The sequence below is a fragment of the Paenibacillus thailandensis genome, from assembly GCF_042685365.1.
GTDB classification, from domain to species: Bacteria; Bacillota; Bacilli; order Paenibacillales; family Paenibacillaceae; genus Paenibacillus_AP; species Paenibacillus_AP thailandensis.
Window position 1 is genome coordinate 1 of the sequence record NZ_JBHUMY010000007.1, and the last position, 230,686, is coordinate 230,686.

Consider the following 230,686-nt stretch of genomic DNA (forward strand, 5'->3'; position numbering starts at 1 on the left):
CACAGTCCTCCGATGTTAGTCATTTCATCAGTTTAATCTGTGTCTACTATTAAGTCTAGCATCAAAGCTTGTTTTCAAGTATAAAATCGGGGGCGGCGCACCCACAGGGGACATCGTTCAGAGGAAAGGGGGGTTATTTTCGTCTCTTGCCGCGGTATTCGGAAGGCGTTAACCCCGTATATTTTTTGAACAGCTTGTTGAAATGTTTTAAGTCTGCGTAACCGATTCGGCCGGCGATTTCGCTCACTTTGGCGGGCGTCTCGGCAAGCAGCCCCATCGCCCGCTTCAGCCTCTCCTCCGTTACGAATTCGATATAATTCAGGCCGCTCTCCCGCTTGAACAGCTCGCTGAAGTAGTTCGGGTTCATATGGACGTGGCGCGCCACCTGTTGAAGCGACAAGCTTTCGTCCAGATGCTCCCGAATATAAGCCATGGCCCGCTTCACCGATTGATGGCTGCCGGAGACGATTTCCGCATACTTGTCCATCAACGCTTCGAAATAGCCCAGCAGCGCTTCGGCTGGCTTGTCGGCCAAGTCTTGATCTTTAAGCCGTTCCAGATCGGGGAGCGTCCCGGAATAGCCGACCGCTTCCGCCGCGCGGACCAGCCACCGGTGCCCGGAGATGACCAGCGAATGGAGATAAGAGCGGACGGAGCCCGGCGTGGCGTCCGGGTCCTTGCGCAGTCCGGCCAGCGTCTTACCGGTCCATGCGTTCAAATCCGGACGGCTGCAGCTGATCAGAATGGACGTCAATACGCGTTCCTCCTCTTCGGTGCATACGGCACGGACGCCTCTCCGGCGACGAACCTCCTCGAAGCCGACGATACCCGTATCTTCAAACAGCCATCGGTATTCAAAAGCGGCTTTCGCCGTTTGATAACAGCTGGACAACCGGCCAGCATCGGTTTCCGGGCTGCCGTAAGCGGCAAACCAGCCGCATTCGAGCGCTTCGCCCGCTTTGCGGAGCGCCCCGCGCATCCGCTCTGCGAAGGACGCGCCGCCCGCCGGCCCGCAGCCGGCGACAACGGCGAGCAGTCCGCCGGCCATTACGGTCTCGGCGCCGAGTAACTGCCGCAGCATGCTGCCGAACGCTTCGTACAGGAGGGGGTCCTGCTGCCCGTCCTCCTTGCCGAACACGGCAACAAGCGCCGCATTAAAGCCCGCGTTGTCAGGCCCGGCCTGCAAAACCGGATACCGCTGCAACGCTTCCTCGACCGCCGAAGGCTGCGGCGGCCGCTCGGCAAGCAGCAGCTGCGCCAGCCGTTTGCTTCTTAGCGCCTGCCGCTCCTCCATTCCCTGCTCCCGCTCCCGCCTCCGATGCCGCAGGCGCTCGGATGCGCGGACGGCGGCCGCCGCGATTTCGTCGGGGCGGCTCGTTTTGAGCAAATAATCGCTTACGCCGTCACGCATCGCTTGCTGGGCATACGTAAATTCGTCATAACCGGATAAAACGACGATTTCGGTATCGGGATAAGCCCGCTTCACCTCATGGGCCATCTCGAGCCCGCTTTTGCCCGTCATGCGAATGTCCGTTAATACGATATCCGGCCGCTCCAGCGGGATGCGCAGAAGCGCTTCCTCGGCGGAGGCCGCCGGAGCAAGCAGCTCAAAGCCGTTCGCCGCCCAGTCGATCACCGTGCTGAGGCCTGTCCGGATAATGACCTCGTCGTCAACGATCATAAGCTTCATCGTGATCCTCCTCCTTCATGCACCGCACCGCAAACGATACTTTCGTCCCTTGGCCCGGCTTGCTTTCGATCGCCAGCTTCGCTTCGCTTCCGTAATGAAGGATAAGCCTGCCGTTTACGTTCCGCAGCCCGTAGCTGCCCTTGCCGCTCCGCTCGTTGTCCGCGAAATCCGCCGTCTGCATTCGCGTCCGCAGCTCCTCCAGCCGCCCGGCCTCCATGCCGACGCCGTCGTCCTCGACGGCAAAGCGAATCGTATCCCCCGCCTGCCGTCCCGTGATTCGGATCGTTCCTAACCCGTCGCGCTTCAGAATGCCGTGAAGCATCGCGTTTTCGATCAGCGGCTGCAGCAAGAGCTTCAGCATCGTATGCGGCAGCAAGCTTTCTTCGATGTCCCATTCCAGCCGAAACCGTTCCGGATAACGGATGGATTGAATGTTGACATAATGGCGCGCATGGTCGATTTCCTGCTGCACCTTGCAGTATTCCCGCCCGCCGTTCAGGCTGAACCTAAGAAAGTCGCTAAGCGAGCCGACCATCCGGGCTATTCGTTCGTCCTTGTTCATCAGCGCCATCCAATGGATCGACGAAAGCGTGTTGTACAAAAAATGCGGATTGATTTGCGCCTGCAGGGCGACCATATCCGCTTCCTTTTTCATCGATTCGTTGCGCTTCACCTCGTCCGTCAGCATCACGATTTTGGAGCTGAGGCGGTTATAGCCGATAATCAGCTGTCCTACCTCGTCAATGGAGTTGACCGGCATCGCGGGCAGCGGCTCCTCGGGGTTGGCGTTTTTCAACTGTTTGGTCAACACGGTTAACGGTTTCGTCACTTTAATAATAAGGAAGACGACAAAAGCGATGACGAACACGATCGCCAAGCTTACGGCAGCCGCGGTGAGCGTCAAAAAATACCGGTTCTGCGCCCCGTACGTTTGGAACGGAATGACGCCGACAAGCTTCCAGTCGACGCCCGAGATCGTCCGGTACAATATCGTCCGCTTGGCGTCCTCCGTTCCGTAATTCATGGAGCCGGAATCGCCGTCGAGCGAAGGAAGGCCGGGCAAATAGTCGGCCAAGCTATGCTCGGTGTCCATGCCGTCCGGACCGGCCATGATCCGGCCTTCGTCGTCGAGAAGGACGACATAACCGCCGCCTTCAAGCCCGGCCTGCTTCAAATGATCGCTGATGACCTGCTGATTCAGGTTGATATTGAGATGCCCGATCGGCTTGTAACGGTTAGTCGTGCTCCGGATAGGCCGGGACAACGTAAATACGTTATGCAGCCCGTCGGATGTCATCTCCGAATAAACGGACGACCACCATTTCGGATGTTTCTCGTAATAATCGGGAATCTCGGCGGTTATATCGGCGAATTCGGAGCTGATCAGCGTTTTGTTCGATACGGGCGTTCCTTCTGCGGCGATAGGCGTAATGAGAATGCTGGATATGTAAGCTTTGGAGAAAGCGAGGTTCGTCAAAAAGCTGATCAGCGAGCTTTGCTTCAAATAATCGAATCGGGGAGACTTCAAATATTGCTGCACCTCGTTGCTGCCGATCAAAAAGAGCGACATGTTCTCCACGTCGTTAATGACGCTGCCCATATAAGCCTCCAGCTGGCGCAGCGTGTTCATTCCGGTCATTTTCGCTTTCTCCTCGGATAGCCTTTCGGCGATCGTATACGAGAAAAGTCCAAGCGAAACAAGCGGCACAAGGACGGCGAGAATAATCATGACGCTTAACTTGTTTTTTAACGAGCGGCCCAGCCAATTTTCCATAAAACCCGACCTCTTTTTCGATAATCTCGACGAATACATGACATCAATGACGTTTTTTCATACTCGCACCCGTTTTCGCGTTAGTATTGCTGACATCATTATTGAGAATGAAAACACCCCCGTCAACCTTTTAAATATAGAATGCGCTTTCATTTTATTGATTTTAACATAATCATGATTGATTAGGCTTCCAAATCTGATTCCGGCAATCATTTTATTGATCGTTATCGCCATAATTACTAGCGACGACTTCTCATATACAGAGGCGGAGAAAAAAAAGCGTACCCGACCTCCCTGGCGGGATATCGGATACGCTTATGACGTTGCAGTACGGCTATCGCAAAGCTTCAGCCTACCACGCGTTGACGCCCAGCCGTTTGACCGTCTCGGCGATAAAGGCCGGTTCGTCGTCCGGCGTGCGCGACGTGATCAGATTGCGGTCGACCGCTACCTCCTGGTCGACGAACGTTCCGCCGGCTTGGCGGATTTGTTCGGCAATGCCCGCGTAGCCCGTGACGGTCCGGCCTTTCAGCACGCCTGCGGCCGCCAATACTTGCGGGCCATGGCAGATGGCCGAGATCGTGATGCCGGCTTGGTCGGCTTTTTGCACGAACGATTGGACATCCGGGTCGTTCATGAGCCGCGACGGCGAATTGCCGCCCGGGATAATGATCGCGGCGTAATCGCTTGGATTCGCATCCTTCGCCGCAAGATGCGACTTGTACGATACCGTTCCTTGCTTGCCCGTTAATTCCTGTTCCTTGCTCAAGCTGATAATAACGGGATCGTGACCGTCCTTCACCATTTCTTCGTACGGATTTCTCATTTCGGAATCTTCGAATTCGTTTTCCAGCAGGAAAGCGACTTTTTTCGTATTTTGCATGACAGGGCTCCTTTCATGGTGCGATTTCCGCCGGCCGGGGGCGCTTTCCTCCCCAGGAATAGATTGCCCGGATCGGCCGCTAAACAAACGTTGGCGGTGAGCCGCCCATGCCCGGTATGCCGGAATGGCGCCGTTATTCCACGGCGCGGAATCGATAGACGGCGCTTTGGAAATCGCCGTGCAGCTCCGGCACCGGAAGCCCGGCGTACATCAGCTCGTCGCCTCCGTACAAGCTTCCGTCCTGCTCCAGCCGGTAATCCCGCTTCGGATCAAGCCCCTTCAAGCGGAAGCGGTCGAGCGGCTCGTTCGCTTCCTGCAGAACTCTCGCATACATGACGAACGCTTCGCCGCGATCTTTGGAAACGAACATCCAGGCGGTATCGTTCCCTTCAAACGGGCTGCGCAGCCGGTAAAAATCGCCGAACTGCACCAAATGCCGAATTTCCTTGTACAACGCCACTTGCCGCTTCACGATTTCTTTCTCGTCCCCGCTAAACTTCGTCAGGTCGAGCTCGTAGCCGAAGTTGCCGGACAAGGCGACGTTGCCCCGCGTCTCAAGCGGCGTAATCCGGTGCACCTGGTGGTTCGGCACGGCCGATACGTGGGAGCCCATGCTGCTGACCGGGTAAACGATGCTCGTTCCGTATTGGATTTGCAGCCGGGAGATGGCGTCGGTGTTGTCGCTCGTCCACGTTTGCGGCATGTAGTACAGCATGCCCGGATCGAACCGGCCGCCGCCGCCCGAGCAGCTTTCGAACAATACGTTCGGGAACGCCGAAGTGATGCGTTCCATGACGCTGTACAAGCCGAGCATATAGCGATGGGCCGTTTCCCGCTGGCGCTCCGGCGGCAGCAAGGCCGAACCGATCTCGGACATGTTCCGGTTCATGTCCCACTTCACGTACGAGATCGGAGCGCTCCGCAATACGGAGCCGACCGCTTCGACGATATAATCCTGAACGTCTGCCCGCGACAGGTCCAGAATGAGCTGATTGCGGGCAACGGTGCGGCGGCGGTCCGGCACATGGAGGCACCAATCCGGATGGGCGCGGTACAGCTCGCTGTCCTCCGACACCATCTCCGGCTCGAACCAGAGGCCGAACTGCATGCCCAGCTTGTTGACGCGGGTTGCCAGATCGTTTAAGCCTTCCGGCAGCTTGTTCAGGTCAACCTTCCAGTCGCCGAGCGACGTCGTATCGTCGTTGCGCTTGCCGAACCAGCCGTCGTCCAGCACGAACAGCTCAAGCCCAAGCTCTTTGCCGGCCGCGGCGATCGCTTCGATTTTTTCCGCGTTGAAGTTGAAGTAGGTCGCTTCCCAGTTGTTGATCAGAATCGGACGGACGCGGTCGCGGTATACGCCCCGTGTCAAGCGGGTCCGGTACAAGTCATGGTACGTGCGGGACATGCCGCCAAGTCCTTCGGACGAATGGACAAGCACCGCCTCCGGCGTCTGGAAAGATTCGCCCGGCTCCAGCAGCCAGCTGAAGTCGAACGGGTTAATCCCGATAAAGACGCGCGAGGAATGAAATTGATCGACCTCTACGCCGGCCGTGAAGCTACCGCTGTACACGAGATTGACGCCGTATACGTCCCCGTTGTCTTCGGTTGCGCCTTCGGCCAGCAAAGCGATAAACGGATTTTGCATATGGCTGCTGGAGCCGCGGCGGCTTTCCACCGATTGCATGCCGGGAACCAGCTTGCGGGTATGAACGTAACGTTCGCGCGCCCATGCGCCGGACAGCTGCAGCATGCTGTAGCGGTCGTGAACCATATCGAGGCTCATGCTGAGCGCACGGTTCAGCCTAAGCGGCGAGGAGCCGCCGTTGACGATGCGGGCGGAGCGGGTAATGGCGTTGTGCTTCTCGAACACGGTGTACGACAGAACGACGGTCAAGCCCGAATGGGCGTCTTTGAGCGTAAGCTCGAGCGTTTGGGCCTCGTCTTCGTTCTCGACATAGACGGAGGGCAGTCCTTGCAAGGCCGGCTTGCCCGGCACAATCGCATGCGAATGGTACAATAGCTCGGCTACCGTCGTGCCGTCGGCAAGAGCCGCTTCGTACGCGGGCGAACGAAAATCGGAGCTGCCGTACCCCGGGTATTCATGCGGCAGCGTGTCCAAAGACAGCTCCGGGCGGGATTTGTCCGTCGTCGGCGAGAAGGAAGCACGCTGGCGAAGGTTCAGCAGGCGCTCCAGCCGGTTGCCGCGGATTTTGCGGCCCCAATATAGATGGGCAGGGTAGCCTGCGCCGACAATTTGGAAGACGTAGCTGGTGTCGCTCGATTGCAAATGGAATACGCGGTTGCTCTCGTTATAATGGATCATGATGGCCCTCCTAAAAAGTTTTATGGAGCTAAACAACTCGATCATACTTCGCAATAAAACTTCGCTTCGGAAGCATTCGCTTAGGTTTTTGTGAATAATAGCCCAGTAATGGGCTTGGAACAAAAAGCCCGCTTCGGAAGCTATTGCTTCAAATTCGCAGCGCCGCAGCTTTCCCTCACGACCAGCGTCGGGTCGAGCGTAACATGCTTCGCCGCCTCGCGCCCGTCCAGCCGCTCGGCCATCAGTCTGGCCGCGGACCTTCCGAGCTGTTCGGCGTATACGCGTATCGTCGTCAAAGGCGGATGCGCGTACGCGGCCAGCTCGATATCGTCAAAGCCGACGACGGCCATTTCGTCCGGAACGGCCATTCCGCTATCGTGCAGCGCGCGCAAGCCGCCGATCGCCATCGGATCGCTGCCGACGAAGCATGCCGTAGGCCGGTTATCCTCCTGCAGCAGCTGCCGCATCAGCTCGTAGCCGCCGTCCGGGTTCCACTCGCCGAGCTTCACCAGCTCCGGCGCATACAAGCCCTTCCCGGCCATGTAATCGCGAAATTCCGCCGGACGCGTGCCGGCTTGCCAATTGCCCGACGCATCGAGCGCCTCTTCGCCTCCGATATAACCGATTCGGGTATGTCCCAGCCGGATCAGATGATCAAGCGCGATACGAACGGCCAGCTTGAAATTCAAGTTGACCGTATCGCAGCCGCCTATCGGACAAGCGTGATCAACCAGGACGGCCCGCTGCAAATTCCCGTAAACGGAGCCGATTTCCGCTTCGGATACGCTGCCAACGACAATCACGCCGTCGAGATGGTTTAACGGTTGCTTCTCCGCTTGTCCCAACCGGACCGCTGCCGCAATCGAAAGCCCAAGCTCCGAGCATTCCGCCTCGATTCCTTGGCGTACCGACATAAAATACGGATCCAGCCGCTCCAAATCCGGCGAAGCCATCAGCAGCAAGCCGATTTGCCGTCTCGCCATGTCGCCCGCCCGCTTCATTCGCTTCAACTTCGGAAGCTTGTACTGAAGCTGTTCCGCAGCCGCGAATATGCGTTCCCTCGTCTCCTCGCTGACCGCAAGCCCGGCGTCGTTGTTCAGAACGCGGGAGACGGTCGCCGGGGAAACGCCGGCAAGCTTTGCGATATCTTTTATGGTCGCAATAACGATCACCACATTTAGTTAATATTTTTACTAAACAATCTATTCGTATTGTAGCAAAAGACAATATGCGAAGTAAACCCATCATCGAACTTCCAATCGGAAAGCTCTTCGCAGCGTGTAGGCTGCCCTTCATCACGTTCCGGAACAAAAAAAATCCCCGCCTTAAATGGCGGGGATCGCTTGGTTACATTATGCGCTATGTTTGCGGTAAAGCTCGGCGAACCGGTCGGGAGGCAGAGGAGGACTGTACAAATAGCCCTGTACGGAATCGCACTGATGGCCTTTTATAATGTCAAGCTCTTCCGCCGTCTCCACGCCTTCGGTAACGACCTTCAAGTCCAAATTGTGAGCGATGACCACTAACGATTTGAAGATCATCTGCTTCCGGTAATCGGAAACGATATCGTGAATAAACGATTTATCCAGCTTCAAATAGTGGATCGGCACGCTTTGCAAATAGCTGAGAGAAGAGTAGCCCGTTCCGAAATCGTCCAGCGACAGCGCAAGCCCGAGCCGCTTCAGCTCGTGCAAGATGCGGAGCGTATGATCGGGATTGTCCATAAAAATGCTTTCCGTCAGCTCAAGCTCGATCTGCTGCGGACGAACCCCCTCTTCCGAAATGATGCTTTGAATCGTATGTACAATATTTTTTTGCTGAAACTGGATCATCGACATATTGACGCTGACCGAAAGCTGCGGAAGGCCTTGCTTCTCCCAACGCTTCACTTGCCGGCAAGCCTCGCGGAGCACCCATTCCCCAAGCGGGATAATAAAGCCCGTCTTCTCCGCAATCGGGATAAACTCCATCGGCGGCACCATCCCGAACTCCGGATGCTTCCAGCGGAGAAGCGCCTCCGCCGCGTAAATTCGGCCGCTTTCCAGGTCGACCTTCGGCTGGTAATAAAGCATAAATTGGTTGCTCTCCAGAGCGGGGTACAACCCGGATTCCAGCATAACCTCCTTCTGGGGCAGCTCGTTCATGGAAGGCGTATAAAGCCGGCACGTATTGCGTTGTTTCTTCGCCGTAAACAGCGCCAGATCGGCTTCCTTGAGAAGCCGGTCTCCGGTCTCGGCATTTAATTCCGCTTCCAGGCTCATCCCGATGCTTGCCGTAACGTAAAAAACCCGCTCCTGCAGCACGACCGGCTTCGCGATTTCCAGCAGCAAATCCTCCGCCATCCGCCCCGCTTGGTGCAGATGGCCGACATTTTCAAGCAGAACGATAAACTCGTCGCTTGCAAATCGGAATACTTTGCCGTTATCCCCGATCGTATCGGCAATCCGCTTCGCGATATGCTTGAGCAGCATGTCTCCCGTCGTGAAGTCCAGCTTATCGTTTACGTGCTTGAACCGGTCCAAATCGATGAAAAGCAACGCCGTTTGTCCCGTCTTGTTTGCGGCGGAGCCGGCGCTCTCGACGTACCGGTTATAGCCGTACCGGTTCGGCAGGCCCGTGAGCAAATCATGCGTAGCCTGATGGCGCACAAGCTCCTCCGCTTCTTTGCGGTAATCGATCATCCGGTTAAAGTGGATGGCCATCAAACCGAATTCGTCCTTCGTGCGGATATCGAGCTTGTGGCCGATGCCGCCTTTCGCAAGCGCGGACGAAACCTGAACGACCTGCATAATGTTGTCGACGACGACCTTTTTAATGAGATAGACCATAAGCGCGATCAAAGCGCCAAGCGCGACGATCGCCAAGACGACCGTCTGCTTGACGCTGTCGTAGAAGCCGGCGAGCATCTCGCTTGCCGGAACGAATATCTCGAGCCTCCACGTGCCTTGGGCAATCGGAAGCGGATAGGTTAGCTGCAGCAGCCGCCCCTCTTTCCCTTCGCCATCGACATAACGGACGGCAGGAGCCGCTTGTCCGCTGCCATCTTGACGCTCTGCCTCCCCCATGTATGGGTTGGCCGCTTCGGCATCCGCATGGACAGGCATCGCAAGCCGTTTCCGGTCCATACCGTTCGCCGCATAGAAACCCTCTTCGGTCACAATCGCCGCGTAACCGTTCATAGGCCGCAGCTTCTCGATCATCGTTTGCACGTCCGCAAGCCGCAAATCGCCGCCGATCATCCCGGCATAACGCCCGCTTTCGTCCCGAACGGGCAATGCAAACGAAAGAAGCGGAACGGATTCACCGCGGATCGTTTCGTAATGGGGCTCGGACAAAACAAGCTTGCCGCCGGGCTGTCGTTTAAGCCGCGCAAATCCGTTCTCGGCCGCTTCGGGCAAACGAACGGATGCCGTCGACCGGCCGCCTTCCGCTTCCCGTCCCGCCGTTAATCGAAACCGGTCCTGTCCTTGCCCGAACGCTCCCGGCTCCCATGCCGTATAAACTTGAAGCAATTCGTTGTGATCTTCAAGCAGCTTGTCCAGAACACCGGCGGCTTCCTCATCTCTCCCTTCCGCTTCCTCCTGGCGCGCTATGCTTAGCAGCACCGCTCCCGATGTGCGGAAGTCCGCTTCAATCCGATTCGTTATATTTCCGAGACGGTTCAGAAACGACATCGCTTCCGTTTCGGCAATCAACTCGCCTTGCTCCAGACTCATCTCATATTGCTTGACCAAGTGAAGCGAGACGAGCCCCAGGAACGAAAGCGTAATTAAGATTGCAAGAGTAGAGACTAATTTCTGCGCTATGGTGTACCTTATCCCGCTCAACTTCCGATCAGCCCCTCATCCTGCAGCTTTATAAAATTCGACGTTTTTTGCCAAAATATGATATGGACTTAGTATACTTGACAAAATGAAAGGGATTCAATCCTCAATTTGCGAACAGCTTGTCTTGCCGGCCGGAAACGATACGGTAAACAAAATCCGCCCGCTTTCAGTTGGAAAGCGGGCGGATTTGCTGCAAGCCGATTAGGACTTGCTTTTATATTTTGTGTTTGGCGTAGGGCTTGGCTTCTCGGACGGCTTTGGGGCCGGTTTCTCGTTCGGAGCCGCCGTTGGGCTCGGCATCGGTGCCGGAGTTGCCGTAGGCGCCGGGGTCGGAGTCGGAGCGGGAGTCGGCTCCACCATGCTCTGAGCCTGTTTTCCTTTGCTTTCGGCTTCCTTTTTATGCAATGTGCGCAGCTCTTGGCGCAATTGCTCCGCCGTTTTGCCTTCGGTAGCAATCCCGTGCATCGAGGCGATCCGGCGCAGCGTTTCCAGCCTCTTCGCCTTATGCTCCGCTACATACGCCTCCCACTTCGCTTTGTCCTTTTCGCGGACGGCAGCCACCTCTTTTTTGAGCTGCTCCGCGGATTTGCCGTCGGTTTTGATGCCGAAATACTGCGCCGTCTCGCGAAGCCTTTGAAGCTTATGCGCTTCAAATTCCTCACGCGTTAACGCTCTATGGCCGCCATGCTCGGCCCTGTCGTCGCCGGGAACGTGCTGGCGTTCCTCGGGAAATGCCGAAGCTTGGACAAGCGTCCCGGGAACCGCAACGGAAGTGAGCAGCGCTGCCGTCAAGCATGCTGTCGTCAACCATCTTTTGTTCATACTTTGCCACACCTTTCCATTCCACCGTTGTTTAGGGTTGATTTAGAGGGCAGACATGCCCTGTCCTGGATTATTTTACCCATCGCCCTGCCGGAATAGACATCGGGTTCGCAACTTCGTTAATTGGAAACGGCGTCTCCCGCCAGGACGGTCCGAACCGATTGGTTTCCCGTCAAGTTGCGCATATTAAGCAGGAGTCCAACATATGAAAAAAGAGGTGTTCGATAGATGCGCGGATTACACGGCCGAACCGTCAAAACGATAGCGATACTTGCGATCGCCGCCTCGTTGCTGCCGGCATGCGGCGGCAACGGGACCGGCGGCCAGGACGCGGGCAGCCCCGCCGGATCTCCGGCCGCAACGAACGGAGCCGCCCAAGAAGAAACCGGCAATCCGGAAGCGACCGCCTCTCCCGCTCCAACGGAAGGAGCGGAGCAAACCGCTCCTCCGGCCGGCACCGGCGAGAAAGGAGCGATCGCGGGCATTTCCGCTTCCGACGCAGCGGTCAATATTTTGTTTGCTTTAAGGCAACAAGACATGAAGCAATTTGCGGGATACGTGCATCCGAAGAAGGGGGTGCTGTTTTATCCGAGCGCGTCGATCGACAAGGATAAGGCGGCAACCTTCCAAGCTGGCAAGCTTCCTTCCTTGTCGGACGGTGAAGCCCGGGCCTGGGGGACGGATTCCGCGGGCAAAGCGGTCAAGCTTACGTTCGCCGACTATTACAAGCAATATATCTACGACCGCGATTACGCAACCGTCGAGCAAATCGGCAAAAACGAGCTGCTCGGCCCCAATAAGGACAAGTCGAATATCGCCGAACTGTTCCCGGACGCCTCCTTCTTCGACTACTATTACTCGGAAGGCTCGGCGTGGAGCAGCCTTGTCCTTGTGTTGGAGCATTCCGGCGACACTTGGTACCTGACGGGCGTCATTCACGACGCGGGCAAGCAATAGCGATTCCGGTTATCGGATAATGCGAAAAAAACACCCGAAAAACAGCAAACCGCCCGCGGCTTACGCGGACGGTTTGCTGCTTTAAGGGCTATTGCGCGTAATCGCCCGTATAATTGACAAGGGCGACGTCTTGCACGCCTTCCAAATCGTTTAATTCGTTCACGAATGCGGTATTGTCGTCCCGAAGCCTGATTTCGACGGTCAGCTCGGTGAATTCGTTCCGTACCGTCTTGGACTTCAGACGGTAATCCATTCGGCGCAGCTTCTCCTTCACGCCTTGCTGCGCCCGCTCGTCGTGGCGGATGATCAGCAGGAACGGCTGCTCCTTCAGTTTTTTGCGGGACAGAAAGACGAGTGTCAAGCCGATAAGAGCCGAGCCGAGAATGGCGATCGGATACAGCTTTGCGCCGGACGCGATGCCCGCCGAAACGGCCCAAAACATATAAACGATATCGAGCGGGTCCTTGACCGCCGACCGGAAGCGGACGATGCTGAGCGCGCCGACCATGCCGAGCGACAGCACGATATTCGTGCTGATCGTCATAATGATCAGAGCCGTGATCATCGTCATCAGCACGAACGAAACGTTGTAGTTGTAGCTGTAGACGACGCCGCGGTACGTCTTCCGGTAAATCCAATAAATAAACATGCCGATGAGAAACGACGCTCCCAGCCCGTACACCACGTCGATATAGGATACCGTGCGGAAAGCTTCCAAATTGACGATGCTTTTTTTGATAATATCTTGAAAATTGAGTATATCGCCCACAACTTATCCTCCAGTGCTACTCTTTATGATAGGACAACAGCTTCGTCCGGCAGATCAAATATTTGGAGATCGCCGAACGGACATGGCGGCCGGGCTGGATCAGCGGCCGGACGGGGGCGGGCAGGAACGAATCGTATTTCAGCTCCATTATAGTGACCGGCCCCTGAAGCGCTTCGTTTAATATAAGCGCCTTGTCGAACAGATCGTACGAATTGACGGCCGCCGACAGCCTCTTGTCGAAGGTTAAGCGAACGTTTCCTTCCTCGAATATGTAGGCTTCGCGGACGTAATCGACGATGACGGCGGGACGGTATGCCCGGTGGGCAAGCACGTAATAAAAATCTTTCAGAAGCGGATCCTTTTTATCGGCCAGACATAAGTAATCCCCTCGGATAATCGATTCGTATTCTTGAAACGCAAGAAGCGCCCCTTCCTTGCACACCATATCCCCGAACTTGCTTTTCCTCTCCAGCATAATTCTGTCTTTGCTGCCGTTATAGACGCGAATGCGGTATTTGTCGCGCTTGAAGATGCCGTTTGCCTTGTCGTGCAGCGCATGGTCGTGAACGCCGTCGAAATACAGGCTGCGGATGCCGTAGCCGGCGTCTCCAACCGAATGATCGTCCAGGCGCATCAGCCTGGACGCCTCCCCACGCATTCGGACGTACTCATGCGCGTGCACGTAATATTTCAATTCATGCCGCAGTTTTTTGCCTTGGAATGTCATCATGTCAGTTCACCTCGAACTGCAGGATGCCGTAATACGGCCCGTCGTCGTCCTCGTACATGTCGAACGAGGTTTGCGTATGTCCCTCGCTGTCGCGGGCAACCACCTTCCAATAATAAGTGCCCGGCTTCAAGCTGGAGATCGAGACGCCCGTTTCCTTAAGGCCGTTCTTGCTTTGGATCACGTTCGTAAAAGCCGGGTCGGACGCAACCGCCCAATCGTATACCAGGTCGTCGCCCTGCAGATCAAACGATACGTCCCAAGCGAACTGAAGCTGATTGCCGTTCTGAACGACCTCGTCCATATAAAACGGCTTCGGCTTCTCCAAATCTTCAAGGAACAGCTTCATGCCTTGCTCCGGCGTATTCAGGATCATCTCGATATCGTCCGGCACATCCTCCAGCTTCATCGGCAAATAGTTCAAATCGGGCGCTTTAGCCCTGAGCGGATCGACGATCGGCGCATACCGCTCGAGCTGCTTGGCGATCGTATCCCGGTTAATGTAGCGGGACAGCTCCTCCAGCTTGGCCTTCAGCTGGTCGACATGCTCCTGCGTCCGGAAATAACGGTTGTGCAGCACGCTTCCCCAATAATTGCTGATTCCGCTTTGATAGGAGCGGATGCTGTTTTCGCTTCGCTGCAGTCCGAAAGCTCCGTCATAATCCCAAGGAAGGAAATACCATTTATCGGAGTTTAACGGCGAATACAAGTAATAGTTGTTGGCGTCCGTGTCCATGTTGTCCGTTAAAATGTTGACCGCGGTCCAAGTCAGGAAATTGTCCAAGTCAAAATGCTTCGCCATCACGTCGTCGATCGGAATCGTCGTGTCGTTGACGTCTTCGAGCATCGCGATCAGCTTCTCGTGATCCTCGCGCCCTTTGATTTCGAGTATCGTTTCGAACGCAGCCTTATCGTATGCCGGATCGGATTGCAGTTTAATTTGCTCCGGATAGCGGTAAAACTCAAAAAACGCGACTTTGTACAACTCGCCGTACGGATCGAGCCAATGCGATTTCAGGAACGTTTTGTTCGGCTGTTCGATTTGCGTATACAAGCCGTAATCCTCGAATGCGGCCTGCCCCTTCCCGTCCGAAAGATCCTTGACGTATAAATGGACGAATTGCGTCCGCAAGCTTGTAAAATCGGCGATTTGCTCAAACAAATCAAAAGCCAGCTTGTTGCGAAGCCGGGACGGATCCGCCGAATGCTTGTTTAAATTGATGGTCGTTTGGCCGAGCCAAGGGCCGGCTTCGTCGTCGAGCTTGATCTGGTACGATTTTTGGGAAGCGTAGCGGGCCGTGTTGCCCCGCAGGCTGATTTTGGCGTTCGGTTCGGTCTGGGCGTAGCCGAAATCGCCGGCTTTCGGGCCGCTTCCGTCGGCGGCGCCCTCCTGCATAATGATGTTCATGCTGTCTTCGCTGTACCGGTCCGTAATCCGGTTCAAGCCGTACCAGTCCAGCCCGGATTCCGCATCGTTCTCCGGAAGAACGGTCACGTACAGCGTTTTGACCGAGCCGTCCTCGTCTTGGGCGTATATGCGTTTATCTTCGGCAATGCCCGTGGTCGACGCGACGATCGACTGGGCGGTCTCGCCCGGTGTTCCGCTCTGCCCGGACGCGTCTTGCGTATCGGCTTCCGCCGAGCATGCCGCCGTGGCGAGCGCCGTTACAAGCAAAAGCGCCGCGGCGGCAAGCTTCCTTCCCCGTCTGCCGGACCTTCCGGCGTTCGTGTTCGCGGCGCGAAGCGGCTGCGCGCAGAAGGTGTAGTAGTCGATGTTCCGCAGCATATGAAGCAAGCGGGCCAGCGCGGCGCACAAGCCTGCAAACGAAGCGAGCAGCATGCCAAGGCCGTCGTCCCCGGAGTACATCGTCCAATAAGTAAGCGCGGCGTTTAATGCAACGAACGTCAAACTGATCCAGAGCACCCCTTTGCGGTCGTCGAAATAAAGCAGCAGATGAAGCACGACAAACATGGCGATAAACAAAAAATAACCGAGCGCCAGCAGCATGAATACGTCGAGCTGCGCCATCGTAAAGCCGACCGCGGGCAGCAGCATCATGCCGGCCGCGATGGACAAGACGGTAAACAGCAGTTGAATTTCCAGAACGAGACTGATTTGGCGCACCAGCGTATCCTGCATATTCCGTTTGGCCCGTTCGACGTCCCTGTATGTCCCGCCCTCGAGCACATTCCGGTAATAAAGCCGAAGCTTCTCGAAAAAAGACGTTTCCACGGTTACGACAAACGTCACCAGCGTCGGAACGACCGACATGTAAGCGTAAAAAACCGGCATGTCGAAAAACGGAGCGCTGTAATAAGCGCCGGCGACGACATGCTTGTCCGGTCCCGTCCAATAAACCAAATTATGAATGTACACGCCGGAATAAAGAAAAGTGCCCATAAAAAACAAGGACGGGTATTTGCGCGCATAGGAAAAAAACGAAAAATAATCCTCGCTCGAACGAGCCGGAAAAATATGCTCAAAATGAACCCCATTCAGCAGCATGATCGCGAGAAAGCCGGCGTCCGCGGCAACCAAAGCCGACGTGACCGGGTCCCAGCCGGCGTAACCGAGCAGCAGCCAGCCGCTTGCAAGCGCGATGACGACCCCGATCAGAAAACTGCGGACGATCCGTGCGTAATCTTTAAGCGCGGTCAAATAAACCGCTTGTATCCAAATCGCGAACAACGCCATAAAAAAGACATAAGCCGCAGCCTTATAGCCGAGCCCCGCCTCCACCCCGGACAAAAAAAGGGCCGCCGCCAGCCCGCTGAACGGCAAGCCGACCGCCAAACCTCCGTAATAGGAGGATATAATTTGCGGATATTTTTTCTCGAAAATCATGTCCGATATGTACCTTGTCAGAACCATCGACAGTCCGCTCGAGATGATAATGGAAAAAACGAAGCCGTAAGTGACGGTGGAGATAAATAGCTGCCACTCCAGATAAGAGCTTTCGAAATGCGTCATGATCCGCTGCATCGCCGCAATGAGAACCATGCACAAAATCATGGGCCCGACCGTCGTCATGGACGAATAAGCGTATGCCCTCACGTTGTTGATCAGCCCGTGTTCACGGAACATCTTTCTTAATTCAAAGCCGATTCCGGCCATCTTTTCCCCTCCTTCAGCGCGCCGTACAACGAACGGTACGATGCGATGACGTCGCTTTGCTTGTAGAAACGCTTAACCCGGGCAAGCGCATTGCGTCCCATCTCCTGCCGAAGCTCCGGCGAGGCGGCAAGCTTCAATACGTGCTTGGCGATCATTTCGACATCCATGACCGGGGCGACAAGCCCCGACGGCCCGATACCGTCGTCCGCGCCGTTCAGCAGCTCCCGGCAGGAGCCTACATTCGTCGTGACAAACGGCTTGCCGCATGCCATCCCCTCCAGCACGGCCAAAGGCTGGCCTTCGCTGATGCTGGTCAGCAGAAGCAGGTCCATTCGGCCCGCGTATTCCTTCACGTTCACCCGACCGGTAAACGTAACGCCTTCAATGCCCATCGCCTCTACAAGCTGCAAGCACTCCCCGTAGTACTCCTCGTCTTCTTCAACCGGCCCCATCACGTACAGCTCGGCCTCGGGAAGCCGCTCCTTGACAAGCGCAAAGCTTCGCAGCATCGTCTTGATGTCTTTAATCGGCACGATGCGGACGATCGCTCCGATCAAAAATTTGCCGTCCTCCGGCCGCTCGGGCAAGCCTTCGTATTCTTGGGCGTGCACGCCGTTCGGCACGACCGTTATTTTGGAAGGGTCGCAGCCCAGTTCGATTTGAATCTCCTTGTTGCGGTTGAACAAGGTGACGACTTTATCGGCATGGTCGTAAATGCAGGACGACAGCCTATAAAAATATTCGATCCACAAGTCTTTGAAATAGCCTTTGACCCAATCCGCCTTAATGATTTCTTCTTCCCGTTCCCGGGAGTAAATGCCGTGCTCCGTCAGTACGAGCGGACTGCCGTGCACGTGCTTGGCAAGCGCCCCCACAACGCCCGCATAACCGGTGGAAACGGAGTGATAGACGTCGGCCTTCGGAATGTCGTGCTTTAACGTCAAGAGCAGCGGCAGCACCATCGAACGCACTGTCCAGAACATCTCGGTAAACGGCACCATGGCGTATTTGTCGCGGCACAGCTCCTGAACAATGTCGAAATAATCCTTGCTGCCCAGAAACTCGCCGGCGTCCCGAAACTTGTCCGAGCGGACCAAGTCGAATATGCGGCCCCAATCGATATGCCCCTCGCCGCCCAGCAGCGCGCGGATGTCGCGGCGCTGGCCGCCGTTCAGCCGGTATCTCCGTCCCCAGACGCTTTCCTCGTCCAAGTAGGCGTCCAGAAACACTTCCTTCACTTCGGTCACGTTGCCGGGCAATTCGTATTTGAATTTTCCTCTGTCGGCGCTTTTTGCTCCGATGGCGAATATGACGAATTCATGCTCGGGCATTTGCCGGATCAAGCCGTGTATCCAGCTCGATACCCCGCCGGTCACGTAAGGGTAAGAGCCTTCGGCGATTATCATGATTTTCATCCTTCTCACCCGCCCAATCCGATTTCAAACGCGCTTTCCGTCGCGCGGACCAAATAAACGCCCGTATCGACTTCCGTCACCTTGCAATGCTTCAGCCTGCCGATCGGGCGGTCGGTCCGGAATATAAAATACATATCCGAGCCGAAGCTTGAGATATTGCCGAGAAGCGCGTCCGGTTTCCGCGTCCATGTCACTTGGGCGGCAAGCGTCTTCTCCATGTCGATCGCGCCTTCCGTCGCCGTCATCGGCCGCAGCCACGGGTAGCCGTCATGCAGCCGGGAGAGCTTATGCTCGAACCCTTCATACAGCTGCTTCCAGCTCTTGTCCTTCCTCCGCAAATCGTCCAAAATATCGTCCGGATGGACGAAATGGGAAAACACGCCCAGCGAAGTTAACGTATTGGACTCGGCCCAAAGCTCGAATTCGGTATCCATATATCCGGACGTGATCCGCGGCATCTCGATAATGCCGTCGTCCGCCACTTCGAATTCCTGAACGTACGACTTGTTCGTCGCGTCCTCTTCGTATAAGGAAGCGATGACCATTAAATCGGGCCATGCCTGCTTCAGCGCTTCGCGGCCCGCTTCGTCCATCATGTTGGACGGCGGGACGTACGAGAGCATCTTGTATTCCGGAAACGTCTTGCCCGCGTACGCCAGCACTTCCTCGATGGAACTGGCCATGGCGCCGCTGTCCGGCCAAGGCTTGTAGCCGTAATAATCCGCTACCTCCTGGCTTAGCTGGAGCGACTGGTGATTGTAGCCGTGGATGCCCAGCTCTCCCCCGCTTTTAATAACCTCGCGGCCGTAGGAAATCAAATTGTATTTGTCTTCGTCAACGGGCGATTGAAAAGGCGGCTCGGTCCTGTCGTTATACGATTGGATCAAAACGGCGGTAAATTTGGTATTCGTCCGCTTCGCCGCCTTCAGCATATCGGGCCACCATATTTCGCGGTAGAAGCGGGCGATGTCCATCCCGTAATCCGCATAGATGTTGTCGTTTATGCCTTTGGCAACCGGAGAAGGGAAGTCGTCGATATACATCTGCTTCACGTTAAAGATCGGATATATGAAATCGGGCTCCAGCAGGCTAAGCCCGCCGGCAAGCATTCCGCGGTTAATTTTTTCCTGCAGCATCGTCCCGTTGAACAGCATAAACGCGCCTTGCCCGTATTCCCGCTTCCACATAAGCGGGATGCCTTCCCCGCTTTCCGCCAGCAGCTCCGAGCTGCCGTCGATTTCGACGCTGTTCGCGAAATTCACCATGAAGTCGTCGTTATAGCTCGTACCCTCTCCCTTAAAGAGCACGTTCCGGACGAGCTTGATTCCTTTCGCGTTGAAGGGACTGCCGGCGTTCACAATGCCAAGCTTGCGGTAAATCCGGTAAAAGGACCGGTCCTGCTCCAGCCTGCCGGCGAACATCGCGTAAGCCCCCTGCTCCACATGCTCAAGCAGCCGGTCCAGTCCCGCGAACTTGTCGAGATGCTGAAACGCGACGATCGTGACGTCGCAGCTTTCCGGCTCGAAGCTGTCCGCCGTCACGTCGAATTCGGCGGTTTGTTTTTTCATATAATCAAGCGTTTTAACGGCGTTGGCGCGAATTTTATCCGATTCCGGCTCGTCGGACGCGTACGCGACGCAGTACAGCGGGTCGTCCGCGCCCCAAGCGGCAGGCTCCGCGCCCGCCGCCGTTCTTTCTTCGGACAAATGCGTGTTTCGGCTAAACTCCAGAACGAATTCCGACCGCGACAGCTGCACGATGATCGCCAGCGCCATGACGCCCGCAATAATAAAGTAAACGTTGCGCTTGTATCTCACTTCTTTGTTCATTTCATGCACCTTCCGCCCATAGTCGAACCTGCGTTAATCCGCGATGGGAAAGACGGACCGGAGAGTTTTTCAAGCCGTCGAGCACGGCTTGGATTTTCCCGTACGACCGCATATAATAATAAACCTCGATCAGAAGCAAATAAGGCTCTTCCTTGTCCGGATAACGCTCCTTGTATAACGACGCCGTCTCTTCGGCGTCCCGGTAGCGCCCAAGCTCGATTTCGGCCGCGGCCTTCCGCCGGTAAGCCTGTTCAGCGGCCGGATCCAATTCGATTTCCCGCGCAAGCAAACCTAGATAGGTCGTTTTGTAATTTTTTAACGATTGTCCGTCCAAAAATCCGCTGCGCGTATAGCCGTCGATCACTTCCGCGTAAGCGCGCAGCACCTCCAAATCGTTTCTGTCCGCCTCGTAGCGGACGGACAGCTCCTGCAGCGAAAGCGTAAGATTCCGCTTCACCTCTACGATGGCGCTGACCGCATAATGGGACGTCTCGCTGTCTTCGTTGCCGACGCCCTTCTGCAGCACGTCGAGATGCTTCATCGCGTCGAGCTTCAGCAAATCGAGCATGACTTTGCGCCGGTCCGCAATATCGCCAAGCACAAGCGCTTCCTCGACCGGGATGACATCCAGCTCTTTCTCGATCTCCATCTTCGCATGCACGGTCGTAAACTGTACGTCAAACTCCCTGTCGGCAAAGACGTCGCGGTCCGGCTTGTCCTTATCCCGGGTCCGGTATAAGCGGCCTGGCCAAAACAATGGCGTCAGCCAGCCTATAACCGGAAGCGCGATGACGACGCTGCCGCGGACCAGCCATTCCTTGGGCGAGCGGGGATAAAGAAGCACAACGGCAATAACGGAAACAAGGCAGTATGCGACAAAAGCCAACTCAAGCATAAGCCGCTTCCTCTTCCGCAAGCGAGATCGCCAGCCCGTTTTTATGAAACCGCTCCACGACTTGGCCCGCATCTCTTTGCGACGTATTCGAGAGCAGGAGCAGCACCCGTCCTTGCTCGTTCAGGCCGATATAATCCGTTTCGCGCAGCAGCTTGGCGGCTTTGTCCGCAAATTCGGCGGCCGGTCCTTGCCCCGTTCCTCTCATCAATAAGTAAGGAATCCCGTGCTGATTCCACGATGCCCGCTTCGCTTCGATGATGGCGTTAAAGGCTTCTGGCCGCAGCAAGGCGGTGCCTTCTACGTAGCGCTTCTCCTCCATCGCGCTTATGTAAGACATGGCGCGGGTAAACGAAGACGTAACGAGCTCGGCGACGACTCGGAACAGATTTTCCTGATACATGGTAAATTTGTGGAACGGCATGCCGTCAATCGCAATGACGGCTACCGTTGCGCCGCCGCTGCGGATGGGAGCCGCCATCAGAGGCGCGTCCTCTTGCAGCGTTTTATTGCGGAAAATACGTCCGTCCCGCATCACTTGGCTCAGGAAAGCAGAATCCGCCACCTTGATCGATTTCGGCATCGAGTCCGATCCTTCCGTACCGGCGATAAGCCGAAGATAAGTGCCCTCTTTGTTCGCCGAATAAATCGACACTTGGCCGGCGTCCATCGTCGAGGAGACGACGTTCACCGTAGCGGACAAGATTTGCTCCGGCTCCAAGCTTTCCAGGCTTTTCGTAATGGAATAAATTTTGCCGATGCTTTCCTCGCTGGTCATAATGCGACGCTGCAGATCGTCTTTCACGCTCCGGACGTCGGCGTATACCTCGTTCAAGAAGCGGTAGCGCTCGGCCAGCTCGTCGTTTTTACGGCGCTGCTCGCGCAAAATGTTGTTTTTCCGGTCAATCGCATATCCGATAACGAGCCCGATGAACAAATACGCCGCCATTCGGAAAAAAAACTCGGTCGTATAAAAAAGAGAAATCAATTCTCTTCCTTCTTCCAGCTGCTCCGCCACCATTAACAGAATCGAAAGGCCCGCCGCCACGACCGATTGCCGGCTGCCGTAAAGAATCCCCATCACGAATATGTAAATGATGTTCAGGTCCATAAACGAATACAGCTCGTTCCAATCCATGAACGTCACCCACGCCATAGCGGCGAATGCAAGACCGTTTTCGATAAAAGGAAGAGCCTTCTTTAACGGCGGCCTTAGCGCGGAAAGCCGTTTGCTCAGGCGAACGGAATTTCGCCCTTCCTCTTGGCCTCCTTTGTTCGCTTGAAACCAAACGTACGTTTTGGCAAGTCCTTCGCGGAGCGTATATAACGGAGCCCAGTCCAAATCGCGGCATACTTTGGCGTTGTTCAAAGACGAATGCCGGATATCTCCTTCCCGTTCTTCCCGATGCTCGACCTCGACCGGGCGGGCGTGAATGCTCTCCAGCATGGCAATCAGCTCGAGAATCGAATGCTCGGTGTTGGCGGACAAGTTGTATACGCCCGACAACGACGAATAGGAAGCCCGGTATATCGCGTCCGCGACATCCTGTACGAATATAAAGTCGCGCGTCTGTTTGCCGTCCCCGTTAATATACAGCTTCTCGCCGGCCAACAGCTTGTCCATAAAGACCGAAACGACGCCGCCCTCTCCTTTGACGCCCTGCCGGGGACCGTAAACGTTCGAAAAACGAAAAACAAGCGTGTCCAGGCCGTAAAGCTCTCTCCATTTGAAGCAATACGACTCGCCGGCAAGCTTGCTGATCCCGTAAGGCGATAGCGGATCTCCCGGCTCCGTCTCCCCGAGCGGCGTCCGGTCGTTGGCGCCGTACACAGCCGCCGAGGAGGCGAAAATAAATTTCCGGGCTTTGTATTTCTGAGCCAGCGTGAGCATATTGACAAGGCCTATAATATTGGATTCCGAATCGGTCTGGGGATTCCGCATCGATTCGGCGACGTCGACCTGCGCCGCAAGGTGAACAACCGCGTCGAACCGGTTGGACCGGAACACTTCCTCGCATTTGTCGTCTTCCGCGGATAAAATGTAACCCTTATGCTTAAAGTCGACGTTGCTTCGGTTTCCCGTAGACAAGTTATCGATAATGAAGACGTCGTAGCCTTCCTTGTAAAACCGTTCCGCCACATGCGATCCGATAAATCCGTAGCCTCCGGTCACTAGTACTTTCAACCTACGCACTTCCTTCCCGAGCTTTAAGAGAAATTGGAGATTTATCCAATTTAATGTCGATTAGTGAAAAAGAACAACTAGAACAGTCTAGCAAATCGTTCTATACATATTCTAAACAAGGTCTTTAGTCCTTGGAAGACCGGCGATAAAAATCGTTTGGGAAAAGATGAAGGGCATGGGCCTAAAGCCCATGCCCTCGAATGAAATAGGGGCGAGCTATCTATTAGCGGTTAACGTAAGCCTCGGAAAGCGTCTGCCAATTTCCGGCAGGCAGCTTGTCGGTCGCGGAATCGTTCCATACGTAACCGACGCGGATATTCGTTCCCGCTCCACCGAGGGCGGACAACGGAATGGATGCTTCCGCAGCGGTTTCGGTCGCGGCATATAGAACTGCGGCGTCTGCGGAAGCCCATTTCCAATCGCTCCCGGACCCCTCGTAACGGTATAAGCGGCCGTTTTCAACCAAATAATCGGCGCCCGTTTGTTTCCAAAGCGAAAGCTGAAAGCCGCTTTTGGCGTTATTGTCCGTATTCAAGTAAAACTGGGCTTTGGAGGTCATTTTAGTCCCTTCCGCCAGCAGGTACAGCGTCTCGCCCGTCGTATAGGCCCGCAAAGCTTTGGCGTTTGCAGCGCCGCGATTAAGAACCGGAACGCCTTTCCAGTCGGCTGCGCTGCCGTCTACGGCAAGCGCGCTCGAAGCGGTTTCCTTGGCGCCGATATCGATGCCGTTGCCCTGCAGCCGGGCTTCTCCCGCATAATCCGTATCGCCGGCAATGTCCGCAGGCAATGCCGTCCCCCGGTCGACGGCAGGCGAACGGTACGATAAATTCAGACCTTTGGCCGTAAACGTTGTAAACAGCGGATCGGCGAATAACGAATGGGCGTCGTTCCCCGAGCCTTGCTTATAAGCGGCCCAGCTCGTATAAGCCGCTCCGTTCCATTCCCAATAATCGGCCGCCGTTCCGGCATCGTTATAATAAAGGTTGTAGTCGACCGCGTTGCCGGAGCCGCTAGTATTGTCCTTAATGATTCCGGGCAGGTTCGAATGGCTGAAAATGACGTTGTTGGCGATGCGGTTGTCCCGGTTATTCCACTGCAGCGTAATATCCCGGTAGCCTTGCCGAAGCGTATCGTTATGGACAAACGTATTGTTGACGATCTCGTTGTTTGCGGCTCCGCCGCTTTCGGCATCCGCCCCGCCCATAATGAGCCCGGCCCCCAAATTGTCGTGAACGTAATTGTTCCGCACGACGACACGGCTGGTCGCTTTGCCTTTCTTCTCGCTGGCGAGCTCGATGCCGAAGTCGTTGCCGTAAACGTCATTGCGCTCGATCGTGATGCCTGTCGCCCCGTCGGCGTAGATGCCGCCCGCCGAATGAACCCCTTCGCCGTAGGCGGGATTACTCGACGAATCGATGCCGTATACGGTGTTTTCCGATACGATGCCGTTGCGGGCCTGGTCCGTGCAAGCGCCGGTGCAAGCGCCGTAGAAGCCCGCCAGCACGATGCCGATATTGTTGTTGTCGTGAACGGTATTGCCGGATACGACAAACCCGTCGATATCGCCGCTTAACGTGACCGACTCGCTGCTGCCGGTCATTAAATGGTGGACCTCGTTGTTTTGTATGACAAGGCCGGTAACCGGTTTGTCGCCCAAGACGTGAATGCCGTGGGCGTTCCCTTGACTGGAGCGGTTTTCGATATGATGCACGTTGTTGCCGATCAATTGAATGTTGTCCGCCCCGTTATGTATGCGAATGCCGGCCGGCGTTGCGGATTTGCTGTCCGTCGTCAGGCCGCGAAGCTCGAATCCCTTCAATACGACATCGCTTATGCCCGAAAACTCTACCAGCGCTTCCGCCCCGGTTGGCTTCAACGAAGAGCCGTCGATAACGGGCACCTCCGTCCCGTAATTTTCGAATGTAATAGATCCGCCGTCTTTCGTCCCGGACACATTGATGTCCACCAGCTCGCGGTAAACGCCTCCCCGGACGTAAACCTTCTCTCCGGGCCTAAGCGTATTTGCCGCTTTCTGAATCGTTCTCCACGGCGCTTCGAACGTTCCCGGATTGTTGTCGTTGCCGCCGGGCGCTACATAATAAACGCCGCTTTCCCCGTCCGCCCGGACCGCTGCCGGCGGCGCCGAAACGAGCAGCAACACAAGCAAAGCGGCGACAAAAAAACGAAATGCGGTATAGTTGAAAGGGCTCGTATTCGTTATGCAGCCGGTACGTTTCATTGTCGCTTGTTCCTCTCCCGCCATTCATAATCCAAAGTAAAATTAGTTGCTATTATACGATAAAAGCGTCACGGTTGACTATTGTTTTTTCGTCAGGACTGCACGGCTGGTTGACCGGCATAAAAAAGAAGCTCTCCAAATCTGGAGAGCCTCTTCGTGTATGGCGAGGGATTACATCATGCCGCCCATGCCGCCCATGTCAGGAGCAGCCGGTTTAGCCGGTTCCGGCTTGTCGGCAACGACCGCTTCGGTCGTCAGGAACATAGCCGCAACGGAAGCTGCGTTTTGCAGCGCGGAACGGGTTACTTTCGCAGGGTCGACGATGCCCGCTTCGAACATGTTCACCCATTCGCCGGTAGCGGCGTTGTAGCCGATGCCGATTTTTTCGTTTTTCAGACGTTCAACGATAACCGAACCTTCTTGGCCGGCGTTCGCTGCGATCGTGCGAACCGGCTCTTCGAGCGCGCGAAGCACGATATTTACGCCAGTCAATTCGTCGCCGGAAGCCGTAACTGCGGCAACCGCGTTGTATACGTTCACGAGTGCCGTGCCGCCGCCGGATACGATACCTTCTTCCACCGCTGCGCGAGTGGAGTTCAAGGCGTCTTCGATGCGGAGCTTGCGCTCTTTCAGTTCCGTTTCCGTAGCTGCGCCGACTTTGATAACCGCTACGCCGCCGGCCAGTTTAGCCAGACGCTCTTGCAGCTTCTCGCGGTCGAAGTCGGAAGTCGTTTCTTCCAGTTGGGCGCGAATTTGGTTTACGCGAGCTTGAATGTCGGTTTTGTCGCCGCTGCCGTCCACGATAATCGTGTTTTCTTTCGTTACGCGAACTTGGCGAGCGGAACCGAGTTGGTCAAGCGTCGTCGATTTCAGGTCAAGGCCAAGCTCTTCCGTGATCACTTGTGCGCCGGTCAGAGCCGCGATGTCTTGCAGCATCGCTTTGCGGCGGTCGCCGAAGCCCGGAGCTTTAACGCCGACGGAAGTGAACGTGCCGCGCAGACGGTTCATGATCAGCGTCGCTTGCGCTTCGCCTTCGATGTCTTCCGCGATGATCAGAAGCTGCTTGCCGGATTGAACCACTTTCTCGAGAACCGGAAGAATTTCTTGAATGTTCGAGATCTTCTTGTCCGTGATCAGGATCAGCGGATTTTCCAGAACGGCTTCCATTTTGTCCGTATCCGTAATCATGTACGGGGAGATGTAGCCGCGGTCGAATTGCATGCCTTCAACCACTTCAAGCTCCGTCAGGAAGCCTTTCGATTCTTCGACCGTAATAACGCCGTCGTTGCCGACTTTCTCCATCGCTTCCGCGATCAGCTGGCCGACTTCTTCGTCCGCAGCGGAGATCGAAGCGACTTGGGCGATCGATTGCTTGCCTTCGATCGGCTTGGAAATGTTTTTCAGCTCTTCGACAGCCGCTTTAACGGCTTTGTCGATACCTTTGCGGATAACCATTGGGTTAGCGCCGGCCGTTACGTTTTTCAGACCTTCGCGGATCATCGCTTGAGCCAGAACGGTAGCCGTCGTCGTGCCGTCGCCGGCAACGTCGTTCGTTTTGGTCGCTACTTCTTTAACCAGTTGAGCGCCCATATTTTCGAACGCGTCTTCCAGCTCGATTTCTTTCGCGATCGATACGCCGTCGTTCGTGATCAGCGGGCTGCCGAATTTTTTCTCCAGCACCACGTTGCGTCCTTTAGGTCCGAGCGTTACTTTAACCGCATTTGCAAGAGCGTCAACCCCGCGCAGCATCGAACGGCGCGCGTCTTCGCTAAACTTAATTTCCTTTGCCATTGCTTGTAACCTCCTTAAAATTGTCGTCGTTAATCATAAGCTAATGCTTACACTTTCCGGTCTTGCCCTGTTATGTGTACAAGGGGCGGCTTATCCCAAGATCGCTTGAATGTCGCTTTCCTTCATAATCAAATACTCTTTGCCTTCGTATTTGATTTCCGTGCCCGCATATTTGGAGAACAATACGCGATCTCCTTCTTTCACTTCAAGCGCGACGCGAACGCCATCTTTAACGGCGCCGCTGCCGACAGCCACCACTTTGCCTTCTTGCGGCTTTTCTTTAGCCGTGTCAGGCAGCACGATGCCGCTGGCGGTCGTTTCTTCTTTCGCGATCGGTTCGATCAATACGCGTTCACCCAAAGGTTTGATCATTGAAAATAGCCTCCTTTTAAAAATGTTTCGTTATGTTTTATTAGCACTCGTAAGCGTGTAGTGCTAACAGCCATTTTTATAATACTTTTTTTTGCATCCAATTTCAAGTCCCCAGTTTGGGCTTTGCAGGAAATTTACAAGGGTGCCGGTCTACTCTATTGAATTCGAAACCGGTTGCCGCTTTCCCTGCCGCCGATCCCCAAAAAAAGAAACCGCGCATCGCTTACGAAAGGCGGTTTCCGTTTATTTATCCCCCGTCATGCGCCCTTTAAACGGATGCTAACGGGAATGTGCGGCTCGGCCTTGTGCCGTGCATGGCTTACTCCGCCTCCGCGGCGCCGAGAGCCCGCAAGATATGGTTCGTGGCATCTTCGATGTAGCTTTCTTCCGACGGGACCGCTTCTTCCATCATCGATCGCCAATAGGTTCTTTCCTGCACGATAATAAGCGATCCTACGATAAACGAAAAGGTCGCGTCCAAGGAACGAAACCGAAACTGGCCCCGTTCCCGCCCGGCGCGAAGCCATTCCCGCAGTTGAATCCAAAGCGGAGCGGCGTACTGCCGAATTTTATCGATTCGTTTCGTTTCCAGCAAAATTTCCTGCTGAATAATCGCAACGAGCTCCGACTGCTGCCTGCGGAAACGGCTTACTTCCCGGATTATGAGCTTGACGCCTTCGACCGGGTCCATATCGGGGTCCAAGCCGCTAATGTCGTTGTTTGGAAAAAAAACGTCGAGCATCGCTTCGAACATGTTTTCTTTGCCGCCGAAATAATAGGAAACAAGCGCGATATTCGCGTTCGCCTCCTCGCATATTTGCCTGACCGTCGTCCGGTCGAAGCCTTGTTTGGCAAACAGCTTGCGCGCTGCCAGAAGTATGCGCATTTTCACGTCGCCGTCTACGGAAGACATCGGTTCCCTCCTGCTGCGTACTGACCGGCTGCATTATTGCAATAATCGAAAAAACGGACTCTTTCAATAAACGTTACGTTTCTCTTCCGGCCGTTAGCGGGCTTCGCTGGCCGGAATTTGGGCGGGCAGGGCCGCTTTTGCCCCTTGTTTTTTGAAAGCGACGGCAACCGCCGTGACGGCCATGGCCGTTGCCATGATGAGCAGCAGCGCAGCGCAGTCGCCGGTAATCGGGCCTCCGCCGAACAAAATGTTCATGTTTCCGTCAACCGCGTAAGTCGCGGGCAAAAGACGGCCCAATCCGGTATAAAAATCCGACAGCAGCTCGCGCGGAACGATGGCGCCCGAGCTGACGAGCTGGACCGACAGCAGCATAATGTTAAACAGCATGCCGGCCAAGCCGAACAATGAAAGAAACATTTGAGAGACGAACATAAAGGTAAGCAGGAACAACGACTGGAACAGCCACATGTGCAGAAAGCCCTGCTCGAATTGCCCGCCCAAAAGCGCGACCAAAGACGTGCCGACAAGAGCAACGAGAACGGCCGACACCGCGTTTAAGACCGCTTTAACCAAGACGGTGTTCCATTTGCCCGCCTGGGCTTGCACAGCCATCGTGGACTGCTGAAAGTTCATGCCCATGATCATCGCTCCTACGAAAGAAGCGAGCACCATCATCATCGGCACCATTTGATTGTTCATCCCTTGAACGGGGTTTACGGACCGGATATCGGCCGTTACCCGCTCGGACAACGAAGCGGCGGCAGCCGCGGCTTGCTCCGCCGGCATTTGCGCGCCGCTCAGCGCGGCTTGAACGCCCGAAGCAACCGCCTGGCTGTTAATCTCTCCCGTAATCTGAGCCGCCGCTCCGCTCATAATGCTTTTAATAAGCGCCGGGTTGGACTCGTTAATCCAATATTCAATCGACCCCGTCGCGTCAGCCGAAGCGGCCTTTTGCGTAAAATCGGCGGGGATATGCATGACCATTTGGTAGTCCCGGTTGTTTAAACCCGCTTGCGCCTCCCCCAGATCGGTTACGACGACCGTCTCGAAAGGCAGCTCCTCGGCCAGCTTGCCGCTCAGCTGCTTCCCTAACTGCCCGTCCTCGTTTACGATGGCGATGCGCAGCTGCGACGTCCGGTCCGTTACCCCGTCGTACGCCGTCATCCATATGACGGCAAATATAATTTGAAACATAAACGCCGTCACAATGCCCACCTTCGTCGTAGGCCGATTTAAAAACAATCGTAACGCCTGCATCATTTCTCAACCACTCCTATTTCTTCTCTATATTTAAACATCTATTTTAAACGTATGTTTAATTTACTTTACGTATCCCCAATTGTCAACAATCCCTGTTCATCCCAAAACAAAAAAAGCCAATCCGGCGAGGGATCGACTTTTAAGTAGCTATTCTTCTTCCCATTTCCGGTCGGCTTCCACTTGCTTGCGGTAGACGAGACCGGCCATGTAGACGCTCGCCTCATACAGGGCGATGAGCGGGACGGCCACCAGAATGTCGGAAATAAAATCCGGGGGCGTAACCAGCGTTCCGATGAAGATTAACACGAAATAAGCGAGGCGGCGCATCTTCCGCAGCCGCGCCGGATTCAGGATGCGAATCGCCGTCAGAAACATAACGACGAGCGGAAGCTCGAACAGAAGCGAGATCGGAATGACGATATTAAACATAAACGAGAAGTATTGCGTCATCCCGTACGTCTCCTCAAGATTAAGCTGCGCCGTCACATGTCTCGTGAAATTAAACGCCAGCGGAAACACGACGAAATACGAAAAAGCCAGCCCGGTCAAAAACAAAAGCAACGCCAACGGGATATATTTCACCGTAGCCCGCTGCTCGTTTTCCCTCAGCCCCGGCTTCACGAATGCCCAAAGCTGGTAGGCGGCGAACGGAATCGCCGGAATCAAGGCGAGAACGACGGCGAATTTCATATAAATGCCGATGCCGTCCCATAACGAGAAGGCGTGCAGCGCCAAGCCGCTTGCCGGCTCGCGGCTCGTCAAATATTCGTAAGCCGGATCGGCGGCGAACAACCCTCCGATTAAGCCGGCCACCAGCACGATGAGCACGTATATGATCCGCTTCCGGAGCTCGCCGAGATGCTCTACCAAGGACATCAGCCTATCTTGACCTTCAGCATTCTCTTTACGCTCGGGCATAACAGCCATACTCCTTCCGCCAAACGCTAGTCGGGAAGCCTTCTGTTGTCGGCTTCGCCGGCTGCCGTTTCGGTAACGTCCACTCTTTTCTTCGTTGCGTTGGAACCGTTGTCGCCGTCATCCATCAAATCTTTGGCTCCCGCCTTAAACTCCCTTAACGTCCTCCCGAAAGCGCGTCCAAGCTCCGGCAGCTTGCTTGGTCCAAACAACAGCAAAGCCACGATTACGAGCAGAATAAAACCGGTCACTCCTATGTTCGGCATTACATATTCCTCCCTCAAAAGGTGAGATTCATAATGGTTTTACTGCAATCCGCCGTATCCCATGTCCACGATGTGTTCCCGCGTTACGGGTTGTCCGGCCAGGAGCCGCGGCAGAATGACGTCAAACGAAGTGTACGGATCGTGCATGACGCAGCCCGGAAGCCCCATAATCGGGATGCCGCGCAGGTAGCCGACAAGAAGCATCGATCCGGGCAGCATCGGCGTTCCGTAGCTGACGATGTCGGCTCCCGCCGCTTTGATCGCTCCCGGCGTCCGGTCATCCGGATCGACCGACATGCCTCCGGTTACCAGTATCATATCATAACCTTTATTCGCCAAATCGAGAATTTCATCGACGATGGCTTGACGGTTGTCCGGCACGAACCGCTGCTCCGCAATGCCGGAGCCTAACGCCTCCACTTTGCTTCGTACGGCCGGGCCGAACTTGTCTTGAATGCGGCCGCTGTACACCTCTCCGCCCGTCGTGAGCAGCCCGATTCTCATCGTGCGGAAAGGAAGCACCCGAATCGGAGCCGCCCCGCCGTTAGCGGTCCGATACTGCTCCGCCAGCCGCTCTACGGCCTCGATTTTGCTTTTGCTTACGGTTAGCGGAATCACCCGCGTTGCCGCCACCGATCTTCCCGCTTCAACCGCGACGTCCGACTTGACGGTCGCAAGCGCGATCTCGCCAAGCGCATTGACGCTGCGGACGAAACCGGGATCCACTTGCGACAAGCCGAGCCCGCTCGCCTTTAAGCTTACTTTGCCTTCGTGCGGCTCGGTCAGCCGTATGCCATCGCCGTATATGGCGCGCGCCATCCGGACGGCGGCGTCGTCCTCATGCAGCTCGTTGCCGCCAAGCTGCATAATATAGATGTGCTCTTTGCCGATATCGAGCAACCGGGGGATGTCTTCTTCCCGGATGAGATGGCCTTTTTGAAACAAGCGGCCTTTAAACTGCCCCGGTATAATTTGCGTCAAGTCATGAGCCAGCCGAAGCCCGACCGCCTCGCGCACGGGCACTTCGCGCAGGACGGTCCCGCCTCCTTTGCCCGCCGCGGCTTCCCGGTCTCCGCTCCCATGACCGCTTTCCCGAATTGTCGTCATACGTCATGATCCCCTGTCCGACCCGTTAAAATTTCCAATGCGTGCGGGAGCTGATCCATAACCGCCATCAAGCTTTCGTGAACGCCCTTCGGGCTGCCGGGCAAGTTGAGAATGAGACAGCCGCCGCGCGTACCGCATATGCCGCGGGACAGCATCGCCCTGCGCGTCTTCTGCATCGCGCCGACCCGCATCGCTTCGGACAAGCCCGGAACGGCCCGGTCGATGACCTTCATCGTCGCTTCGGGCGTTACGTCCCGCGGCGATAATCCGGTGCCTCCGGTCGTGAGCAGCAGATCGACGCGGTAATATTCGATCATTTCGATCATCGCCGCCGTAATTTCATCCTGTTCGTCTGGCACAACCCGATAGTCGACCACTTCTCCCCCAAGCTCTTCCTCGACAAGCTCACGAATGACTTGGGCGCTCGTGTCTTCCCGCTCTCCCCGGGAAGCCTTGTCGCTTGCCGTCAATATCGCCACTTTCCAATGCATTTCCCTCTCCTCCCGTTCCCGCTCCGGTCATGGATTTGCGGATATGCGGTAATCGCCGCTTTTTCCGCCGGTTTTGGATACAAGCTGCGTCGGGCCGATTACCATATCCTTTTGAATCGCCTTGCACATATCGTATACCGTCAACGCCGCCGCGGACACCGCTGTCAGCGCCTCCATTTCGACGCCGGTTTTGCCGGTCGTTTTTACGGTTCCTTCAATATATAACTCGTCTTCGCCGTTGTCGGAGAAGCGAATATCGATTCCCGTCAAAGAGAGCGGATGGCACATCGGTATCCAATCGGACGTTTTTTTGGCGGCCATCACCCCCGCAATCTGGGCTACGGCAAGCACATCGCCTTTGGATATCCGCCCTTCCTTGATCCGGCTCAGCGTCTCGGGCTGCATCTTGACGGCGGTCCGAGCCACCGCTACGCGAGCGGTCGTTTCCTTGTCGCTTACGTCAACCATCCGCGCCCTGCCTTGTTCGTTAAAATGAGTCAGCTCCACGGTTTGCCTCCCCCCGTCATAATGCTTGTTGATTAAAAAACATGATTCCGTTCTCCGTCACGATGCCGTCCATCCGCTTGTCATGCTCCTGCATCGGCAAATCTTCCACCAGCTGCAGCTCGTAGGCGACGCCCAGCCAGCATGCCTTTCGCGGAGGCGGGACCGAATAACCGGAACCGTTTGCGGCGAAGCGGTCGTAATAACCCCCTCCGTATCCAAGCCTGCCGCCTTTCTTGTCAAAAGCAAGCCCCGGCGCGAATACGACGTCGATCCGGTCATGCGCGTCAAACGGCACGCACCGCTCCGGGTCGGGCTCCATAATGCCGTATGCCCCCGGCGCCAAGCCTTCCCAGCCGTCAAGGCGGTACAGCGCCATCGACCGGTCGGACGGATGAACGCGCGGAAGAATCACTACGACGCCTTCCTTCAGGCACCATTCGATTAACGGCTTCGTATCGAGCTCCGACCGGAACGGCATATAAAGCATGACGCAAGAGGCTTGCCTGCTCCGCAACCATTCGGCGGCATGCCCGCACGCAGCAGCGGATTTGGCCGAATGCTCGGCGGGGGCAAGCTCGGACCTCAGCTTGGCCATCCGCTGACGAAGCTCGTTTTTAGTCAACGCGCTATCCAAGCCATCACCCGCTCGTCATTAGTATGAGAAAAACCTCTATCGCGGCCTTTCGAAGATGAACGACCGCGTTTAGGGGCAGGTTTTATCGCCGATTAGAATTGGGGTAAAAGCGCGGAATGAACCGCTTTCCGCCAATTTCCCGTAATAATAGTAGTTTACCATTGTTATGCAACTTTCGCCAATGGCAACGCGAGTTTATGGTACACTAGTCATGAGCAACCGCATCGTTGCAATTATTTGTCGGAGGTACGTTTTGTCATGCTGCTCCAAGTATCGAATATTACCAAAAGCTACGGAATCGATGTCATACTCTCCAATATTTCCATGCAAGTGCTGGAACGCGAAAGGATCGGCATCGTCGGCGTGAACGGCGCCGGCAAATCCACCTTGTTGAAAATTATCGCCGGAGAGCTGTCCGCCGATTCCGGCGCCATTCATAAATCAAAAGACCTAAAGCTGGGTTACTTGGCCCAAAACAGCGGCCTTCAGTCGAATAAAACGATCATCGAGGAAATGCGCGCCGTGTTTGACCATTTGATTCAGGCGGAGCAGGAATTGCGCGAACTGGAGCGGCAAATCGCCGATCCCGCCCTGCATGAGAACGAAAAGCGCTACAGCGAAGTTCTCGAGCGTTATGCCCGCAAGTCCGACTGGTTCCGGGAACAAGGCGGATTTGAAATCAATACGAAAATCAACAGCGTGCTGCACGGGATGGGGTTCGGCGACTTCGAACCCGATACGCCGATCGTCAACCTTAGCGGCGGCCAAAAAACAAGGCTGGCGCTAGCCCGCATCTTGCTGCAAGCGCCGGATTTGCTCATGCTGGACGAGCCGACCAACTATTTGGACATCGATACGTTGACCTGGCTCGAAAACTATTTGCGCAGCTATCCGGGCGCGATTGTCGTCGTTTCCCACGACCGTTATTTCCTTGACGCGACGGTTCAAACGATCGTTGAAATCGAACGGCACGCAGCCAAGCGCTATACGGGCAATTACAGCCGTTATATCGAGCTGAAAGCGGCCGAATACGAATCTCTTATGAAGCAATACGAGAAACAGCAGGACGAAATCGCCCGGATGGAAGATTTCGTTCGACGAAATCTGGTCCGCGCTTCCACGACCAAACGGGCGCAAAGCCGGCGAAAGGCACTCGAGAAGATGGAGCGGCTGGAGAAGCCGGCCGGAGAGCTGAAGAAAGCGAGCTTCTCCTTCGAGATCGAGCGCCAGACCGGAAAAGACGTTCTGGAAGCCAAGTCGCTTGGCGTCGTTTTCTCAAGCGGCGACGGGGCGACAGCGGGCAAACGGCTGTTCCGAAACGTCAGCTTTTCGCTGCAACGCGGCGAAACCGTCGCGCTGATCGGGCCTAACGGGATCGGCAAATCGACCCTTCTCAAAGTGCTTGTCGGCGAGCTTCAGCCGTCCGAAGGGCAACTGTATTGGGGCTCCAACGTCAAGCTTGGGTATTACGACCAGGAGCATACCGGGCTGAACCCGGCAAATACCGTGCTTGAGGAAGTATGGTCGCATTACCCGCATCTGGAGGAGGTCCGCATCCGCACGGTGCTGGGGAACTTCCTGTTCAGCGGCGACGATGTGCAGAAGAAGATCTCCTCGCTCAGCGGCGGCGAAAAAGCGAGAGTGTCGCTGGCCAAGCTGATGCTGAAGCAGGCGAATGTCCTTATTTTGGACGAACCGACCAACCATCTGGATTTGTTCAGCAAGGAAGTGCTCGAATCGGCGCTTATCGATTACGAAGGCACCTTGCTCTTTATTTCGCACGACCGTTATTTCTTGAACAAAATGGCCGAGCGCATCATCGAGCTGTCTCCAAACGGCACGGAGCATTTCCTGGGCAATTACGACGATATGCTGGAGAAAAAAAGGGATCTTGACGAAGCGTATCAGGAAAGCCTCGCCAAGTCCGCCTCCGGCGCCGCTAAGCAAGCCGCAGAGCCGGCTCCTGCTTCTTCATACGAAGCCGAAAAGCAGGCCAAACGCGAAGAACGCAACCGCCAGCGGAGAGTGGAGCAATTGGAAAAGCAAATTAGCGAGCTTGAGCAGCATATCGCCGAGTTGGAAAATCGGCTGGCCGACCCGGACGTATTTAACGACTACGTTCGCGTTGCCGAAATCCAAAACGAAATCGAACAAAAAAAAGCGGAGCTGCAAAACGTCTACGACCAATGGGAGCAGCTCTTGAGTTAAACCGTCCAAAACCGGACTGCCCCGCGCAGTCCGGTTTTTTCTTATTTTATATGATAAATTCAGCTCGAAGTTAAGCTTTGTCCGTCAGGACAATGCGGGGGTTTGCATTCAATGAGTGCCGAAGACGGCCGCGAGGCAGGGACGCTGTTTGGGGTGTCCAGAGGGCGCATGCCCTTGGAGTCCCCTCATTTGTAGTGGTGGGGGGAGGGATATTAAACAAAAAAAGATGCTTACGCCAAAGGTGCGTAAGCATTGAGAGGGAAACTATGTCGAAGTGTGTTGCAAAGGCAACGCCAGCGCTTGCGCCCTGATGCCGCCTATATAAGTAATGCAAATTGATCTTGTTGCTTAATGATCAATATGCAGTAACTTCCAAAGTTATGAAATGCCGCTAAAACTGCTCCATTCGGATAAGTCCGAGCCGTTTCGCTTCCACAATTGCTTCGGAACGCGATCGGACAGCCAATTTCTCGAATATTCGCGATAAATTATATTCCACCGTCCGCTGGCTCATATGCAGCTTGGACGCGATATCCTTGTTGCTGTTGCCCGAGGCGACTTCCTGTAAGATTTGCTGCTCGCGTTCATTGATCGATACCTCTTCGATCATTTTTTCGCCGCGCGTAATTTTCACTTCATTGCGGCGCAGCTGCTTCAGCAGCGTGATCGGAATAACGGCCTCGTCGCGCATGGCGCTTCGGATCGCGTTATGAAGCTGCTCTCGTGACGCGGTTTTGGATATAAATCCGCATACGCCGTTTTCAACCAATAAATTAAAGTGGGTACTGATCTCATAACCCGTATAAATGAGCACCTTGCGGTCGGAATCTTGTTGAATGAGGCGCTTGGCGAGCTCTAAACCGCTGATTCCCGGCATATTCAAATCGCATAATATAATGTCGAACGCTTCCTTCTGTATAACATCGAGCGCCTCCATAGCGGATAAAACGACCGTTACGCACATATCCGGATCCTGCTCAATCATCGTCTTAGTGCCTTCTCCCACGGAAGGATGATCGTCCACCAGCAAAATTCGAATCACGCACGCAAACCCCTTTCTGACCTTACAGCCGTCATCGTTTCCGGCATCACTATCGTAATTTCCAAACCTTTTCCTTTTTCCGACCGGAATGTAATTTCACCCTCGAGGCTTGCAACGCGTTCCTTAATGCCGGACAGACCCATATGATCGAACGAAGCCTCCATGGAGTTGACGTCCATTCCGATGCCGTCGTCCTTGTAGTTCAAGTACAGGAAGCCTTTGCGTTGATCCAGCTCAAGCGTAACGAGATTCGCATTCGCGTGCTTGGCGGCGTTGCGCAGAAGCTCTTGCACGATCCGGTAGATTACCGTGATCTGCTCTTCGCTCAGCTCGCCGACGAAAGGCTTTGCCCTGAAATCAACGGCAAAATTGTTACGCATCTGAGCATGTTCGATGATGCTCTCGATCGCCTCCACGACGCCCATTTCTTTAAGAAGCGGAGGACGCAGCTCGTTGCAGGTTTCCCGGATTTGATGAATGACATCGAGCAGCCCTTCTTTTATTTCTTCCAGTTCGCGGCTTAACTTGTCCGAAATCGGATGGTCCATAATGACGCTCTCGAGCTTCCGGTACCATAGCAGCTGGTCCTGCAAAGCCGAGTCATGAAGATCCGCCGCGAGCTTCCGGCGTTCATTCTCGGACAAGTTGAACAACAGCCGGAGCAGCCAAGGCGAAGTCGTATGCTCCTTCTGCACTTCCGATTTCAGATCGTCGATTAACCCCTCGATCAAATACAGGTTTTCGAACACGATGCTTGCGTAATTCGCCATCGTTTTGAGCCAGCGCAGCTCATCGGAGTTGAAGCGCGTATGATTCGTTTTGGGCCCGATCCACACGACATGGATGCCCGCGCGCTGCTTTCCGATGACAAGACCGATCCCGTAAGGCAAATCAACCAATTCGCCGACTTCCAAAATATCGGCGACCTGCAGCAAAAAAGCGATCGTGCGCTCTTCCTCCGCCGTTTTGCCTGACGCATGGACAATCCCTTCTGTCTGGTCAATCTGTACGAATTCGATATGATTGACGGGAAGAAGCTCGTTTATTTCTTGCCGCAATGCGATTTGCAAGTCCGTTTTTTTCATGATTCTCGCGATTTTGCGCGAAAACCGGTCCAGACTGTCCTGATAGCTGTACATCGCCTTGAACATCCGTGGACGAAAGCGATGGTCGATCAGCTCTTTGGCGTATAAGAACAAAGTGATACCGATGTAAGTGATTGCAAAAAGCTGAAAAGACCTCATCCAAAAGTTTTTCGGCTGTTCAATCATTAGCGCAAGCGAAAAAATGGTAATCAGCACGGCCGGCACTAGCGACAGCGACGTATAATATTTGAACCTCGTCAAAATAAAATCGATGTCAAACAATTGATTTGACGTTAACAAGTACAAATAAACGACAGGCAGCACAAACAGAAACAATGCTGTAAACGCTGCCGGTACGAATTGCTGATTCCCCGTCATGAGCGGCAGCAGATTCATGAACGTAAAAGGAGTGAATGCCACGAGATGGGCGGTCAGCGTTATTTTGAACAGCGAATTCAGCTTTGTCCGATGATGCTCGATGTACCTGTGTATCAAAAAGTAGACGCAAATCACATTGCCCAATAAAATGATCCCGCTATGGGTCATCTTCATGTATTCGTAGATTTGAAAAGGCAATCGATCCGTCCAAATGTAAAACAGACTGACAGAGCCTAATACAAATACAACGAAATAAAGGGCATTGAGCAGCCTTTTATTAACGAAAGTCGTACCGTACTTCGCCAAATAAACATTCATAAAGCTCATGAAGAGCAATGGAATAAGCGGAAGCACGACGTAAATGATCGAAAGTCCGATCCTATCGGCCCTGATCGATGCCGAAGAACTGTAATAGCTAAGCCCGATGGACAAGAAAAAAGCGATCAAAAGCAAAGCGGCCTTATCGTTCTTCCTTTTTCCGTAAAGAAATACGGAGAAAGCACTAAAAACGAATAGCGAAGCCCCCGGCGTGTACAATTGGATGAGCAAGTCCCAATTCGAATGATTGCCGCTCCAATGGGATTTGAAATCGATCAGCTGCTCCCTGCCGTCCTGGTGCTTGACGAATACGCTGTCGGCACCTTCGATATAGGCGTACTTTCGGACATTTTTGAACTCGTTTACGTCTTCGTTGTTAACTTTTAAAATCAGGTCGTTATTGCGAATGCCCAAAAAATCCGCTCGGCTTCCCTGATCGACATTCGCAACTATGTAATGGCCCGACCGATCCTTGTATAAATCTACGCCTATCGTCGGAACTTTGACGATCACAACGGTCAAATAAATGACAATCCAGATCAAAATAATAAGGGAGAGAATTGCTGCCGATGTTTTAATTGCTATAGTCTTCACTCTGCCCTCTCCCCCAGTTGCTTACTCAGCTTAGCCCTATAATTAGCTCCAGCCAACCCGTTGAACTTCAACCTTGTTTTTCTTGCTCAGTTCGCCAAGGAGTGCTTGTTGTTCAGCTGCGGAAACTCCTGCAAGTTGCAGTTGTCCACCCATCACCATGGACATTTTCTCCTTGCTCATTGCCAACGTACGAATAGCTTCTTTCAACATTCGAACTCCTCCTCTTCTACTTTTAATAGATTATTGTATCTATCTCTACTATAGCAGGATTAGGTTCGACTTCAAACGCCAATATAGTTCGTATTTCCCGCAAATGTCATTGCGGTAATGTAATAAATTGTAAAACTCATGACACGAACTGTATAAATTCAGCCTTCCAGACCTTACTTTCGGGCAGCGAGTCCAGCAATTCTTCAAACTTATTGTAGTGCAACCGGCTCATAACGGCTCCGTACAGCAAAGTGCCCGAGCGCTCGCAAGCTTCCTCCAGCAGTTCCCGCTTGTCCCTTATATCCTCAAACGAGATGCGGCCCTCGAAATAATCGGCGATCCACCGGTCCTGCTCCGCAACCTCCTCCAGCAAATAAAGCGTCAGCAGCGTTTTTTTACGGTGAATGAAATCGCTTTTGTCGTCCCATCTGAGCAAATCTTTTAAATCGTTGCGGATTTGCGCCGATATCCCTACTTCCATAGCGTACTCGGCGACGACCGGATGCCAATCCCGCCCGGCCAATATAACGCCCGCCATGCACGCAAACACGACCAGGGACGCCGACTTCTGCTTGATCATTTCGATGTACGCTTCTTCGTCGGAAATATCGTTTGCCAGATCGAGCATTTGTCCGTTGGCGGCTTGAAGCAGCTGCCTGTTCATCATATCGCCGAGGAGGGTACGCGTGCGGGGATCGCCGCCGCATTCCGTAAGCGCCTGCTGCGACAGCGTAATCATGGCGGAAGCCGTATTGAGTGCGAGCGGCATCGGCACTTTCATCCAAGCTTTGGATTCGGCATCCTGGTCCTGAATGTCGTCCAAAATATCCGAAGCGAGTATGAACAGCTCAACGGCCGCCGCGGCTTTATAAACAATGTCGCCGGTACCGCCGAACATCCGGTAATGCAGCACGGTCAAATAGCCGAAATAGATTTCTTCCTTTCTTTTCTCCGACATAAACATTCGAGCATGCCGAAGAAGAGGCGCAGCCGTAAAGCGCCCCTCTATCAGTCGTTCCATTTCCGATTCGATTTCATACAAATGCTGTTCCATGCGACTTAGCCCCCACCGACATTTACATAGCTATATTTTACAATCGCCGGAGATGCCGGGCAACAAACTTCTTCGCAAGGCGGCTTATTTGGCTATTTGGCGAAGGAACGGACGGCGTTAAACATTTTGAAAAGCCATTCTTTCATTTGCGGTCCTTGCTTATCAGTTCTCCCCTTGTCTTCGTCGATTTGATTCATTGCCTGTCCCAGGTTCGCCTCCTCGTTTACGCGGTTAAGCAGCGTCGCCACCATTTCCATCCGTTTCTCCACGACATCGGTTTGCTGCAATAGCGGACAATCGGTCTCTTGCCCTCGTTCCATAACTTCAAACCCTCCTTCGGACTGCACATCTGCCCGGATATTCGTAGTAAGCAGCCCCTTCAGCGATCCGAAATAACGGATAAGGAATCTCTCAGGTCTGCAAAATTCGATAAGCCTGCCAACTCGGCCAAATACGACATGCTGAACGGCTGCATATCTTGACGTTCGACGGCAAAATGGACTTATACCGCCTCCATAGTCAGCCCGCCTGCCGGAATGCTGGCAATAAGGCCTTGCGGAGAATCGCAGGCAACCAGCTCGCCTTTGCGCATAATCGCCGCGCGGTCGCAATGCCGCTGCACTTCTCCCATATCGTGGGTGGCGATGACGATCGTCTTGCCTTGACGCTTCAGTTCAAGCAGCTTTTGCCAATAGTCGGCTCTCGTCTGCTGATCCAGCCCCGTTGTCGGTTCGTCCAGAAAAACGATCTTCGGATCGTTCACCAAAGCGATCGCAAGCGTAAAACGCTGCTGCCATCCTCCGGACAATCGCTTGACCGGCTTATCCTTATACGGATGCAATTCAAGCTGCTCGATGATATCGTTCAAATTTTTCTTCCGGATATAAAACGACTGAAACAGCTCAAGCGCCTCAATGACCGTCATTTTCTCCACCAGAGAAATGTTCGGCATATGTATTCCGATATGCTCCTTAAGCTCTTCGGCCTCGGCCTGAGCGTCCAGACCGTAAACCTTGATCCGCCCTTCGTCCGGTTTACGCAAGCCCATCAGCAACTCGAGCAACGTCGATTTGCCCGCTCCGTTCGTACCGATAATCCCGAAAAGTTCACCTTCCTTTACCTGGAAGGAGACTTGTTCAACTGCGCTGTTCGCACCGTAACGTTTCGTGAGCGAACTGACTTGAATGACCGTCTGCTTGTTCATCTGTCTCTACCTCCCATTCGCGCTTGAACGAGCTTGATTTATAAAATTGTTTATAAGAATTCTCTTCATAGATAATCTCGTCATGATATCTATTCAATACCTTATCGCAATCTCCGCTCTTTTTCACCGAAAACTAAACTGCTGTTTGACGAAAAACTTTTGCGGTACCGCAACGGACGCAAACAAAAAAACGCTCTCCCGGAAAAAAGCCGAGAGAGCGAAAGTCGGAAACAAACCGGATTATTCAGAATATCCACAGAGATATCCACAAATCCCGCTAAATTGTTAGTTAATTCTGTCGATAAAAAGCTTCGAATATAAACGGCTTGTAAAGGGCGTCACTATTCGACACAAAACCGCGACTTCTGACATAGGCTTTTTATCCACGTTATACACATTATCCACAACCGACCTGTGAAAAAACTATCCACGAATCCGCCCACACCTGCAATCGCCAAAAAACGAGCGGCAGCAAGGGGTTCGGAGGTTATTCACATTTTCGGTGGAAACTGTGGATAATTTTTATTGCGTTCAGCCCGCTTGATTTTCGGCGGACGCCTTTGGTGCCGCAGAGCCGGACGATGCCATCACCGCTTGATTGCATGCCGCCACGTAAGCTTGCGCAGCCGCAAATACGATGTCCTTGTGGATGGAGGTGCCGCGGTAACGCTGATCGTTGTAAATGATCGATACGACCGCCTCGCCGTGCGCGTCTTCGCCGGTCGACAGCGAATGAAGCTCCAAATCCTCGAATTCGGCCGCAACCGGAATCGCTTGTTGTATGCAGCGAATAACGGCTTCGATCGGACCGGCGCCTACCGCCGTATAGGAACGCTCCTCGCCGTCTCCGCTTTCCTTGATCGTAACGGAAGCGACCCGGGAACGGTTGCTGCCGGACAATACTTGAAGATCGGTCATGACGTAAGGGTCGGGCTGCGTATCGGTCGTTTCGCCCACGATGCGGATCAGCTCGTCGTCCGTGACGATTTTTTTCTCGTCGGCCAGCCGTTTGAAGCGGTCGTACACCTCTTTCATATGCTCGTCGGCCACGTCGATGCCGTATTCGCTCAGCCGATGCCGAATCGCATGGCTGCCGGAATGGCGGCCCAGCACGATCATGCTGCGCGGGATGCCCATCGCTTCGGGGTCCATAATCTCGTATGTGTTGCGGTTTTTGAGCAAGCCGTCCTGATGGATGCCCGATTCGTGCTGGAAGGCGTTGCGGCCGACAATCGGCTTGTTGTAAGCGATCGGAGAATGCATAGCGCGGCTCACGACGCGCGACGTTTCGTATATTTCGCCGATTTGAATATTGGTCGCCAGCTGCAGCGCTTCCTTGCGCGTCTCGATAATCATGGCAAGCTCCTCAAGCGAGCAGTTGCCCGCCCGTTCGCCGACGCCGTTCACGGTCACTTCGATCTGCGAAGCTCCCGCGCCGATCGCGGCCAAGCTGTTCGCGGCAGCAAGACCCAGGTCGTTATGGCAGTGCGCGCTGTACCGGACCGTCTCCCCGCCGCGGGCGGACTGGCGAACGCTGCGGAACAGCTCGTCGATTTCATGCGGCAGCGCATAACCGAGCGTATCGGGCAGATTAATGATCGTCGCCCCTTCGGCGATGACGGCCTCCACCAGCTCGATAACGAAGCTGCGGTCCGAGCGGGTCGAATCCATCGCGGAAAATTCGATTTCGTCGACGAACTGCTTGCCGTACGCCACCATTTCTTTCGCCATCCGAATGACGTCCGCACGCGATTTTTTCAACTGATAATTCAAATGAATATCCGACGAGGAAATAAACAGGTGGAGCCTGCGCCTTGCCGCGTCTTGCGTCGCTTTGACGGCGGCGTCGATGTCCGCTTTGACCGCGCGGGCGAAGCCGGCGATCTCGACGTTCTGCAGCTCGCGCGATATTTGCTGCACGGCGGCAAATTCGCCCGGACTGGAGATCGGAAAGCCCGGCTCGATAACATCGACGCCAAGCTTGGCGATTTGCCTAGCGATGACGATTTTGCGCTCGGGATCGATGGAAGCGCCGGGCGCTTGCTCTCCGTCCCGCAAAGTTGTGTCAAAAATTTGAATTTTCCGTTTGTTATCGTTCATTGTTTTTCCCTCCGTAATTGGTTATGAATTTATTGAAACAAAAAAGCCTGCCGTCTCTTGTATCGAAGAGACGACAGGCTGCCGCGGTACCACTCTCGTTGGCCGGACCTATCGCGCGCCGCAACGCGCTTAAACGCATTGTTCTCCGGCAACGGTGCGGGTCCGACCCGCTTGTATGCCCGATGACGGGGGCCAGCCGCGAGCAGTTTACTTGCCGCCGGCAATCGTGGCCGGTCGGGTTCAACGTCGACGCTCCCAGGCGAGTTCAAGCGGCCGCGCAGGCTGCGTCGCACCGACCCGCAGCTCTCTGCTTGTCGCCGGCCCAACAAACGGTCCGACGATCGTAACTGGCGTTCCTCTTTACTACTCCTGTTCCCAGCGTATTCCATATGATGTTGTCCTACACATTAAAAAAGCCTGTCGTCTCTTCATTCAAGAGACGACAGGCTGTTATAAACCTGCGCGGTACCACCCTTGTTGACTGCCGCCTGACCGTATCGGCCGGCGCGAAGTCCACCTTAGGCACATGTCCGGCTCCGGATGCCGATCCATGCGCACCTGATCACGGAGGTTAACCGTAATGACGTACACGCTGCCGGTTATCCATGGCTAACCGCGCTTCCGCCAATCCGCTCCCAGGCGAGCTTCAGGTATCCTTCGGCTGCGTTGCACCTTGCCGCAGCTCTCTGCAGTGCCGTTAACTTCGAACGGCGTAACCCGGATAGACCTTACTATTCCTGTTCGATGCGTTTGAAATATGGAATAGATATTGAAATCATTATAGACTTATTTGAAAATTGTGTCAACATGCCATTGTCCGTAACTTCGTCTGTCTAGACGGACCACGCTTCCAGCGAAAAAGAAGGCTCCGCCTTCATATCAAGCGGCGTAAACTGCCCGCGCTCCCATTTCAGATGGGCGGCCGCCCCGATCATGGCGGCGTTGTCCGTGCACAGCCGGAGCGGCGGCACAAGCAGCTCGATGCCTTCTTTAGCGCAGCGGTCCGCCAGCTCCTCGCGCAAGCCGCGGTTGGCCGCTACCCCGCCGCACAGCAGCAGCTGCTTGGCACCGTATTGGCGGACGGCGCGGATCGCTTTTTCGACCAGCACCTCCACGACGGATTCCTGAAAGCCGCGGGCGAGCGCTCTCTCATCCAGCTCTTGCCCTTTCATCTTCGCTTGATTAATGACGGCAAGCACGGCCGACTTCAAGCCGCTGAAGCTGAAATCAAACGAATCCGCCTCCAGCCATGCGCGCGGAAGCGGTACGGCTTCGACCGCTTCCGCTGCCAGCCGGTCGATATGCGGACCTCCGGGATAAGGCAGGTGCAGCGAGCGCGCCACCTTGTCGTAGGCTTCGCCGACCGCGTCGTCCCTCGTCTGGCCGATTACGCGGAATTTTCCTTCGCCCTCCATCAGCACCAGCTCCGTATGCCCTCCCGAAGCTACAAGAGCCATGCACGGGTACGTCAGCTCCTGCATCAGGCGGTTGGCATAAATATGCCCCGCGATATGATGCGTGCCGATTAGCGGAACGTCAAGCGCCATCGCCAGCGCTTTCGCCGCAACGATGCCGACGAGCAGCGCGCCGACGAGGCCGGGGCCTTGCGTTACGGCGACGGCGTCGATGTCGTTTAACGAGATGCCGGATTCCTCCACGGCCTGCTCGATCATCAGCGTAATGATTTCCACATGCTTGCGGGACGCGATTTCCGGCACGACCCCGCCGAACCGGCGGTGCACCTCGATCTGGCTGGATACGACATTGGCCAAAATATGCTTGCCGTCCCGAACGACCGCTACCGACGTTTCGTCGCAGCTCGTCTCGATGGCCAGAATGCAGCTCGGCTTTCCGGAGACATCTCCCGCTTGCCGGTCCGTTCTATGATGTTCGCTAGTTTGTTTGTTCACTTTTTTTTGACTCCTAAAAAGTTTTGCGGAGCTTTGCTTCGCAGGCTGTTCTTCGCAGCAAAACTTCGCTTCGGAAGCTTTCGCTTAAGTTTTGCGGAGCTTTGCTTCGCAGGCTGTTCTTCGCAGCAAAACTTCGCTTCGGAAGCTTTCGCTTAAGTTTTGCGGAGCTTCGCTTCGCAGGTGTTCTACGCAGCAAAACTTCGCTTCGAAAGCTTTCGCTTAAGTTTTGCGGAGCTTCGCTTCGCAGGTGTTCTACGCAGCAAAACTTCGCTTCGAAAGCTTTCGCTTAAAGTTTTGCGGAGCTTCGCTTCGCAGGTGTTCTACGCAGCAAAACTTCGCTTCGAAAGCTTTCGCTTAAGTTTTGCGGAGCTTTGCTTCGCAGGTGTTCTTCGCAGCAAAACTTCGCTTCATTCCGGAAATCACCAAGCATCACTGCTTCGCGTACCGTCATCGCTAAGCAATGCTGTTGCGCTCCAGCTCCGCCCACATAATAAGTGCGTCTTCATTATTATCGGAATAATAGCCCGGCCTTAAGCCCGAAGGCTCGAAGCCAAGCTTCCGGTACAAATTTTGCGCCACCGTGTTCGTCACCCGCACCTCCAGCGTCATCCGGTCCGCGCCGAACGACACCGCTTTGCGCTGAAGCTCCTTCATCAGCTGCTCGCCGTACCCTCGCCCCCGGCAGTCGGCGCGGACTGCGATGTTCGTTACATGCGCTTCGTCGACGATCACCCACATGCCGCCGTACCCGATTAATTCGCCGTCCTGCTCCATGACGATATATTTCGCGAACATATTGTTCGTCAGCTCGTTCATGAACGCTTCGACCGTCCACGGCGTCGCAAAGGCCTCCTGCTCGATCTCCTCCACCGCCGGAATATCGGCAAGGATCATCGGGCGAAACCGCAGATTCCGTTCCGCCGCTCCCATCACCGCTCACCCGCTTCCGACCGCTGCTTGGCCAGCAGCTTCGCTTCCGCCTCGACCAGCTGCGTGTAGTTCGGAACGAACGTATGGACATCGTCCGACTCGCCGGCCGACAGCCGGTCGTAAGCGAGACGGGCGAGCCAGCGTCCTTCCATGTCGTACGGCTGCAGCTCCACCTGCACCCCGCTTGGCGCGCACAGCTCCTTCAAACGAACCGCTTCTCCTTCGTGCTGCGACAAGTCGCCGGCAATCCGGATCGTCCGAACGAGGCCTTCCGCTTCCGCCGCCTTGGCCGCTATCTCGTCGACCCAATCCCGCATCAGCCGGATGCCGTCGGGAACGCAGCATGTCCAACCCGACGCCGCGGAATGGGCATAATGCCCGGTGTACACTTGGCCTCTGCGGGCGTCCATAATCGGCAGCACCCAATCGTGCCCGTCCGCTCCCGCCAAACTTGCCGCCTCCCCTCTATGCAAGGCGCCGAAGGCGATCGCCTCCAGGCTGCTGACGCCTACTAGCGGCAAACGCCATGCCCACGCGAGCGTTTTGGCCGCGGATACGGCAATCCGTACGCCCGTATACGACCCCGGCCCTTTGCCGACGGCGATGCCGGCAAGCTCCTCCCTGTTCACGCCGCTCTCCTTCAGCAGCTCCTGCAGCTTCGTCACGATCTGGACGGAATGGTTCCGCTCCGCATGCGACTGCACCTCGGACAGCACCTTGTTTCCGTCCCATACCGCTCCCGCCAGGCAAGCCGTTGACGTATCAAAGGCCAGTATCGGCCGTTCCTTCGCTTCGTTCATCGTTTACGACTCTCCCATCTCGTTCAAAGCATCGCACCAGGAGGCATACTTGCCGCCGATTCCCACCAATCGTATGCGGCGCGAGTCTCCTCCTTCATGCTCGATATACAGCTCCAACCGCTCCGAAGGAAGAAGCTCGCGAATAAGGCTGGCCCACTCCACGATCGTGACGCCGTCGCCGTAAAAATAATCGTCCAGCCCGAGCTCGTCCGCTTCTTCCATCGAAAGGCGGTACACATCCATATGATAAAAGGGCATCGTCGCCCCTTCGTATTCTTTAATAATCGTAAACGTAGGGCTGTTGACGACGGAATTTACGCCGATCGCCGCCGCAAAAAACTGGGAAAACGTCGTTTTGCCCGCGCCCAAATCGCCGTCCAGCGCAAGCACGGTCCCCGGTTCCGCCCATGCAGCCAGCCGCTTCGCAAGCGCCGCGGTCTCTTCTTTGCCGCTTGCCGTCCATACGGCTTCGCTTATAGTCGCCACGATATCCACACACCCATTCTATCAAGCAAAATGATTGTATCCCCGCTTCCGGAGCGGAATAACCCGGGCAGACGCGGTACCGCTCCACCCTTCGCCGCCGGTTACGAGATCGACGCCGGGCTCTCCCGCCGCCGTCTCCCCGATAATAAAGAAAGGCAGCCCTTCCTGCCGAAATAGATCGCGCAGCGGCTCCGCATCCTCCGCGGCAACCGTCCCGAGCAGCACATAATCTTCGCCGCCGTAAAGCATCCAGTCAAGCGGACTTGCTCCAATGCGCCGGGCGTAAGCCGCCATGCTGCCGGCGAGCGGCAAGTCGCGCTCCCGCAGCACGATCCGCAGGCCGGACGCCTCGGCCAGCTCCCAAGCCTCGCTCGCGAGACCGTCGCTCACGTCGTTCAGCGCGCGGCAGCTCCCGCGCGCCCGCAGCAGGCGCCCCGCCCGCACCGACGGCGACGGGCGGCGATGCGCCTGCACAAGCGCGGCCGCTTCGCCTGCGGCCGCGGCGTCGATGGCGCCCTCGCCCGCCGCCGGCTGGGCGAGCAGCCAATGCAGACCGGCCGCGGACATGCCGACGGGGCCGGTCAATACGACGGCGTCGCCGGGGCGCGCGCCGGAGCGGCGCAGCGCGCCGCCCGCTTCGACGGCGCCGAGCAGCGGCACGGCGACGACCAGATGCTCCGGCGACGAAGTCGTGTCGCCGCCGACGACCGCTACGCCGTACCGCTCGGCGCAGGCGTACAACCCGTCGTACAGCCGGCGCACCCGCTCCGGCCCGTACGACTTCGGCACGCTGACCGAGACGAGCGCGTGCAGCGGCACTCCGCCCATGGCCGCAATATCGCTGACGTTCGCGGCAAGCGCCTTGTAGCCGATATCCTCGTCCGTCATCGTCCGGCGGGTGAAGTGCACGGTTTCCACCATCGTGTCGACCGCCGCCACGATGTGCCTCGGCCCCTCGATCCCTTCGGCCGGAAGCGCCGGATCGAGCAAGGCCGCATCGTCGCCGATGCCAAGCGCGACGCCGCGTCCGGCCTGCCATACGGCGGACTGCCGCCGCTCCGTCCAAAGCCGTATGCTAGCAAATTCATCCACTTACAGTTTCCTCCGGCTTCCTAATGAATATTCCGTTTTTTGAACCGGCCGCCCTTCACGTCGTGGATATTGCCCACGGCGAGGAAAGAGGCGGGGTCGAATTCCTCGACGATCGATTTCAGCTTCGCTTCCTCCAGCCGGTTGATCACGACGAAGATCACTCTTTTGCTGCCTCCGGTAAAACCGCCTTCGCCGTGCAAATACGTGACGCCTCGGCCCAGCCGGCTCATAATGGCCTGCCCGATCTCCTGCCACTCCTCGCTGATGATCCAGACCGACTTCGATTCGTCGAAGCCTTCGATCGTAATATCGATCATCTTATAAGCGATAAAATATGCGATCAGCGAATACATCGCGCTGTCCCAGCCGAATACGAAGCCCGCGCTCGTCAGAATAAAAAAATTGAAAAACATCACGACCTCGCCGACCGAAAACGCCAGACGCTTCACCAGCAGAATCGCCGCGATTTCCGTGCCGTCGAGCGATCCCCCGAACCGGATCACGATGCCTACGCCGGCTCCCAGTATAAGCCCGCCGAAGATCGCGGCAAGAAACAGATTGGGCGTGAGCGGATCGACGGGGTGAAGATAATAGGTCCCGATGGACATGACGGTAACGCCGTACAAGGTGGATAACGTAAACGTTTTGCCGATTTGCTTGTATCCGACGATAAGAAAAGGGATGTTCAGCACGAACAGGAAAGCGCCCAGCGGCACCCCCGTGAAATGAGCCAGCATAATCGATATACCCGTAATGCCGCCGTCGATAATATGGTTCGGAACGAGAAAAATTTCCAGTCCGACGGACATGAGCAAGGCTCCTATCGTTAGAAACAATACCCTGCGGGCAATCGTCAGCGTCGACATCCGATGATGCTGCTTCACCTCTGCAACAGGCTCCATGCGTCATGCCTCCTTAAACTCCCGATTTCTATTATTTTACCCGATGCCGTATGGAAATCATAGCCGCTTCAAGTTCCGGCGCCGAGAAAAAAATCCTTGCTCCGGCCCTTTGGCGGAACCGGCGCAAGGATTTATCGTTTTCGCTACAGCTCTTTTACGATCGTAATATGAAGCTCGTCCTTAAGCTCCAGCTCGTAAGGCTCCTTCGGCTCGGTACCGTCCGCTTCCTTGATGACCCGAACCCGCGGACGGTGCAGCGCAAGCTCGTTGTTTTCCGAAACGACCGCAACTTGCCCCGTGCTGAGCAGCAGCGTCGTCGACACCGGATAGATGGATATATGACGGCAGAACAGCCGGATCAAATCCAGGTCGAAATAGGTGTTCCCCGCTGCAAACAGAAACTCGATCGCTTCGTTAGGCGTATACCGCTTGCGGTGCGGACGCGGCGAGGTGAGCGCGTCGTACGTGTCGGCCAGGCCGACGATTTGGGCATACATATGAATGTCCTCATGCTTCAGCCCCCGCGGATACCCGGAACCGTTGAACCGCTCGTGATGCTGAAGGGCGCAATGCGCCGACACAAGCGAAATATCGTGGTATTTCCGCAATATTTGAAATCCTTCCGTCGTGTGGCTTTCGACAATCGCCTTCTCTTCCGCCGTCAAGGGCCCCGGATGCGAGATCAGCTTGGGCGGAATCCGGGTCATCCCGATATCGTACAGCAGCGCGCCGATGCCCAGCTCTTCCAGCTGATTCCGGTTATATCCTTTGGCGATGCCCATAATGCCGGCAAGCACGGCTACGTTAACCGCATGCTGAAAAATATAGGCGTCCGTTACGTGAATGTTGGTCAAGCTGACCAGCACATTCGGGCGAGTCGCCAAATCTTGCATTATTTCGCCGAATACGCTCCGGAACGTTTTGCCCATATCGGGGGCGATCGTTCTCCCCTTCAACATCTGATTGTCTTTAAACAGATTCATGGTCGTATAGACGGCATTGACGGCGCTTTTCCGAGTCTCGTCCCGAATCGTATCCTCCGGCTCCAAATCTTCGGTTTTGCCGTCTTCTATGTATAAAACATCCACGCCCAGCATCTTCAGCCGCTGGATGTACCGTTCGCTTAATTCCACGCCTTCGCCTAGCAGCACATGGCCGTTTTCCTGGAATACGGTTTTGGCGAGCTTGTCTCCCGGTTTTACGAAATCAATTTGCACTTTTCTCATCTGGTCCCCGCCTTTAGGTCAAGTTCAGCCCATCCATTTTCCACAAGCTATTTTAACAGAAAAGCGAATAGCTGACTATTGCGTCAAGCGGGCGAAACGGCTTCGTTTCCGATTAAAAAAGACCCGGCCTCCCTATATCGGCATCCGGGTCTATCATGCGAGCTTTCGGTTTACGATGCGGTTTCTGCCGTTATATTTGGCTTCGTAAAGCGCCGCGTCCGCTTCCTCAAACAGCTTGTCTATGAACTTTTTGACATCCTCGGGCTTTCCGGCCTGCGCCGCGTCGTCGATCGATACGATTCCGATGCTGATCGTGACCGATACCGTGAGGCCGGCATCGCCGACGTTCATCTCGTTATGCTGGACCGCTTCTTTAATCCGTTCGGCCACGAGAGCGGCCTGCTCCCTCGTCGTATGGGGCAAATAAACCGTAAACTCCTCGCCGCCGAACCTGGCCAAAATATCCCCGGCGCGCAGCACTTCCCGCACCGCCTCGACCGTTCCTTTCAGCACGGTGTCCCCGACCAGATGGCCGTGATTGTCGTTGATCGCCTTAAACAAGTCGATATCGAACATAATGATGGAGAACGGCGTGCCGTATTCCATGCTGACCGTCACTTCCCGCTCCAGCTGCCGCAGCAGGTAACGCCGGTTGAAGCAGCCGGTCAGCCCGTCCGTTACGGCCATATGCTCCAGCTTCTTGTTGGCTCGCGACAGCTCCTCCTGAATTTCCATGAGCTCGATATTGCGCTCGTGCAGCAGCTCGTTCTGGGCGTTCGTTTCTTCGATCAGGAGCCGGAGCTCCGTCACGTCCTGAAACGAAACAAGCCTCCCGATCGGCGTCCTTCTCTGGTTGCGGATCGGAACGGACTGAACGACGATATAGCGGGGACTGTCGGCATAAACGGCGATCTCCAGCTCGAAGCGGTCCTGCTTTCTCTCCTGCTGCGCTTTAAAAAAGGCCAGAATCGCCTCTTTGTCGGCAATCTGCATCCGCTCGGCCAGCTCGTCCGGATTAAACTTGTCGCCGATCCGAAGATGCGACAGCTTCCGCAGCATCCGGTTCGCTTCCACGATGACGTTATGCTCGTCCAGCACCAGAATGCCCGTCGGGATCGTATTCATCACGTCCCGCTGGGCGATTTGAATCAGGTCGAACGCTCTCTGGCGGGCAATCGCATGAACCATATAAAGCGCCGCGGCCGCGAGCCCCGCCGACAGCAGCGGAATATAGCCCCCGTCAAGCCCGGTCGAACCGCTTCCGTTCACGAACCGGTCGGCGATTCCGAACGCCGCGACGCCCATCAGGCCGTTCATGGCTGTAACCGTTATTTTGCGGTGCGGCCTCGTACCCGCTTTGCGCACCGTGTACACGAGAATGGCCAACGATACGGACAAATAAAGGATCAACTGCGCGATAACCGTCCAATAGAGCGGTCCGAATTCATGGCGGCCGGAGCTTTCCGTTATCTTAAGAAACCGGCCGCCCGGGTTGAAGACGACAGCCGCCGCTGACAAAAGCGCGGGAAGAGCAAGCACGAGCAGCCTTCTCCTGCGTACCACGTAGGATTGTCCCGTCAAAAAAATCGTAAACACGAGCCAGCCGATTCCAAGCAGCGACAAGCCGGTATAGGCGGCTGAAATATAATAGAGCTGAAACCGGCCGCCTGGCATCGTTCGGGCTATAAACTGAAACATCGGCCATATGAGAAAGATGATATGGAGGATGATATAAACCCGGTGCAGCCGGGTTAACGATCCAAAAGCAAACATATAGAAGAACAAGCCGAGAAGGACGGCAACCACAGCAAATTCCAGCCACATCTCCCAAGCCAAAAGGACTCACCCATTCGTTTAATAGCCATCTTCTTCCATTGTATCAAAAATCATCTTATCCGACAATCGGTTTATAGGACAATATTCTTATACTCATTTCACAGGCTTAGGCCAAAAGTCCTCCAACGCATGCTCAAGATAAGGAGAGACATGGAGAAAATCGCGAAAACGGGTATATTCTTCCCATTTCTCCCGCGAGACGGAGCTTGCGCCGCGCACGGCCCGGATCAACAAGTTTTTGGGCGTATGCTCCGGATCGACGAACTCCAGCATTTGCACCTTATAGCCGAGAGCCTCCAGCATCGTTCCCCGGGCGGCGTCGGTTGCAAGCGCGGCGAACCGTTCTTTGAGCAGCCCTTGCGACAAGATCGGCGACAGCGCATCGCTCCGTACTTGCCGAAACAACTCGTGCTGACAGCACGGGACCGTCATAATGACGGATGCTCCCCAGTTGACGGCTTTGGCGATCGCCGCGTCCGTCGCCGTATCGCAGGCGTGAAGCGTCACGACCATATCCGCTTGCCGGAGCTCTTCGTATTCGGCGATATCGCCGACAAGAAAACGAAGGCGGTCGTATCCGAGCTTGTCCGCAAGCTTCCGGCAAAATAAAATGACGTCTTCCTTCAGATCGAGCCCGATAATGCGGATGTCCCGCCGCTGCTCGACCGCAAGCAGGTGATAAAGCGCAAACGTCAAATACGATTTGCCGCAGCCGAAATCGACGATCGTCAATTCGCGGTCCGCCGGAAGATGAGGCAGCACGTCGGTTACCATCTCGAGAAACCGGTTAATCTGGCGATATTTATCCTGCTTCTGCGCATGAACCTTCCCTTCCGGCGTCATAATGCCCAGCTCGACAAGAAACGGTGCGGCCTCCCCTTCCCGGATAATCCGGTTTTTCTGGCGGTTATGCTGCAGCCCTCCCGCCGGGGCTTTGCCCGTCGGCGGCTTCCGGAGAACGGCCGCTTTTCCTTTTTTGCTGAGCAGCACCTGTACGTCCGCTTCGGCCGTTTTGAACAGCGCTTGCCGGTATTGGGAATCGAGCAGCTCCGCGATCCGTTCGGCCGCCCGGCCGGCAGGCACGTTCTCGTGATAAACCTTGTTTGGGTGGTGGGCTTCAAACTGATAATAAAAGCCGTCCTTCATTTGAACGGGCCGGATCACCGTGCGGCTTGCCAGCGTCTCGTCCTTCCGGCGAAGCTGGCTGAGCGTGCCTTGGTACAGCTCCCCCGCTTCGATCCATTGTTGCAGTTGTTGCTGCCAACTTTCTGTCATCCTTCTTCCGTCACTCCTTGTGGGCAGAACCAAGATCGGCCAGCCCGGTTTCAACCTCTTCCCGCGGAAGGCCACCGGCCTCCAGCTTGTCGTCTCCGTACAGCAGCAGCCTGCGGTAAAACTGTTCCAGATGCTCCGTTGTTATATAACCGTCCTCATACAGCTCGTAAAGGATATTTTCGGCCAGATCGTATTCCCCTTCGGCCTCGTGCCATTCCGCCTGAAGCAGCTTCGTGTCCTCGGGAAGCTCGTACGCGTTCAGCTTCGCGAGCAGCTGCCTTGCCTCGCCGGCCGAATCGGCCACCGTGGCGGGAGCCCCGAGCAGCGTCAGCCTCATGAACAGCCGGAGCGCCTTCAAGCCCAGCTCGTAGCTTTCGTCGTCGCGGCCGAGCTCCTCCTGCATCTCCGATTGCTGCTTGAACATGACGGCGATCGCCTGCAGGCTGTCGGCCTGCACGATGCCGTTCTGGGTCATCATCTTGACCAGATCCTCGTCCGACAACGACCGGAGCAGCCGGGCGCTTAACCCGAACTGACGGTCGAGCAGATCGTCGAGAAGCTGGAGCGCCTCTTCCTGTTTCCGTTCTTTTCGCAGTTGCATGACCTGGCCGATCGCTTCCGTCATCTGCTCGATCATGCGCATCAAATAATCCCGCTGAAACACACCCGTTCTCTCCTCCCGCTAATCCTTCTTCGCGCCGGCAAAAGACAGCACAGCTTCCGCCAGCTTGTCCGGCTCCTCGTACATGCCCATATGGCCGGCATTATCAAGCATCACCGGCGTGACGCCCGGCCCTTCGCTCATAAACGTTTTTTCCGGCGGTACGACGCCGTCCTGCTTCCCCGCAACGAGCAATACCGGCATGTCCAACCGCGTCAGCGTGCCGGTGCGGTCCGGCCGGCTTCGCATGGCGATGGCCGCTTGAACGGCGCCAAGACCGCTTGTGCCGCGGCCGATTGCAAGCGCCCGCTCAAGATCGTCCGCCCTCTCCGAACGGACCGACGGCGCGAACAGTTTCGGCACAAGGCCTTCGACGAAAGCGGACACGCCCTGCCCGCGAATCGTCGCTACCGCCTTGTCGCGTCCGGCCTTCGCTTCTTCGCTGTCCGGCAGCGGCGTGGAATGGATGAGGCCGAAGCCGGCGAGCTTCCCGGCGTAAAGCTCGGCAACGGCCAGCGCGATATACCCCCCGAGGGAATGGCCAAGCAAATAAGCTTTGCCGATATCGAGCCGTTCAATCATCTCCGCGGCATCTTGCGCATACATTTCAATTGTGCCGCCTTCCTCTTCGGCCGTCCCGGAGAGGCCGTGTCCTCTCAGGTCCGGCGCAATGATCCGGATGCCGCCGGCAAGGAGCGGTACGACGCGCTCCCAATAAGCCGAGCTGCCGCAATAACCGTGCAGCAGCACGGCGACCGGCTTCCGAACCCCCGGCTGAGGCTCGGGTTCCGAATCGTAATAAGCTATCGTAACGCCGTTATTTAACGTCATGCTTCGGTTCGAAAGCGAAATCGCGCTCATCTTGTTCAATCTCTCCTTATTCGGAAGACGTATTCTATTATGCGTAATCTATGCGTAATCGGCTATGCTTGCGGAATGCCATGCGGCTTCAACCGCCTCCGCCGTATGCTCGGCCATCTGGATGACCCGATGCAGAGACGCGGTTTGCAAAATCCAGTAAGGCTTCGGTCCGTTCTCCCCGACGATGCCGGCTACGCTGTAATGGCCGATCGGCGGCAGTCCGGCGCTTGTCGCTTCCCCCGGTCTCAGCGGTCCGCGCCTGCAGCGGTACATCCCGGCCGATCCGGGCTTCCCGAGGCAGGCATCGACGGCGATCACGACGGAATAACGTTCGGCCTCGCGCAGAGCATCCCGCAGCGTGTCTGCGTCGCAAGGATGCTCCAGCGTACCGAGCACGCTCCAGCCTTGTCTCTGCAGCATCGTTCCGACAAGCGGGCCGTAGGCATCCCCCGTCGAGCGATCGGTACCGATACATAAGAACAAGATGCTGTCGGGATCGGGATGGTCCGCAGCGATTTGCCGAAAGAACGGGATTAAGCCGTGACGGTCTGTTTTCGTTTCGCTTTGCACAATTTTTTTCCCCATGCCTTAAGTTTTCTCTCATTGTATCGGATTTGGCGCCGCGGTTCAATTTGTGGAGCTTGCACCGGATTCATGGTACAATGTCGGGAACCGGGCCTGTCGCGATCGGCGGGCGCATACTCTCAAGGCCTCGAATTTAAGCGTTGGAGGCACGCCACTATGGAATGGAGGATAAGCAGATGGTAAACCTCGATCAGCCGACCGAGCAAAATATCGAATACATGATCGAAACGATCAAAACAAAGCTGAAAATGGCTTCCGCGGCAGCGATGCAAGCCTCCCACTTCAAGCTTTCGTATTACGAGGACATTAAAGATCTGTACGATGTGGTCGTATCCAAGAACAATTTCAGCATTAGCGAAGTCGAAGCGCTTGTTTCCGAGCTTGGAAAGCTTAGAGGATAAAATGTTGTCGTAACAAATAATTACAGTTAAAAACATAATTTTTCAATTATCATGATTATTCGACATGACCAACCGAAACGATGAGAACGTCCCGGTTGCCCCTATCGAAAAACAAAACGGCTTCGGCGTCCCGGGAAAGGACGGCCAAAGCCGTTATTTGTTTTGCGCGCGGCGGCCGTGAAGCCGCTAATGGCGCGTTATTATTCCGATTCTTCCTCGGTTTGCGGAGCAGGCTCGATCGACAAGCGGATCGTGAGGTTCTTGGTTTCCCCGTTCAGAAACTGCGCCAGTCTCTCCAGCCTGTCGGCCAGCTCGGGACCGCTTAGCGTCGTGTTCAGCTGGTAGCTGAAACGGTCGGACGGCAGCTGCTCCTGCCCGTATGGGCGGATCCACCCTTGATCGCGTCCTGCGCTCGCTTGATTGAGGGCATCGGCGGACGGATAAAATTTATCCGACTTGTTGACGACCCGTTCGTAGATCCGAAGCTTCTTCAACAGCATGTAATATTGGGCGGAATGCTTGAAGTTCCAGGCTTCGCGAATATCTTTAAGCGTATAATCCATTTTCCAGCGTTTCAGCTTTTCGACTTGCTCGTCAGAAGTCAGCTGCAAAAATTCGTCTAGCGGCAAAATTTTCTCGGACACCTTGATCCCTCCGATTTTCGTAAAAGCATTATAAGGATACGCACGCGCTTACATTTTTTTCGCCGTTCGACACGGTTGGGCCGTCATTCGCGAGGGCCGAGGGTTATTCCGTTCCGGCGATAACGTTAAGACTGATAAGAATCAATATATAAATTCTTATATTTAAAAAAATACCATAAAATTTTACTGTTTACAAATAATTTTTATGTTTATTTAATCAGAATTAGCCTTTTTACCTACCCAATCCCCTCCAGCGGAGGGCTCCAAGCGGCTCGCCCCTCTGGACTCCCCGAAGAGGCGCAGCTGCAGCGCGGCCTTCTTCGACAATCGGGATGCGCTAACTCCCGCATTGTCCTTGCGGACAAAGCTCTACTTTTGAATCACGTGGAAAATATGATCAAAACAAAAAAACTAATAATTCTTAGAAAAACTTAATCGAAGTCGAAGCCGGTTAAAAAGTTGGCTTGGCAAACTCGCTTCGAAAGCAACAGGTTGGTTAATCGCCAAACCGAATTATGAATAAAAAACCGCTTCGTCCCGTCGAACGAAGCGGTACATGCATGATTTAGTTTTCCTGCAGGCCGATCGAGATCAGGAAACGGCGGAACGCTTGCGCCCCTTCCGGCGAACGTTTGTAAACGCCGGCGTCCTTCAGCACGTCGAGAAACTTGCTTCCCGTCTCCTCACGGACGATCCGAAGCGCTTCGTCCGGGGCATTCCCGGTGCCGTAAGCGGCGACAAGCGATCCGATCCATTCCGCATGCTTGTGCAGCGGATGCGAGCTTTGCTGCAGCGAAGCCGCGTCATACGCCGTTTCGCCGTTCAGATAGGCAGCGATTTGCTCCAGCTCGTTTTTCAGCCGGCCGGGCAATACCGCAAGTCCCATCACTTCGATAAGGCCGATATTTTCCTTTTTAATATGATGCAAGTTTTGGTGCGGGTGGAAAATACCGTCCGGATGCTCTTCGCTTGTCCGGTTGTTCCGGAGCACCAGGTCGAGCTCGTATTCCCCGTCGCGCAGCCTTGCGATCGGCGTAATCGTGTTGTGCGGCGTGCGCGTTCCGTCGCCGTTATCGGTGAAGGCGTGCACTTCCGCCTCCGCGTCGCTGTATGCGCGCCACTCGTCGAGCAAGCGGCACGCCGCACGATGGACGGCCTCCTTCGAAGCGCCGTTCACGCGCACGACCGACATCGGCCAGCGCACGATGCCGAACCGGACGCCCGGCTGCTGCGGATCGGTAAAGCTCGCTTCCACCGGCGCGGTCTCCATCGGAAACGTATGGCGTCCGCCCTGGAAATGGTCGTGCGACAGGATCGAGCCGCCGACGATAGGCAAATCCGCGTTCGAGCCGATAAAATAATGCGGAAACTGCTCGATGAAATCAAGCAGGCGGGCAAACGACTTGTGCGTAATCGCCATCGGCTCGTGCGCGCCTTTGAACACGATGCTGTGCTCGTTGTAATACACGTAAGGCGAATATTGGAAATACCACGGCTCGCCTTGCAGCGTCAGCGGCAGTATTCTCAGGTTCTGCCGCGCCGGATGGTTCGGATGGCCGGCATAACCGACGTTCTCCGCGCACAGCAAGCATTTCGGATAGTTGGCCGTCGGCAGCGTTTTGAGAAGGGCGATTTCCTTCGGGTCTTTTTCCGGCTTGGACAGATTGACCGTGATTTCCAGGCTGCCGTATTCCGTTTCCTTCAGCCAATATTGGTTTTTGCCGATGCGGTCCATCTGGATATAATGCGAATCGATGTTGAGCCTGTAGAACGCATCGGTCGCCTTCCGGACGCCTTCGCTTTCGGCCGTGCGGGCGAAAGCGGCCGCCGTCTCGGACGGACGGGGCATCAGCAGCCCCATAATGCGGGCGTCCAGCAAATCGCGGTACGTCGCCGTATTGTCCGGAATCAGGCCGATCGCAAAGCCGTAATCGAGAAGCGGCTCCAGAAGAGGCACCGCGCTGTCCAGCTTCTCCTCCGGCACGCTTCCTTCGTACGGTTCTTTGAAGCCGAACAGGTCAAGCAAGCCGTTGCGGGCGGCGCTTCTATCCAGCTGTCCGATCAGGCCGCGCTGGAAGGCGAATTGAACGAGCCGCTCGATCGCAAGCAAAGCTTGCGTCGAGTCCGCTCCGTGCTTAAGTTCAGTCATGAGGTCGTATGCTCCTTTCAATCCCGCGGAAAGCCTTTTCCGTTATTTGTCGTTGTAGCCTTGCGGGTTGACGCTATGCCAGTTCCATGCGCTGCGGATAATATCCTCCAGCTTGTTCCGTTTCGGATTCCAGCCAAGCTCCTTGCGAGCCCGTTCCGAGGAAGCGACCAGCACGGCCGGATCGCCGGCGCGGCGCGCTTCGACCACCATCGGAATTTCGCGTTCGGTAACGGCGCGGGCGATGTCGATCACTTCCTTCACCGAGAAGCCTTGACCGTTGCCCAGATTGTATACGGCGCTGTCTTCGCCGCGGCGAAGCCGGTCCACGGCAAGCACATGCGCGTCAGCCAGGTCGCTGACATGGATGTAGTCCCGGATGCAGGTGCCGTCCGGCGTCGCATAGTCGTCGCCGAACACCGAAATATGCGGGCGCTGACCGAGTGCCGCTTGCAGCACGATCGGAATGAGGTGCGTTTCCGGACTGTGGTCTTCGCCGATCCGGCCGCTTTCGTGGGCGCCGGCCGCGTTGAAATAGCGCAGCGACACATAGTTGAGGCCGTGAGCCGTGTCGAACCATTTCATCATTTTTTCCATCGCCAGCTTCGTTTCGCCGTAAGCGTTCGTCGGAGAAGTGCGGTCAAACTCGTCGATCGGCACGTTCTCCGGCTCGCCGTACGTAGCCGCCGTGGACGAGAACACGATCTTTTTCACATTGTGCTCGACCATTTTCTCCAGCAGGCACAACGTGCCGTAAACGTTGTTGTGGTAATATTTGCCCGGGTCCTTCATGCTTTCGCCGACCAGCGAGTTGGCCGCGAAATGGATGACCGCGTCGATGCTGTTTTCCTTGAAGACCGTGTCCATGAAAGCCGCGTCGCGCAAATCGCCGACATACAGCTTGCCGCCGAGCACCGCGTTCCGGTGCCCCTGCTGCAAATTATCCACGACGACGATGTCTTCGCCGCGCTCCAGCAGCGCCGCCACCGTATGAGAACCGATATAACCCGCTCCGCCCGTTACCAATACCGCCATGATTTCATTTCCCCTCTCATCTTCGAATTAAACCAGCTGCTCGACGCCGTTGCCGATGCTGCAGACGTAGAACTCGCCCGTAAGGCCTGTCGCTTCCGAATATTCTTTGCCGACCTGCGCGATAAACCGCTCGACGCTGTCCTCGTGGACCAGCGATACCGTGCAGCCGCCGAAGCCTGCACCGGTCATGCGGGAGCCGAGCACACCCGGCACCTTGCGGGCCGCGTCCACCATCGCGTCAAGCTCTTTGCCCGTTACTTCGTACAAATCGCGCAGCGAATCATGCGAAGCGTTCATCAGCTGGCCGAAGCGGACGAGATCGTTTTGTTTCAGAGCGTCCATCGACTGCAGCACTCGATCGATCTCTTCAATGACATGCTGTGCGCGATTGCGTACGGTTTCGTCCTTGATCAGATGCTTGTTTGCGTTGAATTGCTCCACGCTAACCTGTCCGAGCAGCGTAATGTCCGGCAGTGCGGCCTTCAGCTCTTCAACCGCCCGATCGCATTGGCTGCGGCGCTCGTTGTACGCGGAATCGACCAGGCCCCGGCGTTTTTTCGTATTGCCGATCACCAGCTTGTAATCGCCCGGCTTGAACGGAACGAGATCGTATTCGAGCGTGTCGCACATGAGCAGAATGGCATGGTCCTTCTTGCCGTTGGCGACGGCGAATTGGTCCATGATGCCGCTGTTGACGCCTACGAAGCCGTTCTCTACCCGCTGCGACAGCAGCGCGATCTCGACCTTGTCCGTCTTCTGCCCTTCCATCGTCAGCAGGGCGAACGCGGTCACCACTTCGATCGAAGCGGAGGACGAAAGTCCCGACCCGTTCGGAATTTCGCCGTGGAACAGCAGCTCGTAGCCGCTTCCGAACGTTACGCCGCCTGCCTGGATTTCTTTCGCGACGCCTTTCGGATAGTTCATCCAATCGTCGGCTTCGTCATAAACGATATTATGGATATCGAACTCGCCGGTAGCCGGAAAATTCGTCGTCGCCAGCACAAGCTTCTTGTCCGCGCGCGGGCGGATGAGCAGCGTCGTTCCGAACGTCAGCGCCGCCGGAAACACGTAGCCGCCGTTATAATCGGTATGCTCGCCGATCAGATTGACGCGGCCCGGAGCGTGGAACACTTTAATACCGTTCGCGTCTCCGCCGTATTGCTGTATAAATCGTCCGGTCAGCTCTTGGATATTTGCCATTTGCCATCACGTTCCTTTGTCGTAGAATAGGATCGAAGTCTGTTTATTTTTGCAGCTTCAGTATAAACGAACCGGCTTTAAAACGAAATGGCCGAAAATGCTCATCATATGGATTAATGTGACTTCATTCGCGATTACGGGAAAGCTGTAGGAAGGATGGAACCGGCTTTGACCGCCACCGCCATCCCGTTTAAGCGGTATCCTTTCAATCGTTTGTAAAGCAGGTGTAAAATATGGCGTTAAAAGAAACGTATACCGTCGCCTCCAATCCCGTTATCGAGCATAACGGGCCGGTCAACGTCTTGTTCGCCGGCGAAAGCCAGACGAAGCCGGGACATCGGCGGGGACCGAAAGTTTACGATTTTTATCTCATGCATTACGTATTGTCCGGCAAAGGCGTGTTTGTATGCGAAGGATGCCGGTACGAGCTCGGCTCGGGCGAATCGTTCCTGATCGAGCCCGAAAGGCTTGTCAGCTACGAATCGGACGAAACCGAGCCGTGGCGGTACCGGTGGGTCGCCTTCGACGGAAAGGGCGCCGCGGCGCTTGCCGCCGAAGGCGGTTTCTCCTACCGGAGTCCTACGGCCGACACGGGCGGGACCAAACGGACGGAAGTGCTGTACGGCAGCATCTTCCGCTCGCTCCGCGAAGGCGGAGCCTCGCCGCACTTGAAGGCGGCCGGCTACTTGTATTTGCTGTTCGCCGAATACGGCTCCGCCCGCGACCGCCGGCAAGGCGGAATGCTCCGCACCGCCGAAGGGGAAGGCGAGAAGCTGTTCCGGCAAATGGTGCATTATATGTCCACCCAATACGCCCAGCCGCTGTCGATCGAGCAGATGGCCGAATCCCTTGGCTATAACCGGGCTTACTTGTCCCGCCTGTTCAAGCAGAAGACCGGCGAAACGCCGGTTACGTTCCTGCTGAAGCTGCGCATCGACAAAGGGAGGCAAATGCTTCGCGAGCGGCCCGATCTGACGATCGAGCAAATCGCGGCTTCGGTCGGGCTGCAGGATGCGCTTTATTTCTCCAAGCAATTCCGCCGGTTCTACGATCAGTCGCCTACCGCTTACCGAAAAACGATCCGCGGCCTTCGCGGCGAATAAGCAGCGTTGGTCCGATTGCAATTGGACATACTAACGCGCGGGAGTGATAGAGGATGACAAAGGAACTGCACAGCGGATCGTTATACTGGCCGGCGACGCTTACGGACGTCCCTTCTTACCCTCCGCTCCGTGCCGACGGCAAGGCGGAGACGGTCATTATCGGGGGCGGGATGTCCGGTGTCGTATGCGGTTATGTGCTGGCCAAAAGCGGAATGCCCGCCATACTTCTCGAGCAAGGAAAAATTACGGGAGGCAGCACCTCCGCCAATACGGGCTTGCTTCAATTCTCGAACGACATCATGCTGTCCGATCTGATCGGCCAAATCGGCGAAAGCGCCGCCGTCGCCTTCTACCGCGCTTGCAAGGAGGCGATCGAACAGCTCGTCCATATGGTCCAAGCTTTGCCGGTTGACGCAAGCTTTAAGCGCCGCAGCAGCCTGTATTACGCCAGCAGCGAGCAGGACGTTCCGAAGCTGACCCGGGAATGGGACGCGCTTCGGCGATACGGGTTCGATGCGGAGCTATGGGACGCGGGCGACATCGCGAAGCGTTTTCCGTTCGTAAAGCCTAAGGCGATCGTGACGCACGGAGACGCGGAAATTAACCCGTACCGGTTCATCCACGGCATTGCGCAAGCCGGCACGGAGGCGGGCCTTGTCATTCACGAGCAGACGAAGATGGTCTCCTGCACGATAGACGCCGGAGGAGGCTATACGATCCGCACGGATAACGGCTTCGAGATCAAAGCCCGCAATATCGTGATTGCTGTCGGCTATGAGCCGGAGCAGCTGCGGGGCAAACTGCTGAAGGCCAACCTGAACCGGACTTTCGTGGCGGTCACCGAGCCGCAAAAGGACTTGTCTGCCTGGCATGAGCGATTTCTGCTCTGGGAGACGGCCCGTCCCTACTTGTACTTGCGCACGACGCCCGACGACAGAGTGCTGATCGGCGGGCTGGACGAAGAGGAGCCGCAACCCGTGCAGGGGAACTTGGCCCGCCGCCGGCGGACGGAGAAGCTACACGGGCTTATTCGGACGTTTTTTCCGGCGCTGGACGCGCCGCTAGCTTACGAGTGGTGCGGCACGTTCGGCGAATCGCGCGACAATCTTCCTTTTATCGGCGAAGATCCGCTGCGCAAACGGATTTATTACTGTCTCGGTTACGGCGGCAACGGTTCGGTTTACAGCATCCTGGGCGCGCATCTGCTGCGCGACCTGATCCTTGGCTACGACAATCCGATTGCCCGGATCGTCGGGTTCGAACGGGCCGCATTGGCCGACGTTTGAGCGAGGAAATGTTGGGCTGTCGGGATCATGGGTCAAAAGATAACGCGGGGATGTCTTTTACAAAGCAGAAGCATCCCCGCTTGTCGCGGCTATGCCGGACGCCGGTAGAAAGCCGCAACGCTCGCATTTCCCTTGCCTTCGGCAGTAATAAAATACCGTTGCGATCCCCAGTGCGACGCCCCAAACCGGCATGAGCAGGAGAGGCGTCGTTGCTCCCCAATTGCGAAAATCTCCGATCGCCCAAAATCCGGCGAACACCTGAATGCCGGTAACGATAAGCAGAATCGAAACAAGACCGGCAGGAACGATAGCCATAGCGGGAGGAACGCGCTTCCCGGCCAGCAAAGGAAACCGGCGGGGGAACGTTTCGCCCCAAGGCTTGATCAAACCGCGCGTAAGAAAGGCTCCGCCAATCGATACCAGCGCGAGTCCCGCTCCAATCGCGTCCGCCCCCGTTTCCTGCAGATCCCGAAGCATTTCGTCCGAAATTCCAAGAGGGAAACCCAGCAGCCAAGCGATGCGGGTAATATCGTAGTATAAGGGGGCGATTATCGCGCAATAGGCCGCCCGTCTGCCCCAGCGCACCCCGGAGCTCGAAGCCATCCAATGGCCCGCGCCGCTTCGGCGGCCGCAATACAGGCAGGCACCGCTCGTATAGCGTTGGAAGGATAAAGCCGCCGCCGCCCACAGCAGTCCGCCCGCAAGGCAAATAAATTGATTGACTACGGGCCAAGTAAGCGCATCGAAGAACGGCACCGGCCGGCCGAATAACGCGCCGATCAAGGAAACGGGAGCGTATGCCGCAATAATGAGCGGACGGGCATCCAACACCAGAAAGCATAATATTGTGGAGAAAGCCCATGCATACGCGAGCAGAATCGTGCGGGCAACGCCGTTCATTCTGAACTTGAACAAGTAAAGCGCGATCACGCCAATCATGCACAGCATGGCGATGACGGGTCCTCCGGTCGCGGCGGCCGCATGTTTGAAAAGCAAAGACTGCGCCTGCGGGTCGTTGGACAAGCCGAATGGAAATCCCGAGCCCCCAAGCGACCAATAAACGCCCAAAGCGCCATAGATCGCCGTCCATCCAAGCGCGGCCCGGCGGGCCCACTCCGGCCACCGCTTCCACCGGCCCGGCGACGAACGAACCGGCAGCTCCCTAGTTCGGACTCCGAAAGACAAAGCAGCCATACTGATCGTAATTCCCCATGCAAAGAAGCCGCCATATACGACCGGCAGAACCAACGGATCGAACTCCGCGGCGTCGGACAGACGAATATCGCCCGCAAACAGCTTATAGAAGTTCGCGAAGCAGATGATGATCAAAAACGAACCGCCTAAAAAAGCGGAAGCAAGCAGGAGCCGGCGGGGAAGCTTGCGCCCCCGCTCCCGAACCAAAGCAAGCGCAAGCAGACTGGCGATCAGCGCCAGAACGGCCGTCGTATCGATTCCGTTCGCGTACAGCCATTTGCTGACCGGATCGGCATTCGCCCGGATCGAAGCATGCAGCTCCTCGATGCCTTTCCCGGATACCATGAAGGCCAGCCCGTTCGCCCAGAGCGTCTTCAATATCGCATAAGGGACGAGCGCGACCGACGCCGCATATCCCCATTTTTTCGATAATAACCAATCGCGTTGCTTGCTCATCGAAAATCCCCTCCTGTTATGTCGTTATCGAAATTATAGAAAACGCACATAAACAGGAGGTAAACGGAAGCCAAACTTCACCCTAACTTTGCGGGGCCGGCAGCCCGATCGACAGCGTTGTCCCTTCGTTCGGCTTGCTGTGAACGGTTAACGTCCCTCCGTGAGCTTCTATCAGCTGCTTGGCGATGGATAGTCCAAGACCCGAATGTTCGGCCGTCTCGCTAAATCCCGTTCCGTTATCTTCGATCCGGATTTCCGCCGCCTCCCGAAGCCGGGATACGCGAACCGCAATCGTCGTGCCTTCCGAATTATGAACAACGGCGTTAACGAGCAAGTTCCGGATCGCGCGCGTCAGAAGCTTCGGATCGCAGTCTGCCGGTATTTGAGAGAGCTCCGAATCCATCCGGAACAAATAACCGTTCGCCCAAGGCGCACTGCCGACGTCCGCCACCGTTCTGCGCACAAGCTCCACGATATCGACCTTCTCGGCTCTCAGAGGGATCTGTCCATGAACCGTTTCGTTCAGATCCTGGACCAGTTCTTGCACATGAGCCGCTTTCTGCTGAATGATCGCCAGAAATTCCTCCCGTTCGGCTTCGCTCCACCGATACTCCTTGCTGATCAGCATGTTCGAATAACCCGATATGTAGGTTAAGGGCGTTTTCAGATCATGGGAGATGCCCCGAATCCATTCCCGTTTCGTCTGCTCCGCCTGCTGCAGCGCCTTCTCGTTCGCTTCAAGCGTGCTCGCAAGCGTCCGTAAATGCTCGAATAATTCCTTGTAGACCGCATACGGGAATTTTAGCGATTTGCTTCTTCGGGAGTGGATCTCGCTCCAACGCCGGGGAACATCGTATTGCCCGTTCGCCAGACGGCTTATCCATACCATCATGAAATAAACCGGCTTGCCCAGATACCAGCCGATCAAGAGCAAAGTCAGAAGAAAAAGCACGGCGCACAAGGCCGCTACGAAAATTTCGTATTGTCCCGTAGTCGTTCCGGCCATGAGCAATTCCGGCCAAAACAGCCAGGCTGCCGCGATGACGATAACTTGAATGCATACGAGCAGAAGAAAAAAAGCGGCAAGCAGCTGCAGCGCGATTCGAAGGATCAATTTCATGGCTTACCCTCCCGCAGGCGGAACAAATTTGTATCCGATTCCTCTCAGCGTTACGATCAGTTTGGGATCGGAGGGATCCGCCTCGAGTTTTTTTCGAAGTCTGGAGATGTGGATAACGACCGTTTTCTCATCCCCTTGCACCATGGTCCCCCATACTTGCTCGTATAATTGCCGGACGGTGAACACCCGGTTCGGATGTTTGCAAAAATAGAGGAGAAGCTCAAGCTCCTTCGCGGGACATGGAATATCCGCGCCGCCCACGATGAGCTGTCCCGTTGTCCGGTTCACGGTAAAGGCCGAATACCGATAGTTCTCCTCCGCGCTTGATGTACCGGAGGCATACAGCGCGCTCCGTCGCAAATGGGCTTGAATCCGTGCGACGACTTCCATCGGGTTGAACGGTTTGGTAACGTAATCGTCGCCGCCCAGAATCAACCCCTGAAGCTTATCCATATCGCTGGAGCGGGCGGTAAGAAACAGGATCGGGGTATGAATCGTCTTGCGAAGCTCCGTGCACAAGGCGAATCCGTCCATATCCGGAAGCATCACATCCAGCACGATCATATCGAATCGCGACGCTCGAACGGCCATAAGCGCTTCGGCAGCCGAATAAGCCCTTGTAATATGGCGGTACCCCGATTTTCGAAGAAGATTCTCAAGCATGATCAGAATGCCTTCTTCATCGTCAACCATTAATATCGCTTCATTCCGCACATTATCGCCCTCCACCCCGCGAGAAAGTTTCCCGGCTTCCCCATGCGATTCGTTATACGGATTCGATCGGCAAGCGGCGGTCTTCACCATCCTTCGCACGCCGGCAGCTCGAAACCGTCTTCGCCAATTCCGAATCTGGGGGACTTTTCCACTTCCTCTAACCATACCAAAAACGAAAACGGCGGGGAAGCCCTCCGGGCGATGCCAAGCCTCCTTCCATCGGGTCCTTCGAGCCGTCTTCGGGTCAAAAAAACTCCGCTCCCGGACATAGAAAAAAGCGGCGGCTTCGGGTCTTCTCGCAGGTTGTGCAAGCGCTGGCGTTCAGGTTATGATGAAAAGAAATCAAGTACGATCAACAGGAGGCAGAACGATGATTCATCGGATGCTTCAATTTCCGGAAGGCTGGGAGTGGCATTTGCTGCAGCCTGTCCGATATATCGGACAAGACCCGCTGCCAAAGCGAAGCGCCGCCCCGCAAGACGGACGGCGAATCCCGCTTGAGCCGCCTGCCTCGGATGAGATAACGGCGAAGGCTGCCTTGCTCGAAATCAAGCGAAAGCTGCCGGAATTCGCGGATTGGATCGACGATTCCGCGGACGGCGATCCTTCTAACAAAATAACGGTAACCCGTACGGCCGACGGCGGCATGTGCTTATGCGGAACGGTTATTTTTCAAGTATCCGACGATCAGGAAGATTTGCAGCCGTTCCATTTCTGGGTGACGGAGCGCAGGCTGGTTACGCTTCAGCACGATCTTCGATTAACCGTTCGGCTTCAAGCCGGCGGCAACGCCACGCCGCTGAACGAATGCGGCTCCGCGCCCGAAGCGCTGCTGGCGATCGTCGGCGTCATTCTTCAGCCGTTCCAGGAAGGGCTGGACGGCTTCGAGACACGCCTTGGCGAATTGGAGAACTCGATGCGTTACCGGAACCGGACGAAGCTGATCGACGTTATTTTCGAGCGAAGGTACGAGCTTCTTCATTGGAGCCATCTGTTCATTCCGATCCGCGAAATCCATAGCGCGGCCAAGGAAGGCTTCATGGAGGCATTGACGGAAACGGACATGTATAAGCGCATAACGGCGAAGCTGGACCGGATCGAAACGCTGCTCGACCATTACGCGAACGAGATGGATACGCTTATCGCAATGGACGACGCGATCTCGACTTTCCGCGGCAACGATATCATGAAGACGCTCACCATCTTTACCGCGTTGTTCACGCCTGCAACGGTCGCCGGAGCGCTGTGGGGAGTCAACATGAGCCTGCTGCCGTGGGCGCGGGAGCCTTGGGGCTTTGCGGCGTTGACGGGCATCGTCGTCTTTTTTACGCTGGCGATATATTTTTGGCTGTGGCGCAAAGGGTGGACCGGCGATTTACTGCATGCGCGCAAGCAGCGGCTTGCCGCCGGGAACGGGCGCGAGGGCGCGATTCGAAAAAGCGGAACCGGCAAAAGGGGAATAAACAGTCAGAATCGTATGCCGCGAGCTTCGGAGGAGGCCTTTGCCGTCCGCTCGACGGCAGTCGCGGCGGCAGAAGAAGGGAGCGGCCTTCCAAGCCGCTCCCGCCGGAAATAACGCAGAGGTTTGAAGTCGGCGGCATTTACGCTGCCGCGAGCTTCATGCCGCCGTTGCCGGTTGCCGCCTTCTCCGCCGTTAATTAGCGAGCGATACCGGAAGTCCGGTCGCGGCCGATTCGTTCGCGGCCATCGTGATCCGGTGCGTCTGCCAGGCGTCGGCATAATCGGAGCGAATGCCGGACGGATCTCCCGTTCGCACCGCGTGCAGGAAAGCGGCGTTTTCCCGGTCGTACGGGTTGTCCTTGTTCACATATTCCGTCTTGCGGCTCGCTTCGATGTCGAGCAGCCCGCCATGGCTTAGCTCCATAACGCCGGCCTGCGTATAAATATGAAGGCCGGAGCGGTGTCCGCCTTGAATGGCGCATGTATTGGCGATCGTCGCCACCTCCCCGCCGGCAAGCTTCAACGTAACGGCGCCGATATCCGGTACGGTTACGCCTTCGGCCGCTCCGGCCATGAAGCGGTTTCCGTAAGCGGCATACACTTCGGTCGCTTCCCCCAACAAAAACCTGAGCAAATCGACGATATTCGTCGTTTGTTCGACGAATTGGCCGCCAGACCCTTCCATACGGCGCCACCAGCCGACGCCCGGCATCGAGCCCATCCAATGGCCAAGCGCCATGAGCGGCGTCCGGTCAGCCAACAGCTCTCTTGCCCGATCCGTACTCTCCATATAACGGAAATGATAGCCTACCGAGGTTATAAGCCCCTTGCGCTCAATCGCTTCCTTGATACGCTTCGTCGTCTCCAGATCCAATCCGATCGGCTTCTCCACCAGAAACGGAATATCCCTTTCGATCAGCGCAAGCTCCAACTCCCCGTGGGCGAACGGCGGCACGCATATGTATACCGCATCCAGCTTGCGGTCATCCAGCATATCCGCAAGCGAAGCATACCCTTTCGCGTCGCGGTAAGGCATCGCCGCCTCGTCCGCTTTCTCCCGGCTGGTCCCGCAAAAAGCCGCTACCCGCACGCCTTCCGTTGCCGCCAATTTCTCCGCATGCATCCGGCCGAACCAACCCGTGCCGACAATCCCGATCTGTAACGTCATCCGATGTGCCCCTCTCTCCATCATGTTTTTGAAATGCAGGTAAACGCTTACACAAACCGCATAAGAAAACGGCTGCCGCGCTCCCTTCAAGATCTTTCAGCCGTACCCTGTCCCGGCGCAGGAGGATAAGCCCGTTTGATGAAACGGGCTTATCCGATGCCGGATACAATGCCGCATCGGCTCCGACTCCATTATACTTGCGGCTGAGCTTTGCCGTCCAACCGGCTGCGCAGCTGATGGCCGTATTCGCCGTGCGGATGGATGAACAGGTTTTCCGTCTGGATCGTGGAATGCGTAATGCCGTATTTGTCCTTCAGCAGCTCGTTAATGGCCAATATCGCGCAATACGGCTGAATGCCTTCCCTTACGAACACATGCGCCGTCAGCGAGTAATGTCCGCTGGCGATCGTCCACAAGTGCATTTCGTGAACGTCCTGAACGCCTTCGACCGACGCGATATCGGCCCGAATTTCGTCCAGATCGAATTGCTCCGGCACCGATTCCATAATAATGAGATACGATTCGCGGATAATTTTGGCCCCGCCGGTAAAAATAATGGCTCCGATCACCATGCTGATCAGCGGATCGAGAACGACCCATCCCGTAAAATAGATGACGACGGCCGAGACGATAACCCCGATGGAGCTGAGCAAATCGCCGAAGAAGTGCCACAGCGCGCTCCGTACGTTCAAGTTGTCTTCCTCTTTCATGCCGTGGCTAAGCACAAGCGTAAGCGTGAGATTGACCAGAAATCCGATAATGGCAATAACGAGCATAAAGCCAAGCTCCACTTCGCGCGGCGCGACGATCCGCTTGATGCCTTCCACGAAAATGCCGACGGCGATAACGGCAAGCGCCAAGCCGTTCAGCAGCGAGGCGATAACCTCGAACCGGAGAAAACCGAACGTATACTTCCGGTTCGGCGAGCGGGACGCCATATAGATGGCCGTCATGCTGAGGCCAAGCGCCAGCACGTCGGAAATCATGTGCATGGAGTCCGACAGCAGCGCCAGCGAATGCGAGATCAAACCGCCGATCACTTCGACGACCGCAAAGAAAAACGTCAATATAAGCGTAATCCAGAGCGTTTTTTTCGACGCGCTTTGCTCCTTCACGTGGTTCAGGTGATGATAATCATAAGGCTTCGACATTCTTGCGCTTCTTGTACTCATAACGATATCCTCCCGTAAGGTAATGGGGTGCGCATCCTTGTAAACGGTGAATGAGAATCGGAATCAACCCCTAAATAGCACGAAAGCTGCCAGCATATGTGGCAGCAATCCGTTTGAACGAAACAAGTTCGTTTCAAAATCATTATTTATTTATAATTAATATAATCTAGAGTCGTTCTTCCCGTCAATGGGCATTTCCCCAAAAAACGTCCGAATCTCGGATATCGGGTTCCTAATCGCCCATTCGTTCATAGAATACAATACGGAAGGATGTGAAAGGGGCTGATCGAAATGGGGAAAGAGAAGCGAATTGCGCAGCCATTGGATTACCGGACGGCTATTTTTTTGGCGGCGGTTTGCAGCCAGACCTACCTGCAATATGTGAACCCGGGCGGACTGTTTCTGATGCCGAAATCGTACAGCCTCGTCGGCGAAATAACGGCCAAAGGATATGGCGCCTATGCCGAACGGTTCGGCTTCGTCATCGAATCGGAGCAAGCCGGCATCGTCGCCTTTCGCGGGACGTCGTCGGTCACCGATTGGGTTTCCGATTTTATCGCGCAGCAAATTCCGTATCGGCCGGTCAAAAACGCGGGCTCTACGCATAAAGGCTTCACCGATCTGTATATGTCCGCTCGGGAATCGCTGTTCGTCCTGTTGGATCGGCTGCCTCAAGACAAGCCTTTGTTTATAACCGGCCATAGTCTTGGGGGCGCTCTCTCGACGCTGGCCGCCCTCGATATCGCTTCAAACAAGCCTTTTACGAACCCTATCGTTTATACGTTCGGGGCGCCCCGCGTAGGAGATCCGGCATTCGTCCGTTCATACAACGGACGCATCGGGACGCATTGGCGTTTCCAGAACGAATACGACATCGTGCCGCATTTGCCGCCGATCATTTACCAGCAACCCAATACGGACAACGTTTATTATTACATGCACGTAAAAGGCGAGGTGCCCCGCGAGTTCAAGGGCGGCTCCGTATCCGGCAACCACGTCATCAGCAGCTATTTTGCGGACCTGGCAAAAGAGGACCCTTCATTCGCCGCGGCCGTTTGCACCGAGCCTCCGGGCTGGTGTCCGTTGCCCGAGCAAGCGAACGAGAGTCCTCAAACCGGTTAAGCGTAAGCCGCCTGTTTGAACCAATTGTGTACGCGGCCGATCGTTTTGTCCAGATTGCAGATCGACTGCTGATCGATATAAGGCGCCATGTGCCGGAAGTAATCCGCATGGCCGCCGATCGTCCGGATGCCTTCGATATGGCCCGGCGCGTATTTCATCCGGTTCCACATCGGAACGGCCAGCTTCCTCGAAGCGGTAAAACCGCCCCAGCTGCCGATTCTCGTAATCGGATCGACCGGTTTGCCTTTCTCGTCGACCGCATGGAAATAGCTGACTTTATCTTTCAAGCGGGGATCGATCGGAATGCGAGGCGAACCGATCTGCACGACCCTGAAGTTATCCACTCCGGCTTGCTCGTAAAGCATGCGCGCCGCTTGGTAAGCCGCAGCTCCTCCGCCGCTGTGGCCGATAAGGAGCAGCGGCTCGCCGTTGCACGCCGGCTTGATGGACCGTAACGCTTCGCGTCCCCCTACCCGTGCAAGCTTGACGCGACGGGGAATGTCGCTGCCCACTTCCAGCACTTGCCGGTAAAGTCTGCGCGATGCATCCCCGTACGGAAAAATCGTGTCGATCACCGGCTCGAGGCCGTCGTCCTTAAACAGCTTCTCCAGCTTATCTATGCATACCGTAAAAATCGTCGGGCTTGTCGCCACGCCCGCCAGCAAATAAATCCGGATTTTGTTGCAGAACGCCATAACAGATTCCCTCCGTTATAATAGAAGTACACTCATTATGCGGGGGGAAGGGACGTTTCATTCTTCGATGACGATGTCAGTTCCGTTCAGTTTTACCTTATAACCTAGCTGTCTAACGGTTTGTACCAGCGGCAAGCCCGTTCCTTCGCGCATGATCGGACGATTGATCCAATCGAGGTACCCCGAATCGCTTTGCCAACCGAACAGACGGCCTTCCGCCGTCTTCCGTTCGGGCGGTCTGATTAGCCGGACGGTTCCGCCGCCCAGACGGACAAGCTCCGTTTGTAACGTTTCCGTAAAAAAGCTCAAATCCGCAAATACGGTACCGTCTACCGCATGCAAATTGCCTCTAAACGTAAAACGCTGGACGGAAGGCTGCCCCTCGCTGTCCGTGGCGGAATAGCCGCTCAGAAAATAATCGCCGGCCACGCTCCGTCTGTAAGCGGCAAGAATGTCCGGCTGCAGCGTAATGGAATAATCGTTAATTTTACGCATCTCGTTATATTCGGTCAAATTGTTGACGTCGAAATAATAGATCGCTTTGACCCGGGGATAATAAGTATGCAACCGTCCGTACAGCCTTTCGATTTTTTTGATCGCAAACTCGTTGTCCCGCTTGCCGTCCGTCGTATTGTAATGGGTCGCCCCGAATTCCGATATTTGGATCGGCTTCGTCCGGCTGTAGCGGTTGTACACATAGTTCAGCATCGCAAGCGGATCCTCCATATCGGCTTTGCGCTTGATGTCGCCGTCATGGTATTTGACGCTGTACATATTGATTCCGACCCAGTCCACGTATTCGTCACCGGGGTAATACTCTTCGATCGGCTTCTCCGGAACGTTCAGCACCGTCCATACCATTGCAGCGTTCGGAGCCCGCTTCTCGAACACGTCGTGCACAAGCCGCCAAGTCCGGATGTACAAGCCGGAATCCCCGCCGTAAGCCGTCCAGGAGCCGTTCATCTCCGATGCAAATCGGATGAACACCGGAACGCCCGCTTTTTTCGCTTCATCGGCAAAACCGCGCAAATAGGCGTCGTCCTTCACCTGTTCCAGCCCCCCGTTCGGCTCCAAGGCGATTTGCGGAAAAGCGCCGGCCGCGATCACTTCCTTCACCCATTCCTTCGGAAAAGGCTGCCCGTAGCCGACATATTTGAAGAAGCTGGCATGCTTGCGCCCGGTCAGCCGGTTAAACGCATCCATGCTGCCTCCGATCGATTTGTCCTGCACGACATATGCGCCCAAATACGCTCCGCTTTCCGGCTCCCACTTCGCCAGCCGGTAATCTTGCTCCTTGGCGAGCAGATGAACCGTCCATTCCGTTTGGCGGACGGCAGCCGATAATGCTTCTTGATCCTTCTCCGCTCCGTCGCGAAGCATGAACAGCAGCAGAACGGCTGCGAGCAGAAGCAGAGATTGACCGCTTACCCATCTTCGCAATTGCAACGGCTATTAGCCCCTTTCCCTGGTGGACCCTCGTATTTTCCAGCATGGGCGCAAGCATGGCAATCTATACGCAAAAAACGCAAAGCCGGGCGGCTTTGCGTCTTCTGTCGCGATAAGTATGGCAGGGCATTACGGTCCGGAAGCTAGACGCCCATTTTTTTGCGTTGGTTGTTCACTTTTTTCGTATTTTGGCTTTTGAGCACTTGCGTTTGGGTCGAGCCGTTTTTGACGGCGTTATGGTTCTGATTCTGCTTTTTCTGGGCCAGCAGCTGCTTCGCGCGTTCAGCCTGCGTCAGTTTCTTCGGCTCCTCCGCTGCTGCGGATTCGTTCGCTGGAATTTCGGACATATTCGTTCACCTCGCTTTGTGTACACGACTAGTCGGGCTTATAGATAGATTATATTACCCCCCGTTCGCTCTGCAACAAAAAAAATGCCGGATCGCGGCGCTCGCTGGATGCCGGTTTTCTTATCCATTATTGACGGCAAAAAAGAATTAATCCGCGGCGCGCTCGCCCCGCGGCGGCAAATCCTGCGCCTGCGAATGCGCGCGGTCGGCGCGAACGCCGCCCTCCTCCGGCCGGATCGCCGCTGCGTCCGGACCCGAAGCCGTCTCCGCCAATTTCTTCTCCAGCGCGCGGACCGAACGCTGCAGCTTGAACTGGCGAATTCCGCCGAACAGCCCGACCGTCGCCCCGCCTAGCAGCGTCGATGCCAAAATAACGAGAATAAGCGGAATTTGCGTCTTCGTAAAAAGAAAATTGACCTGTACCGAGTCGACGTTAATCACGGCGAACAACGCAATGATAAACGCAAATACGAGTGCGGCAATCAATAAGATTTGTCCCTTCATCACACTCACTCCCAACGTTTCGTTTCAAAGTTTGTTTCATTTTACCATAACATTGTGATCCGCACCTCACTTCGGCATGCGTTCCCCTCAGTCCTTGCAATAAAAAAATGACATGCGAAATTGTCGTCAATTTGCATGTCATTTCGTATCCGTCTATTGCGTTACGCAACGAAATAGACGCCGGAGCGTTTTCCTTGCGGTTCCCGGATTAGTGAATATTCTTTTTGGCGAAATTGCTGCCGTGCACGTCCGACACGCTTTGGAACGACAGAAACGCGCGCGGGTCGATCTCATGAACGAGCGACTTCAGCTTCGCAACCTCAAGACGCGTGACGACGACATAGATGACCTGCGTTTCTTCGCGCGAATAGCCGCCTTTGGCCATAATGAACGTCGTGCTGCGGCCGAGCCGGGCATTGATCGCGTCGGAAATTTCCTCGTATTCGTTCGAGATGATCATCACCGACTTCGATTCGTCCAAACCGTCCACCACAATATCGATCAGCTTGATCGCAATATAATACGTAATCATGGAGTACATTGCCGAATCCCATTGGAAGACGAAGCCCGCGGCGATAAAAATAAAGACGTTGATGATCATGACAATCTGGCCGACCGACATATTCAGCTTCTTGGACAGCAGAATCGCAACGATTTCGGTGCCGTCCAGGCAGCCGCCGAACCGCATGACCAGTCCTACGCCGGCGCCGAGAATAATGCCGCCGAACAGCACCGCAAGCAGCTTCTCTTCCGTAAACGGTTCGACATGATGAAGGTATTGGGTCGTAATCGACATGATTACGATGCCGTACAAAGTGGAAATAACGAACGTTTTGCCGATTTGCTTAAAACCGAGAATAAGGAAAGGAAGGTTGAGGACGACAAGAAATATGGCGTAAGATACGCCGGTCAACTCCGACAGCATGATCGATATGCCGGTTACCCCGCCGTCGATAACCGCATTATTGACGAGAAAAAGTTCGAGGGCAACGCCCATCATGATTGCGCCGATCGTAATGAAAATTCCGCGTTTCAAAATTTCAAGCATCGTTAACTTTTTATGCGCTTTTGCCATAGACCACCCATTCTCCTATCATAAGTATTCTTTATAAATCTTAACATACGAAAAGGATCATTCCAAACCTCTTGTTGATTGGCGATTTGCGAACAAGGTCCGGAAGGCGGCTCAAATTCAGACGCAAAGGACGAATAACCCGATTATTTATGCAAAGTGGGCAAGGGTCCAAACCGGGACATCCCCGCCCGGCATAAGGTAGGATAAACACCCATTCAGCTTTCCAATTATTCGCAAAGGAGTTGAGCTGTTCTGGAAACAATAAAGAAGAAAAAGAAACCGTATCCTGCGAAAAAACATGGTCTGAAGCTGCAAACGTCGGTAAACAGCCGGGCTATTGGGCCGGGACCGGGCTTGCCCGGCGGTCCGGGCGGACCCGGCGGACCGGGAGGACCGTTTGGGCCGGGAGGACCGTTCGGACCGGGCGGCCCAGGGGGACCCGGCGGGCCAGGAGGTCCGTTTGGGCCCGGGGGACCGTTTGGGCCGGGCGGACCCGGAGGTCCCGGAGGTCCCGGCGGCCCGTCCGTCGCATTTGCCCCCGGCTGCGTAGGCAGATGGACATTCATTAGAACGAGATTCGGCCAGTCGTTCTGGATGTTTATCGTACGCTCCCAACCGTTTGGCTTTACGTCGGGCTGGGTATGGCCGACCTTCACGTTCCAAACGTTCCCTTCCTGGTTGATCGCAAGCGCATTTTGCCGGTAACGTACGCGTTTCTCGCAAGGCATCGTCCCTTCCGCCGTCGGGGACGGTGCCTTTTCCTATTTCGTGGCTTGGCCCTCCCGCGTTCACGCCACGGTTGCCGTTTGGCGCCGTTTTGGATAAAATGGGATTCACTTCAGCCGAACGGTTTAATGATGAAGCCAACGCCAAGGAGGAGCGTACGCAATGGTCACGATTTACGATATCGCCGAACGCGCCGGCTGCTCGGCCATGACGGTATCCCGCGTCATCAACAATACCGGGCGCATCAGCGAGAAGACCCGGCAGCGGGTCAAAGCCATTATGGCCGAAATGAATTACGTCCCGAATATCGCCGCCCGCAGTCTCGTGCTTCAGGAGACGAAGCTGCTTTCCCTCGTCATACCGGACATTACGAATCCTTTTTATACGACGCTGGCCCGCGGCGCCGAGGACGCGGCCCGCAAATTCGGCTACCAGCTGTTGTTCTCGAACAGCGACGAAAACCTCGAGAAAGAAAACGCGACGCTTGACGCGGTCATATCCGCGCGGGCCGACGGCGTGCTGATCGCTCCGGTCGGCGACGGCTCGGCTCCCTGCCTGGAGCAGCTGAAGCAGCACAATATTCCCGTCGTGCTGCTGGACCGCGAAGTGCCGGGCTTCGAAGCGGATACGGTGCTCGGCGACAGCAAGGAAGGCGCCAAAGCGTTAACGGCGATGCTTCTTGCGCAAGGGCACCGCAGAATCGCCTTTATTAACGGCTCTCTGAGCACATCGACCGCAAGGCAGCGGCTGCTCGGCTATCGGGAAGGCTTGTCTTCGGCCGGCATTGCCTGCGACGACGCAATCGTCTTCGAGGCCGGATTTGCGGATACGGGCTTAGCCGAAATCATCGGCAAGCTGATGGATCTGGAACAACGCCCGACGGCCGTCTTTGCCGCCAACAACAAAATCGCCCTGGCGGCCATTCGTTCGCTTCATGCGGCGGGATTGTCGATTCCCCGCGACATGTCGGTCGTCTGCTTCGACGATCTGGAAGCCGATTATGTCGTCGATCCGTTCCTGACCGTGGCGGCGCAGCCCGCTTACGAGTTCGGCGCCGTCGGCGTCGGCCTGCTCGTCGAGCGCATCAAGGACAGAAGCAGGCAGCCTCGTACCGTTACGCTCTCTTCCGCGCTGATGAAGCGCAGATCGACGGCCCCGCTGCGCTAGCGGGAACCCCGCCTTCATTGCCGCCCGCCTCTTGCGCAGTCACGCCGGAATAGGTTATACTGGCTTACAAATTGCATGATCGACCATATGCCGATGAAGAGCATCCAACTCGGAGGCGTTCTCGTCAAGGAGCAGCCCGCATCTCCCTCCGCCAAGCAGGAGGACCTGCAAAGCGCTGCGTTCCCTAAGTTAACCGGACCCGCCCGTTACCGCGGAACCAAGGAGGGCTGCCCGGCATTATGCCGGCAAGCCAATTTGGGTGGCACCGCGAGTCTCTAAACGCTCCTCGTCCCAAGCGACGGAGCGTTTTTTTGTTTTTTTCATCCCCAAAACAAGGAGAGTGGCGGTTATGTTGGATATCAAATGGATTAGGGAAAACGGAGATACGGTGCAGCTTGCGGCTGAACGGAAAGGAATCGCCTTGTCGGTCAGGGAGCTGCTGGAGGCCGATGTCGCTTTACGCAGCTTGCGTCAGGAGGCCGACGCGCTGAGACAAGCCCGCAATACGCTGTCGACGGGCATCGGCATGGCGCTTCGGGACGGCAACGAAGCGTACGCGGAGCAAGCGAAGACGCAGGTGGCCGCCGTGAACGGACAGCTGGCCGGCCTGGAAGCCGAACTCGACGCCGCCGAACGGCGTTTCCGCTCGCTCATGGAGCTCGTCCCGAACGTCGTATCGCCCGATACGCCGGTCGGCAAGTCGGACGCGGACAATGTGGAAATTCGGCGGGTCGGTATGCCGAAGGAGACGGGCTTCCCGCAGCGGAGCCATATCGAGCTCGGCGAGCTGCACGATATGATCGACGTGCGGCGCGGCGTCAAGACGGCAGGCTCGCGCAGCTATTATTTGAAAGGCGCGGGCGTGCTGCTTCACCGGGCGGTCCAGCAGCTGGCCTTCGATAGGCTGGTGCACAAAGGCTTCACGCCGGTCGAGGTGCCGTTAATGGTGCGGGAGGAAGCGCTCGCTCACGCAGGATTTTTCCCGCTTGGACGCGATCAGGTGTACCGCATCGACGAGGAGGGAAGGTGGCTCGTCGGCACGTCGGAGGTGCCGCTCGTCAACTACTATGCCGATGAAATCGTCGACGCGGCGGAGCCGATCAAGCTGGCGGCTGCTTCGTCGTGCTTCCGCAGCGAGGTCGGCTCGGCGGGCAGGGACGTGCACGGGCTGTACCGGGTCCATCAATTCGCGAAAGTGGAGCAGGTGGTCATCTGCGAGGCGGATTACGAAGTATCGGAAGCGCTGCTGCAGGACATTACGGCAAACGCCGAAGAGCTGCTTCAATTGCTGGAGCTGCCCTACAGGGTGATGGCGGTATGCACCGGCGACATGTCGCAAAAAACGTACAAGCAATACGACATCGAGACGTGGATGCCAAGCCGCGGCAGCTACGGCGAAACGCATTCGTCGTCGAACCTCGGCGACTTCCAGGCGCGCCGTTCGAACATCCGTTACCGCGGCGCGGAAGGCAGGCTCCGTTATTGCCATACGCTCAACAATACGGCCGTCGCCTCGCCCCGCATCCTGATTCCGCTGCTGGAAAACCATCAGCTCGAGGACGGCTCGATTCATATTCCCGAGGCGCTCCGGCCCTATATGGGCGGCATGGCGCGGATCGCGCCGCCGGAGCCTGCCGTGCGGGCATAGAGCATAGCCAATGAATCGGATCAAGCCCCGATAAGGGGCTCTTAATCTTCCGGAGGACCGGTTTGCCCGCCGTATCGGCGGCAAAATAGTCCTCCGGTTGCTTTTTTGTACGAAAGGATTGTGTAAAATAATATTACATATACGATTGCCTTTCTTTCATTTTCGCCATAAAATTAGAATATTAATAACGATAACCTAACACCAAATACACACGGCGTTGCAATTACACCATTCCGTATTACAAGAGGTGAGCAAACATGCCAGGTGAATTGATTTTGACGGTTGACGATGAAACGAAAATTAGCGAGCTTGTAGGCCTGTTCCTGCAGAAGGACGGCTTCCGCCACCGCATGGCGACAAGCGGCAAGCAAGCGCTCGAAATCGCCGCAACCGACCGGCCTTCGCTGATCGTGCTTGACGTGCTGCTTCCCGACATGGAAGGTTACGAGCTATGCTCCCGCCTTCGCCAAACGACCGATGTCCCTATCCTATTCCTGAGCTGCAAAGACACGGAGATCGACAAAGTCGTCGGCTTGAGCGTCGGCGCGGACGATTACGTCAGCAAGCCATTCAGCCCCGTCGAGCTCATCGCCCGCATCAAGGCGCAGCTGCGCCGCAACCGCATCGTCCGAAGCCGCGGGGAAGACGCCTCCCCCGCCGCCATCGCCTCCGAGCACGTCCGCCTATCCGCAAGAACGCACGAAGCGTTCGTGGACGGCAAGCCCATCGACTTATCCGCCAAGGAATTTCAGCTTTTGTCCTATTTGATGCGACACCCCAAGCAAGTATTGACCGCCGAAAGGCTGCTCACCGCCGTATGGGGGTACGATAGCACGCTCGATACGAAAACCCTTCAAGTGCATATCGGCCATCTGCGCAAAAAAATCGAACCGGACCCGGCGAATCCGAAACGGATCGTCACGATCCGCGGCTTCGGCTATAAATTCGATGAAGCTGTCAAGCCGGTTTAACCTTGCGCGCCGGAAGCCCAAGGCGTTTGCGATCCAGCTCCTGCTGTCGATGCTCGCCGGATCGCTCGTCCCTTTGCTGCTGCTGTCCGCCATCGCCGGCCAAACGGTGCGGAGCCAGCTGCAGCGCTCTAGCCAATTAAGCGCGGAACGGACCGAAATGAACTATATCCGCATGTACGAAAATCATATCGAAGAGCAGGCGCAAAGCATCGATTCGGAGCTCCGAAAAGTGGAAAGCGCGGTGCTTGTGGCGAAGGCGATGGCGGAAGCCCTTTTCTCCAAACCGTCCGCCTGGCCCGAAACGTTCGTGGAGTACGAATACGACGAGGCGGAGAACCGTTACGTCGACCTCGACGAAGACGGCAAAGGAATGGTCAGCATCCGCGTGGAAAGCCGCGAAGAGAAGCCGACGGCCGAACAGACCCGGGATTTTGCGATCGGCAAAAACCTGCACCCGGTTTTCCGCGCCCAAACGGCCAACAACCCGAACATCGTCACGATGTACTACATTCATCCGCAGTCGGGCTCGTACGTGTACCCGTTCTATGACGGCCCGCCCGCCCCGGACTCCCGGCCAATCCGCAAGCTGACGACTTACCCGTTTTATACCGACGCCCTGATCGTGCCTCCCGGCGTAGACGAAGTCGTCTGGACCAAGCCGTATTACGACATCACGCCGAGAGGCTGGATGTTTACGGCGACAACCCCCGTCTACGACGACAAAAGAAGGCTGAGAGGAATCGTCGCCGCGGACGTGACCGTCGACAGCTTTATCGGCAACGTCGTGGACACGAATTTTGACACCCGGGACGGTTACGCTTTGCTGCTCGATTCGCACTACACCTTGATCGCCGCGCAGCAGCACGGCTTATACGAGATCAACCGGATGAACCTGATCTCGGCATTCCGCTCTTCCAGGCCGCAGGACGGCCGCCAATACCGCATCATGGAGCTGAGCGGTGAAAACAAGGCGGTATTTAGCCGCTCCATTCCTTCGACGCATTGGACGCTTGGTTATATCATCGCCGAGAGGACGCTGCTCGAGCCCGTTTATTCGGCCACGAAGGAGCTGAATCAGCGGACGGAGCGGGCGCTGACGCTCCAGCTCGCCTTGTTGTGCGGCCTGGCGGTTATGTTGAGCATAGCGCTTGCGTTTTTTCTGCGCGCGCGCATCGCGCGGCCGGTCGATCGGCTTGCGGAAGCGTTCGCCAAAATGGGCGAAGGCAAGGTCGCCGTAACGCACCACGATACGCGGGTGCTCGAGTTCAACCGGCTGCTGCACGATTTCAACCGGATGTCGGGCAAAGTAAGCGAGCTGATGGAAGCGCAAGCGGCGTTAAACGCCGATCTGGAACACAAAGTCCGGCTCCGGACGGCGGAGCTTAAGGAAATGAACGACGAGCTCGAGATGCGCGTCCGGGAGCTGACCCGTCTCGAGCAATGGCGCAAAGAGCTGTTCATGAACATCTCGCACGATCTGAAGACGCCGATTACTCTAATCCAAGGGTATATCGAAGCGATTCATGAGGGCGTTATTCCGGAGGAGCAGACCGGCTTTTATTTGCGGCGCATCCGCGACGGCATCGCGGCGATCACCCATTTTGTCCGCAGCTTGAACGAGCTGAGCTTACTCGAAACGAGGCAGCTCGCGGCCCGGATGGAGCCGCTCGATGCGACGGAGCTGTTCCGGGCGATCGCGTCCAAATGGGCGCCTTATATGGAGCTTGCCGGGCGGCCCTTCCGCATCGAACGGCTGTCGGGCGGCGCCCCGTTGCTTGGCGACGCCCATCTGCTCGGGCGGGTGCTGGACAATTTGATCGAAAACGCGCTCAAATATACCGAAGAACGGCTGCCGGTCGCCTTTCGCTACGAGCTGGCGGAAGGCGCAGCCAAGTTCAGCGTCATCGACGCCGGACCCGGCATTCCCGAAGATGCCATCCCGTACGTGTTCAACTCGTTTTACCGGGTAGACAAGTCGCGCAACAGCGGCATTCCCGGCAGCGGCCTGGGGCTGTCGATCGCGAAAGAAATCGCCGCGATGCACGGCGGGGAGCTAAGCGTCGACGTGCGCCGCGGCGAAGGCGGCAGCGGCTGCACGTTCGCGCTGTCGCTGCCGCTGCGGCAGGAGGCCGGCGCAGCCTCGGAACGGCGCACGGAAGCCCCGCCTGCGGACGAGTACCGGGGCGCCTCGGCGGGATAAGCGCACGGCATGCGGCCGGACCCGAGTCCGGCGCGAAAGCGGCGGCTTTACGGCGCGGCGCGGCGCCCGCGCGAACCGTGGCGTATGGGCCACCGGGTTCGCCGGCGGGATCGGGCCGGAAGCGGAGCCGTGCTGCAGAACCCGGCGATATCGGCGGTAAACCGCAAGGAGCCTCTTGTTGAGAAGGCTCCTTGCTTGATGGCGACTTTTAAGCGGCCGTAAACCGACTGCGCCGATGGATCATGCCATAAATGCCTGCCGGCAACGGGTTATTCTTCCGCCGTCACTCCCCATCAGCCGCATCCGCCGCCGCCCCATCCGATGATGCCGCCGGTTCGGCGGCCGGCTCAAGCAGATCCAGCGTCGGCGTCTCGTTAAAGAAATTCCACGGCTTGATCATCGCCGTTACCCATTCCGTCGGCATGATCGGGAATTCCTCCGCCCGCATCACGTGCGTCGTGCCCGTCGTCATCCAGACGACCGTGTCGGTGTCCGCGATCGGGCGGTTTTGCCGCGTCCATAATCCGAGACCCGTGTCGGTGTTATGCGTCGTATATTTGCCCTCCGAATACTGCTCGTCTTTTTTGTACGGCGTGACCCAAATATGATGATTGATGAATTCCGCGCGCTTCAACACGTAATCCGTCTTTGTGAACAACGGCTCCTCCATGAACGGATGCGTGCCGCCGGCATAAGGGATGATCTGGTACCCGGTCGGGTAACCAAGCTTGTTTTCTTCGCTGTCGCTGGTGACAAGAACGATTTTGTCCGGGTCGAATTTTTGGATCGCGTCCTGCTCTTTTTCGTACGTTTTTTCGATCGTCACCATTTCGCTGCGGGCAAACTCCGGATTCGGGACCGTTTCGGCCCTCGGCAATATTTCGCCGACCGTGTTCGTTTCGCCGTCGATGTCGAGATCGAGCCGGAAGTTGAAAATATGCTGGTGCGTCGGCGCCACGATATTCGTATCCACCAGCGTGCCGTTGCGCGTATCTTCCGCGGCCGTCGCATCGTGCATCGTCTCCGTGTCCACCGCCTTGATCTGGGCCAGCCCTGTCGCGCCAACCATCAGCTTGATGGAGCCGTTCTGCATGAACACCCAATCGAGCACGTAATCGTAGTTGCCGATCGTTGCGATCGAGCGCAGCACCAGCTCGCGGCGTTCGCGCGCATCGCCGTTATGGGACCATTCCGGATCGGCGTACCGCTCGAACACGGCGAACGCGTCCTTGATGACGGTCGCCTTGCCGGCCGTATCGTTAATGGCCGCGTCAAACAACGTCGCGTTTTGAGGAACGTCCGAGCCCATATTTAACGGCCGGGTCGACATGCCGACGCCGTATTCGCCCGCGTCCATAAATATTTTGTACAGCCAGGCCGGGTCCGGGTCGCCGTAAGGAACCATCATGCCGCCCAAATATCCTTCGTACATAATTTTCCGTTTCTCTCCGCTTTCCGAATAGGTAACGGTGGACACAATCGGACCGACGCGGGGGTCCAAACGGAAATGAAAGTTCCAGTTTTGCCAGTCGATTTTGTTGCCCTTAACGGAAAAGCTGGCCCCCTCCGGCTGCGTAATGATAAGCGGCTTGATCTGCTCCGTACGGGCGCTCTTGATCACTTTCGAATAGTCGTTCGGATCGGTCGGCACCGGCGGCGTCGCGTAATCGTAAATTTTGACGACTTTTTTGGCGTTCAGGTCGACGAGAAAAGCGAGACCGTCCATCGGATGAGCAAAGCTGTTGACCGCTCCCTCGATAATCGGACGCGGGACGGACATCGCAAGGCGAGAGCCCTTGGGAGTCAGCTCGGGGCCGTAATCGCCAAGCGGGCCGTCGCTGAACCGCACCTTGCTCAGATCGGTTATGCCGCGTTTTTCAAGAGCGGCGACGGCAGCCGGATCCTTCTTGACGATGTCGCCGGTCTGCCCGTACTCGGTATACAGCGGCCAGCCTTCCGGTACCGCCTTCCACTGCACCACCGTCCCGTTGTCGAGGTCGACGACGCCTTCGTAAGGCTTCTCCTGCTTGACGGCCGTAAACGTAGCCTGACGGGGCAGCCGCGCGCTGCCGTCGGAATATTCCCATTCCCACACCTTTGCTTTGTCCGGCTCCTCCAGCTTGATTTCGGCAAAATACAAGCTTGCGTCCCCGTATGCCGACTCTTTCACGATTCGGGCCGCTTTCTCGATCTCCTCCGGCGTCAAGGCGTTAAGCGGATGATACACGATCGCCTCCACTTCGGCCGCGCTCAGCCTGCCGATCCCGAACGCGCCGTACCCGATGCCCGTCGAGCTGACGGCGATTGAAGCGGCAATCAGCGGAATAAGCCATTTTCTCCTCATTATCGAACCCCTCCATTGCTTAATCGAATGCCAAGCTTGTAACCAGTGTAGCGATTGCAAGTAAAAGGCGGAGTCGGATAAGGTAAAGTTCAGCTAACATTTCGGCGGATTTTCGGTAAAGTCCGGCGATGCCGCAGCCCAAGGAAGCGACCGGGGCAACCGCCATAAAAAAGGCTTTGCGCCGCCCCGTTTGGGGGCGGCGCAAAGCTTTAGGAATACGCGAATAGCGGATGAACGATTCCGGCCATTCCGGCTTTTACTCCACCTTCGGCAAATCGAGCGTCGGCGTCTCGCCGAAGAAGTTCCACGGCTTGATCATCGTCGTGACCCATTCCGTCGGCATGATCGGGAACTCTTCCGCCCGCATCACGTGCGTCGTTCCCGTCGTCAGCCAGACGACGCTGTCGGTTCGCTCGATGCCGCGGTCCTGCTTCGTCCATGCGCCCAGGCCGGTGTCGGTGTTATGGGTCGTATATTTGCCTTCGGAGTAAAGCTCGTCTTTCCTATACGGCGTCACCCATACGTGATTGTTAATGAATTCCGCCCGCTTCAGCACGTAGTCCGTTTCCGTGAACAACGGCTCTTCCATGAACGGATGCGTACCGCCGGCAAACGCGATCATTTGATAGCCGGTCGTGTAACCTTGCTTGTTCTGCTTCGCTTCGCTCGTCACCAGCACGATTTTGTCCGGATCGAACTTCTGGATGGCTTCTTGCTCGGTCTTATACGTCTTCTCCTCCATAATCATTTCGCTGCGCGCGAAGCCGGGGTCTTGATCTACGGCTACCGTCTTCGGCAATATTTCGCCGACCGAGTTGATTTCCCCGTCCACGTCCATATCGAGGCGGAAGTTGAAAATATGCTGGTGCGTCGGCGCCACGATGTTCTGATCGACCAGAACGCCGTTGCGCGTGTCGTCGACAGCCGTCGGGTCTTGAATCGTTTCGCTGGCGACCGCCTTCACTTGGGCGAGGCCGGTAGCGCCGGTCATAATTTTGATCGTGCCGTTCTGCTCGAATACCCAGTCGAGCACGTAGTCGTAGTTGCCGATCGTCGCGATCGAACGAAGCACCAGCTCGCGGCGTTCGCGCGCTTCCGGACCGTTCGGCGTGTTATGCGACCATTCCGGATCGGCGTAACGCTCGAACAACGCGAATGCGTCTTTGAAAATTTCCGCTTTGCCTTCGGTCGTGTTCAGCGCAACGTCGAACAATACGGCGTTGTTCGGCGCGTCGGCGCCTACCTTCAGCGTCCGGGTGGACAGTCCCACGCCGTATTCGCCGGCATCCATAAAGATTTTATAAAACCAGGCCGGCTCCGGATCGCCGTAAGGCACCATCATGCCGCCCATGCCGCCTTCGTACATAATTTTCCGTTTTTCGCCGCCGTCCGCATACGTTACGGTCGATACGATCGGACCGACGCGCGGGTCCATGCGGAAATGGAAGTTCCAGTTCTGCCAGTCGACCATATTTCCTTTCACCGAGAAGCTGGCCCCTTCCGGCTGCGTAATAATAAGCGGCTTCAACTCGTCCGTGCGGTCGCTCTTGATCACCTTCGAATAATCGTTATCCTCCATCGGAATCGGCGGAGTCGCGTAATCGTAAATGTCGACCACTTTTTTCGCGTCCAGATCAATCAGCAGCGCCAAACCGTCAATGGGATGAGCATAGTTGTTCACCTTCCCCTCGATAGTCGGTCGCGGGACGGCAATCGCCAGTCTGGAACCCGGAGGCGTAAGCTCGGGGCCGTAATCGCCCAGCGGACCTACCGCAAACCGAATGGCGTCCACCGTAAGATCGCGTTTCGCCAGCGCCGCTTTCACTTGAGGGTCCCGCTTAATAAAATCTTGAGCGCCTGCGCCTTCGTTGAACAACGGCCAGCCTTGCGTCACTTCCTTCCAATAGATGACCGTTCCTTCATCGAGGTCGACCGTTCCTTCGTACGGGGTATCCCCTTTAATCGCGGTGAACGTCGCCTGACGCGGCAGCTTGCCCGCGCGGCCGGAATATTCCCACTCCCATACCGCCGCCTTATCCGGCTCTTCCAGCTTAATTTCGGGGAAATACATGCTGGCGTCGCCGTACCGGGATTTTCTAATAATCGAAGCGGCCTCTTCTATTTCCTCCGGAGTCAATGCATTAAGAGGATGATAGACCATTGCCTCGATTTCCGCCGCGCTTAGGCGGTTGAAGGCGAATCCCCCGCTGCTCATCGCGATCGTTCCAACTACTACCGCTGCCGCAACCGTTGAGACGAACCACTTCTTTCTCCCCATACTACCGCTCTCCCTCCGCATATTAAAATTCATGCCCGCCGGGACTTCCGGATGGGCAAACCGCGCCCGGCATCCCTTTCGCTTGCCCGCGGTTTATCCGCGTTCCCATCCCATCTTAACAGCGCTACCTAAAGGGACGGCCGCATAGAGGTAAAATCCGGTTAACGTTTAGGCTGCGCCTGCGTAAAATATGGGCTGCGGGAGGGAAGAGTCTTACGAGAATTAAAATCTAAAAAAGAAACGGCGATGCAACGGTAAGTTCCGTAGTCGCCGTTTCTTTTATTTCGATCTATGACTGGTTGCGCGCCATTAACGATCCGCTGAAAAACCGTCCAGCCCTTGCCTTTGCAATTCCTCGGCCACAAGGCGGGCCAATTCCGTTGCCCCGGCGCGATTAGGGTGCAAGGTATCCCCCGGCATGTAAAGCTCGAGCGTAGCTTCCGGACCGATCGAGGTAAAGTATGCCGAGCTAAGCACGTTAAGGTCGACCAATGGAACATTCTCTTCCTGCGCCAAAGCCACGGTCGAATGCCGATACCATCTGTTTACGGAGGAGTGAACGCCTTCCGCATTAAAATCCGTTGCCCTTCCTTGCGGAGTCGATAAGATCACGGTCGCCCCTTTGGCCTTTACTTGCCTGACCATATCGCGCATGATCTCTTTAAATTCCGCTTCGGTCGTGCTATTTTTCGGATTCGTATCGTTAATTCCCAATTGCAATATAAAATAATCGCCCGGCTTAATGTACTTCAAGATCGCTTCCAGTTGTCCTCCGTCCCGGAAGCCTCTGGCAATCTGGCCGCCCGAAGCCATATTTCTCACTTGAAACGTCTGCGCGCTGACAAACTCCTTAAACAGTTGTCCCCATCCGGCCTGCGCGCTTGAATCCAGCGGATAGTAGTTGCACACGGTCGAATCTCCGCCGATATAGATCGTTCTATTCGTGACCGGGTTATCCGACAGCTTTCTGATTTTCAGGGCGCTTAAAGTAAAAGCCGTCCCCTCCTTGCCGGCCGTAACAAGGATATTCAGTTGTCCGTCGGCAATCGGAATTTGGAATTTATCCGTTGCGTTGTTTCCGGTCATATTGATGACTTGATAAACGCCCTCCGCCGCCACGCTTGCTCTGGCCGTGTTTCCTAACGTCACTTTAATCTCATAAAGTCCGTTCGAAAGATCGACGTTAAACGTGTTTTCGCTTTTGGTGCCGTAAGTTAAAAACTGAACGGCGTCGCTTGCGGCGCCCGTGCCGGAGGCCGTCACATTCTGCATGTTGTCCGGCGTGTTAAAGCCGTAGCCTTTCTCCGGCGCATAACCATCGGAAGCGCTGACGCCGATATAGCCGGGTTCCACGTCTCCGCCCCCGAAATCAAACTTGATTTCGTCTATCGCCGCCTCCGCGCGCATAGCCGGCATCCCCCCGAGAAAAACAGCCGTCATCAGAATTGTTGATAGCGTTTTCAACCATTTGCTTTTCATTTCCATAATTCCTCCCTTATCGGCAATATTTAAAAACGATAGGAAACACCCCACCTCTCCTTTTATTTGAAATTAAGTATAGGAAAGGATTTATTTTCCATCAATAAGACCTTCTTGCAGGCCGTTCTTGCATTATATTGTCTCCCTTGCACTTTCTTGTTCGCCATGCGTTCTTTCGCAGCATATCCCGCCGACGAAGGTCGAAGCGAAATCACAACGGCGGCAAAAAAAATAGAGGAGCGCCTCAAGGGGACGCTCCCTTAACAGATAAACCGCCGTTCCGGCAGTTTTATTGGAATGGGGATTGGAACATTCGGTGCTTATCGGACCTCCGCCGTAAACGGAACAAGAAATACTTCCCCGTTCCGTTGAAACTGTCCCCACAGCTTATATAGCCCGCTGCGCGGAAAGCTGACGCCAAACACCGCCTGCGGCCCCGAGGAAGCCCAGTTCAGCGGATGAAGATGCAAATAATCATTTAGCCCTTCGTCAATCGCCACGGCATGCCCGACCGCGCCGAGATAAAGCTCCAGGTCGCGAATCGGCTCCCCCGTCTTCGCGTCCGTGAACGTATACGTCATCGTCAACGCCTGCAGCTTCGCCGGCGCTTGATCGAAGGTAAGCTCGACTTGCATGCCGTCGACCGTCGCGACGAACGATTCGCTTGGCGTCAGATCGTAAGCGGCTCCCGGCGTTCCCGCCACGGCAACTTCAGCCGTGCGCGTCAGCTCATTCATCCCCGTCGGCTGAAAGTCGGCGTACAGCTTATAACTTCCGCCGGCAGGGAAAGCGACGTCCAGTTCATAAATGCCTTTGCCTTTATACTCGGGATGAACATGCTGAAATTCCGCCAAATCCCGGCTTACGACGACCAAATGAATCAGCTTTTCGTTAACGACGTCAAAGCTTTCGATCGGCGTTCCTCCCTTCCCCGTAACCGTCAGCCTGAGCAGGCCAGCCTCGCCCGCGGCGGGAGCGCCTTCCGGCCATTCAAACCGCATCCGGACCGCCTTCTCGCTTGCCGTCTCCACGGCGGCATGGCGATGCGCCAGCGTCATCGCAAACGGGTCCAGGTAAGGATCCGCCATATCGCCGGAGCCGGAGGCGTCGGATTTCCCCGCCCCCTCCAGCATAAAGGTCATCGCGAAGCCGGCGAGCATCAGTCCGGCAAGCAGCGCCCATTTCATCCGTTTCATCGCTTCACCTCCACGTCTCCTTCGTCCATTGTATCCGCCCATGGTAAAGGAATCCGTGCCCTCAAGGTAAAGTCCGGGTAAAAAAGGTTAATGATAAATCAGATTCAGTATGCCTGCAACGATGAATATAACCCCCATCACTAACGATACGGAAAAATCGCAATGATTCCAACCGTAAACAGCACAATGCCTATGAACAGGTTCATCTAAAGTTCAACTCCCTGCAAATAAATACGGAAGCTTTGCAAGGAAGTATCAACATCCGTTTAGGAGACAGCGGCAACGATCGTAAACAAAAAGCCGCAATTATGCGGCTCACAAAATCGATTGAATCTGATATCAACCTGAAAAAGCAATGGATTGTTCGAGTTATACGCCAGCGGCTGCTGCATTGCGCCAGCCGCCGTAAACGGTGATGTCTTCGGCCCCCGCTTCCGCGTAGCCTTCGCAGACGAAGCCGGGAACCTCCGACCCGTCGGCAAGCTCGACCTTTCCGATGCCGAGCGGAGCTGGGATCGAAGCGACGAAAGCGCCGAACGACGCTGCCGGCATTTCCCACACTTCCAGCGCGACGGACGAACCTCCGTCCGCTTGCCGGATCAGACCCGGCTTGGGCGGCGATGTCGGCAGTTTGACCAGCTTATAAGCTGCTGCCGTATTCGACTCGCGGACAAACTCGGCCCCGCACGCCTTCATTTGGCGTTCAAGCGGAAAGCCGCGCATATGTAGGCCGCATACGGCAACAAGCACCGTATCCGCTCCATTGACGACTCTCGTTGCGCTGCGGGTATCCGTCTCCGCAGCGATGCCGGGAGTCGCTTCCTCCCCTGCCGGAGCCGAAGCAGCCGCGGCCGGCACTGCCGACGGACTTGCGCCGTTCCCGGGCGCCTCCAATGCTTCCGGTGCCGCTTCGGCTCCGGCAGGCCCGCCCGTCGCCGCTTCGCCCGTCCAATCGAGCGCAAAGCCGCGGATCAAGTCCTCGCGGTCGCCGGCGGCAAAGGCCGTAATGCCAAACGGAGCGCCCGCTTCCGCTTCTCCGGCCGGAAGGGCGACCGCGCACAGATCCAGCAGGTTGCAATGGTTCGTATAGCGGCCCATGTCGCGGTTCGTGCCGAGCGGATCGGCTGCCACCTGTACGCGGGTCCAAGTTCCGCCGCAGGTCGGAAGGACGAGCACCGCGTCCCGCAGCAGCGCGTGCGCCTTCAGCTTCAGCGCCCGAAGACGGTGCATCGCCTTAAATACGGAAGCTGCCCCAAGCTCCGGAGCCGCCCCACTCCGCAAAATACTTTCCGTAACCGGCAATGCAGCGCCCGGATTCGCTTCGATAAACGCGCCCAATCCGGCCCACCGCTCCGCTATCCACGGCCCTTCATACAAGATAGCCGCCGCTTCCTCGAACGGCTCGATGTCTACGTATTCCACCGGCAGCCCGCATGCCTCGAGCCTGCAGACCGCGGCCTTCCACGCTGCGGCATACCGCTCCGCCAGCGGACCGTAAAACGCAAGCTCCCCGCGCGGCAGGCAAATGCCGGACGGCCTGGACGAAGTCGGTTCGGGGAGCGCGCGGGACCAAAGGTCCCGCCTATCGACGCCGCGAACGATACGGTCGATCAGCAAAGCGTCGCCCGCAGCATTCGCAAATACGGTAACGCAATCGAGGCTCTCGCACGCGGGAACGACCCCTCTTACCGGCCAAGCGCCCAAGCTCGGCTTATAGCCGACAAGGCCGTTCAAGGCGGCCGGCACCCGGCCCGAGCCGGCCGTATCGGTGCCGAGCGCAAACGCGGCCTGGCCCCGGGCCACGGCGACGGCAGAGCCGGAGCTGGAGCCGCCGCTGATCAGCTCCGGCCGGAGTGCGTTATGCGTCTCGCCGTAAGGGCTTCTCGTTCCGACAAGGCCGGTCGCGAACTGGTCGAGATTCGTCTTGCCGACCGGAACGGCGCCCGCCTCGACAAGGCGGCGTACCGCTTCGGCATGCTCCGCGGGCGTGTACGCATAATCCGGACATCCCGCCGTCGTAGGCATGCCGGCTACATCGATGTTGTCCTTAACCGCAAACGGGATGCCCCATAAAGGCGCGCCGGCCGGATCGATACGGCGCAGCGCCTCCAAATAAGGGCCGATTCTCTCCATCGAAGGAGGCGTAATCCATATGTTCATGTCCGCTTCTTCTTCCGCCAGCCGGACGATGTCCGACATGACCCGCTCCGGCGTAATTGTACCGTCGGTATAAGCCTGCCTTAACAAAGCGATCGATCGGATAGGCGCGTTCATCCTTGCAGCACCTCCTCCTTCGCCGGCTCCGGAACAAGGCCGACCAGCAGCTGCCCCGCCTGTACCGCATCCCCAACCCGGACGTATACGGCCGACACCCGCCCGTCGCAGGTCGCCGCCTGGTTGAATTCCATCTTCATGCTTTCCTCGATAATCAGCGTATCGCCTTTTTTCACCCGCTGACCGGGCTCGACCAGCACCTTCCAGACGCTTCCCGGCATGTTGCAGCGCACCGCTACCGCGCCTTCCTCCAGCTCTTCCTCTTCCTTCTCCGCGCCGGTCTCATGCTCGGAGACGTATTCCGCGAGGCCGAGCTCCCGCCACCGCTCGCGCTCCTCGCGGAACGCGCGCCGCTGCGTATCGCGGAAGCCTTGCGCATCTTCTTCAATCGATTCGAGAAACCGCAAGTACTCCCCGAGATCAAAGGTCGTTTCCGTAATATCCGCTTCAAATCTTCCTCTCGGAAAATCTTCCCGCAGCTTAAGCAGCTCATCGGCCGTTACCGGGTAGAAGCGGATCTGGTCGAAAAACCGGAGCAGCCACGGTTTCCCCGGCTTAAAGCTTTGCGTCGAACGCAGCTTATTCCACATTTGCACGGTACGGCCTACAAACTGGTACCCGCCGGGGCCTTCCATGCCGTACACGCACATGTAGGCGCCGCCGATGCCTACGGCGTTCTCCGGCGTCCATGTCCGCGCCGGGTTGTATTTGGTCGTCACCAGCCGGTGGCGAGGATCGGTCGGCGTCGCGACCGGCGCTCCCAAATAGACGTCGCCAAGCCCCATGACCAAATAATTCGCCTCGAAAACAATCCGCTTCACGTCCTCGATGCTGCCGAGTCCGTTCACCCGGCGGATGAACTCCAGATTGCTCGGACACCACGGCGCATCCGGCCGCACGTTCTGCTGGTAACGGTCGATCGCCAGCTGCGTTGCCGGATCGTCCCAAGATAACGGCAAACGAACGATTCGCGAAGGAACACGCATCGACTCGAGCGGCGGCAGGCTCCTGTCGAGCTCGAGCACGAGCCGGGCCGCTTGCCGCACGGTTATCGCCGAGCGGTCGATATGGATCTGCAGGGAACGGATGCCCGGCGTCAAATCCAGCGCCGGTATCCGGCCGCTCTCGGCGATCGCCGACATTAGAGCATGAACCTGGAACCGCAGCTTCAAATCCAGCTCCATCGGCCCGTATTCGACAAGCAAGTTCTCATCCCCGCTGCAGCGGACGGTGATCGGGAACTGCCTTCCTTCCGCTTCTTGAACAAGCAGAGGGTATTCGGGGGTAAACGCCGCGCCCGCTTCCGGCAGCCGGACCGCGGTCAGCACCGCCCGCTTGCCGGAGCCGATTTCCGCGAGCTGGCGCTCCTGTTCGTCCCGCAGCCGTTCCGCCTCTTCCAGCGTTAGAAGCCGGAACGACACGCGGTCTCCGGGATGAAGCTGGCCCAGCTTCCACAGCTCGGCCGAGGCGGTCGTGACCGGGCAGACGAACCCGCCGAGGCTCGGGCCGTCCGGGCCAAGCAAAATCGGCATGTCGCCGGTCAAATCAAGCGCCCCGATCGCATAAGCGTTGTCGTGGATGTTGGATGGGTGAAGCCCCGCTTCGCCGCCGTCCTCCCGGGTCCACAGCGGCGCCGGACCGATCAGGCGGACTCCCGTCCGCGAGCTGTTGAAATGAACCTCCCATTCCGTAGAGGTCAACTGCTCCAAATAACCGGGCTGCAAATACTCGACGGTGCAATGCGGCCCCGGAATAACGCCGATCGTCCAACGGCCGGCCAAGGACGGCCGGTACTCCGGCGCCAGCGCCTCGTCCGTCGCCGCGCCGGCCGCCGCAGCGGCTTCCTTGACGCGCACGCGCAGCACGTCCCCGACGCGCAGCGCCCGCCCTCCATGGCCGCCGAAGCCGCCCAGCGTAAAGGTGGCCGAGCTGCCAAGAATATGCGGCATGTCGAAGCCGCCTTCGACGAGCAGGTATGCCCGCATCCCCTGCCGCGCCTCGCCGAACTCGAGAACCTGACCGCGATTCGCCGACATCGGCTTGTAATACGGAACCGGCACGCCGTCAAGCGTCGCCTCCATCGGCGCGCCCGTCAAGCAGAATCGCATGCCCGAACGGAACCGATACGAGCCGCCTCTGAGCGTCAGCTCCAGTCCCGGCGCATCGTCCGGATTGCCGAGCAGCTTGTTCCCGATCCGCATCGAATACGCGTCCATCGGCCCGCACGGCGGCACGCCGACGTCCCAATGCCCCGTTCTTCCCGGCCAATCCTGCACGGTCGTCTGCACGCCGCCGTCCAGCACTTCGATCGCGCGCTCTTCCGGCTCAAAGCCGTTCAGCATGCGAGTATGCACATGACCTTCAAGACAACCCGGTTCCGCGAGCAGCGCCTCCAAGTATTGCAAATTCGTCGTCACGCCATAAATCCGCGTTTCCTTCAAAGCCTCGGCCAGCTTGCGCAGCGCGTCCCGGCGGTCGGAGCCGTGCACGATAATTTTGGCAAGCATCGGATCGTACATCGTCGCCACTTGGATGCCGTCTCGAATCCACGTCTCTACCCGCACATCCTCCGGAAAAACCGCACGGTCGATCTGGCCGGCGCTCGGGCGGAAGCCCTGCAGGCAATCTTCCGCGTACAAGCGGGCTTGCACGCTGTGGCCGCGCGGGCTTCCGTAGAGCGAATCAAGACCGGTCAGCTCGCCGGCCGCCTCCCGAACCATCCATTCCACGAGGTCGATGCCAAGCACCTCTTCCGTTACGCCGTGCTCGACCTGAAGCCTTGTGTTCACCTCGAGAAAATAAAAACGAGCCGTTTCCGGGTCGTACAGAAACTCGACCGTTCCCGCGCTCCGGTAACCGGCCTGCTGCGCCAGCCTTTTAGCCGCCGACAGCATTTCCGTCCGGACCTCTTCGGGAAAGAGCGGCGCCGGGCTCTCTTCGATCACCTTCTGGTTGCGGCGCTGAATCGAGCAATCCCGTTCGCCAAGGGCCGCCACTTCGCCGAAACGGTTGCCGAATATTTGCACTTCGACGTGGCGGGCCCTCGCGACGTATTTCTCGAGAAAGACGCCGCCGTTATTGAAGTTCGATTCGGCCAAATGGCGCACCGACTCAAACGCCGCGGACAGCGCCGCTTCGTCCTCGCACACGCGCATGCCGATGCCGCCGCCTCCGGCGGTGCTCTTCAGGATGACCGGATAGCCGATGCGGGCGGCCTCCGCAAGCGCGCCTTCCTTATCGGCGATCAGGCCCGTTCCCGGCAGCATCGGCACCCCGGAGCGCTCCGCCAGCGCGCGGGCCGAATGCTTCAGTCCGAACTGTTCCATCTGTTCCGGCTCCGGGCCGATAAAGACGATCCCCTTTTGCCTGCAGGCACGCGCGAAATCGGCATTTTCGCTCAGGAAGCCGTAGCCCGGATGAATCGCTTCCGCCCCCGTCTCCTCGGCGATCCGCAATATAAGCTCCCCGTTCAAGTAGCTTTCCTTCGCCGGACCTTCCCCGATCAGCACCGCCTCGTCGGCGAGCTCGACGTGCAGGCTGTCCTGGTCCGCCTCCGTATAAACGGCCACCGACGCGATTCCCATCCGGCGCAGCGTCCGCTCAATCCGTACGGCTATAGCGCCCCGGTTGGCGATCAATATTTTGGTGAACATAAGCTCCACTCCTTTACAGGTTCAATATCAGCGATTAACAAGACGGTTACGGATTCCAGACGAGCAGCCTAACCGGCGTCGGATTATACGCGTTGCACGGATTGTTAAGCTGCGGGCAGTTGCTGATCAGCACCGTTGTGCGGCGCGTCGCCCGCATTTCCACATAACGGCCGGGAGCCGATACGCCGTCGGCAAACTCCAGCCCTCCTTCCGGAGTTACGGGCACGTTCATGAAAAAGTTCACGTTGGGGGCCAGATCCCTCTTCGTATAGGAACCGCCGCGTTTGGCCAGCTGGAGCAAAAACGTATCGCGGCAATTGTGCATATGCAGCTTGTCGTGCGCGTAGCGGACCGTATTGCTTTGCGCCGAGCACGCGCCGCCCAGCGTATCGTGCCTGCCGCAGGTGTCGGCCACGATACGAACCAGCTCGTTTCCGCTTTCGGCAAGCAGCGCCGAACCGGCCGTCAAATAAATATTGCCTTGCGCCGCTATCGTCCGCACAGCGCTGTAATGGTCCTGCGGATTGTCGGCATCGAAAAAGAGCGTATCCGCAGCCTGGTTTCCTTCCAAATCCACGATGCGGAACGTTTGGCCGGGCTCCAGATCATACATCCACCCTTCTCCGGCAGGCAAAGTCAAATCGTAAATCGCATCCTTTTCCGGCAGCACGCTTTCGACGCGGTTGAAAGCAGTCGTCATCATCGTCATTCCTCCTGACCATTTGTTTGAGTATTACTTCCCGCTTCGGAAGCATGAGCTAAGAGATCAAAGCGTCGTACGCCCACGTGTTTTCGTAAGCCCGCAGGTTTTCAGGACAACGGTTGACGCAGCAATCGGCAGGCCCGATCGGGTCGGCTTCGGCAGCCTCGACAAGCACCGGAACCGACGGATAGGGCGTCCGAGGATCAAGCGGATTGGGCGTGTTCGACAGCAGCAGCAGCACGTCCATCTCCGTTCGAAGCACCACACTAGCCCCTTCAGGACAATGCCCTTCCGCGTAAATCATACGCCCGTCTTCGTCGCAATACACTTTGGAAAACAAATTGACCGGCGGCGCCAAATCGCGAAGCGCAAGCCCGTTTCGCGCAAGCTCCACCGCGAAATTGTCGTATCCGCACCGCAGCCATTCATTGCGCAGCTCCTGATAACGGGTCGCCCCGTATTTCGCGTCGGTCCCTTCCCTTGTCGTAAAGCCGGACAGAGGGTCGTGCCAGCCCAAGCTGTCCTCCACGATGCCGGCCAGCACGCGTCCGTTGTCGCTCATGAGCGCGTGCCCTTTCGTCAGATGCGACGTATGCTGCGCTTTCAGCGTATCCGGCATATTGTAGCGCTCCGTCAAATCCCGGGCATTGTAAAGAAGCATGGACACATTGGCCCCTTCCTCAAGCGCTGTAAACCGCAGCAGCTTTCCTTTTCCGACAAAGCCGGACCATTTATCCCCCGGCTTTAGCGTCTTGCTCCAAACGTTCGTCATCGCTGTTCTCTCCTTTACGTCTTATCGCTCTCCGCAAGAAAACAAAAAGGGAGACATCACAAGATTTGCATCTTGATGACATCTCCCAGGCTTTTGTCCTTCCGTGTGTCTCCTCGCGGAGCCGGCTGCTCTCGGACCAGTCCCGAATCTCTTCGGCGGAACCCTAGCTAGCCTTTCGCATGAAATTTGTTGTCAATAAAATTACCATCAACCTCCTGCATATGTCAATATTCATGTCATATAATTTTTCATTTCATTTTTTTTGTAAAAAGGTCTTTTCAAACCGGAAATCACATGTTATATTTTCTAACACAAACAAAAGCGAATACGAAAAATTGTTTTCTAGGGTTCCGCGGGCGCTTCCCGCCCGGCCTGGTCCGAGAGAAAACGCACGGCTGCCGGCCGTGTCCACGGAGGGAGAAAAGCCCGGGAGGTTATCTGCAAAGATAGCGCTCTCCGGGCTTTGTTTTTTCGCTATTCAAAAAACGAATGTTACAGGGGAGTGGCATGAATGAAACCGGAAATCCAACTGAACCGCACATTGTCTTTGGCACAGGTCGTCTTTCTCGGGCTTGCCTGGATGACGCCGATGATTTACTTTACGACCTACGGCGTCGCGTTTGAAACTTCGCGGGGGATGCTCACGCAGGCTTACGCCCTCGCCTTTTGCGCGATCTTTTTTACCGCATTGAGCTACGGAGCCATGGCGCGAAGGTTTCCGACGTCCGGTTCCTCTTATACGTATGCGGGGAAAGCGATTCACCCGAAGGCCGGCTTTCTGGTCGGCTGGTCCGTCCTGATGGACTACTTGTTCTCGCCGCTTATCGCTTATCTGATGTTCGGGATTTTTATGCATGCCCAGTTCCCTTCCGTCCCCGCCGCCGTCTGGATCGTGCTGATCAACCTGGTTCTTACAGCGGTCAGCGCGCTTGGCATCAAATTTTCCGCCGCCCTTAGCAAAACCTTCGTTCTGCTGCAAATCGTATTTATCGGCTTCTTCTGCGCTATATTGGCCAAGCGGCTGATAGACGGCGGCATCCCCGGCAATCCGCTGGAGCCGTTCCTGCAAACGGAAGTGCCTCTTTCCGTCCTGCTCGCCGGCGCTTCGATCATTTGTTTCTCCTTCCTTGGTTTCGATTCGGTCACGACGATGTCGGAGGAAACCGTCAACGCGGGCAAAACGGTGCCGAAAGCGATCCTTCTCATCATTCTGATCGCAAGCGTCATCTATTTGACTACTTCGTATATAACCCAGCTGGCGTTCCCGGGCCTGCAGCTGCCGGCTACGGACGATGCCGCCTTCGAGCTGATGAAGCTGGTCGGAGGCGCGGGGCTTTCGGCGTTGTTCATTACGGTGCTCGTCTTTGCGATCTTTACGCAAGGCCTCGCCTCCCTTACGACCGTTACCCGGCTGCTGTACGTGATGGGACGCGATTCCGAGCTTCCGAAAAGAACGTTCGGCTATCTTCATCCGAAATTCAAGACGCCGCTGTTCAATATCGCCGTAGTCAACGGATTTGCGTTGCTTGCTCTCGTGATCCCGCTCGATATGGCTTTGACGTTCATCAATTTCGGCGCGCTTACCGCGTTCTTCTTCGTCAATCTGTCGGTCATCGCCCAATTGTATATTCGGGACCGCAAACGTTCGGCGGCCGATACGATCCGCTACCTGTTGTTTCCGCTCGTCGGCGCGTTTATTGTCGGCTGGCTGCTCAGCCTGCTGGACGGGCATGCGCTTATGACCGGACTCGCCTGGATTATCGCTGGCGCCGCATACAAAATATGGCGGTCCAAAGGATTCAAACGCCCTTTCCTTGCGGCGAAGCCTGCGATCGCCGAAGAGCTGCGGTCGGACAAGAGGCTTTAGCTCGCTTTAACTTTAACGTCCCCTTCAATATTTTCGACAAACTCGGCGTTTATTCCGCAAATTCAGTCCGTTGACATAATATGTAAGGAATTGGATAATGAAGTTGCATAGGTATGTTTGTTTATTCCGATCCCCTACAAAAAAAGGAGTGAGCCCATGTCCAAATCGATTTTGTTTCTGACCGGAGACGCGGTCGAGGTGCTGGAGGTTTATTATCCGTACTACCGCGTGCTGGAGGAAGGGTACGAGGCTGTCATCGCATCTCCTAAGCAAAAAACGCTGCAAACCGTCGTGCATGATTTTGTCGACGGGTGGGATACGTACACGGAAAAACCCGCGCACCAGCTGCAATCGCATATCGCTTTCGTCGACGTCGATCCCGAGGACTATGACGCGGTCATCATACCGGGCGGCCGCGCGCCGGAATACATTCGCACGGACGCGGAGCTGCCCCGCATTCTGAAGCATTTCTTCGAAGCCGGCAAACCGGTGGGCGCCATCTGCCACGGCGCGCAAGTATTCGCTTCGCTCAAGGACAACCGCTACTTCGAAGGCCGGACGATGACCGCCTATAACGCATGCCGCCTGGATGTGGAGGCGCTTGGCGCAACCTACGCCGAACATACGCTGCATGTCGACGGCAAGCTCGTGACCGGCCATGCCTGGCCGGATCTTCCCGGCTTTATGCGCGAGTTTCTGAAGCTCGTCCGGGAAGGACAGGACGCGGCCTCCGCGCAACAGGACGGGGCGGTTTCGGTTTAACCCGGGCAAAATAATGCAAACGAAATTGTTCCTTTTGAGGACGGCTGCTTGGCAGCCGTTCTTTTGGTTTGGACTTCAATCGCCAAGCGGTCTTATAGCTGCCGAATAAAGAAAATCCCCTTCATCCGGCACCGCCCGGTCCATTATCTTCATGGCTTTGAACGCTTGGGTGTCTGCCGGGAGGGGAATTAGACAAAGCAGGACGCGGCGCGTCCCCTCTTACTGGTCAGGAAACCGTTTATCCTTGCGTTTGCGGAACCGGGGCTGCTTGTTGTCTGGATAAGGCGAGCCGCAACACGGTCAGCCCCCATGCGACAATCGCGATCATAGCCAGGTGAGATCCGAACTGCGGTCGTTTACGTAGTAAGTCAGCGTTGCGCCGCCGTTCGCCCCGGCGGTTTGCAGACCGGCCGGTACGACGACGACCATATCGGTGTCCCCGTTGTCCATGTCCGCAAGCGCTTCTTCCTTCGAGGAAACAAGCTCGGTTTGAAACGGCGCATGCGTCGTAAGGAATTGGACAGCCGCTCCGTTCTCGTCCGGATTTTCGCTGACAATCCCGACATGAAGCCGATCGATCCGTTCGGTCGCATCGTCATAGCCCGTCATCCATATCATGAGAAACACAAAAGGTACAAAAATGGCAAATACAAGTCCGATTCGAACCTGCAACGTTTTGAATAAAGCTAAAGCCGATTTCAATTTTATCCGTCCTCTTCCTTTATTTGCGGTACAAATTATCGTGAATCTTGCGCATGATTTGTTTAAACAGCTCTACTTCCCCGGTTGAAACGCCTTCCCACGCCTGCGCCTCAACCGTTTCAGCCAACGGGATAAGCTGACGGAGTACCTCCTTCCCTTCCTCTGTAATATAAAGCAGAAACGCACGCCGGTCGGACGGGTCGGGCAAACGATGAATCAGTCGTTTGGCTTCCAGCTTTTCGACGATTTTGCCGGTAGTCGCCTGGTCCTTGTGCATAAGTTCGGCCAGCTGTTTTTGACTGATGCCTCCGCGGTCGCGCAGCTGGAAGAGAAGTCCGTATTGCTCCGCGGTCAGACCGAACTTCTTCGTATCCGCGGTAAAGACCCGGCGATGAAGCGCTGACATATGGTGCAGCCAATAACCGAGCGTATCCTTATGATCGCGTTGTGCCAACACCGCTCATTCCTTTCCTAGATAATAAGTATAGTTATTATATGTATACTTATTAAATTTGTAAATCTTTTTTTCACCGGCGGCATTCCGCTATCGCGACGGCCCCTGCCGTAACCGGCAACAAAACAAACCGCCGGGTTAGCGGAGGCGGACCTCGTTAACCGGCGGTGCTGGATCGTTATATCGTCGGGATCGCTATTCCAGGCAATAGTCCCGTATCGCAGCGATTTTCTGCTGCGTCAATCCGAACTCCTGCTCGAAGTAAGCTTCCATGCTGCCGTACTTTTCATCGATGGCGCGGAACGCCGACTCCAGGAACTCTTCGCGCGCATCCATCATGCGCATGACAAGCTCAAGCTTCTCGGGCGTCAGCTTGGGAGCCAGCTCGGACATCACGGTCTCATGCAGACCCTTCAGCGTTTCATTGGTCATCAGGTAATCCTCCATGATCGTTTCCCGGGGAACGCCCAGCACCGAAAGGATGAGCGCCGCGCCGACACCCGTCCGGTCCTTGCCTGCTGCGCAGTGATGAACAAGACCGAGACGCTCCGGATCGGCCAGCAGCTGCATCAACCTTTTGTAGGACGGATTATTGATCGGCAGCGCGCCGTACATATGGTCCAGCGCGCCGGCGTCAAACTGCTCCAGCATCGATTCCATATCGCGATGCGACCGATACTGCAGCTCCGGAATGGCCGGTATGCGTTCATACACGGCGCCTTTAATTGCCGGATCCGGCTTCAGCTCCGCTTCATCGTCGCCGCGGTAATCGAATATCGTTCTGATGCCAAGCGATTCCAAGAACGCGGCATCCTCCTCGGTCAGACCGGTCAGTTCGGCCGCCCGGAACAAAATGCCGTATTTCACTTTGCGGCCGTCCGCCGTCTCATAGCCTCCCATATCCCGGAAATTTTGCACGCCGGAAAACGGAAGCACTCGTTCGGTGGGATAAGCGGCGTAACGGTTTACGATTTGTTCAGTCATCGATATTCTTCATCTCCTTCAAAAGTATGCGAATGGGGTGCCGGCTTCTTAGGCCGGGATATTTCCTATCCTCTTTAAGCGCCGGCCGCAGCCTTCGCGCGCATCTCGTGCTCTTTGCCTTCGTAAATGCGGCGGATCATCTCGTCCGTCAGCTCTTCCGGCTTGCCGTCGAATACTTTCTCGCCGCCTTTGATCCCTACGATTCGGGTTGCGTATTTCTTCGCCGCTTCCACCTGGTGCAGGTTGACCAGGCAGGCGATGCCGCGGGAGGTGCAATTGTCGTAGATGGTATCCATGACGACGGCCGACGATTTCGGGTCAAGCGATGCGATCGGCTCGTCCGCCAGGATCAGCTTCGGCTTCTGCATCAGGGCGCGGGCAATGCCGACCCGCTGCTTCTGACCGCCGGAAAGCTCGTCGGCGCGCTTGTAAATTTCGTTCTGAAGTCCAACCCTGACGAGCAGCTCGATTGCGGCCCGCTTATCCTCCTCGCTGTAGCGGCTGAATACGCCGGCAAGCGAGCTCATATAGCCAAGGCGTCCATGCAGCGCGTTCTCCAGCACGCTGGACCGGTTCACGAGGTTGTAATGCTGGAAAATCATGCCGATCTGCGAGCGCCAGCGGCGCAGATGGCTTTTGCTGCCGTTCATTGGCTCGCCGAGAAACGACACGGTTCCTTCGGTCGGCTCGATCAGCCGGTTCATGCAGCGCAGCAGCGTCGATTTGCCGGCGCCGCTCGGTCCGATAACCGCGATGAACTCGCCTTCCTCCACCGTCAAATCGATTCCTTTCAGCGCCAGCGTACCCGCGCCGTAAGCTTTGACGAGACCCTCTACCTTCAATATCGCTGTCATTGTCATGCCTCCTGTTAACGTCTCGCCAGACGGTTGCGGACGCGGCTAGATATAAGTTCGACGGAAAATATCGTGATGAATACAATAATGACGCCCATCGCCAGGTCGGCGAATTCGTAATAAGAGATGTAATCCTGAAGCAGCACGCCGATGCCGCCCGCGCCGACCATGCCGAGCATAACGGTCTCCGCGACCTCCATCTCGAAGCGGAACGATATCGTGGCCAGGAACGGCAGCGCAAGTCCGGGCAGCAGCCCTTTGAAGACGATTTGCAGCCACGATGCGCCGACGGCTCGCATCGCTTCGATCGTATCGTCGCCCGTCTCCTCGATTTGCGCGGCGAACGCCTTGATCAAATAGGAGGTGGTCGGAAACAGCAGACCAAGCACGCCGGCCATGTTGCCGAAGCCCATGCTGGCCACCGCAAGCAGCACCCAGATCGTCGTCGGGACGGTCCGGATAATAAGCAGCACGTAACGAAGAATACGGCCCGCCCATTTGACCGGCGTAATGTTCTCCGCGATCAGAAAGGCGAGCAGCACGGCCAGCACGACGCTCAATACGACGGCCAGAAAAGCGATAATCAACGAAGTGATCATGCCGCCGATAAGCTCGGGCACGGAGCCGAACTTGATTTGAAGCACGGCCTGCGCAACGGCGGGAATGCTGTCAAGTCCGTTCGCGAACTGCTCCCAGCTCAAGTCGAGAAAGCTGAAGCAAACGATAAACAAAAGGGCCGCCACGCCAAAAAACAGCCTCGTTTGCCGTTTCGTTTTGCGGTGGGCAATCGGAATTTTTTTGCCGGAATCGAACATCGCTTGATGCGGAGGGAGGCAGCTCTCCATTTCCTGCTGGATCATAATATACGTTCCCTCACCTTCTGCGTAATAAATTCGACGGCCAGAATGAGCACAATCAAAATAACGATAATCATCGACGCCCGGCTGTACTGGAACAGATCCATCGCCTGCTTCAGGTTGCTGCCGATGCCGCCCGCCCCGACAAGGCCGAGAATCGCGGATGCGCGTATATTAATTTCGAACATAAACAGCGTCCATGAATAATAGCTCGGCAAAAACTGGGGAATAACGGCATGCTTGATCAGCTGCCCGTACGTGGCCCCTGCTGCTTGCAGCGCTTCGGCCGCCTCCTTGTCCAGCTCCTCGATCGATTCGGCATAGACCCGGCCAAGGAAGCAGGTGCCGAACAGGACGAGGGCGAACAAGCCCGGCATCGCCCCTACGCCGAAAATGACGACAAGAAGCGAAGCCCATACCAGAAACGGCACGTTGCGGACAAAAGATACAATGCCTCGGAGCACAATCCGAATAGCCGGATGCGGAGCGGTGTTGCGCGCGCTCAAAAATGCGATAATCAGTCCCAGCACCGAGGAAATGCAGCTGGCCACGACCGAAAAAATAAGCGTATCGAGAACCGGCCGAATATAGCTGTCCATATTATCCAGATTGGGAGGCAGAAAGTCGGTAAACAGGAACGTCAGAAAGATCGGAATGCCGGTCAAAAACTCGATCAGATTGAAATCGATATACCAAATGGAGAAGACCAGCGCTGCTGCGAGCAGCGCCAGGTTCGTCAGCCGTTTGGCTTTTTTTTGCTTCCGGAGCGAGAGCGCCGCCGTGTCATTGTACATACCGTCTGGTCTTCCTTTCTGCGAGAATCTATTGAAGCAGTTCTTCCGTGCTCAGGTTCAGCTTCTCGGCAACATCGCGGATGTTGTCGAAATCGCTGTCCTTCACTTCAATGAACTTTGCGTCGGCCATGCCGAACATATTCTCGAAATATTCCGGATTATTATAGGAGAGCAGGAACGATTTCACTTTTTCTTTCACGTCGGCGGCAATGTCCGGGCGAATGCCCACCGGCGTCGCGTTCAGCGGACCGGACTCGGCGATTACGCGGTATGAATCTTTGTCGATCAAGCCTTTTTCGGCCAGCATGGCCGGATACATGCCCGAGACGCCCGCCGCGTCGTATTGGCCTTTCACAACGCCGATCGCAGCCGTATCGTGCTTGCCCGCGAACTGGATGCTGCTGAAGAAGTTCGTCTCCAGCTCCTCCGGGTCGAGGCCAAGCTCATCCACGATCATCGCTTTCGGGAACAGGTGGCCGGTCGTGGAAACCGGGTCGACGAAGCCGATTGTTTTGCCCTTCAGATCCGCAATCGTCTGGATGTCGGAATCTTTCGGAACGATGATGACCGAAGCCGGAGAATCCGCCATGGACGGGAGACTGATGCCCGCAACCGGCTCTACCTTTGCGCGGTCGACCGCAACGATATAAGAGAAAGGACCAAACGTCGCCATATCGGCCTTGCCGTTCTTCATCGCTTCGATGGCCGCGTTATAGCTGGTTGCTTTATACGATTCGACCGGCACGCCAAGCGTCTCGGAAAGCGCGTCTTCGAAATCCTTGTTCAGCTTGGCCGCTTCGTCGCTGCTTTCCTGCGGCAAATAAGCGATGACGAATTTTTTCATCGAGCCCGCTTCGGCGGATCCGCAGGCGGACAATATGGTAACCGTCGCGATTACGAGCAAAAGCAAGCTAATCATTTTTTTCATTTCGTTTTTTTCCTCCAGTTATTCGTTTGAATACAACTTGAATACTAGAAGGTTTTTGTTAACGCCGTATCATCCCGCTATGTAGCTTTTGTAAACCTGCATTTTCACCGCTTTTCAAATTTGTTTACACGATCTTCACTTTGTTCCCGCTCCCGTACGTTCTATACTAGCGACACAAGCGTAAACGGCTTCGCCGTCTTGGACAGGCGAAATCCGTTTCGCGGATGAAATAGATGCCCGTTATAAGGGTGAAGCTTATAAATTTATATATTTTAAAGCACGGAAAGGATCGCACTGGCTATGGAAACGAAACCATTGGAGACGAAAACATCGGGAACATTGATCGATGCGGCTTACGAGCACTTATGGAATAAATTGATGAACGGGGACATAAAGCCCGGCACGATGCTGTCGGAAAACGATATCGCAGCCGAGCTCGGCATGAGCCGGACGCCGGTCCGCATCGCGATCTCCCGCCTGGAATCGGACGGCATTGTTCAGTCTTTGCGCAAACGCGGCGTGTTCGTCAAGGAGGTTTCGTACCGGGAATCGTACGAGATTGTCGAAATTACGCTCGCCATGCAGCTGTACGCGGCCGCATATATCGAGCAGGAAGGGTTTCATAGGCTGGAGGAGCTAAGGGGACATTATGCAAGGCAGAAGGAAGCCACGGAACGCACCGATTATATGGGGTATATCCAGGCGAGCAGCGACTTCACCTATTGCTACTTGTCGGCCGCCCGGAACGAAAGCATGATGAACTCGCTGCGCGCGCTGCAAAGCAAATCGATGCTGTTTGCGGTAATGAATTACCGGCTGACGCCCAACGCCCCGCATTTCAGCGCGACGCCGTTTAACGGCAGCATTCTTCGGGCGGTGGAAGAAAGCGACTGGCCGACGCTTCGCGGCGTTTTGCTTCAAATGTCCGACAAAATCCGCGAGCGGAAGTCCTTTTATTGAACCCAAGGGATCCCAACCCAAGGGCTCCCAACCCCCTAAATCAAAAGATCCCAACCCCCTAAATCCCCCTTGTCGTAAGGGGGACCCCAAGGGGCTTCGCCCCTGAAGGCCACCCCAAAAGAATAACGATCCCTGCCACAGACGTTAACCCGTTGTTCCGAGCTGGGAGCGCTTTTGCCCCTGCGGGACAACGCTGGAATTTTGGTGCCAAAATCTGTAACAAGACTTCATTCTTAGCACGAAAGACCTCCTTCTTTGCAATATCCTTTGCTCAGAAACTGTCCAATCTATCGTCCATCCTGCCGCCCGTTCTCCTGAGTCTTGGGGATACTGCCGATAAGAATGGAAAAAGCCTAGTACTAAGGGCGGCCATCAAAAGAGCCTCCCCCTGTCCTGTAAGAACCAGCAACGATGGCCGTAGTCACGAATAAACAAACGAAAACCCACCGCGCAGGGTCGGCTCCCTGACGTAACGGTGGGTTTCGCTTAAATCTTTGCGCCTTAAGGCGCAGCTTTTATAGAATTACGCCGTCCTTGAAAATCGCGATCTCCTTGAAGCCGTTGCGCTCGTTGTTCGTTTCCGTCTCGCCGGAAGCGATGGAGAGAATGGTCTCCCACAGCTCGTCGGTCAGCTCCGCCATGCTTTTGCTTTCCAGCAGCTGCCCGGCGTCGAAATCGATCCAGTTCTTTTTGCGGGCGGCCAGCTCGCTGTTCGTCGAAATTTTCACGGTCGGAACCGGTCCGCCGAACGGCGTGCCCCGCCCCGTCGTAAACAGGACGATATGCGCGCCCCCCGCCGACAGCGCCGTGACGGATACGAGATCGTTGCCCGGCGCCTCCAGCAGGTTAAGCCCCGGCTTCGTGACCCGCTCTCCGTACGGCAGAACGTCGGTTACGATAGCATGGCCGCCCTTCTGCGTGCAGCCCAGCGATTTCTCCTCCAGCGTCGTAATGCCGCCCGCCTTGTTGCCCGGCGACGGGTTCTCGTAAATTTCCTGATCGTGGCGAATGAAATATTGCTTAAAATCGTTGATCAGATGAACGATATCCTCGAATACCCGCTCATCCGCCGCGCGGTTCATCAATATTTTCTCGGCGCCGAACATTTCCGGCACCTCCGTCAGAATGGCCGTGCCTCCCGCCTGCACAAGCCGGTCGGCGACCGAGCCGACAAGCGGGTTGGCCGTAATGCCGGACAGGCCGTCCGATCCGCCGCATTTGAGCCCCAGCTTCAGCTTCGACGCCGGGACGGACTCGCGCTTGAACGACGAAGCGTATTCGACCAGCTCGTCGATCAGCTCCAGCGCCTTCTCGATCTCGTCTTCCTCTTCCTGCGAGCGCATAAACTTGACCCGGTTCGGGTCGTACGCGCCGATCGCTTCCTTGAAGGAGTCGATCTGGTTGTTCTCGCAGCCGAGTCCGATCACCAGAACGCCTCCGGCGTTCGGATGGTTGACGAGCGAAGCGAGCAGCTTCTGCGTATATTTCAAGTCGTCGCCCAGCTGCGAGCAGCCGAACGGATGGGCGAAATGATACACGCCGTCGACTTGGCCGCGGTACATCGCGTCCGCCCGGCGGGCGACGATTTCGCATGTTTTGTTGATGCAGCCGACCGTGTTGATAACCCATATTTCGTTGCGGATGCCGACCTCGCCGCCGGGACGGACGTAACCGTTAAACGTACGTCTTGCTTGCGGCGGCAGCTCCGCCGCCGGCTGCTCCCGGACAGGCTCGTACGTATAATCCAATATGCCGGAAAGTCCCGTTTTTAAATTATGGGTATGAATCCAGCTTCCGGCCGGAATATCTTCCTTGGCCACGCCGATCGAGTAGCCGAACTTCAGGACATGGTCGCCGGCCTTAATGCCGCATGCCGCGATTTTATGCCCTTTCGGCACGTCGTCCCGCACCGTCAGGCTCGTTCCGTTCTCTAGCTCCAACCTCTCTCCCGCGGCAAAAGGCTGCAGCGCGATAACGACATGATCCCGCTCATTCAGCTTAATCCAGTTATTGCCCACGCACAGCCTCTCCTTCCAAAACTTCAAGCTCCGCGGCGACGGCCTCCGTCAACGTTGCGTGCACGGACAAGTCCTGCCCCCACACGTCGGCGCGGGCCAGCAGGCTTGCCGCCGTTTCCGCGCTTGTCTTGCGGCCGTCCGATGCCGCCGCCCACTCCTCCGCCAGCGCGGCAAGCGCGGCTGCGTCGTCTCTCACGGCGTACACTTGGCCGCGCAAATCCGTGCCTTCATAGCCGTTCTCCGTCTGACGCACCTTGTAATACCGGAGCAGCGCCGCGAAGCCGCTCACCAGCCGGACCGGCGGCCGCTCGCCGCGCTCGACGTAATGCAGGATCGAAGGCAGCAGCCTTACCTTGAATTTGCTGACGCTGTTCATCGCGATATCTTGCAGCCGGTGCCGGATAAACGGATTGAGGAAGCGGTCGTACACTTCGCTTGCGTAACGGTTCAGCTCCTCCCGGTCAAGCGGCAGCGACGGGATAATCTCCTCCTCCACCGCAAGCCGGATAAACGGCCCCAGCTCGGGATGCTCCATAACTTCCCGCACCTGATCGAGCCCTTGCAAAATCGACAGCGGCGTCATCAGCGTATGCGCCCCGTTCAGGATGCGCACCTTGCGCAGCTGGAACGGCTTTAAGTCCCGGACCCAGTGCACGTTCAGCCCCGCTTTACGAAGCGGCAGCAGCTCGTCGAGCTCCGGCTCCCCTTCGATCGCCCAGAAATGGTACGGCTCCGCCGAATTGAGCAGGCGGTCTTCGTATCCCCAGTCCTCGAACCAGCCTTCCGCCTGTTCGCTCGGGTAGCCGGTGACAATCCGGTCGACCAGCGAGTTGAGAAACCGGTTGCCGTTCTCCACCCATTCCCGGAAAGCGGCCGAATATCCCCAATCCTCGCTGTAGCGGAGGACGCAAGCCTTCAGCTCGTCGCCGTTCCGCTCGAGCAGCTCGCAAGGGAGAAACAGCAGCCCTTTCTCCGGATCGCCGCCGAACGCTTCGTAGCGTTTATGGAGCAGGTAGGCGATTTTGCCCGGAAACGATTGGATCGGCCGGCCTTCGGCAAGCGGCTCCGGCTTGTAGGCGAGTCCCGCTTCGGTCGTGTTCGACACGACGAATTTCAAGTCGGGGCTCACCGCGTAACGCTCCCACCTTGCCCAATCGCTGTAGGGATCAAAGGCGTCGCCAATGACGGAAACGACTTCCTTCCGCTCGACCGGCTGCCCGTTCTCAAGCCCGCGGATGACCAGCGTATACAAGCCTTCCTGCTCCGCCAGCTTCTCGATCTTAGGTCTTCCCGACGGCCGCGGCTGCGTGACCGCCACGCTTCCCCGAAACAGCCCTTGCTTCCGGCTCTCCTGCAGCATCCAATCCGCAAAGCCGCGGAGGAAGTTGCCTTCCCCGACCTGCAGCACCGTAACGGGACTTGATTGGGTCTCCTTAAATCTCGCCAAATCCTCATCCGACAACAAACCCGATTGTAAAATCGCCATAATGGGCACAACTCCTTTGCGGTTGATCTAAACGATTCGTCAACGGCCTTGCTTTATTGCTCCTCCTTGATGACGCCCTTGGTCAAAATCAAATTGGCGTATTGCGCCGCTTCCCCCGTCGCTACGACGGCGTACGCTCTGGAGGCGCGCTCGTAAAAGTCGAACCGCTCCACGTACTCGAAAGCGTCCGATAGGCCCGTATGGCGCTCCACGATTTCCCGGTAGCGGTCCCAGACCGGCGTCTCGACCGTATCCCCCGGGACGCGTTCCATCAGAGCGGCCGGCTTCTCGATGTAGGTATCAAGCGGGAAAAGCTTCAGAACCGCGTCCAGCAGCTCCGGGACAGGATGGCCGTCGGCGCGGACAAGCCGCTGCGCCACGCGGGCCGCCGGAAAGTTCGCGTCGGCAAGGACGATTTCGTCGCCGTGGCCCATCTCCATCAATATTTTCAGCAGCTCCGGCGATAGAATCCTCGGTACCCCTTTAAGCATCGTTTTTTCTCCCCTTGTTCACTTCTTCCCATATGCTATACTCACATTATAGAAACCAAAATCGGTTGAAAAAATGTCGTAATCCGATATATTTATACTCTATTTTGATATGTTTGCCGAAAGGGGTAAGCGCTTGCATGAGACCGTACCGGAAGCCGTTCGACGTCGGTTCCGCCTTTCCGTTCGACTGCGTGTACCGCGACCGCAAAAACTATAAAACCGAGCTGCCCGACCATCTGCACGAGTGGCATGAGCTCGTTTATATCCATGAAGGAAAAGGCACCTTCTTCGTCGACCAGACGTTGTACGAGATGAAACGGGGCGACCTGTTCCTCATTCCGGGCAGCACGATTCACCAGTCCTTCCCGGACCGGGCGGATCCCGTGACGACGACCGCCGTCTTCTTCAGCAGCGCCCTCGTTCAGGCGCCAAGCTTCGGCGAGTCCTTCTCCTTCCTGCGCTGCCTGGAGCACGCCAAAAAATATAAAAGCTTCAAATACGAGCCGGCCGGCGAGAACCGGCGGCAAGTCGAGCTGCTGCTGGACGAAATCGCCCGCGAACGCGAGGAGCGGCAGCCGGGCTACCGGCAGGCGGTGCTGCTCCTGCTTCAGCGGCTGCTGCTTCTGCTCGGGAGAAGCATCGTGCCGCCCTCGGAGCAGCAGCTCGCTACGGCGGCCGTCATCGGCCCGCCGTGGATGCAGGACATATTGCGCCATATCGACAGGCACCCCGAGCTGCCTCTTTCGCTGTCCGCGCTTGCCGAGCGGGCGGCCGTCACGCCGGCGCATTTCTCGCGCGTTTTTAAGCGGCTAACCGGCATGAACGTGACCGATTACGTCACGACCAAGCGGATTATCCGCGCCAAGGAGCTGCTCCGCGGCGCACCGGCGGCGGAGGAGGGGCAACCGGACCTGTCGGCTAGCCCTGCCGCTCCCCCCACCGTTCAACAGATTGCCGAGCAGTGCGGGTTCGAAAGCTTGCCGCATTTTCACCGCATGTTCAAGAAGCTTGCCGGCATGACGCCTGCGGCCTACAAGAAGAAGGAAGCGACAGCGAAGCCAGGCCGGGAGCCCGATTGAAACGGACCGGGCCGATAACCCTATTTGCGATATAGGCAACTCGAAGGAATTATGCTAATATCCTCTAGTAGATTCATAGGAAAAAGATAGCTGTAGAGGAGAATTATTGTGGCACGCAAAGAAACCATACCCGAGTTAAACCTGGTTCGCGGCATTAGCATTCTGGCGGTATTAATGGTTCATGCCACATCCGCGTCGATGGCTTCCATGAAGGAATCCTCGCTGTACGGAGCGTACGTTTTTTTAAACACGTTTTCGTTGTTTTGCGTTCCGGCCTTTATTTTTCTAACGGGGTTCGTATTGTTCTACAATTACTACGACAAACCGTTGACGATAAGCACCGTCAAGCAGTTTTTCGGCAAAAGGCTCATGTCCATCGTCATTCCGTATTTGTTCATCTCGATTGCGTATTTTGTGCTGAAATACTTCCTGTATTACCGCAGTCTTAGCGCTCCGGAGCTGCTGGATATGCTAGGCGGCTATTTGCTTTACGGCAAAGCGTATACGCATCTTTATTATGTATTTATCATCATTCAGTTTTACATCTTGTTTCCTCTGCTGCTGTTTCTGTTTCAGCGCGCCGTATGGCTGGCCCGCCTTGCGATTCCGATCGGCTTCGCCGTTCAGTGGAGCTTCTATTATTTGCTGAAGCAAGGGGTGCTGACCGTGCCGTCCAAAGGGAGCGTCTCGCTGACCTACTTCTCGCCTTTCTTGATCGGCGCCTTCTTCGGCATGTATTATCCGCGTTTGAAGCGGTGGCTGGCGACGGGCCCCGAGTTCCGGTTCCGCGGCAAAGCGGCCGCGACGGGAGCTTTCGTTCTCGTATGGCTCGTTTGCGCCTCCTGTTTCGTAACGATGTGGGTCGTTACGAGAACGGGACAAGGGAAGTTCGAATCCTATTGGTACGAGATCGGGTATAACGCCTTTACGGTGCTGACGTCGATCATGCTGCTGAAGCTGTCTTACTGGATTTGGGCCAAAGGCGCTTCCGCCGTCAAAAACGCGCTGACCGACTTAAGCTCGCTGTCGTTCGGCATTTATCTGGTCCATCCCGCGCTTCTGCTGTTCTACCGCGAATTTCCGCCGCAAACGGGAACGTCATGGCTCCACCATCTCTGGATGGCGGGCGGTTACGCGTTAGCGCTCGGCGGCTCGCTGATCATTCTGCTGGCCGCTTACCGTTTAACGAAGCATGCCTGGATCCTATTCGGCAAAGTGCCGGACAAGTTCACCGCACCGCGCGGCAAGAAGCCGGAAGTGACGACGGCGGCTTAAGGCAAGCGGGTTATACATAGGATTTTTAGCGACAAAATGAGGAGCGGCAGCCCAGGGCGATAAGAAGTCCGAAGCTGCCGCTTTTTTTTCATTCGTTATTCGATACCGATTGTTTAACGTTAAAGAATCTTTGCGATACAAAGCCTCCCGCAAACCAAATGATTTTATTTTTTTGGAAGGGGTTGACATCAAAAAGTCGATCGGATATATTTGTTACATACCAACCGAATGTATGAAAGGAGAGGACGAATGGCAAGAAATAAATATCCGGAAGAAACCATCAACCATATCCTCACCGTGGCGCTTAACCTGTTCATCCAAAAAGGATACGAGCAGACCTCCATCCAGGATATCATTAACGAGCTGGGCGGGCTGACAAAAGGGGCTATTTACCATCACTTCAAGTCGAAGGAAGAGATCTGGCAGGCCGTCATCGATCATGTGTTCAAAGGCGTTGACGAGATGCTGTCCGGCATCCGGGACGACAAAGGGCTGAACGGCCTGGAGAAGCTGCGCAAGATTTCCCAAGTCTCTCTCGACAATGCCGCTCGCAACGAATTGGCATCGGTGGCGCCGAACCTGTTGCGCAACCCGAAGCTGCTGGCGGCGCAGATCGAGAACATCATCGAAACAGCCGTGCCCGTCTATATTCAGCCCATCATCGAACAGGGCATGCGTGACGGCTCGATCCGAACCGACTATCCAAGGGAGCTTAGCGAAGTGTTGGTGATTCTCACCAATCTGTGGCTGAACCCGGCGGTCATCGAAGCTACGCCCGAGATCATGTTGCGCAAGGTAAGGTTTTTCGATGAAATATTGAAAGGCCTCGGGCTCGATCTGTTCGATGAGCAAATGTTTCAACGATATGAGGAAATGTTTCGTGTGTCAGCTAGAGAAATCAGCATAGAAACTTAAACTGCCGAAAGGCAGCTTATTTTTAAACTTATTCATACCATCGGTTGGTATGAATAAGTGATCCGGGTCTAAATCGCGTGTTAGAAAACTTATTATAAGGAGATGTGAATGGCATGAATCAGAAATTGACAATGACCTCCCGCTCGCTGGAGAAGCAAGTTGTAACCAACTTTAACGCAAGCAACCTGGCAAAAAGCGACTTTGCGGGCGTTACGGCCCATAAAGGACAGTTTAAAGGCAGCGCGCTCGCCGGTTCCGACTTTTCGGGCGCGGATTTGACCGGCAGTTCGTTTAAGAACAGCGACGTACGCGAAGCCGATTTTGACGGCGCGAATCTGACGGACTGCAACCTGTCCACCCTTGATCTGGCAAATGCAAGCTTTAAGAAGACGATCCTTATGCGCACCAACTTCAGCAAGTCGGAGCTCGCCGGAGCAAAATTCATAGACGCCAAACTGACCGACGTCAACCTGACGATGACCGATCTCAGAAAAACCGTCTTTCAAAACTGTATTTTCGACGGAGTGGACTTCACATCCGCCGATCTGACAGGGCTGCGTCTTGACGGCCACACCTTCATCGGCGTCAAGTTCGACAAAGCGGCGCTCAACGAGGTTTCGTTCAAGGGCGCGACATTCAAGAATACGTCCTTCCAAGGGTCCTTGTTGTCCAAGAAGTACTACCGCGCCATCAAAACCGTCTGCTTTGACGGAGCAACGATGGATAAACTGACCTTTGCTCTGCTCAAAGGCATAGGCGCCGATGTGTCAAAAGTTACAGTCATTTAAGGAAGGGACCGGCCGGCGCCGGCTGCGAAATAGAGCTTGCGGAACAGAAGAACGGGTGGACCGTTTCGGGTCCTTCTGCAAGGATAGAACGGATATCGATTAAAGCAATGGGGCTATTACCCTAATACAATAGTAAAGAGAGGGAAAAACAAATGCAAAAGATGACGGGACAAAACAACGGAGGCTTCTCCGAAAAAGGGCTGCGCAAAATGCGCGACGTCCTGGCAAGGCATGTCGATTCCGGGAAAATTCCAGGGCTTGTCGCCCTGGTCAGCCGGAACGGCGAGACGCACGTTGAAGCGATAGGCACGATGCGCCACGACGGTGGCGCGCCGATGCGCCGGGACACGATCTTCCGGATGGCGTCCACCTCCAAGATGGTTGGGGCTGCGGCGGTGATGATCCTGCTCGACGAATGCAAGCTGCATCTGGACGACCCGGTAGACAAATGGCTGCCCGAACTCGCCAACCGGCAGGTGCTGAAACGACCCGGCGGCCCGCTGGACGAAACCGTGCCGGCGCGGCGGCCGATTACCGTGCGGGACCTGTTGACCTCTACGTTCGGGCTCGGCATGGATATGACGTTGATGGGCTCCCCGATCCAGAACGCGATCTTCGAAGCGGGGATATACGACACGCCGCAAGTGAAGCTGCCCGAGCCGGATGAGTGGATGCGCCGCCTGGGTACACTCCCGCTGAGCTACCAGCCCGGAGAGCGGTGGCAGTACCACCTCAGCAACGAAGTGCTCGGCGTGCTCGTTGCCAGGGTCACGGGTCAGACATTCGAGGCGTTCCTGCGCGAACGCATCCTTGATCCGCTGGGGATGAAGGATACCGGCTTCTACGTGCCTGCGGGCAAGATTGACCGGCTGCCCCCCGCCTACGTCCCCGATCCGCAGACCGGAGAGTTCAACGTGTGGGACGAAGCCGCAGGCGGACGGTATATTCAGCCTCCGGCGTTCCAAGCAGGCGGCGGCGGGCTGCTCTCAACCGTCGACGACTATGACGCGTTTTTACGGATGCTGCTCAACCTAGGGATGCATGGGACCGAACGGATCCTGTCCCGGCCCGCCGTCCAGCTGATGACCACCAACCGCCTCACGCCCGAGCAACAAGCATTCCGGGAAGACTTGGCCAAAAACAACGTCCACTTGTCGCACGGCCAAGGGCAGCACGGCGGCTGGGGCTTCGGGATGGCGGTACGCACCTACCGCGGCGACTATGCTTCCATCGGTCAGTTCGGCTGGGACGGCGGAAGCGGCACCTCGGCATACGCCGACCCGGACAAACAGCTCACCGGAATCCTGCTCACGCAGGTCGGGATGTCCACCCCGGATTCGGCGCATCTTATCCACGACTTCTGGACCATGGTCTATCAGGCCATCGAAGATTAACACCGAGCCCGCGCCTGGTACGCCCGCTTTTCATCAGCTCACAACAAAAGCTGCCGCGGGATTCCGGGCAGCTTTCTTTACGGGCTATCGGTTAACAGCTGGTTTGCTTTTGATTTGTTCCCAATGTTATTGGTTTGAGGCTTCAGGCGCAGGCACGTATTCGCTCAGCTTCCCCTCGTAGATCAAACGGAAGCGGCCGCTCTGCCGGAAATCGTCCGGCGTGACGAGCGCAGGCAGCTTGTCCCATATTTTGATGCCGGAACGCTGCAAAATTTCCGCGACAAACTGCGAGCAAAAATACGAGTTGCTGAATTCGACCGGCTCCTGAAGCGCTACGCCGATAACCCCCAGCAGGTTGTACATATATTTATTTTGCCGCCGGATAAAAACCCGAAGCACCCGCTTCATTTTTTCCACTTCGCGTTCGGTAACCTTCAGCTCATAAATAACGCATGTCGTTTCGGGATATTTGCTGAACGTCCCCGTCTTGATATCCTCTTTCACGAAGCCTCCGTTCAGCGGATTATTCGGGTTTTTCCGGCCGAAGCTGTACATCTCGGAAAGCTCGCGGTTGAAGGAGATCGAAGCATGGTTATACGGCGCTTTCGTATAGGTCTGAATCAGCTGCGTAAAAAACGTGCCGGTATTCGTAAGCAGTATATAAACCGAATGAGTTGCGGACATATATGAAAATTCCCCTTATCAAGCTTGAATTATTCCTTCATAATAGCATATGATCCCTTTATTGGAATCTATCTTTCGATAAGTTGGTGACTGACAATAAGCAGCTCGCTGTATACGCTCATTTTTATTTTTGCTGGCTTAACCGTTATCCATTTCATCTATTACATCGTCAGCAAAAAACAACCGGACAAAGATTATACGGCCGTTGGACAGCGAATTAAAAACTGGTGGGGCATGTTTTTCATTTTTTGCCTGGCCACCCTCACCAATCCTGTCGTTTCCTTGCTTTCGTTAATGGTGCTGTGCTTTTTCGCGCTGAAGGAATACTTCTCCATGATCAAAACGAGAAAAGCCGACCGCAGGCTGTTTTTATGGGCGTACTTGTCGATTCCGGTCCAGTTTTACTGGATTTATATCGGCTGGTACGGGATGTTCATCGTCTTTATTCCGATTTACGTATTCCTGTTTCTGCCGCTTCCTCGTTTGATCAATAAAGGAACGGTCGGCTTCGTGCGCAGCGTCAGCTCCACCCAGTGGGGCTTGATGCTGATGGTGTTCGGTCTGAGCCACCTGGCTTACTATCAATTCGCGACGCCGGAGTACGGGGCGGGACTTGTACTCTTTCTTGTGGTACTGACGCAGCTGAACGATGTCGTCCATCATGTGGCGTCCATCTATTTCGGCAAACGCAAGGTCGTCCCGACCGCCAATCCGCATTCCACTTGGGAAGGCTTCGTCTGTTCGTTTCTCGTCACGTCGGGCGTCTCTTATCTCATCTATCCTTACCTGACGCCGTTTGATCCTGTATTCGGGCTGCTTGCCGGCATGCTCATCAGCCTGAGCGGATTTTTCGGCAGCTTGACCGTTTCCGTGCTGAAGAGGGATTTGCTCATCGGAGACGACGGCAAATTCGAAACCTCGCGCAAAAGCTACCTGAGCCAAATCGACAGCTTGACCTATACCTCGCCGGTATTTTTTCACGCGATCCGGTATTTCTTTGATTTCATGTAACGGCGCCAAAAAATCCCCTTACTGTCACGTAAGGGGATCATGCAGAAGGCTATTTATTCCGGCCGCTTAGCCGCTAATCAAATCCCCGCTGCCTTCTTTGCGTCTTCTGGCATATTCGGCGGTTGCCGTAAAAAGCACGTCGGAGGAAGAATTAAGCGCCGTTTCAAAAGAGTCCTGCAAAACGCCGATGATGAAACCGACGCCGACGACTTGTATCGCAATATCGTTCGGAATGCCGAACAAGCTGCACGCCAGCGGGATCAGCAGCAGCGACCCGCCCGCAACACCCGAAGCGCCTGCTGCCGATATGGCGGATAGAACGCTAAGCATAAGCGCCGTGCCAAAATCGACTTCAATGCCAAGGGTATGAACGGTTGCGAGAGCGAGGACCGAAATGGTAACCGCTGCGCCCGCCATATTAATCGTAGCGCCTAACGGAATGGATACCGAATACGTATCCTTGTCCAAATTCAACTTTTCGCATAATCTCATGTTAATCGGAATGTTTGCAGCCGAGCTGCGCGTAAAAAATGCGGTAATCCCGCTTTCCCTCAAACAACTGAAAACAAGCGGATACGGATTCTTTCGGATATTCGCATAGACGATCAACGGATTGACTACAAGCGCTATAAAAAGCATGCATCCAATCAGCACGAGAAGCAGTTTTCCGTAATCGAGCAAGGAAGAAAGCCCGTTCGCCGTAATGGAATCGAAAACAAGCCCCATAATTCCGAGCGGCGCCAATTGAATAACCCATTTGACCACTTGCGATACCGCATCCGAGAAATTGGAGATCATGTTTTTGGTAGGCTCGCCGGCATTTTTTAAAGCGACGCCCAGAATGATCGCCCATGCCAGAATCCCGATATAATTGGCGTTCATTAGTGCACTTACCGGGTTGTCGACAACCTGAAACAGCAGTGACTTAAGAACCTCGACAATCCCGTCGGGCGGAGTCAAGTCCTCGTTCCCCTTGACAAGCGACAGGGTAACCGGAAATATAAACCCTGCAATAACGGCAATCAGTCCCGCCAGAAATGTACTTACGCCATAGAGGACGAGAATCGCTTTCATATTCGTTTTGCTGCCCTTTTTATGGTTCGAAATGGCAGACATGACGAGGAGCAGCACCAATACGGGAGCGACCGCCTTTAACGCGGATACAAATAAGGAACCGAAAATGCTAATCCCCGTGGCGCCGGGAATCGTTAAAGCCAATAGAATACCGGCCATAATGCCTGCAAGTATTCGTTTAACCAGGCTTGTTTGGTTCCATTTGAGCAGTAATGTTCTCATGTATGTTCCTCCGTTTCAATATGGAAAGGTAAATAAGCCCGGCTACAAAGCGGTCACGAGGCAAGTTTATATTCACGACCGTTAGTTTAGCATGAAAATCGTCGATTGTGTATGTGGTGTAAAGATTTGGGGATTATATAGGCTTAAGAACGTTTCGAAAACAGCAAAGAGGGGCTGCATGCGCATGCCCCTCTACTTCGTTATTTCCGAATTGAATTTCGATTCTGGCTTAAAAGATGCTGTCGGGAACGTAATAAATTTTTTGCGTATCTTTTTTATTGACCGGGTCCGTCACGATCGTAAAATAAACGTTGCCGTTTTTTGTCTGTACGCCTTCGATTTCGCGGGTTCCCACATTTGTAATCTTCACAAGAGTCTTAAACGCTCCCGTATTCGACATCATCGCAATCTGCGGAGTTTCTCCTTCCGCTCCGCCCGACGTATAAATCTCCGTATTGCCGAGCATATCGACGCCCTGGAATGACCCATTCGGCCTGACGATCGCGCTGCCCGACTGCGTAAAGCTGGCGACGCACGCGCTTATAGCCGCCGCGCTGTCCATTCGTACCTGCCCGCTGCTGTCCAGAAGCCGATTCAATGCCGCGGTGTCATAAATGGACCACGTTACCGTACCTTCCGCGGTCTGTACGCGGAAAATCGTATACGTACTGTTGCCGCCGCCGTCCACCCGGTATGTCTCGCCTAATCTTGCACCGGTCTCGTTGGCGTAATTCATATAGGTGAACCGGGGAAGCTCCGTATAATCGCAGGTCGCGCCCGGCGAATATTGAAGTCTTGCGACCTGAAGCGACCAGTAATACGATGTGGAAGGATCCGCTTTGGAACTGAAATAAAAATAGTTAATGCCGTTGTAAGTGTACATATCCAGCGTCTGGCCGTGGCCGGAATTGGTGACGGTCATTTCGTCGACGTATGTCGCGTCGTTCCCGTCGATAAGCAATCTTGAAAGATACACGGTCCCCCCGGAACGTTGGGTAACGTAAATATACTTGGAAGCGATGTAAGCTTTCTGAACGGCCAGATTGTGATTAAGGCCTTTGAGATTGTAAGCCAGCGTTGCCGAAGCGTTTACCGTTTTCTCCGGTGCAGCCGCAAATACGGGCATAACGGACATTCCAAAAACAAGACACGCGAGAGCAGCGGATGCGAGCAATTTTAATCGCCGTTGAATAAAGCTTAATGCTGGAAACCGGTACATTCTGATGCCTCCCTTAAAAGGATAATACCATTGGAACGATATGAGCGGACTGCCCTCGAAATCGGGATCATGCCGCCGGTTATCCACTTCCATTCGATTATCCAATATCAGGATAGCCCTTTGTATAGTCTCAAAGCACCTAAAAATGTTAAAATTGCATAAACTTTCATTGCGCCTCTTCCATTATCGCTCATATCGACTGAACCGAACAAATCCGCCAATTTCGATTCCTTGTTAGCGCAATGGCCCATTAATTCGCATCGCCCAAATAACAACTTCCTCGCTCCCCGGCCTCCTTTAATCTTTCGGCCAAAACTTTCGGGTATAGTCTAATAACATCTAAATGGTTAAGCTCGACCCATTCAACGCCTATTTGGCCCTTATCCGGATTGGTCGCCCCTTCGAAAGAAGGCTCGCTCGAAAGTAAATCGCATTGGAAATAAAACTCAACCTGATGGACATCGGAGTCCCAGACGGAAAACTCATGATTTTTCCCAATGTACTCGCGTACGTAAACAAGATCGTGGACCGTCACGTCTTGTCCGATTTCCTCCAGGCATTCCCTTCTGACCGTATCCTTTAATTCCTCGCCGTGATCCTGCCCGCCGCCCGGAAATAAGTAAAACAGCCCAAAGTCGTCTTTGTTTTGCGTCAATAACACTTTGCCGTCTTGAATGATGATCGCCTTTGCGGAATTCCTTAACGGTTTCATATGTACCTCCGATCTAATTCATTCCTCATATTTCGGGCTTCGGACGAGACCTGGGATGCGAGGCAATGTTTTCAAGCACTTGAGGGGTAATCACGATGCCGAGCTGCTTTAACGCCATTAAGACCGCGCCGGCTGCCGGCGAGAAGGCGGGAGAAACAATGCGGTATCTTTTTTTATGGCCTTCCCTCATTCGGGAAGCCAGCTGCCGTTGAAAATATTCGCTGTTAGCCACGCTGCCTATGAGCGCAACTTGAACTTCCGATTGTGCGAAATAAGAAGCGAGAATCTCCACGCCCACCATAATCTGATGGACAGCGCGGTTACAGACGGTTTGCGCCAATGGGCTGCCCCGGAGGGCGTATTGCGTAACGATTGGGGCCAACTCGGCAAACCTACGATTTCGCTCCCTTTGATCGGAGATGAAGCCTTTCATTGCAAGCAGCGACAGTTCCTCTACGGAAGGAACGCCCCAGAATTGCAATATGGACTTTTCCAATTCCAGGTCGTTATCGTGCACGTTTCCGGCCAGCAGCTCATAAGTCGCATCATAAGCCAAAAATCGGGCTGCGCTGGCTGCATAATGATGCAGGTCATAATTTCTGATCCGCTTCCCGTCTTCCGTAACCGCAAAAATAATAGAGCCCGTACCCGAGACGACAATGATCCCCGGCTCCGAAAGAAGAGCCCCGCTATGCGCAATCACTGCGTCGTTCACATGCTGTTTTACGCCGTGAAGCCCCGGAAGATCGGTCAGAGGTTCTACCCATTCCAAATCCGCTTCGGAATCGAGACCCGCAATTCCGGCTGTAAGAGCGGCGATGTCGCTCCTATCTATTTCCGCTTCTTCCAGCGCCTGCTCAAGCGCTTGGATTACGTTCTCTCTTGCATGCAGGCCCTTATAGATGGAGGATGCGCCTTTCTCAACATAAGCGAGGATCTTACCCTCAAAATCCGCCGCCATGACCCGGGTATGGGTGCCGCCGCCGTCTATCCCGATGACGACGCGGTTTTTGTCTTTTGCCAGCACAGAACTTCTCTCCTCTCGGCAAGCCGGTTATACAAAAACGACTGCACGATTGAAAATAATAGGCAGTCGTTTTGCAAGTTCGGGTATTATTACGCCACGATAAGACCGGCGTTCATCGCTTCCACGCGGCTCATTTGCGCGGCGTACTGCAGCTTGGCCGTGGCCACTGCCGTTTCGGCCTGCTGCAGCGCAAACTTCAGCTTGCTTAAGTCGAACGCCGTCAGGAGGCCGTTCTCGTATTGAACCGTTGCCGCGCGAACGTCGGCTTCCGCATCGGCTTTGTCCTGCAAGGCCGCCTCGTAATCGCGGTACGCCTGCTCCGCATCGGTATAAGTCCGGTCGATGGATTTCGCCAGCTCCAGCTTGGCTAGCTCCGCTTGCTCCTGCGCGATATCGACAGTCGCGTCCAAATAACGTTCGCCGTCCTCCGACGAATCGCCGGTACGGTTCTTCTGCCATACCGCCAGCTCCACATCGTTCCATTGCCGCTTCAGCTCGAACGATTCGGCGAGCAGCGTCTCGGTATCCGCGCGCACGACCGGCTCCGGTTCGACGTCGGGCTCGGCCAGCTTCAGCTCGGGGTTATATTCGATGCCAAGATCGAAGCTGAACTGAATCAGCGCCGCCCGATAACCGTCGTTCAACGCTTCCAGCTGCTCCTTCTGTTCGCGGATCGGTCTTTCGGCGTCGGAAACTTGCTTCGCCGAGGCTTTGCCCAGCTTTTGCAGCGTTTTCGCGCGGCTCAAGTCGCTTTCCAGCACGGCCAAATAGCTTTCCGCAAGCTCGATCTGCTTGTCGAGAGCAAGAAGCTGGACGTATTGCGACGTCACCTGCAGCTTCGCTCCCTCTTTCGCTTCTTCGATGCCGAGCAGCGTGTTCTGCCTGTCCGTATAGAGCTGGCGGACGGTCTGATCCAGCTCCTTCCGCTGCGCTTCAATCGTCATATTGGTCGCGATGATGGATTGGTTAAGGACGGTATTGGTCGCGATCATTGAACCCAGCCACAGCGCTTGATCCGGCGTCGGATCGGCATCGCCGATCAGCTCCTCCTGCGTATCCGGCAGTTGAACCGGCATTTGCTCCAGACTGTTCGCCTGATCGTTTAACTGCTGGCGCTTGCTTTCGAGCGCCTCCGCTTGCAGCTCCAGCAGCATAATGTTGCCGGAATCCTCCAGCACAAGCTGAAGAGCGGTCTCCAAATCCAGCTGCTCCACCCGCTTCAATCCGTCTAAGGCTGCAAAAGACTCGCTCATGGCCGCCGCAGACGCCGGTGCCGCCGGTACCGCTGCCGCAAACAACATCGCGGCAACCGACATTGAGCCAGCGAGTAGCGCCGCCCGGTTTCGTTTTTGCTTTCGTTTGTATGTATTCATGTTGCTCTCTTATCCTCCTCTTCCGGCAATCCCGCCTATCGTTCGCAATCTTGCAGACGGGTCGGTTCATAGGCTCGAAGATTCGCAGGCTCATGCTTGCGAAACTCTCAACCTGTCGAATCGAAGTTCTTTTCATCTTGAAATTTAACAGGAACGTCCGGCCGCCGCAAGTGCTCCCAAACCCGTTGACAACCGATTTACCGCTTTTTTATACTGTAAAAGTACTGATTGGTTCATTTTTTGAACGATTTGGTTTTCCGTATACAGAAAGGAGCAGAGAGAATGATTCACCGTACCAAGCAGAAACGATCTTCTAGTTCTTGTCCAAGGACGGACGGTATCGCGTTGAACGAAAACTGTAGCGGGAATCCGGGAACAACGCACCGTTCCAAAACGACCGCGATCGCGGCTTGTGCCGTTGCGCTTGCTCTAATCGCTTCGGCCTGCTCGTCGGGGAGCGGCAAGGAAGCGGCAAGCGAAGCCGCTGCGGGCCGCACCGTACATACCGAACAAGTGAAGGCGGAGCAGCTCGTCTCCTCCTCCTCTTTGGCGGGCACGCTGGAAGCCTATGAAGAAACGGTCGTGTCGTTCGAAGCGGACGGGCGCGTCTTGTCCGTCGCGGTCAAAGAAGGCGACTCCGTCAAAGCCGGCGACGTGCTGGCTCAGCTGAACGCGGCCGATTACGAATTGCAGCTTAGCCGCGCCGAAGCGGCCGTGCAGCAAGCCGAAGCCGCCCTGCAGTCGGCGAACGCCGGCCTCAATACGGCCGAGGCGCAAGTGGCGAGCGCCGAAGCGAACTTGCGGCAGGTGAACGACGGCGCAAGAAAGCAAGAGCTTGAACAGGCGGAGAATGCCGTCGAGGTGGCCAGAAGCGCCTATACGAAAGCAAAAACCGACGCCGAGCGGACGGCTGCGTTGTATGAAGAGGGGCTCGTCACGCTAAGCGACAAAGAAAACGCGGAGCTGTCGCTCACCAATGCGGAGAAGCAGCTTGCCAACGCGGAAGCGCAGCTCTCGCTCGTGCAGGAGGGCGCGACCGATGCGCAGAAGGCCGCAGCCGAAGCCGGCGTCGAGCAAGCGAAAGCCGGCGTGGCGACGGCGCTCGCCTCCCAGGCGCAAGCGAAGGCGGCGCAGCAGGAAGCGCTGGCTGCGCGCGAGCAAGCGCAGCTGATGCTCTCGCGAACGAAGCTTACCGCGCCGAAGGCGGGCGTCGTGCTGGAGCGGATGGTTGACGAAGGCGAGCTGACCGGCGGCGGCCAGCCCGCGATCCGGCTTGGCCGAATCGACCGGCTGAAGACGCTGCTGTCGGTGCCCGACAGCGAAATTGCCGATTGGAAGGTCGGGCAAAACGTTACGGTCGAGCTGTACGGCGAAACGAGAACCGGCACCGTCGCCAATATTTACCCGACGGCTAGCGCAGGCACCGGCTCCGTCCGCGTCGAGGTCGCGATCGAGAACAAGAAGCTCGACTGGGCGCCCGGCCAAGTCGTTAAAGCGTCGCGCAGCGGCGAAGCCAAAAAAGGCATCACCGTCCCCGCCGGAGCGGTCATCAGCAACGGCGACAAGCCGTACGTCTTCAAAGCGGTGGACGGCAAAGCGGTCAAAACGGACGTCGAAATCGGCGAGCTGTACGGCAACCGCCTGTTGATCGCGAGCGGGCTGAACGAAGGCGACGTCATCGTGACGAGCGGCGCCAGCCTGCTGCTGGACGGAGATCCGATCGATACGGCGGAGGAAGCGGGCAATGATTGAATATATTATTAAAAAACGCAAAATCACGCTATTATGCTTCGCCATCGCCATAGCGGCCGGCATATTCAGCTTCCTGCAGCTTCCGCGCCAGGAAATGCCCGATATTATCGTCAAGCAAGCGATTGTCACGACGGTATACCCGGGAGCATCGCCCGAGAAGGTCGAGCAAACCGTCACGAAGGTGCTGGAGCAGCGGATTAAAGAGATTCAGGATATTAAAACGATCACTTCGACCTCGATGAACAACGTCTCTTCCATCTTGATCCAGACCGAAGACGACGCCGACGCCAAAGAGAAGTGGGATGAGCTCCGCAAGAAGGTGCAGGACGCGCAGGCAGACCTGCCGTCCGGGGCCAATCAGCCCGAGATTAACGACAACTTGACCAAGGCGTTCATCAAGACCGTTGCGATCTATGCGGAGACGCAGGACGAAATCAACTCCCTGCACGGGCAAATGCTCGACTGGAAAGATCAGCTGCGGACCGTCGACGGCGTGTCCGACGTCACGATTCAAGGCATACCGGAGCAAGAGGTCCGCATCGATCTCGACATGCAGAAGCTCAACCAATACGGCATCCCTTGGGGGCTGGTCGTACAGGCCGTGCAAGGAGAGAACGAACGGGTTCCGACCGGCAGCGTCGAATATAACGAGCGAACATACCAATTGACGGTCCCGGAGGCGCAAGACGCCGAAGCGTTAAACCGCGTCCTTATAACGCGAACGCAAGAAGGGGTTCCCGTCTACTTGAGCGATGTCGGCAAAGCGCAGCTCGTATTCGAGAAAGCCGATTACCGGATCTATTACAACGGCAAGCCGGCTCTTACCGTGACGCTGAACGCCGAAGCCGGCAGCGACGCGTCGACGATGGACCGGAACGTAAACGCCAAGCTGGAGCAGCTGGCGAAGGATTTGCCGGAGTACGCGCATATGGACACCTCTTTCGCGCAAAAAGATCTGGTCGACGAGCACTTCACCGACCTGCTGCACGAAATGCTGATCGCGATACTTGCCGTTATCCTCATTTGTACGTTAGGCTTGAACTTGATCACGTCCAGCTTCGTGGCGCTGGCCATTCCGATCTCCATCGCGCTTGGCCTGATCTTTATGCCGCTGTTCGGCATTTCGCTCAACCAGATTTCGATTGTCGGCCTGATCATCGTGCTTGGCATTCTCGTTGACGACGCCGTCGTCGTCAACGACAACATCGAGCGCAGGCTGACGTCGCTTGGCGAAAGCCCGGCGGACGCCTCGCTCAGAGGGACCAAGGAAGTCGCCCTGTCGATCCTGACCGCGACGATGGCCACCGTCATCGCCTTCGTGCCGCTTCTGTTCCTTCAAGGCGACGTCGGCGCCTTCATCAAGCCGGTGCCTAGCATCATTACCGTCACGATGCTGGCCTCCATGGTCATGTCGCTGACGATTATCCCGATTTTCCGGGAATGGTACGAGAAGCGCCGCGGCGCGCGGCGCGGCGGGCCGCCTAAGCCTTCCGGCCTGCTGGGCAAGCAAATCCAGGCTTTAACCGACGTCTATTCGGGCAAATGGATTCCGAAGGTGCTGAAGAAGCCGCTGCTGACCGCCATGGCCGGCCTGATGCTAAGCACGGCGGCATACGTACTCGTTTTCTTTACCGACATCGAGTTGTTTCCCGACTCGGAGCGGCCGGAAGCGACCATTAACGTCACGATGCCGGTCGGCACCTCATTCGACGAGACGCACAAAGTCATTTTGGATATGGCGGCGTGGGTCGAAGCCCAACCGGAGACGAAGCAGGTCGCATATGCGGCCGGCGGCGGCGCGCCCAAGCTGTTCAGCGACATTACGTCCGGCCCCGCCCCCGAGGATATCACTTTCGGGCAGCTGACCGTTCTCGGGGTCAAAGGTAAATTCGACCGCGAACGAACGGTAGCCGAATGGCGCGAAGCGCTTCAAAAGGCCCACCCGGAGGCTTCGATTCAAATCAGCGTGCCGCGGCTTGGCATTCCGGTCGGGAAGCCGATATCGATCCGGCTTGCGGGCGAGGATATCGATCAGCTGCAGCAATTGGCCGGGCAAGTGAAGCAAGCGGTCGCCGAAACGGAAGGCACGCTGGACATTCAGGACGACGTAGGCATCGAACAATATACGTTAAGCTTTGAAATCAACAAGCAGGCGATGGATCAGTATTCGGTTACCTCCAATGCGCTTACCCAGTCGCTGCTGTTGATGGGAGAAGGCGTTACGGTCGGCGATTTCGATACCGGCAAAGAGCTGATCGACGTGAACGTGTACATGAACGGCAAAAATTCCGACCCCGAGCTGCTGTTCCAGCAGTTGACGGTGACGAACGCAGCCGGACAGCAAATTCCGCTGTCCCAGCTGGCGGAGATGAAACCCGGCTTCGGGATTCAAAAAATCAAACATTACAATCTGGAACGGACGATTACGGTGGAAGCCGACGTGGAAGGGCGAACCGCCACGGAAGCGATGCAGGACATTAACGCGAAGCTGGCGCAGCTTGATGTGCCGGAAGGCTACTCGGTAGAATCCGGGGGAGAAACGTCGGAGCAAGCCGATATTTTCGCAAGCTTGGGCAAGTTGTACGCCATCGTCATCTGCCTTATTTTCCTGCTGATCTCGATGCAATTCTATTCGTTCTCGACGCCGTTCATCATTATGACGACGATCTATCTGGCCGCGGCGGGCGGCATAATCGGCATCTTCCTGACCGGCATGCCGATCGGCTTCATGAGCATTATGGGCATTATCTCGCTGGCCGGAATCGTCGTCCGGAACGGCATCGTCTTGATCGAATTTATCGAGGACGCCCGCCGGGAAGGCGTGGAGCTGAAGGAAGCGGTCATTCACGCCACGGCGGCAAGGTTCCGGCCGATCGTGCTGACGTCGCTCACCGCGCTTGTCGGCATGATTCCGATTGCGACGATTGGAGATATTTTGTTCCGGCCGATGGCGATGACCATCATATTCGGATTGCTGTTCTCCACCGTCTTGACCTTGTTCGTCGTCCCTTCGCTGTACATGGCGGTCGCGAACTATAAGCTGAAACGGAAAGCGGGGCATTCGAACGTGCCGGCGAATCCCAATCGTCCGGTATCGATGTAATCCCCCTCCGTTTACGGCGCAAACTATCTATGGGAACAACGGATCGGATGGCCCCGGCCATCCGTTCTTCCTTGCAAGCCGTCTGACGGCTACTTCGGATTAAGGAGCTTTGCCCGATGGACCATAAGAAACAAGAAATCATTCGAAACGCCAACCGCCTGTTCTCGGCGAAGGGCTATGCCAATACCTCGGTCGAGGAAATCGCGAAGGAATGCGGCATGTCCAAAGTTTCGCTATACAAAATTTTCGGCAGCAAGGAGGAACTGCTCCTTGAATCGATGCTGCAATTTTCGCAGCGGATCGAACAAGGGCTGATTATGCTGGCCGAGCAGCCTTCGCTCCCGCCGAAAGAGAGGCTGCACCGGTGCGCCCAGATTTATCTCGAAACGATATGCGATAACAACGTTCATCTCTTGATGCTCTCCTACTCGGATGCCGTTTCTTTCGGGGACAGCAAAATCAAGGAAGTCAGATTCATGATCGAAAACAACTTCAACATCTGGCTTACCGAATGCCTCATCTACGTTTACGGAGAACAAATCGAACCGTTTGCGCTCGATGTAACGTTTATCGTCCGCAGCGTCGTGTCGCAATATGTGCGGATGATCGGCCCGCGAATGTCGGCATTAAGCGCCGTCGATTCCAATCTGTTTATCGCGTTTATCGAATCGATTATCGATATTTGCGTTTGCGGCATTACGGAACGGCGGGACGAATACGTGCCGCTCTGGAAGCTATCGGATTTCATCGTCCACGGCGGCGACATCAGCCCGGTCATGAAGCTGACCAAAATCAACAAAGTGATACAGGACATGGACCAAATGATCGGCGAATCCGAATTGCCGGAAGAGGAGAAACACGATTATTATCAGATTTTGCTCCAGTTTAAAAAGGAAGTACCCGGCACGCGAGCCGGTTCCGGCTTGCTGAAGGCTTATCTATTATATTTGGAGCAGGTTCCGCAGCTTCAAAGCCATTGCCGGCAGCTTCGCTCCCTTTACGATTTGTAGTAGACACGCGAGAAAACCCGGGACCGCTCTTTCATGAAAGAGCGGTCCCGGGTTTTGTTCGTTTAATGCAAGCGATGCACGCCGAGGAGCTCATCCGTCGTGCCGGAGATGTTAATCGTCACGACCGTTTCCTTGCGTACCCCGTTGTTGTAATAAGCCGTAAAAATAAAGTCGTACGGCCCTTCTTTCAATTCGCTGAAGGATTCGTCCCACAATTCGCCTTCCCATGTCGTCGATCCCGGCGCCGACGGCTCCAGCTCCGTTTCGTACTCGCTCATCCGGACCTCCACCCGTTCGGCGGCTGTATCCGTTCCGGTGAGCGTCGTGTCCGCTTCCAATACAAACTTCTCGCCCGCCCAGAACGTGGACGCGGACCGCGGCGACGATTCATCGCCGCTTTCCTTTACGTTGTAATCTTTCCGATGCCGCTCCCACAGCTCCGTATGTTTGACAACTCCGGCTACCGCAAGCGGGAGGACGGTAATCGTTTTTTCGATCTCGTCCGTCGCAAGCCTGTCGGAGACGGAAAGCTTCATTTTCCAGGCCCCCGCTTCCTCCATCCTGACCGACGGTCCGTCTGACAGATATGGGGAGGCAAGCGAATAAGAAAATGTTTGGACCGCTCCGCTCGGACTCGTCAGCTTGTATATAGCGGTGAGCAAGTCGCCGTCCGGATCGCCGGCTTTGGTGACGAATTGAACCGTATCGCCTTCGTAAACCGGCTTCGGAGTCCAATCGAAATCCGCTGTCGGCGGACGGTTCGTAGTGAAATAAATATATTCGTAAAGTCCTTCGTTGCCGGCCACGTCGTAGTCCGTCACCATCAAGCGGTATCGGCCGCCGCTTTCAAGACCGTTGACGGTGTACGAAGTCGCACCCTTCGGAAGCTCAACGCTGTATTCCGCGGTGCCGTTGCCGTTCAGATCGATATTCGTTATCGACCCGTCCGCATTCACCTTTTGCATATAAAGGCCCCTCGAAGCATGGCCGGAAGACGGCGCCGGGTCTGTAAACGGATTGAACGTAACGGTCACCGAAGTCGGCTTGATATCGAGCTTTTCCTCCGTATCCCGCGGCTTCACGCTGTCGACAAAGAAGTAACCGTTCTCCGAATAGCCGCCCCATATCATGCCGTCATTTGCTCTCGCGCGCCAAATATGCAGCCCTTCCCGCAGCGGCGCCGGCGTGTACGCCGTCGATCCGGTCGCAGTATTCGTATCGATGTCTTGCTCGCCTGTTGAGTAGAACACTTCATAATCGATATACTTTGGCGTTTGGTTTTCTCCATCCGTTACTTGAACCTTTAAGATTGGCGTCTTGCTGTTCGTGTAGATCGGATGATCCCAATCCGGGCCATTCATCGTAAGCAGCTTCGTAGCCGGAGGCGTATTGAGTACAAAATAGGTAATATTGCTATCATCCGACCAAACGCCCTTCGAGAAGACGCGGCCCTGTACGCGAACCTTGCGGCCAAGCTCGACCGTCCCTTCCTCCAGAATGAATGAAGTGTCATTCCCCGGATAAGTCACTTCCATAATCCTCTCGCCTGTATCGACGTAAGTAAACTTTAGATAAAATTGCTCTTGCGGGTCATTCTCCGCATCGTAATACGTCCATTTAATCGTCGGATCGGCGATATAAACCGAAGGAGCTGACTGCGAACCGTTTGGAACGGTAATGGTCATAACCGGTTTCGTTTGGTTCACTGGCGGCAGCGCATTCTTGTACACGCGCGTCTCGGCCCAATACGACCAAGCGCCATGTAAGTCCCGGACTTGTTCCTGAATGATCAGCTCCACGCCCGGCCGATTGTAGAGCAGCCGTTTTCCGTTTGTCCAATCCGATTGATCTGCCCAGCGGTAACGGAATTTCCGTTTGGCCAGATAATCCGGTACGTCCGGATCGTACGAAGCATCGTAAGTATCATAATCAAGTGCTTCGCCTTCCGCATAAACAATTCCAGTAAATTGCACATCCGGCTTTGCGATTGGACGGCGGTGGACGTACAGCTCCTTCGTCACCGGTTCGGACCACATGCGATAAGCTTCCATGCCAGGATTATCTTGCGCTTGATACGTAATGTTGTATAATCCCGGTTTTTCTAAGCGGGATAGCGGATCGCTATACGTTTGGTCATCATATTGGCTAGTGCCTTCTGGATTCGCAAAGTAATTCGGATCGTGATTGTATGTCCATTTCTCCGCGTATTTTGGATCGGATTCGATATCCGAGAAAATAGCGTCATACTTTATTTGTTCATTGACGAGTACCGTTTGCGCCGTTTCTTCGATGTAGGTATCGCCGTAATTCGTCAGCACGACATTAGAGAATCGGGCTTTCGTTTGCCCGATTGCCATTAAGCCAAGGGAGCCTTTCGTAAAGGTGCTGTCGTAGGCTTCCAGCTTTTTTAGATTGTTTACATATACGCGAATTGTTCCATTGATGGCTTCCAGCTTAAAGGCGTACGTCGTGCCTGCAAGCCGATCTAGCGGTGTGGAGCGCAGCGCCGTCTTCGCGCCTCCGGAGACCTTATACAGCGTTAACGTCGTGTCGGTCCATTCGACGGTGTACATGTTTTTCTCGTCGCGGATTTGAACAGCCGCGCCGATTGGCTGCTTATTCATTGTGCTGTCATCGATCCGCACGTTGAACGAAATAGCACCATTGGTCATGACCGTGTTCGGATCGAACCACAAGCCGCCCCAATTGTCGTTAATGATTTCCACCGTATCATCGTCAACGGGTTTCGGATAATCCCCTCGCTGGCCTGCTGGCACATAAGGCACCACCATGTTCCATGCAAAAATATAAATCGATCCGTCCGGCAGAATGCTGGACGCGTCTCCTTGATAATAGTCAAACCCCCAAACCGGCGGTGCAGTTTCCTGCGTATATCCTCTTACATTGGCATATGGATTGGTGTAGCTTTTGACGAGCGAGCTGCCATCAAAAATTTGCACGAAAGTCCTTAATTCACCGGAAGTTGAGTCATAAGCAGATCGCGGTGTAACTTGCCGTCCGCTGCTATCAGCAAACACTTTGCCAAGCAAATCCTGAAAATTTGGCACATGGTAGCTAGAATCATTATAGTCCGTAATCAAGTTACCGTTCCGGTCGAATAGATTTACAGAACGAACGTTTCCATTCGGTAGAACGATAGGGTTAATGACTTGATCCACCATATAATCATCCCAAGGATCAGAGCCTTCAGTTTCCCCTAGAGTTTGGGTTTTAACGGTCATACCATCCGACATACGAATGACATATAGATAATGATATCGTCCATTTCGGGTCAGACCCATGGTGCTGACATAGAGCAACTGGCCATCATCAGAAACAACCGGATAGGACGCACCATCAGCGTTACTTAACGATACATCCTGTTTTAGTCCGTTCGGTGTTATCCAGACGACTGAGCTTGAACTGTTATAAATATTGTCCTGGTCTTCGCGTCTGTATGAGATGTATAGAGTTCCGTCTGTACCCTCGGTGATCTTCACATTTTGGAATGAGAAGTCGCTTGTATCAACCGGACTATTAGAAAGTGGAACTTCCCATAAAACAGACTTGGTTGCTAAATTATATCGTATTTGGTATAGTGCATAATCCCCCTTATATTCATACTGTAGGGTTAGATTAAGAATCGTATTATCGTTTGTAAACTTATAGCCTCGCATAAGTGTTTCTATAGACGTAACGTTTGAGGCAATCGCTGATCCATAGGGGATCACGAACGTATCGATAAGCTGCCCAGTATTGTTATAAACGGAATAGGTGAGCTTACGTGCTGCCTTATCTTCAACGGGTACATAAAATTGTTCCTTTGCATCAATCATTCGAACGCTACCCGGAATCATAAAGGTCCGCAAAATATTACCGGTTATCGAATTCCGTTCGTTTACCGTTGTGCTTGAATCCGATCGAGCATAGGTGTATATGCGATTAACGCCAAAAATTTGCTGATGGATCGTTTCGGAAGCATCTGCTTTCCACGGCTGCGCCGCATAAAGATCATCGGCCAAGTCGAACGCCGAACGCGAGTTCGGTCCCAATCCGGTATTCGGATAGTCGACATTAAAATCCGGATATTGCGCGTTCTTGGTGCTTAAATACGTATCGTCCGTTTTCCATGCGATTTTCTTTGCGTCACCGCCCGTATACGGCGTTTTGAGCTGCCAAGAGCGGAAGATCGAGGCTGGCGACAACGCGACTGTTGGCGGCAAGCTGTTTTCGCCCGGCTGTGTCGTTAAACCGTAAGCATCGAAGTCGACTTCCGGCGCATAGTTTAGAATCTCTATTCCAACGGAATCGGACCACTCGGATACTAGGCCGTAATCTTCTTTCACCTGAGCACGGTACTCCCGGCTGCCGACCGTGGTATAGGTAACGGAAAGCGTCGATTTATATTCGCCGGTGTAAATATTAACCCATTCTTCCTCCTCAAAATTGCCGTCGTCATCATCATCGTAACGCTCTTGAACGATAAGCTGCACAAGCTGGTCGCCGTCCGGACTGGCTCCGGTTACGAAAACGGTCTGTTCGCTGTTCCGGTATGCAAACTCCGGAGCAGCCAACTGTACGGTCGGCGCCTGATCGGGAACAACCTCCATCTGCAGCGTTCCCCAATCGCTGACGCGGCCGGTTGTGTCGTAAACTTTGCCCTCAATGCTGTACCATCCCAGCTCTTCCGGCGCTTTGCTCGGCCAGCCTGTCGTATAATCGGTGTCATCGGCTTTTTTGTATCGGTATTCCGATCTCGAGAAGTCAATCGACTCGCCGTATGATTCAAGCGGCGTATACGAGTTGTTCAGATGGTGAGGAGACGAAAATTCCCGGCCTTGAACTACTCGGGTTGGCCCTGTTACGACTGCTACAGGTTTCGGATCAACAACCTCTAGGACAGCCGAGGCCGTATCTTCGTCGCCTTCGTCATTCCATACGCGCAAAGTCGCCCGATAGACTCCTGGTTCGTCAAACTGTACATTTTTAAACTGCCTTTTGTCGTCATCGGGTATGACTTCGGACAAGTTTTCGGAGAAGGTCCATTCATAATTATCATAATTTTCTGAATAGTTTTCTAGTGAAGACGTATAACCGGCGACAATCCAATCCGGCACAAAGGCGATATCCGCAATAACCGGCGGGATCGGTTCAGGCGTTGGTTCCGGCTTCGGCTCCGGCGTGGCTCCCGGATCTGGGGTAGGGGTAGGCGTTGCAACTCCCGGTCGCACGACCGTGGTTGTACACTCTATCGCTTGTTCGGCTGTCGTGCCGTCTGTAAAGTAGACCCTTGCCCGCATGACCCACGTTTCCGTGTATGTATCCGCTGTAGCCATTTTGTCTTTGCTGATCTTAAAATTGAAGGTCGTACTGATACTACTTTGGCCTGTACCATAGCTTGTTTTCGTCGTAAGCTGGCTGCCGTCGCCGGCACGGCCGTAGATGGTCCAATTCTTGACGGTACGGGATAGATTGCCTCTTACTGTCGCGGACAAAGTGCTTGTTACTTGAATATCTGTCCCATTAAACTCTGCCGTAGAAGGATTAGCTTGGCAATCGCAAGTCACATAAGGTTCGTCCGTTGGAGGAATTAGTTCAAGGGTAAGGACGATTTTGGCTTCATATAAGTAGGTTTTTGCTGACCAGTTTGTTCTTGTCGATACATTATATTTGAACACAGTCCCGTAATTTGAACCGTATGATTCAGGTTGGTAACCAGTATTTTCATAGCTCATATTTACATAAGCTGTAAGATCGGCTTCATTATTTTGTACACTAAAATCGACTTTTACGTAATCGGAATTACTCGGTGTTGCTTCATCAATTTTTACTGAATTAGATTTTAATTGTGAAAGTGTAATGGCGTTGGTTTCATTTTTGTAATAGTATTTCGTCGGCCCACTAAATCCATCACTTATCATAACTCCCCAGCCGTTAGAATCTTTAATGTCACTTGGCAAGGTTCTTCCGTTAATATCTGTTGTCAACTTTCCTGGACATACAGCAATGCCTCCAGACCAACATTCATCACCTATCGGGGGGGAGATCGTATAAACGATTCCGGTTTTGCCTGATGTGATCTGCCATTGTTTACCGTTGTGCGTTCTAACGACACCAAAGTACATTTCAGATGTATACCCGATATTTTTTACTTCGACTTCAACTCCGTTAAATGATGGAATAGAAATGACATTATTGTAAATGCTTCCTCCATACTGTCCCTGGTTGACGTCTTTTAGTCCGCCGTTCCCATCAGAAGCCTTTTTTATGATTTCATAAGTTTTTACTTGGTAGCCGTCCGGTATATATGAGCTGACATTCTTAACGACCGATTTAGTTGAGGATGAACTAAATCGCTCAGATAAGGCATTATCTATTGTTACTGTTCTTGTGGTACTCTCAGCAGCATATGAGAAAGGCGTAAGCGGAAATATGCTTACGCCTATCATCATAATGAGCAAACTTGCAATAAAGTGCTTATATTTATTTATTTTATCCATTGTCGATCTTTCACCTCAGTTAAGTAGAATTGAGTCGTTTTATCCATTTGTTTGGCGTACTTTTCGAGATGAATAGGCAATGCTCCATAAGTTTGAATTTGGGATTGGATAAAGTCTTTATCTACGAAAGAATAATAAAAATCGTATCCTGATGCACCGACTTTGTTTAATCGGAAAGTAGCATTGTTTTGATATAGACCTTTTTTATCAGTTAGTGAGTTATCATATACGTACTTTCTTGGGATATAAAAACCAGCAGAAGGGCCTTCATTTAACATATAAAAAGAGCTTCTAATATATTTTGCCTTTGTGCTATCAGCGACCTTACTTACTCCTTTTAATTTATAAGCGAAGAGATAGCCATCATTTGCAGAAACTTTTTTACCCGAAAGCTCCCAATTATTTACTTGATTTGTATATTCGCTGTAGTAACCAGTTGAATCGCCGGGATCAAGTATAATCAGCTGCTCGATAACCACATCATAGGTAGAGTCGATATTCTTTGTATAAGGCAGCGGAACCAAGTCATTCTGATTGAACATCGTAATCATGTTATGGCGATGCCAAGCGATCTCGGCCGCCGAGGAAGCGCCTTTGTCAACCGGCAGCGTCCCGCCGTTTTGCAGTTGAAGCAGACGAGTGATAAGCACCGCCGCTTGGGCGCGTGTCGTTGTGCCGGCGGTGTCGATCGTGTCCGCGTTGGTACCGGTGCGCCCCAGCAATCCTGCATTCACAGCTCTAAACATGAGCTCCGCGGCTGTCATGAATTTCCCTCTGTACTCCGCTTTTGCCCCGCGGATCGCAAGCTTCGCCATTTCATTACGTGTAACTGACTTATTGATGTCGCCCGTGTAATCGTTCGCCATATAGATTTTCGCATCCATAAGCGCTTGTTTATATGGCAAATACCATGCGCCGCTTGTCGCCGTATTCACTTTCAAATCAAACGTAAGAGCCATCACCTTCAGCAGCTCCGCCCGCGTAATCGGATTGTTCGGTTTAAACGTTCCGTCCGGATAACCGCTAAGGATGCCCGCTTGAACGGCTGTTTCAACCGAGCTTTTCGCCCATGCCGGAATCGTATCTTTGAACGTTGCTTTCTCCGATGCGGCTTGCACAGGACTCGACGGTATCCCTCCGCCCGCCGCCAACAGGAAACTTACCGTCAATGCCCCCGCAACCAAGTTCCGCAACCGCAATCCTTTTTTCATATCAGCCAACCCCTTTGTCTATCGTTAAAGTAAAAAAGCACGCAAAAAACCCTTAAGGATTTCAGCGTGCTTCGCTTCGCCACATAATTATTACCATATTAATCTACAAAATGAAAATCTGTCAACCAAATTTCGACAGATTCATAGTCTGCCAGACCTCTAATTTTCCAAAATATCGTTGTCGGGCAGGAAATAGGAACTAGAGAACATATGCCGACAAAAAGCTCGCGGCAACGGAAGCCGCAGCTGATTAACGAGTTTTCGCCTCGATGCTTGAAAATAGCTTAACTCAGCCACGGCTTACGCCCGTTCCCTATCGCCGCACAACCTTCACCGCTTTGGCCGCGATATACACGACCGTTGCCGCCGCCATCATGTCGAAGCAAACGTTAAACAGAAACAAATGCTTGCCGAGGTCGGCTTCCCCGTCTCCGACAAGCGGAACGGCAAACGCACAGAGCCCGATCAGCCCGATCGCCGCAAAAAGCTCGATAAACAGCCTTCCCCGCCGCTCCCGGCTCCGGACATACTCTGCCGCCAGCACCGCGAAATACGCCAAATAAAAGAGCGACAAAAACAGGAGATTGCTCGGCAGCACCGTCCGCTTGAACTCGCTCCAGCCGCTATATTTCATGGACAACGCGCCGTACGGCTTGCCCTCGGTTTTGTCGAAATTGCCCAGATAATAGGGCCGGATCATCATGCCGTTTTTGGCGCCCTGCTCCATTTTCTGAACGAACCTGCCGGGATGCTTCAAGTAATAGAGCACGACGTCCTTATGGCTCATTCGGTCGAGATACGCCGCAATCTCCGGATCGTTCTGCTTGATCGGCGCGTCCTTCTGAAAATAGTTCGTGCCCGCATTGACGATAAATTTGGCCGGTAAGCCAAGCTCCTCCAAATCCCGCTCCGGATGCGGCGAATCCTTCAAGATGCCGAAAAAGATCGACTGATACAGATTAATATGCTTAAACCCTTGCGGGGCAGCCGCGTACATTACGACCGACGCCAGCAGCAGCGCCGCCACGCCGCACCACGCGCCCCTTCGCCATTTCCGGTCGCTGCGGACAAGACCTAACCGCAAACCGAGCAGCATGATGAGCAGCCCGATCGGCGCATTTTGCAGCTTCGTGCAAGCCACGAACGCCCCCGCCGCGAAGAAAAGAACAAGAAGCCAACCGGACGGCTTGTCCGAACGGACAATAGCCGCAGCCGCGCCAAACGTCATCAGCATGAAAATAAGCGTGACAGGCTCCCCGAAAAAGGAGTTGAAATAAGCGATGTAACCGACGTCCAAGAATATGAAGGCCAGCACCGCGAACAGTACGGCATTCACGAAAGCCGACTGCTGCTTGTAATGCTTGACGATCAAATACAGCGCCGCCAAAAAAAGAAGCGAATAAATCGCGGACAATACGCGAATATCGAATACGCTGCTGTCGATCAGCCTTCCGATGCCGCCCGCAAGCAGCACGAGAAGAACCTGAAGGGAAACGTATCGGCCAAGCTGAAAGGGCCCGTAGCCATACTCCGTATGCGCATAGCCGAAATAACGGTCCCGGTAGCTTTCCTTCGGGTCCAAATAACCGATGCCGGCGCCGGACATCAGGCGCACGAAATCCCCGTTGTCCGCCACGCCGATAACGGGCGGCAGCATAAGCGTAACGAACAGCACGACAAAGGCCGCCGCAACGAATAACCATTCCATTCGAGTCGGCTTACGAAGCTTATTCGTTATTCGCCGATTGTTCGTATTTTTCATCCTGCTCATTCCGTTCTAACCTCCTAATAAACGCAGCAGAACAATACCGCAAAAAGCGCCCGCCATTCCGGCGATCTCCAGCCTTGTGAACCTCTCCTTCACCACGAAACGCGTATATAGCAGCACAATGAGCACATTAAGCGCCGTGACCGCCGACACCAGCCCGGCCTTGCCGTAGCCGAACGCGGTAACGATCAGCATCATGCCGGCTGCATTCGTCAGGCCGACCAGCATGCCCGCTCCAAACGTGCGCCTTGCGGTCCACGGCCTCCCGCCGAGGCTCTCGCGAACCTCGACCGACGCATCCGTCTCGCGTGCCTTACCCGGTGCATCGGTGTTCGACTCCGCTTCGCGCACGGCATCCGAAGCCGCGGCAAGCGGCACCGCACACGCGTCGTACTCGCGGCTTGCCGCACCGGCTTGCTCCCCGCTTCGCAGTCCGGATGCCTCCCCGGCTTCCCCCCTCGCGTCGAAGCTCTCTGCGCCCGACCCATCCGTCTCGCGTGCCGCGATCCGGGCTTGGGCTTGGGACGCCGACGCCGCCTCATTCCTTATATCCTTTGCCCACCAGAGCGCAAAACAAACGGCCCCTGCCGCAAACATATAAAATAATGTCGGAAAAAGCGGAGCGCCCAGCTTCGTCGACCAGGAACCGGACAAGTCGTTGCCGGCAAACATAAGCAGCGCAAGCAGCGCCCACTGCGCGCCCTGCCAGTTGCCTGCCGCCAAGTCGTTCGAGTACCGGATCAGCAGAATGCCGGCCACAATAACGACAAACGCCGCAAGCTGGTAGCCGTTCAAAGATTCATTCCAAAACAAATAAGCCAGCACGACGACCAAAACCGGCGGAAGCGCGGTAATAATCGCCACCAGCGACGCTTTGCCTACTTCAAAGCCCTTGAACATGCTGGCGTTCGCAATAAACGAGAACAACCCCATCTGAATGCCGACCAGCGCGGACAACGTCCATGTCTGGCCCGATAGGACTGCAGCCGCCAGGCTGACAATCGCCCCCATCGTAAACGTGCCGCACAGCAGCACGGTGCGGCTGAGCGGAAGCTTGCTAGCCGCGTGATAAAGAATCCCTCTCAACCCGAAACAAACCGCCGCCAACACGGCGAACCCTATCCACATCAAAGGTGCCTGACCCCACTTTCGTTTTTCATGCTAAACTCGATGACGTATGAAGCCGCTGTTAAGGACCGTCTTTTCAATCATAGTCAGCAGCTCCGCCGGTTTGCAATACAAAATCAGGTAAATATTTATTGAAAAAGGGATTGCCACACCTGACACACCGTGTTAATATGTGGAAATAAAAACCGGAAGGGCTTCTAGGGATCCGACTCCAACGAGGATGTGGCGAACCAAGCGAAGCCGGCTCGGGCTTAAGTCAAGTCCGCGCAACACCGTGAGGGATAAAAGACCTTCGGAAAGTTCCGCCTGCAATCGGGCGCAGCTTGACCGAAGGTCTTTTTTGGCTTCCGGCGGAAAAGATCGAAGGAGGTCTAGGAATGGAATCCATACGAGTGGAACGGCTGGAAAAATCGTTTCGCGTCAAAACGAAGCAGGAAGGCTTTCGCGGCAGCCTGAAGGCGCTCGTCAAGCCGCAATGGACGGACAAAAAGGCGGTCGAAGGCATTACGTTCTCCGTCCGCCAAGGCGAAACCGTCGCCTTCCTCGGCCCTAACGGCGCCGGCAAATCGACGACGATCAAAATGCTGACCGGCATCCTCCATCCGACCTCCGGCCGCGCCGAGGTGCTCGGCTGTTGTCCGTGGGCCGAACGGACGAAGCTCGCTTACCGCATCGGATCGGTGTTCGGACAAAAATCGCAGCTGTGGTACCATCTGCCTCCGGCCGATACGTTCGAGCTGATGAGCCGCATTTACGAGCTGAGGCGCGACGCGTACAAGCGAAGGCGGGACGATCTGATCGACCGGTTCGAGCTTGGCCCGTATTTGCATACGCCGGTGCGCAAGCTGTCGCTCGGCGAAAGAATGCGCTGCGAGATCGCCGCTTCGCTGCTTCACCGGCCGCAGGCGCTGTTTCTCGACGAGCCGACGATCGGCCTCGATGTCGTCGTCAAGCAGCGCATCCGCGAGCTGATCGTCGAGCTGAACAAGGAGGAGGGCACGACCGTCTTCCTGACGTCGCACGACCCCGGAGACGTGGAGAAGCTATGCGACCGGGCAATCGTCATTAACAACGGAAGCCTTGCGTTCGACGGGCGCGTGGAGGAGATGAAACGGCAGTTTTTGACCCATAAAACGGTACAGCTTGCGCTCGAAGAAGATCCGGGCACGCTGGAGCTGGAAGGCGTCGAAGTGACGGCGAAGGAAGGCGCACGGCTGACGCTTAGCGTCGACACCGAAACGACCGCGATCGAGACGGTTCTGGCCGCCGTTATGACCCGCCACCGCATCGTCGACATGACCGCGCAGGATCCGCCGATGGAGGATGTCATCACCCGCATTTACGGGCAATGCCGGAAGGAGGCCGCCGGATGAACGTTCTGACGAAGCCGTCCAAGTACGTATTTATCGGCAAAATCTCCATCCGCAACCAGCTCGCTTATATGGCCGATTTTTTGACCCGCTCGCTTTTTTTGCTCCTGATCCTCTACATCTTCATGCAGCTGTGGCAAACGACGTACCGCGGCGAAGGAACGGCTTCCATAGCCGGCTACACCTTTCGCCAAATGTTGTGGTATCTCATCGTGACGGAATCGATCGTGCTCGCCTCCCCAAGCCTGTGCGTCAAAATCGAAGAAGAGGTCAAAAGCGGCGACGTCGCTTTTAAGCTGATCCGTCCGGTAAGCTTTATCGGATTCCATTACACGGAATATATAAGCGAAGCGGCCGTCCGCTTTGTCGTTAATCTGCTGCTCGGGACGGCAATCGGGCTGCTCCTGGTCGGCCCTCCGGACATCGGGCCCGGGCTCGCCTGGCTTCCGCTGATGGCCGTCGGCGGCTTTACGGTTCATTTTATGCTGAGCATGCTGGTCGCTTTAACCGCCTTCTGGGTGGAAGAGACGCGCGGTCTGGAATTCGTGTACAACAAAATCCTGTTCACCGTCGGCGCCATGCTGATGCCGCTGGAGCTGTTCCCGGAGGCTCTGCAGCAGGCAAGCCGGTGGCTGCCGTTCCAGACGATCGTCTACTTTCCGGCCAAAACGGCCGTCGCCTTCGATCCCGGCGATCTGGCCCGCATGCTGGCGACGCAATGGGCATGGGTGTTCGTAATCGGGCTGGCCGTATGGGCCATGTACAGGAGAGGGGTGGCAAAGCTCAATGCAAACGGCGGATAAAATCGAACGCCTGCCGATCAGCGAGCAAGGCGAGCCGGGCCGGGCACGCAGGCTGGTCCGGTTCGTCTGGCAAAGCTGGAAGCTGAATCTGGCGGGCGCCATGGAATTTCGGCTCAGCTTCTCGCTGTCGGTCGGCACCATGATGATCAACAACATCGTTTGGATTGTTTTTTGGGGCATGTATTTTCAGCGATTTCCCGTTCTGAACGGCTGGGAGCTGAGGGACGTGGCGATGCTGTGGGCGGTCGCCGCCGGCGGCTTCGGACTGATGTTGTCCTTGTTCGGCAATGCGACCCGCCTCGCCAACCTGATTGCGACAGGGCAGCTGGACGTCTATCTGGCTCAACCGAAGCCGGTGCTGCTCCACGTGCTGATCAGCCGCATGTCCGTCAGCGCGATCGGCGACTTTTTGTTCGCTTTGCTTGTTTTTGCCGCTTTTGGCGATTTATCGATTCTCGGCATCGTCAAGTTCGCGCTTTCGCTTGTGCTGTCCACGCTTATTTTTATTTTCTTTTCGGTTATAAGCGGAAGTCTCGCCTTCTGGATCGGCAATTCGGAAGGTCTGAACATCCAGCTGATCAACGCCCTGCTGACGTTCGCCACTTATCCGACAGGCATCTTCCGCGGCTTTGGCAAAATCGTCCTGTTCACCGTCATCCCCGCGGGGTTCATCAGCTTTATGCCGATCGGCCTGCTGAAGGAGACCGATTGGACTTTTTTGGCCGGCGCGGCGGGTATGGCCGCCTTGCTCTGCATCGCCGGCATATCCGTCTTCCATCTAGGCTTGCGCCGGTACACGTCCGGAAACCGGATCGGGCTGCGAAGTTAATCCGCCTGAACTTTGGCCATTAGCCGCTCGAAAACGTCGTATCCGCGGCCGACATGCGCCGGACTGTGGGAGTCGGAGCCGTACACAAGCGGAATGCCGCGTTTGACCGCCTCCCGCAATATCCATTCCGGCGGATACACCTCTTTGCATAACGGCTGGAACAAACCGGCCAGATTGACGTCGAGCTCCATCCCTTTGGCCTGCGCCTTGTCCAAAATACGGAGGATGGCGTCGTTGCAGCAATCGGGATCGGCCGGCGTCACGGCGTCTTTATACTTGTGGATAAGCGTCAGATGGCCGAGCCGCTTCGGCTTGTACGGGCCGAGGTCGGCCTCGATGCTTTGCTCCACCGCTTCGTAATACGCTTGGTAGACCCGCTCGACGCTGCCGTAATAATCGACTAATCCTTCCTTGAAATCGTCCGCGGTATAATCGACGCAGCGCCAGCCGCCGCGGCCCGGCAAGAAATGGACCGACAGCACGCCGTCCTCCAGCCGCGAACCGCAGCGGTCCAGCAGCTCCTTCGTCCATGCCTCCATACCGGGAATATAATCGACCTCCAGACCGACAAGCAGCTTGATCCGATCGCTGTATTTCGTTTTCAGCTCTTCCGCCATGCGAAGGTAATCGTCAAGCCGCTCCATCGGCATGGCCAGCTCGTCAATCAAAGCCTGTCCGTTCGGAATGCGGGAAGTCAGCTCCTCCGGAAGCGGCGGATGCTCCGTCAAGCTGTACGTCCCGAAGCCGAGCTCGGCGGCTCTGTTGACATAAAGCTCCGCATGGTCGCCCGACCCGTGATAACAAAAGTGGGTATGCGTATGTCCGTCCCTGCGGACGATGGGTTGACTGGTCATAGCCCATCCCTCCTCGATTCATAGGTTTAGATCGCTGCGAACGGCCGGCGCTCTTCCCGCCCCGCACGCTTGGTGCCGGCTTCCGCGGCCGTCAATATCACTCGCGGCCGAAGCAATACGGCAGCACAAACTGCGTCAGCGCAAGCCCGATCATGACAACACCCAGCACGTAGCCGCTCAAATTGTCCGCCGATCCGATCAGCAGCAGAATCGACACTGCCCGGCCGATCGATAAGAACAGCTCGCGCACAACCATCGATTCGACGCGAAGCTGTCCGCGCAGCGGCAGCTGCGCGATCGTCTTGTAGTGATACGTGGACAAGCTGTTCGACTGCCACGGCGCCACAAAGCTGTTTAATACAAGAAATATTAGCACGGTAACGAGATTGACGTCCATCACAAGCAGCATACTGCCGAGCAGCAGTCCTCCCGCCGCCATGAACGCGTACGCTTTGTTCAGCTCGGGACGGCCGATCCGGGCTTGTATCATTCCGGAAAGCATCCCCGTTACAGACAGCAATATCGTCAAATAACCTACGCTGTCCTCCCTGCCGGTAGCCTGATACAGCAAAATATTCGGCAGAAACAGCATCACGCCCTGAAACAGCCCAAGCACGAGAAAACCGTAAAGCGACCGCGTCCATTCCGGCTTCGTACGAAGCAGACGGGGAACGCTCATCAGAAAATACCCCTTATGCGACGCGGCTTTTCCCTTCATGGCCAAAGTTACGCATACGCTAGCGGCAAACGTAAAAAAAGCGACCGCAAACGTAATCATATAGCCGGCCAGCCCTTCCGAACGGCTGATCATCCAGCCGGCCAGCGCCGGGCCGACCAGTCCGGCGAAGGTGAAGGTGACGGTGTTAATGCCAAAAAAACCAAGCCGGTTATGCTCCGTCGTCACGTCGTAGGACAAAACGAGAAAACCGACCCAATAAGTGCCGCCGATCAGCCCCGCCACAAGCGCCACGATCGGGTAATAAACAACGACGTTCTCCTGCAGCGCAATGACGATTAAGTAGAATAACGCGCTTAAAAATACGCCCAGCCGATACGGCAGCAGCGAATGCTTTCGTTTGCCCAGCCAGCCCGAGAGCGCAAAACCGGCTACTCCCGCCGTCACGGACAACAGCGTGTACATGCCGTTGACCCATACGCTTTGCGTAAGCCGCCAAAGGTATAAATTGAGAAATACTCCCGCCATGGAGCTGCCCAGCTGATACAGCGCATGCATCGCCAGAAGCAGCTTCACGTCGCGGCCAAGCCGCTTCTCGGGCGGGACTGCCGCTTTCTTCAACATAAGCGGAACAGGCAAAGACATAAATACGGCACCTTCTTGTCGAATCGTAGTAGAATCTGATGCCTTTATTCTACTCCGACAAGAAGATGCCGTATATTGTAACATTTGAAGATGATTTTTACGATATGAACCGGAGGTTAACCGTTAATCGGAAGGACTCGCGGCTACTCGGCGGCAGCCTTGGCAACCTCAACCTGCTGGCCGTCGGTCAGCGAATGCTGACCCGAGACGATAATTTGCTCGCCTTCCTTCAAGCCGCCCAATATTTCCTGATACGCGCCGTTAATGCGGCCCAGCTGCACTTCCCGTTTCTCGGCCGTCGAGCCGTTCAGCACGAAGACGAACGTCTGGCTGCCTTCGCGGACGATGCTAAGGGAAGGAACGGCAATCTTCACTTCCTCTTGCTCCGTCGTTAACTGAACCTGTACCCTGTCGCCCGGCTTCAAGCTGCCGTCCTTGTTGTCCGCGGCCAGCTCCAGCGTGTACATCTTCGTCGTCGCGTCCGGCAGCTCCGCAAGATAAACGACCTGGGCTTTTTTCTTTTTCGTCGAATCGCCCGAGGCGTAATAAACGATTTCTTTTTTGTTGCGGGCAAGCTCCGCATATTCTTCGCTCAGGTCCGCCGTAATTTTCACCTGATCGATGTTTTGCAGCGTTCCGACCGGGGAGCCTGCCGACAACGTCTGGCCGACCTGCGCCGTAACGCCGGTCAGAATGCCGTCGGCCGGAGCGGTAACGCTGTAATTGTCGAGCGCGGTTTGCGCTTGCTCCAGGCTGGTCCGAGCCGAAACGACCTGCGCTTCCAGCTGCGCAAGCGAATTGGTGCTGTCGAAGGCCGACAGCTGCTGCTTGGCCGTATCCAGGCTTCTTTTGGCGTTGTCGATCGTGGTTTGATCGCCCGAGGCGACAGCCTCTTTATACGCGTCTTCAAGCTGCGTGACCGAATTGACAAGCTGCATCCGGCTTGCCTTGTTGTTTTCTCTTGTAGCCTCAAGCGTTTGTTCGGCGCTGGATAACGCCGCTTGAGCGGTTTCCACGCTCATGACGGCCGTATCCGATTCAAGCCGGAGAATGACTTCGCCCTGCTTCACGCGCTCCCCGTTATGCTTGACGACCTGCACGACGTCCCCGCCCGCTTTCGCGACAACGTTCAAGTCTACGGCCGCGCTTACCGTCGCGACCTGCTCGCGCGGGTCGCCCATGCTTTGCTTCTCCACCGTTTGTACTTTCACCTGTCCTTGCACCGCCGCGATGTCGGCGGTCGTTCCCGCCGACGCGGAGCAGCCCGCAAGGGCTACCGCGGCGGCGGCAATCAGAACGGCACCTTTTAACGCATTCCGTTTCATTCCAGCAACCCCTCTCTACAATTCAATCCCTGTTTCGCCAGCGGCATCCGGCTTGCGATGCGAACGGCGCGAGAATCTATCCTTCACTCTCTCGAGCATTTCGTAAATAACCGGAACGACGACAAGCGTCAGAATCGTCGACGTCGTTAAGCCGCCGATAACGACAACGGCCAAGCCCTTCGATATAAGCGTTCCTTCGGACAACCCGAGCGCGAGCGGCAGCATGGCCGCGATCGTCGCGCCGGCCGTCATGATGATCGGACGAAGGCGGACTTTGCCGGCCTCTACCGTGGCGAACCGAACGTCGTGCCCTTCATGGCGAAGCTGCTGCGCCCGGTCGAGCAGCACGATGGCGTTCGTAATAACGATACCGATCAGCATCAGGAATCCGATCATCGACGTTACGTTCAGCGATTCGCGCGTAATGACGAGGCCGAGGATGCCCCCGATAACGGCCAGCGGCAGCGAGAACAAAATCGCGAACGGCGTGCCGGCGTTGCCGAAGCAGAGCACCATGATCAAATAAACGATCGCGACCGCGACGGCCATAGCCACAAACAGCTGCGTAAAGCTTTCTTGAATTTGCTCCGTGACGCCGGCCACTTGAGGCGATACGCCTTCCGGCAGCTCCAGGTCCTGCAGCGCAAGCGCGATCTGCGCGCTGATCGCGGCCTTGTTCTTGGAATCGATCGCGGCGTCGACCTTAACGATCTGGTAGCCGTCCTCGCGCGTCAAGGAAGCGGGCGCCTCCACCTCTTCCAGCTTGGCGACTTCGTTTAAGTAAACCGTTTCGCCGGTCGCCGACGTCAGCGGCATCCGTCCCAGCTGCTCGATCGAATTTTTGTCCGCCGGGTCAAGCTCGACCGAAGTCGTGTACAAGACGTTGTCCAGCCGGATGTCGCCAAGCTCCTGCTTGGATATCCAGGCTGCGGCGGCGGAACGGATCGAAGCGGCGGTTAAACCGAATTGGTTCGCCTTTACGTTGTCTACGTGGATTTGAATTTCCGTTTTGGCGTCGGACAGCGAATCTTCGATATCCTTCAGCTCGGGGAACTCCTGAAGCTTCGCTTTGACGATTTCCGCGGCTTGCTCCAGCGCTTCCTGATCGTCGCCCCTAAGCACGTAAGAGAAGTCGGTTGTCGTCATCCCTCCGCCCCCGCCCGAAAGCGACGAGATCGTAATCTCGGAGCCTTTCGGCAGCATGCTTAAGATCAACGGCTCGAATTGCTCTTTGACCGCGGCCGGGTCCGCGTTCTCGTTCACTTCGGTAATAATCTCGGCGGCGTAGGACGTCCGTTCGTCGTCGCCGTTATAGCCGACCAGCGTTTCGATAAAGGTAAACAGCGGATCGCCGTTCGTATCCTTCGATTCCCGCAGCAGCTCTTCCAGCTGCTGCGCCTGAAGGTCGGTGCTTACGAAGGAAGTTTCATACGGCAGCTTAATGCTGAAATTCATTTGCTTCGGCTCTTCGCCCATGTCCATGAAGTTCACGATCAGGAAAGGCGAAGCCCCGCCGATGGTTACGATAAACAGCACAAACGTAATGAGCAGCGTTTTGATTTTATGATTTAACGTCCATGTCAGCACTTTTTCGTAGAACAAGGTCGTTTTGCCGTCGGTATGTTCTTTATGCTCGGCTTTCTTCTTGCCTTTAAGCACCATCAGCTTGGCCATCATCGGTATGACGGTGAGCGCCACGACGAGCGAAGCCAGCAGCGCGGACGATACCGCCAGGCCGAACGGGCGGAACATTTCGCCGACGATGCCGCCGACCAAGGCGAGCGGCAGGAATACGGCCGCCGTTACGAGCGTGGAAGAGGTGATGGCCATCGCGACCTGCTTAACGGCCAGAACAATGACCGATTCGCCTTTCTCCTGCGCCTTTTCCAGCTGCGTGTAAATGTTTTCGATGACGACGATACTGTCGTCGACGATCCGCCCGACCGCGATAAAGATGCCGCCCAGCGACATGATGTTCAGCGTGACGTTCATGCTGTGCATCAAAATGAGCGTAATCAGGATGGACAGCGGGATCGACACGAGGACGATCGCGGTCATCCGCACGTTTCTCAGGAAGAGCAGAATCATGATCGCGGCAAGCACGATGCCCATCGCGCCTTCCTTCAGCAGGCCGTAGATCGATTTTTTAACCTCGTCGGCGCTGTCGTACGTCGTTTTAAACGTCAAATTCGGATATTGCTGCTCCCACTGCGCGATTTTTTCCTTAATTGCGCTCGAAAAATCGACGGCGTTGCCTTCGCTCGTTTTGTACAGATTGACGCCGATCGCCGGCTTGCCGTCCATCCGGGCGATAAACTCGGATTCTTTAATCGCTTGAATGTCGGCTACGTCGCTAAGCGTCAGCTTTTGTCCTTGCGCGGAAGTAAGCGCCAGATTTTCGAGAATGTACAAGCTGTCCAGATCGCCGCTGACGCGGGCCATCTGCTCCTTGCCGTCGAACTCCACTTGGCCGATCGCCCCGTCCAACAACGCGGATTGGATCACCTGGGTGACCGAAGACGGCGACAATCCGAACGCCGTCAGAGCGTCGGCGTCCAGCTTGATATCCAGCGACGTGTCCTGCACGCCGATGCTGTCGAGATGGTCCATATCGTCGACGGAGGTCAGACCCGGCTCGATGACGTTGCTGTACAAGTCGTCCAGCTGTTTCTGGGACATGCCTTCCCCGGCGTATACGGTCAAATAATAGGCCGGAATCGAGGCGAAGCCAAACGTCATGGCCTCCGGCTCCGAAGCCGCCTCCGGCAGCGAAACGTCTTGAAGCAAATCTTGTATTTCCTGCTTTTTCTTGTCTACGTCGACGCCTTGCTCGAACTGAACCATAACGGTTGACACGTTATCGCTCGAGGTGGAGCTGATTGCGTCGAGATCCGCCATGTTCTCCAGCTTCTCCTCGATCGGCTCCGTCACTTCGTCCATGACATCCTGCGGCGCCGCCGGATAATTGGTCATGACCATGACGAGCGGAAACGAAATATCCGGAATGTTCTCGACTTTTAACGAGGATGCCGAATAAAGCCCTCCTCCAAAAAGGATTGCGATAATAATAACCATGGCTGAAATGCGATTCATCGAAAAATGAAGCAATCCCTTCAAGCGGCACACCTCCTGTTACCCTTTTTCAACAAAACGTTCATCTTCCCTTCAACTCCTTCAAGCAGAAACGACTTCGTCGTCCTTGTCCAAGGACGAACCGTTTCGGCGTAAAACGCCATACTAATATCCAAGTTAACGCTCGAATATGAACTCACTATGAATCGATTCAAAGTTCATGAGAAAAATTTTATGGAAGCGCTTCGGAGACGAACGGCCGCGGTTAATACAGCCGGAATCTTTCCCGGAGCTCCTCTTGCCTGCGAAGCTCCTTCAAGCCGGACGGTATCGATACCGTCACTTCCGTTCCGCCCGAAGCTCTCGGCCTTGCCTGCACGGTACCTCCGTGCAGCGTGACGATTTTCTTTACGATGGCAAGTCCGAGGCCGCTGCCGGGCACTTTTTTGTCCCGGGACTGATCCCCTTTGTAAAATCTTTCGAAGATCCGCTCCCGGTCCTCCGGACGAATGCCGCTGCCCGTATCCGATACGGTAACGGCCACTCTCTCGCCTGCGGACTTGACGGCAAGCTCGATCGAGCCCCCTTCGGGCGTAAACTTGATGCTGTTGCCCACCAGGTTCAGCCATACCTGATTCAGCTGGTCGGCATCGGCATAAACGATAACCTCCCCGTGCAGCCTCAGCTTGACGTTCAGCTTTTTGGCGCTCCAATGCGGCTCGCAGGCGAGCACGACCTCGCGGAGCTGTTCCGCCAGATCGAAGCGCGTCCGCTCGAACGGATGATGCTCCGAGTCGAGCGAGGCGAGCTGCAGAAGGCTGTCGCTCAGACGGGACAAGCGCTCGCTTTCGTTATGGATGATCCGCAAATACCGCTGCCTCGTTTCCTCGGGAATGTCCGGCCGCTGCAGCGTCTTCGAAAAACCGGAGATGGTCGTAAGCGGCGATTGGATCTCGTGGGAGACGTTGGAGACGAACGACTGCCGCATCTCCTCCATCTGTTTAATTTCCCGGGCCATATTATCGAAGCTTCGGGCAAGATCGCCGATCTCGTCCTTCCTCCGCGTCCACTTCAGGTCGATGTCGAATTCCCCTCTGGCGATCCGCTCCATCGCTTCCTTCATGCCTATAAGCGGACGGACCAAAAAGGTTGCCGCCAAAACGACGAACAGGCTGCCGGCGGCAAGAAAAATCCCCATATCCTGAATGATGAGAAATCGCCATTCCATGCCCATATCTTCGTTCATCATCGTAATGACCATGGCGTAGGTTTCTCCGTCGATCCGAAGCGGGATGCCTACCTCGGCGATGCCATCGGCGTCCAAGAACCGCTTGTAGCTTACGCCTTGCAGCACGTTCAAAATATCTTGTTTGCCGGCAAGCAGCTGCAAGGAGGAATCGGCGTTGCCGTAACGCGTCAGCCGCCCTTCGGCGTCGAAAATGCTAACCCGGAAATTGTTCCGGTAATGCTTGTTTTTCATGTAATATTCGGCCTGCTCGATATCGAACATCTCGTAAATGGAAGCTACGTCCTCGGCATAGCCTTCTAATTGCGTATAGAAACTGTCGCGTATCCGGTCCTTGTTAACGACGATCATATACAAATACGCGCAAGAGACGCCGAGAAGGACGGCGGCGACGAAGGTGGCGACAATGCGTACGTACAGCGACTTGCCGATCATGCCTTCATCTCGAGCTTGTAGCCGAGCCCCCGCTTGGTCACGATCGAGAAGGCCGTTCTTTCCTCGGGAAACCGTTCCCGAAGCCGTTTAATATGTACGTCGACCGTGCGCTCGTCGCCGTAATAGTTCGTGCCCCAAATTTGCTGGATGAGCTGGTTGCGGGTATAAATTTTGCCCGGATTGCTGGCCAGCTTGAACAGCAGCTCGAATTCCTTTACCGGCAGCGGAACCGGTCCGTCCTCCCACACGGCTTCGTAACGGTTTTTATCCAGAACGACATTGCCGACCGGCAGCTTCGAGGAAGCCTCGATCTTGTACCGGCGAAGCAGGTTTTTCACCCTAACGGCCAGCTCGAGGGGGTCGAACGGCTTGACGAGGTAATCGTCGGCTCCCATGTTAAAGCCTTTGATCTTTTGCGTCGTTTCTCTTTTGGCGGTAACCATAATAATCGGAACTTCGGGGTAATGCTCCTTAATATGCGAACATAGCTCCCAGCCGTCCATATCGGGCATCATCACGTCCATCACGACAAGGTCCACATGACGTTTGCGCATTTCTTTGACCGCTTCCTTGCCGTTGCCGGCTTCCAGTACCTGAAACGCTTCTTCCAGCATATAGAACCGAATAAGCTCCCGAATATCCGGGTCATCGTCTACGATCAAAATATTAGCCATCACTGGTCTTTCCTTCCGTCTGTGCTTGATTTGCCATATATTTCGCCCCCCAGTCGTCAAGCTGCTGCAGCACGGGCAACAGCTCGCGGGCAATGGGCGTAAGCGAATATTCCACCTTGGGCGGCACCTCGCGGTATACTTCCCGGTGAATAAGGCCGGATTTCTCCATATCGCGCAGCTGCTGGGTCAGCATCGACTGGGTGACAAGCGGGATCGCCCGCTGCAGCTCGCTGAATCTTTTTTCCCCCTCCCGCAGCTCCCATAAAATAATGATTTTCCATTTGCCGGAAATCAAATGTTGCGCTTGAACGATTGGACATTCCTCGAATGCGGCGTTGGATTTGGCACTCATGACAATCTTCCTTCCTTGCAGCCGGCCAAGGCAGTATGATTTTGCATACTACCTATGAAAATCCGTAGTACTTGTGCTTCGCTGTTATTTTCTATAATCTTAGAGTAATTTCCGGGCGTTGTCATCGCCTCGGTCTGAAGGAGGATTTGGTATTACGATGAAAGTCGAGATTTGGTCCGATTATATATGTCCCTTCTGTTATATCGGCAAACGGCGGTTCGAAGCCGCGCTCGCCCGGTTTGAACATAAGGAAGGCGTCGAGGTCGTTTACAAAAGCTTTGAGCTCGATCCGAACGCTCCCCGCGATTTCGGCTGCGACGTCCATGACATGATAGCCAAAAAATACGGGATGAGCCGAGAGCAGGCCGTCGCCAACCATGCGAATTTAACCGGTCAGGCCGCTCAGGTCGGGCTGGAGTACCGATTCGACGAAGCGATATTAACTAATACGTTCGATGCTCACCGTTTGTCTCATTTTTCCGCATCGCGCGGCAAAGCGGCGGAGATGACCGAGCGGCTGCTGCGCGCTTATTTTACGGAGGGCAAGCATATCGGCGACCATGAGACGCTGGCCGATCTGGCCGCGGAGGTCGGGCTGGACCGCGGGGAAGCGCTGCGCGCGCTGCAGGACGGCGGCTACGCCGGCGACGTTCGCGCCGACGAGGAAGAAGCCGCGCGTCTTGGCGCGAGAGGCGTGCCTTTCTTCGTCATCGACCGCAAATACGGAGTGTCCGGCGCGCAGCCGCCGGAGGTGTTTCTGGAGGCGCTGAACAAAGCATGGGAAGAGAGCGCGCCGCTTACGGTCGTAGGCGGAGACGCGGACGTATGCGGAGACGACGGGTGCGCCGTCCCGGGACAAGGAGGGTCAAACGATGATTAAGCTTGGCGTTCTCGATCAGGTTTACGTCAGCGAAGGAAGAACGGCAACGGACGGCTTGTACGAAGCGACGAAGCTCGCCCAAGAGACGGAGAAGCTCGGGTACGCCCGGTTCTGGGTGTCCGAGCACCATTCGATGAGGGCGCTCGCCTTTTCGAGCCCCGAGGTGCTCATCGCCCATCTGGCGGCGGCGACGTCCAGCATCCGCGTCGGCTCGGGCGGCATCATGCTGCCGCACTACAGCGCGTACAAGGTCGCCGAGAACTTCCGGCTGCTCGAAGCGCTTCATCCCGGCCGGATCGACCTCGGACTCGGACGCGCGCCCGGCGGAATGCCGCTGGCGACGCGGGCGCTGCAGCAGGACAAATACGTCGACATTAACAAATACCCGCAGCAGGTGCTCGATATTGTCGGCTACTTCCACGACAAGCTGCCGGCGGGTCATCCGTTCGAGAAGCTGATCGCTTCGCCCGTTATTCCGACCGCGCCGGAAGTATGGCTGCTCGGCTCCAGCGGCGAAAGCGCGAGAATTGCCGCCATGCTGGGCACCTCCTATGCGTTTGCGGAATTTTTCGGCACGCCGGGCGGCGAGGAAGCGACGCATTACTACAACACGCATTTCGAGCCGAATGAGGCGCTGGAGGATAAACCCCGGTCGATGATCGCGACGCTGGCCATCTGCGCCGAGACCGAAGAGGAAGCGGACCGTCTGGCGCGGAGCGCGGACCTGTTGTTCCTCGGCATCCGCACCGGCCTCGAAATGCCGTATCTGCCGTCGGTGCAGACGGCGACGGACTATCCGTATACGGAGATGGACCGGCTGCATATTCAGCAAATCCGCCAGCGCCGCGTCATCGGCACGCCCGCCCAGGTGAAGGAGCAGCTGCTCCGGATGGGCGAAAGCTACAACGTGAGCGAAATATTGATCAACACGCCGATCCACGATCCGGAGGCGCGCATCCGCTCGTACGAGCTGATCGCCAAGGAATTCGGCATGACGGGGAAATAAGACGCCGCTGACGCGACGATACTCGTTTCAAAGATCGCAAGAATAAACGGAGAACCCGCAATTGTATTCTTACATGCGGGTTCTCTTTCTATTTCCAAGCAATGATCTCTTATCCGTCCGGTCCTGTACAGCCGTCTCCCGGACATGTATAATAACAAAGCAAACATATGTTTGCTTTGGCCGTTTAGCCGCCGCACAAGCGGCTCGAGCGGCATCATCCACCGTGCCCCCAGGGCAACAAACATCGGGAGGGGCCATGCATGAGAGGAACGACACATCTGGCGATCGGCGTCGGAATCGGCGTCATCGCATCGGCGTATTATCCGTTTACCGCCACCGCCGCCGCTTTGTACATCGGGACGGCCGCCTTCTCCGCCCTTAGCGCGGACTTGGACGGGCCCAGCATGCTGAGCAGCAAAATCGGCAAAGTATCCAAGCTGCTCCGAAATGTGATGTTATGGGCCGGCATTCTGCTGGCCGCTTTTACGGCGGGACTTTACGCCGTGAAAGGCGTTTTTTCCCTTGAGCTGACCGCCGCGTCGGCCGTCGTCCTGCTGATCGGATTTATAACGAAGCAGGGCTTTATCCGGAACGCCTTGGTCAGCGCCATCGGCGCCGGTCTTGTGTATGCCGGGTGGTCTCTCGGGAAAAGCTGGCTGATCGGCCTGGGCGTATTTATCGTATGGGCGCCATGGCTGAGCCACCGCGGACTGACGCATACGCTGTGGGCGGTGCTGGCGTGGGGATGGATCGGGACGGAGCTGGAGAAGGATATCGGTCTTGAGGGCATCGCGAATGCCGCCATAGCCGGATACGTCTCCCATCTGCTCGCCGACACGCTGACGACGAACGGCGTGAAATGGCTTTATCCTTTCTACAAAAAGTCATTCAAACTTTAACTTTATGCACGGGAGAACGAAACGATGAGCAACAAGGAATTAGAGAAGCAAATTATTGAAAGCTACCGGCGGGACGAGCAAATGATGATTCTTGTGTTCGCCCAATGGTGCGTCAACAACGGGCTTGACCCCGTCGAGCTGTACGGACGCGCTTATCCGGATCAGGGAGCCAACGAAGCGCTGCAGCAAGCATTGTCTTTAACGGTGCCTAAGGAAGAGGCCGGCGATATCCCGCACGAGACCGTGCTTGGCGTATTGTCGCTGTACAATAATGTCGATCTGTCGTTTGTCGTGACGGAGGAGATCGGCAAGCTTAAACGGCGCCAAGCCGGGACGCCTTCCTCGTCCTAGACAAAGGACGAACCGTTTCGGCGAGAAAGTAAGCCCGGCATCAGATGCAAGGCTTCCGCGCCGTCGATCCTTCCGGAGAGAAGGCGCGGTAAGCTTGCCAATCCGCGTTGCGGACGGACCGGACAATCAGTCAGCCGGCGCTGCATGGCTTAGCAACCCCGGTTACGGAGTCGCGGCCCGCTCCAGTCTTAGCGCTTCCGCCCGTTGGAAGCCGAACTGCTCGTACAATCCGTGGGCGTCGCGGGTAGCCAGCATTTTGTTCGTCGGCTGTACGTCCGGGTGCGCGAGCATCGTTCGGACCAGCCATTTGCCAAGCCCTTTTCCCCGGTGCCCCGGATCGATGATGACGTCGCAAATGTAGGAAAACGTCGCCCCGTCGGTAATGACCCGGGAGAATCCGGCCTGCTGCCCGTTCTCGTCATAAATGCCGAAGCATAAAGAAGCATCGATGCCGGCTTCGATCGTGGCGCGGCTTCTTTTCGAGGACCAATAAGCCGTTCCGAGCAGCTCCGCGATTTTGTCCCGATCGAGCCTTTCTTTCGAATCGCTGATCCAATAAGGCAACAGTTCATGTTTGCGCTCCATCCGTATCCCTCCGCTTCGTTTGGGAGTCTGCCGCCGGAAGCCCTTTGCCTTCGGCTGCCGCAGCCTGCCGTATCCGAAGTATAATGGATACAACCGCCTGCCAGACAGGATAAAATTCGGCGGCTGTACCCATACAGACGAAAGGGGCCGCAAGCGTGAACAAATACGAAGCCATTACGTCCAAGCTGAAGGAAGCCGTTCGGACCGGCGCGATTAAGCCCGGAGACAAGCTGCCGTCGCTGCGGGAAACGGCGGAAGCCTACGGCTGCAGCATCAATACGGCGATTCGCGCATACGGCGAACTGGAGAAGGAACGGCTCATCTACGCCGTGCCCAAAAGCGGATACTTCGCGGTGAGCCGGCCTGTCCCGAAAGAGAACGGGCCGACCGTTATCGCCGATTTCGCTTCGGCCGTTCCGGACCCGGAGGTCATGCCGACCGACGCGTTCCGCCAGTGCTTGAACCGGGCGATTGAGCTATACCAGGACCTGCTGTTCGCTTATTCCGATCCGCAAGGCTTCCCTTCGCTTCGCCGGTCGCTTGTGCGGCATCTCGCGGCGGCGCAAGTATTTGCCGACATCAACCATATTTCCGTCGTGTCGGGCGCACAGCAGGCGCTGCACATCCTGGCGGGGATGCCTTTCCCGAACGGCGGCGAAGCCGTTCTGATCGAGCAGCCCGCTTTCGCCGGGATGGTACGGACGCTGCAGCTTCTTCGCGTGCCGGCCGTCGGCATTTGCAGGACGGAGGCCGGCTTTGACATACAAGAGCTGGAGGCCCGGTTTCAAAGCGGCAGGATTAAATTTTTTTATACGGTGCCGCGCTTCCACAACCCGACCGGCTTCAGCCTGCCGCGTCGGCAGAAGGAGGAGATTGTCCGTCTCGCGGAACGCTACGGCGTCTATATTGTGGAGGACGACTATCTGGCCGACCTCGAATGCGACAGGAAGAACGACCCGCTTTACAGCTTGGACGGCAGCGGACACGTCGTTTATGTCAAAAGCTTCTCCAAAGTCATGCTTCCCGGTCTCCGTCTCGCCGCGGCGGTCGTGCCGGACAAGCTGCTGGAGACGTTCCGCAGGTTCAAATCGTCGGCCGACTCCAGCACGGCCGCCTTGTCGCAGGCGGCTCTGGAGCTGTATTTGGAAAGCGGCCTGTTTGACCGTCATGCCGCATCGATGCGGGAACGCTATACGGGACGGATGGAGGCGCTGCGCATCGCCGCACGGGATCTGTCGGACGGCTTCTGCCGGATGGACGTGCCTGCCGGCGGCTTGTTCGCAACCCTATACCTGCCGGAGCACGTCGATCCGGTTACGCTTGCCGGCCTGCTCCGCGATCGCGGCGTAACGGTCATGCCCACGGACGGCTGCTACTTGCCCGGCTCCGCTTACCCGAAAGGGCTGCGGATCGGCATCATCCGAACCAATGAAGCGCAAATCGCCGCAGGCCTTCGGATCGTCCGCGAAGAAATCGAACGCTTGCAGCAGAAGCGGCTTCGGCTGCTTCGCTCTTCCATACACTGGATCTAGCGAAGCGGCGCGAAGCCGCAACTCGTTAATATTAATAATCGGTGAGCAGCCAGTTGGCTTTCGCCCACGTCAGCTTGCCCGCTCCCGCCCCGTTCGAGGCCGTTAATCTGGCCTGCAGGGAAGCGGGATCGTCCGTCGCATAGCTGTACGGCAAATTCGTAAAGCCGTTCCATGAGAAAGCGATCGCCGGGGCCGGCACCGGAGCCAGCGGGCTGCCGGAGGATTCGCTGCCTCCCCGGTACGAAACGCCGTTCAGCGAATAGATCGTGTCGAGGACGCGGATTTTGCCCGTATAGCTTGCGTCTTCCGGATCGGTCTGGTTGTTGCGCACCGGGGACGCGATATCGGTGATAACCGATTTTTCGACCAGCACCGCGCCGTTTTCCGTGGAAATCGCGCCGTTGCTCGTCACGCCGAATTTATAGCCCTTGGAAGAGAGCGCTGCCTCCATCGCCGGCGTTATTTTTTGCTTGGCCACCCATGCGTCCGCATTATCCATGACGATATTGTAGGCATGCGCGTTGCCTCCGCGAAGGCGGGGCATCCGATCCTGGATGTCTTTGTAATAGTTATGGTGCAAAGTGACTTCCAGCTCGGCATTGTCCGAAGCGAATTCCGTCGCCCCGACCAGATGTCCTTTCTTCTGGCTTGCCGCAACCGCAATAATGTCCGCTTTGCTAAGGCCTACCGCGCTGCTGCGCAAATAAGCGTACATCGGATAAGCCGGCGGATTCGCTTCAAGCGCGTTAATTTGCTGCGTGACCCAGCTTCCGGAACCGCCGTCGTCGCCCTGGAACACCGACCAGGAGATCGTCACGCCGCTCGTTCCCTTCTTCACGTCCACCAATCCGTCATACGCTTTATTGAAGGTGCAGTGGTCAATCCACACCTTGCTCGATTCTTCGATCGTCAAGTAATCCCAGTCGTTCCGGTCGTAATCCCCTTTGCTCGATTCGTCCCACTCCCACAGCTCGTCAAACTCCAGATTGCGGATGATGACGTTGGAGCTGCGCTTAATCGTGAAGGCCGCATGCTTGATCTTCGCCCCGTTGGCGGAAAAAATCGTCAGCCCGTTGAAGCCGTCGATCGTGATTTTGCTTACGCCGGTCTCCAGCAGCACCGGATGCGTCAACGGCGTATTATGGGCGGCAAAAGGAGAAGTTTGGGCCGACGCCGGAATTTCGTTCCAGCCCAAATTCAAATCGTTCATAATTTCCACCACTTTGACGCCCGAGCCTCTCTTCAAGGCAGCGCCCAGTTCCGCCGCCGTATACACTTTCCGGTAGGCGGAATCGGTTTCCGAAAGGTTGCCCCCGCCGGGATTGCCGGATGAAAATCCGGTCAAATCGTATTCGCTTTGCGTCCCGGGCGAAGAAGACGGACTCGGAGTCGGACTTGGCGTCGGTTCCGGAGTTGCCGTCGGCGTCGGAGTTGCCGTCGGCGTCGGAGTTGCCGTCGGCTCCGGCGAGCCGGTTGGCGTCGGCTCCGGCGTTGCCGTCGGCGCAGGGCTTGGCGAAGGTACTGCTCCCGCGTCCGATACGACGATATTGTCGTATTTCACGGCCGCCTTGGCCACAAGGCCGATGCCGCCGGAAGCGATGGCGCTGTCCGAAGCCGTCAGCTCCAGCACGCCGTTTACGTAAGCGTTAATGGTCGATCCCGCCAGCTCCAGCTTTACGTTGTAAACGGTCCCCGCGGCAAGCGGATACGTCTTGGAAACAAGCGTAGAGGAGGACCCTCCGCTTTTTTTCCGGATTTCCAGCTTGCCTCCGCTGCTGTTATAGAGCGACAAGGCATAATAATTGTTCCCGTCCTGATACCTTCCCGCAACTAACGCCCGGTTCGAGCCGCCGAAATCCTCGACCGTCACGTCGGCGGACACGCTGTAGTCCGTCCATGCCGCGTCGCCTGCGGAAGAGCGGGCTTCCGTGCTCGTCCCCGATTGATAGTAAACATAGCCGCTTCCCTCCTGCTCGACAGACCAGGTGCCGTATTGAACCGTCCAGCCGTCGGCATTGCCGTCCTCAAAGTCGTCGCTGAACTGCACCGCAGCCGATGAAACGCCTCCAAAATAAAATAAGCCGGCCATAAGCGACAAGCATACGATTAACGAAACGATCGCTTTAGGCCGCCGAGTTTTCCCCATAGCGAACAAAACCGTTCCTCCTCTCAATAAATACGATGAATACGATGAATCCAACGTTCTGCCTGTATGCTCTGCCGGCAACCCGGCATGCAGCAAATCGATAACGTTGACGCTTGCCGCCCGCATTCCCCCTTCCGTTCCGACGGCCGTTCAGACCGTCTCGTTCAGGAGCCGACCCGCCCCTGCCGAGGCACGGCCATGCTGCCGTTGCTTTTACTATCGCGTTCGTCCCGGGTTTCAGCAATAATCAGTTCATTAGAAATCGCAACTCCAAATACGACGCGAACGGCCATAACCGGTTACGGCCGTTGACCAAGGGATAAAGGAACACGTAAAATCCAACATAAAAAAGCCGCTTTGGGCATCAGCCCAAAACGGCTCTAAATATCCGGCGCTCAAAGAGCCCGGATAGCTGCTCCTATGATAATCGGATATGCCGAACTCCATGAACGGCTTGGACAAGTACCAGGCGCGATCCGTCCAATTCGCCGAGCCTATCCGGATCCAAAAAGAAATAAACCCGGCCGGACATCTTCGCTAGAAGACGTTACGACCGGGTTTGTCATGTTAAGCCGGTTAGTCAAGAACGCTGGAAATAAGATCTTGGTCAATAATTTGACGTTCGATCACTTCCGCATTTTTTTCCAGGCAATTGCAGTAATAGTCTTTGTGGCAGATCGGGCACGGAACGTTGAGCAAGCGGGTAACCCCGGTCATCTTCCATTCAGGGTCCTTCTTGAAAAACACCCTGCCCTTGGCGCCTTCGCCAAGCGTAATAATGAACTGGTACAAGCCAGCTTTCTCGTTTTTGTCGGAAGCGGCAATGCCTCGAATTTGCAGTTTAGCGTTCATATTGATCACCTTATCTTTTATTAAAGTGCTCCGTAATAATACCGCTATTGTTCATCGAAGTCAAGTCGGGCGCAAAACCCGTCCCGCCATTCGTTTCCGCCGCCATTATAAGTTCAACCTATAAACTTGATATTATTTATATATTTCTTGTTTCTACCCTGTTCTTTTACAATGAAAGCAACCAATCCAGATTGGAACAAGACTCGGACCAAAGGAGGCAACGACATGAACCTGAACGTCAAACGGCAGTTCGACGCGGTCGCGAACGAATACGACAAGCAGCGGCGACAGCTTATTCCTTGCTTCGATCATTTTTACGGCATCGCTTTATCGCTGCTCGAAACCGATAAGGATTCGCCCGCGATTCTGGATCTTGGCGCAGGCACAGGACTGTTCTCCAGCATGATCTTGCAGCGGTTCCCTGAGGCGCGGCTCACGCTGATCGATTTCAGCGAGCAGATGCTGCAGGAAGCGCGGCAACGCTTCCGCAATTTCCCGAATGTCGATTATATCGCGGGAGATTATACCCAGCACGACTTTGCCGGAGCAAAATACGATATGATCGTCTCTTCCCTTTCGATCCATCATCTCCCTCACATGCAGAAACGGAATCTGTTCGTGAACTTGTTCGGCATGCTGGAGGAAGGCGGCTTATTCGTAAACGCCGACCAGGTGCAAGGCACAACGGCGTATACGGACGCCTATTACCGGAAGCGGTGGCTTAGCGCGATCCACGACAGCGGGCTGCCTCACGAAGCTATCGACGCTTCGGTGGAACGCCGCAAGCTGGACATTAACGCGCCTCTCGAGGATCAGCTCCGATGGATGACTCAGGCCGGCTTCGCCGACGTCGATTGCATGTTCAAATATTTCGATTTTGCCGTGTTGTTCGGACGGAAAAAATAACGCGCGGCAAACAAGCCCCGAAAGCTACTCGTACTAGAAGCTTCGGGGCTTGCCGCATTTTTAGCACGGCAAATAGGTTAAGGTTCACAAATTTCCATATATAAAGTAACCGGATTCCATTCATGAGTTGAAACGTTATTGCTAAACTGATCGTGTCAAGATGTTCGGAGGAGGACAGCCGCTCGTTTTATGCATGAGCGAAGATGTGCTATGGTATATAGAAAGCTGCAAGAGAATGCGGAAAGAAGGGAATAAACAAAATGAAAACGTCGCTGGAAATCGTCGTTCGCCCGACGGAAATCGACGTGAACGGCCATGTGAACAACGCCAAATATTTGGAGTATCTGGAATGGGGACGCGAAGAATGGTACGAGGCCGGGCAGCTATCCTATGACATGCTGAAGGCGCTTGGCGTCCAGACCGTTACGGTCAATATCAACATCAACTACCGCAAGGAATGCCGCCAAGGGGAACGGCTCTCCATTACGACCGAGCCGCAAAGCGTCGGCCGCAGCAGCTTCGTGCTGATGCAGCAAATATGGAACGAAGCGGGCGAGCTGTGCGCCGACGCGGCGGTTACGAGCGTGGCCATGGATTCGGCTACGCGGAAAAGCCGGCCCGTGCCGGACGAGCTTCGCCGCCTGTTCGGGCAGCCGACCGCCGGCGCCTAAAGCCGCCTTGACCGGGCGGCGGGTTTAACCGGCCGCTCCGTACGAACCTTTTTTGGCCGCTGCAAGCATCTGAACGACCGGAACGGCCGCCGCGATAAAGCAGACAAGCGCCGCCAAAGGCAAAGCGGACCATTGCAAGACGGTAACCCCAAGCATCGTCTGCCAGCCGACCGCGGCAAGACCAAGGATGTAGGCGATGCCCGTCCAATGGACGCGTACGGCGGCTTCGCGTTTGGACAAGTTTTTGCGCGCGGCCAGCCAAGCGGCGAACGGCACGGCTTGCAGCGCGTGGAAGCCAAGACCGTGAAGCCAAATCAAGTTGCCGGATAACCCGGTGTACCGCCCCCCGTTTAACGATATCCAGATCCCGGCCGCAAACGAAATCATAATGGCAATCGCCGCGTAACGCACGCTTAACACAAGCAAAGGATCCTTCTTATACGCTTTCGGAACAAAAAAAGAGACCGCAAACAGAATATAAAACAGCACTAACAGCAAAGCGACAAGCGCAAAGCCCGAAGCGACGGCGGCATTGAAGGCCGACCCGTCTTGCGTAAACCTCGGGTTCACGCCGCGGAAGTTTTGCACCGTTTCGGCGAAGTAGGCGTAAAGCGCAATCAGAATATAGCTCCATCGAAAAAACGCTCTCCCTTTAGCCCCAAGCGCCGAATAAGGGGCGACCGCGGCCGTGGAAAGCAGAAAGATCCCTAAAGCCGCGTTAAAGGAAAAAGCTTTCGATACGTCTCCTTCCGCGCCGATCTCTCCGCCGTACAGCAATGTCCACACGCCGCAAAAGGCCGCCAGCGCAAAACCGAGCAGCGCCGTCAGCACCAGCGCCGCCTCTCCTTGAAATAATTTGATCCGATTCGTGTTCATGCCTTTCCATCATCCTTCCCCAACCGCGTTTCAACGGTAATTTTTATCCCCAATTCGAAAGTAAGTTTTCGAGACCGAAAAACTTATTTCTATCTGATATGGTAAAGAAAGACGAGGCGGCATCCCACATGCCGTGGATGTATTTTCCAACCCTCCCGAAGACAGAGCCGGTTCCCGGACTTAAGGCGGGCAATGCCGGATAGGCGCAGCAGCATTATCCAGCTATAATGATTTTGAATCTACCAGAGGACGATTATCCGATGGATGTCCAGCATTTATTTAACGCCGTTGCGGATTTGTTTAGAAGGGAAGTTAGGAAATCGGGCGGGAAGCCAGATTAAGCGGCATGACAAGATAAAGCTATCGATGAGGTGTATTAATGAGATCGTTAAATCTCTTAATTGCAGGATTGATCGTCGTTATATTATTCGCTTCTTGCAGCAAGCAGGATAAACTCGAAATAAATTCTACTTCCTTCATGTACAGCGCCGATTCTTCTTCGGATCAAAAAATACAAGTCGAATTAAATGGATATTTCGACAACAAAGACAATTATTTTAAAGGGATTCTTAAAATAAATGATGGCATTGAATATCCAACCGTTTTGTTCTCGCCCGGATTGTCCGGACTGATTGCTTACAACGGAAAAGAACGGATCTACTTGGGCGAAATTTTCTTCGACAAAAATTCACAACATTTCACGCTCGAAATAAGCAACGCGGATCTATATTACTCTCTGACACACAGAAAATACGAAAACCAAAAACTGATTATAAGTTCTCCGGCAGAAAGCTTGGAGCAAGCCATCGAAATGAACAGAACGCTGAAGCTTCCAGTCATGACTCCGAATAAATAACTCATGCCTCCTGTCGCGTTCGTGACGGGAGGCATGAGGGCAAGTGCCGGTTTATCGCCGCTCGGCGGGCATTCCTTCTTCGTTTGCGCCTTCGGCCTTCGCGAACCGGGCCTCCAGCCATTTGCTGACGACATAAGAAACGGCCACGAACAAGACGACGTAAAGCAGCTCCAGAGGCTGGCGATAAAAGCGTTCGGCGTCATGGCCGATGATGGAGATCGACAGCACCATGACCGCTTTGCCGAACAGGATGGCGATCAGAAACGAGCGGAACGGCATTCGGGCCAGCGCCGCCGCGATGTTGATAATGACAAACGGCCCGACGGGAAACAAGCTGAGCAGGAACACGTAGCTGAAGCCGCTGCGGCGTACCCATCGGATCGCCTTGCTCACCTTCGGCTTGCTCGCCCACTTCCGGGCGAACGGATGCTCCGCAAGGCGCCGGAACAGCAGAAACGTCGTAATGCAGCCCGCTATCATGCCGAGCCACGAGTAAAGAAAACCCGCCCACAGGCCGTAAATGGCGGCGTTGACGCCTACGATGACAATCGTCGGCAGCGGCGGGACGAACGATTTCAGAAACGTAAGCAGCATGCCGGGCAGCGGGCCCAGCGACCGGTACTGCTCGACGAACCGGCGAATATCTTCTTCCGTTAGAGAAGAAAGCGATTGAATAATCGATGGCATAAGAGGACTCCATACTTGAAATATGTATACAACTATTATACATATTCGGGCCGAATGCGGAAAACTTCTATTGCTGCCCGCCTTGGGTTATCAGCTTTACCGTATCGTCGATAATCTTCCCGTAAGCAACGAGACCGCTGCCAAGCCAATATTGTTCGTTCACCTCGTATACACGCCCCGCTTTCACGGCCGGGATAAGCTTCCATATCCGGCTGTCGGTCATCTCCTTCAACCTTTCCGCTCCTTGGCCGTCCTGATTGACGATAAAGATATAGTCGGCGTCAAGCTCCGGAAGCACTTCCATCGACACGTTTACGCTGTTTTCGTCTCCGACCGGCTCCGGGATGCCGAGGCCGAGTTCCTTGTGCACCACGTATCCGGCCAAATAATTGGCGCCCATCAGGCTGACGCCTTTGGCCGCGAACCGGATAATGGCCGCCTTCTTGCCGTCGGCCGCTTGAGCCAGCTTCTCCTTCGCTTCGCCAGCCTTCCGGTTGTAAGCCCGGATCGCCTGCTCGGCCTCTGCCGTTCTGCCGACCAAATCGCCGATGGTCTGAAGCGACTTCACCGTATCGCCCGAAGCGTTATTGAACACATAAGTCGGGGCAATCTTCGAGTAGCCCGCATAAGCGGCTTCATCGGCGTATCGGGCGGCATGCAAAATAATGAGGTCCGGCTCATACGTCATCAACTCCTCCGGCGAAGGCAGCCCCGCCGAAAAATCAAGCTTCGGCACATCCGCGAGCCGATCCTGCAAATATGGCTGGACGGAACCGCCGTTTGCCCATTGGGCGACAGGCTTGACGCCCAGCGTTACGAGCGAATCTTCCAAATACGGCGCAAAAATGCGCTTCGGCTGAGCCGGAATCGTCAATTCATGGCCGAGCTCGTCCTCGACCGTCCGCATCTCATCTGCGGCAGGCACAGTCTCTTTGGACTTTCCGGCCGCGCCATCGGGTTCGTTCGCCTCCCCTTGCGTGCCGGCCGAGGCCGTTTCCGAAGCGACCGCGCCGTTCTCCTTTTGCCCGCCGCAGCCGGTCATCAGACAGCCCGCGAGTCCGACGGACAGCAGTATGGCGATAAGCGATCGAACCCGTTTGCCGAACTGCTCCTTATGCATAAGAAGCATAGCCGCACCCCTTCCAATTGATAACTATTCTCAACGGTTAGGATTATATACGAGACTCGTTTCGATTCGCCATGGACAATATCCTGATCGACGCTTGGACATTTTCCGGTAAACGGCGGTTTCGCGTTTTTTAGCCGGAATGAGCCACTCTCCGAATATTGTCTCTTTCGAATTTAATAGTGCCCAGTCCTTCGACGACCGCTTCTACGGGATGAAACTCGGCGTCCTTGTCCGAGAAAAACCATTGCCTTCCTTCGCGGACCACGATGAACATGCCGTTCTCGTCGCCAAGCGGGGCGAAATCGCCGGATCCTTCCCTCCAATCCGGCACCCCTAGCCGATGCAATTGATCCGCAAGCGAAACGACGTCGTCCGTCGCGATCCCGATTTCGGCGATGCCAAGCAGATCCGCGGAAGAGAACGGATGCTCCGTCCGGTTATTTAACCGATGATGGGCGATCAGCTCCACAATGTTGCCCGCCGGGTCTTCGAAATAAACGGAATGGGCGTTCCAATTTTCGAAAAAAGCTTCATCCCGCCCTTCGACCTTGTTCAAGGCGACTCTGGACTTAAGCCATACTTTGGCCTCGTCGAATTTGTTCTCCGGGATATGAATGGCGATATGATAAAATGGTTCCCGTCCCGGTCCGGCTTCCTTGAAAACCAGCTTCGTTCCGCCGAGTTGGAACGCGACCCGGCCTGCGCCGCCGGGCGCCTCCGGAAGCTCCAGCACCTGTCCGTAAAAAGCTTTGAGCCGGTTAAGCCCGCTCGTTAACAACACCGCTTCCCGAAAACGCATCTTCATTCACCTCCGCTTCAGGTCAAACGACCTTCGCATTCGATAATTTCGACGCCAGCTCCACGAATGCTTCGAGCCCTTGCTCGGCCCGCGCGTCCAGCGCAGCGTCGGACGGATTTTCATACCTTGCCCGCTGGGCCCCGCCGATGGAGATCCATTCCGGGCAATTGATGCCATGCAAATTGCGCACGATCGTCTGCAGCTGCATCAGCGAGCTGACGCCTACCGCTCCGCCGGCCGAGCTGACGGACAATACCGGCTTGCCGGCGAAATGATCTTGCCCCAAGAAGTCGAGCGCATTTTTCAACACGCCGCTTATGGACCCGTGATATTCCGGCGTGGCCAAGACAATGCCGTCGGCCTCCAGCATGAGGCGGTTCAGCCTTTGCACCCCGGCATGACTCGCGAAGCTTTCGTCCGGCGAATAAAACGGCAGCGGCGTTTCCGCCAGATCGAACAAATCAACCTCCGCTTGCATCCGCTCCAGCCGCCGCGCCATCGCTTTGACCAATATCGTGCTTGTCGCGTTTCTCCGGTTGCTGCCTGCGATCATCACAATTTTCATACGTTACCCGCTCCTTTTCCAAAGTCCCGTTTATTTGTTGTTTTCCTTGCCTTGTAGCCTTATTGTAGCGGTTCCCCCGCGCCGCGGGCGTCGGCGGCAAGAATGAATTATTAGCGGCAAAGCTCTCAACCCGACGGCTGAGAGCTTCTACGACTTTGGTCCAATATTCGGGGGCGGATACGTCTGCCGTTATTGCCGATCCGAAGCCGCAGGCCGGCTTATTGCCCCAGGCCGCGCTTCACCGCATAGATTGCCGCTTGGGTGCGGTCGGCAAGCCCAAGCTTGTCGAGCACATGGCTCACATGCGTCTTGACCGTTTTTTCCGTAATGACGAGCGTTTCGCCGATTTCCTTATTGGACATGCCCGACGCGATCAGCCGCAGCACCTCCTGCTCCCTCGGCGTCAGCTGCTCCAGCATGCGGTCGTCTTCGCCGTTCGGGACCGGACTCTCCGCCTGCTCCTGCCGGCGCTCCGCTCCGGACAGATGGCTGACCAGCAGTCCGGCCGCGTCCGGATGCAGCTCGACCCGGCCCTGATGCACGCGGCGGACCGCCTCCACGAGCTCCTCCGGCTCGATATCCTTCAGCAGATAGCCTTTCGCTCCGGCTTGAATGGCCGGCAGCACATGATCCTGATCCGCGAAGGAGGTCAGCACGATAATTTTGGTCTCCGGCCAGGTCTCAAGCAGCCGGGCTGTCGTTTCAATGCCGTCCAGCACCGGCATGTTCAAGTCCATCAGAACGACATCGGGCCGAAGCTCGACGGCGCGCTCCAGCGTTTCTTGACCGTTAGCCGCCTCGCCGACAAGCGCAATGTCCGGCTGCGTCGCCAGAAACATTTGCAAACCGCGTCGGACCATCGCATGATCGTCCGCGATCAATAGCCTGATCTTCATCTCTCTCTCTCCCGTCTTGCTTTCGTTATTTCAAGCCTATTCAACGGAATAACGGCTTCGACGGCCGTCCCGCCGGCAAAGGTGCGCAGCGCGAAACGTCCTCCAAGCGCTTCCGCCCGCTCCCGCATCGTCGATAAGCCAAGCGAATGGCGCTTAAGCTCAAGCAGCCTCTCCTGCGTAATGCCCGGTCCGCGATCGGCGACGGTCAGCGACACCTCGTTCCGCCTTAGAACCAGAACCACGTCCGCCTCCGGCGTTCCCGAATGCTTGCTGATATTGTTAAGCGCCTCCTGCCCGATTCGCCATAACGCCTCCTCGACGGCACGCGGCAATTCCATGACGCCGGACACCCGCGTTGTAACCCGCAGCTTCAGCCGCTCCCCGTATTGCTTCAGCCCCGTCGCCAGCCCCTCCTCCAGTCCGGCCGGACGCAGCTGCATAATAAGCTCGCGCATTTCCTTCAGCGCGCTTTGCGACAAGCTCTGCATATCTTCCAGGGCGGCTTGCAGCGGCTCCTTCGCCTCGGACCCAAGCAAGCTGGCCGCGCCTTTGGACATCATCGCCAGCGAAAACAACGTCTGGCTGACGGAGTCGTGCAAATCCCGCGCCAGACGGTTGCGTTCCTCCATCCGCGCCAGCTCCCGCCGGCTCTCCTCGAGCCGGGCCCGCTCGAACGTGACGCCGATCAGCTCCGCCAGCGCTTCGATGACCTCGGCGTCAACCCGGTACAGCTCGCCCGGCTTATCGTAGCCGACCAGCAAGACGCCGCCGTTCTCCATGCCGGACGAAGCGACGGGAGCGGTTGCCGCATGAGCGACATGCGGCAGCAGACCTTGCCGTTCCAGCCACAAGGCAAGGCGCCGCGCCGTTTCGTTGCCGGCCACGGGCGGCAGCACGCCGCCTTCGGTCCCGTACCAATCGATGACGTCAAGCGCCGCATGGGCTTGCGGCAGAAACGTCCTCCCGTCCGCGTAGATCGCCCGGACGGCCATATCGCCGCCCGAAGGCATCAGAAGCGCCGCGCACGGCCAATCGAAATGGCGGCCGACGAGCGCCATCGCTTGCTCCCACAATGCGGCGCGGTCGCCCCCTCGAGCGGCGGCAACCCCTAGCGCGGCGCCGTATTCGCCGAGCTTCGCGAACAGCGACGCCCGCCGCTGCTCGGCGGCGTACAGGCGCGTCCGCTCGATCGCGCTTCCGATCTGGAGCGCGACGGCCTGCAGCAGCGCCAGCTCCGCTTCGTCGAAGTGCAGCTTTCCCGGCGCGGCCACGTTCAAGACGCCGAGACGCTTGCAGCCCGAGCGGAGCGGAACGGTCGCATGATGCGTAATGCCTTGCGTATCCCCCCAGTCGGACGCTTTCGCCTGCTCGATGCGCTTGCAGTTCATAATGTTGACGGCATTGTTGAGCCGTCCTTCCCGATACCGGTTCAGGCACCAGCAATTGCCGCAGCGCATCGGCTCTCCGCCGTTGCGGCACAAGCCCGGCGGCAAGTTGCTTCCGGCGGCAAATTCGTAGCCGCCCCCCTCCTCGACGAGAAACAGCCATGCGGCTTTAAGCCCTGTCAGCTCCAGCAGCTTTTCCAGAACGACCTCCAGCATCGGGCCGAGCTCCGTCGATTCGTTAAGCGTCTCGGCAATCGTTCTGAGCGTGGCCAGCTCCTGCATCGTCATGTCCCGCTGATCCATCTATTCCTCCCGCTCCTTCCGGGGCCGGGCGCTCCCTTTATGCCGCTCCCGCCCGTTAAACCGTTGCATTCGATAGCTCCATCATATCAAACTCCTCCCTCGTTTTACGAGACCGTTCCGCCGATATGAAATTCGACGGTGGGAAAAAACGGTTCAGGTCGTTTTAGCGCTTGCGGCCATGGCAGATTTTGTGGCTTAATATAGATGTCGGGCCGACGAAATGAACGGAAAGGAGGCTGAACGAATTGATTCAGAACCAGGAGGTGGCATTCGCCTAAAGCGGATGCCCCATTCACAGGGGAGCCCTTTCGGGGGCTCCTCCCATAGCTGTTCATGTACCGCCAAATATCCGAATAATCGAAAGGAGGAGGGTAAGCCATGTTCAAACCAAATACGGTTACGACCAACGATTGCTTTGCATTATTTACGATTGAGGAGGGCGTCGATGGGGCAATACAAGAACGGAAGAGATGTGCTTCCCCCCGAACTGCTGGAGCAAATTCAACAATATATTGACGGCGAGCTGCTGTATATTCCGAAACAAAACGAGCAAAGGGCCGGCTGGGGCGAACTTAGCGGCTCCCGCGAGAGGATCAGGCAGCGCAACGAGGAAATTTACGAAGCTTATTGCAGCGGGCGGACGATCGCGGAGCTGGAACGGATCTACTTCCTCTCCGGCGAAAGCGTGCGCAAAATCGTGGGCAAATTAACCCGCGCGGCAAGCTGCTGACGGCTAACCGAACAAATAAGCACCCCCGGTGGAGGTGCTTCCATAGATGAAGACCAGGACTGCCCGAATACGCGCAGTCCTTATGTCGTTATTCGCCGGCCGCCCGGATGCTCCAGCACGCGCCGTTCATAAACCATACAGCGAAGCGATATAATTCGCTTCCTGCTGCAAGCCGTATTCTAACGAAACAGAAGGGTCATACGACAACTCCGCTCTTGCTTTGGCAATATCGGCCCAAGTATGTTTAGGGTCCCCATATTGCTCCCGTTCAAACTTGAGAATCGGATTTTTCCCGGTAATTTTCCCCATTAGGCTAATCACATCGATCAATTCGACCGGCGAACTGCCCCCGATGTTATAGGCTTCCCCGTTTCTTCCATGCTCCAAAGCAAGCAGATTGGCGTTGACTACATCGTCGATATAGGTAAAATCGCGTGTCTGTTTGCCGTCTCCATAAACGATTATTTCTTTATTCTCCATCATATTTTTCAAAAACTTATGGAAAGCCATATCCGGGCGCTGCCCCGGACCGTACACGGTAAAATACCGAAGCATGACTACAGGAACGTTATAATTGGCAAAATAGAGCCCGCACAATTGTTCGCCGGACAATTTCGACACCCCGTATGGAGAAAATGGAGAAAGCTTCTGATCTTCTTGAGTCGGTCCATTCGTCAATCCGTAGACGGATGAAGTAGATGCGTAGATCATCTTGCGGATTCCGGTATGTTTCACCGCCTCCAACAGCTTCTGCGTAACCGATATGTTATGGATCACATAAAGTTGAAAGTCTTTGCCCCAGCTTGATCGGACTCCCGGCAATGCCGCTTGGTGAAACAAATAATCCTTCCCTTGGAGCAGCTGGATCAAATCCATCTTATCGAGATCGCTTTGAACCCATGTGAACGACGGATGATCCCGAAATCGCTTCATGTTATTTTCTTTTACCCATTGAGGATAATTGTCCAGAAAGAAGTCGACTCCCGTTACTTCATGTCCTTGCTCTAACAGACGATGAACCAGATGCGATCCGACAAAGCCGGCACATCCGGTAACCGCAACTTTAGCCATAGGGATACCCATTCCTTTCGCTTCGCTCAAGGGGCAAGACGGAATTTAATCCGTTTGCTTCGAGCGATTATTCGTGAATAATGCCGGTTTTCCGCCCTATCCCGTAATAACGAAATCCCAACGAGCGGAGCTTCCGAGCGTCCAGCACATTTCTTCCGTCCAGCACCAGCGGGGTTCTCATCTCTTGCATCACTTGGCCCCAATCGATCTTGGAAAATTGATCCCACTCGGTGATCAGAAAGAAGCAATCGCTTCCTTTCCAAGCGTCTTCCATGTTTCGCGCTACACGCACCCCGGGTAGTTTCAACTCGGGATGTTTATCGAATACCATTGGATCGTAAGCTGCCACTGTCCCGCCGCGGCGCTGTACCTCGGCAATAACCTTCAGGGCGGGAGACTCGCGAATATCGTCCGTTTCGGGCTTAAAGGAAATCCCGTATATGGAGACCGTCTTATTGTTTAGCCCATGCAGTTCGCCTTCCAGACGATCGATGAAGTAGCCGATCTGATCCTGGTTTACTTGCTGAGCCGACTGTACGATTAGAAGGTTTATTCCGTTATTATTCCCCATGTTGATTAATGCGGCGATGTCTTTGGGGAAACAGGAGCCTCCCCAGCCGATTCCCGCTCTTAAAAAATGAGGTCCGATTCGATGATCCAACCCGACTCCCGATGCAACTTCTTCGATATTTGCACCGTAAGCATCACAGACTCGGCCGATCTCATTGATGAAAGAGATTTTCGTGGCCAGAAACGCATTCGCCGTATATTTGATCAGTTGTGCCGTATTGCAGTCGGTTACGATAATCGGACAGCTCATGGAATGAAAAAGCTGTTTAACGGTTTCCGCCGCTTCAGGATTGTCCGAACCGATCACAATCCGGTCGGGATGCATGGTGTCGTAAAGTGCCGAGCCCTCCCGCAAAAACTCCGGATTCACAACCAAATCGACAGGCAGCGGTCTCTTTTGCGCTTTGCCGATCCATTCTCTCACCTTATCAACTGTCCCTAGAGGGACTGTGCTTTTGATCACGACTGCTTTATAGTCGTTCTGAGCCGCCCCGATCTGCCGGGATACTTCTTCAATGAAAGACAAATCGCTTGAACCGTCCGGCAGCGAAGGCGTTCCGACCGTAATATAGATTATTTTGCTGTGAGCAATCCCTTCCTCTATGTCCCCGGTAAACACTAAACTTCCGCGATGCAAATGTTTGATCAGTAACGAGTCGATCCCAGGCTCGTGGAACGGCAATTTACCTTGCTGCAGCATGGCTAATTTTTTACTGTCCTTTTCCACCGCGACAACTTGATATCCCAATTCACAGAACATCAACGCTGTGGTCGTTCCGACATAGCCGCATCCGATAACGGAGATATTCATGGCCAACACCTCACAGACTCTATGAAAAAATCAATAATCTATTATATTAAGATGCTAGACGGCACGATACGGACAACACCCTTTATCAATCCGCCCTACTTTAAGCCGACCAAAACCGCCGAAGCTCAATCGGTATCCACTCAAGTTGCTAAAAAAAACGGAACGGATAGCCATAAGCTAATCCGTCCCGCTTCAGGAACCTCGTAGTCTTTCGGACGACTCAATCGTGTTTTTTATTAGAGGACCCACCCCGATTTTAAAACCTCTCTCAGGAAATAGTCTTCGTCCAGCTGCAAACCGAATCCGGGCCGGAACGGAACCTCGGCCATGCCGTCTACGAGCTTGTATGCGGAGGCGTCAAGCCCGGGAAGTCTCACTTCATCCCATTCGATGTACATAAACCGTTGTATGAACGGAGCAATGTGGCAAGTTGCGTAGTTGCCGTACGGGCCGCCGTAATTATGAGGCGCTTGCCAAATCCCGGTTCCTTTAATATCGTCTTCTATATCCAATAAATTGTTAAACCCATGCCACCGAATATCGTATTGGACGATATCGATCAGCCCTTGTTTGGCCCAATCGATCAGCGACGGCGCCACGATAAGCCCTTCCCCGTCCGCGATCATCACTTGAATCTTTTCTTTGCTCATCCAGTTTTTCAAATCTTCGTAAAGAATAGGGTCCTCGTAGAAAGCTTCTTCTATAAAAGTAAGCTGCGCATCCGCCGTAGCGTACAATACTTCCTTTGCGAGATTGAGATTATAGCTGTTGTTGGCGTCGATCATAATTTTAGCGGCGCTTCCGACCGCTTCTCTGATTCCCTTAATGATTTCAATATCCCGTTTGGTGCCGTGTTCGAGAGACATATGTCTTGCCCCCCGGCCAACCTTGATTTTAAAAGCGCGAAATCCGTAATCCCATCCTTCCAAGGCTCTTTTCTGCATAAACTCAACCGCTTCCCGATCGTCGCCGATAGGAAGATCATCGAAATACAGGGTCGTTTCATAGCAGGGCACTTGAAGGGGACGCGTTTCGTCCGCATGACCGTCGGCAAGAGCATAGACCGGCAGCTTATAGATTTGACCGCACCAATCTAAAACCGGATACTCAATGTTACGGTATTCGGGACGGATTCTGCCATTCGGCAGAAATAAATCCGCAACGGAGACCCCTATGAGTCTTTCGGCTTGTTCCTTCGAAATTTTCGACCAACCGAATCCTTTTACCCCATCGATGGTGATTCTGACGATATCGTTAGGGACTATCCTTCCATGCACCCCTTTCCTTGCGTTGCAGCCGATGTCCCTCCATCTTTCGCCAACAATCGCCGCCTTCTCGATCCGTTCGATTCGTCCGCTCGGTATTTTCATAAATGATCCTCCCGCCCTCCGTATCACTCACTCTCATCTAATATATGAATGTTAATTCCCCTTGAAACGGCATATTCCTATTGCCGGATGGAGGACTGGCGCGGCTTTCTTCCTTTCCGAACGAATACCTATCGACGAATGCACAGGCGATGTCCCGCCAGGAGGAATAGACTGCATGGTGTGAAGCACATATAACGGGTGGTGATTCATGTGAAAACGGATTGGTTGATCGTCGGCGCCGGATTTACCGGAGCTACGCTGGCGGAGCGAATCGCATCGCAGCTGAACCAGAAAGTGTTGGTAGTGGAACGGAGAGATCATATCGGAGGCAACTCCTACGACTGCTACAATGAAGACGGGATCCTGGTCCATAAGTATGGCTCTCATACGTTCCATACCAATTCCAAGATGGTCTGGGATTACCTCTCTGAATTTACGGAGTGGAGACCCTATTTCCATCATGTGCTTGCCGTAGTCGACGGGAAGAAAATACCCGTACCTTTTAATCTGAATTCGATCTACACTTTATTTCCCCAGAAATACGCGGAGAAACTGGAAGAACTGCTCATTCAGCATTTCGGTTACGGCGTGAAGGTTCCTATTCTCAAGCTTCGGGAAAGCGCCAGCGGAGACCTCGGCTTTCTGGCGGATTATATTTATAAGAAGGTGTTTTACCGTTATACGCTGAAGCACTGGCAGCTCGATCCGGAGCAGCTTGACCCGTCCGTCACGGCGCGGGTGCCCGTATATATCAGCAGGGATAACCGGTATTTCCAAGACACCTATCAAGGCATTCCGAAGCACAGCTATGCGGAGCTCTTCCGGAAGATGCTCGATCATCCGAATATTCGGGTCCTCTTGAACACGGACTATCGCGAGGTGATCGATGAGGTTCAATATCAACGAATGATTTATACCGGACCGATCGACGCCTTTTTTAATTACAAGCACGGGACTCTTCCCTACCGCAGTCTTCGCTTCGACTTCCGCACTTTGAATCAGGAGTTTTTCCAGGAAGCCGGAACCATCAATTACACCAACGAATATGAATTTACCCGAATTCTTGAAACGAAACATCTAACGGGCCAAAAGGCGCCGCATACCACTATCACTTATGTGTATCCCCAGGAATACAACCAGGACGGCGATCCGTACTACCCCATTCCGCGTGCAGAGAACCGGCAGCTTTACAACCTATATTTACAGGAAGCGGAACAGATTAAGGATAAAGTACTTTTTGCCGGGCGACTGGCGGATTATAAATATTACAATATGGACCAGGCCGTGGCGCGCGCATTAACGCTGTTTAAAGAAATTAAAGAAGGCGGAGGATGAGGACCATGATTGTCTTTTCCTTGTTGGCGCATGAAAACGAAGACGGCGTGATGGATCAACTGAAAAATATGCGCCGGTTTGTCAAGGACTACTTTATCGTTGTTTTGTATAACGGGAGCACGGATCCGAATTTCGGCAAAAGGGTAATCGAAGAGTATGAGGAAGTGCTGGTCTGTCCTTATAGCAGGCCGATCAAATACAGAAAAACAGGAAGAGTTTTTTACGATGTAGCCCGATGGCTCGCCTCGGAGCGTATAAAATATGATTATCTCGTCTATTTGGAATCCGATACGATGTTTTTAGGGGAAGGGTTCCGGAAGTTCTTGGATAAACATCTGGAGGGGTACGACTACGCTGCGAAGCTTTGGAAGAAGTTCAATCCTAAAACACATAAAACGAGCTCGCCGGCGGAAAATTCAATGATCAAGGAATGGGGTCTGTGGCAAAAATATTTTAAGACCGACTATGTTTGCAAAACTTCGAATCCGTTCCAAACTTATAAGTACAGGACGGTTCAGAAAATTCTAAAAATCGCCGATCACAAGCGATTAGAATTATTTTTTGAAAAATCCAACGTCGAATGTTTGGGCGAGATGCTCTTTCCGACGTTAGCCAGAAAATGCGGCGCGAAAGTACGGCTATATCCGCGTTGGTTCCGAAAGTATTTGCGCTGGTCGCCTGAACTGCAAACGAGCGATATCGACACGGCGCTGGAAAAAGGAAAGTATATGCTGGCTCATCCGGTCAAAAGCGATGTCGTCCGTAAATATATTATAAGTAAACAAGATAACGAGGTTGCTGAAGGAGTGGGCTTATGATCGACGTTCATTCCTTGTTGGCTTTGCGGCGATATGAACAAAACTAGGAACCGATCCTAAGCAAATAAGGATGTGAATAGATTGAAGTTTCATATTGTGACGGCAACAAACAATAAATTCGCGAAACCCCTCGGAGTCATGCTCTATTCTCTGCTCTCCAATACAAAAAGCGCAAGCCAAATGATAATCTACATTATTGAAAGCGATCTGTCCCCGGACAACAAGAATAGGCTGGAAAAGGTAGTCGTGAACGCCGGTGCAAGCGTCAAGTTTCTGACGATTCCCCAGTCGATGTACAGCGGTCTGAAGACGCGGCCACATTTGCCCCAGGAAACGTATTACCGGTTGGCTATCCCGAAACTGCTCGACAAGAAGATTTCAAAAGCCCTTTATTTGGACGGCGACATCATCGTCAAGAACGACATTACAAGGCTTTGGAAGATTAAGCTGGGCGACTATTATGTGGCGGCGGTCAGAAGGCCGAAAATCCCTGACCAAGTGATCAAGAGGCTCGGGATCACCAAAAAATCGGATTACTTTAATGCAGGCGTCTTACTGATGAACTTAAAGAAGTGGAGAGAGCATAAAATTTCCGAAAAAATATTGGAATTCGGCAAGAAGAAGTTCTTAATCAAGTTCCCCAGTCAGGATCCGATGAACGCCGTACTAAAAGGCAAATGGTTGAAATTAAACCGCAAGTGGAACTACACTTCGACGTATGCAAGGATGAACCCTAATATAGATCCTTACATCATTCATTATTCGGGCCCGGATAAAAAGCCTTGGGATAACGACCGCCATGTTTTCCGGCATGAATACTTGAAGTATGAAAAGGAATTAGAATGGGATGTCTTAGAGGAAGCTAACGTATTGACGTATAGGCCCATAAAAAGATCAACGATTTACAAAAGACTGCGCCGACCTTCCAGTAAATTGGCCGGAAAAAAAAGTGTCCGAACCGGATAATAACCTCAAACTTAGGCTAATGACGGCAGCTAAAAACGGCAGGGGGCTTGCCTTTCAAGCCCCTGCTGCCGCCTTACCGTCATAAAAGCTACTTCCCGCCTGCCGCAGCCGTCTCCGTGATGAGCTCGAACAGCTGCTCCAGCGCGTCTTGGCGCCGCTGGCCTTCCATGTTGCGAATATACGTCTCGCGGTTCGCGTACAGCTTCTCCAAGCTTTCCGCGAGCGATAGCGGGGTCATGTTCTCCTCGTACAGCACCTCGCAAAACCCCGATTTCTCAAACGACTGCGCGTTCAAAATCTGGTCGCCCCGGCTTTGCTCCTTCGTCAACGGAACGAGCAGCATCGGCTTCTTCAAGCTCAAAAACTCGAATATCGAGTTCGAGCCCGCCCGCGACAGCACGATATCGGCCATGGCCAGCACGTCCGGCAGCTCCTCGTTCAAATATTCGAACGGCTTATAGGAGTGGTGCTTGATCGCCGGATCGACCTGCCCTTTGCCGCACAGGTGGACGACCTGGAACCGTTCGGTCAGCCGCGAGAGCGCCGCTTTGACGGTCTCGTTGATTTTCCGCGCTCCGAGGCTTCCGCCCATAATAAGCAGCACCGGCTTATGCTTCGTAAAGCCGCAAATCATCCGCCCTTTGTCGGCCCGCCCATGAGCCAGTTCCTCCCGCACAACCGCGCCTACATAGCGGGCTTTGCCTTTGTCGAGATGCTGCTCCGTCTCGGGAAACGTGGTGCAGACGGCTTTCGCAAACGGAATCGCAATGCGGTTCGCCAGCCCCGGGGTCAAATCCGATTCGTGGATAATAACGGGAACGCGGTTCAGCCACGCGCCAAGCACAACGGGCACCGAAACGAAGCCGCCTTTGGAAAAAACGACGTCCGGCTTCCGCTTCCGGATGAGCCGGTAAGCCTGGAACGCGCCTTTGACCACTTTGAACGGGTCCTTCACGTTTTGCCAATCCAAATATCTGCGAAGCTTGCCGGTTGCAATGCCGTAATAGCGCACATCGCCGAGCGGCTCGATAAGCTGCTTCTCGATGCCGTTCTCGGAGCCGATATATTCCACCTGCCAGCCCGCTTCCCTGAATTTCGGAATAAGCGCGAGGTTGACGGTTACATGGCCGGCCGAGCCTCCCCCGGTTAAGATCACTTTGTTCATAATGCTCTCCTCTGCCGAAAGTTTCTTTCCCTATTATATCGGCAAAAGCCCGTCATAGCACCTTTACTTTACTTGGCAAAAACATGGTTGCCGATTCGCGCCGTCACCGTCAGCGATCTCATAAAAGCGGACTCCGTTTGGCTTGCGTTGTAAAAATAAACGGCGTTGTTCGTCGGGTCGCTGCCGGTTGCCGCCGCTTTGGCCGCTTTGAAGGCGGTATCGTCCGGAATAAGCCAATACTGCCCGTTGGAAACGACGGAGAAAGCGTTCGGCTCAAAAATAACGTTATGCACCGTATCCGGAAATTGCGGCGAGTGCACGCGGTTCATAATAACCGCTCCGACCGCGACCTGCCCCCGATACGACTCTCCCCGCGCTTCGGAATAAATGACGCGCGCCAGCTTGGCCACCTCTTTTTTGCTTGCCGATACTTTCTTCAGCGCGCGCATCGTCATGGAGCCGGCGACGCCGTCGGCGGAAAGTCCGGCGTTTTTCTGAAATTTCATGACTGCATTGGTCGTGATGCTGCCGTAATAAGGAACGATTTTATAATCATAGTAGCCTAATATGGCCAGCCTGTATTGCAAGTCGGTTACCGCCGCGCCCGTCGCGCCCGGCTTCAGGGCCGCCGCTTCGGCCGGCTTATGTAAGACGATCGCCGTCAGCATCATCGTCAGCACGAATAAGAAGGATAACTTTTTGATCATCGATGGGGTCTCTCCTTTGCCGTATAATGGTTGCGTTCTAGAACGAAACCGATTGTAGCACACCCGGTCCGCCCATCTGCCGATTCCTAAAAAATTCTCATCGTACTTTCGAGTATCCGTCCCAGCCCTTACAAAAAAAGGCGCGCCTGACAGCGCGCTCAAGCCGTTATCCGCCATCGGGCCGTCCGAACGTGATATAATATCAAGCATCGGAACGATCATGGACAAAGGAGACCAACCATAATGAGCAACTTGAAAATCTATTTGGCCGGCTTCGAGGTGTTTTACCCGAACGCGGTGGAGCTGGGGAAAGAAATGAAGGAGCTGTGCGCGAAATACGGGTTTGAAGGCTTGTATCCGCTCGACAAGGAAATTAAGCCGCTGCCGACCGGCCGGGAGACGGCCGCCGCGATTTTCGAGGGCAATGTGAACCTGATCCGGGAAGCGGACATTATTATCGCCAACTTGAACCCGTTCCGGGGAGAGGAGCCGGATTCCGGCACGGTGTTCGAATGCGGGTTAGGTTACGGTTGGAACAAAAAGCTGTACGCCCATGTAAAGGATGCCCGCACGATGGCGGAGAGGCTGCAGCCGGGAACGGACCCGGAAACCGGGCTGTACCGGGACGGCATGACGATCGAGGAGTTCGGGCTTTCCAACAATCTGATGCTGAGCATACCGGTCACGATCGTGGAAGGCACGCTGGAGGACGCGCTGCGCCGCGTCCGCGCCGATCTTGAAGCGGAGCAGGCGTAGCGCGGGCGGGAAGCCTATAATGAGAAAATGCGCCTTGGAACCGATTCCGGCACCGAGGCGCATTTTTTTGCCGAATTATTGTTTCCTGTATTCCTTGACTCATAGAAACGGCTTCCGGTATACGAAATGCTCGCAGCAGGAATAGATCAAACCGATGAGCCCGCATAGAATCACCGCGCTGCTCTCGTGCAAACCGTATTCTACTACAAAATCCTCTTTATATATGAAATCGAATAGAAGCAAACCGCCGAACCCTCCTAACGCCACATAAACGACGATCCGGGGAAGGAGCCTCTTATACAGCTTCCGTATTAAAAGTGCGAACGGAAACAGCGTAAAAGGATAAAAGAGAAAGGCCGCCAACAGAAACATAACAATGAACGTCCCTCCGATGTTTCTCAGCCCGTAATATTCCGTGGTTGTAATTTTATAGCCTTCCGCGACTTCCAATGCCGTAACGCCGGCCGTAAACAAAACGACGAATACGGCCCATAATATAAGATGGTTGACGATATGCATATGAACCTGCGCCCCCGTCCAGTCGAGTTCTATTACATCAAGACGGTAAAAGAAAGAACAAGGTTTCACTTCGAAGAAGAGCGAGCCCGACAGCGTTTAATGATGCCCGCAGCCGCAACGTCTCGCACTAAAGTCTGGACCGTCCACAACACAACTTTCGCATACGCTGATAACGGAGGAAAAATACCATGCCTTATAAGGCCCTGCGCGCGCGCACCGCATCCGCCGCTAGGTAGACCAAGGCGCTTGTTACGGCAATGGCTGCGGCTGCGGTCATTCCCCAGAATATTCCGGCGTATACTTTACCGGCAGGGACCCCGCCGAACGAAGCCAACACGCTGCCGGTAACCGCCACGCTAAAGGCGCCGCTGAAAAACTGCATGAGCTGGAACAACCCCATGCCCGCGCCAACCGAGGACTCCGGCAGAATGCGCGACAGCTCGTTGGAAACGCCCGTCGTAAGCGAAGTGAAACCGACGCTGAGCAGCACATAAGCGGCCATGACCGCGTAGAAGGACCATCCGGACAGCAACGCGAACGATACGGCGGCGGCAACGAGCACCCAAGGCGCATACCGGAACAGCAGCCGATTGCCGTGAAGGTCGATCAGTCCTCCGATTTTGCGGGAGATGAGCATCGACACAAGCGCTCCGGGGAAAATAACGAGCCCGGCTTCTCCGGGCGTCAAGCCGTAGGAATGGGCGAGCAGCTGCGGCAGCAGGAACAGCGAGCAGAAGCTGCACATGTACGATACGATGCCGAGCAGGCTTAACGTCATGTAAGCCTTGTTGGCGAACAGCGCCGGCTGCACGAACGGATTGCGCGCGCTGCGGATTCGCAGCCAGAATAACAGCAGCGAAGCCGCTCCCGCCGCAAGGGCAATCCAGCTTCTGCTCGTCATAAAGAGCAGCAGCCCGGTCGTTCCGACGCCGATCAGGACCGCTCCGGCAAAGTCGAAGGAGACGGCCTGCGCTTTTTCGCGGGGCAGCAATTTCACGAAAAAAGGGATCATGAGCAAGCTTAGAGCCGATACGGCAAACAGATCGTGCCAGCCGAGATACTGCGTAATGGCCCCGCCGAGCACCGGGCCGATTCCAAGGCCAAGCGAGCTGGCCGACATGATCACCGCCATCGCCTGACCACGCCGTTCCGTCGGGATAAACCGGGCGACCAGCACGATGCCCAGCGCCGGAATGGAGGCGGCGCCGGAAGCTTGAATGAGCCGGGCGATCAGAAGCATGGCGAAATTGCCGCTCGCCAGTCCCAGCAAGGAAGCCAGGCCGAAGGACAGCAGCCCGACCGTAAACAGCGTCCGGATCGGCAAATAATCCGAAAGCCGGCTGTACGTAATCGAGGAAATCGCGAATATGATCGAATACCCGGTCACGATCCAGGAGGCCGTAGTCGAAGACAACCCGTACTCCAGCGTGACTGTCGGCAGCGCTAAATTAAACATCATCGTGTTCATGACGACAAGCACGACCGTCATGCCCAGCAGCAGCGTCACGGCGTTTTCCTTAATCCGAACCTCCGGCTGAAGCCGCGCCGCGTTCTCTGCTTTTAATTCGGTACTCATACAGTAGGTTATCCTCCTTATGGCGATCTGTGTCCTTTTTTATGATCGCCTTAAAGTTCTATAGTTATCGAACAATAGAAATAGTATCATGGAATATGTTATACTTCAATTAAAACTTTTCGACAAACATAGATAGCAAGGAGGGTCCCCGGATGAAACCGTTATATCATCCCGCCCCGGAAGATATACAGCTCACCACGGTGTTATACGCCTTAAGCGATCCTGTACGCCTGAACCTCGTTATTCAAATATTGGAGGTCGGCGAGCAAGCGTGCGGGGATTACCAGATTCCCGTCGCCAAATCGACGATGTCCCATCACGTCAAAACGCTGCGCGAGGCGGGCATCGTCAATACCCGCATACACGGCACGCAGCGCCTGCTTTCGATCCGCAAGAAGGACTTGGAAGCCCGTTTCCCGGGCTTGCTTGACGCCGTTATCGGCGGAGCCGTCCGGACGGGCGCTTTGCCGGTTACCGGCAGCTCTGGCGAATAATGCGCAGCCCCGCAACCGAAACGCACGGCATGAGCGAAAAAAAAGGATGAACGGAATCTTGTTCCGTTCATCCAGCCTTTCGGCAAAGCCCTGTTGCCGGGAGACGTTTTATTTCAGTCCTTCCATAATGCCGCCGATGACGTCCAGCCCTTTCGACTGCCCCATCGCCAGCGGTCCGACAATTTCCGTGTCGATTACGAACACTTTATCGTTTTTGACGGCCTTCAGCTGCTGCCAGACCGGATTTTGGTTCAGATCCTCCAGCTTCAGCTCGGCCGTATTCGTGAAATCCTCTCCCAGGAAAATATAATCCGGATCGGCTTCGGTTACGCCTTCGAGGCTGATTTCGCCCCAATCCTTCATCCCTTCGAATTTCTTGAAGCCAAGCCGCTCGTAATACGGCTCCATCCGCACGCCGCCGTAGTAATTGAAGCCTTTCCCCCAGGTCATCATAAACATGGCCGTTTTGCCTTGCTCGCCGGTCGTCTTCATCCGTTCCGCCACCGCCTGCAGCTTCTCGTCGTAGCTTTCCTTATATTGCTTCGCCTTCTCCTCTTCCCCGAGGACGGAAGCGACCTTCTCGATCGTATCCTGCCAGTTTTCCGACTGGGTAAAAAGAATCGTCGGCGCAATTTTGTTCAATTGGTCATAAAGCTCCGCGTCGCTCTCCCAGGCGATAATGACGTCCGGGTCAAGCGCGACAAGCTTCTCCATATCGACTGCGTCGCCAAGATCGGCAATCGCCCCGTCCTTCGTATACGGATCGTAGACCGGGAAGTTTTGCAGCGATTTCAAGCCTACGACGCCGGCCACAACGTCCTGCCGCCCGATCGCAAACAAGTGGTCCGCATACGGAAAGTAAGTGATGGCCACCTTTTTTGGCGCTTCCTCCAAGACCGTTTCCCCTTTGTCGTGCTTGATCGTTCTCGGAAATCCGGCTTCCGCGGACGGCGAAGCTGGCGGAGTCTCCGTGCTCCCTCCCGGCGCCGCGCTGCCGTTAGACGCGGTATTGCCGGCGGACGCCCCGCTGCCGTTTGACGGCGCATTGCCGCAAGCCGCCAGCATCATAACAAGCGCGATCGCGCTAATTGCATAAATCCATTTGCTCCGATTGAACCTTTTCATCTTGCTCCCCCACTCAACTACTATTCGATAATGATTTTCATTATCGACATTATATAAAAAGATCGAATGAGTGGAAATAGACAAATCGTCAAAATCAGGTGGACGATTGCCCAAATCCGGAGCGGAACGCCGTCGGGGTGACGCCGGTATGCTTTTTGAACAAGCGGCTGAAATAATGGGCATCGGCGTAACCGACGCTCGACGCAATCTCGTTTACGTTGCAAGGGCTGGCGGCGAGCAGCTGCTTGGCCCGGTTCATTCGGTGCTGAATCAAATAATCGATCGGAAACAGCCCCGTATATTTGCGGAACAAATACGAAAACCGCTTGACGCTTAGGCCGTGCATGTCCGCCAGCTGCTTCAGCGTCAGCGGCTCCATATAATGGCCGTGAATGTATTCCATCGCTTGTTCGACGACGGTTGTGCTGTCCCGGTTCCGCTCGTTGCGCATGCCGGTCAGGATATGGAACAGCAGGCCGTAAAACAGCTCCTTGACGCGCACCGCCTGCATCGGTCCGGGGCTTGCGCTCGCCGAATGCAGCGCGGCCAGCTTTTCTTCCAGATTCGGAATCCGCCGCCCGTCCAACCTGTAATGGGCTTCGGAATATCCGGCCGGCTCCCCCTTCGGCCCGTTCAGAGCGTAATGAATGAGAATATATTCAAAACCGGACGGGCCAACCTCAAGCCGAAGCGTCATCCGTTTGCCGCCGTGAACGATGCTGCCGGGAACTAATTCGTAAGGCGTGCCGTCGAAAATAAAGGATGCTTGTCCCCGCAGCGCAAATACGAAGCCGGCGCTTGGCGTCGGACGGTCCTTCGTATGGCCGTAATAGCTGCCGGGCTTTAATTCGCTTCGATATACCCCGGCAATCGTCAATGCCCCTTCGGCGAATTGCCGGGCCAGCTCGTTCAAATCCGCCATCCGTCGCCCCTCCCGTCCATCCGGATCGTCTTCCTTCCTATCCGCTTGCGGTTACCGCTTCGGCAGCAGCCGGACGTACCGGTCCGACAGCTCCATCAGCTTCATGACATAATCGTAGTCGGCCCGGTAAGCGCCGAAATCGCCGACGGGCTGCAGCGTATCGAGCGAAATGGCCGTCCCGTCGGCAAACGACGAGCCGGGAATAAAAACGACGTCGTCGTTGAAAAACGATCCCGTCGGCAAATAATATCTCATCCCGATCACGTTGCGGTCAACCGCAAGCAAATTGCGGCCGAACGCCGTGAAGCCTTCGTCCGCAAGCGGGATGCCCAGCAGCCCGGCAGCCGTCGGCATTATGTCGAGCTGGCCTCCCGTCGTTTCCACCGTCCGTCCGGCCGTCCCCGGCACATGGAACAGAAGCGGAATGTTAAAGCGGCTGATACGGGAATCGTAAGCGATGCCGAGCTGCGTTCGGATAAATTCGTCGTTTGCCTTCTCCGGCTGCACGCCGAAATGGTCGCCGTAAACGACCAGCATCGTATGCTCCCAGATGCCTTCCGCTTTAAGCCGGTCGATCAGCGTGCCCAGCGCATAATCGGCATAGCTTGCCGCTTGCAAATAATCGCCCAGAAACGTGCCGTCCAGCCCTTCCGGCAGCTTAAGCCGCTTCCGGTCGTCCGGCACTTGAAACGGATAATGGCTGGAGGCTGTAACGAACTGCGCGTAAAACGGCTTGCCCTCATCGCTCAGCTTCTTCAGCTCCTCGGTACCGAAGCGGTACAGCTCCTCATCGGAGGCGCCGAAGTCGTTGAAATGATCGTTCGTGTAATACGGCTTGTCGTAATACTTATCGAATCCGAGCGCCGGGTACAGCATATCCCGGTCCCAGAACGTCACGTCATTGACGTGGAAAGTGGCCGACGTGTAGCCCCGTGCGGCCAGCAGCCGCTGCAAACTCGGAAGCTCCCGGTCCCCGTAGCCCGTCGACATCGCGGCCTCGCCCGTCGGATAAATGGACGTTCCCGACATAAACTCGGCGTCCGACGTATTGCCTTGCCCGATCTGCTGATACACATGGGGAAAATAGTAGCTTTCCTTCGTCAGCGAATTGAGCACCGGCGTCACCTCCTGCCCTTGCACTAAGAGGCCGATCGGGAAAGCTTGGAAAGCCTCCAGCTGAATGACGATGACGTTCATCCCTTTCGCCGCGCCAAACGACTCGCCTTTCCCTTCCTGGCCCGTTGCGCCCGGTTCGCCGTCCACGTACGGATAGCTTTGCTGCAGCGCCTCGATTTCGGCTTTCGTCTCTTCGAGGCTGGCGCCTTTTAAAGCGATCGCCTCCCGGCTTTGGCTGATGGCCGCCGCCACTTCGTAGCTCAGCAGCCCGAGTCGTTCCGACTGGACAAGCTCGTTCGTCACGTGGCGATTGTCATAGACATACAAGACGGAGACGGTAACTCCCGCCGCCACTCCGAGAAGCAGCCATAAGCGTGCCGCCGCGCGCCTGCGGACGGTTCGAACGCCGGTCCGTTCCCTGGTTGACCGCACATCGCCTTGTCCGGCTGCGGAAATAACGACCGGCGTTTTGGATTCGATGTCCGTTCGCACGTTCCCCCCATTGCCGCCATGCCCGGTTGCCGGACTAAGGGTCCGGCCGCCTGCGCGGCGTTTCCGAACCTTTTGGACAACAATAAAGACCAAGCAACCGATAAGGATTAGAACGATATCGGCAAAATAACTATAGTAAACCGGCCGGATAAGCGCATCGACGCTCTCGCGGACTTGTCCGACCTGATCGATGGCCTTAAGCGCCGTATAAGTCGGCACCGAGCCGTAATAGGCGAAGTATACGGTAACCGCAAACAACACGACGGACAAAACGGCGTTAGCCGTTCCATAAGCGGCGTTCCTCCAGCGCGAAGACGCGGCAAGCCCGATTAGCGACAGCAGCGCCAGCACGGACGCGGCGTCCGCGACCAGATGGCCGGCGGCCGAAATCCCGCCGTAAAGCCAAAAGCGAAGCAGCGCCAGCTTCAGCAGAAGCAGCGCCGCCGTTATCCAGAACATCGGCAGCCTGCGTTTCGGTCCCGATTTTTGCTGCTTCATAACGAGCAAGACCCCTTCCTGTATCCAACAAAAGAAGAAGCCCTCTAGACGGCGGCTTCTTCCAACTTCTATGAATTATGAAGTTTATGTTAATACAAGAGCGGTCCGATCGCAACAAAGCGGAAGGAAGTGGCACCAGATGCACGGCTTTCCGGACATGCGGCCGGCCGGCGCAGGCCATCCGCCGCTTCGGTCGCAACCTCCGGGCGGCGCCGGGACCTACAGCTTCAGCAGAAACTGCATCGCCTTCTCGCCGAAGCCCGGCAAATGCTCATGCCCGAAGTCGGGATAAATTTCGGCCGATTTGTTGGAGCGGATTTTGTTGAACGCGGCGAACTGCGTGGACGGCGGGCACACCGTGTCGGCTAAGCCGACACCCATCAGCACCTCGCCTTGGATGCGTTCCGCCAAATGTTGAATGTCGATGTACCCGAGCCGGGTAAAAATTTCATCCTCCCGCTTATGCTGCGGGTCGAAATGGCGGAAAAACGTCTTCAGCTCGGCATAAGCGTCCTTCGCCAAATCCATCTCCCAAACGCGCTTATAGTCGCTCAGGAACGGATAAACCGGCGCCAGCCGCTTAATCCGCGGCTCTAGCGCCGCACAGGCGATCGTGAGCCCGCCGCCTTGCGAACCGCCCATCGCGCCGACCCGCTCCGGATCCACCTCGGGCATGCTCATCGCGATGCCGGCCAGCTGAGCCGTATCGAGGAATATATGGCGGAACAATAAATTATCCGGATGGTCGTTCAAGCCGCGGACGATATGGCCGTTCATCGTCGTTCCTTTCACCCCGCCGGTATCCTCCGAATAACCGCCTTGTCCTCGGCAATCCATCGCAAAGACCGAAAAACCAAGCGCGGCATAATTCAGCTTATCCGTCCAGTCCCCGGCATTGCCGGTATATCCGTGAAACTGGACAACGGCGGGATGCGGTTCGGCCGCGTTTTTCGGGCGTATGTATTTCGCATGGATTCTTGCGCCCCGAACGCCGGTAAAATACAAATCGAAGCATTCGGCGAAAGGCACCTGGAATTCGCTTGGCACAAGCTCCACGTTCGCGTCCGCCGCCCGCATCTCGGCGATGGCGCGGTCCCAATATTCGTCGAAGTCGGCCGGACGAGGGTTGCGCCCCTCGTATCGGTAAAGCTCGCTTAAAGGCATGTCAACTAACGGCATAACTTCATTCCTTTCAAGTAAAGCGTAATCGCTTACATTATATTTTCTCTATTATAACGGATGCCGTTCCGCACGCACACCCCAAGGATAGTATGGAGAAAAAAATCGCCCGATACCGAAATCATTGCCCTCTAGCGGTTTTCCGCTCCTTTTTGCCGTTATCCCGTCAGCTCAGAACCTTCCTTCATGCTTATTTCTCGGCGCCGTGTCCGGCGAATGCTCAACGGAAGCCGTTTCGTCCGTACGAAGCATGCCGCCTGCAAAAGTGCAGAGTTCGAAAGCTAATACTTTCTGATGTGGCAAAAGAGGGGCTGTCCGCACCGTCAAACGATGCCGGGACATCCCCTCTTCATTTATGCTACAAATTGATATAACGCTCGAAGATTGCTCCGAAATCTTTGGTCTTGTACTTCTTGTAGTTATCGGTCATCCAGTCGAAAGCCGCTTTGTTGATCGCGTTGAACTGCTCCGCCAGGTTGAACTCGGCCCGATGAATGCTGCTGACCGTCGAAGTGGCGAGCTCCAGGCTTTGCTTGGCGTAATCCAAGTGGAGCTGGTTCTCCCGCGTAATTTCGGCGATTTTGATCAGCGCCTTGTATAAATCCTTTACTTGCTCGATATGCTTCTTGTTGACGTCGATCGAAAAAGCCGCGGTGCCGATCGTAAATTTGATCTCCACGTCCAAATCGACCGTTCCCGCCGTTTCAAGCGAAACGTTGGAGATCGGGTACGAGCTGTACGGGTAACGGTTGAGCGTACGCTTTTTGCTGATGGCGCTGGTGCCGTCGAGATGGATAAGCGCCAGATTGGTAAAGCAGTACTCGTCCGTTTTCGATTTGATCAAAAAGTAAATTTTTTCGTTGTCCTCATGAAGAACATAATCGTCGGAATCCACTTTGTCGAAATTCGACGGATGAATGACCGAGCCGATGTCGCTTAAGCCTAATACGTCTGCCGCTACTTTGCCGAACATATCGCTTCACTCTCCCAGGTGTTTTTTAGAAGTGCCACCCCTCTATTATAGAGATATGCTGGGAGATTTACCATCCGTTTCAAAACGCTCTAATCCGCAAGCTCAAGCTCGATGACGGTGTCGATCTCGTCGGGCAGCGCAGCCCCTTTCAGCCATATAAACGCGCCGCCCGCGGTATCGGAATACTCTTCGGCCATCCAAGGCGTTTCCACCTTCAGTTCGGAGCCGTCCCGCAGCAAGCGGGCTTTGCGGATCTTGCCCTTTAATTGCGCAAAATAAATCGGACCGATGCCGCGGTCGAACACATGGGCGTACAGCTTGTTGCCCTTCTGCGTGTAGCGTCCCCACTCCGGCTTCGGGAGCGCCGACATCCCCGCGCCGTAAACGCTCTCGCCGTTTAACCGGAGCCATTCCCCTACTTCCCGCAGTACGGAAAGCGACTCGCGATTTATTTCCCCTTTGGCGTCCGGGCCGACGTTCAGCAGCATGTTGCCGTTTTTGCTGACGCATTCGACGAGCGAGCGGATCACCTGCTTGGGCGACTTATAGTTCCGGTCCTCGGCATGATACCCCCAGTTATCGTTTAGCGTAATGCACGCCTCCCAAGGCACCTGCTTGCCGTTCGCGTCGACGATTCCGCCGGGAGGAATAATTTGCTCCGGAGAAAAGAAGTCGCCGGCATACTCCTCGGGTTCGGCGCCCCGGATGTTTCCGCCGAGCCGGTTGTCGATGACGATATGCGGCTGCAAGGAACGAACCATGCGGACAAGCTCGGTTGCCCTCCATTTTTCCCCGGTCATCTCGTCGTACGAGAAATCGAACCACATGATATCGATTTTGCCGTAATCGGTCAGCAGCTCCTTCACTTGGCCGTGCATGTAGTCCAAATAACGGTCGAACCGGATGGGCTTATCCTTCGCCGCCGGATTGTCCCGGTCGGGATGGGCCTTGTCGCCGTATCCCGGGTAATCGTCATGATGCCAGTCGAGCAGCGAATAATAAAGCCCGACGGCGATGCCTTCGGCGCGGAAAGCGTCTGCATATTCGCGGACCAAATCGCGCGCGGCGGGGGTGTTCGTCGCTTTGAAACCGGTCAGCTTGCTGTCGAACAAACAGAACCCGTCATGGTGCTTGGCCGTAAGCACCGCGTATTTTTGCCCGGCCTGCTTCGCCGCTCTCGCCCAAGCCTTCGGATCGTACCGGGAGGCGTCGAATTCCTCGAAATACTTCATATATTGCTCCCGGGTCATCCGCTCGTTGCCGCGGACCCATTCCCCTCTCGCCGGGATGGAATACAAGCCCCAATGGATAAACATGCCGAACCGGTCCCGCAAAAACCACCTTGTTCGTTCTTCCCGCGTTTTCATAGATAGCCTCCTTGTCCAAAAGGAATATGCCTTGCCGTCCGCTGCTTCCTTTGCCTAGCTTTGAAACAATGCCGCCGCTCCGATGAGGCCGACGTCGTCCTTTAAGCCGGCGGGCACGATATCGAAGGTGCCCAGATAAGGCTTCATGAGCAGCGTCCCCGTCTTGGCCGAAAGCGCCTTAAACAGCTTGTCCCCCGCGCGGCTAACCCCTCCTCCAATGACTATGCGGTCCGGATTGAACGTATGCACCGCGTTAACGAGTCCCAACGCCATGTAATGAACGGTCCGCTCAATGACCTCCGAAGCGACGGGATCGTGCAGCTCCGACGCCTCGAACACGTGGCGGGCGGATACCGCCTCCCCTTGCCGCGCGGCAAGAGCGGCGATAATCGACGGGCGGCGGTCCATCATCCGCAGCGCCGTATCCCGGATAGCCGTACCGGAAGCGAATACCTCCCAGCAGCCGTTGCGGCCGCAGCTGCACGCGGGACCCGCCGGATCGATAATGTTGTGGCCAAGCTCTCCGGCGTAGCTGTTTGCGCCGAGCAGCAGCTTGCCGTCCAGCACGATGCCCGCGCCGATGCCGGTGCTGAACGTGACGTACACCATATTGGACGAGCCTTTGCCCGCCCCCCGCACGAATTCGCCCCAAGCGGCGGCATTGGCGTCGTTCACGACCTGCACCTCGGTGCCAAGCTCCTCTTCCATCCAATCCTTAAGCGGAACGTAGTCCCACTCCGGCAGATTCGTCCCTTGAATAACGATTCCGTCGCGGCTGTTCACCGCTCCGGGGGACGCAAGCCCTACGCCGGCCAGCTTCCTTCCTCCGGACACGGAACGGACCATGCCGTTCATCCGGCTCACCACTTCCTTGGCGGTGCGCGTTCCGGCCGTCTCCATCTGTTCCCGGTTCAGTAAATTTCCGTTCGAGTCAAACAGCGCCGCGGCGATTTTCGTTCCGCCCAAATCGATTCCCACAACATATGTGTCGTTGTCCACTCTCTCACCTATTCCGTTAGCTAGTCTTTAGCCGATGCGGCGAACGGCTTCCGCCAGCGACAGGAGCGCCTCCGGGTCGATCGGCGACAAGCCGTTTCTTCCGTACCGGACGGCCGATCCGAAATGAACCTCCGTCACGCCCGTTTGCCGGACAAAATCCGCGATGCTCTCCGGCTTTAACCCGCTCCCGGCCATGATTGCAACCGGTCCCCCGCTTGCCGCCTCGACGAGGCGGCGCATTTCGGGCATCGCCTCGGTCGCCGGCCCGGGCCCGGCGGACGTAAGCACCCGCCTAATTGGCGGATACTTGGCCAGCGTCCGCAGCCCTCCAAGCTGGTCGTCCAGCTCGTCGAAGGCCCGGTGAAACGTCACCGGCAGGCCGCCCGTCAGCGGAAGCAGCGCCTCCAGCGCACGCTCGTCGATTTGGCGGTCCGGCGTCAAGGCCCCCAGCACGATGCCGGACGCGCCGGCTTGAACGACCGCTTCGATCTCGGCGGCCATCGTTTCGATATCCCGTTTGCCGTAAACAAAGGAACGGCTATGGGGACGAACCATGACAAAAACCGGAATGCGGACCGCATTTACCGCCCGTTTCACTAGACCGATGCCCGGCGTTAAGCCGCCTTCCGTAATGGCCGTTATGAGCTCCAGCCGGTCCGCTCCGTTTGCCTCCGCCGCGATCGCGTCATCCATGCATGTCGCGATGACCTCCAATACCATCGGAAATCCTCCCTTCTCTATCGCCAACGAGGCTTAAGTTATCCCTTTGCGCGCTTAACCGCGTAATCGGCAAGCAGCCGGACGCCGTAGCCGGTCGCGCCCGCTTCCGCGTAACCGGCGTCCTGCTTGTATTGAACCGTCCCGGCCATGTCGATATGAACCCATTTCATCGGTTTCGTCACGAAGCGCCGGATAAAAAGCGCGGCCGTAATCGCACCGGCCATCGTACTGCTGCTCACGTTGCGCAAATCGGCGTAATCGCTGCGAAGCTCCGCTTCGTACTCGTCCATCAGCGGCATCGGCCATAACCGTTCGCCGTTCCGCTCCCCGATCGCGACAAGCTCCTTCGCGATGCCCGCGTCGCCCCAAATACCGGCGATGCCGAGCCCTAAGGCGGCCCCGACGTTCCCGGTCAGCGTAGCGATGTCTATCGCTTCGGACGCCCCGATATTAGCTGCGAGGATAAGCGCGTCCGCGATAATAAGCCGGCCTTCTCCGTCCGTGTTCGCCACCTGCACCGTCAAACCGTTCGGATACCGGATCACCGAGGACGGCAGCATGGCTCCCGAACCGGGCAGGTTGTCGGCGATCGGAATAAGCGCCGTTACGTTGACTTTGGCGCGCTCCCGGATCAGGATATCCATCGCGCCGGCAACGGCTGCGGCCCCGCCCATATCCATCCGGGCATCGCTAATATCGCGGCCCGTCTTGACGTTCATGCCTCCCATATCGAACGTAACGCCCTTGCCGACAAGCGCAAGCATCGGCTGATCCGGATCCCCCTCGTAACGGATTTCGACAAGCGCCGGTTCCCCGCCGCCCGCGCCGACGGCGATGAGGCCGTTCATTTGCTTCTCCCGAAGCTCTTCGCCCCGGTAAACATGTACGTTAACCGGCCCGTCCATGAGGCTGAAATAGCGCTCCGCCCAAGCCGTGAAACGCTGCGGGTCAAGGACGTCCGGCGGCTCGTTGACCAGGTCGCGCGCCAAGGCTACGCCGTCGTTCCGGGAGCGCGCGAAGGCCGCGATCCGCTCCAGCTCCGGAAGGGACAACCCCTGCCAGTCGCCGGGGGAGAGCAGCAGATCGACGGTTCCCTCCGTACGGGTCGCTTCCCGGAAGGCATCGAACCGGTATAACCCGAACAGCCAGCCCTCCAGCCACGCCTGCAGCCAATCGGCTTCGGAAATGCCCGCCGCGCCGATGCTGTCCGGGGCGGCCGCGGGCTCGCGCAGCCGCGCGGCACGATAGCCTTCGCGCATAAGCGCCCGGGCGCTTATGCCGGCCGCGCGGCGAATCCGCTCAAGCGTCAGCTCCGAGCGGGCTCCCATGCCGACGGCAAGCACGTCGGCTTCTTCCTCCGTTCGGCCAAGCAGCCAAGTAACGGCGGAAGCTTGCGCGCTTTTCCCGCGAAGCCGGTACGGAGAAGGCTCGCCGGAGTAAACCGGGCATACCGTCGCGGCTCCAGTCGCCGACTCCTCGCCGAATCGTATATTCATGACGCCGCGCCTCCCGTCTTCATAATGGCTTCGTCATACAGATGGCAGGCGACCTGATGTCCCGCTTCGATTTCCCGGAAAACCGGGGCTTTCGTTGCGCATATGTCCATACAGGACGGGCACCGCGTATGGAAACGGCAGCCTGCCGGCGGATCGACCGGGCTCGGCAAGTCGCCCTTCAGGATGATCCGCTCCTTCTTCCGGCTCGGATCCGGAACGGGAACGGACGACAGCAGCGCTTGCGTATAAGGATGAAGCGGCCGGTCGTACAACGCGTCTTTGTCCGCCGTTTCGACCAGCGAGCCGAGATACATGACGCCGATCCGGTCGCTGATATGTTCGACAACGCTTAGATCATGCGATATAAAAAGATAAGTAAGGCCGTATTGCTCCTGCAAATCCTGCAGCAGGTTAATGACCTGCGACTGAATCGACACGTCCAGCGCGGATACGGGCTCGTCCGCCACGATCAGGCTCGGGCGCACCGACAGGGCTCTGGCGATGCCGATCCGCTGGCGCTGTCCGCCGCTGAATTCATGGGCGTAGCGCTCGGCGTGAAAGGCGCTGAGGCCTACCGTTTCGAGCAGCTCCGCCGCCAGCTTGTCCCGCTCCTTCGGACTCAGCTTCGTATGGATAATAAGCGGCTCGGCCACCAGATCCTTCACCTTCATGCGCGGATTAAGCGAAGCGTACGGATCCTGAAACACCATCTGCATATTTTTGCGGATCGGGCGCATCGCGTTGTCGGACAGGCCGCTGATGTTGTGCCCGTCGAACCACACTTCCCCTTCGTCGGGCTTCAGCAGCCGCGTCACGAGGCGCCCGGTCGTCGACTTGCCGCAGCCGCTTTCGCCCACGAGGCTGAACGTTTCGCCCTTGCGGATGCCGAACGAGATATCGTTCACTGCGCGCAAATATTTGTTCGAGCCGAACAGGCCCTTTTGGACCGAAAACGACTTGCTCAGCCCTTTCACTTCCACCAGCCAATTGTCTTTCATATCCGCACTCCCCCTTCGGCGGCCGCTTCTCCTTGCGTCAGCCAGCATCTGCTTTTGCGTCCGGAGCCGCCTTCGGCCGGCAAGAGCTCCGGCTCCTGCCGGAAGCATTGCTCCGTCGCGTATTCGCAGCGCGGCGCGAATTTGCACCCTTGCGGCATTTGGGATAGGTCCGGCACGTTGCCTTGTATCGATTCCAGGCGGCGAACCTTCCGGCGCAGCTTCGGAACCGATCTGATCAGCCCTTTCGTATACGGATGCTGCGGGTTATCGAACAAGTCCCGGACGGACGCTTCCTCCACGACGCGCCCCGCGTACATGACGACCACCCGGTCGCACATTTCCGCCACGACCCCGAGATCGTGCGTAATGAGCAGCATGCTCATTTCCCGCTCTTCCTTCAGCCGCTTCATCAGATCGAGAATTTGCGCCTGGATGGTGACGTCCAGCGCCGTCGTCGGCTCGTCCGCAATGAGCAGCTTCGGCCGGCAGGACATGGCCATGGCGATCATCACCCTTTGCCGCATGCCCCCGGACAATTGATGCGGGTAATCGTTCACGACTTCTTCCGCCCGCGGAATGCCGACTTGCCGCAAAATATCGATCGCATGCTCGCGCGCTTTCTTCCGGCCGTAGCCCAGATGAAGCATGATCGGCTCCTCCAGCTGCCTGCCGATTCGCAGCACCGGGTTCAGCGACGTCATCGGTTCCTGGAAAATCATCGCTAGCTCGTTGCCCCGTATTTGCCGCATTTCCTTGTCGGACAACCGGACCAAGTCTTTTCCGTCAAACAGGACGGACCCGCCGGCAATCCGGCCGGGCGTATCTTTAAGCAATCTCATGATCGACAGCGAGGTTACGCTTTTGCCGCAGCCCGACTCGCCGACGAGACCGAGCACCTCGCCTTTGTTTATATGGAAATCTACGCCGGCAACCGCCTTCACGCTGCCGCCGTCGCGCCTGAATTCCGTCTCCAGCTGTTGCACGTCAAGCAATTTCTGCGTCACGGCCTGTCCCCCCTTTAGTTTTTCATTTTGGGATCGAGAGCGTCGCGCAATCCGTCTCCGACCACGTTAAAGGCAAGCACGGTCAAGAAGATTACGGCACCCGGAAAATAAACGATATGCGGCGCGATGCCCAAATAATCGCGGCCCATGCTGAGCATGGCGCCCCAGTCCGGCTCGGTAGGCTTCGCCCCCATGCCGAGAAAGCTGAGCGACGAAGCGGCGAGAATGGCTCCGCCGATGCGCATCGAGACGTTGACGATAATGGCCGGTATCGTTTCCGGGAAAATGTGCCGCCAGATGATGCGGGAATTTTTGGCGCCCATGGACCGCGCCGCTTCTACGAACAGCGTTTCCTTGGCGGACAACGTGACGCTGCGGATAATCCGGGCGAACGACGGCGTGCCGAACACGGCGACCGCAATGACGACGTTCGATAAGCCCGGCCCGAGAATGGCTACGATGCCGATGGCAAGAAGCAAATCCGGAAAGGCGAACAACACGTCGCTTCCCCGCATAATAAGCCGGTCGAGCCAGCCGCCGTAATAGCCGGACAGCAAGCCGAGCACCGTGCCCAGCACGGCGGCTATGAACACCGCGCTTAAGCTGACGGACAACGAGAGCCTCGCGCCGTCGATCAGCCGGCTCATAATGTCGCGGCCGTATTCGTCCGTGCCCATCCAATGCTTGGCGGACGGGACGGCCGTCAGCGCGTCGTAGTCCGGCTGATTCGGATCGTACGGCGTCAGCAGCGGCCCGAGTACGGCCACCGCGACAAGAAAAAAGATAAAAAAGGCCGCAGCCAAAGCCATCCGCTGCTTGCAGAACTTTTTTATAAACGCTTTGAACTTGCTTTCGGTCTTTGCGGGAACGAACGTTTCGCCCGGGACGGCCGGACCGGTTCCCGCTATGGTCGCGTTGTTGCTCATCATATGCCTCCTTCCTTACGACGAATATCGAATTTTCGGATTCAGGACGCCGTAAAGCAAATCGACGATCAGGTTAATCAATATGAACTGCACCGCAAACAGCAGCAGCAGCGCTTGAATCACGGTATAATCGCGGAACGAGATCGAGTCGACGAGCAGTCTGCCGAGGCCCGGAATGCTGAACACCGTTTCGACCATGACGGAGCCGCCGAGCAAAAATCCGAACTGCAAGCCCGCCACCGTTACGACTTCGATCAGCGAGTTCCGCAGCGCATGGCGCGAGACGACAACCGACTCCCGAAGCCCTTTCGCCCGGCCCGTCCGGATATAATCCGCTCGCAGCGTCTCCAGCATCGAAGAGCGCGAATAGCGGGCCAGCATCGACATAATGCCCGCGCCAAGCGTGAGGGACGGCAAAATATACGACCTCCAGGAATCGACGCCGCCCGTCGGGAACCAGCCCAGCTCCACCGAAAAAATTTGAATGAGCACGAGCCCCAGCCAAAAGCCGGGAATCGATATGCCGGAAATCGCGGTCAGCATGCCGAGGTAATCCGGCCATTTGTTGCGGAACACCGACGTCATGACGCCGATGAAGAGGCCGATGACAAGCGCCCATCCCAAGCTGAGAAACGTAAGCCACAGCGTCGGTCCGAGCCGGCTTGCGACCATGTCGCTGACCGGAAGTCCGGAGCGGAGCGATTGGCCCAGATCGCCGCTCAGCAGATCGCCCATGTAACGGAGATATTGCTGCCACAGCGGCAAATCAAGGCCCAGCTGGCCGCGAATCGCCTCGATTTCGTCCAGCGTCGCTTCCTTCCCGGCTACAAGCCGGGCAGGGTCGCCCGGTATGAAGTGAATAAACATAAAAATAACGATCGATACGATAATGAACAGGGGAATGACGCCAAGGAGCCTTTGTAACGCATATCTGGCCAACCTGCAAACCCTCCTTTGATTTCAGCCCGTAATGAAGGAGGGGCCGCTTCCCGAGCGGCCCCGATCTTTCACGCTTGCCTTAAGCCAGAGCGAATCCTTATTGCTTGATCTCGGCATTGCGGAGATTGATGGAGCCGTCCGGATATACCTTTACGCCGTCCAGGTAAGCTTGCTTGCCGGATACGATCTGATCCACGCCCATGAACATCCACGGCGCGTCTTCCCAGATTTGCTTTTGAATATCGGCGTAAATCGATTTCGCTTGCTCCGGGTCGACCGCGGCGTTCGCCTCCGCGATCCATTTGTCGACGTTGTCGTTTTTGTAATAGGCCGTATTCGAGCCGTTCGGCGGGAACATTTCGCTGCTGAACAGCCCTCTTGTCGCGCCGTCCGCGTCGCCGGACGACGGCGACCAGCTGACGTACCACATTTGGATTTTGGCTTCCTCCGGCGATGCGGCGGAGTTGATTTCGTTGGAGAGCGTGCCGCCTTCCATCGATTTCACTTCCAGCTCTACGCCGATTTGCGCCAGCTGCTGCTGGATAAACTGCATGCCTTTGACGGTTTCGGAGTCGTTCTCGCCCCAAATTTCGGCCTGGAAGCCGTCCGGATAGCCCGCTTCGGCAAGCAGCTGCTTCGCTTTCTCCGGATCGTAGTCGTAGCCCGTTTGCGGCGAGTAATATTGCGTCTTCGAAGACATGGACGAATCGAGCTTGGAGCCGAGTCCGGTCTTGACGACCTTAATGTAAGCTTCCTTGTCGATCGCATAGTTGAGCGCTTGGCGTACCCGGACGTCGTCAAACGGTTTTTTCATCGTGTTGAGCGTGACGTAACGGACGATCGTGGAATCGATTTTGTCGATGACGATGCCTTCTTCGCCTTCGACTTGCGCTACTTGCTCGGTCGGCATCGGGTAGATGAAATCGGCTTCGCCCGTCTTCAGCATGGCGATGCGGGAGCCGTTCTCCGGCACCGGCTTGAACGTGACGCTGTCGACCTTCGGCAGCCCTTCTTGCCAATACGCTTCGTTTTTGACGAGATCGAGCCGGTCCCCCTGCACCCATTCCTTGAATTTGTAAGGCCCCGTGCCGGCGGCAACGCCTTGCGCCAAGTCGGTCTTGTCGGCGATCGCCTTCGGGCTTACGATGAGCAGCATGGCCATCTTGTTCAGGAAAGCGTTGTACGGCTCGCTGAGCGTAACGACGACCGTCTTCGCGTCCCTCGCTTCCACCGAAGCGACTTTCGTAAAGCTTCTGCGCATTCTGAGGTTGTTCGCTTCGTCCATGACGCGTTCGATGTTGGCCTTGACCGCTTCGGCGTTAAAATCGGCGCCGTCGTGAAACTTGATGCCTTCCTTCAGCGTGAACGTGTACACGAGGCCGTCGTCGCTGACGTTGTAGCTTTCCGCCAGAACGGGTACGACGTTCATGTTTTCGTCGAAGCCCATCAGCCCTTCGTACATCGTACGAGCCGCGGTAATCGAGTGGGTATCGCTCGTATTGTGAGGGTCCAGCGTAATAAAATTCGCATTGATTGCAATTACGATATCCTTGTTGCTCTTGGAAACCGTCTCTCCGCCTTCCGATCCCGCGGACGGGCCGGCATTGCCGCTGCCCGCTTCGTTTCCGCTTCCTCCGCAAGCCGACACCGCCAGCGCCACGATCAGCAGCAGCGCAAACAGCGTCCAAGTTCTGCTCTTTGCCATCATTGACCAACACTCCCCTGTACAAGTTTGTATATTAGAATCGCTTCGCGCCCAACGCTTGCCGGCGGCAGGCCCAAAGGGAATTCTCGCCGTTTCCTATGCCCAAGCAAAAACCGCGCGGCGTTCCCCGACTTCCGTGCCCCCGTCGTTCGCGATCGTATTCGGAGCAAGCGCATACAGCCGCTCGATCGTCTCCCGGTTGCCGTACCCGAGCCGCTCCAGAATCGAGGCGATAATGCATGGCCATACGTGCTCGGCTCCGTCGGATACTTTAAGCGATATGCCGAGCCTTTCCTTGCGCAGGCCGATGCCGTACACCCCTTTGGCGCCGCCTTTCGCCACCAGGTTCTCATCCGCGAGCAGCGCGGAGCACACGAATTTCGTGTCGGCGATCATCTGCGGGTTCTCGTTCATCAGCCTTGCGATCGCGGACGCGGCTTCGCGCGTAGCCGTATCCCCGATCCGATCGGGGCAGGCGAGCTTCAAATAAGAAAATGCGATCTTATGGAGCGGAAGCGCATAAATCGGCAGCCCGCACCCGTCGATTCCGCCAGGAATCGACTCGGCCGGCACTTCGGCGAAATAAGCGGCCGTTTCGATAATTTCGCGCTGGACCGGATGCGACGCTTCGTAATACGTCCGCTCGTCCCAGCCCATATGCTTGCTCAAAGCGATCAGCCCCGCGTGCTTGCCCGAGCAGTTATGGAAGATGCGCCGTTTCGGCTCGCGGGCACGGTGTCTTGCGGCTTTTGCGTCTTCGTTGAGCGGATAAGCCGCGCAGCAATGCAGCATGTCTTCGGTTATGCCGATCTTACGGTACATCGATTCCAACGCTTCGATATGAAACGCCTCTCCGCGGTGGGACGCCGCAAACAGCGCCGCCTCCCGGCCCGTTAAGCCGTAAATCCCGGGCACGTTCCGCTTCATGGCCGGAATGGCCTGAAACGGCTTGGCCGCCGACCGGAGGAATGTAACAAAGTTCTCGTCTCCCGCTTTATGTATGACCTTTCCTGTCTCGTCGACGACCGCGACCGCGCCGTAATGCACGTTCTCCAGCGTTCCGCCGCGGTATTCCTCGACTAAGGCGGTAAATCCCATATGAACCCCTCCTAAAGGTTTTTTGTGATTAACGCTGCCGTCCCTATTTCTATGCGAGTGCAAAAAACCGGTTTTGCGACAGCAGCCCCGAGCCGATCACAACCCCTTGTTCCTTCAGACCGGAACGGTGGAACGTAAACGATCCCCGGAGCGGCTCCCAAATAAATCGCGAATTGCACAGCTTTTCGACTTCGTCGTATACCTCCGGAAATTTCTCGATAAGCTCCCCGCTCAAAATGACGCTGTCGGGGTTGTTCATGCAGACGATGTTGTTGACCGTAATCGCCATATACATCAGCGCCCGCTCGATCAGCTGAACGGCCCACTGCTCGCCGGCTCTTCTCGCTTCGAACAGCTCCTCGATCGTCTTGACCGGCCGAATCCGGTTGGCCTCCGACAGCAGCGAGCTGATGTTGATGTACGTCTGAAGGCAGCCTGTCTTGCCGCATTCGCACATCATGCCGTTCGGATCGACCGTCGTATGGCCGATTTCCCCCGCGCTGTTCATCTCGCCGCGGTATATTTCCCCTTCCAATATAAGCGCCGAGCCTACGCCGTGGCCGAAGCCCAGCAAAGCGGTATGGGTGGAGCCGATGGCGGCGCCCTTCAAATGCTCGGCGAGCGCTTTGACCTTCAGCTCGTTGTCCACGGCAACGTCGTAACCGGTCAACGCCTTTAACCGGTCGGCCAGCGCAACGTTTTTCCAGCCGAGCTGAACGGAAAAGACGACAAGCCCTTTCCCGTTGTTAACGATGCCCGGCAGCCCGACGCCGATGCCGACGATATGGGATCGCTCGATACGGTTAAGCTCGACCAGCTCGCCGATCGCTTCCCCGATCCGCTCGATCGTCCTCTCCGCACTTTCGTCCGGCTCCTTGTCAAACCGGCTCCCGCATACGAGCTGGCCTTGCAAATCGACGATGCCGACGTTCATATGGGCTACGTCGAGCTCCACGCCGACAGAGAGCACCGAACCGTTCACCATGTCCAGAAGCGTCGACTTCCGGCCCAGCCCTTCGGACACCTGGTCGGATTCGAACAGATAACCTTCCTCGATCAGCTCGTTGACGATCCGGCTCACCGTCGTCGGGCTCATGCCCGTTTGCTTGGCAATCGCGGCCCGCGATATCGGCCGGCTGTTTTTGACGATTTCGAACACGGTAAGTCTGTTTTGACGCTTCATGAAATCTTGATCATGTTTTTTCACCAGCAAACCACCCTATTTTTTCACCAATGGATTAATTAATTGCAAAAACGCCCTCGACAGCAAGAAAAACCGATCAAAAACCGCACCTTCAACGGTTTCGAATCCATTATATTCTCCAATGATGTTATTAATATAAAGGACAACTCTATTTTATGTCAATATAATTGACGCAAATTTCGACATATTCCATTCCCTTATAAAATGAAAACGTTTAATAAAAAAAGTAAGCGTTTAACCCATTTTTAATGTGTCAGAAACCATGACATCGGTCTGAAATCAGCGAAAAATCAAATGGGAATGACAGCCGCGGCGGCTGCCATTCCCATTAACAAACGAGAGCTATGGATAGCTGGATTGCATTTCGGTTTCGGTTTATTTTCCCGAAGGGGAGCACATTTTGGATCGGAACTCGGAAGGCGTTTCGCCGTACCGTTTGCGGAACAGCTGCGAGAAATGGCGGATATCCTGATAGCCGATCCGCTCGGCCACGTCCGCCAGCTTCAGCTTCGGGTTCTGCAGCAGCTGCTTCGCCTGCTCCAGCCGGAGCTGAATGACGTATTCCTTAAAGCCCGAGCCGGTTTTCTGCTTGAACAGCTGGCTGAAATAGACCGGGTTCAAATAAACGACCGCGGCAACCTTCTCCAGCGACAGATCGAAGTCGTGATAGTGCGTCCGTATATATTGCAGCGCCAGCTCGATCAGCCGGTCCCCTCCGGTTGCGGCATGCTCGTAATCCTGCGTCGTGGACGCTTGGCGCATGCGCCGCACTTCGCCCGGCACCTGCTGTATATCCTCGATCAAGGGCGAATGCATAACTTGGAACGGGACTCGCAGCACCTTCACCAAATGCTTTCGCACCTCCTCGAGCAAGGCGTCAAGCCCGAACCCCTCGCCCAGCGTGACAAGGCCCAGCAGGCTTTTGCTGTCATGCACCGTGACGAAGCCGCTGCCGTATCGGTCGATCAGCTCGCCAAGCACGTTCTCGATCATGAAATGCTCAAGCTTCACTTCTTTGTCCGTATCCATCTTGACCATGATGAGATGAAAGGAAGGATAGCTCTCCATAAGCGGCTTCATGTCGAACCGTCCGATATCGAGCCCCGACGACCAGCGCTGAAAGACGGCTTCGCGGACGTATTTCCGGTTCAGCCGCAGCTGCTCGGCTTCTTCGGTCGCTTCCTTCTCAAGCGCGATCTCCCCGCGGAGCTTCTCCATCATCTCGACGAGCGTCTCCTTGCCGATCGGCTTCAGCATGTAGTCCCTTGCGCCAAGCCGCACCGCTTCCTGCGCATAAGCGAATTCGGAATAAGCCGAAATGACGACCCAGCGGATGCCGGGATACGAGCTTCGCGACAGCTTCATCAGCTCCAGGCCGGTCATACCCGGCATCAGAATGTCGGTCAGCGCGACGTCGATCCGGTTGGCGCGCAATATTTCGATCGCTTCCTCCGCATTGGCCGCCAGGAACGTCCGGTCTTCCGGGAATCGGCTCGCCAGCGTGCGCTGAATGCCCTCCCGGATGACGGACTCGTCATCCGCGATCAGAACGTTCATCTTTCGTCATCTCCTTTCGCGGGGTTCGCGGGCAAAGGCACCACAATCGTTACGGTCGTCCCTTCCCCCCGCTTGCTGTCGATCCGAAGCCCGTAGCTTGCGCCGTACATGAGCGCGATCCGGCGATGGACGTTCGGGAGCCCGATTCCTCTGCGCGTACGGACCGCCGCGGAACCGGCCGCGTGCGGCCGCTCGCCTTGCTTGACGGATTCCAAGTCCTTGTCCGGCGCGCCTCCCGCTCCGCGGTCCAGCATCCCCCGCAGCTCCGCCAGCTTCGCCTCGTCCATGCCGACGCCATCGTCCGTGACGACGACGCGAAGCTCGCCGGCTTTCTCGTCGGCCGCCGTATAAACGCGCAGCAGGCCGGGACGCCCAAGCGGCTCGAGCCCGCTTTTGACCGCGTTCTCGATAATGGGCTGCAGCGTCATCTTCGGCAGCGCGACGTCCCGCCACTTCTCGTCCACGTTCATCTCCGTTCGTACTCTCCCTTCAAGCCGGCTCTCGATAATCGTCAAATAGTGCTTCATCTGCTCGAGCTCTTGCCGGAGCGTCGTCCGGGAGGCTTCCTCCCAATCGCTGCTATAGCGGAACATATGGGATAAAGCCAAAATCACCCGGCCGAGACGGTCGTTCTCCCGCTCGTCCAGCATCCAATAAATCATGTCCAGCGTGTTATACAGGAAGTGCGGGTTCACCTGCGATTGAAGCGCTTGAAGCTGGGCGTTCTTCTCGCTGATGGAAGCCAGCGTAATCCGCTCGATCAGCTCGTCCATCCGCTGCACCATCCGGTTGAAGGAAGCGACAAGGCTGTTGATTTCGTCGAACGAATTGACGTTGACGGAGCCGCGGAAATTGCCGAGCTCCACCTGCTTCATCTCCCGGATCAGCAGCTTGAGCGGCGACGTGATGTTGCGGGAGATCAAGCTCGCGAGCACCGTCGACAGCAGGATGACTGCCGCGATGACGACGATCAGATACATTCTCGTGCGAGCAAGCTCCGCGCTCATGTCCGCTTTCGGCGTCAGCCCGAACACCGTCCATTCGGCCACGGCCGCCTTGGCCGACACGATCAGTTGATCCGATTCGTCGTCCACGACCGTCTCGTCGGCGGCCGGCTTCGGCAGCCCGCCGAAGGAAGGCGCCTTCTGGCCGTCCGTTTGGGTGGAAGCGACGATCCGGTTGTCCTTGTCCACGATATAAACGCGGCTGTTCGGGCTGATGGTCACGTTGGACAACGCCGCCATGATCGGATCGGGATCGGTCTCGATCAGCACGATGCCGATCGGCTTGTAATTGTCGAGGTCGTACAACACGCGTCCGAACACGAATACCGTATCCCGCTGCAAGCTGTTGATCAGCGAACCTTCGGACAGTCCGAGCCATACCATTTCGCCTTTCGCGTCCTTTATTTTCCGGTACCAATCCGTCCCTTTATACTCGAGTCCGGCCACTCCGGCGAACCGCCGCTCGTAATTGTACATTTTGCCGCGGTTCGTAATGACGTGAATGCCCACGATATCGTCCCGCGAATAAAACACCGCTCCCAAAATATTCGTAATCGCCCGCTCCATGCTTCCGCTTGCGACGGGATCCCGCTCCTTGTCGCGCTGCGCCAGAAGCCGAAGCAGCTCCGCATTGCTGTTTACCGACTTGGAAAGGCTGTCGTAGCCTTCCAGCAGCAAATTGAACAGACCTACCGTTTGCGAAATGTTTTTCTCCGCCAGATCGCTGATTTTGCCGTGAATGATTTCGGTCGTCTTCTGGTAATACAGCACGCTGACCGCAATAAGGAGCACCATCGTCGAGCATAAAAAAAGCCAAAACAGACGGTTATGAATCGAATGTCTGCCCCGGGAACGAACCACTTCCGTCTGCCTCCTCGCTGCTAGTAGTGAGCCTATTGTATCATTTCCCCTGCAGGAACATCTTCTTATCCTTGTCGAAAAAGGACGAACCGTTTCGGCGCGATCGATAAAGCCTTATATGGGGCCAAACGCCAAAAAGCGGGGAGGGCTGTCAGCCCTTCACCGCTCCGGCAACCATGCCTTTTGTAATTTTGTCCGCCAGCAGGAAATAGACGATGATGACCGGCAGCGCGCCAAGCACCAGATAAGCCCCGATGGCGCCGTAATTGACCGAATATTGGCTGACGAAGCTGTTCACCCCGAACGGAAGCGTCTTGAGCCGTTCGGCCGAAATGAACGTAGCCGCCATAATGTATTCGTTCCAAATGTTGATGAAGGTGAGAATGCACACCGTCATCATCGGCGGAACCGAAATCGGCAGAACGATGCTCCAGAACGTCCGGAATACGCCCGCTCCGTCGATAATGGCCGACTCCTCGATCTCGTGCGGGATCGTCTTCATGAACCCGCTTAAGATAAAGACGGCGATCGGCGTCTGAAACGCGATATAAGGCAAAATGATGGACAGATGCGTATTCAAAATATCGACGTTTTTGAAAATGATCATAAGCGGCAGCAGCGTCGCCTGCATCGGAATCATCATGCCGATCAAAAACACGACCATGACCGCGCCGCCGTAACGCCATCGGAAACGGCTGATCGCAAAGGCGGCAAGCGAGCTGAGCAGCAGCACGCCGACCATCGTCACGAGCGTGACGAGCACGCTGTTGGACAAGTACTGCCAATAGTTCGACTCCATGGCGTCCCGGAAGTTGTTCCACTGCGGCGCAGCCGGCAGGGAGAAGAAGCTCCCGGACAAAATTTCTTCGTTGCTTTTCAGCGAGTAAATAAACAGCCAGAGGAGAGGATATACTTGGGTGACGAACAGGACGCCGAGCACCAGGTAGACGAGCGCTTTGCCGATGCCGATCGAACGCCGCCCCGTCGCCGCCATCGGTTTGACGACGGCCGCTTGTGTGTCTGATTTCATGGCAGCTCTCCTCCGTTACGTGTATTTCCGTTCAAGACGGTTGAAGATAAAGTTGATAATCACGGTTGCCAGGAGGCAGATCACGACAAGGAATGCGGCGATGGCGCTGCCGTAACCGTATTTCATCGACAGGAACGACATGTTGTACATATGCGTCGAGATGACGTCGGTCGCATGCGCCGGACCGCCGCCCGTCATGACCATGATCATGTCGAACGCCTGAAGGGAGCCGATAAAAGCGAGCACGATCGAAATTTTAAAAATCGGAATGTTCATCGGAAACGTAATGTGCCAATCGGCTTTAAGCCCTTCCGCTCCGTCTATTTTCGCCGCTTCGTAAATGTCCGCGGGAATGTTCTGTATGCCGGTAAATTGGATCAGCGTGTGGTAGCCCAAATATTGCCACAACGCTACGAAATAAAGGCTGTACATCGCGACGTCCGGCTCGGTCAGCCATGAATGGGTCCAGCTTTCGAGTCCGGCCGCAATCAAAATTTGATTGAGCATGCCGCCCATGGAGGCGGGATTGTAAATCGTTTTCCATAGCTGTCCGACGATGACGACGGACAAGATGACCGGTAGAAAGTAGCTGGATACGAGAAAATTCGGTTTTTTCACGAAACGGTTAAGCAATATCGCCACGAACAGGGCGATCGGAATTTCGACCATGGAGAACACCGCAAACATAAGCGTGCGGCGGACCGCCGGCCAGAACACCGGATCGTCGAACAACAACGTCTTGAAATTTTGCAGCCCTACGAATTTCGATTCGCCGATGCCGTTCCAGTCCAGCAGGCCGCTGTACATCGAAATGAGAATCGGGACAAAAACAAGGCAGACGTAAAGCAGAAGACACGGCAACACGAACAGCGCTATCGTGAATTTGGATACTCTCAGTACGTTCATCTCTCGCGCCTCCCAAGCAAAACGCTTATCTTTTAAACGTCAGATGCGCCAGAGGCGCCGGATGAACGGGCCTCTGGTGGCATCCTCTTTTCGGTTATTTTCGGATATGCCTGTTTTATTGCTTATTGCTTATTGCTTTCGTAAGCCGTTTGATGCTCTTTGGCCACTTCCGCCGAATCCTTCTTCTGGACGAACAGGTTTTGGATGCTCGTCAGATGGCCTTGGGCCGTTCCCGGATTCATCGTGTTGTCGAACGCAAGGTCGCCGCCTTTCACGTCCTTGAACATCGAGAGCACTTCCATCGCCATATCGGAGTAGCCGGCCGCTTTGAAGTCGCCTTCGACCTTCTGCGCGATGCCGACCGCGCCTTTGACCGCAAACGCTTCTTTCGGGAAGTTCAGCATGAAGTAGTTCAGGAAATCCTTCGTTTCTTCGAGATGCTTGCTGTCCGCCGATATGGCGAACGCGCTGCCCGGCGCAAGCATAAATTCGTTGACATCGCCTTTGCCGTTAACGGTCGGGAATTTGAAGACGCCCACTTTGCCGTTGACGGAGGACGTTTCGATGCCGCCCGTCGCCCAGCTGCCCATGTAGTACATGGCCGCTTTGCCCGTCTTGAACAGGTTTTCGCCCGCGTTGTAGTCGAAGGACGTTGCGCCTTCCTGGAACGCGCCGGCCTGGATCAGGCTTTGGAACGCGTCCACCGCTTCGACGAAAGCCGGGTCCTCGAATGTCTTCTTGCCGTCCAGCACGTCTTGCAGGAAGCCCGGGCCGTTCGTGCGGAGCAGGACGTTCATGAACAGGAACGAGCCGGTCCACGTATCCTTCTCGCCGATCGCCATCGGCTGAATGCCTTTCTCCTTCAGCTTCTTGACGACGTCGACCATCTCTTCGAACGTCGTCGGCACTTGCACGCCCGCTTGCTCGAACAGCTCTTTATTGTAGTAGACAAGGCCGATGTTGTTGCCGTCCGGCAGCGCGTACAGGTTGCCGTCGAACGTGTACCAATCGAGAATGCCTTCCTGGAACGTGTCCTTCAGGCCGTTCTGCTCGACCATGTCGTTCAGCGGAGCGAACAGGCCCGCTTCGACGAACGGCTGCATTTGCGCCGCCGGGTTGACGATCGTAATGTCCGGCACTTCGCGGGAAGCCGCCTGCGTCTTCAGCTTCAGCTTCTGCTGGTCGGTATTGAGCGAGTCCAGCTCGATCTTGACGTTCGGATGCTCGCTTTCGTATTGCTCGACGATTTTTTTCATCATGTTATGCTTGGGATCGGTCGGGTCCGGGTAAATGTTCTGGAACGTGATCGTAATGTTCTCCTGCTTGTCGCCGCCGGAACCCGCATTTGCGCTTTGTTCGGGACTGGGGTTCGAGGATGCGCCCGTGTTCGCGCCGCTTCCTCCGTTCGAGCCGCAGGCCGCGAGGCTCAGCGCCAAGGTGCCGGCCAGAACAGCTTTCCAAATGCCGTTCAATTTAACCATTCGTGATATCCCCCTTGATATGTGGTGTGCCTTCATTATGCGTCCAAATGGAAACCCTTACAATGCGGGCAATTTAGGGACCGAGGTTTGTTTTCTTTAGGTTGCCCGCTTCCGTATGATACCATCATGACAAGAGGTGATTTGCAATGCATATAACGATATTGGGTGCGTCGGGGCGTGTCGGACAGCATGTGCTGCGGCTGGCGCTGGAGGACGGACACCGGGTCAAGGCGCTGGCGCGGTCGCCGGAAAAGCTCGCCGGCATGTCGCATGATCGGCTTAGCGTCATTCAAGGAAACGCCGTCTGCGAAAAAGACTTGAAAGCGGCGCTGGAAGGCAGCGAAGCCGTCGTCAGCGCCTTGTCGACGGACGGCGGGACGGCGCTGTCGGACAGCTTTCCGCTGATCGTGCGGCTCATGGAGGAGAGGGGAATCAAGAGGCTCGTTACGGTCGGGACGGCCGGCATTTTGCAAAGCCGCTTGGAGCCCGGCAAGCTCCGTTACCAGTCCGCCGAATCGCGGCGGTCGCTCACGCGGGCGGCCGAGGAGCATCACGCCGTGCTGCGGCTGCTCGAGTCGTCGGCGCTCGACTGGACGATTGTTTGCCCAACCTACCTGCCGGACGAGCCGCCGCGCGGCGAATACCGCACGATGCGCGATTATTTGCCGGAAGGCGGCTCGCGCATCTCCGTCGCCGACACGGCGGACTTCGTCCGGCGGCAGCTCGAAAGCCGCGAATTCGTCCGTGCGCGGGTGGGGATCGCTTATTGATCGCCAGGCCTTGGCCGGCGCAAAACAAATGGGAATGACAGCCGCAGGCGGCCGCCATTCCCATCCTAAGCAATGAATCGTCGTTTCGTTGCCCGCTGCCAATCCGGAACGTAACGCCGGCGCCGGTTCGGAACCTCTTTCGCGAGGCGCTCTGGACAACTCTCCTCTATTCCATAAGCAGCTCCCGGACATCGAAGCTTTCCGTCCGGGCGCCGAGGGAGGCGAGCGCGTCGGCCAGCTCCTGCTGCTCCCGGACGATGCCGTCGAGCGGGGGCGCCGATCCGTACGTCTTGCTGTCGAAGACCGACAGCCATTCCAAATGCGACAGATCGGTCTGCGTCGTCAATAGCTCGGCCGCTTTATGGATATCGGTTTCGATCCAGCCGCTCAAGACGTCGATTTCCTCAAGCAGCGCGCCAAGCGCGTCCTTCCGGTCGTTCCCCCATGCGGAGACGTATATTTCGCGGTTGCCGGCAAGCCCTTCGCCGTCCGCCACGATCCGGTATTCGTCCGGATCCAGCCGGCTCAGCTCCGGCTGCGAAACGGCCCACGCGTCGGCCTCCCCTTCTTGGAACGAGCGGACAAGCCGCTTGGTCTCCATTGGCGCGGCCGCGATGTCGTCCGCCGATAAGCCCGCCTGCCGCAGCTTCGCCAGCAGCAGATAATGCTCATTGGAGCCGGGCGGATACGCCACCCGCCTCCCTTGCAAATCCGCGGGCCCGGCAATGCCCGACTCCGGCTTCGCGATAATCGCGTACGCGCGCGGATTGGCCGGCTCCACGGCCCATAAATAAAGCGGGCGGCCTTCCTCCTTCGCGTAAGCGAAGGCGAAGGCCGCGTCCCCGACGCTGCCGAAGTCGGCTTCGCCGGCCAGCAATGCCCGCGCGAGGGACGCGTCGTCGTCGTACGGGCGCCATGACGCCTCCACGCCAAGCGCGGCCAGCCTGCGGTCCGCCGCGCCCAGCATTTTCACCGCCGCCAGCGGGCCGTTCGCCTTGTAGCCGATGACGAGCGTGCCGTCGTCGGCCCGTCCGCTGCCGCCGCTTTGCCCGGCGGCCGCCCCAAGCGCGCAGCCGCTCAGCAGGACGGGGAGCACACAGGCGAGCAGCAGCAGAGGGAAGACACGGATACGTCGGGGAAGGCAGGCGTCTCCGCGGGGCGAGCCAGGCGGTCCGTGCAGCGGGGTACGGCGGTTACGCATTGTTGGACAACCCTTTGCGCCAGCGGGTGAACCGGGCTTCGATAAGCGCAAGCGCGTAATTGAGCGCGAGGCCGAGGAAGGCGAGCAGGATGATGCCCGCGTACATATCGGGAATCTGGAATATTTCCTGCGAGTTCAAAATATAAAAGCCAAGCCCGGCCGAAGAGCCGATCATTTCCGCGGCGACAAGCGCCGTAATGCAGTATGCCCCGCCAAGGCGGATGCCGGTAAAAATGCTCGGGGCCGCCGCAGGCAGAACGACGCGAAAAAAGATATACGGCCGCGACGCTCCCATCGATCGCGCCGAGTCGACGAGCAGCTTGTCGACATGCTTGACGCCGCTGACCGTATTGAGCAGTATCGGCCAGAAGGAAGCCCACAAAATGATCGCCGTCTTGGACGCCTCCCCGATCCCGAGGAACAAAATAAAGACCGGAAACAGCGCAAAGGCGGAAATTTGCCGGAACAGCTGCAGAAGCGGATCGACGATCGCCTCAAGCCGCTTGAACCAGCCGATCAGAAGCCCGAGCAGCGTTCCCGCCGCGATCGCCAGAAGCAAGCCGGACAGCGACCGCTGCAGACTCGCCGCCGCGTGGGACCAGACAGCCCCGTTCGCAAACAGCTTGCCGACGGCGACGGCCACCTCGGTCGGCGGGCTTAAATAAGCCCGGTTAACGAGACCGAGCCGCGGAAGCAGCTCCCATACGATCAGGAACAGCACGATCGCCAGGCCTCGATCCGCCGCCGCCCTCGTCAACGCGAATCCTTTTCTCATCGGTTCCCCCTCTTCCTTCTCAGGCGCCGCTGCCGCCGGACGCAAATTCGTTGTATTCGTTCGTGTACACTTGATCGACCGTTACTTGGCCTTTTTCGATTTTCCCTTCGTTTTCGAGAATGTCGATGTAATATTGAATCGGCGGCTCCGTTACGACGAGGTTGTCGACGTAAGCGAAACGGTCTACGTATTTGACGTCCATGCCGAGCCGCTTCGCGATAATCTCGCGCGCTTCCTCCGGGTTGGCGTTCACCCAGTTCGCCGTCTTGGCGATGGCGCTGACGAAATCCTTCACCGCTTGCGGATGCTCTCTCGCGAACTTGCCGTTGACGCTGTAAGGAGCCATGCCGCCGAGGCCGCCGTCGAGATCGTAATCGCTCCACAGCTTGACGAGCTTGTCGTTATGCTCCGCCTTGCCCGAGTAAGGAGCGTGGATGATGGCCAGATCGATGCCGCCTTGCTCCAGCGTCTGCTCCTGCTTGTCGTCCGGCACGACGAGGAACTTGATTTTGCTGACGTCCACGCCCTGCTCCCGGAACCACTTCTTGGAGACGAATTCGGCGCAAGCCCCGAAGCTGTTGAAGCCGATCGTTTTCCCTTCGAGGTCCTTGGCGGTCTTGACGCTTCCGTCGTTGCGCGCGAAATATTTCATATGCGGCGCATCCTCCAGCGTCTTGCCTCCGGCCGACACGACCTTGATGTCGGCCCCGCTGGCGATGGCCGAGATGACCAGCGGCACCATGCGGGAGCCGAAGTCGATGTCGCCCGTCCCGACGAGCGGAATGATCTGCGGCGCAGCGATTTTGCCCACGTATTTGGGCCTGGTGCCCGTTCCTTCGAAATAGCCGAGCTCATCGGCCAAATAAACGAGGTCGAAGCCCGGGTTATCCGGGTATTTGAATTCGACGATTTCCTCCTTGCCGTCGCCGCCCTCCTCCGGCTTGCCGCCGCTTGGCGAAGCTTGCCCGCCGCAAGCCGACAGCAGAACGGCCATCGCCAGCAGCGACGAAGCGATAGCCGCCGTCCGGCGGCGAACCGAACGATCGTTTCCTCTTTTCTCTCTATTCATCACGTTTCCCTCTCCTTTCGCGTATCCGCTAAGGCCCGTTCCGGTCCTTAGCCAAGCTTCCGATCCACTTTGCCCAGCAATAGCCGCTTGTCGTACTCCGCGTATTGCGCCGCATAGGTTCTTACCGGATCGCCGGCGTAAAACCGTTCATACAGCTCGTGTCTGGCCCCAAGTCCCCCGCCCGTCAGTTCCCAGGCCAGCTTAAGCAGCTTCAGGCGCTCCCCCGCGTCGCGGTCCGCTCCCCGGAAAGCGTGCCGCAGATGGTGACGGAGCGGTCCGTTCAGCTCCGACAGCGAGGAAGGAGCTTGCAGCAAGCCCGCTCCGGAAAGCTGCTGCAATATTTCGAGCGCCCGGGGATAATAGCGGTTGCCGAGGTTTTTGGCCGTCACGATCGGCTGCAGGTCCGGCTCCCACACGCCCGGGCGGCACGGCTTCGAACGGTGCTCGGCGGAGGCGAGCAGCGCTTCGACCGACTGCACCTGATAATAAAGCTCCGCCAGCTTCTCCTTGACGTGGCCGAATTTCGTTATGCCGATCGACTCGGCCAGCTCGGTCCCTACAGCGGCTACGAATTCCAGCTTGCTTGCCAGCCGGACGACGTTCTCGTGCAAGCTGACGGCGTTCGCGAAGCGGTCCGACCGCAGCTTCCAGATTGCCTCCGGATTCCGGTTGATGAATACCCTCTCCCACGGAATGAGCGCGTCGTCGAACACGAGCACCGCGTCCATCTCGTCGTAACGCGAAGACAGCGGATGATTGTCTTCGCCCTCGGCGGCGAACGGCTCGCGGCACAGAAGATGGACGCCCGGGCGGCCCGGCGATGTCGCGAACATAACCGCGTAATCTCGCTCTTCCGCCGTCTTCGGGCTGTGCGGCGACACCATTATTTCATCCATGTACGGGCCGCCGGTCGCGATCAGCTTCGTTCCCCGCACGACGACGCCGTCCTCCGTCTCGCGCACGACGCGCAGCGCCGTATACAGGTCGCCCAGCTCATGCGCGGCTTTGGAGCGGTCGACCTGCGGATCGTGCCCGGCGGCCGTAAGCAGCAGATCCCGATCTCTTGCGTGCGCGTAATAACGGGCCAGCTTCTCGGGAAATTGCGGGCAATCCTCGCGAAGGATGTCCCGCGAGACGTACCAGCCGGTCAGCTGCGAGCGGTAGAACCCTCCGACCCGGCTCATCACGCCGAAGGTGGCGTCGGACCAGATGCGAAACGAGCGCCCTCTCCGGAAGACGTCCTCCTTCGTCGCCGGAGGCAGAAACGCGAGATTGGCCCGTGCGCCGGAATCCGGGGCCGTATAAGTAAGCTCCGGGCCCAGCTCGGGATCGTCCTGCAAGTCCATGAGCCGGGCGACCGACCGGACCGTGCCGCGGAAGGCGGGGTGATTCGCCAGATCGGTTACGAGTTCTCCGTCCAGCCATATGTTGCGGCCGTCATTGAGCCGCTTCAAATACCGGCTTCCCGCCGTCATGGGCCGACCTCTCCTTTCCTGCGCCCGCTTCGGCGGGCCCGTCGTCCCGCCCGGGCCAGCCTGCCGTTTGCGCCAGTTCCACCTCATCCTTCAGAATGGACCAAGCCCGCTGCCGAAGCCGCGTAAACGAATCGGAATTTCGAATGTCCGCGGGGCGCGGACGTTCGAGCGGAATATCGATAATTTCCTTCACCTTCCCCGGCCTTGCGGTCATGACGGCTACGCGGTCGGCCAGAAATATCGCTTCGTCCAAGCTGTGCGTAATAAACACGATCGTCTTTCGGCTGGCGTCCCAGATGCGAAGCAGCTCCGATTGCAAAATTTCCCGCGTCTGCGCGTCCAGCGCCGCAAACGGTTCATCCATCAGCAGCACGTCCGGGTCGTAAGCGAGCGAGCGGGCGATCGCCACCCGCTGCCGCATGCCGCCGGAAAGCTCGTGCGGGTATCGGGACGCAAAGGACTGGAGCCCGACAAGCCGGATATATTCCTGCGCGATTTCGCGGCGCTCCTTCTTGGGCACGCCGCGTATTTCGAGCCCGGCTTCCACGTTGCCCTGAACCGTTCGCCACGGAAACAGCGCATAGCCTTGGAACACGAACCCGTGCCTGCGGTTAACGCCGCTAACCTGCTCCCCATCCACCTCCAGGACGCCTCCCGTCTGCTTCGACAGTCCCGCCAGCAAGCTCAGAAACGTCGACTTCCCGCACCCGCTTGGGCCCAAGAGCGCTAAAAACTCGCCTTCCTGCACCTCGAGGCTGAAATCGTCGAGCACCGTTATCGTCTCCCGCTTCCCGTCCCCGCTCCGCACGGAATAATGCATTTCGACTTGCTTGGCCGATATTTTAGCCGTCATCGAACCTCACCGCCTTTCAAAGATAGCCGCGTCTCTTCCGCGTATGCCCTCTCGGGCAGGACTTGCTCCCAAAACGAGGCGTACCGCGCACGCAGCCTTCCGGCCGGATACAGGCCGTAATAACGCGCCGCTTCCCGGATCGGGTCGCCGAAGGCGTAAGCCTCGTGCCTCGTCCGCCAAAACGCCGCTTCGGATCCGATCAGCTTGAGCGTCAGACGGACAAGCGGATCCGCCTCCCCCGCCTCGGCGAACCATGCGCTCCCGGCAAGCCGCTCCAACAGGCCGAGCGCATGCTTGTAATAAGCCCCGCCCGCCTTCCGCGCCGCGGCGAGCGGCACAACGGAAGGCGCGTACGAGCCGTCCGGCGCGGGCGAAGCTTCGAGCTCTGCGGCGTGTACGAGCGCTTTGAGCGTTTCCAGCCCTTGAATCGCTTCGCCAAGCGCGCTTTGAATATGCAGCTCTTGGCTTAATTCCGTCCGCTCCGCCCAGGCGAAAGCGGCACCCAGCGCCAGCCCCAGCCGTTCGATCTGCCTGGCCGACCATTGATAATCCGCAAGCGCCGTAAACGCCGGATCGCCGGCAAGCCGGCCGGCCGCTTCCGGCAAACGGAAGACGAGCGCCCTCTCCTCGGGAATAAACGCGCCGTCGAAATAAATCGTCACTCCCGCGGATTCCAGCACCGTCTTCGACGTTCCTCGGGACAACGACTCCTTCAGGGGAAGGAGCCATATCGAGCCGACGCCTTGGTCTCCCCGCTCCTGCACGAACAAAAGCAGCTCATCCGCATACAGCACGTCCCGGCCAAAATGCTGCTTCCCGCTTAACGCGATTCCGCCGTCCGCCGCAGCGGCCGCACCGCCGTACGGAACGACCGGTTCAAGCGAAGCCGTCACGATGCGGCGCTTAGCGGCAAGCCGGCCGAAGTTTGCGGCCAGCTTCCCGGCGACGGCCGGATAGGCCGACGCAAACGGCCGATCCCCGGCCCATGCGCTCCAGCCCGTCAGCAGCGCATGAGCGTAATCGGTCAAACCGAGGGCGAACGGAGAATCTCCCCGCTCGATCTCGTAGAAGCCCGATTTCTTCTCCGCCAGCTCCTCCGCGGAGCGCGGCTGGCGGTACGCCCTCTCCCTTAGCGGATGTTCCGAATCGCGCAGAAGCTGCTGCAGCGAACAGCTTGCAAAAAGCTCTTCTTCTCCGTTCATGCTTCGCCTCTCCCTTTACGTCAAAAAAGACCCCTTCCTGCACGGCGGGCGCCATGCAAACGGGGTCTCCATTGAAATGGTGGACTATTCATATTATTCCAACAAAATTACTCGCAATTGATCGATGCCCATAATCTACCACGTCCAAAAACGGCTGTCAACTTTAATTTTTTTGATTCTTTTGGAAGCGAAGCGCCTCAGCCTTTGACCGAACCGATCATGACGCCCTTCTCGAAATATTTTTGCAGGAACGGGTACAAGACGAGAATCGGCAGTGTAGAGACGATAATGACGCCGTATTTGATCTGGTCGGCATAGCGCTGGGCGTAGCCGCCCGCCGCGCCGCCCGTGCCGGCTCCGTTCTGGAACACCTGGTTGGAGAGCAGGATGTCCCGCAGCACGATCTGAAGCGGCTGCAGATTGTTGTCGCGAATGTAGATAAGCGCCGTAAAAAAATCGTTCCAATGCCCGACCATATAATAAAGCGCAATGACGGAAATCATCGCCTTGGAAAGCGGCAGCGCCACTTTCGCGAAATACGTAAAATGCGAGCAGCCGTCGATGACCGCCGCCTCGTACAGCTCCGGAGGAAGCGAGCTTTCGAAAAACGTGCGGGCGATAATCAAATAAAAGATGTTGACGCAAAACGGCAAAATAAAAACCCAGATCGTATTCGTAATATGAAGATCCTTCATCAGCAGGTAGGTCGGAATAAGCCCGCCGTTAAAAAACATCGTTACGACAAACAGGAACATGATCGGACGCCTCGCCTTAAACTCTTTCCGCGACAGGACGTAAGCGGCCGGCATCGTAAACAGCATGTTCACCAGCGTACCGAATAGCGTATAGAACACGGTGTTCCGGTAGCCGGTCCAAATCCGGCTGTCCTGAAAAATTTCCTTGTACCCGAACAGGCTCGTTCCTTTCGGAAACAGCAGCACCTTGCCGGTCGCCACCAGCGTAGAGTCGCTGAACGACGCAATGACGATAAAATAAAGCGGATAAACAATAATCAGAAAAATAAGCACGCATACCGCGCAAAGGACAATCCGGAAGGCCAGCTCCTTCCCGTCCATGCTTTTCAGCGCCATCACGGACACTCCTTCCTTCCGCGAACCGTTAATACAAGCTCGTATCGGATACTTTTTTCGATATGGCGTTCATGCCGAACAAGAACACAAAGTTGATGACGGTATTAAAAAGCCCGATCGCCGAAGCGAAGCTGAACTGGTTGGAAACGATCCCGATTTTGTACACGTAGGTGGCGATCACTTCCGAGACGGGCAGGTTAAGCGAATTTTGCATCAGAAAAATTTTCTCGAAGCCGGTGCTTAAGATGCTGCCCATGCTCAGGATGAACAGGACGATGATCGTCGGCACAAGCGCCGGAAGGTCGACGTAACGAATGAGCTGCCACCGGCTCGCGCCGTCCATTCGGGCGGAATCGTACAGCTGCGGATCGACGGTGGACAACGCCGCCAGGTAGATAATGCTGTTCCAGCCGCAATGCTGCCATATATCCGACAGCACGTATACCGGAATGAACGTGTTCGTCGAAGCGATCAGGTTAATGTGGCCGAGGCCGATCGCCTTCATCATATAGCCGACGACGCCGGTTTCCGGCGACAGCAGCACGTTGAGCATGCCGACCATGACGATAATCGAGATGAAGTGGGGCAAATATACGGTCGTCTGCATCAAGGTTTTCATCCGTTTGCGGCGAATCTGGTTCAATATAAGCGCCAGTATAATCGGCGCGGGAAACCCGAATACGATCGTCGCCAAGCTGATAAAGAACGTGTTTTTCATCAGATCGGCGAACATATAGCTGTCGATGAACTGATTGAAGTAGAACAGCCCGCGCCATTCGCCGCCGGTGAGCCCTTTCGCGAAATCGTAATCGCGGAACGCGAGCTGAATGCCGTACATCGGGATATAGTTGAATATAAAGACGACGGCGATGGCCGGCAAAATCATAATCCACAACTGATAGTCGCGCTTGAGCAGGCGAAGCCTTCCCCGGCTCTGCATCGGGAGCATCCCCTTTCCTTCTTCGGGCAAACGCCGAGCCGCAAGCTGCGTCGGCTCGGCGTTCCGTCCCCGTCGTTATTTGTTTTTCTTGTATTCGTCGTAGTACTTCTGCATAATTTCAAGGTTTTGCTTGAGGCCCGCCTTGTCGCTTTCCTTCACGTAAGCGTCCCACTCCGCTTCAATGCCGCCTTTCGTTACCCATTTCGCGAAGTTCGTGTTCGCCAAATTCATAACGTTCGTATTGTTCAGCGCCATCGTGCTGTTGTCCGCCGTCGAATATTTCATGAAAGTAGCCGGAAGCACGTCGTTCTCCGTGTCGATCTTGATCGCCTCGATCGGCTTGGACTGCTCGATAACCTCCTGCATATCCGTGCCGAGCGTCAGCTTAAGCGAATCCGGGATGTAGAAAGCGCCGTTGTCGGCCATTGTGGACGTCCACTTCCACGTGCCCGGGTCCATGCTCGGATCGGCCGGCGGCAGCACGCTGTAGGAGCCGTCGCCGTTGTCTTTAATGTTCGGGCCCAGCGAGCCGAACAGCACCTGCATGCCGACCTCCGGCGCATACAGCTCGTTGATGAAGCGCATGGCGGCTTCCTTGTTTTTCGACTTGGCCGACATGACGATATGGTTAACGCCGTAGTTCAAGGAGTTGTAGTCGTAGCTCCACGAGATTCCGCTCTCCGGCGTCGCTTTGGGCGGCGTCATCGACGTATATTGCGGCGCAAGCTGCGCGCCGAACCGGTCGGAGGCGACCCATCCGAGCGTGAAGCCGACCTTCGCGACATCCCCTTCGCCCCGCGCCACGGATTGATATTTCGTATAATCGTGCGTGAACACTTCCGGATTGATGAGACCCGCTTTGTAAAGCTTGTTCAGGAACATGACCAGCTGCTTGTAGCGCTCGTCGGTCAAGAAGTTTTTCACTTGTCCGTCTTCGACGAAATAACCTTGCGCACTGCCGTCGGTCAACGTCATGCCGGTGCCGCCGAGCAGATAGGCCGCGTTAAAATAACCGCCGATGCCGCCGGGCCAATCCATCGGAATCTCGTCGTTCGGATCGCCGTTGCCGTTGGCGTCCTTCTCCTTGAACGCGACAAGCACGTCATAAAGTTCGTCCCATGTCGTCGGCACGCCGAGGCCCAGGTTATCCAGCCATTTCTGATTGATATAAAGACGGGAAGCGGAGCTTGGCCAGAACCGCTGGTATTTCGGCAGCCCGTAAATTTTGCCGTCCGGCTGCGTGGCGATGATTTTGGTATCGGGCTTCTCTTCGAACATCTTCTGCACGTTCGGCGCCTGATCCAGCATGCCGGACAAGTCCTGGAACAAGCCCTGGAACTGGGCGAAATCGGCGTCCGTAATGACGTTCGGCCCGATAAACAGGTCCGGCACGTCGCCGCTTGCGAGCATCGTACCCTTCTTCTGCCCCCAATCGGCCGTAATTTCCTGCCATTCGATATCGACGCCCGCAGCGTCCTCCACCTTCTGAAGCCATTCCATCTCGGCAAGAGGCTTCGTTAACGGATGCTTCGTCATAATAGCCGTCAGCTTGACCTTCTGGCCGCTTCCGGCCGCGTCCCCCGACGCGCCTCCCTCGGCATTGCCTCCTCCTCCGCCCGAATTGCCGCTGCAAGCGGTCATAACGGTGGCCGCAACGACGAGCAGCGAGGTGAAACCGATTACTTTTTTCCGCATTCCGATTCGCATTCCTTTACCCCCTCTAATGATTGAAGATGCTTCATCCTGACGGATGCGCGGCGGCTTCGGCCGACCGCTGACCTCACTCTAATCGGTTAAGCGCGCTGCCGTAAACGGACAGTTTTCAAGCGATGCGCATTTATTGAAAGCGCTTAAGTTCCGCTGTTTGCGATTGGCCTCGCCGCTGCAGGATTCGCCGTTTCAACTTTTGTATATGTTCAAAAAGAGCCGCTCCCCAAAGTTGCAACCCCGCGCCCACGCGGTGCATTTCTGCACCTTATGGAGCGCTCCGGCGCCATTCCCCTGGTGCATTTATGCACCAAATTAGGCGCTCCGGCGCCATCCCCATGCCCATGTGGTGTATTTTTGCACCACGTTAGCGCTCCGGCGTCATCCACATGCCCATGTAGTGCATTAATGCGCTTCGCGCGGCGACAAGTAGGCCAGGTACAAGAGATACACTTATACCTGGCCCATATTTAAAAAAACTGCCGCAAGCGGCAGTTCATATGCTATAGCGTCGTCGCCGGCCCGGTTACCCGGCCTTGTGCGTTTCCCGGTATTGCCCGGGCGTCGTCCCGACGATTTTTTTGAAAGAGCGGATAAAGCTCGACGTGTTGGAGAAACCGGCCTGCCGCGATACTTCATCCAGCGTCTGATTCGTCTCCCGCAGCAGCCGGGCGGATTTCTGGATGCGCAGCCAATCGATATATTCCTTGAAGTTTTGCCCGAACGTCTTCTTGAAATAATGGCTGAAGTTGGACGGCGACATATGGAAATGATCCGCGATAAGCTGCAGCGAAAAGTCGGGCTCCATCCCTCTCCGCTCGATAAAATGCACGATTTCGTCCCGGGAGACGCTGCGGGAAGGCGGCAGCGTGCTCCGAATAACGTCGCACAGCTTGCCGCAGCTGTCCCTTATAATTCCGGCCATCTGCTCGATCGTATACCGATGCTGGAAGGCCGCGTCCGTCAGACGGAGCAAGCCGGCGTCGTCTTGGCTGAACCGGTGCAAGCCGTTCAGAATGGCGCTTACGGCATTCAAATAGACGCTCCTCACCATATGCGGCGGCGCTCCTTCGCTGCCCATGCAGCCGATAATCCGCTCCACGACGGATTTGACGGAGGCGACGTCGTTTTTAAGGATCGACAGCTCCAGCGATTGGAGCAGCTCGGCGACGTACGATACCGTTCCCGCCTTCGGGGCTTCCATCTCGTCGAACGGAAGCACCCGGCATTCGCGGCGGAGGCGCAGCTGCTCGGATGCGCGCAGCGCCTGCAAATAAGCCAAATGAACCGCTTCCGCCGATTCGGGCGCGCCCGGAATTCCGGCCCCGATAAACGACCGCATGCCGAGGTCCTCCTCCAGCTCCCGCCGAACGGCGTCCAAATAAGCTTTAACGGGAAAATCGGGCTCGCAGGAGCCGATAAAGACCATTTCCTGATTGTAAATGCTCTTGAAATAATAGCCCTGCAGCCCTTCCGTCAACCTCTCTTCGATAATCCGGAGCTTATTCGCCGCATCGCAAAACGTCCGGCCGCCGGCCCCGCCTCCGTCGTCCGTATCGGTTGCTTCAATGGATAAAACCGCGACAACCATGGACGGATACGGAAACGTCACGCCGTAGCCCTGCGCATCCTTGCGAAAGTCTTCCCAGGCTTGAACCTTTCCGCTTACAAGCTCAAACAGCAAATTGTCGCGCATAATCGGAAGCGTCCGTTTCACCTTCTCATCCAGCGTGCTGTTGACGGAAACCAGCTCGCCGAGCGCATAGCGGATCGTTTCGATTTCGTTCAGCGTCTTGCGTTCCGCAGGCTCGAACAGCTTAACGGCAAAGTCGACCAGCCCTTTGATCGGGTGATAGTTTTTCCGGATGGAAACGTAAATGATGAGCAGCTCGAGCAGCAGCATCAGCCCGATCAGCAGCACCGTGTTCCGCTGAATCGTTTGGATGCCCTCGATCGTTTTCGTCACCGGCAGCATGCTGACGTACTGCCACCCGTTTTTGTCCGACAGCGAAGACGAGACGATATAGGACTTGCCGTTCAGCCGATAGATGCCCGAACCCTCGGTTCCTTCCTTCAAGCCGGAGACGACGCCGCGAAATTCGTCCATAGCGCCGTAATCCGTCTCCCGCGAGGACAACAGCCGATTGCCCTGACCGTCAAAAATAAAAAAATCTCCCGTATAGTTCTCGGACAACGAATTCATCATACGTATGATCGTTTCCTCGCGCACCATAATGAGAACCGCTCCAGGAGGGTCGTAACCTCCGACCGGCAGCGGAAGAGCAAACGTCAGCATGCGGACGCGGTTGCTCCCCGGAATAATGACGTTTTCCACCGGACGGACAAGCGGCGCTTCCAGCGATTTAAGCGTGTCGAACATTTCCCGGTGCGGCCAGTTTTCATAATAATAGCCGATCCCGGGTTTATCGAAGTCGTCGATACTGTAAGCGCTTCCCGTTTTGGCGAACAAATAACCCGCGCTTTCGATATAAAGCAATGTATTATCGATAAAACCGTCCGTCGCGTTGTATTTGCGCATTTCGTTCGCGATCAGCACCCGCCCGTAATCGCTGTTGTCGTACATTTTGATTTCGCGGTTCTGCACAAGCTCGGACGGCAAATTGTAGACGTATCTGGTAAAGGTGTCCATCGACGCCATGAACTGCTCCGTAATATGCGTGTTCCAGTCCATCTCCTGCCGCTTCACGACGGCCGTCGAATGAGGATAATAATAAACGAGTATGATCAAAACGGGGAACGCGAGGACGAGCATGTAAGAAGCAAGGAATTGGATCAATAAGCGATTCCGGCTTTTTTTCACGGGAAAGCCACCTTTCTCTTAACCGGCAATATCTGAATGCGGAAAGGACGGTGATGCTCGGAAACCTGATAATTAGTCCATATGCGATGCGATAGAAAGAAATTCTTCTTAAATCGTATGTCCATTATACCATTTGGGTAAGCGCCGGCATACCGCCGTGTGCAAAAAGCGGCACGGCATCCGTCAATAGACGGTGCCGCGCCGCTGCCAAGCCCGTTCCGAAGCCGGTCAATAAGTCGGCCAGCCGGAGGAATCCCAATACAAATCGTTAATCAACAGCTTCGGAGTGCCGTTGTCGGTCGCGTCGTAGGCATGCCGCGCTATGACGCTTGTGCCGTATACCGACTGGCCGCCCGGCCCTTTCCACACGCTGTTGCCGGCATCGAATATCGTTCCGCCGCCGTTCATCATATTGACCCCGTTTTTATCCAGGTAGGGTCCCGTAATGCTCTTCGATTGACCGACGACGATTTTGTAGGTACTGTTGACGCCTTGGCAGCAGTTGTCGATCGACGCAAACATCGTATAAACGCCGTTCCGGTATACGATATAGGCGCCTTCGATTCCGTTCGAGCGCTTTGCGATGGAATAGATCGTTCCCGTCGGCTTCATCGTCGTTTTGTCCAGACGCGTAATTTTAATGCCGTCGAACCACGAACCGAACGCAAGCCAAGGATCGCCGTTCGCGTCGATGACCAGGTTCGGGTCGATGGCGTTGTAGGAGGTGGAAGAATTGGATCGGATGACGAGCCCGTGGTCGACCCAATCGCCTTGTATGATCGAAGTGGCCGACATCAGGCCGATCGCCGATGTATTCGAGCCGAACGTGGAGATGGAGTAATAAAGCCATACTTTGCCGTTGTACGTCTTGACGTCGGGAGCCCACACGTCGTTATAGGTCTGGTTCGGAACGTACGTGCTCCACCAGGAGAGCGGCTGGCTGAAGATCGGCACTCCCGTATTCCAGGTGGTGCCGCCGTTTAACGAATACGAAACGGGAAGGCCGGAACCCGTCGCGAAATTCCACCAAATATCTCCTTCCTTAATGATGGAAGGGTCGTGAGTGACGATAGCGCCGTTTAAATTCCAGAACGCCGCATAGCTTTTGCCCGGAACGGCGGCGGACATGCCGAGCAATAACGAGACCGCCGCGAAGATCGAAATCCATTGCTTAAACCTTGCTTTCATCATTTTGCCTCCTCGTTTCAATCGTTTTTTTGTTCCGCTAAGCCTTATCATCAAAGCTTTTGCCTGCCGCTACATAGGCATCCCCCCTTTCGATTCAAAATTAACATAAATGTTAATCATTCCATAAACCGAATCGAAAAGAGGAGGACGGGTGGAAATTAAACGAACAAACCCTCTTTTCTATGTCATACTGCTTCAAGTTTCAAGCATCAAGCAAATAAGATAGCGCTTACATTTGTATATTCACGAATATATTAATTTATTTACAATGTACTGTCAAAAATTTTTTTGACGGATTTATCCAGCGGGTTCGGGCTTGCTTATTACCTTCCAAAAAATAAAAAACCGGCCCCGCCGTTCCTTGTTCGGAACAAGCGGAGCCGCCTTGGCAGCGAAATCGCGGGCTATGCGGAGCGGTGAATAAAAAACGGAACCTTTTCGATGCCCGCCGCTCTGGCGTATGTAAACAGCTGGCCTTTATGGTGGATTTCATGCTCCTTGGCCATATCAAGCATGGCCGCTCCCGGCATTTTCATCCCGTTGAAGTCTACGATGTCATCCAGCTGTTCCGGCGCGATGCTTTCAAGAAGAGCCTTCGTTTCTTCGGTCTGCTCTTTGACGATCGCGCGCAGCTCCTCGACGGAAGAAGCCTTTTGAGGAGGAGCCGACGAAGGCGTATAAGAGCCCGTCTTGACGATTTTGACGAACATTAACGTCGCTCCCGAAACATGCTGCGCCAGCTCGGCGAACGACATTCCTTTCTCCCAAGGCTTATAGCTCAATTGTTCGTCGGAAACGACGTCTAGAAGGTCGAGAAGAGCTTCGCGATGGCTGAGCCACCCTGCAACATAAGCTTGAATCTTCGACATTATGGATCAACTCCTATTCGAATGGTCGTGTGACGCATATCATGCCGCCATCTTCATTGTAAAGCAACGGGCCTTTCCATCTCAACATTCCCCCTCTTGCAGATGCTGCCGGCAGCCTCCCGCTTCTCTTTCTTAAATCCCGGTTTCCCGTAAAATCGGCGGGCTTCCTTACGGTTTTCTCCCGATACGAACTCTATCAATGGGCATTCCCTTTTAGCGGAAAACGCGTCACGAACGCCGTTTCCTCCTCCGAGCTGCGTACGGAAATCGTGCCGCTATGCCGCTCTACGATTGTCCTGGCAATGGCAAGGCCAAGCCCCGTACCGCCCGTGTCCTTGGAACGGGACGGGTCGACGCGGTAAAACCGGTCGAACAGGAAAGGCAAATCCCGCTCCGGAATCGGCTCGCCGAAATTGACGACCTCGGCTACGGCTTCGCCGCCCTCCTCCCGCAGCCGGACGACCACCTTGCCCCCGTCCCGCCCGTAACGGATGGCGTTCGAAATCAAGTTCTCGTACGCCCGGACGAGCCGGTTGCCGTCCGCCGCGATGCGCAGCAGCCGGTCGCTTGCGATTACCGTCCCCTCCATGTCCGCCGCCTTGAGAGCCGGCACGAATTCCTCCATCGGCTGCTTGCAGAAGCCGTTTAATTCAAGCTCGGCAAGCTCAAGCGGCATGCCGTTCGACAGCCTCGTATAATCGAACAGGTCGTCGATCAGCCGTTTGAGGCTAAGCGATTTGTCATAGGCGATGCCCGCATAGCTGCGCAGCTCCTCCTCGTCTTTGTAACGGCCGTTCGCAATCAGCTCGAGAAAGCCCAGAATGGAAGTGAGCGGCGTCCGCAAATCGTGGGAAACGCCCGTAATGAGATCGTTTTTCGTCTTTTCGGCCAGACGTTCCTCCTCCATCGTTTCGGCCAGCTTGCGGCTCATCCGGTTGATGTTATGCGCCACTTCCCCGAGCTCGTCCGCGGACCGTACCGCGATACGGCGCTCGAGACGCCCCTCTCCGATCAGCTGCAAGCCTCGCGTAATTTCCTTTAAGTAACGGATGATCTGGTCGCTCAACAGAAAGAACAGGACGAGAAAGATTACGCTCCCGATTCCGGCCAGAATCGGAAGCTCCCCGATGCGGTCGACCTGCGGCCGGATCCATCCCGCCAGCGCCTCGTTTCGCTTCAGCAGCAGCGAGCCGGTTGCGCGAATCGCCCACAGCAGGACAATCGTTACCGCAACGCTGCAAAAAAACGCAAAAACCAGCTTCCACCGCAGCGTTCGCAGCGGAGGGAGCCCTTGACGTTTATCGGCGAAACGGAACGGAACGGAGGCAAGGCGGCGGCCGAAATAAACGATTCCGGCAAAAAATACGGCGAATAGCGTTGCCCCGGCTATAAGCATAAGCGCATCGGTCCCGATCGATTCGCTCACCCTTGCCCTGAGTTCCCGGTACGGTTCGAACGCAAGCAGGAAGGACCGGACGAACCAGCGCATGAAAAGGATGGCGACGGCGGCCAGCGACAAGCTGGCCATTACAACGGAGAACAGCCTCCAGCCCGGTATCCGTCTCATAACGCTTCCATTTTATAGCCGATGCCCCATACCGTCTTAATGAACTTCGGATTTTGCGAATCCTTTTCGATCTTTTCGCGGAGCTTGCGAATATGGACCATCACGGTGTTTTTGGATTCCATAAAAGGTTCGTTCCAAACGGCCTCGTAGATTCGTTCCGTGCTCAGCACAATGCCGCGGTTGACGGCAAGCAGCTCCAGGATGGCAAATTCCCGCGGCGTAAGACGGACCTCTTCTTGATCTACGGTTACGGTATGCGTAGCCGTATTGATCACCAGATCGTCCACGACGAGCTCGTGCTCGTTCCGGGCTTCCGTCTTATGCACGCCCAAGCGCTTATAGCGCCTGATAAAAGACGATTTGCTGAAGCGCGAAATAGAAAATCGAAAAGAGCAAATACGGCAGCAAAATGTACAGAAGCCGTTTGCGGTAAAACGATGCGACAAGCGCCCGGTCAAGCGGCCTGCCGTAATAATTGTAAAACAACGCGAAGCTGCTCAAAAAAATAAAGGTCGGCGTCCCGTATTTCATGAATATATTGAAAAAATTATAAACGAAATAGAGACGGGACCCCGTCATGTCCGCCGTCGCGAACGAAGTGGAATGGACCGATAGGACGCCGAGAATCGCCATGCCCCGAAGCAGCTGAAGCTCCGGAAGCTTTGGCCGCTTTGCGGCGCCGTTGATTGTAGTCATGGATGTTCCCCCTTAGAAGATCGTTAACGTCTTCTATTAAAAAGGAAACATCTTAACGGACGGCGCCGCTTTTTATGAATAAACAATTAACACTTTCTTAAGATATGCCGTCTATTTGACTTGTCCCATCGCGCCGACACGCAGCTGAACGGAAACGTTAAACTCCGCGCGGGAAATTTCTTCTTCCCATTCGTCCTGCACCGCTTTGAACCGCGAATACTCGAAAGCCCTGGCGTATAGGCCAAATCCGACGGGGTCGATTTTATGCTTTTGAATCTTTTTGAGCATTTTTTCGATTTGCAGCTTCATTTGTTCGCCCAGCTTGTCGCCGAGTTCTTTATGGTCTTGCATTAAATCGAATTCGAAAAGATTCTCGGTCAGGTTGACGATCGATTTCACGCGAATATCGAACCGGAACCGCCCGTTTTCGTAGGAAGTCTTGATCTTCGTCTTGTATGTCCCTACCGAGAAGCTAGCCCGGTCCATGGCGAAAGGCCCCCTCTTCTCCACTCCCGGCACGGCGTATGTCAAGCTGACGCCGGGATTGGCTACGCCTCTCAGCATCTGAAGCAGGACGCTTTCTTGATAGCCTAGCGATGCTTTATACCGGCCGTTTGAGGCCAGAAGGGCCGTCCCCGTCAGCAGCAGCTTTCCGTCTTTGATTTTCACCTCGGAGATGACCGGGGTGACCGCCCGGTCATTCACCTGCCGGTGAAAATCCTGGGCCGTTGTCTTCACCGTTATCGAGCGCATGCTCCCCGAATCAATCATCCCCCTCAAAAATACGGCAATCGGGGGCAGGTCCTTCGCTTGATAACGAATCGCCTCGGATACCGGGCCATCCACCGCCACCATCCGGCCTGTTATCGTATTGCGCGGATCCCGAAACGTAACATCCAATATTTTAACTCAGTCGTCATATTGAAGCATCTGTTTGCCGAGCAGCACCACCTGAAAGTTACGCCCTTGCACCGCCCCGGGAAACTGGGCGTCATGCCGGCTTCGGGTCTGCCGCAAGCTCTGGGCCGCGGCTCCCGCTTCCCGGCTTTTTTTCTGAATATCTCTGCTGAATACCGGCGCCGAAATATAGGAATGGAACTTATCGTCTTCGACGTCGAGGCCAAGGGCCAGCGGAACGGTCGCATCCTCCAAGCTGAGCTTGTCTCTGCAGCCCGCGAGCAGCATCATGCAAGCAATGCAGGCGGCCAGCACCTTTCCCGGAGCAGTCATATCGTCTTTCTCCTTTTTATCCGCGTATAGACAATCAAATAAGCAAGCAGGCATGCGGGCAGAACAAACTCGATCACAAAACCGACACCGTTCATATAGTTGTTCAAACGTTCGACCTCCATGAAGCTGGGTCTGTAAAAGACTACGCTGAGGAAAATGGCAACGCATAAAACGGCCAAATGGCGGCGTTCGTTCCCCTTGCCGAGCAGCCAAGCCGAACAATAGGACGCGATGTACATGGACGGAATCCATATGCAGGAAAATATAAACAGATAGAACGCGATGAACGGCACCTCGACCCGCTCCATGAATCGAAATTCGATCGTCTTCATGATCGTAATGACGGGATTGTTGAAATCGGTAATTTCGTCCGGGCTGTAATAAACGAAACAAATGAGCGTAATCGCCAAATAAGCGATGCAGCTAATCGTATTGGAAATAACGATGGCGGACGCGGCCTTCTGTTTCTTGACCAGATGCGGATAAAGAAAAAAAGCCAAAATAATCCCGAGCATCGGATATACCATCGTCTTTGCCGCCGACAGCACAGGGGCCACCCCCTCCTTAAAAACCGGCAGCAAGTTCAGCCAATGCGCATAACGGAGCGTGGTTATATAGATTAACGGAACCCATAACGAAAGCAAGGCGACGATTTCGCTGTACCGGCCGAGCACCTGCAGGCCATGCTGACCGATTTGAAAGGTCGGAATCAGCATGAGCAGCGTTAACAGGTACACGTACGTCGTAGGAAGCAGCCAAAGCTTGACGACAAGGCTTGAAATGATGTAGCCATCGTAGCCCAAAATCAAGAAGTAAACAAAAAAAACGGCGGCTGCCGCTTTGGCGGCCCAAACTCCCATATAACGCTTGATCAAATCCAAAATAGTTCCGTCCGGGTTGTACGTCATGACCCGGACGATTGCAAGCGACGCAACCGTCGCGCCCGCCCAGCCGATCGGGATGGCCAGCCAGCCGTCCGTTCCCGCTTGCTTGGCCAAATCCCGCGGCAAGGAAAGAAAGCCGACGCTAATTTGAAACGTAGATATGACGAGGATATATTGAAGCGTAGATATCGGCCTGACGGCATAGCTTTTCACGGCTTTCCTCCCTCCTTCCACTCCCGGCTTTTGCCCTGCCTTCTGGCCTGTTTGGATCGGTTGCTAACAGGGCGGCTGTTCATAAGCCACAACGGCACGCGCAGGAAAGTATCCTTCCAGTCCGCCGACCGGAAGGGCGCGATGGGGGTGCTATAAGGCATATCAAGCGAATTTAGCGAAATAAGCCGGCCGACAAGAGTCATCAATCCGATCACCAAACCGACGAACCCGAACCAGGTGGCCAGCATCATCATGAGGAAACGCATGAGGCGTACAGCCGCCACCATGTCCTGATTGGGCATAATAAACGAAGCGATGGCCGTAAAGGCGACGACGATCACCATCACGTTGCTGATTAAACCCGCCTGCACGACCGCCTGGCCGATGACGATACCCCCGACGATGGCGGACGTCTGCCCGATCGGGGCCGGCAGTCGGACGCCCGCTTCCCGCAGCATCTCCAGCGTGAGTTCCATAATAAGGGCCTCGACGAACGGCGGAAAGGGCACTTGACCGCGCGACTCCCCAAGCGTCATAAGCAGCCTCACCGGAATGATTTCAAAGTGAAAGGAAATGACCGCGATATAAATGCCGGGCAAGAAAACGGCGGCAAAAAAAGCGAACAGCCGCAGCAGTCTAAGAAACGTCGAAATCGACCAGCGGGTGCTGTAATCGTCCACCGTCTGGAAAAACGCCAGAAACGTTACCGGCGCGACCAGCACGGTGGGCGAGCCGTCTACGACAACGACGCACCGTCCCTGCAAAATTTGCGACGCCGCCGTATCCGGCCGTTCCGTCAAGATGAGCTGCGGCATCAGCGCAAACGGCGAATCCTCGATAAACTCGCCCAATTCGCCGGTATTGATAATCGCGTCGACGTCAATCGCTTGAATCCGTTGTTCCAGCTTTTGAAGGACGTCCGGATTGACCACGTCTTCCAGGTAAAGAATCGAAACCACCGTTTGGCCGCGCTTGCCGACGACATGCCGTTTCATTTTAAGTTCGATATTCGGAATGTAACGGCGGATCATCGCGATGTTCTGGGAGCCGGTTTCGACGAAGCCCTGATGGGCGCCTTTGAGCGAAGGCTCCTGCTGCGGGTCTTCGATTGCGCGCTGCGGCCAGCCTTTCGTATCGAGTAGGTAGGCTTCGCCGCGTCCCTCGATAAAAAGCACGCTGTCCCCAAGCATGATCGATTGCTTGATGTAGTTCCATTCCGTATGCGGCTTTACGTAACCGACGGTCGTAACGAAGTCGCCGTTCGGATTTCCCGCTTCAAGCTGCAGCGGGGCAAGCACGTGCTGATTCAGCGCCAAACGGTCCGTCAAGTCTTCTAAGTAAACGATCGCGGCCTGCTCGCCGGTTTGTTTGATGACAAGCCTGCGTATGATAAGATCGGGAGTATCCGTGAACATGCGCCCGATGGCGGTCAAACATTCCTCGAGGCTGCTCGTAATATTTCCCGCTTGACCGGCGGCCT

190 protein-coding genes, 1 pseudogene and 2 riboswitches (1 of these 193 cut by a window edge) are annotated in these 230,686 nt (G+C 55.9%); of the genes and pseudogenes, 41 read left to right on the plus strand and 150 right to left on the minus strand.

Annotated elements, in window-relative coordinates; genetic code table 11:
* Nucleotides 1-133: 133 nt before the first annotated feature.
* The 7 genes from ACFSW5_RS07825 to ACFSW5_RS07855 all read right to left on the minus strand — a co-directional run bounded on the left by ACFSW5_RS07825 (nucleotide 134) and on the right by ACFSW5_RS07855 (nucleotide 11,319).
* The gene (locus tag ACFSW5_RS07825; protein ID WP_379271145.1) at nucleotides 134-1,690 is read right to left on the minus strand and encodes a response regulator transcription factor; all 1,557 of its coding nucleotides are present in this window, start codon (nucleotides 1,688-1,690) and stop codon (nucleotides 134-136) included.
* On the minus strand, nucleotides 1,671-3,464 hold the full coding sequence (locus tag ACFSW5_RS07830; RefSeq protein ID WP_379271147.1) for a cache domain-containing sensor histidine kinase: 1,794 nt from the start codon (nucleotides 3,462-3,464) through the stop codon (nucleotides 1,671-1,673). Before ACFSW5_RS07830 ends, ACFSW5_RS07825 begins: the two co-directional genes overlap by 20 nt.
* A gap of 352 nt (nucleotides 3,465-3,816) precedes the next feature.
* Nucleotides 3,817-4,347: a type 1 glutamine amidotransferase domain-containing protein gene (locus tag ACFSW5_RS07835; RefSeq protein WP_379271150.1), complete on the minus strand. Its 531-nt coding sequence runs from the start codon at nucleotides 4,345-4,347 to the stop codon at nucleotides 3,817-3,819.
* 133 nt (nucleotides 4,348-4,480) lie between these two features.
* Complete coding sequence (locus tag ACFSW5_RS07840; RefSeq protein WP_379271794.1) at nucleotides 4,481-6,673, minus strand: alpha-galactosidase; 2,193 nt, start codon at nucleotides 6,671-6,673, stop codon at nucleotides 4,481-4,483.
* Between the two features lie 137 nt (nucleotides 6,674-6,810).
* The gene (locus ACFSW5_RS07845; RefSeq protein WP_379271152.1) at nucleotides 6,811-7,845 is read right to left on the minus strand and encodes a LacI family DNA-binding transcriptional regulator; all 1,035 of its coding nucleotides are present in this window, start codon (nucleotides 7,843-7,845) and stop codon (nucleotides 6,811-6,813) included.
* Between the two features lie 177 nt (nucleotides 7,846-8,022).
* Nucleotides 8,023-9,909, minus strand: coding sequence for a putative bifunctional diguanylate cyclase/phosphodiesterase (locus tag ACFSW5_RS07850; protein ID WP_379271796.1), 1,887 nt, complete (start codon nucleotides 9,907-9,909; stop codon nucleotides 8,023-8,025).
* A gap of 789 nt (nucleotides 9,910-10,698) precedes the next feature.
* Entirely contained in the window at nucleotides 10,699-11,319 is a 621-nt protein-coding gene (locus ACFSW5_RS07855) for a hypothetical protein (RefSeq protein WP_379271154.1), read from the minus strand.
* Between the two features lie 228 nt (nucleotides 11,320-11,547).
* Between ACFSW5_RS07855 and ACFSW5_RS07860 the strand changes: the two genes are divergently transcribed.
* A complete protein-coding gene (locus ACFSW5_RS07860; protein WP_379271156.1) occupies nucleotides 11,548-12,276 on the plus strand; it encodes a hypothetical protein in 729 nt (242 codons plus the stop codon).
* Nucleotides 12,277-12,364: 88 nt separating this feature from the next.
* Here ACFSW5_RS07860 and ACFSW5_RS07865 read toward each other — a convergent pair whose 3' ends face one another.
* The 18 genes from ACFSW5_RS07865 to ACFSW5_RS07950 all read right to left on the minus strand — a co-directional run bounded on the left by ACFSW5_RS07865 (nucleotide 12,365) and on the right by ACFSW5_RS07950 (nucleotide 33,703).
* Nucleotides 12,365-13,045, minus strand: a complete 681-nt coding sequence (locus ACFSW5_RS07865) for a DUF4956 domain-containing protein (protein ID WP_379271159.1) — start codon at nucleotides 13,043-13,045, stop codon at nucleotides 12,365-12,367.
* A gap of 16 nt (nucleotides 13,046-13,061) precedes the next feature.
* Nucleotides 13,062-13,775 carry a polyphosphate polymerase domain-containing protein gene (locus ACFSW5_RS07870; protein ID WP_379271161.1) on the minus strand — a complete coding sequence of 238 codons (714 nt, stop codon included), beginning with the start codon at nucleotides 13,773-13,775 and terminating at the stop codon, nucleotides 13,062-13,064.
* A 1-nt stretch (nucleotide 13,776) separates the two neighbouring features.
* Nucleotides 13,777-16,887, minus strand: a complete 3,111-nt coding sequence (gene pelG / locus ACFSW5_RS07875; protein ID WP_379271164.1) for an exopolysaccharide Pel transporter PelG — start codon at nucleotides 16,885-16,887, stop codon at nucleotides 13,777-13,779.
* The gene (pelF, locus tag ACFSW5_RS07880) at nucleotides 16,863-18,302 is read right to left on the minus strand and encodes a GT4 family glycosyltransferase PelF (RefSeq protein WP_379271166.1); all 1,440 of its coding nucleotides are present in this window, start codon (nucleotides 18,300-18,302) and stop codon (nucleotides 16,863-16,865) included. Before pelF ends, pelG begins: the two co-directional genes overlap by 25 nt.
* Nucleotides 18,303-18,307: 5 nt before the next feature.
* A complete protein-coding gene (locus tag ACFSW5_RS07885) occupies nucleotides 18,308-20,131 on the minus strand; it encodes a DUF2194 domain-containing protein (RefSeq protein WP_379271168.1) in 1,824 nt (607 codons plus the stop codon).
* Between the two features lies 1 nt (nucleotide 20,132).
* Nucleotides 20,133-21,026, minus strand: coding sequence for a hypothetical protein (locus tag ACFSW5_RS07890; protein ID WP_379271170.1), 894 nt, complete (start codon nucleotides 21,024-21,026; stop codon nucleotides 20,133-20,135).
* The gene (locus ACFSW5_RS07895; RefSeq protein ID WP_379271172.1) at nucleotides 21,019-23,208 is read right to left on the minus strand and encodes an NAD-dependent epimerase/dehydratase family protein; all 2,190 of its coding nucleotides are present in this window, start codon (nucleotides 23,206-23,208) and stop codon (nucleotides 21,019-21,021) included. The genes ACFSW5_RS07890 and ACFSW5_RS07895 overlap by 8 nt, the downstream gene beginning before the upstream one ends.
* Nucleotides 23,209-23,431: 223 nt before the next feature.
* The gene (locus ACFSW5_RS07900; RefSeq protein ID WP_379271174.1) at nucleotides 23,432-25,447 is read right to left on the minus strand and encodes a DUF1565 domain-containing protein; all 2,016 of its coding nucleotides are present in this window, start codon (nucleotides 25,445-25,447) and stop codon (nucleotides 23,432-23,434) included.
* 171 nt (nucleotides 25,448-25,618) lie between these two features.
* Nucleotides 25,619-27,238 (minus strand): chaperonin GroEL, encoded by a 1,620-nt coding sequence (gene groL, locus ACFSW5_RS07905; RefSeq protein ID WP_379271176.1) that lies wholly within the window; start codon nucleotides 27,236-27,238, stop codon nucleotides 25,619-25,621.
* A gap of 90 nt (nucleotides 27,239-27,328) precedes the next feature.
* Nucleotides 27,329-27,610: a co-chaperone GroES gene (gene groES, locus ACFSW5_RS07910; protein WP_379271178.1), complete on the minus strand. Its 282-nt coding sequence runs from the start codon at nucleotides 27,608-27,610 to the stop codon at nucleotides 27,329-27,331.
* Between the two features lie 319 nt (nucleotides 27,611-27,929).
* Complete coding sequence (locus ACFSW5_RS07915; RefSeq protein WP_379271181.1) at nucleotides 27,930-28,523, minus strand: TetR/AcrR family transcriptional regulator; 594 nt, start codon at nucleotides 28,521-28,523, stop codon at nucleotides 27,930-27,932.
* Between the two features lie 93 nt (nucleotides 28,524-28,616).
* On the minus strand, nucleotides 28,617-29,783 hold the full coding sequence (locus ACFSW5_RS07920; RefSeq protein WP_379271184.1) for a YhgE/Pip domain-containing protein: 1,167 nt from the start codon (nucleotides 29,781-29,783) through the stop codon (nucleotides 28,617-28,619).
* Nucleotides 29,784-29,930: 147 nt separating this feature from the next.
* A complete protein-coding gene (gene tatC, locus ACFSW5_RS07925) occupies nucleotides 29,931-30,701 on the minus strand; it encodes a twin-arginine translocase subunit TatC (RefSeq protein WP_379271187.1) in 771 nt (256 codons plus the stop codon).
* Between the two features lie 26 nt (nucleotides 30,702-30,727).
* Nucleotides 30,728-30,964, minus strand: a complete 237-nt coding sequence (tatA, locus tag ACFSW5_RS07930) for a twin-arginine translocase TatA/TatE family subunit (protein WP_379271190.1) — start codon at nucleotides 30,962-30,964, stop codon at nucleotides 30,728-30,730.
* A gap of 39 nt (nucleotides 30,965-31,003) precedes the next feature.
* Nucleotides 31,004-32,071, minus strand: a complete 1,068-nt coding sequence (locus tag ACFSW5_RS07935) for a molybdopterin-binding protein (protein WP_379271192.1) — start codon at nucleotides 32,069-32,071, stop codon at nucleotides 31,004-31,006.
* Nucleotides 32,068-32,562, minus strand: coding sequence for a MogA/MoaB family molybdenum cofactor biosynthesis protein (locus ACFSW5_RS07940; protein WP_379271195.1), 495 nt, complete (start codon nucleotides 32,560-32,562; stop codon nucleotides 32,068-32,070). The genes ACFSW5_RS07935 and ACFSW5_RS07940 overlap by 4 nt, the downstream gene beginning before the upstream one ends.
* A 27-nt stretch (nucleotides 32,563-32,589) precedes the next feature.
* Nucleotides 32,590-33,069, minus strand: a complete 480-nt coding sequence (gene moaC / locus ACFSW5_RS07945) for a cyclic pyranopterin monophosphate synthase MoaC (protein ID WP_379271197.1) — start codon at nucleotides 33,067-33,069, stop codon at nucleotides 32,590-32,592.
* 16 nt (nucleotides 33,070-33,085) lie between these two features.
* A complete protein-coding gene (locus ACFSW5_RS07950; protein WP_379271199.1) occupies nucleotides 33,086-33,703 on the minus strand; it encodes a 5-formyltetrahydrofolate cyclo-ligase in 618 nt (205 codons plus the stop codon).
* Nucleotides 33,704-33,961: 258 nt separating this feature from the next.
* Between ACFSW5_RS07950 and ACFSW5_RS07955 the strand changes: the two genes are divergently transcribed.
* Nucleotides 33,962-35,911 carry an ABC-F family ATP-binding cassette domain-containing protein gene (locus ACFSW5_RS07955; RefSeq protein ID WP_379271201.1) on the plus strand — a complete coding sequence of 650 codons (1,950 nt, stop codon included), beginning with the start codon at nucleotides 33,962-33,964 and terminating at the stop codon, nucleotides 35,909-35,911.
* 391 nt (nucleotides 35,912-36,302) lie between these two features.
* Here the strand turns inward: ACFSW5_RS07955 and ACFSW5_RS07960 are convergent, their stop codons facing one another.
* The 19 genes from ACFSW5_RS07960 to yyaC form a co-directional block, all read right to left on the minus strand.
* Nucleotides 36,303-36,953: a response regulator gene (locus ACFSW5_RS07960; protein ID WP_379271203.1), complete on the minus strand. Its 651-nt coding sequence runs from the start codon at nucleotides 36,951-36,953 to the stop codon at nucleotides 36,303-36,305.
* On the minus strand, nucleotides 36,950-39,328 hold the full coding sequence (locus ACFSW5_RS07965; protein ID WP_379271205.1) for an ATP-binding protein: 2,379 nt from the start codon (nucleotides 39,326-39,328) through the stop codon (nucleotides 36,950-36,952). The genes ACFSW5_RS07960 and ACFSW5_RS07965 overlap by 4 nt, the downstream gene beginning before the upstream one ends.
* 42 nt (nucleotides 39,329-39,370) lie before the next feature.
* Nucleotides 39,371-39,538 carry a hypothetical protein gene (locus ACFSW5_RS07970; RefSeq protein WP_379271208.1) on the minus strand — a complete coding sequence of 56 codons (168 nt, stop codon included), beginning with the start codon at nucleotides 39,536-39,538 and terminating at the stop codon, nucleotides 39,371-39,373.
* 136 nt (nucleotides 39,539-39,674) lie between these two features.
* On the minus strand, nucleotides 39,675-40,592 hold the full coding sequence (locus tag ACFSW5_RS07975) for a polyprenyl synthetase family protein (RefSeq protein WP_379271210.1): 918 nt from the start codon (nucleotides 40,590-40,592) through the stop codon (nucleotides 39,675-39,677).
* Between the two features lie 92 nt (nucleotides 40,593-40,684).
* Nucleotides 40,685-40,912, minus strand: coding sequence for a hypothetical protein (locus ACFSW5_RS07980; RefSeq protein ID WP_379271212.1), 228 nt, complete (start codon nucleotides 40,910-40,912; stop codon nucleotides 40,685-40,687).
* 182 nt (nucleotides 40,913-41,094) lie between these two features.
* Nucleotides 41,095-41,796 carry an ABC transporter ATP-binding protein gene (locus ACFSW5_RS07985; protein ID WP_379271214.1) on the minus strand — a complete coding sequence of 234 codons (702 nt, stop codon included), beginning with the start codon at nucleotides 41,794-41,796 and terminating at the stop codon, nucleotides 41,095-41,097.
* Nucleotides 41,797-42,327: 531 nt separating this feature from the next.
* Entirely contained in the window at nucleotides 42,328-43,896 is a 1,569-nt protein-coding gene (locus tag ACFSW5_RS07990; protein ID WP_379271217.1) for a 2-isopropylmalate synthase, read from the minus strand.
* A gap of 833 nt (nucleotides 43,897-44,729) precedes the next feature.
* On the minus strand, nucleotides 44,730-45,734 hold the full coding sequence (gene tsaD, locus ACFSW5_RS07995; protein ID WP_379271799.1) for a tRNA (adenosine(37)-N6)-threonylcarbamoyltransferase complex transferase subunit TsaD: 1,005 nt from the start codon (nucleotides 45,732-45,734) through the stop codon (nucleotides 44,730-44,732).
* Between the two features lie 525 nt (nucleotides 45,735-46,259).
* Complete coding sequence (gene rimI, locus ACFSW5_RS08000; RefSeq protein WP_379271801.1) at nucleotides 46,260-46,736, minus strand: ribosomal protein S18-alanine N-acetyltransferase; 477 nt, start codon at nucleotides 46,734-46,736, stop codon at nucleotides 46,260-46,262.
* Nucleotides 46,736-47,536, minus strand: a complete 801-nt coding sequence (gene tsaB, locus ACFSW5_RS08005) for a tRNA (adenosine(37)-N6)-threonylcarbamoyltransferase complex dimerization subunit type 1 TsaB (protein WP_379271220.1) — start codon at nucleotides 47,534-47,536, stop codon at nucleotides 46,736-46,738. Before tsaB ends, rimI begins: the two co-directional genes overlap by 1 nt.
* Before the next feature lie 3 nt (nucleotides 47,537-47,539).
* Nucleotides 47,540-48,013: a tRNA (adenosine(37)-N6)-threonylcarbamoyltransferase complex ATPase subunit type 1 TsaE gene (gene tsaE / locus ACFSW5_RS08010; RefSeq protein ID WP_379271804.1), complete on the minus strand. Its 474-nt coding sequence runs from the start codon at nucleotides 48,011-48,013 to the stop codon at nucleotides 47,540-47,542.
* A 30-nt stretch (nucleotides 48,014-48,043) separates the two neighbouring features.
* Nucleotides 48,044-49,114 carry a thiamine-phosphate kinase gene (thiL, locus tag ACFSW5_RS08015; RefSeq protein WP_379271222.1) on the minus strand — a complete coding sequence of 357 codons (1,071 nt, stop codon included), beginning with the start codon at nucleotides 49,112-49,114 and terminating at the stop codon, nucleotides 48,044-48,046.
* Nucleotides 49,115-49,134: 20 nt separating this feature from the next.
* Entirely contained in the window at nucleotides 49,135-50,016 is an 882-nt protein-coding gene (locus ACFSW5_RS08020) for a YitT family protein (protein WP_379271224.1), read from the minus strand.
* Nucleotides 50,017-50,159: 143 nt separating this feature from the next.
* Nucleotides 50,160-51,242, minus strand: coding sequence for an HD-GYP domain-containing protein (locus ACFSW5_RS08025; RefSeq protein ID WP_379271227.1), 1,083 nt, complete (start codon nucleotides 51,240-51,242; stop codon nucleotides 50,160-50,162).
* A 153-nt stretch (nucleotides 51,243-51,395) separates the two neighbouring features.
* Complete coding sequence (locus ACFSW5_RS08030) at nucleotides 51,396-53,078, minus strand: diguanylate cyclase (protein WP_379271229.1); 1,683 nt, start codon at nucleotides 53,076-53,078, stop codon at nucleotides 51,396-51,398.
* Nucleotides 53,079-53,171: 93 nt separating this feature from the next.
* Nucleotides 53,172-54,353, minus strand: a complete 1,182-nt coding sequence (locus ACFSW5_RS08035; protein ID WP_379271232.1) for a class I SAM-dependent methyltransferase — start codon at nucleotides 54,351-54,353, stop codon at nucleotides 53,172-53,174.
* A gap of 10 nt (nucleotides 54,354-54,363) precedes the next feature.
* Nucleotides 54,364-55,017: a DUF6483 family protein gene (locus ACFSW5_RS08040; RefSeq protein WP_379271234.1), complete on the minus strand. Its 654-nt coding sequence runs from the start codon at nucleotides 55,015-55,017 to the stop codon at nucleotides 54,364-54,366.
* An 18-nt stretch (nucleotides 55,018-55,035) separates the two neighbouring features.
* Complete coding sequence (locus ACFSW5_RS08045; protein ID WP_379271237.1) at nucleotides 55,036-55,875, minus strand: alpha/beta fold hydrolase; 840 nt, start codon at nucleotides 55,873-55,875, stop codon at nucleotides 55,036-55,038.
* Nucleotides 55,876-55,923: 48 nt separating this feature from the next.
* Nucleotides 55,924-56,460 (minus strand): spore protease YyaC, encoded by a 537-nt coding sequence (gene yyaC / locus ACFSW5_RS08050; protein WP_379271239.1) that lies wholly within the window; start codon nucleotides 56,458-56,460, stop codon nucleotides 55,924-55,926.
* Between the two features lie 161 nt (nucleotides 56,461-56,621).
* On the opposite strand from yyaC, the gene ACFSW5_RS08055 reads away from it, so the two are divergent.
* Complete coding sequence (locus ACFSW5_RS08055) at nucleotides 56,622-56,861, plus strand: DUF1128 domain-containing protein (protein ID WP_379271242.1); 240 nt, start codon at nucleotides 56,622-56,624, stop codon at nucleotides 56,859-56,861.
* A 200-nt stretch (nucleotides 56,862-57,061) separates the two neighbouring features.
* Here ACFSW5_RS08055 and ACFSW5_RS08060 read toward each other — a convergent pair whose 3' ends face one another.
* The 4 genes from ACFSW5_RS08060 to ACFSW5_RS08075 all read right to left on the minus strand — a co-directional run bounded on the left by ACFSW5_RS08060 (nucleotide 57,062) and on the right by ACFSW5_RS08075 (nucleotide 61,886).
* The gene (locus ACFSW5_RS08060; protein ID WP_379271244.1) at nucleotides 57,062-57,505 is read right to left on the minus strand and encodes a hypothetical protein; all 444 of its coding nucleotides are present in this window, start codon (nucleotides 57,503-57,505) and stop codon (nucleotides 57,062-57,064) included.
* A 565-nt stretch (nucleotides 57,506-58,070) separates the two neighbouring features.
* Complete coding sequence (locus ACFSW5_RS08065) at nucleotides 58,071-59,654, minus strand: UDP-glucose--hexose-1-phosphate uridylyltransferase (RefSeq protein WP_379271246.1); 1,584 nt, start codon at nucleotides 59,652-59,654, stop codon at nucleotides 58,071-58,073.
* A gap of 42 nt (nucleotides 59,655-59,696) precedes the next feature.
* Nucleotides 59,697-60,686 (minus strand): UDP-glucose 4-epimerase GalE, encoded by a 990-nt coding sequence (gene galE, locus ACFSW5_RS08070; protein WP_379271248.1) that lies wholly within the window; start codon nucleotides 60,684-60,686, stop codon nucleotides 59,697-59,699.
* A 27-nt stretch (nucleotides 60,687-60,713) separates the two neighbouring features.
* Nucleotides 60,714-61,886, minus strand: coding sequence for a galactokinase (locus ACFSW5_RS08075; protein WP_379271250.1), 1,173 nt, complete (start codon nucleotides 61,884-61,886; stop codon nucleotides 60,714-60,716).
* Nucleotides 61,887-62,119: 233 nt separating this feature from the next.
* Here ACFSW5_RS08075 and ACFSW5_RS08080 point away from each other — a divergent pair, with 233 nt between their 5' ends.
* Together ACFSW5_RS08080 and ACFSW5_RS08085 are read left to right on the plus strand one after the other, a co-directional pair.
* Nucleotides 62,120-62,989, plus strand: coding sequence for an AraC family transcriptional regulator (locus tag ACFSW5_RS08080; RefSeq protein WP_379271253.1), 870 nt, complete (start codon nucleotides 62,120-62,122; stop codon nucleotides 62,987-62,989).
* A 53-nt stretch (nucleotides 62,990-63,042) separates the two neighbouring features.
* Nucleotides 63,043-64,275 (plus strand): NAD(P)/FAD-dependent oxidoreductase, encoded by a 1,233-nt coding sequence (locus ACFSW5_RS08085; protein WP_379271255.1) that lies wholly within the window; start codon nucleotides 63,043-63,045, stop codon nucleotides 64,273-64,275.
* A 57-nt stretch (nucleotides 64,276-64,332) separates the two neighbouring features.
* Here the strand turns inward: ACFSW5_RS08085 and ACFSW5_RS08090 are convergent, their stop codons facing one another.
* The 3 genes from ACFSW5_RS08090 to ACFSW5_RS08100 form a co-directional block, all read right to left on the minus strand.
* Nucleotides 64,333-65,925: a hypothetical protein gene (locus tag ACFSW5_RS08090; RefSeq protein ID WP_379271257.1), complete on the minus strand. Its 1,593-nt coding sequence runs from the start codon at nucleotides 65,923-65,925 to the stop codon at nucleotides 64,333-64,335.
* 82 nt (nucleotides 65,926-66,007) lie between these two features.
* Nucleotides 66,008-67,045: a sensor histidine kinase gene (locus ACFSW5_RS08095; RefSeq protein WP_379271259.1), complete on the minus strand. Its 1,038-nt coding sequence runs from the start codon at nucleotides 67,043-67,045 to the stop codon at nucleotides 66,008-66,010.
* 3 nt (nucleotides 67,046-67,048) lie between these two features.
* Entirely contained in the window at nucleotides 67,049-67,759 is a 711-nt protein-coding gene (locus ACFSW5_RS08100) for a response regulator transcription factor (protein WP_379271261.1), read from the minus strand.
* A 370-nt stretch (nucleotides 67,760-68,129) separates the two neighbouring features.
* Between ACFSW5_RS08100 and ACFSW5_RS08105 the strand changes: the two genes are divergently transcribed.
* A complete protein-coding gene (locus ACFSW5_RS08105) occupies nucleotides 68,130-69,335 on the plus strand; it encodes a magnesium transporter CorA family protein (protein WP_379271264.1) in 1,206 nt (401 codons plus the stop codon).
* Between the two features lie 78 nt (nucleotides 69,336-69,413).
* Here the strand turns inward: ACFSW5_RS08105 and ACFSW5_RS08110 are convergent, their stop codons facing one another.
* The gene (locus tag ACFSW5_RS08110; protein ID WP_379271266.1) at nucleotides 69,414-70,388 is read right to left on the minus strand and encodes a Gfo/Idh/MocA family protein; all 975 of its coding nucleotides are present in this window, start codon (nucleotides 70,386-70,388) and stop codon (nucleotides 69,414-69,416) included.
* 191 nt (nucleotides 70,389-70,579) lie between these two features.
* Nucleotides 70,580-71,560 carry a cation diffusion facilitator family transporter gene (locus ACFSW5_RS08115; RefSeq protein ID WP_379271269.1) on the minus strand — a complete coding sequence of 327 codons (981 nt, stop codon included), beginning with the start codon at nucleotides 71,558-71,560 and terminating at the stop codon, nucleotides 70,580-70,582.
* Between the two features lie 291 nt (nucleotides 71,561-71,851).
* Here ACFSW5_RS08115 and ACFSW5_RS08120 point away from each other — a divergent pair, with 291 nt between their 5' ends.
* Nucleotides 71,852-72,682: a lipase family protein gene (locus ACFSW5_RS08120; RefSeq protein WP_379271271.1), complete on the plus strand. Its 831-nt coding sequence runs from the start codon at nucleotides 71,852-71,854 to the stop codon at nucleotides 72,680-72,682.
* Here the strand turns inward: ACFSW5_RS08120 and ACFSW5_RS08125 are convergent.
* From ACFSW5_RS08125 to ACFSW5_RS08145, 5 genes are all read right to left on the minus strand, one after another.
* The gene (locus ACFSW5_RS08125; RefSeq protein ID WP_379271274.1) at nucleotides 72,679-73,377 is read right to left on the minus strand and encodes a hypothetical protein; all 699 of its coding nucleotides are present in this window, start codon (nucleotides 73,375-73,377) and stop codon (nucleotides 72,679-72,681) included. The genes ACFSW5_RS08120 and ACFSW5_RS08125 overlap by 4 nt on opposite strands.
* Nucleotides 73,378-73,434: 57 nt before the next feature.
* A complete protein-coding gene (locus ACFSW5_RS08130; protein ID WP_379271276.1) occupies nucleotides 73,435-74,823 on the minus strand; it encodes a glycoside hydrolase family 26 protein in 1,389 nt (462 codons plus the stop codon).
* A 143-nt stretch (nucleotides 74,824-74,966) separates the two neighbouring features.
* Complete coding sequence (locus ACFSW5_RS08135; protein ID WP_379271278.1) at nucleotides 74,967-75,170, minus strand: hypothetical protein; 204 nt, start codon at nucleotides 75,168-75,170, stop codon at nucleotides 74,967-74,969.
* A gap of 147 nt (nucleotides 75,171-75,317) precedes the next feature.
* The gene (locus ACFSW5_RS08140) at nucleotides 75,318-75,674 is read right to left on the minus strand and encodes a LapA family protein (protein ID WP_379271280.1); all 357 of its coding nucleotides are present in this window, start codon (nucleotides 75,672-75,674) and stop codon (nucleotides 75,318-75,320) included.
* 208 nt (nucleotides 75,675-75,882) lie between these two features.
* The gene (locus tag ACFSW5_RS08145; RefSeq protein ID WP_379271282.1) at nucleotides 75,883-76,749 is read right to left on the minus strand and encodes a YitT family protein; all 867 of its coding nucleotides are present in this window, start codon (nucleotides 76,747-76,749) and stop codon (nucleotides 75,883-75,885) included.
* 888 nt (nucleotides 76,750-77,637) lie between these two features.
* Here ACFSW5_RS08145 and ACFSW5_RS08150 point away from each other — a divergent pair.
* The 4 genes from ACFSW5_RS08150 to ACFSW5_RS08165 all read left to right on the plus strand — a co-directional run bounded on the left by ACFSW5_RS08150 (nucleotide 77,638) and on the right by ACFSW5_RS08165 (nucleotide 83,461).
* Nucleotides 77,638-78,642, plus strand: coding sequence for a LacI family DNA-binding transcriptional regulator (locus tag ACFSW5_RS08150; protein ID WP_379271284.1), 1,005 nt, complete (start codon nucleotides 77,638-77,640; stop codon nucleotides 78,640-78,642).
* A 349-nt stretch (nucleotides 78,643-78,991) separates the two neighbouring features.
* Entirely contained in the window at nucleotides 78,992-80,290 is a 1,299-nt protein-coding gene (gene serS, locus ACFSW5_RS08155) for a serine--tRNA ligase (RefSeq protein WP_379271286.1), read from the plus strand.
* Nucleotides 80,291-80,547: 257 nt separating this feature from the next.
* On the plus strand, nucleotides 80,548-81,261 hold the full coding sequence (locus ACFSW5_RS08160; RefSeq protein ID WP_379271288.1) for a winged helix-turn-helix domain-containing protein: 714 nt from the start codon (nucleotides 80,548-80,550) through the stop codon (nucleotides 81,259-81,261).
* A complete protein-coding gene (locus ACFSW5_RS08165; protein ID WP_379271291.1) occupies nucleotides 81,239-83,461 on the plus strand; it encodes a sensor histidine kinase in 2,223 nt (740 codons plus the stop codon). Before ACFSW5_RS08160 ends, ACFSW5_RS08165 begins: the two co-directional genes overlap by 23 nt.
* A gap of 283 nt (nucleotides 83,462-83,744) precedes the next feature.
* Here ACFSW5_RS08165 and ACFSW5_RS08170 read toward each other — a convergent pair whose 3' ends face one another.
* From ACFSW5_RS08170 to ACFSW5_RS08205, 8 genes are all read right to left on the minus strand, one after another.
* Nucleotides 83,745-85,805: a copper amine oxidase gene (locus ACFSW5_RS08170; RefSeq protein ID WP_379271293.1), complete on the minus strand. Its 2,061-nt coding sequence runs from the start codon at nucleotides 85,803-85,805 to the stop codon at nucleotides 83,745-83,747.
* A gap of 256 nt (nucleotides 85,806-86,061) precedes the next feature.
* Nucleotides 86,062-88,083: a copper amine oxidase gene (locus ACFSW5_RS08175; protein ID WP_379271295.1), complete on the minus strand. Its 2,022-nt coding sequence runs from the start codon at nucleotides 88,081-88,083 to the stop codon at nucleotides 86,062-86,064.
* Nucleotides 88,084-88,392: 309 nt separating this feature from the next.
* Nucleotides 88,393-89,499: a rhamnogalacturonan acetylesterase gene (locus ACFSW5_RS08180; RefSeq protein ID WP_379271808.1), complete on the minus strand. Its 1,107-nt coding sequence runs from the start codon at nucleotides 89,497-89,499 to the stop codon at nucleotides 88,393-88,395.
* A gap of 383 nt (nucleotides 89,500-89,882) precedes the next feature.
* The gene (locus ACFSW5_RS08185) at nucleotides 89,883-90,758 is read right to left on the minus strand and encodes a hypothetical protein (protein WP_379271297.1); all 876 of its coding nucleotides are present in this window, start codon (nucleotides 90,756-90,758) and stop codon (nucleotides 89,883-89,885) included.
* A 369-nt stretch (nucleotides 90,759-91,127) separates the two neighbouring features.
* On the minus strand, nucleotides 91,128-93,032 hold the full coding sequence (atzF, locus tag ACFSW5_RS08190) for an allophanate hydrolase (RefSeq protein WP_379271299.1): 1,905 nt from the start codon (nucleotides 93,030-93,032) through the stop codon (nucleotides 91,128-91,130).
* Complete coding sequence (uca, locus tag ACFSW5_RS08195) at nucleotides 93,029-96,685, minus strand: urea carboxylase (protein WP_379271301.1); 3,657 nt, start codon at nucleotides 96,683-96,685, stop codon at nucleotides 93,029-93,031. Before uca ends, atzF begins: the two co-directional genes overlap by 4 nt.
* A gap of 46 nt (nucleotides 96,686-96,731) precedes the next feature.
* The gene (locus ACFSW5_RS08200; protein ID WP_379271810.1) at nucleotides 96,732-97,385 is read right to left on the minus strand and encodes an urea amidolyase associated protein UAAP2; all 654 of its coding nucleotides are present in this window, start codon (nucleotides 97,383-97,385) and stop codon (nucleotides 96,732-96,734) included.
* Between the two features lie 58 nt (nucleotides 97,386-97,443).
* Entirely contained in the window at nucleotides 97,444-98,160 is a 717-nt protein-coding gene (locus tag ACFSW5_RS08205; RefSeq protein WP_379271304.1) for an urea amidolyase associated protein UAAP1, read from the minus strand.
* Nucleotides 98,161-98,240: 80 nt separating this feature from the next.
* A riboswitch (guanidine-I (ykkC/yxkD leader) is annotated at nucleotides 98,241-98,339 on the minus strand.
* Between the two features lie 152 nt (nucleotides 98,340-98,491).
* Nucleotides 98,492-98,595: riboswitch (guanidine-I (ykkC/yxkD leader) on the plus strand.
* A 76-nt stretch (nucleotides 98,596-98,671) separates the two neighbouring features.
* Between ACFSW5_RS08205 and ACFSW5_RS08210 the strand changes: the two genes are divergently transcribed.
* Together ACFSW5_RS08210 and ACFSW5_RS08215 are read left to right on the plus strand one after the other, a co-directional pair.
* Nucleotides 98,672-100,027 carry an APC family permease gene (locus ACFSW5_RS08210; protein WP_379271306.1) on the plus strand — a complete coding sequence of 452 codons (1,356 nt, stop codon included), beginning with the start codon at nucleotides 98,672-98,674 and terminating at the stop codon, nucleotides 100,025-100,027.
* Between the two features lie 156 nt (nucleotides 100,028-100,183).
* A complete protein-coding gene (locus ACFSW5_RS08215) occupies nucleotides 100,184-100,789 on the plus strand; it encodes a DJ-1/PfpI family protein (protein WP_379271308.1) in 606 nt (201 codons plus the stop codon).
* Nucleotides 100,790-101,113: 324 nt separating this feature from the next.
* Here ACFSW5_RS08215 and ACFSW5_RS08220 read toward each other — a convergent pair whose 3' ends face one another.
* The 7 genes from ACFSW5_RS08220 to ACFSW5_RS08250 form a co-directional block, all read right to left on the minus strand.
* Nucleotides 101,114-101,491, minus strand: a complete 378-nt coding sequence (locus ACFSW5_RS08220) for an ABC transporter permease (protein WP_379271310.1) — start codon at nucleotides 101,489-101,491, stop codon at nucleotides 101,114-101,116.
* 19 nt (nucleotides 101,492-101,510) lie between these two features.
* Nucleotides 101,511-101,945 (minus strand): MarR family winged helix-turn-helix transcriptional regulator, encoded by a 435-nt coding sequence (locus ACFSW5_RS08225; protein WP_379271311.1) that lies wholly within the window; start codon nucleotides 101,943-101,945, stop codon nucleotides 101,511-101,513.
* Between the two features lie 195 nt (nucleotides 101,946-102,140).
* Nucleotides 102,141-102,929, minus strand: a complete 789-nt coding sequence (locus ACFSW5_RS08230) for a tyrosine-protein phosphatase (protein WP_379271313.1) — start codon at nucleotides 102,927-102,929, stop codon at nucleotides 102,141-102,143.
* Between the two features lie 74 nt (nucleotides 102,930-103,003).
* Entirely contained in the window at nucleotides 103,004-103,789 is a 786-nt protein-coding gene (gene phnC / locus ACFSW5_RS08235; protein WP_379271315.1) for a phosphonate ABC transporter ATP-binding protein, read from the minus strand.
* 8 nt (nucleotides 103,790-103,797) lie between these two features.
* Entirely contained in the window at nucleotides 103,798-104,643 is an 846-nt protein-coding gene (locus ACFSW5_RS08240) for a PhnE/PtxC family ABC transporter permease (protein WP_379271317.1), read from the minus strand.
* Nucleotides 104,640-105,434 carry a phosphonate ABC transporter, permease protein PhnE gene (gene phnE / locus ACFSW5_RS08245; protein WP_379271319.1) on the minus strand — a complete coding sequence of 265 codons (795 nt, stop codon included), beginning with the start codon at nucleotides 105,432-105,434 and terminating at the stop codon, nucleotides 104,640-104,642. Before phnE ends, ACFSW5_RS08240 begins: the two co-directional genes overlap by 4 nt.
* 28 nt (nucleotides 105,435-105,462) lie before the next feature.
* Nucleotides 105,463-106,362 carry a phosphate/phosphite/phosphonate ABC transporter substrate-binding protein gene (locus ACFSW5_RS08250; protein ID WP_379271321.1) on the minus strand — a complete coding sequence of 300 codons (900 nt, stop codon included), beginning with the start codon at nucleotides 106,360-106,362 and terminating at the stop codon, nucleotides 105,463-105,465.
* A 300-nt stretch (nucleotides 106,363-106,662) separates the two neighbouring features.
* Here ACFSW5_RS08250 and ACFSW5_RS08255 point away from each other — a divergent pair, with 300 nt between their 5' ends.
* Nucleotides 106,663-107,322, plus strand: a complete 660-nt coding sequence (locus tag ACFSW5_RS08255) for a GntR family transcriptional regulator (RefSeq protein ID WP_379271323.1) — start codon at nucleotides 106,663-106,665, stop codon at nucleotides 107,320-107,322.
* A gap of 515 nt (nucleotides 107,323-107,837) precedes the next feature.
* Here the strand turns inward: ACFSW5_RS08255 and ACFSW5_RS08260 are convergent.
* The 3 genes from ACFSW5_RS08260 to fucU are packed head-to-tail and all read right to left on the minus strand — an operon-like array spanning nucleotide 107,838 to nucleotide 111,317.
* Complete coding sequence (locus ACFSW5_RS08260; RefSeq protein WP_379271325.1) at nucleotides 107,838-109,340, minus strand: UxaA family hydrolase; 1,503 nt, start codon at nucleotides 109,338-109,340, stop codon at nucleotides 107,838-107,840.
* Nucleotides 109,330-110,826 (minus strand): tagaturonate reductase, encoded by a 1,497-nt coding sequence (locus ACFSW5_RS08265; RefSeq protein ID WP_379271327.1) that lies wholly within the window; start codon nucleotides 110,824-110,826, stop codon nucleotides 109,330-109,332. Before ACFSW5_RS08265 ends, ACFSW5_RS08260 begins: the two co-directional genes overlap by 11 nt.
* Nucleotides 110,827-110,879: 53 nt before the next feature.
* The gene (gene fucU / locus ACFSW5_RS08270; RefSeq protein WP_379271329.1) at nucleotides 110,880-111,317 is read right to left on the minus strand and encodes an L-fucose mutarotase; all 438 of its coding nucleotides are present in this window, start codon (nucleotides 111,315-111,317) and stop codon (nucleotides 110,880-110,882) included.
* A gap of 137 nt (nucleotides 111,318-111,454) precedes the next feature.
* Between fucU and ACFSW5_RS08275 the strand changes: the two genes are divergently transcribed.
* The 5 genes from ACFSW5_RS08275 to ACFSW5_RS08295 all read left to right on the plus strand — a co-directional run bounded on the left by ACFSW5_RS08275 (nucleotide 111,455) and on the right by ACFSW5_RS08295 (nucleotide 116,768).
* The gene (locus ACFSW5_RS08275; protein ID WP_379271331.1) at nucleotides 111,455-112,396 is read left to right on the plus strand and encodes a helix-turn-helix domain-containing protein; all 942 of its coding nucleotides are present in this window, start codon (nucleotides 111,455-111,457) and stop codon (nucleotides 112,394-112,396) included.
* Between the two features lie 108 nt (nucleotides 112,397-112,504).
* Nucleotides 112,505-113,671 (plus strand): acyltransferase, encoded by a 1,167-nt coding sequence (locus ACFSW5_RS08280; protein WP_379271333.1) that lies wholly within the window; start codon nucleotides 112,505-112,507, stop codon nucleotides 113,669-113,671.
* A gap of 249 nt (nucleotides 113,672-113,920) precedes the next feature.
* On the plus strand, nucleotides 113,921-114,586 hold the full coding sequence (locus tag ACFSW5_RS08285) for a TetR/AcrR family transcriptional regulator (RefSeq protein ID WP_379271335.1): 666 nt from the start codon (nucleotides 113,921-113,923) through the stop codon (nucleotides 114,584-114,586).
* 113 nt (nucleotides 114,587-114,699) lie between these two features.
* Nucleotides 114,700-115,374, plus strand: a complete 675-nt coding sequence (locus ACFSW5_RS08290) for a pentapeptide repeat-containing protein (RefSeq protein ID WP_379271337.1) — start codon at nucleotides 114,700-114,702, stop codon at nucleotides 115,372-115,374.
* Between the two features lie 152 nt (nucleotides 115,375-115,526).
* A complete protein-coding gene (locus tag ACFSW5_RS08295; RefSeq protein WP_379271339.1) occupies nucleotides 115,527-116,768 on the plus strand; it encodes a serine hydrolase domain-containing protein in 1,242 nt (413 codons plus the stop codon).
* 126 nt (nucleotides 116,769-116,894) lie between these two features.
* On the opposite strand, the gene ACFSW5_RS08300 is transcribed toward ACFSW5_RS08295, so the two are convergent.
* Nucleotides 116,895-117,452, minus strand: a complete 558-nt coding sequence (locus tag ACFSW5_RS08300) for a hypothetical protein (RefSeq protein WP_379271341.1) — start codon at nucleotides 117,450-117,452, stop codon at nucleotides 116,895-116,897.
* Between the two features lie 96 nt (nucleotides 117,453-117,548).
* On the opposite strand from ACFSW5_RS08300, the gene ACFSW5_RS08305 reads away from it, so the two are divergent.
* A complete protein-coding gene (locus tag ACFSW5_RS08305) occupies nucleotides 117,549-118,463 on the plus strand; it encodes a phosphatidate cytidylyltransferase (protein WP_379271812.1) in 915 nt (304 codons plus the stop codon).
* Between the two features lie 66 nt (nucleotides 118,464-118,529).
* Here ACFSW5_RS08305 and sstT read toward each other — a convergent pair whose 3' ends face one another.
* The 5 genes from sstT to ACFSW5_RS08330 form a co-directional block, all read right to left on the minus strand.
* Entirely contained in the window at nucleotides 118,530-119,759 is a 1,230-nt protein-coding gene (gene sstT / locus ACFSW5_RS08310; RefSeq protein WP_379271343.1) for a serine/threonine transporter SstT, read from the minus strand.
* A 229-nt stretch (nucleotides 119,760-119,988) separates the two neighbouring features.
* Nucleotides 119,989-120,978: a hypothetical protein gene (locus ACFSW5_RS08315; protein WP_379271345.1), complete on the minus strand. Its 990-nt coding sequence runs from the start codon at nucleotides 120,976-120,978 to the stop codon at nucleotides 119,989-119,991.
* Nucleotides 120,979-121,228: 250 nt separating this feature from the next.
* Entirely contained in the window at nucleotides 121,229-121,690 is a 462-nt protein-coding gene (locus ACFSW5_RS08320) for an NUDIX domain-containing protein (protein WP_379271347.1), read from the minus strand.
* Nucleotides 121,691-121,715: 25 nt separating this feature from the next.
* On the minus strand, nucleotides 121,716-122,717 hold the full coding sequence (locus tag ACFSW5_RS08325; protein WP_379271350.1) for a BadF/BadG/BcrA/BcrD ATPase family protein: 1,002 nt from the start codon (nucleotides 122,715-122,717) through the stop codon (nucleotides 121,716-121,718).
* Nucleotides 122,718-122,806: 89 nt separating this feature from the next.
* Entirely contained in the window at nucleotides 122,807-124,090 is a 1,284-nt protein-coding gene (locus tag ACFSW5_RS08330) for a TolC family protein (RefSeq protein WP_379271352.1), read from the minus strand.
* Between the two features lie 345 nt (nucleotides 124,091-124,435).
* Here ACFSW5_RS08330 and ACFSW5_RS08335 point away from each other — a divergent pair, with 345 nt between their 5' ends.
* The 3 genes from ACFSW5_RS08335 (at nucleotide 124,436) to ACFSW5_RS08345 (ending at nucleotide 129,955) form a co-directional block, all read left to right on the plus strand.
* Entirely contained in the window at nucleotides 124,436-125,842 is a 1,407-nt protein-coding gene (locus ACFSW5_RS08335) for an efflux RND transporter periplasmic adaptor subunit (protein WP_379271355.1), read from the plus strand.
* A complete protein-coding gene (locus ACFSW5_RS08340) occupies nucleotides 125,835-128,945 on the plus strand; it encodes an efflux RND transporter permease subunit (RefSeq protein WP_379271358.1) in 3,111 nt (1,036 codons plus the stop codon). The genes ACFSW5_RS08335 and ACFSW5_RS08340 overlap by 8 nt, the downstream gene beginning before the upstream one ends.
* A 116-nt stretch (nucleotides 128,946-129,061) precedes the next feature.
* Entirely contained in the window at nucleotides 129,062-129,955 is an 894-nt protein-coding gene (locus ACFSW5_RS08345) for a TetR/AcrR family transcriptional regulator (protein WP_379271360.1), read from the plus strand.
* 62 nt (nucleotides 129,956-130,017) lie between these two features.
* Here the strand turns inward: ACFSW5_RS08345 and ACFSW5_RS08350 are convergent, their stop codons facing one another.
* The 4 genes from ACFSW5_RS08350 to ACFSW5_RS08365 form a co-directional block, all read right to left on the minus strand.
* Nucleotides 130,018-136,455, minus strand: coding sequence for a hypothetical protein (locus ACFSW5_RS08350; RefSeq protein WP_379271362.1), 6,438 nt, complete (start codon nucleotides 136,453-136,455; stop codon nucleotides 130,018-130,020).
* Nucleotides 136,443-137,666 carry an S-layer homology domain-containing protein gene (locus ACFSW5_RS08355; protein WP_379271364.1) on the minus strand — a complete coding sequence of 408 codons (1,224 nt, stop codon included), beginning with the start codon at nucleotides 137,664-137,666 and terminating at the stop codon, nucleotides 136,443-136,445. The genes ACFSW5_RS08350 and ACFSW5_RS08355 overlap by 13 nt, the downstream gene beginning before the upstream one ends.
* 313 nt (nucleotides 137,667-137,979) lie before the next feature.
* On the minus strand, nucleotides 137,980-139,437 hold the full coding sequence (wsfD, locus tag ACFSW5_RS08360) for a glycan biosynthesis hexose transferase WsfD (protein ID WP_379271366.1): 1,458 nt from the start codon (nucleotides 139,435-139,437) through the stop codon (nucleotides 137,980-137,982).
* A 6-nt stretch (nucleotides 139,438-139,443) separates the two neighbouring features.
* Nucleotides 139,444-140,562: an EamA family transporter gene (locus ACFSW5_RS08365; protein WP_379271368.1), complete on the minus strand. Its 1,119-nt coding sequence runs from the start codon at nucleotides 140,560-140,562 to the stop codon at nucleotides 139,444-139,446.
* Between the two features lie 377 nt (nucleotides 140,563-140,939).
* Between ACFSW5_RS08365 and ACFSW5_RS08370 the strand changes: the two genes are divergently transcribed.
* The 3 genes from ACFSW5_RS08370 to ACFSW5_RS08380 are packed head-to-tail and all read left to right on the plus strand — an operon-like array spanning nucleotide 140,940 to nucleotide 143,564.
* Nucleotides 140,940-141,935: an ABC transporter ATP-binding protein gene (locus ACFSW5_RS08370; RefSeq protein ID WP_379271370.1), complete on the plus strand. Its 996-nt coding sequence runs from the start codon at nucleotides 140,940-140,942 to the stop codon at nucleotides 141,933-141,935.
* Entirely contained in the window at nucleotides 141,932-142,735 is an 804-nt protein-coding gene (locus ACFSW5_RS08375) for an ABC transporter permease (RefSeq protein WP_379271372.1), read from the plus strand. The genes ACFSW5_RS08370 and ACFSW5_RS08375 overlap by 4 nt, the downstream gene beginning before the upstream one ends.
* A complete protein-coding gene (locus ACFSW5_RS08380) occupies nucleotides 142,719-143,564 on the plus strand; it encodes an ABC transporter permease (protein ID WP_379271375.1) in 846 nt (281 codons plus the stop codon). The genes ACFSW5_RS08375 and ACFSW5_RS08380 overlap by 17 nt, the downstream gene beginning before the upstream one ends.
* Here the strand turns inward: ACFSW5_RS08380 and hisJ are convergent.
* From hisJ to ACFSW5_RS08415, 7 genes are all read right to left on the minus strand, one after another.
* On the minus strand, nucleotides 143,561-144,418 hold the full coding sequence (hisJ, locus tag ACFSW5_RS08385) for a histidinol-phosphatase HisJ (RefSeq protein WP_379271377.1): 858 nt from the start codon (nucleotides 144,416-144,418) through the stop codon (nucleotides 143,561-143,563). The genes ACFSW5_RS08380 and hisJ overlap by 4 nt on opposite strands.
* A gap of 97 nt (nucleotides 144,419-144,515) precedes the next feature.
* The gene (locus tag ACFSW5_RS08390; protein ID WP_379271380.1) at nucleotides 144,516-145,739 is read right to left on the minus strand and encodes an MFS transporter; all 1,224 of its coding nucleotides are present in this window, start codon (nucleotides 145,737-145,739) and stop codon (nucleotides 144,516-144,518) included.
* 143 nt (nucleotides 145,740-145,882) lie between these two features.
* Nucleotides 145,883-147,064: an efflux RND transporter periplasmic adaptor subunit gene (locus ACFSW5_RS08395; RefSeq protein WP_379271382.1), complete on the minus strand. Its 1,182-nt coding sequence runs from the start codon at nucleotides 147,062-147,064 to the stop codon at nucleotides 145,883-145,885.
* A 15-nt stretch (nucleotides 147,065-147,079) separates the two neighbouring features.
* Nucleotides 147,080-150,181 carry an efflux RND transporter permease subunit gene (locus ACFSW5_RS08400; RefSeq protein WP_379271384.1) on the minus strand — a complete coding sequence of 1,034 codons (3,102 nt, stop codon included), beginning with the start codon at nucleotides 150,179-150,181 and terminating at the stop codon, nucleotides 147,080-147,082.
* Nucleotides 150,182-150,401: 220 nt separating this feature from the next.
* Nucleotides 150,402-151,817 carry a sensor histidine kinase gene (locus ACFSW5_RS08405; RefSeq protein WP_379271386.1) on the minus strand — a complete coding sequence of 472 codons (1,416 nt, stop codon included), beginning with the start codon at nucleotides 151,815-151,817 and terminating at the stop codon, nucleotides 150,402-150,404.
* Entirely contained in the window at nucleotides 151,814-152,491 is a 678-nt protein-coding gene (locus ACFSW5_RS08410) for a response regulator transcription factor (RefSeq protein WP_379271389.1), read from the minus strand. The genes ACFSW5_RS08405 and ACFSW5_RS08410 overlap by 4 nt, the downstream gene beginning before the upstream one ends.
* Nucleotides 152,484-152,843, minus strand: a complete 360-nt coding sequence (locus ACFSW5_RS08415) for a winged helix-turn-helix transcriptional regulator (RefSeq protein ID WP_379271391.1) — start codon at nucleotides 152,841-152,843, stop codon at nucleotides 152,484-152,486. The genes ACFSW5_RS08410 and ACFSW5_RS08415 overlap by 8 nt, the downstream gene beginning before the upstream one ends.
* 157 nt (nucleotides 152,844-153,000) lie before the next feature.
* Here ACFSW5_RS08415 and ACFSW5_RS08420 point away from each other — a divergent pair, with 157 nt between their 5' ends.
* From ACFSW5_RS08420 to ACFSW5_RS08435, 4 genes are all read left to right on the plus strand, one after another.
* Nucleotides 153,001-153,723, plus strand: a complete 723-nt coding sequence (locus ACFSW5_RS08420; RefSeq protein ID WP_379271394.1) for a DsbA family oxidoreductase — start codon at nucleotides 153,001-153,003, stop codon at nucleotides 153,721-153,723.
* On the plus strand, nucleotides 153,716-154,729 hold the full coding sequence (locus tag ACFSW5_RS08425) for an LLM class flavin-dependent oxidoreductase (RefSeq protein WP_379271396.1): 1,014 nt from the start codon (nucleotides 153,716-153,718) through the stop codon (nucleotides 154,727-154,729). Before ACFSW5_RS08420 ends, ACFSW5_RS08425 begins: the two co-directional genes overlap by 8 nt.
* 260 nt (nucleotides 154,730-154,989) lie before the next feature.
* Nucleotides 154,990-155,628, plus strand: a complete 639-nt coding sequence (locus ACFSW5_RS08430) for a metal-dependent hydrolase (RefSeq protein WP_379271399.1) — start codon at nucleotides 154,990-154,992, stop codon at nucleotides 155,626-155,628.
* A gap of 24 nt (nucleotides 155,629-155,652) precedes the next feature.
* Complete coding sequence (locus ACFSW5_RS08435) at nucleotides 155,653-155,979, plus strand: hypothetical protein (protein ID WP_379271401.1); 327 nt, start codon at nucleotides 155,653-155,655, stop codon at nucleotides 155,977-155,979.
* Nucleotides 155,980-156,141: 162 nt separating this feature from the next.
* On the opposite strand, the gene ACFSW5_RS08440 is transcribed toward ACFSW5_RS08435, so the two are convergent.
* On the minus strand, nucleotides 156,142-156,564 hold the full coding sequence (locus tag ACFSW5_RS08440; protein ID WP_379271404.1) for a GNAT family N-acetyltransferase: 423 nt from the start codon (nucleotides 156,562-156,564) through the stop codon (nucleotides 156,142-156,144).
* 155 nt (nucleotides 156,565-156,719) lie between these two features.
* On the opposite strand from ACFSW5_RS08440, the gene ACFSW5_RS08445 reads away from it, so the two are divergent.
* Nucleotides 156,720-158,096, plus strand: a complete 1,377-nt coding sequence (locus ACFSW5_RS08445; protein WP_379271407.1) for an aminotransferase-like domain-containing protein — start codon at nucleotides 156,720-156,722, stop codon at nucleotides 158,094-158,096.
* A gap of 31 nt (nucleotides 158,097-158,127) precedes the next feature.
* Here the strand turns inward: ACFSW5_RS08445 and ACFSW5_RS08450 are convergent, their stop codons facing one another.
* Together ACFSW5_RS08450 and ACFSW5_RS08455 are read right to left on the minus strand one after the other, a co-directional pair.
* Nucleotides 158,128-160,242, minus strand: coding sequence for a pectate lyase family protein (locus ACFSW5_RS08450; RefSeq protein WP_379271814.1), 2,115 nt, complete (start codon nucleotides 160,240-160,242; stop codon nucleotides 158,128-158,130).
* Nucleotides 160,243-160,818: 576 nt separating this feature from the next.
* Nucleotides 160,819-161,094, minus strand: a complete 276-nt coding sequence (locus ACFSW5_RS08455) for a hypothetical protein (protein WP_379271409.1) — start codon at nucleotides 161,092-161,094, stop codon at nucleotides 160,819-160,821.
* Nucleotides 161,095-161,319: 225 nt separating this feature from the next.
* On the opposite strand from ACFSW5_RS08455, the gene ACFSW5_RS08460 reads away from it, so the two are divergent.
* Both ACFSW5_RS08460 and ACFSW5_RS08465 read left to right on the plus strand, forming a co-directional pair.
* Nucleotides 161,320-162,000, plus strand: coding sequence for a class I SAM-dependent methyltransferase (locus tag ACFSW5_RS08460; protein WP_379271413.1), 681 nt, complete (start codon nucleotides 161,320-161,322; stop codon nucleotides 161,998-162,000).
* Between the two features lie 260 nt (nucleotides 162,001-162,260).
* A complete protein-coding gene (locus tag ACFSW5_RS08465) occupies nucleotides 162,261-162,671 on the plus strand; it encodes an acyl-CoA thioesterase (RefSeq protein WP_379271416.1) in 411 nt (136 codons plus the stop codon).
* 24 nt (nucleotides 162,672-162,695) lie between these two features.
* On the opposite strand, the gene ACFSW5_RS08470 is transcribed toward ACFSW5_RS08465, so the two are convergent.
* Nucleotides 162,696-163,547, minus strand: coding sequence for a hypothetical protein (locus tag ACFSW5_RS08470; protein ID WP_379271418.1), 852 nt, complete (start codon nucleotides 163,545-163,547; stop codon nucleotides 162,696-162,698).
* A 379-nt stretch (nucleotides 163,548-163,926) separates the two neighbouring features.
* On the opposite strand from ACFSW5_RS08470, the gene ACFSW5_RS08475 reads away from it, so the two are divergent.
* Nucleotides 163,927-164,403: a hypothetical protein gene (locus tag ACFSW5_RS08475; RefSeq protein WP_379271420.1), complete on the plus strand. Its 477-nt coding sequence runs from the start codon at nucleotides 163,927-163,929 to the stop codon at nucleotides 164,401-164,403.
* 51 nt (nucleotides 164,404-164,454) lie between these two features.
* Here the strand turns inward: ACFSW5_RS08475 and ACFSW5_RS08480 are convergent, their stop codons facing one another.
* The 6 genes from ACFSW5_RS08480 to ACFSW5_RS08505 form a co-directional block, all read right to left on the minus strand.
* Complete coding sequence (locus ACFSW5_RS08480) at nucleotides 164,455-165,090, minus strand: TVP38/TMEM64 family protein (protein WP_379271422.1); 636 nt, start codon at nucleotides 165,088-165,090, stop codon at nucleotides 164,455-164,457.
* 67 nt (nucleotides 165,091-165,157) lie between these two features.
* Nucleotides 165,158-166,219: an ABC transporter substrate-binding protein gene (locus tag ACFSW5_RS08485; protein WP_379271425.1), complete on the minus strand. Its 1,062-nt coding sequence runs from the start codon at nucleotides 166,217-166,219 to the stop codon at nucleotides 165,158-165,160.
* Between the two features lie 130 nt (nucleotides 166,220-166,349).
* A complete protein-coding gene (locus ACFSW5_RS08490) occupies nucleotides 166,350-167,018 on the minus strand; it encodes a VOC family protein (RefSeq protein ID WP_379271428.1) in 669 nt (222 codons plus the stop codon).
* Between the two features lie 22 nt (nucleotides 167,019-167,040).
* Nucleotides 167,041-167,583 (minus strand): NADPH-dependent FMN reductase, encoded by a 543-nt coding sequence (locus tag ACFSW5_RS08495; RefSeq protein ID WP_379271430.1) that lies wholly within the window; start codon nucleotides 167,581-167,583, stop codon nucleotides 167,041-167,043.
* Between the two features lie 218 nt (nucleotides 167,584-167,801).
* The gene (locus ACFSW5_RS08500) at nucleotides 167,802-168,479 is read right to left on the minus strand and encodes a response regulator (protein WP_379271432.1); all 678 of its coding nucleotides are present in this window, start codon (nucleotides 168,477-168,479) and stop codon (nucleotides 167,802-167,804) included.
* Nucleotides 168,476-170,167: a GAF domain-containing sensor histidine kinase gene (locus ACFSW5_RS08505; RefSeq protein ID WP_379271434.1), complete on the minus strand. Its 1,692-nt coding sequence runs from the start codon at nucleotides 170,165-170,167 to the stop codon at nucleotides 168,476-168,478. Before ACFSW5_RS08505 ends, ACFSW5_RS08500 begins: the two co-directional genes overlap by 4 nt.
* Before the next feature lie 445 nt (nucleotides 170,168-170,612).
* On the opposite strand from ACFSW5_RS08505, the gene ACFSW5_RS08510 reads away from it, so the two are divergent.
* Complete coding sequence (locus ACFSW5_RS08510; RefSeq protein ID WP_379271436.1) at nucleotides 170,613-170,897, plus strand: CD3324 family protein; 285 nt, start codon at nucleotides 170,613-170,615, stop codon at nucleotides 170,895-170,897.
* Nucleotides 170,898-171,023: 126 nt separating this feature from the next.
* Here the strand turns inward: ACFSW5_RS08510 and ACFSW5_RS08515 are convergent, their stop codons facing one another.
* The 3 genes from ACFSW5_RS08515 to ACFSW5_RS08525 all read right to left on the minus strand — a co-directional run bounded on the left by ACFSW5_RS08515 (nucleotide 171,024) and on the right by ACFSW5_RS08525 (nucleotide 174,719).
* On the minus strand, nucleotides 171,024-171,968 hold the full coding sequence (locus ACFSW5_RS08515; RefSeq protein WP_379271438.1) for an NAD-dependent epimerase/dehydratase family protein: 945 nt from the start codon (nucleotides 171,966-171,968) through the stop codon (nucleotides 171,024-171,026).
* Between the two features lie 67 nt (nucleotides 171,969-172,035).
* The gene (locus tag ACFSW5_RS08520) at nucleotides 172,036-173,349 is read right to left on the minus strand and encodes a UDP-glucose dehydrogenase family protein (protein WP_379271440.1); all 1,314 of its coding nucleotides are present in this window, start codon (nucleotides 173,347-173,349) and stop codon (nucleotides 172,036-172,038) included.
* Between the two features lie 236 nt (nucleotides 173,350-173,585).
* The gene (locus tag ACFSW5_RS08525) at nucleotides 173,586-174,719 is read right to left on the minus strand and encodes an enolase C-terminal domain-like protein (RefSeq protein ID WP_379271442.1); all 1,134 of its coding nucleotides are present in this window, start codon (nucleotides 174,717-174,719) and stop codon (nucleotides 173,586-173,588) included.
* A 210-nt stretch (nucleotides 174,720-174,929) separates the two neighbouring features.
* On the opposite strand from ACFSW5_RS08525, the gene glf reads away from it, so the two are divergent.
* From glf to ACFSW5_RS08540, 3 genes are all read left to right on the plus strand, one after another.
* Complete coding sequence (gene glf, locus ACFSW5_RS08530) at nucleotides 174,930-176,054, plus strand: UDP-galactopyranose mutase (protein ID WP_379271444.1); 1,125 nt, start codon at nucleotides 174,930-174,932, stop codon at nucleotides 176,052-176,054.
* A complete protein-coding gene (locus tag ACFSW5_RS08535) occupies nucleotides 176,051-176,872 on the plus strand; it encodes a hypothetical protein (protein WP_379271446.1) in 822 nt (273 codons plus the stop codon). Before glf ends, ACFSW5_RS08535 begins: the two co-directional genes overlap by 4 nt.
* A gap of 96 nt (nucleotides 176,873-176,968) precedes the next feature.
* Nucleotides 176,969-177,838 (plus strand): glycosyltransferase family 8 protein, encoded by an 870-nt coding sequence (locus ACFSW5_RS08540; protein WP_379271448.1) that lies wholly within the window; start codon nucleotides 176,969-176,971, stop codon nucleotides 177,836-177,838.
* A gap of 88 nt (nucleotides 177,839-177,926) precedes the next feature.
* On the opposite strand, the gene ACFSW5_RS08545 is transcribed toward ACFSW5_RS08540, so the two are convergent.
* Nucleotides 177,927-179,006, minus strand: coding sequence for an undecaprenyldiphospho-muramoylpentapeptide beta-N-acetylglucosaminyltransferase (locus ACFSW5_RS08545; RefSeq protein ID WP_379271817.1), 1,080 nt, complete (start codon nucleotides 179,004-179,006; stop codon nucleotides 177,927-177,929).
* A gap of 65 nt (nucleotides 179,007-179,071) precedes the next feature.
* A complete protein-coding gene (locus ACFSW5_RS08550) occupies nucleotides 179,072-179,710 on the minus strand; it encodes a cell wall hydrolase (protein ID WP_379271450.1) in 639 nt (212 codons plus the stop codon).
* A gap of 243 nt (nucleotides 179,711-179,953) precedes the next feature.
* Between ACFSW5_RS08550 and ACFSW5_RS08555 the strand changes: the two genes are divergently transcribed.
* Nucleotides 179,954-180,466, plus strand: coding sequence for a nucleoside 2-deoxyribosyltransferase (locus ACFSW5_RS08555; RefSeq protein WP_379271453.1), 513 nt, complete (start codon nucleotides 179,954-179,956; stop codon nucleotides 180,464-180,466).
* A 99-nt stretch (nucleotides 180,467-180,565) separates the two neighbouring features.
* Here the strand turns inward: ACFSW5_RS08555 and ACFSW5_RS08560 are convergent, their stop codons facing one another.
* Nucleotides 180,566-180,985 (minus strand): hypothetical protein, encoded by a 420-nt coding sequence (locus ACFSW5_RS08560; RefSeq protein ID WP_379271455.1) that lies wholly within the window; start codon nucleotides 180,983-180,985, stop codon nucleotides 180,566-180,568.
* A 193-nt stretch (nucleotides 180,986-181,178) separates the two neighbouring features.
* Nucleotides 181,179-182,561: an MFS transporter gene (locus ACFSW5_RS08565; protein ID WP_379271457.1), complete on the minus strand. Its 1,383-nt coding sequence runs from the start codon at nucleotides 182,559-182,561 to the stop codon at nucleotides 181,179-181,181.
* A 152-nt stretch (nucleotides 182,562-182,713) separates the two neighbouring features.
* On the opposite strand from ACFSW5_RS08565, the gene ACFSW5_RS08570 reads away from it, so the two are divergent.
* Nucleotides 182,714-183,055, plus strand: coding sequence for an ArsR/SmtB family transcription factor (locus tag ACFSW5_RS08570; protein WP_379271460.1), 342 nt, complete (start codon nucleotides 182,714-182,716; stop codon nucleotides 183,053-183,055).
* 108 nt (nucleotides 183,056-183,163) lie between these two features.
* Here the strand turns inward: ACFSW5_RS08570 and ACFSW5_RS08575 are convergent, their stop codons facing one another.
* The 21 genes from ACFSW5_RS08575 to ACFSW5_RS08675 form a co-directional block, all read right to left on the minus strand.
* Nucleotides 183,164-184,180, minus strand: a complete 1,017-nt coding sequence (locus ACFSW5_RS08575) for an ABC transporter substrate-binding protein (RefSeq protein ID WP_379271462.1) — start codon at nucleotides 184,178-184,180, stop codon at nucleotides 183,164-183,166.
* A 94-nt stretch (nucleotides 184,181-184,274) separates the two neighbouring features.
* Complete coding sequence (locus tag ACFSW5_RS08580; protein ID WP_379271464.1) at nucleotides 184,275-185,102, minus strand: AraC family transcriptional regulator; 828 nt, start codon at nucleotides 185,100-185,102, stop codon at nucleotides 184,275-184,277.
* A 51-nt stretch (nucleotides 185,103-185,153) separates the two neighbouring features.
* Nucleotides 185,154-187,208 carry an LTA synthase family protein gene (locus ACFSW5_RS08585; protein ID WP_379271466.1) on the minus strand — a complete coding sequence of 685 codons (2,055 nt, stop codon included), beginning with the start codon at nucleotides 187,206-187,208 and terminating at the stop codon, nucleotides 185,154-185,156.
* Between the two features lie 219 nt (nucleotides 187,209-187,427).
* A complete protein-coding gene (locus tag ACFSW5_RS08590) occupies nucleotides 187,428-188,387 on the minus strand; it encodes an acetylxylan esterase (RefSeq protein ID WP_379271469.1) in 960 nt (319 codons plus the stop codon).
* 358 nt (nucleotides 188,388-188,745) lie between these two features.
* Nucleotides 188,746-189,360, minus strand: a complete 615-nt coding sequence (locus tag ACFSW5_RS08595) for a PH domain-containing protein (RefSeq protein ID WP_379271471.1) — start codon at nucleotides 189,358-189,360, stop codon at nucleotides 188,746-188,748.
* Between the two features lie 89 nt (nucleotides 189,361-189,449).
* Nucleotides 189,450-190,727 carry an alpha-L-fucosidase gene (locus ACFSW5_RS08600; protein WP_379271474.1) on the minus strand — a complete coding sequence of 426 codons (1,278 nt, stop codon included), beginning with the start codon at nucleotides 190,725-190,727 and terminating at the stop codon, nucleotides 189,450-189,452.
* A 54-nt stretch (nucleotides 190,728-190,781) separates the two neighbouring features.
* Nucleotides 190,782-191,726, minus strand: a complete 945-nt coding sequence (locus tag ACFSW5_RS08605) for an ROK family protein (protein ID WP_379271476.1) — start codon at nucleotides 191,724-191,726, stop codon at nucleotides 190,782-190,784.
* A 27-nt stretch (nucleotides 191,727-191,753) separates the two neighbouring features.
* The gene (locus ACFSW5_RS08610) at nucleotides 191,754-192,446 is read right to left on the minus strand and encodes a copper homeostasis protein CutC (protein WP_379271478.1); all 693 of its coding nucleotides are present in this window, start codon (nucleotides 192,444-192,446) and stop codon (nucleotides 191,754-191,756) included.
* Between the two features lie 38 nt (nucleotides 192,447-192,484).
* Nucleotides 192,485-193,942 carry a M17 family metallopeptidase gene (locus ACFSW5_RS08615; RefSeq protein WP_379271480.1) on the minus strand — a complete coding sequence of 486 codons (1,458 nt, stop codon included), beginning with the start codon at nucleotides 193,940-193,942 and terminating at the stop codon, nucleotides 192,485-192,487.
* Nucleotides 193,939-194,940, minus strand: a complete 1,002-nt coding sequence (locus tag ACFSW5_RS08620) for an ABC transporter ATP-binding protein (protein ID WP_379271482.1) — start codon at nucleotides 194,938-194,940, stop codon at nucleotides 193,939-193,941. Before ACFSW5_RS08620 ends, ACFSW5_RS08615 begins: the two co-directional genes overlap by 4 nt.
* The gene (locus tag ACFSW5_RS08625; protein WP_379271484.1) at nucleotides 194,937-195,944 is read right to left on the minus strand and encodes an ABC transporter ATP-binding protein; all 1,008 of its coding nucleotides are present in this window, start codon (nucleotides 195,942-195,944) and stop codon (nucleotides 194,937-194,939) included. The genes ACFSW5_RS08620 and ACFSW5_RS08625 overlap by 4 nt, the downstream gene beginning before the upstream one ends.
* Nucleotides 195,945-195,958: 14 nt before the next feature.
* Nucleotides 195,959-196,870 (minus strand): ABC transporter permease, encoded by a 912-nt coding sequence (locus ACFSW5_RS08630; RefSeq protein ID WP_379271487.1) that lies wholly within the window; start codon nucleotides 196,868-196,870, stop codon nucleotides 195,959-195,961.
* Nucleotides 196,871-196,885: 15 nt separating this feature from the next.
* Nucleotides 196,886-197,809 carry an ABC transporter permease subunit gene (locus ACFSW5_RS08635; RefSeq protein ID WP_379271489.1) on the minus strand — a complete coding sequence of 308 codons (924 nt, stop codon included), beginning with the start codon at nucleotides 197,807-197,809 and terminating at the stop codon, nucleotides 196,886-196,888.
* Between the two features lie 97 nt (nucleotides 197,810-197,906).
* Entirely contained in the window at nucleotides 197,907-199,517 is a 1,611-nt protein-coding gene (locus ACFSW5_RS08640) for a glutathione ABC transporter substrate-binding protein (protein ID WP_379271491.1), read from the minus strand.
* Nucleotides 199,518-199,610: 93 nt separating this feature from the next.
* Nucleotides 199,611-200,612 carry an asparaginase gene (locus ACFSW5_RS08645; RefSeq protein ID WP_379271493.1) on the minus strand — a complete coding sequence of 334 codons (1,002 nt, stop codon included), beginning with the start codon at nucleotides 200,610-200,612 and terminating at the stop codon, nucleotides 199,611-199,613.
* A 49-nt stretch (nucleotides 200,613-200,661) separates the two neighbouring features.
* The gene (locus ACFSW5_RS08650) at nucleotides 200,662-201,819 is read right to left on the minus strand and encodes an ROK family transcriptional regulator (protein ID WP_379271495.1); all 1,158 of its coding nucleotides are present in this window, start codon (nucleotides 201,817-201,819) and stop codon (nucleotides 200,662-200,664) included.
* 372 nt (nucleotides 201,820-202,191) lie between these two features.
* Nucleotides 202,192-203,373: a response regulator gene (locus tag ACFSW5_RS08655; protein WP_379271497.1), complete on the minus strand. Its 1,182-nt coding sequence runs from the start codon at nucleotides 203,371-203,373 to the stop codon at nucleotides 202,192-202,194.
* A complete protein-coding gene (locus tag ACFSW5_RS08660; protein WP_379271500.1) occupies nucleotides 203,370-205,238 on the minus strand; it encodes a cache domain-containing sensor histidine kinase in 1,869 nt (622 codons plus the stop codon). Before ACFSW5_RS08660 ends, ACFSW5_RS08655 begins: the two co-directional genes overlap by 4 nt.
* A 151-nt stretch (nucleotides 205,239-205,389) precedes the next feature.
* Entirely contained in the window at nucleotides 205,390-206,232 is an 843-nt protein-coding gene (locus tag ACFSW5_RS08665) for a carbohydrate ABC transporter permease (RefSeq protein WP_379271819.1), read from the minus strand.
* A 51-nt stretch (nucleotides 206,233-206,283) separates the two neighbouring features.
* Entirely contained in the window at nucleotides 206,284-207,174 is an 891-nt protein-coding gene (locus tag ACFSW5_RS08670; RefSeq protein ID WP_379271503.1) for a carbohydrate ABC transporter permease, read from the minus strand.
* Between the two features lie 122 nt (nucleotides 207,175-207,296).
* Complete coding sequence (locus ACFSW5_RS08675) at nucleotides 207,297-208,655, minus strand: extracellular solute-binding protein (RefSeq protein ID WP_379271506.1); 1,359 nt, start codon at nucleotides 208,653-208,655, stop codon at nucleotides 207,297-207,299.
* A gap of 146 nt (nucleotides 208,656-208,801) precedes the next feature.
* Here ACFSW5_RS08675 and ACFSW5_RS08680 point away from each other — a divergent pair, with 146 nt between their 5' ends.
* A complete protein-coding gene (locus ACFSW5_RS08680) occupies nucleotides 208,802-209,425 on the plus strand; it encodes an NAD(P)-dependent oxidoreductase (RefSeq protein WP_379271509.1) in 624 nt (207 codons plus the stop codon).
* Nucleotides 209,426-209,591: 166 nt separating this feature from the next.
* On the opposite strand, the gene ACFSW5_RS08685 is transcribed toward ACFSW5_RS08680, so the two are convergent.
* From ACFSW5_RS08685 to ACFSW5_RS08775, 19 genes and pseudogenes are all read right to left on the minus strand, one after another.
* Nucleotides 209,592-210,626: an ABC transporter substrate-binding protein gene (locus ACFSW5_RS08685; RefSeq protein ID WP_379271511.1), complete on the minus strand. Its 1,035-nt coding sequence runs from the start codon at nucleotides 210,624-210,626 to the stop codon at nucleotides 209,592-209,594.
* The gene (locus ACFSW5_RS08690; RefSeq protein ID WP_379271514.1) at nucleotides 210,619-211,401 is read right to left on the minus strand and encodes an ABC transporter permease; all 783 of its coding nucleotides are present in this window, start codon (nucleotides 211,399-211,401) and stop codon (nucleotides 210,619-210,621) included. Before ACFSW5_RS08690 ends, ACFSW5_RS08685 begins: the two co-directional genes overlap by 8 nt.
* Before the next feature lie 19 nt (nucleotides 211,402-211,420).
* The gene (locus ACFSW5_RS08695) at nucleotides 211,421-212,470 is read right to left on the minus strand and encodes an ABC transporter substrate-binding protein (RefSeq protein WP_379271517.1); all 1,050 of its coding nucleotides are present in this window, start codon (nucleotides 212,468-212,470) and stop codon (nucleotides 211,421-211,423) included.
* A gap of 47 nt (nucleotides 212,471-212,517) precedes the next feature.
* Complete coding sequence (locus ACFSW5_RS08700; protein ID WP_379271519.1) at nucleotides 212,518-213,945, minus strand: 4-hydroxyphenylacetate 3-hydroxylase family protein; 1,428 nt, start codon at nucleotides 213,943-213,945, stop codon at nucleotides 212,518-212,520.
* Complete coding sequence (locus ACFSW5_RS08705; RefSeq protein WP_379271521.1) at nucleotides 213,908-214,798, minus strand: ABC transporter ATP-binding protein; 891 nt, start codon at nucleotides 214,796-214,798, stop codon at nucleotides 213,908-213,910. The genes ACFSW5_RS08700 and ACFSW5_RS08705 overlap by 38 nt, the downstream gene beginning before the upstream one ends.
* Nucleotides 214,795-216,000 (minus strand): 4-hydroxyphenylacetate 3-hydroxylase C-terminal domain-containing protein, encoded by a 1,206-nt coding sequence (locus ACFSW5_RS08710; RefSeq protein ID WP_379271523.1) that lies wholly within the window; start codon nucleotides 215,998-216,000, stop codon nucleotides 214,795-214,797. The genes ACFSW5_RS08705 and ACFSW5_RS08710 overlap by 4 nt, the downstream gene beginning before the upstream one ends.
* Nucleotides 216,001-216,197: 197 nt before the next feature.
* Nucleotides 216,198-217,091 carry a carbohydrate ABC transporter permease gene (locus tag ACFSW5_RS08715; RefSeq protein ID WP_379271525.1) on the minus strand — a complete coding sequence of 298 codons (894 nt, stop codon included), beginning with the start codon at nucleotides 217,089-217,091 and terminating at the stop codon, nucleotides 216,198-216,200.
* Between the two features lie 28 nt (nucleotides 217,092-217,119).
* Complete coding sequence (locus ACFSW5_RS08720; protein WP_379271528.1) at nucleotides 217,120-218,031, minus strand: ABC transporter permease; 912 nt, start codon at nucleotides 218,029-218,031, stop codon at nucleotides 217,120-217,122.
* A gap of 75 nt (nucleotides 218,032-218,106) precedes the next feature.
* Nucleotides 218,107-219,726, minus strand: a complete 1,620-nt coding sequence (locus ACFSW5_RS08725; RefSeq protein ID WP_379271821.1) for an ABC transporter substrate-binding protein — start codon at nucleotides 219,724-219,726, stop codon at nucleotides 218,107-218,109.
* A 538-nt stretch (nucleotides 219,727-220,264) separates the two neighbouring features.
* Entirely contained in the window at nucleotides 220,265-222,559 is a 2,295-nt protein-coding gene (locus ACFSW5_RS08730) for an AraC family transcriptional regulator (protein WP_379271530.1), read from the minus strand.
* A 228-nt stretch (nucleotides 222,560-222,787) separates the two neighbouring features.
* Nucleotides 222,788-223,747, minus strand: coding sequence for a glycoside hydrolase family 43 protein (locus tag ACFSW5_RS08735; protein WP_379271532.1), 960 nt, complete (start codon nucleotides 223,745-223,747; stop codon nucleotides 222,788-222,790).
* 404 nt (nucleotides 223,748-224,151) lie between these two features.
* Nucleotides 224,152-224,616 carry a DinB family protein gene (locus ACFSW5_RS08740; RefSeq protein WP_379271534.1) on the minus strand — a complete coding sequence of 155 codons (465 nt, stop codon included), beginning with the start codon at nucleotides 224,614-224,616 and terminating at the stop codon, nucleotides 224,152-224,154.
* Nucleotides 224,617-224,812: 196 nt separating this feature from the next.
* The gene (locus tag ACFSW5_RS08745) at nucleotides 224,813-226,183 is read right to left on the minus strand and encodes a sensor histidine kinase (RefSeq protein WP_379271536.1); all 1,371 of its coding nucleotides are present in this window, start codon (nucleotides 226,181-226,183) and stop codon (nucleotides 224,813-224,815) included.
* Nucleotides 226,180-226,539 (minus strand): annotated as a pseudogene (locus tag ACFSW5_RS08750) (winged helix-turn-helix domain-containing protein); the annotation flags it as partial. The gene ACFSW5_RS08745 and the pseudogene ACFSW5_RS08750, both read right to left, overlap by 4 nt.
* Nucleotides 226,520-226,879: an acyltransferase family protein gene (locus tag ACFSW5_RS08755; protein ID WP_379271539.1), complete on the minus strand. Its 360-nt coding sequence runs from the start codon at nucleotides 226,877-226,879 to the stop codon at nucleotides 226,520-226,522. The gene ACFSW5_RS08755 and the pseudogene ACFSW5_RS08750, both read right to left, overlap by 20 nt.
* A 111-nt stretch (nucleotides 226,880-226,990) precedes the next feature.
* The gene (locus ACFSW5_RS08760; RefSeq protein ID WP_379271542.1) at nucleotides 226,991-227,779 is read right to left on the minus strand and encodes a Ger(x)C family spore germination C-terminal domain-containing protein; all 789 of its coding nucleotides are present in this window, start codon (nucleotides 227,777-227,779) and stop codon (nucleotides 226,991-226,993) included.
* A 9-nt stretch (nucleotides 227,780-227,788) separates the two neighbouring features.
* A complete protein-coding gene (locus ACFSW5_RS08765; RefSeq protein ID WP_379271544.1) occupies nucleotides 227,789-228,109 on the minus strand; it encodes a hypothetical protein in 321 nt (106 codons plus the stop codon).
* The gene (locus ACFSW5_RS08770) at nucleotides 228,106-229,206 is read right to left on the minus strand and encodes a GerAB/ArcD/ProY family transporter (RefSeq protein ID WP_379271546.1); all 1,101 of its coding nucleotides are present in this window, start codon (nucleotides 229,204-229,206) and stop codon (nucleotides 228,106-228,108) included. The genes ACFSW5_RS08765 and ACFSW5_RS08770 overlap by 4 nt, the downstream gene beginning before the upstream one ends.
* Nucleotides 229,203-230,686 carry the 3' portion of a spore germination protein gene (locus ACFSW5_RS08775; RefSeq protein ID WP_379271548.1) on the minus strand. Its footprint extends 16 nt past the window's final position, so 1,484 of the gene's 1,500 nt are visible here — the last part of the coding sequence; the start codon falls outside the window, past its right edge — the gene reads right to left on this strand; the stop codon is at nucleotides 229,203-229,205. The genes ACFSW5_RS08770 and ACFSW5_RS08775 overlap by 4 nt, the downstream gene beginning before the upstream one ends.

Bases quoted from the DNA above. Each gene is read 5' to 3' on its own strand.
- ACFSW5_RS08080 (WP_379271253.1), top strand. From the start codon at position 62,120: ATGGCGTTAAAAGAAACGTATACCGTCGCCTCCAATCCCGTTATCGAG.
- ACFSW5_RS08365 (WP_379271368.1), bottom strand. From the start codon at position 140,562: ATGTGGATAGGGTTCGCCGTGTTGGCGGCGGTTTGTTTCGGGTTGAGA.
- ACFSW5_RS07920 (WP_379271184.1), bottom strand. From the start codon at position 29,783: ATGATGCAGGCGTTACGATTGTTTTTAAATCGGCCTACGACGAAGGTG.
- ACFSW5_RS08655 (WP_379271497.1), bottom strand. From the start codon at position 203,373: ATGAACGTTCTGATCGCGGATGACGAGTCCGTCATCCGGGAGGGCATT.
- ACFSW5_RS07900 (WP_379271174.1), bottom strand. From the start codon at position 25,447: ATGAAACGTACCGGCTGCATAACGAATACGAGCCCTTTCAACTATACC.
- ACFSW5_RS08550 (WP_379271450.1), bottom strand. From the start codon at position 179,710: ATGATCAAAAAGTTATCCTTCTTATTCGTGCTGACGATGATGCTGACG.
- ACFSW5_RS08560 (WP_379271455.1), bottom strand. From the start codon at position 180,985: ATGCATATCGTCAACCATCTTATATTATGGGCCGTATTCGTCGTTTTG.
- ACFSW5_RS08595 (WP_379271471.1), bottom strand. From the start codon at position 189,360: ATGTTCGGCAAAGTAGCGGCAGACGTATTAGGCTTAAGCGACATCGGC.
- ACFSW5_RS08440 (WP_379271404.1), bottom strand. From the start codon at position 156,564: ATGGAGCGCAAACATGAACTGTTGCCTTATTGGATCAGCGATTCGAAA.
- ACFSW5_RS07915 (WP_379271181.1), bottom strand. From the start codon at position 28,523: ATGTCTTCCGTAGACGGCGACGTGAAAATGCGCATACTTCTGGCAGCG.
- ACFSW5_RS08670 (WP_379271503.1), bottom strand. From the start codon at position 207,174: ATGAACGTACTGAGAGTATCCAAATTCACGATAGCGCTGTTCGTGTTG.
- ACFSW5_RS08745 (WP_379271536.1), bottom strand. From the start codon at position 226,183: ATGAGACGGATACCGGGCTGGAGGCTGTTCTCCGTTGTAATGGCCAGC.
- ACFSW5_RS08275 (WP_379271331.1), top strand. From the start codon at position 111,455: ATGAGACCGTACCGGAAGCCGTTCGACGTCGGTTCCGCCTTTCCGTTC.
- ACFSW5_RS08380 (WP_379271375.1), top strand. From the start codon at position 142,719: ATGCAAACGGCGGATAAAATCGAACGCCTGCCGATCAGCGAGCAAGGC.
- ACFSW5_RS08685 (WP_379271511.1), bottom strand. From the start codon at position 210,626: ATGCGTAACCGCCGTACCCCGCTGCACGGACCGCCTGGCTCGCCCCGC.
- ACFSW5_RS08645 (WP_379271493.1), bottom strand. From the start codon at position 200,612: ATGGGATTTACCGCCTTAGTCGAGGAATACCGCGGCGGAACGCTGGAG.
- ACFSW5_RS08210 (WP_379271306.1), top strand. From the start codon at position 98,672: ATGAAACCGGAAATCCAACTGAACCGCACATTGTCTTTGGCACAGGTC.
- ACFSW5_RS08580 (WP_379271464.1), bottom strand. From the start codon at position 185,102: ATGGCGGATTTGAACGAGCTGGCCCGGCAATTCGCCGAAGGGGCATTG.
- ACFSW5_RS08610 (WP_379271478.1), bottom strand. From the start codon at position 192,446: ATGGTATTGGAGGTCATCGCGACATGCATGGATGACGCGATCGCGGCG.
- ACFSW5_RS08085 (WP_379271255.1), top strand. From the start codon at position 63,043: ATGACAAAGGAACTGCACAGCGGATCGTTATACTGGCCGGCGACGCTT.
- ACFSW5_RS08140 (WP_379271280.1), bottom strand. From the start codon at position 75,674: ATGAAGGGACAAATCTTATTGATTGCCGCACTCGTATTTGCGTTTATC.
- ACFSW5_RS08345 (WP_379271360.1), top strand. From the start codon at position 129,062: ATGGACCATAAGAAACAAGAAATCATTCGAAACGCCAACCGCCTGTTC.
- phnE (WP_379271319.1), bottom strand. From the start codon at position 105,434: ATGTACAATGACACGGCGGCGCTCTCGCTCCGGAAGCAAAAAAAAGCC.
- ACFSW5_RS08755 (WP_379271539.1), bottom strand. From the start codon at position 226,879: ATGACTACAATCAACGGCGCCGCAAAGCGGCCAAAGCTTCCGGAGCTT.
- ACFSW5_RS08240 (WP_379271317.1), bottom strand. From the start codon at position 104,643: ATGATCCAGCAGGAAATGGAGAGCTGCCTCCCTCCGCATCAAGCGATG.
- ACFSW5_RS08720 (WP_379271528.1), bottom strand. From the start codon at position 218,031: ATGCAGAGCCGGGGAAGGCTTCGCCTGCTCAAGCGCGACTATCAGTTG.
- ACFSW5_RS08575 (WP_379271462.1), bottom strand. From the start codon at position 184,180: ATGAAAAGGTTCAATCGGAGCAAATGGATTTATGCAATTAGCGCGATC.
- ACFSW5_RS08565 (WP_379271457.1), bottom strand. From the start codon at position 182,561: ATGAGTACCGAATTAAAAGCAGAGAACGCGGCGCGGCTTCAGCCGGAG.
- ACFSW5_RS08120 (WP_379271271.1), top strand. From the start codon at position 71,852: ATGGGGAAAGAGAAGCGAATTGCGCAGCCATTGGATTACCGGACGGCT.
- ACFSW5_RS08640 (WP_379271491.1), bottom strand. From the start codon at position 199,517: ATGATGGCAAAGAGCAGAACTTGGACGCTGTTTGCGCTGCTGCTGATC.
- ACFSW5_RS07870 (WP_379271161.1), bottom strand. From the start codon at position 13,775: ATGATGACATTCCAAGGCAAAAAACTGCGGCATGAATTGAAATATTAC.
- ACFSW5_RS08570 (WP_379271460.1), top strand. From the start codon at position 182,714: ATGAAACCGTTATATCATCCCGCCCCGGAAGATATACAGCTCACCACG.
- galE (WP_379271248.1), bottom strand. From the start codon at position 60,686: ATGGCGGTATTGGTAACGGGCGGAGCGGGTTATATCGGTTCTCATACG.
- ACFSW5_RS08110 (WP_379271266.1), bottom strand. From the start codon at position 70,388: ATGACGTTACAGATCGGGATTGTCGGCACGGGTTGGTTCGGCCGGATG.
- ACFSW5_RS08395 (WP_379271382.1), bottom strand. From the start codon at position 147,064: ATGAAACGGAATGCGTTAAAAGGTGCCGTTCTGATTGCCGCCGCCGCG.
- ACFSW5_RS08215 (WP_379271308.1), top strand. From the start codon at position 100,184: ATGTCCAAATCGATTTTGTTTCTGACCGGAGACGCGGTCGAGGTGCTG.
- ACFSW5_RS08410 (WP_379271389.1), bottom strand. From the start codon at position 152,491: ATGGCTAATATTTTGATCGTAGACGATGACCCGGATATTCGGGAGCTT.
- ACFSW5_RS08735 (WP_379271532.1), bottom strand. From the start codon at position 223,747: ATGAAAGCAAGGTTTAAGCAATGGATTTCGATCTTCGCGGCGGTCTCG.
- fucU (WP_379271329.1), bottom strand. From the start codon at position 111,317: ATGCTTAAAGGGGTACCGAGGATTCTATCGCCGGAGCTGCTGAAAATA.
- ACFSW5_RS08290 (WP_379271337.1), top strand. From the start codon at position 114,700: ATGAATCAGAAATTGACAATGACCTCCCGCTCGCTGGAGAAGCAAGTT.
- ACFSW5_RS08045 (WP_379271237.1), bottom strand. From the start codon at position 55,875: ATGAGCGCGATTTCGCTTTCGAACCGAAGCATGACGTTAAATAACGGC.
- ACFSW5_RS08480 (WP_379271422.1), bottom strand. From the start codon at position 165,090: ATGCCATCGATTATTCAATCGCTTTCTTCTCTAACGGAAGAAGATATT.
- ACFSW5_RS08740 (WP_379271534.1), bottom strand. From the start codon at position 224,616: ATGTCGAAGATTCAAGCTTATGTTGCAGGGTGGCTCAGCCATCGCGAA.
- uca (WP_379271301.1), bottom strand. From the start codon at position 96,685: ATGTTCACCAAAATATTGATCGCCAACCGGGGCGCTATAGCCGTACGG.
- ACFSW5_RS07825 (WP_379271145.1), bottom strand. From the start codon at position 1,690: ATGAAGCTTATGATCGTTGACGACGAGGTCATTATCCGGACAGGCCTC.
- ACFSW5_RS08165 (WP_379271291.1), top strand. From the start codon at position 81,239: ATGAAGCTGTCAAGCCGGTTTAACCTTGCGCGCCGGAAGCCCAAGGCG.
- ACFSW5_RS07990 (WP_379271217.1), bottom strand. From the start codon at position 43,896: ATGAACGATAACAAACGGAAAATTCAAATTTTTGACACAACTTTGCGG.
- rimI (WP_379271801.1), bottom strand. From the start codon at position 46,736: ATGGGAGCGGCGGAACGGAATCTGCGGTTTCGCCCGATGATCCTTGCC.
- ACFSW5_RS08710 (WP_379271523.1), bottom strand. From the start codon at position 216,000: ATGAACGGAGAAGAAGAGCTTTTTGCAAGCTGTTCGCTGCAGCAGCTT.
- yyaC (WP_379271239.1), bottom strand. From the start codon at position 56,460: ATGGGGAAAAAAATTGTGCAAAGCGAAACGAAAACAGACCGTCACGGC.
- ACFSW5_RS08340 (WP_379271358.1), top strand. From the start codon at position 125,835: ATGATTGAATATATTATTAAAAAACGCAAAATCACGCTATTATGCTTC.
- ACFSW5_RS08555 (WP_379271453.1), top strand. From the start codon at position 179,954: ATGAGCAACTTGAAAATCTATTTGGCCGGCTTCGAGGTGTTTTACCCG.
- ACFSW5_RS08600 (WP_379271474.1), bottom strand. From the start codon at position 190,727: ATGAAAACGCGGGAAGAACGAACAAGGTGGTTTTTGCGGGACCGGTTC.
- ACFSW5_RS08485 (WP_379271425.1), bottom strand. From the start codon at position 166,219: ATGCTTCTTATGCATAAGGAGCAGTTCGGCAAACGGGTTCGATCGCTT.
- ACFSW5_RS08355 (WP_379271364.1), bottom strand. From the start codon at position 137,666: ATGAAAAAAGGATTGCGGTTGCGGAACTTGGTTGCGGGGGCATTGACG.
- ACFSW5_RS08255 (WP_379271323.1), top strand. From the start codon at position 106,663: ATGGAAACGAAACCATTGGAGACGAAAACATCGGGAACATTGATCGAT.
- ACFSW5_RS08460 (WP_379271413.1), top strand. From the start codon at position 161,320: ATGAACCTGAACGTCAAACGGCAGTTCGACGCGGTCGCGAACGAATAC.
- ACFSW5_RS08470 (WP_379271418.1), bottom strand. From the start codon at position 163,547: ATGAACACGAATCGGATCAAATTATTTCAAGGAGAGGCGGCGCTGGTG.
- ACFSW5_RS08025 (WP_379271227.1), bottom strand. From the start codon at position 51,242: ATGAGAAAAGTGCAAATTGATTTCGTAAAACCGGGAGACAAGCTCGCC.
- ACFSW5_RS08405 (WP_379271386.1), bottom strand. From the start codon at position 151,817: ATGATCGGCAAGTCGCTGTACGTACGCATTGTCGCCACCTTCGTCGCC.
- tatA (WP_379271190.1), bottom strand. From the start codon at position 30,964: ATGCCGAACATAGGAGTGACCGGTTTTATTCTGCTCGTAATCGTGGCT.
- ACFSW5_RS08705 (WP_379271521.1), bottom strand. From the start codon at position 214,798: ATGACGGCTAAAATATCGGCCAAGCAAGTCGAAATGCATTATTCCGTG.
- ACFSW5_RS07955 (WP_379271201.1), top strand. From the start codon at position 33,962: ATGCTGCTCCAAGTATCGAATATTACCAAAAGCTACGGAATCGATGTC.
- ACFSW5_RS08680 (WP_379271509.1), top strand. From the start codon at position 208,802: ATGCATATAACGATATTGGGTGCGTCGGGGCGTGTCGGACAGCATGTG.
- ACFSW5_RS08125 (WP_379271274.1), bottom strand. From the start codon at position 73,377: ATGGCGTTCTGCAACAAAATCCGGATTTATTTGCTGGCGGGCGTGGCG.
- groL (WP_379271176.1), bottom strand. From the start codon at position 27,238: ATGGCAAAGGAAATTAAGTTTAGCGAAGACGCGCGCCGTTCGATGCTG.
- ACFSW5_RS08105 (WP_379271264.1), top strand. From the start codon at position 68,130: ATGATTCATCGGATGCTTCAATTTCCGGAAGGCTGGGAGTGGCATTTG.
- groES (WP_379271178.1), bottom strand. From the start codon at position 27,610: ATGATCAAACCTTTGGGTGAACGCGTATTGATCGAACCGATCGCGAAA.
- ACFSW5_RS08230 (WP_379271313.1), bottom strand. From the start codon at position 102,929: ATGACTGAACAAATCGTAAACCGTTACGCCGCTTATCCCACCGAACGA.
- ACFSW5_RS08295 (WP_379271339.1), top strand. From the start codon at position 115,527: ATGCAAAAGATGACGGGACAAAACAACGGAGGCTTCTCCGAAAAAGGG.
- ACFSW5_RS08510 (WP_379271436.1), top strand. From the start codon at position 170,613: ATGGGGCAATACAAGAACGGAAGAGATGTGCTTCCCCCCGAACTGCTG.
- ACFSW5_RS08145 (WP_379271282.1), bottom strand. From the start codon at position 76,749: ATGGCAAAAGCGCATAAAAAGTTAACGATGCTTGAAATTTTGAAACGC.
- ACFSW5_RS08200 (WP_379271810.1), bottom strand. From the start codon at position 97,385: ATGACGACTGCTTTCAACCGCGTCGAAAGCGTGCTGCCGGAAAAGGAT.
- ACFSW5_RS08505 (WP_379271434.1), bottom strand. From the start codon at position 170,167: ATGGATCAGCGGGACATGACGATGCAGGAGCTGGCCACGCTCAGAACG.
- ACFSW5_RS07835 (WP_379271150.1), bottom strand. From the start codon at position 4,347: ATGCAAAATACGAAAAAAGTCGCTTTCCTGCTGGAAAACGAATTCGAA.
- ACFSW5_RS07935 (WP_379271192.1), bottom strand. From the start codon at position 32,071: ATGACGACAATTCGGGAAAGCGGTCATGGGAGCGGAGACCGGGAAGCC.
- ACFSW5_RS08415 (WP_379271391.1), bottom strand. From the start codon at position 152,843: ATGAGTGCCAAATCCAACGCCGCATTCGAGGAATGTCCAATCGTTCAA.
- ACFSW5_RS08115 (WP_379271269.1), bottom strand. From the start codon at position 71,560: ATGAGTACAAGAAGCGCAAGAATGTCGAAGCCTTATGATTATCATCAC.
- ACFSW5_RS08515 (WP_379271438.1), bottom strand. From the start codon at position 171,968: ATGGCTAAAGTTGCGGTTACCGGATGTGCCGGCTTTGTCGGATCGCAT.
- ACFSW5_RS08590 (WP_379271469.1), bottom strand. From the start codon at position 188,387: ATGCCGTTAGTTGACATGCCTTTAAGCGAGCTTTACCGATACGAGGGG.
- ACFSW5_RS07885 (WP_379271168.1), bottom strand. From the start codon at position 20,131: ATGAACAAAGAAGTGAGATACAAGCGCAACGTTTACTTTATTATTGCG.
- ACFSW5_RS08175 (WP_379271295.1), bottom strand. From the start codon at position 88,083: ATGGGGAGAAAGAAGTGGTTCGTCTCAACGGTTGCGGCAGCGGTAGTA.
- ACFSW5_RS08090 (WP_379271257.1), bottom strand. From the start codon at position 65,925: ATGAGCAAGCAACGCGATTGGTTATTATCGAAAAAATGGGGATATGCG.
- sstT (WP_379271343.1), bottom strand. From the start codon at position 119,759: ATGAGAACATTACTGCTCAAATGGAACCAAACAAGCCTGGTTAAACGA.
- ACFSW5_RS08520 (WP_379271440.1), bottom strand. From the start codon at position 173,349: ATGAATATCTCCGTTATCGGATGCGGCTATGTCGGAACGACCACAGCG.
- ACFSW5_RS08620 (WP_379271482.1), bottom strand. From the start codon at position 194,940: ATGAAAGACAATTGGCTGGTGGAAGTGAAAGGGCTGAGCAAGTCGTTT.
- ACFSW5_RS08075 (WP_379271250.1), bottom strand. From the start codon at position 61,886: ATGGCAAATATCCAAGAGCTGACCGGACGATTTATACAGCAATACGGC.
- ACFSW5_RS08315 (WP_379271345.1), bottom strand. From the start codon at position 120,978: ATGTACCGGTTTCCAGCATTAAGCTTTATTCAACGGCGATTAAAATTG.
- ACFSW5_RS08455 (WP_379271409.1), bottom strand. From the start codon at position 161,094: ATGAACGCTAAACTGCAAATTCGAGGCATTGCCGCTTCCGACAAAAAC.
- ACFSW5_RS08630 (WP_379271487.1), bottom strand. From the start codon at position 196,870: ATGAGCAACAACGCGACCATAGCGGGAACCGGTCCGGCCGTCCCGGGC.
- ACFSW5_RS08170 (WP_379271293.1), bottom strand. From the start codon at position 85,805: ATGAGGAGAAAATGGCTTATTCCGCTGATTGCCGCTTCAATCGCCGTC.
- ACFSW5_RS08135 (WP_379271278.1), bottom strand. From the start codon at position 75,170: ATGTCCGAAATTCCAGCGAACGAATCCGCAGCAGCGGAGGAGCCGAAG.
- ACFSW5_RS08430 (WP_379271399.1), top strand. From the start codon at position 154,990: ATGAGAGGAACGACACATCTGGCGATCGGCGTCGGAATCGGCGTCATC.
- ACFSW5_RS08375 (WP_379271372.1), top strand. From the start codon at position 141,932: ATGAACGTTCTGACGAAGCCGTCCAAGTACGTATTTATCGGCAAAATC.
- ACFSW5_RS08665 (WP_379271819.1), bottom strand. From the start codon at position 206,232: ATGGCGGCGACGGGGCGGCGTTCGATCGGCATCGGCAAAGCGCTCGTC.
- ACFSW5_RS08695 (WP_379271517.1), bottom strand. From the start codon at position 212,470: ATGAATAGAGAGAAAAGAGGAAACGATCGTTCGGTTCGCCGCCGGACG.
- ACFSW5_RS08525 (WP_379271442.1), bottom strand. From the start codon at position 174,719: ATGAAAATACCGAGCGGACGAATCGAACGGATCGAGAAGGCGGCGATT.
- ACFSW5_RS08495 (WP_379271430.1), bottom strand. From the start codon at position 167,583: ATGAAAATTGTGATGATCGCAGGCAGCAACCGGAGAAACGCGACAAGC.
- ACFSW5_RS08715 (WP_379271525.1), bottom strand. From the start codon at position 217,091: ATGGCGCTGAAAAGCATGGACGGGAAGGAGCTGGCCTTCCGGATTGTC.
- ACFSW5_RS08035 (WP_379271232.1), bottom strand. From the start codon at position 54,353: ATGACAGAAAGTTGGCAGCAACAACTGCAACAATGGATCGAAGCGGGG.
- ACFSW5_RS08055 (WP_379271242.1), top strand. From the start codon at position 56,622: ATGGAGGATAAGCAGATGGTAAACCTCGATCAGCCGACCGAGCAAAAT.
- ACFSW5_RS08285 (WP_379271335.1), top strand. From the start codon at position 113,921: ATGGCAAGAAATAAATATCCGGAAGAAACCATCAACCATATCCTCACC.
- hisJ (WP_379271377.1), bottom strand. From the start codon at position 144,418: ATGACCAGTCAACCCATCGTCCGCAGGGACGGACATACGCATACCCAC.
- ACFSW5_RS08160 (WP_379271288.1), top strand. From the start codon at position 80,548: ATGCCAGGTGAATTGATTTTGACGGTTGACGATGAAACGAAAATTAGC.
- ACFSW5_RS08095 (WP_379271259.1), bottom strand. From the start codon at position 67,045: ATGAAATTGATCCTTCGAATCGCGCTGCAGCTGCTTGCCGCTTTTTTT.
- pelG (WP_379271164.1), bottom strand. From the start codon at position 16,887: ATGGCCGGAATCGGCTTTGAATTAAGAAAGATGTTCCGTGAACACGGG.
- tsaB (WP_379271220.1), bottom strand. From the start codon at position 47,536: ATGAACGAAGCGAAGGAACGGCCGATACTGGCCTTTGATACGTCAACG.
- ACFSW5_RS07850 (WP_379271796.1), bottom strand. From the start codon at position 9,909: ATGATCGGCGGCGATTTGCGGCTTGCGGACGTGCAAACGATGATCGAG.
- ACFSW5_RS08185 (WP_379271297.1), bottom strand. From the start codon at position 90,758: ATGAAACGGATGAAATGGGCGCTGCTTGCCGGACTGATGCTCGCCGGC.
- ACFSW5_RS07980 (WP_379271212.1), bottom strand. From the start codon at position 40,912: ATGGAACGAGGGCAAGAGACCGATTGTCCGCTATTGCAGCAAACCGAT.
- ACFSW5_RS08020 (WP_379271224.1), bottom strand. From the start codon at position 50,016: ATGGAGCCTGTTGCAGAGGTGAAGCAGCATCATCGGATGTCGACGCTG.
- ACFSW5_RS08765 (WP_379271544.1), bottom strand. From the start codon at position 228,109: ATGACTGCTCCGGGAAAGGTGCTGGCCGCCTGCATTGCTTGCATGATG.
- ACFSW5_RS08690 (WP_379271514.1), bottom strand. From the start codon at position 211,401: ATGAGAAAAGGATTCGCGTTGACGAGGGCGGCGGCGGATCGAGGCCTG.
- ACFSW5_RS07975 (WP_379271210.1), bottom strand. From the start codon at position 40,592: ATGGAACAGCATTTGTATGAAATCGAATCGGAAATGGAACGACTGATA.
- atzF (WP_379271299.1), bottom strand. From the start codon at position 93,032: ATGAACGCGCCTATCCGATCGATCGCTTTGTTAAGGCAGGCTTATACC.
- ACFSW5_RS07830 (WP_379271147.1), bottom strand. From the start codon at position 3,464: ATGGAAAATTGGCTGGGCCGCTCGTTAAAAAACAAGTTAAGCGTCATG.
- ACFSW5_RS08265 (WP_379271327.1), bottom strand. From the start codon at position 110,826: ATGGCGATTTTACAATCGGGTTTGTTGTCGGATGAGGATTTGGCGAGA.
- ACFSW5_RS08585 (WP_379271466.1), bottom strand. From the start codon at position 187,208: ATGAAGCAGCAAAAATCGGGACCGAAACGCAGGCTGCCGATGTTCTGG.
- ACFSW5_RS07985 (WP_379271214.1), bottom strand. From the start codon at position 41,796: ATGAACAAGCAGACGGTCATTCAAGTCAGTTCGCTCACGAAACGTTAC.
- ACFSW5_RS08350 (WP_379271362.1), bottom strand. From the start codon at position 136,455: ATGGATAAAATAAATAAATATAAGCACTTTATTGCAAGTTTGCTCATT.
- ACFSW5_RS07940 (WP_379271195.1), bottom strand. From the start codon at position 32,562: ATGCATTGGAAAGTGGCGATATTGACGGCAAGCGACAAGGCTTCCCGG.
- ACFSW5_RS08180 (WP_379271808.1), bottom strand. From the start codon at position 89,499: ATGCCGGCTATGCGCGCGGAGGCGGCGATAGACGAAATCAAGTTTGAT.
- ACFSW5_RS08475 (WP_379271420.1), top strand. From the start codon at position 163,927: ATGAGATCGTTAAATCTCTTAATTGCAGGATTGATCGTCGTTATATTA.
- ACFSW5_RS08450 (WP_379271814.1), bottom strand. From the start codon at position 160,242: ATGGGGAAAACTCGGCGGCCTAAAGCGATCGTTTCGTTAATCGTATGC.
- ACFSW5_RS08465 (WP_379271416.1), top strand. From the start codon at position 162,261: ATGAAAACGTCGCTGGAAATCGTCGTTCGCCCGACGGAAATCGACGTG.
- ACFSW5_RS08675 (WP_379271506.1), bottom strand. From the start codon at position 208,655: ATGGTTAAATTGAACGGCATTTGGAAAGCTGTTCTGGCCGGCACCTTG.
- ACFSW5_RS07890 (WP_379271170.1), bottom strand. From the start codon at position 21,026: ATGCTTGAGTTGGCTTTTGTCGCATACTGCCTTGTTTCCGTTATTGCC.
- ACFSW5_RS08615 (WP_379271480.1), bottom strand. From the start codon at position 193,942: ATGAATATACGATTCGGCGAGGAGTCGGCGACTGGAGCCGCGACGGTA.
- ACFSW5_RS08320 (WP_379271347.1), bottom strand. From the start codon at position 121,690: ATGAAACCGTTAAGGAATTCCGCAAAGGCGATCATCATTCAAGACGGC.
- ACFSW5_RS08390 (WP_379271380.1), bottom strand. From the start codon at position 145,739: ATGTCTTTGCCTGTTCCGCTTATGTTGAAGAAAGCGGCAGTCCCGCCC.
- ACFSW5_RS08535 (WP_379271446.1), top strand. From the start codon at position 176,051: ATGAGGACCATGATTGTCTTTTCCTTGTTGGCGCATGAAAACGAAGAC.
- ACFSW5_RS08420 (WP_379271394.1), top strand. From the start codon at position 153,001: ATGAAAGTCGAGATTTGGTCCGATTATATATGTCCCTTCTGTTATATC.
- ACFSW5_RS08205 (WP_379271304.1), bottom strand. From the start codon at position 98,160: ATGACGAACGTTTGGAGCAAGACGCTAAAGCCGGGGGATAAATGGTCC.
- ACFSW5_RS08250 (WP_379271321.1), bottom strand. From the start codon at position 106,362: ATGAAAAAAATGATTAGCTTGCTTTTGCTCGTAATCGCGACGGTTACC.
- ACFSW5_RS08300 (WP_379271341.1), bottom strand. From the start codon at position 117,452: ATGTCCGCAACTCATTCGGTTTATATACTGCTTACGAATACCGGCACG.
- ACFSW5_RS07860 (WP_379271156.1), top strand. From the start codon at position 11,548: ATGCGCGGATTACACGGCCGAACCGTCAAAACGATAGCGATACTTGCG.
- serS (WP_379271286.1), top strand. From the start codon at position 78,992: ATGTTGGATATCAAATGGATTAGGGAAAACGGAGATACGGTGCAGCTT.
- ACFSW5_RS08490 (WP_379271428.1), bottom strand. From the start codon at position 167,018: ATGCGTTTTCGGGAAGCGGTGTTGTTAACGAGCGGGCTTAACCGGCTC.
- ACFSW5_RS07970 (WP_379271208.1), bottom strand. From the start codon at position 39,538: ATGTTGAAAGAAGCTATTCGTACGTTGGCAATGAGCAAGGAGAAAATG.
- ACFSW5_RS08370 (WP_379271370.1), top strand. From the start codon at position 140,940: ATGGAATCCATACGAGTGGAACGGCTGGAAAAATCGTTTCGCGTCAAA.
- ACFSW5_RS08725 (WP_379271821.1), bottom strand. From the start codon at position 219,726: ATGCGGAAAAAAGTAATCGGTTTCACCTCGCTGCTCGTCGTTGCGGCC.
- ACFSW5_RS08435 (WP_379271401.1), top strand. From the start codon at position 155,653: ATGAGCAACAAGGAATTAGAGAAGCAAATTATTGAAAGCTACCGGCGG.
- wsfD (WP_379271366.1), bottom strand. From the start codon at position 139,437: ATGAGCAGGATGAAAAATACGAACAATCGGCGAATAACGAATAAGCTT.
- tatC (WP_379271187.1), bottom strand. From the start codon at position 30,701: ATGCCCGAGCGTAAAGAGAATGCTGAAGGTCAAGATAGGCTGATGTCC.
- phnC (WP_379271315.1), bottom strand. From the start codon at position 103,789: ATGACAATGACAGCGATATTGAAGGTAGAGGGTCTCGTCAAAGCTTAC.
- pelF (WP_379271166.1), bottom strand. From the start codon at position 18,302: ATGAAAATCATGATAATCGCCGAAGGCTCTTACCCTTACGTGACCGGC.
- ACFSW5_RS08500 (WP_379271432.1), bottom strand. From the start codon at position 168,479: ATGAAGATCAGGCTATTGATCGCGGACGATCATGCGATGGTCCGACGC.
- ACFSW5_RS08700 (WP_379271519.1), bottom strand. From the start codon at position 213,945: ATGACGGCGGGAAGCCGGTATTTGAAGCGGCTCAATGACGGCCGCAAC.
- ACFSW5_RS07855 (WP_379271154.1), bottom strand. From the start codon at position 11,319: ATGAACAAAAGATGGTTGACGACAGCATGCTTGACGGCAGCGCTGCTC.
- ACFSW5_RS08065 (WP_379271246.1), bottom strand. From the start codon at position 59,654: ATGACTGAACTTAAGCACGGAGCGGACTCGACGCAAGCTTTGCTTGCG.
- ACFSW5_RS08425 (WP_379271396.1), top strand. From the start codon at position 153,716: ATGATTAAGCTTGGCGTTCTCGATCAGGTTTACGTCAGCGAAGGAAGA.
- ACFSW5_RS08330 (WP_379271352.1), bottom strand. From the start codon at position 124,090: ATGAATACATACAAACGAAAGCAAAAACGAAACCGGGCGGCGCTACTC.
- ACFSW5_RS08150 (WP_379271284.1), top strand. From the start codon at position 77,638: ATGGTCACGATTTACGATATCGCCGAACGCGCCGGCTGCTCGGCCATG.